This is a genomic window from Pseudorhodobacter aquimaris (assembly GCF_001202025.1).
Lineage (GTDB): Bacteria > Pseudomonadota > Alphaproteobacteria > Rhodobacterales > Rhodobacteraceae > Pseudorhodobacter > Pseudorhodobacter aquimaris.
Window position 1 is genome coordinate 1 of sequence record NZ_LGHS01000072.1, and the last position, 166,781, is coordinate 166,781.

Below are 166,781 nucleotides of genomic sequence, written 5' to 3' on the forward strand. Positions count from 1 at the left end.
AATGGCAGCGCGGCGCTTGTGATCTACTGCCAGTGTCGCACCTTGGCCATTGGCAATCTCGCCTTCGGTGACCTCGGCCATATGGATGAACAGGCCCTGGCTCTTTTTGGTATCGGTGATCCGGGCCGCACCTGTGGTCGTACGCAAGACACCCTCATCCCCGACCTGACCGCCCGATTCCGCATAGAACGGCGTCTGGTTCAGGATGATTTGCACCGATTGGCCCTTGATGCTTTTGGCCTGCGCGGCCCCTTCAGCAACCAGCGCCAAAATCTGCCCTTCGGCGGTTTCGGTGTCATAGCCCAGAAATTCTGTCGCGCCATGGGCCTCAGCCAGATGAAAGCACGGATTGGCTCGGGCGCGGTCGTACTGATTGCCGATACCGGTAGCAAGCCTGCGGTTGCGGCCGGTGTGACGACAGACTTGACCGACAGACTCTCGGCTGTTGATCTGGTCAAGGCGGCAGCGGCTGCCCTTGGTGGCAAAGGCGGCGGCGGGCGCGCGGATATGGCGCAGGCAGGGGGCGTTGATATCGACGGTGCAGATGCCGCGATTGCCGCGATTGAAACCATTTTGGAGGGGAAATAAAATGCCGACAGCTTTGTGGATTGCCCATGTAGATGTTACCGATCCGGAAGCCTACGGGAAATATGCAGCCCTTGCGGGCCCTGCGATCGCGGCCCATGGTGGTGTGTTTCTGGCGCGCGCCGGACGCTATGTGCAATTGGAGGGTAACGATCGCCCGCGCAATGTCGTTGCTCGCTTTCCAAGCCTTGAGGCGGGGGTCGCTTGCTATAACTCCGCAGAGTATCAGGCCGCCCTCGCGCATGCCAAAGGGGCCAGCACTCGCGACTTAATGGTGGTCGAAGAAGCTGAGTAGCGCGGGACTTTGCGCTCCTGTTTAAACGATTTCTTTGCTATATGGCAGGTAGGATAAAAGTCTGGTGACCAAGAGCACCGGACAATGGGGTATTTATGTGCCGTTGGGCAGCCTATATTGGCAAACCGATTTTTCTGGAGGAGGTGGTCAGTCGCCCTCGCCATTCATTGATCCACCAAAGTCAATGCGCGACTGAGTGCAAGTCGGCGATCAACGCTGACGGATTTGGCCTTGCATGGTATGATGAGCGTGAGGAGCCGGGGCTGTTCCGTGACGTCTCGCCCGCGTGGTCGGATTGCAATCTGAAAAGCATTGTCCAGCAGGTACGGTCCAGATTGTTCCTAAGCCATGTACGGGCCTCTACCGGAACGGCGACCAGCCGCAACAACTGCCATCCGTTTGCCTTTCGGAACTGGTCCTTCATGCACAATGGGCAGGTCGGCGGGTTTGAGCATTTCCGCCGCTGCGGGGATATGATGATCCCTGATGAATATTACGCCGACAGGCGCGGTGCGACGGACAGTGAGGCGCTGTTTTTGGTCGCGCTATCGGAGGGGCTTGACCATGATCCCTGCGCGGCATTGGAGCGTGCAACTGCACGGTTTGAGGCCTTGAGCAGGGCACGCGGCACTGCGCCGCATATTCGCATGACGGTCGCATTTTCCGATGGGCGCAGGCTCTATGCGGTGCGCTATGCAACGGATGACAAGGCACCTACGCTCTACCATCGTTGGTCCAAGACGCATCAAGGGCGTGCCGTCGTGTCGGAGCCACTGGAAACGGATGAGAAAGATTGGCAGTTGGTACCGGCGGGCACATTTTGCACTTTTGAAGGTGCGCGCGTGGACATGAAGCCTTTCATCCCACAACAACAAGAGATAGCAGCTTGACGTAAAGCACCGAGCATTTCATCGGCATGTTCTGCAACCAAGGGTTTATCAGGGCTTTCCGTGATGCCTGAATGTCATGCACAAGCTTGTGTCGGATGACTGCGCCTCGGATGCTGCACGAATTTAGCCCTAACGAGGCATTGCATCTCGGGTACCCTAAAAATTCGCACAGATTTAGCGCTGCGACTTTGGGGTGATGGATTCGCAAGAGGCCAAAAAGAGGCGGTCTCCAACCTTCTGCTTGCTTTGTATTTGCTTATAATTTCGGCGGAGTAGTGGATGGGTTTTGCGCCATACAGGCGAATTGTTGCCCGCCTATCGATCATCTGACCCTCTAGGTTGCGGTCTGTTAACTATTCTATCAAAAAGGGACCGGCGTCTGACCATATTTACTTTACGCTACGGAACCTCAGAAAACCTCACTGGCTTAAAGCCACTAAAATGAGTGAGACCTCAACATATGTTACCGACCAAAGTAACGAAATATTCACACAAGTGTCTTTATGATGAAAATTCACGCAACCAAAACTGCTCCCCTCTACAGCGAACAGCTTTATCCAAAATGAGAAAATGGAGTTTGACATGTCAGCTTTGAATCCAGCACGTGCTTCTTTACTAAAGATGTTTGCACTTGATGCAAAGATCGTCAGTGGCTCGGGATTCACTCTTTTGGATGAGGATGGGCGACCGTACCTCGATTTTCTGTCGCAATACGGTGCATTGCCCTTTGGTCACAATCCGACAACTTTATGGGATGCGCTGGATTCTGCACGGGCCGAGCAATTACCTTCACTGGTGCAGCCATTGCTGGCGGTAGAGGCAGAGCGTTTGGCTGAGAGATTGGCAGAGATAACGCCCGGCGACCTGGCGATCACAACTTTTGCCAATAGCGGCGCTGAAACCGTGGAGGCAGCCATCAAATTGGCACGTCTGCGCACTGGTCGGTCGGGGATTCTGTCGACCCTGAACGGTTTTCACGGCAAGACGCTCGGGGCATTGTCCGCTACTGGCAAGCCCCTGTATCAAGAAGGGTTTTTAGCCCCAGCTCCGGGCTTTGACTATGTCCCTTACGGTGACCTTGACGCATTAAAAACACGGCTTGAGACGGCTGGTGACAATATCGCGGCCTTTATCGTTGAACCGATACAAGGGGAGGGCGGTGTTATTTGCCCACCACAAGATTATATTGATGCTGCCATTACGATTTGTCGTAGCCACGGTGTGCTTTTTATCCTGGATGAGATTCAAACAGGCCTGGGCCGGACCGGAGAGCTTTTTGCCTGCTCCACCACTGTTGAAGTGCCCGATATGCTGCTGCTTGCCAAGGCCCTTGGTGGTGGGATGATGCCGATCGGCGCCTGTATCGTGCGTCCGTCTGCTTGGGATGATAGGTTTGGCCAGCGGCACAGCTCAACCTTTGCGAATAACAACCTTGCATGCCGCGTTGCCAATGCGACGCTCGACATGTTGCTGAAGGATGATCAGGCCCTTATCCGGCAAGTCGCGACAAATGGGAAATACCTGCGCGAACAGCTGGAAACATTGCAGGGGCGTTACCCCGATGTCATTAAGGAAGTACGCGGGCGGGGCTATATGCTGGGGTTGGAATTCCATCGTTTCGATGACCGCACCGATTCCGCGACGATGGCTTTTTCAAGTATCAATGGTGGTGTGATCCCGTTGATCAGTTCCTACCTGTTTAACGTACAAGGGCTTTTGACTGCGCCGCTATTCAACGAAACCCACGTGATGCGCTTACAACCGACTTTGATTGTGGGGCGTGCCGAGATCGACCGTGCAGTTGAGGCGCTAGATGCAGTTTGTGCGATCATAGCTGCGCGCGACTATTATGCGTTGGTTCGCCATCTGGTTGCTCAGCCGATCGGTGAGAGAATGGCAACTGATAGCGTTGCGAAGGATACAGCCACACCCCAGCCATCGGAATTGCCGCAGACAGGCAGTTTCGGCTTTTTGGTTCACTATACGGAAGAGGAGGATGTTTACCGCTCCGATTCATCGTTCCGAAAGTTCAGCGATCAAGAATTCGCAAATTGGTGCGCCTGGATTAAGCAATTAGGTCCGGGATTTGCCCGCCGTATGCCAAAGGTTACCTCAAAGACAGGTGCAACTGCCGAAGGCTGGATTATGTCAGTGCCGATGTTGCCATCTGATATGCGTGGATCTGGCCGCCATGACGCGACGGGCATGATCAAAAGTGCCGTTGACCTTGCTGTAAGCGAAGGATTGACCCGCGTAGGGCTCGGTGCATTCACGTCCATTGTAACACGGGGAGGCGAAACGGCTACTGGACGCGGGGGGCGGATTACCAGCGGTAATACATTGACCACAATCTCGGCTGTTAAGGGGATTGAGAATGTGGCGTCCCGTGCTGGGCTGCCGCTTGAAGACGCTCATGTTGTCGTGATGGGTGCGGCCGGTGCAATTGGTCGCTTGGCATCTATGATGCTTGCCCGACGCGTGGGGCGTGTGACACTTGTTGGCAACGAAGCTAATCCTTTTACCCCCAAGCTAATGTCAAATGTGGCGGATGAGACTTATGAATTGCTTATGAATCTGCCGGATGACACAGGCCTGATAACGGGTGAAGCCGTTGCTAGGGTGAAGCGAATCGTAAATCGGCTCGGGCTGAAAAAGGATCGCAAAGGAATCGCGAACCGCTTCTCTGCAGGGTTCAAAGCACTGGGGCAACTGCCGCCTATCGATTTTACGTCTTCTCTCGAAACGGCGCTTTTGGATGCTGACATCGTTCTGGTTGCGACCAGCTCGGAGAAGTCTTTGATTGATCCGTTGACATTGTCCCCAGGCACATTGGTTTGTGATATAGCACGGCCGCCGAATGTAGCTGATGCCACGATTTTTGATCAAGCGACGCTTGTATTTGATGGTGGCCTTATCCAACCTCCGTTTGAAGTGGATCTTGGTGCGTTCCAAACCTTGCCCAAAAATCTGTGCTGGGGGTGTTTGGGTGAAACCATGCTTCTGGCATTGGCGCGAGAAGATCGTGATTACAGCATAGGCTCACGCCTCTCGCTGTCAGATGCAGACCGTCTTTCTCTTTTGGCTGACATGCATGGGTTTGCACCCGCTGCAACGCAATGGTACGGTCGCCATATCAGCGATGAAGATATTGAAAAATTCGCAGGTCACGTAGCTGCCAAGCGCACGGCCGATCATCCCTCGGTTTTGTCGGAATTGGGGGCCTAAGCCCCCAACTTTCGAAAATTTATTCGTCTGAAAATGAAACAGCCCGGATGCGTCGAGCATCCGGGCTGTTCTTTTTTATCTAACGTTCAAAACCCTAAAATATATTTCGAACGATACCGCCAATCAGGCTGCCTTACGGGCCTTACGACGGCGCATTGCTGCAGCACCACCAAGAGCACCAAACAGCAGCAAACCAGATGCTGGCAATGGAACTGGGCTCAATTCGATCGAAGTGATGGACCCATCAACCCGATCAACCGCACCAACACCAAATACATTGCTGGAGTCGATTTCGAACGACAGGGTAGCAATACTGTTGAAGTCAGCAACGCCGGAGAAAGCCGAGAGGTACAGCTTTGGGTCAACACCAGCCACCAGAACTTCGAAGTAGCTGCTTACGTTGCCCAGTGTATCGGTCGCAGTAGCAGTAAAGTTGGCGACATGGTCAAAACCGAGCGAGCCAAGACGGAACAACATGTAAGGGTTTGGACCGTGCGAGATATCGCCGACCGAAGTGTAGGTCAGTGTACCTGTGCCGGTTGCACGGTCATTGTTGGAGAAAGACAGCTCTCCGCCTTGTGCTTCCAATGTTGTTGCCGAAACAGCGTTACCGTTGTTGGTGACGTTTTCAACAGTCAGGGTACGCGTACCGATACCCGAACCGAAAGGTGCTGTGAAAGCGATTGTGCTTGAATCGGTTGCACCAGGGTAGGCCACGGACACCACGGTCTGGTCTTGGCTGAAGTCGTCAAACATGATAGTTGCAGCAAGAGCCGGTGCGGCAGTCAGAAGCATTGCAGCAGTGACCGATGCTCCGAAAAACTTAGTATTCATAAAACTGTCTCCTCTTAAGACGCCAACATTTGGCAATCGATCATGCTCAACATGAACACGATTTGAACTAAATTAGCACAACCTTAGACGTTTGGAAAGGGTCCGATCATGTCCAATTCGCGATTCTGCATAAGTAGTTTGGTTAATATTTATAGAACAAATTCCAATTTAGGCGATTGGTTGGTGCTTCCAGATTGTTCTGGATGAATACCGGAAGACTAGTTAATTCTATATGACGAGGGAGCGTCTTCTGGTCAATCAGCCGCGCGATGTTCCTTGGGCCTCCATCCTTTGTCTGAAATGAGCTTGCTGCTGTCCAGCTCTCGGCGAACCGTGCCCAACCCGGGCTTTTCCGAAAATTTTCTGCTCACAATGGCGGGACAGATGGATTGAAAAAGCAGTCAAAACTGTAAATATCTTATTGTTATAATACACTTTATTCTGACACTCCATGCTCTGAGGTTTAAATAAGTGCCAGTTTTTGTCCGTCCGCTTCACCGGCTATTTCTGGCGGAATGGTCATGTAATAAAGCGAGGGTGACGCGTTGATATATTGAACGCAGCCGTGCGTAATGGATAATCTTGTTGCCGTGCTTGTTGGTTATTTGCTTGGCAAGGCTGAAATGCAGCATGCGGGCGAGCGAGGTTGGCAGCGATTGTGCGACATCCGGTTGACGCTTTTCTTGGGTGAGCGGCAGATCAACGCATTTATATCGCGACCGCCTGTGCTCTTTCACATGTGCTGAGCGTTTCTGCACAACTCTGACGTTGCGGGATTCACATCATGAATCCAATCGGTTAGGCGGGTCGCATGAGCAAACCATCACCCCGCCCGATACCGCACCATGAACTGGTCCTTTTACACTGCGGCGCTTCGCAAGAGGGGATCATGGCTAATCTGGCTCGCGCTGCATGACGATCGAGGTTCTGTTCAAGCTGTCGCTCAGGCAAACGACCGGGATGGGGACCAGCCTATTGAAGTAGGCAAACCTGGATTGGGCCGTGCCCGACTATATGACCCTGTGCCGAAGGCAGAAGGCGCTGGCCGTCCAAATATCGTATCCCTGCGCCGACGGGCCGATGAACCTGTTCGTGGACAGCACCGGCATCAATTTCTCGGTGATGGCGCGTGGCGAGCGCGCAAGCATGGCGTTCGGGGCCGACGCCAATCGTTGCCCGGCAACGGTTTTCCTGCATACCGTGAGAGGCTGCGCAAGCTGCAGCTGGCCATGGACACGACCACTTCGGACATCCGCGCCGTGGAATTCATCCCCAGCAGTGGTAACAGCCCGGTCTTGCCGGAGTTGCTCGAGCAGATCCCTGAAGGTGAGGAGGTCGGCACTGTGACAGCGGACGGTGACTATGACGCCCGCGGCTGCAACATAGCAATCATCGACCGCCATGCCCCCGCAATTATCCCGATCCGCGTCACACTCATCAACCGCTTCAACACACTTGGCACTGCCAAGACCGCCCGAATGGTATGATGCCACCGGGGAAAGGGGTCGTCACGCCTCAGGCCCGACTTATGCAATAACGCCCATGTGGGGCCGAATCAAGGGCGCAGCACAGGCTTGAAACTCTGCGCGGAGCAGCAGACAGCCATATGGTCGCCGCTGCCAATGAAGCCTAAATGCGATCAAATGAGCGGTCTGAAATTGGGACAAGTCAAAACAAAAGCTCGTGGATGAAAAGTCTCCAACGATTGTGACGTTCGCGTAAAGTCTTTGCCTGTCAAGCGTAGGGAGAAGTCTCTACCCGTCGCGCCTGGCCAGCTTCAGACAGTTTTCGACAGCTTGCAGAAGGGCAACTCGTGAAACTGGTTTCATAAGCCGGACATCCTCGGGGCGCAGGCCGTTACCGTGAACCGTGGCCTCAGACGCATAGCCTGAGAGAAAAATGAACGGGATTTCAGGGCGAAGCTCACGACAGGCCTTGGCAAGAGCCGGGCCTTGCAACCGCCCCGGCATCACGATGTCGGTCAAGACCAGATCGATACCGGGATCGGATTGGAAAACCTCAAATGCAGTATCGCCATTTGCGGCGGTCGTCACATTATATCCCGCGCTGGCAAGGTTCTTCTTGAGTACATCCATGACCTCGGGCTGGTCTTCGGCAATCAGAATGTGGTCCCGGGAATCGGGGGCCGTCTTTAACCGGGTTTGTGAGGTTGGGGTCTTTTCTGCCGGCGTCGTGGGCTGTGCCCGCGCGCTGAAGAACATCTTGAAACTGGTGCCGCTGCCGGGTTCGGAATAGACGCGGATCATTCCGCCGGATTGTTTGACAAAACCCTCAACCATCGACAGGCCAAGCCCTGTACCTTTGCCGACCTCTTTGGTCGAGAAAAACGGGTCAAAGATTTGTCCGATCAGTTCCGGCGAAATCCCGGGCCCGGTATCGCTGATGGCAACCATGACATAGCGCCCCGGCGGAATGGTTTCTGATCGCGTGTCGAGGTAACTTTCGTCGATGCGCAGATTTGCGGTCTCGATCGTCAGCCTGCCGCCGCCCTCCATCGCATCCCGCGCGTTCAGGATCAGGTTGATCAAGGCGCTTTGAAGCGAGCTTTGATCGACCAGAATCGGCCAGACCCCGCCTTGAAAAACTGTTTCAATCTGGATGTTGGAGGCGATGGTCCGCCGCATCCAGCGCTCTGTCTCGCTGATCGCCTTGTTGATATCAAGCATCACAGGCTGTAGCCGCGCCTTACGGGCATAGGCCAGCATATTGCTGGTCAATTCCGAACCATGTTTGACAGATGCCAAGGCCGCCTCGATCAAAAGATCGGTTTCTTTGGTGTTTACACCGGGAAGTTGAGTGTCGATCTCGACCTGGAGCAGCTCAAGATTGCCCATTATGACGGCCAGAAGATTGTTGAAGTCATGCGCCACACCACCGGTGAGCTGACCAATGGCCTCCATTTTCTGTGCTTGATGAAGCTGTTTCTGCTGGGCCCATTTTTGGCTGACGTCCTCGAATAGGGAGATGACGCCATTGCCGCTGGTGGGAATTTCGGTTGCAATGATAATGCGCCCGTTGGCCTGTTCATGGGTCCAGCTTTGTGGGGCGATGCGGGCCGATTCCAGGCGGTCATCGATATAGCTTTTCGGGTTGTCGTAACCCTTGCTTTTGGCGATATCCTTGACAGAGCCTTCCAAAATCTCGCGAAAATGGATGCCGCGCTCCAGGGTGGGGCCGCCGTGCTGCTGCAAATCGGCATAGAGCTGGTTGTGCATGACCAGCCTGAAGTCGGGATCATAAAAGGCAACCCCCAGCGGCAGAGCTTCGCCGCCCTCTACCAGAATTTCCGTAAGCCGCTTCATCTTGCGTTCATGGTGTTTGCGTTCGGATATATCGATGCTGGTGCCGACCATACGCACGGGCTTGCCATCGCGGACCACCACAAAGGCCCGCTCCAGCAGGTCGACCCAGTGGCCGTCTTTATGACGTGCCCGAAATTCCGCCTCGCGCACTGTGTTTGCGGGTGATCCGGGGTCCACAAAGGTGGCCTGCACGAGGGCACGGTCTTCGGGATGGATCGACGCAAGATAGACATCGGCATCAAGCGTGTCGTGCTCGGGGTCCATTCCAAGCATCTCGTAACATCTGGGCGAGACATAGGTTTCCCCTGTCCCGAAATCACGATCCCAAAGGCCGTCATTTGCCCCCCGCATGGCCAGTGCAAAGCGCTCTTCGCTGACACGCAAGGCTTCGCTGCGCTCAAGCACCCGTTGCACCAGATTCATGTTCAGATCTGACAGTTCACGGCGAAGCCGGACCAGATCAGAGATGTCACTCTCGCTGATGACGGCAACAAATGCGCCGGTTGCCGGATCACGCCCCCGATGCGCCTTGATATAATGCGTGCGTTCGGGCGTGATGCCGGGAACCGTAAGCTCCGCGCTAAAGACCGAGGACTGGCTAACCGATTGCAACAAGGCCTGCGCCAAATCCTTATCGCCGAATCTCGTGGCAAGGTCGCCGCTGCTGCCCTGCGCCGCGCCGTAACACTCAAACGCTTCGGGATTTTGGGCAATCAACCGGCCGGAAAGCGAAAACATGCTTAGGATAACGCCCGAATAGCGGATGGTTTCCGCGATCCTTGCTGTATGGATATCAAAATCCGCGCCCCGTTTATTGGTGATTTCAGCCAATAGGCCAAGACGGCCTTGGCCAAATGTAACAGGCTGTAGCTTGACCAAAGCCGCGACCGGCGTGTTGTCAGGATACAGAATCCAGGTTTCCTGCTCATCACGGTTCATATGCGGATCATGTGCTATCTGTTGCACGCGCTGACGGACGGTTTCACTATCCGAAGAGAAATCCCGCGCCCTTAGGGCGTCAAGGCTATCGACCTTCCAAAAGGCCAAAGCCGCCGCATTCCCCCACCAGATCGCGTGCTGGTCAATGTCGAATATCCATATGGGCGCGGCAAGGGTTTCCATAATGGACAAGGAGGAGATGTCCGGAACATTCAATCGCTGCATAGGGTTAGGCCCTTGTGTAAAAAATCGTCTAGGGGATGCCCTGTGCCTATGGCGCTTATCGAAATGAAGACATGCACCCAAATTCGCGGCATTTTAATTTATGGTTAAAAGATTAGACGCTTTTTACGGGAATACAATATTATTGTCTCACCAAAAACGTATCCACTTTACATCTGGGCGTTGATATCTATGCGCCAAAAAGCCCAAGTCCGGGGCAGTGTTGCTTAAATCGCCCTCGTAGCCGCCCGCTGGCCTGCTGCGACTATACAACGGCGCGCCCGTGGATTAAAACCCATCGGAACTGGAACAAGAAAGCTGCCCGAGGGACCCTATGTCAGACGATTTCATGCTCGACACCGATGATCTGGAACGCCGGATGGACGGGGCGCAAACGGCCCTGCGCGCAGAATTTGCATCGCTGCGCACCGGGCGCGGCTCTGCCTCTATGGTTGATCCGATCATGGTTGATGCTTACGGCGCGCTGACCCCGCTTAACCAAGTGGCGACTGTCAACGTGCCAGAGCCGCGTATGGTCACGGTGAATGTCTGGGACAAGGGGCTTGTCGGCAAGGTGGAAAAAGCGATCCGCGAATCCGGCCTTGGCATCAACCCGCAGCTGAACGGCACCATTATCATGCTGCCGATCCCCGAGCTGAACGAAGAGCGCCGCCGCGAGCTTACCAAAGTCGCCGGTCAATATGCCGAACAGGCCAAGGTTGCCGTCCGCAACATTCGCCGCGACGGTATGGATCAGGTGAAGAAGGCCAAGGCTGACGGGCTTTCGGAGGATGATCAGAAGTTCTGGGAAACCGCGGTGCAAGAGCTGACCGACAAGGCAATCGCAGCCATCGATATGTCGCTTGAAACCAAGCAACAGGAAATCATGCAGGTCTGATCTTGTCTTTTTGCGACCGAGAAAGGGCAGTCTCCCTGTGTCAATCACACCAAACATCGCAAAGAACCGACCGGTAGAACATGTTGCCATCATTATGGATGGCAACGGTCGCTGGGCCACCAATCGTGGCTGGCCGCGTCTTGTCGGCCATCGCAAAGGGGCCGAGCGTGTCAAGCAGATTGTGGCGGCGGCCCCTGATCTGGGGATTAAATGGCTGACGGTCTATGCGTTTTCGACTGAAAACTGGAAACGCTCTACCGAAGAAGTCATCGGGATCATGGCGATTTTCGCGCGCTATATCCAGCGCGAGGCGGACCGCATGGCCAGAGAGGGCGTGCGGTTGCGCTTTATCGGTGACCGTTCCCGGCTGGACCCCAAGCTGCAACGGCTGATGTCGGGGATCGAGGCGCGGACGGCAGGGTTCTCGCGGCTCAACCTGACGGTTGCGATCAACTATGGCGGTCGTGACGAGATTATGCGGGCCACTCGCGCGCTGGCAATCGAGGTGGCCGAGGGCAGGCTGGAGGCTTGTGATATGACCGAGGCCGCTCTTGCTGCGCGGCTGGATACAGGTGCGCTTCCCGATCCCGATCTGGTGATCCGCACCTCGGGCGAAACCCGCACCTCCAATTTTCTGATCTGGCAGTCGGCCTATGCCGAATATGAGTTCACCCCCACACTTTGGCCCGATTTCTCGCCCGAGGAGTTGGGAGCGATCATTGACCGTTTCAGCACCCGCGAGCGACGTTTCGGCGGGGTGACCCCGGTATGAGCGCTTCGGAAAATCGCTGGGGTGACTTGCGCGCCCGCCTGATCTCGGCCGTGGTCATGATCTTGGTCGCGGCTGTCGGGATCTGGCTTGGCGGGATGGTTTTTACTGTTCTGGTGGCAGCCTTGACCGGCCTGATGTTGTGGGAGCTAGGCTCCATGACCCGCCTTGCAAAAGCGCCGCCACATGATCGCAGCGCGCTTGTGGTTGCCGGGCTGGGGGTGCTGTGTCTTGCATTTGCATTGGCCTCCCCGTTGATGATTGGCGCAAGCGCGCTTTTGGTCCCTGCGCTTGCCCTTGCGCTGACCCAGCGTCGCGACCGTGGGCTGGCGGCTTTGTGGGCTGCGGGCACGATGATTGCGGGATTCGGGCTTGTCACCCTGCGCAGTGAGGTGGGGATGGCGGCGATCGTGTGGATCGTCCTTGTGGTCGTGATCTCTGATGTCATGGGCTATTTTGCGGGGCGTGTTCTGGGCGGGCCAAAGTTCTGGCCAGCCATCAGCCCCAAGAAAACCTGGTCCGGCACGGTTGCGGGCTGGGTCGGCGCTGCATTGGTGGGCGGGGTGTTCTGGGCATCTGGCATGGCGCCTTTCGGGATTATTTTGCTGTCGGCGCTGGTCTCATTTGCCGGGCAGATGGGCGATATTGCCGAAAGCTGGATCAAGCGGCGGACAGGCGTCAAGGACAGCTCTGACCTCATCCCCGGGCATGGCGGTTTTCTGGACCGTTTCGATGCGATGACGGGGGCGGTGGTGCTGGTGATGCTGTTGTCCTTGCTGATGCCTTTGCCATTTCCGGTCGGGGGATAGGCCTTTGCGCTCCATTTCCATTTTCGGCGCGACCGGTTCCATCGGTGAAAGCACTTTTGATCTGATCATGCGCGGCGGCGGGCCAGAGGCTTACCGCACCGTGGCCCTGACCGGCGCGCGCAATATCCCACGTCTGGCCGAGATGGCCCGCGCATTGCGTGCCGAGGTCGCCGTTACCGCGCATGAGGAATGCCTGCCCGCGCTGCGTGATGCCCTTGCGGGCAGTGGCATTGAATGTGCGGCAGGGGCAGCGGCGATTGCCGAGGCGGCCGACCGGCCGGCAGATTGGGTGATGTCGGCGATTGTGGGGGCGGCGGGGCTGGTTCCGGGCCTGCGTGCGCTGCGTCATGGTGGCACGCTGGCGCTGGCGAATAAAGAAAGCCTTGTGACGGCAGGCCCCTTGTTGCTAGCCACGGCGGCACGGTACGGGGCGACATTACTGCCGGTCGACAGTGAACATTCCGCCGTTTTTCAGGCCTTGGTGGGTGAGGATAAATCGGCCGTAGAGCGCGTGATCATCACCGCCTCGGGCGGCCCGTTCCGCAGCTTTACGCTGGAGCAGATGCAAAGCATCACGCCTGCGCAGGCGGTAAAACATCCCAATTGGTCGATGGGGCAAAGGATCTCTATCGACAGCGCGTCGATGTTTAACAAGGCGCTGGAACTTATTGAAACGCGTGAGTTTTTCGGTTTTGATCCCGACCAGATAGAGGTGATCACCCATCCGCAATCCATCATCCATGCGATGGTCGGCTTTTGTGACGGTGGCATTATGGCGCATCTTGGCCCTGCCGATATGCGCCACGCCATCGGTTTTGCGCTACATTGGCCAAATAGGGGCGATGTGCCGGTGGAGCGGCTGGATCTGGCCCAGCTTGCCTCGCTGGATTTTGAGGCGCCCGATCCCGCGCGCTTTCCGGCGCTGCGGCTTGCGCGCGATGTGATGGCGATGCGCGGGCTTTCGGGGGCGGCGTTTAACGCGGCCAAGGAGATTGCATTGGACGGTTTCATCGCGGAGGAGCTGTCGTTTTTGGGCATGGCTGAGGTGGTGGAAACCACGCTTTCCCAACTTTCGCGCCAAAACAGCCTTCAAATTGACGCGACCACCCTTGAGGATGTGTTGAATATGGACCATCTCGCAAGAGAGACTGCCGCAAGCGCGGTCAAATCGTGGCAGCAAGGAAAATAGACCTCGTGGAATTTATGAACTTGATCCCGTCCTTTGGCAATTTTGCCTGGACGATTGCGGCTTTTGTCATCGCCTTGTCGATCATCGTGGCCGTGCATGAATACGGACATTACATCGTTGGCCGCTGGAGCGGGATCCACGCTGATGTGTTCTCTTTGGGCTTTGGTCCGGTGTTGTTCTCGCGTGTCGACAAACGTGGCACGCGCTGGCAATTCGCGGCATTTCCTCTGGGCGGCTATGTAAAGTTCAAGGGCGATAGCGATGCGGCCTCCGGTAAGGACGGAGAGGCGATTAGCGAGCTCAGCGCCGAAGAGCGCCGCCACACCATGCATGGCGCGCCGCTTTGGGCGCGGGCGGCGACGGTTCTGGCGGGGCCGATGTTCAACTTCATTCTGACGATGGTGATTTACTTTGCCGTGACCCTGCATTTCGGGATCGCAACCGACCGCCCTGTGATCGGCGCGGTGAAACCCTTGCCCGACAACAGCCAGACCCTGCTTGCCGGCGATGAGGTTCTGGCGGTCAACGGTGTGCAAACCCCCGACCTGCAAAGCTTTATCACGACCGCCCGCGAATTGGAGATTGCGCCGACTGTCGATTACACCATTGCCCGCGCGGGCCGTGATGTGACCATCGCGGGGCCGTTTCCCTTTCCCGCACTCGTCGGCTCTATCGCGCTGGAGTCTGCGGCACAGGATGCAGGTCTGGCCGAAGGGGACGTGATCCTGGCGATCAACGGGGAGCAAGTAAATGCCTTTATGGATCTGGTAAACTTCGTCAAAGACAGCAAGGACGCCCCTGTCTCGCTTGAGGTCTGGCGTCCCGATGATGCCGAGGGTACCCGGTTTGAGACCACTCTGACCCCGCGGCTGACGACCAACCCTTTGCCCGATGGCGGGTTTGAGGAACGCTATCTGATCGGGCTTGGCGAAGGCTTGATGTTCACGCCCGAGCTTTACACCCCCGGTCCGGTTGAGGCACTCTCGATCAGCGCAGAGCGTACGTGGACTTTGGTCAAGACCAGCCTATCGGGCTTGGGCCATATTGTGACGGGGGCGATTTCCTCGTGCAATTTGCGCGGCCCGATCGGCATTGCCAAGACCTCTTCGGCGGCGGCAGCGCAAGGCGGGCTGACCTTTATCATGATGATTGCGGCGCTCTCGACGGCGGTGGGGTTGATGAACCTCTTTCCGATTCCGGTTCTGGATGGCGGGCATCTGGTGTTCCACGCCTATGAGGCGATTACGGGCAAGCCGCCCTCGGACGGGGCCTTGCGGGTGATGATGATGGTCGGGCTGGCGGTGCTGTTGTCCTTGATGGCGTTCGCCCTGAGCAATGACCTCTTCTGCCCATAGGACCGTATACAGTCCTGAACAATTTGCCTAAATCATGCCCCATTCATGCGCTAGGATGACATCAGTTTCCGAGTTGTAACGGGTGTGGCAGATGCAAATAGTAGTGAGTGACTATCGCGGGCTTTGGTTGGTTCTGGGTCTGAACCGGGACCGGTTGTTTTGTGTGGGAACCATCGTTTTTGGCCTGATGGCGGGTGCATTTCTGGGGCAGATTGCCCTAAATCCCTGAAAAGGTGCGGCAGCTTTGTAACCACTTTCCAAATTGAGGCGATATCGGGCTCTGTCCTTTTGACAAGCTGGCGACTTCCCGTTACTCAGGTGGGAAATAGAGACAGCTACATGGGGCAGAACAATGCATATTGCGGACCGGGGTTTATTGTCCCGCAACATCTTGCGTAAAGTCGGACGCCACTCTGCTGCGGCATCGGTTTACGCCTTCGTCGCAATGGCAAGCCTGGCCGCACCGCAGCAGGCGTTGGCCCAGAGTTACCAGTTTTCCTCGGTCAAGGTTGAGGGCAATGATCGTGTCGACGCCGCCACAATCCTGTCCTATGCACGGATTGCGCGCGGCCAGACCATCAATGCGGGCGAGTTGAACGACGCTTTTCAGCGCATTTCCAATGTCGGCCTGTTCGAGGATGTGCAGATCATCCCCCAAGGCAGTACATTGTTGATCAAGGTCAAAGAGTTGCCCACGGTCAATGTGATCAACTTTGAGGGGAACAAACGCCTTAAGGATGAAATGCTGGCCAGCCTTGTGAAATCACAGTCGCGCCGGGTGTTTTCCGCCGCACAGGCCGAGGCGGACGCGGCCGAGATCATCAAAGCCTATCAGGAAAGCGGGCGCATTGCCGCCAGCGTTGATCCGCGGATCATCCGTCGTTCGGGCAACCGTGTCGACTTGGTGTTTGACATCAAGGAAGGCAAAGTGGTCGAGGTGGAGCGGGTCTCTTTTGTCGGCAACCGCGCCTATTCCGACCGGCGTTTGCGGCAGGTTCTGGAAACGAAACAGGCAGGCATTTTCCGTCGTCTCGTGCAGTCAGACACCTTCGTCGCTGACCGGATTGAATTCGACAAACAGATGCTCAAGGATTTCTATGCCGCGCGCGGTTACGTAGATTTTCAGGTGCAAGGCGCTGTGGGTGAGGTTACGCGTGAGCGTGACGGTTTCTTTGTTACTTTCACCGTTCGCGAAGGTCAAAGTTTCGATGTGGGCCGTGTGACCACGGTTTCCGAAATCCCCGAGGTTGATGCCGCTGAATTCCAAAAGGCGTTGAAGCTGCGTTCCGGCGTCACCTATTCGCCAACCGTGATTGAAACCAATATCACGCGGCTGGAAAACCTTGCCCTGAGCAAATCCCTTAATTTCGTGCGGATTGAGCCGCGTATCACCCGCAATGATCGTGATTTGACGCTGGATGTGGAATTCGTGATTTCCAAGGGGCCGCGGATCTTTGTGGAGCGGATCGATATTGAGGGCAACACCACCACGCTTGATGAGGTGATCCGCCGTGAGTTCCGCGCCGCCGAAGGGGACCCCTTCAACCCGCGTGAAGTGCGCCGTGCCGCCGAACGGATCCGCGCGCTTGGCTTTTTCAAGGATGCCCGGGTTAATTCCGAACAGGGCAGTGCCGCCGATCAGGTCATCGTGAATGTCGATGTAGAAGAGCAGCCCACCGGCTCTTTGACTTTCGGGGTTAGCTATGGTGCGGATTCGGGTGTTGGCTTGACGGCCGGCTTCAAGGAAAGCAACTTCCTTGGGCGGGGGCAGACGGTTGGAGCCTCGATAGCGACTGGAACCGATAGCAAGAGCGGAAAAATCACCTTTATTGAACCGGCATTCCTTGGCCGGGATTTGGCGTTTTCCTTTGATATCGGCTATGCCGAGACCGATAACGAGAATTCTTATTACGATACCCGGGTGGCCAATATCGGTCTTGGGATCGGCTTTCCGATTGGCGAATACAGCCGTATGCAGTTGAATTACAAGGTTGCGGATTCGCGGGTCAAGAACGTGGATGAAGATTCCTCGCGGCTTTTGCATGACGAGGCGGACGTGGGCGGTCTGCTGACATCCTCTATCGGGTACGGGTTGTCTTATGACACCCGCTCCAGTGGGCTGAACCCCGACCGGGGATTCTTGTTCCGCTTTAATCAGGATTTTGCGGGACTTGGTGGCGATCTTACCTATGTCTCCACGACCGGTCTTGCGATGGCAGAGCGTCGCATCTGGAATGACGACGTTACATTGCGCGCCGTGTTCGAGGGCGGGATGATCAATATGTCCAAAGGCGAGTCGCGCGTAACAGAACGGTTTTTCCTGAATTCCAAGATCCGCGGATTTGAGGGCAACGGCGTTGGCCCGCGGGACCTGAATGCGGATAACGAAGATGCTTTGGGCGGTAACATTTTTGCCGCCGCCCGTTTTGAGGCTGAATTCCCAATCGGCTTGCCCGAGGAATATAACATCAAGGGCGGGGCGTTTTTTGACGTAGGCTCGGTCTGGAGTCTGGATCAGCTTGACGGGGGGCCAGAATCGGGCGTCTGTCCGGTTGCTGATTGTACGATTGATGACAGCATGAACCTACGGTCCTCGGTCGGGGTTTCGTTGTTTTGGGAAACGCCGGTCGGTCCTTTGCGCTTCAACCTGTCAAAAGCGGTCAAGAAGGAAGACTACGACAAGGAGCGTAACTTCGACTTGACGATTTCGTCGCAATTCTGATGTGGCGCGGGAGGATGAGGGCATTGGCGCTTGCGGCACTGCTTTTGGGGCCGCCCGCCGCCATATTCGCACAAGAGACCACCGCAGACCCTGCCAGATCCGGCCCGACTTCGCCGGTTCTATCGATCAACCAGCAGCGATTGTTTGAGGATTCCGCCTTTGGCAAAGCCTCGCTTTCGCGGCTGGAGGCTTCGTCGCGGACCTTGCAGGCTGAGGTCCGCAAGATCGAATCCGATCTTGAGATCGAAGAGCGTCTGTTGACCGAACGTCGCGCCGCTATGCCTCAAGCCGAATTCCAACCCCTCGCCACCGCCTTTGATGACAAGGTTGAGAAACTGCGTGAGGCTTGGGGTGCCAAAGACCGTGAACTGAAACGGCAGCGCGATCTGGATCAACAGCAGTTTTTTGAAATAGCGGCACCGATCCTGGCTGAGGTGATGCGAGATCTGGGGGCGACGGTTTTGCTGGATCAATCCTCGGTCATCCTGAGCCTTGACCGGGTCGACATCACTCAGCTTGCGATTGAACGTATCGATGCCCAACTTGCGGAAGCCGAAGAGGATCCCGCAGAGCGGTGACCCTTGGTGCGCCTTGTTTCCGGCGATGTGCTTTGCTAATCAGAAGAGAAGCACCCTCGGCCCTGCTGGCTCGACAAAAAGGAACCTGATGATGACAGATGCCGCAAATCCGACTGCCACAACGGCAGATATCGACCTGATCCAGCGCATTTTGCCCCATCGCTATCCATTTCTATTGGTCGATAAGGTGCGTGACATCATTCCCAACACCTCGGCGGTTGGCATCAAATGTGTCACCATGAACGAGCCGCAGTTTCAGGGCCATTTCCCCGGCAAGCCGGTTTTCCCCGGCGTGCAGATCATTGAGGCATTGGCCCAGACCTCTGGTATCCTTGTCGGCGTTTCGCTTGATTTGGCTGATAAGAACCTGCTGGTCTATTTCATGGGTATCGACAATGTGAAATTCCGCCGGATGGTGGTGCCCGGCGATGTAGTGGAGCTGCATGTCACCGTGAAACGCGGCGGCGGCAAGGTCTGGAAATTTGAGGGCCGCGCCATGGTTGAGGGAGAACTTTGCGCCCAAGCGGAATTTACCGCGATGATGGACCTGCCAAAATCATGAGCGCCGAAATCCATGCCTCTGCCGTGGTTGATCCGGCGGCGACGATCGGGCCGGGATGCACTATCGGCCCGTTCTGTGTAGTCGGCCCCGAGGTAACGCTTGGCGCCGGTGTGGTGCTGAAGTCGCATGTTGTTGTGACCGGCTGGACCGAGATCGGCGATGAAACCGTGGTCTTTCCCTTTGCCTGTGTGGGCGAGGTGCCGCAAGATCTGAAATTCAAGGGCGAGCGGACGCGGCTGATTGTCGGCGCGCGCTGTCGTATTCGTGAGGGTGCGACGCTGAACACCGGCACGGCTGGCGGCGGCGGTGTAACCCGTGTGGGCGATGATTGTCTGCTGATGACCGGCGCGCATGTGGGCCATGATGCCACAGTCGGAAACCGGGTGATCCTGGCCAATCAGGCCGCCATTGCCGGTCATTGCCAGATCGGCGATGATGTGATCATCGGCGGACTTTCGGGTGTTCACCAATGGGTGCGCGTGGGTCATGGGGCAATCATCGGCGCGGTGACTATGGTCACGAATGACGTATTGCCGCATGGGCTTGTCCAAGGGCCGCGCGGGGATTTGGACGGGTTGAACCTTGTAGGCCTCAAACGCCGCGGGGTGGAACGCTCCGAGATTACAGCACTTCGGGCGGGATATCAGATGCTCGCACAGGGGGAGGGGACTTTCCTTGACCGTGCCCGCCGTCTTTCTGATGAGACCGAAAGCCGCCATGTCAAAGAGATGACGGATTTTATCCTCTCGGCCTCTGACCGTTCTTTTCTGACGCCCAAATGAGCCGGACCGCGATCATTGCAGGTGCGGGGGGCTTGCCCGCACGAATTTACGCGGGGTTGGCGGAAAAACCGCTGGTTGCGGCATTGGACGGCTTTGCGCCCGACGGCCTCTCGCCGGATCTGACATTCCGGGTGGAACGTTTGGTGCCTTTCCTCAATCACCTGTTGGATCAGGGGGTGGCCCGCGTTTGTTTTGGCGGCGCTGTTCAACGCCCCGACCTTGATCCCTCACTGTTTGATCCGCTGACTGCTCAGATGGTGCCACGTTTGATTGCGGCAATGCAGGCCGGCGATGATGCGACCTTGCGCGAAGTGCTTAAGATTTTCGAAGAGTTTGATCTGGAAATCATAAGCGCGAGCGATCTTTTGCCGGATCTGACCGTCAAGGCGGGCCTGTTGGCCGGTCAAACCACCCCGCAGGATGAAGCTGATGCCACCCGCGCCGAGGCGATCGTGGCGGCCTTGGGCGCGGTGGATGTGGGGCAGGGCGCGGTGGTACAGGCGGGGCTTTGTCTGGCGGTGGAAACCCTGACGGGAACGGATGCGATGCTGGAAATGGTCGCGCATATCCCGGCGCATTTGCGGCCAAAATCCACCAAAGGGATCTATTTCAAGGCGCTGAAACCCGGTCAGGAGCGGCGTATCGATCAGCCGACCATCGGGCCACAGACGCTTGAGATGGTCGCGAAGGCCGGGCTTGGCGGCGTGGTTTTTGAGGCTGGCGGTGTTTTGGTTCTGGATCAACCCGCCTTGATCGCGCAGGCAAAGGCGCTTGGCCTTTTCCTTTGGGCGCGTGAAGCCAGCTCCGAAGCATACCTATGAAGTTCACCTTGATCGCCGGAGAGCCTTCGGGCGACAAGCTGGGGGCGGCCCTTATGGCGGCGCTCAAAACCCTGCGGCCGGACGCGCGATTTCACGGGATCGGCGGGCCGTTGATGCAGGCCGAAGGTCTGGTTTCGCTCTTTCCGATGGAGGAGCTTTCGGTGATGGGGATTGCCGAAATCCTGCCGAAATACCGCGCCCTGAAACGCCGGATCGCAGAGACGGCGGCGGCGACATTGGCCGAAGATCCTGTCGCCTTGATCACCATCGACAGCCCTGATTTCTGTCTGCGCGTTGCCAAGATCGTCAAGGCCGCGCGGCCCGACCTGCGAACCATCCACTATGTCGCGCCCTCGGTCTGGGCATGGCGGCCCGGACGAGCGGCCAAAATGGCGTGCCATATTGACCATGTTCTGGCGCTTTTGCCCTTTGAGCCGCCCTTGATGACAGCCGCCGGAATGACCTGTGATTTCGTCGGGCATCCGGTTGTCTCCGAACCACTCGCGCCGAAAACACCGCAAGACAGCCCGCTGATCCTAGCGCTTCCCGGCTCTCGTCGGGGGGAAGTTTCGCGTCTTTGCCCCGTGATCGGAGAGGTGTTGGCCCAAGCCAAAGCGACCCACCCGACCGCGCGTGTGGCCTTGCCAACGGTGCGCGGCGTGGCCGATCTGATCGGCGATCTGACGCGTGACTGGCCCATTCAACCCGAGATCATCGAGAGCCTTGAGGGTAAACGCGCGGCCTTTGCCAATGCCACGGTGGCCATCGCCGCATCGGGAACGGTATCCTTGGAGCTGGCGGCCAATAGCTGTCCGATGGTCATCGCCTATAAGATGAACCCGCTGACGATGTGGTTGATGCGGCGTGTGGCGCTGGTGGATACGGTCACTTTGGTAAATCTTGTATCACAGACCCGCGCCGTGCCGGAATTTTTGGGGCCGGCCTGCCGCGCGGATGATATTAGTGATGCATTACAAGGGCTTATGCAGGACGGCCCCGCACGCAAGGCCCAGGTTGATGCGATGACGCTTACGATGCAGCGGCTGGGACGGGGCGGAGAGGCGCCAAACCTACGCGCGGCCCGCTCTGTTCTGAACGCGATTTCGTCAGCGGGTTAATGCCCACGCCAGATCCATCCCCCACCCAAAACGCGCGTATTTTCTCCGTCATAAAATACACAGGCCTGACCGGGCGAGACCCCCTCTTCGGGATTTAGCAATTCCACCTGTGCTTCACTGGCCGAAATCGGACGCAAGATGGCCTCGCGTGGTGGGCGCGTAGAGCGGACCTTGACCCAGACATTCCACTCCGTCCGGCTTTCAAGCGGCGCGTCCCCCAACCAGTTGATCTCGCGCAGCGGCACGATACGGGTGGAAAGCGCCTCTTTGGGACCGACGACAACGCGTTTGGCATCTGCATCCAGCTTGACCACATAAAGCGGATCGCCAAGCCCACCAATGCCAAGGCCGCGGCGCTGGCCGATGGTGTAATGGATCACGCCGCGATGCTGGCCAAGGATATTCCCATCCATATCGACAATATCCCCCGGATCGGCCGCACCGGGGCGCAGCTTTTCGATTACGGCGGCATAGTTTCCGTCCGGCACAAAGCAGATATCCTGACTGTCGGGCTTATCCGCAACCGTCAGCCCGAATTTTGCCGCCAAGGCCCGTGTCTCGGCCTTGCTTTGCAGATGGCCCAAAGGAAAGCGCAAATAGGCAAGCTGCTCTGCGGTGGTGGAGAAGAGGAAATAGCTTTGATCGCGTGCATGATCGGCGGCCATATGCAGCTCTGGCCCCGCATCGCCCATCTTGCGCTGGATGTAATGGCCGGTCGCCATGCAATCGGCATCCAAGTCGCGCGCGGTGTTCAACAGGTCCTTGAACTTCACCCGCTCGTTACAGCGGATGCAAGGCACCGGCGTCGCCCCCGCCAGATAGGCATCGGCGAATTCATCGATCACCGCCTCGCGGAAGGTATTTTCATAATCCAAGACATAATGCGGAAAGCCCATCGTCTCGGCCACGCGCCGCGCGTCATGTATATCGCGCCCCGCACAGCAGGCGCCTTTTTTCGCAAGTGCCGCGCCGTGATCATAAAGCTGCAAGGTCACCCCCACAACGTCATAGCCCTCAGAGGCCAGTTGTGCGGCCACGGCAGAGCTGTCGACACCGCCCGACATCGCCACAACCACGCGCGTCTCAGCAGGGGGTTTGGCGAATCCAAGGGAGTTTACGGGATGATCAAGAGACATGTTACGGCCTTTATGCTGATGTCTCGCAATATAGGAAAATGCAACATAGTCTCAACCCCATGTTTTACCGTTGATTAAGGGCATTCGCGCAATCTGGCGTTACTCAAAAAAGGGTTGTGTGTGATGTATCTTAAAAAAGTTGATGGCCCGCGGCAGGTTACGCTGGCGGATGGAACGGTATTATGTCGTGCGGATCTGCCGCCGCCAGATACAAAACGTTGGGTGGCCAGTCGAAAGGCTGTTGTTGTCTATGCCGTGATTCATGGGCTAATTTCCGAATCAGAGGCGCTTAAACGTTACTCACTATCAGAGGAAGAGTTCGCACTTTGGCGTGGAGCGGTCGAATCGCATGGCGAAAATGCCCTAAAGGTCACAGCTATTCAAAAGTATAGACAACTTTAGGTTGCATTTCACTTTGCCTTTGTCAAAGTAACTTTCAATTAACCATTGATCGGCAAGGTGGTTAACGAAAGCAGATAGAGGCGGAGTTAAAAACTTATGCGAATTCTTTTGGTGGAAGACGATCCGACAACATCGCGCAGCATCGAACTGATGCTGACGCATGCCAATCTCAACGTGTTTTGTACTGATCTTGGAGAGGAAGGGATCGATCTTGCAAAACTTTATGATTACGATTTGATTTTGCTTGATATCAATCTTCCCGATATGAGCGGTCATGACGTTTTGCGTCAATTGCGGCTTGCCCGCATTGATACGCCGATCCTGATCCTGTCGGGTGCGGATGATACTGAAAACAAGCTAAAAGGCTTTGGTTTCGGTGCGGATGACTACATGACAAAACCCTTCCACCGGGAAGAACTGGTGGCACGTATCCATGCTATTATCCGGCGCTCCAAGGGGCATTCGCAGTCGATCATCAAAACTGGCCAAGTCTGCGTTAACCTTGATGCCAAAACGGTTGAGGTGGACGGCAAATCCGTGCATCTGACGGGTAAGGAATACCAGATGCTTGAGCTGCTTTCCTTGCGCAAGGGCACAACTTTAACGAAAGAGATGTTTTTGAATCATCTTTATGGCGGCATGGATGAACCCGAGCTTAAGATTATCGATGTATTCATCTGTAAACTGCGCAAAAAACTGGCAGAGGCAACAGGTGGCATGAACCACATCGAAACCGTATGGGGACGTGGCTATGTGTTGCGTGATCCATCCCCAGTTGAGGAGGGTGAGCCGCGTTTTGCAATGGGTGCATGACAGGGTTCTCTGGACGCCGACGTGACCTACCCCTAAACCTGTAAAAAACCGGGTGAAGGGGTGATCATGTCACATGTCTTGCAGGATCAAGATGTTGAAACGCTGACTGAGGTCGAGGCCAGTGCAGAGCTTGAAAAGCTTGCAGGGATATTGCACGCCGCTAATCTCGCATATCATGCCAAAGACGCGCCGGAAATTTCTGATGCCGAATATGATAGGCTTAAACGGCGAAATCTTGCGGTTGAGGGTCGGTTTCCACATCTGAAGCGGGACGACAGCCCGTCCGACCAAGTTGGCGCTGCAATCGCAGAGGGGTTCTCCAAAGTTACGCATGAAGTGCCTATGCTTAGCTTGGGCAACGCGTTTGATGATACCGATGTTGAGGATTTTGCGGATCGCATCCGTAAATACCTTGGTCACAGCGGTCCGATTCCCTTCACCGCCGAGCCGAAAATTGATGGTTTGTCACTATCCCTGCGCTATGAACAGGGGAAACTGGTTCAGGCTGCTACGCGTGGCGATGGCGCCGTGGGCGAAAACGTAACCCAGAACGCGCGCACCATTTCTGATATTCCCCAAGAGTTACCCGATGCGCCTGACCTGTTGGAAGTCCGTGGCGAGGTCTATATGAGCCACGCCGATTTTGAGGCGCTAAACGAACGGCAGACGGCGCGCGGGGGCAAGGTTTTCGCCAATCCGCGCAATGCCGCCGCCGGCTCTTTGCGGCAGTTAGAATCAAGCGTTACCGCGGATCGACCCTTGCGCTTTTTCGCCTATTCCTGGGGGGCTGTTACATCTCCTTTGGCCGATACCCAGATGGGGGCGATCAACAAGCTGAAATCACTTGGGTTTCAGGTAAACCCACTTACTGTCCTATGCGACTCTACTGCCATGATGGTCGCGCATTACCGCAAGGTTGAGGCCCAACGTGCCACGCTTGGCTATGACATCGACGGGGTGGTTTACAAGGTCGATGACTTGACGTTGCAACGGCGTCTGGGGTTTCGCTCTACAACCCCACGCTGGGCGATTGCGCATAAGTTTCCGGCTGAATTGGCTTGGACGCGCCTTAGGGGGATCGATATTCAGGTTGGCCGCACCGGCGCGCTTTCGCCCGTTGCGCGGTTGGAACCCGTCACAGTTGGCGGGGTGGTGGTGTCCAATGCTACGTTGCATAACGAAGATTACATCGCCGGTTGGGACAGCAAAGGGACCGAAATAAGGGGCGGCAAGGATATTCGCATCGGTGATTGGGTGCAGGTTTACCGCGCCGGTGACGTGATCCCCAAGATTGCGGATGTCGATATGACGAAACGCCCAGATAATGCGCAACCCTTTGAATTTCCTGTTATTTGCCCTGAATGTGATTCCCCGGCCTTGCGCGAGGAGGGCGATGCCGTTCGGCGGTGCAGCGGTGGATTGATCTGTCCCGCACAGGCCGTTGAACGCCTGCGCCATTTTGTCAGCAGGGCCGCATTTGATATTGAGGGGCTGGGCGCGAAACAGGTTGAGGCCTTTTACCGTGACGGCTGGATGAATACACCCGCCGATATTTTTACGCTGCGGGCGCGCTTTGGCTCGGGCTTGCAACAGTTGAAAAACCGTGAGGGCTGGGGCGAGAAATCAGCGCTTAATCTCTTTGATGCGATTGATGAAAAACGCAAAGTCCCGTTGAACCGTTTGATTTTCGCCCTTGGCATTCGCCATATTGGTGAAAGCTCTGCAAAACTTCTGGCCAATCGTTACACAACCTGGGCCGCCTTTGAGGATGCGATGACCCATGCCGAAATCGGCAAAGGTCCGCAATGGGAGGAGCTTTTGTCGATTGACGGGATCGGTGAGGTGCTTGCCGCCTCGGCCATTGCGGCGTTTCACAATGATCGCGAACGTGCGGCGATTGATGCGCTTGTGGCTGAACTGGATGTGCAACCCGTGATCATACGCAACCCCAGCGATAGTCCGGTGGCGGGTAAAACCGTTGTGTTCACCGGCACGCTGGAAAAGATGACACGGGCTGAGGCCAAGTCCCGTGCCGAAAGCCTTGGGGCCAAGGTCTCTGGCTCGGTTTCGGCCAAAACGGATATTTTGGTTGCAGGTCCGGGGGCAGGGTCCAAGGCCAAGGCAGCCGCGGCCTTGGGCATTGAAATCATTGATGAAGATGGCTGGCTTTCACTGATAGGCGACGCATGAGCCGCCCAGAATGTCTCTTTCCGCTGTTTGCAGAGCTTGAAACGCTGGATGGCGTCGGGCCGAAAACGGCGCGCGCCTTTGCAGGGCTGGGGGTCGAAAAGCCTAAGGATCTACTCTTTCTTTTACCCCATTCCGGGATTGATCGCGCGCGCCGCAATTCTGTGCGCGATATCGAGCCGCCGACAGTTGTTACCGTTGAGATAACGGTCGGTGAGCATCTCGCACCGCGCAGCAAAGGGCGCCCGTACCGTGTGATGGTTGAGGATGCCGAGACCGAGTTCCAGTTGGTTTTTTTTCATGCGCGCGGCGACTATTTGCAAAAACTGTTGCCGACGGGGGAAAAACGTCTTGTCTCGGGGCGCATCGAATCCTTTGAGGGCATCGTGCAAATGGTGCATCCCGACCATGTGCTTCGGGTGGAAGAGGCCGGTGATCTGCCTGCCTTTGAGCCGGTCTATCCGCTGACCGCTGGTGTGACGCAAAGACTGGTGGCCAAGGCGGCTGTCACGGCAATGGCGCGGATGCCTGATTTGCCAGAGTGGATCGACCCCGGACAAAAGGCGCGTGAAGGCTGGCCGGATTGGGCCGCAGCAATTCGTCATGCCCATGCCCCAAAGGGGCATGCGGATTTGGCAGAGACCGCACCTGCACGCCAACGCCTTGCTTATGATGAGTTTTTTGCGCATCAGGTGACCTTGTCGCTTGCCCGTGCCTCGTTGCGTCGCGCCAAGGGGCGGGTAACGGTGGCGACGGGGCGCTTGCAAAAGGCGGTCTTGGCGGCGCTGCCCTATGCGCCGACGGGCGCGCAAACGCAGGCCGTGGCCGAGATAACGGCCGATCTGGCAGCGCCCCAGCGCATGAACCGTCTGCTTCAGGGGGATGTCGGGTCAGGCAAAACCTTGGTCGCCTTTATGGCGCTTTTGGGGGCGGTTGAGGCGGGCGGGCAGGGCGTCATGATGGCCCCCACCGAGATCCTCGCGCGGCAACATCTGGCGGGTTTACAGGAATTGGCCGCCCTTGCAGGTGTCCGTCTGGAGCTTTTGACTGGCCGCGACAAGGGTACAGAACGTGCGCGCAAGCTGGCCGATCTGGCCGAGGGGCGCATCCAGATCTTGGTCGGCACCCATGCTGTTTTCCAAAAAGACGTGCTTTTCCAAGATCTTCGCCTGTCCATTATTGATGAGCAGCACCGTTTCGGCGTCTCTCAGCGGATGGAGTTAGGGGCAAAAGGGCAGGCGGTTGATGTCTTGGTGATGACCGCCACGCCGATCCCGCGCAGCCTTGCGCTTGCCAGTTACGGCGATATGGATGTCTCGGTTCTGGATGAAAAACCGCCGGGACGAAAACCGGTTCAGACGGCCTTGGTCTCGACCGGGCGGCTGGATGAGGTGGTGGAAAAACTGCGTCAGGCGGTTGCCGAGGGGCGACAGGCGTATTGGGTCTGCCCCTTGGTGGAAGAGAGCGAATTTCTTGATTATGCATCGGCAGAGGCGCGGTTTGTGCATCTGCGCGCGGCCTTGGGTGAGGGGGTCGTGGCGCTGGTGCATGGTCAGATGCCAGCCGCAGAAAAAGACGCCGCGATGGCGGGGTTTGTGGCCGGTCATACCAAGGTGCTGGTGGCGACGACTGTGATTGAGGTCGGCGTGAACGTCCCCAATGCATCGATTATGGTGATCGAGCGGGCCGAAACATTTGGCCTTGCGCAGCTGCATCAGCTGCGGGGACGGGTCGGGCGGGGTGCGGCGCATTCGACCTGTCTGTTGATGTATCAATCCCCGCTCAGCGAGACGGGTGAGCGTCGCTTGAAGGTGTTGCGCGATACCGAGGACGGTTTCCGGATTGCCGAAGAGGACCTTGCGATGCGGGGCGCCGGCGATCTGATCGGCACCGCCCAATCGGGCCTGCCACGGTTTCGGGTGGCCGATATGGAACGGCAGACCGCGCTGATGGCTGTCGCGCAATCCGATGCCCGTAAACTGCTGCATGATGACCCTGACTTGACCTCCCCACGTGGACAAGCGGTGCGGACGTTGCTTTGGCTGCTGGATCAGGATCGCGCTATCCGTTTGATTTCTGTGGGTTAATCCGAATTCCTAAAATGTTCCTAAAATGTTCTTTACAAGAGGTTAATGTTGTGAGAACAATACAGGAACAAAAAAAGGAGGTTCCCATGATTGCAGAAATTAAAGCCATCGCAACCCGTTCTTCTTCCACGCTTCTTGAGGATAGTCTGGGGGTCGCCGCCTTGTTTGCACTTTTGTTTGCAGGGCTCTCCTTGCCCTCTTTGTTCTGATTTTACTGCCCGCGTTCTGTTGCCTTGGGCGTTTGCACCTGCCCCAGCTTGTGCCACGCAACTGCCGGGGATGTCCCTCCCCACTGCCGCGCCCATCAGAAACGCTTCCTTGCCGCCGCCAGCTCTCAGCTCGTGGCGGTTTTTTTATGCGGTTTCGGCAGCCTCGGTGGCGGCCTCGATGGCCAGCAGGATCGAGGCGTGGCGATTGCGAAAATCACGCGCAGGTTCCAGCGCGGCAAATCCGTCAAAAGGGGCAGGCGGCACCGGACCGCCATCGGCAAGCATACGCCGCAAGGCATCCCGCGCGTCCCGAAGATCGCTAATCGTACAGCCAATAACGGCCCGCCCCACGATGGCTGCAGCGGCTTGACCCAAGGCACAAGCCTTAACATCCTGTGCAAACGCCACCACACGGCCCGCGTCCATGACCACATCCACCGTCACCACCGAGCCACACAAGGGTGAGCGTTTGCGCGACGTGGCTTGCGGATTTTCCAACCGCCCGACATGCGGAATATCGGCTGCCAGCTCCAGAATACGTCCGGAATAGAGCTTCATCATTTCGGCATTACTCATCGCAGGTCTTTCTACTTTCCGTTCAATGGAATTGCGCATAGATAACCCCCCAACGCCCCCGATGCAAAGGAGAAGCCTGATGTCGTTTGATCCCGCAAGCCTGAAATATGATGCCAACGGCCTTATTCCGGCGATTGCGCAGGATCATGCCACGGGTGAGGTGCTTATGATGGCATGGATGAATGCCGAAAGCCTGGCGCGTACAATCGCGACCGGACAGGTCACCTATTGGTCGCGTTCACGCAATGCGTTCTGGGCCAAGGGGGAGACCTCGGGCCATGTGCAGCGGCTGGTTGAGCTTCGCATAGACTGCGATCGCGATTGCCTGTTGATGCAAGTGACGCAAATCGGTGCGGCTTGCCATACCAACCGGCGCTCGTGCTTTTATACGCTTGTGGAGAACGGCGAGGAGAAGATCACCTCGGACCCGCTTCCTTCATAAGCCGACCATCTGGCGGATATCGGCGGGGCTGCACCCTTCGGCGCGGTATTTCGTCAAAGCGCGGGCATCGTCACGTTTGGCAAGCCGTTTTCCCGCCGCGTCGCGGATCAGGGCGTGATGGTGATATATTGGTGTCGGAAGGTCCATAAGCCGTTGTAACAGAACATGGATTACAGTGGCCTCAAACAGATCCTCACCGCGAACGACATGGGTTATCCCAAGCTCTGCATCATCCAGCACCACCGAGAGGTGATATGAGGTGCCCATATCGCGCCGCGCCAGCACGATATCCCCGATCCCGCTTAGGTATTCGGCCTTGTCCAGGTCAATTCGGCCTGTATGACGGGGGCCGGTTTCGGCAAAGTGAAGATCCCCGACCAACGGCAGTGCCGCCGCCATATTCAGCCGCAAGACCCCGTCCTTGTGGTGCAAATCACGACAGGTGCCGGGATAGATCAGACCATCTGGCCCCCTCGGCATGGCGCCTTCCTGTGGCGCATCGAGGGCGGTTTCGATATCACGGCGGGTGCAGTTGCAATAATAGAGCAGCCCACGCGCCCTAAGCCCATCCAGCGCGGCCCGGTACACCCCAAGCCGCTCGGATTGCCGCATCACCGGCTCAGGCCAGTCCAGCCCCAGCCAGTGCAGGTCATCAAAGATCTGCGCTTCCCATGCGCTACGGCTGCGGGCACGGTCGATATCTTCGATCCGCAGCAAGAACGCGCCATCCGCAGCCCGCGCCATATCGGCGGCAAGCAGCGCGGAATAGGCATGGCCAAGGTGCAACGGCCCGGTGGGCGAGGGTGCAAATCGGGTTAGGAAAGCCACGCCTGAAACGCCTCTTTGGCGCGGTCGGTATAGGCCTTGTAGCGGTCTTTGCGTCCGCGCCGCCCACCTTTGGCATCAATCGGGGGAAAGAGGCCGAAGTTCACATTCATCGGCTGAAAGGTCTTTGCATCGGCCCCGCCCGTGATATGGGTGATCAGCGCCCCCATTGCGGTTTCCGGCGGTGGGGGTGGCACATCCTGCCCCAGTAATTCCGCCGCCGCCATCCGGCCTGCAAGCAGCCCCATTGCCGCGCTTTCGACATAGCCCTCGACGCCGGTGATCTGCCCTGCAAAGCGGATATTGGGACGTGAGCGCAGCCGCATCTGATTGTCCAGCAAGGTCGGTGAATTGATAAAGGTATTGCGATGGATGCCACCAAGACGTGCAAATTTGGCATTCTCAAGCCCCGGAATCATTTTGAAAACAGAGGTTTGCGTGCCATACTTCATTTTTGTCTGGAAGCCGACAATATTGTAAAGCGTGCCCAGTTTATTGTCACGACGCAGCTGAACCACTGCGTAGGGCTTTTGTTCGGAATGCGGATTGGTGAGGCCAACGGGCTTCATCGGACCAAAGCGCAGCGACTCACGCCCGCGTTCGGCGATCACCTCGATCGGCAGGCAACCGTCGAAATAGCCCGCGGTTTCGCCCTCGTGGAACTCGGTCTTTTCCGCGGCCAGAAGGGCGTCGATGAAGGCCTCATACTGTTCGCGGTCCATCGGGCAATTCATATATGCGGTTTGCTCTTCCTCGGTCTCGCCCTTGTCATAGCGGCTCTGCATCCATGCGACCGACATATCCACCGTTTCGGCGTATACAATCGGCGCAATCGCATCGAAAAACGCCAATGCATCGGCACCGGTTGCGGAACGGATGCTCTCGGCCAAGGTGCCAGAGGTCAAAGGTCCAGTGGCGATGATCCATTCTCCGTCTGAAGGAAGCTCTGTAACCTCTTTATAAGAAACTGAAATCAGAGGGTGTGATAGGATCTTGGCGGTCACGGCCTCGGCAAAGAGATCACGGTCAACGGCCAATGCGCCCCCTGCGGGCAGACGGTGCGCGCGGGCGGTTTGCATGATAATCCCGTCCGCCGCACCCATTTCCCAATGCAGCAGGCCAACGGCATTGCGTTCGTCATCATCCGAACGGAAGGAGTTTGAGCAGACCATCTCGGCCAGGTTACCGGTGCGATGGGCAAAGGTTTCCACCTTGGGCCGCATTTCATGGATCACCACGCGAACACCCATATTCGCCGCCTGCCACGCGGCCTCCGACCCGGCCATGCCGCCGCCAATGATGTTCAGAACTTCGGTTTCCACGTAGGTTTATCCTTCATCATATTGTAAAACACAGGTTCAACGCGAGGCAGCTCGCTTGAAAATCGCCGCGCGTTCGGCGGAAACAAACCCCGCCTCATCGCCCCCGTCAAAGCGGCCAAGCCGGATTGCCACATCAAAAAAACCTTTCGCGGGCAGGCCATTTCCGGTTTTTGCGCGGCATAACACGGCACGAAACGGGTGGCCGTTGGCGGCGTCCTCGACCATCAACACTTCCAACTGGGTCGTCAACTTGGCGATGCTGCCGGGGCCGGGGATGGCCAGCGCCTGCGCCAATGCGCCATAGCTGATCATCCCCTCGCTGGCCGCTAGATCGTCGAGGATTTCTATAAGATCGCGGCCGGTCATTCGGCCTCTGCGGATCCTTCGATCACGGATTCGGCCGCATCCTCTTCGCTCTGATCGGCAACACGTGCAACCGAAACAACGGATTCTCCCTCTGCCGTGTCAAAGACCCTGACGCCGCCCGCGGCCCGGGACCGGAAAGAGATCCCCTCGACCGGAACCCGAATGGATTGGCCTGTCGAGGTTGCCAGCATCACCTGATCGGAACGCTCCACCGGGAAGCAGGCGATCAGCGCGCCATTGCGACCGGCCATGGCCTTTACCCCTTGGCCACCACGCCCGCGTACGGGGTAATCATGGCTGGAAGAGAGCTTGCCCGAGCCGCCTTGCGTGATCGTCAGGATCAGGTCCTCTTGCGCCTTCATTTCCGCAAAACGTTCAGGGGACAGGTTGCCAACGACGGTATTTTCTTCATCCTCTGTCTCAACATCATCCGCCAAGCCCTCTTGCTGGCGGCGCATTTTGAGATAGGCGGCGCGTTCGTCCGGGGTGGCATCGGAATGACGGATCACCGACATAGAGACGACCTTATCCCCTTCCATCAGCCGCACACCGCGCACACCGGTGGAGCCGCGGCTTTTGAAGACACGTACCTCGGTCGTCGGGAAGCGGATCGCGCGACCGCCTGAGGTGACCAGCATAATGTCGTCATTTTCATCACAAATCCGGGCATTGACCAGTGAGACACCTTCGGGCAGGCGCATCGCGATTTTGCCGTTGCGCATGACATTGGTGAAATCCGACAGTGCGTTCTGGCGGACATCACCGTCCGAGGTGGCAAAGAAAATCTGCAAGTCATCCCATTCGGTATCAGGTACATCCACCGGCAGGATGGCCGCAATCGACACGCCAGCTTGAATTGGCAGGATGTTGACGATTGCCTTGCCCCGCGCGTTGCGTCCGGCCAGCGGCAGGCGCCAGCACTTCAGCTTGTAGACCATGCCATTGGTGGTAAAGAACAAAAGCTGTGTGTGGGTATTGGCCACAAACAGCGTGGTCACCACATCATCTTCCTTGGTGGACATGGATGAAAGCCCTTTGCCCCCGCGCTTTTGGGCACGGAATTCGGCCAAGGCTGTGCGCTTGATATAACCGCCAGAGGTGATGGTCACGACCATATCCTCGCGCTCGATCAGATCCTCATCGTCCATATCGCCCGACCAGTCCGAAATCTCGGTCCGGCGTGGCACGGCAAAAAGATCGCGCACTTCGCGCAGCTCATCGCAGATGATGGCCATAATCCGGTCGCGGCTGCCCAGAATTTCAAGGTAATCCTTGATCTTGGCGGCCAGTTCGGCCAGTTCGTCGGTGATCTCTTTTACGCCAAAGGCGGTCAGACGCTGCAAACGCAGATCCAGAATGGCGCGGGCCTGAATTTCTGACAGGTTGTAAGTGCCGTCTTCATTCACTTTATGCGCCGGGTCATCTATGAGCTTGATAAAGGGGATAATCTCCCGTGCGGGCCAGCGCCGCGTCATCAAACGCTCCCGTGCCTCGGCAGCATCGGCAGAGGACCGGATGGTATGGACCACCTCATCGACATTGGAAACAGCAACGGCCAGACCGCAAAGGATATGGCTACGCTCACGTGCTTTGCGCAGCTCAAACGCGGTACGGCGCGCAACAACTTCTTCACGGAAGCCGATGAAATAAGACAGGAAATCGCGCAGCGTCAACTGCTCAGGCCGACCACCATTCAGCGCCAGCATGTTACAGCCGAAATAGACTTGCATGGGCGAGAAACGGAACAACTGGTTCAGCACCACATCCGCCGTGGCATCACGTTTTAGCTCGATCACCACGCGCACACCGATCCGGTCGGATTCGTCTTGCACGTGGGCAATGCCTTCGACCCGTTTTTCGCGGACCAACTCGGCGATCTTTTCGATCATCGTGGCTTTGTTGACCTGATAGGGGATCTCATCGATGATGATCGCCCAGCGGTCTTTGCGGATTTCTTCAATCCGGGTTTTGGCACGCACCACGATGGAGCCGCGCCCCTCAAGATAGGCTTTGCGCGCACCGGAACGGCCAAGGATAACGCCCCCTGTGGGGAAATCCGGCGCGGGGATAATCTCCATCAGCGCCTCGGTCGAGATGTCGGGGTTGTCGATCATCGCCAAGGTGCCGTCGATCACCTCACCAAGGTTATGCGGCGGAATATTGGTTGCCATACCCACGGCAATCCCGCCGGCCCCATTGACCAGCATATTGGGATAACGGGCAGGAAGCACGGCCGGCTCCCGGTCCTTGCCGTCATAGTTGTCTTGGAAATCAACGGTGTCTTTGTCGATATCGGCCAAAAGATAGTTGGCCGTCTTGGCCATCCGCACCTCGGTATAACGAAAAGCAGCGGCCTTATCCCCGTCCATTGAGCCGAAGTTGCCCTGACCGTCCAGCAGCACCAATGACATCGAGAAATCCTGTGCCATCCGGACCAGCGCGTCATAGATCGCGCTGTCGCCGTGGGGGTGGTATTTACCCATCGTATCGGCCACAGGGCGCGAGGATTTACGGTAGGGTTTGTCGACCGTATTGCCGACCTCGTTCATCGCGTAAAGGATGCGGCGATGCACCGGTTTCAACCCGTCCCGCAGGTCGGGGATGGCACGGCTGACGATCACGCTCATCGCGTAATCCAGATAGGCCGTTTTCATTTCATCGACGATGCTTACCTGCGGCCCCTCATGTGCCATACGTTCAGGCATTGCATCAGGGACTTCAGTATCTTCCGGACGGTCTGTCACGTCTGCCGCTCTTTCTTTCCCGGCCCCGCCGTGCAGGGCTATATCTAGCTTGCCAGACTATAGACCATCCCTGATATGGGGTGCAATGCCGCCAAGCCCCCAAGAGGCGCAATAGGCGTCAAAAACCGGATTTTAGCCAGCTTTGCGCGGGGGCCAGGCGGCCCAAATCAGGCAGAACGCAGCAACATCCCGAAAAGGTCGCGCGGATCATCCGGATCGGCGATCATGTCAAGCTGCTCATAGAGGCCGGCTTCGGCCAGCTTGCCGTGGATATAGCGCAGCGCCGAGAAATCCTCGATGGCAAAGCCGACGGAATCGAACAGGGTCACCTCGGTCGCGTTTTTGCGGCCTTGCGTTTCACCCGAGATGACCTGCCAAAGCTCGGTCACGGGATGATCGGCCTCAAGCTGCTGTATCTCGCCCTCGATCCGCGTTTGTGGCGGGTATTCGACAAAGATCGATGAGCGCAAAAGGATATCACGGTGCAGCTCGGTTTTGCCGGGGCAGTCGCCGCCGATGGCGTTTATATGCACGCCCGCGCCGACCATATTGTCGGTCAGGATGGTGGCATATTGTTTGTCGGCGGTGACGGTGGTGATGATTTGCGCGCCCTCAATCGCCTCTTGCGGGGTTTTGCAAGCCGTCAGGGTAATCCCGCGCCCTTTCAGGTTGGCAATGCATTTGGCGGTGGCGTCGGGGTCGATGTCATACAGGCGGATCTCTTCGATCCCGCAAATCGCCTTAAAGGCCAGCGCCTGAAATTCCGATTGTGCGCCATTGCCGATCAGGGCCATAACCTTGGTCCCTTTGGGCGCCAGCCACTTTGCGGCCAATGCGCTGGTCGCGGCGGTGCGCAGGGCGGTCAGGATGGTCATTTCCGTCAAAAGGATCGGATAGCCGGTTTTAACATCGGCCAAAAGACCAAAGGCCGTAACGGTTTGCAGACCTTTCTTCATGTTGGACGGATGGCCGTTCACATATTTGAACCCATAGGTTTCGCCGTCCGAGGTTGGCATCAGCTCGATCACGCCAACGTCGGAATGGCTTGCCACCCGCGGGGTTTTGTCAAATGTCGGCCAGCGGCGGAAGTCATCCTCGATTTCCCCCACAAGATCGACCAGAACTTGTTCGATCCCGATGTGATGAACAAGTTTCATCATGTTGGCAACGCTTACAAAAGGTACAAATGCCTGCTTTGACGGAAGGGTCATGTCATGCTCCGGAATAGCTGCGGGTGGGCCGGTCAAACACTTTACGCCCCATCAATGAGGCGACCAGATCGACCATTAGCCGCGCAGTGCGGCCGCGATCATCAAGGAAAGGGTTCAATTCGACCAGATCAAGCGAGGTGACAAGCGCGCTTTCGTGCAACAGCTCCATCACCAGATGGGCCTCGCGAATCGTGGTGCCGCCGGGCACAGTGGTGCCAACGGCGGGCGCGATTGACGGGTCCAGAAAATCCACATCCAACGAGACATGGAGCATACCACCCGCCGCCGCGACCTTGTTCAGGAAATCGCGCAGCGGTTTGACGATGCCATGTTCATCCAGGACCCGCATGTCGTTGATTTCAATGTCATGGTTCAAAAGCGCCGCATGTTCGGCCGGATCAACCGAGCGTATCCCGAAGAGACAGATATTTTCCGGCGGGATCGGTGCGGGAAAGGGGCCAAAGGCGTCAAAGCCTTCGCGGCCCGCACAATAGGCGACGGGCGTGCCATGCAAATTACCGCTGGTCGTGGTCAGAGGCGTGTGGAAATCGGAATGCGCATCAAGCCACAGCAAAAACAAGGGCTTGCCCTTGGCCGCCGCATGCGCAGCCGCCCCCGCAACCGAGCCGAGCGCCAGCGAATGATCGCCGCCCATGATGATCGGAAAACCCGTGCTCAACGCTTCATCGGTGGCCTTGCGCAGGGCATTTGCCATGCCAACCACTTCGGCCAGTGAATGGACCGCCGGGTTGGGACATTCTGCGCTTTGGTCGGGCACAACGCGCACATCGCCGCGATCCTCAACCCCGTGGCCAAGCTCTTGCAAGGCTTGGGGCAGCCCCGCCACGCGGAAGGCGGCCGGCCCCATCAGGCAACCGGGCCGACGCTGGCCCTCATCAATCGCGGCGCCGAGAAGAATACAGGTCTTGGCCATTAGCCCCTCCAGTAACTGTTTTGCAAATTTTGCTTGGCCTGCCTGGCGGAATGAAGCTATATTTTTGCCAATATGAACCATCAATCATACTTTTTGATCATAGGTTTTGCCAAAATGGACGATACAGATCAGGCCTTGATTGCCGAACTGCGCCGCGACGGCCGCGCTTCGTTGTCGGAGCTGGCGGGGCGATTGGGCCTTGCACGGGCCACGGTGCGCGCACGCATGGAACGATTGCAGGCCGCCGGAGAGATTGCAGGTTTTACCGTGGTGACGAGGGGGGATGTGGCCTCGGCACCCGTACGCGCCCTGATGATGATCGCAATAGAGGGACGCGGCGCCGAGAAAACCATGGCGCGGCTGTCGGGCCTGCCCGCAGTTCTGGCGGTCCATTCGACCAACGGGCGATGGGATCTGATCGCAGAGATCGGCACCGCCAGCCTGCCAGACCTTGACGATGTCATGTTTCGTGTGCGCGAGATTGACGGCGTTGTGACATCGGAAACCAATCTTTTGCTGTCAACGCGTCGTGCGGCCCCGCGCAAGATCGCCTGATCGCCATCACAACCCTGCGACGGCTTAACGCAGCCCCATTGGCCCCGCGTGATTTTCGCGCTAAGTTCGTGCCATGTATAATAGGAAAACCCCATGATCGTTGAACTTGGCCATTTCGCCCTGATCCTAGCGTTGTTTGTCGCGCTGATCCAAACCGTCATGCCGCTTGTCGGCGCGCAGAAGCGTTGGTCCGGCTGGATGGCCGCGGGCGAAGCTGCCGCAAGCGTTCAATTTATGCTGTTAACCTTCAGTTTCGGCGCGCTCACCTATGCGTTTGTGACTTCGGATTTTTCGGTCAGCCTGGTGGTTTCTAACTCTCATACTCTCAAACCCATGCTTTATAAAGTATCGGGCGTTTGGGGGAACCATGAGGGCTCTTTGCTATTGTGGTCCCTGATTCTGGCGCTCTTCGGGGCCTCGGTTGCATGGTTTGGCAGCAACCTGCCACCGACGTTGCGGGCGCGGGTTCTGGCGGTGCAGGGCAGCATCGGCGTGGCGTTTCTGGCCTTTATGTTGCTGACCTCAAACCCCTTTTTGCGTCTTGAGGTACCGCCTTTCAACGGGCAAGACCTCAATCCCTTGCTGCAAGACCCTGGCCTCGCCTTCCATCCGCCGTTCCTTTACCTCGGTTATGTGGGCATGTCGGTGGCGTTTTCTTTTGCCGTGGCCGCCTTGATCGAGGGGCGCGTTGATGCAGCATGGGGCCGTTGGGTACGGCCTTGGACCTTGGCGGCCTGGATATTCCTGACCATCGGCATCGCTTTGGGGTCGTGGTGGGCCTATTACGAGCTTGGCTGGGGTGGTTTCTGGTTCTGGGATCCGGTCGAAAACGCAAGCTTCATGCCGTGGTTGATCGGGGCGGCGCTGTTGCATTCCGCGATCGTGGTCGAAAAGCGTGAGGCCTTGAAAGCATGGACGATCCTGCTGGCGATTCTTGCCTTCGGGTTCTCGCTGATCGGGACGTTTATCGTGCGCTCTGGCGTTATCACCTCGGTCCATGCCTTTGCAAATGACCCTGAGCGCGGCGTGTTCATTCTGTTGATCCTTGCGTTTTTCATGGGCGGTGCGTTGATGCTGTTTACCGTCCGCGCCAGCGCGATGGAGGCCAAGGGACTTTTCGCGCCCGTCAGCCGTGAAAGCGCGCTGGTGGCCAATAACCTCTTGCTGGCCGTCTCTTGCATGGTGGTTTTCGTGGGCACCATCTGGCCCTTGGTGGCCGAGCTGGTCTGGGACCGTAAGCTAAGCGTCGGCGAGCCGTTCTTTAACGCTGCTTTCACGCCCTTCATGGTGGTCTTGGCGTTGCTGTTGCCTTTGGGTGCGATCATGCCGTGGAAGCGCGCTGTTATCAGCCGCTCATTGCGGCCATTGATGCCGGCAATGGTGCTGGCGGTATCTTTGGGGCTGTTGGCCTATGCGCTGCAAACCGGGCGTTCGGCGCTTGGGCCAGTGGGTCTTGGACTGGGGGCCTGGGTCGTTTTCGGGGCGCTGACCGATTTGTGGCAGCGTTCGGGACGCGGGTCTATTAACAACCGTGTGGGGCGTATCATGCGCCTGCCACGGGCTGATTGGGGCAAGGCCGTTGCGCATGGCGGCTTTGGCGTCACTGTCTTTGCGGTGGCGGCAATGATGGCCTGGCAGGTCGAAGATATCCGCACAATGAACGTGGGCGAGAACTTTGATCTAAAGGGATATACCATCACGCTGGCATCCGTAGAGGATGAGACGGGGCCGAATTACTACACCACGATGGCGGCCTTTGATATCACCCGCGACGGCAAGTATATCGCCACGGTTCATCCGGAAAAACGGGTCTATCCGGTGGCGGCCATGCCCACGACCGAGGCCGGGATCGACTACGGCTTTACCCGCGACCTTTATGTGGTGATCGGGGATGCGCAGGATAACGGTTCCTGGGCGGTGCGCAGCTACTACAAGCCCTTTGCGAACTGGATCTGGGGCGGGTCAATCCTGATGTCTCTGGGTGGGTTTATCAGCCTTGCAGACCGGCGCTACCGTGTTGCTGCGGGCAACCGCGCGGCAAAAATCAAAGCGGTGCCAGCAGAATGATACGTGCTCTTATCCTTTCTGCCGCTTTGATCGCAACACCTGCCTTGGCGGTGCAACCTGACGAGGTCCTTGCCGATCCGGCGCTGGAGGCCCGTGCGCGGGCCCTATCCAAGGATCTGCGCTGTCTTGTCTGCCGCAATGAGAATATCGACGACAGCAACGCCGATCTTGCGCGCGACTTACGGCTTTTGCTGCGCGAACGGCTGGTTGCGGGCGATAGTGATACAGCCGCAATTGAGTATATCGTGGCGCGATACGGCGAATATGTGCTGCTGAACCCGACATCCCAAGGGTCCAACCTGCTATTGTGGATCGCGGGGCCTGCTATGTTATTGGTGGGGGGCGGGATCGCCTTTGCCTATGTCCGCCGCCGCGACAGGGCCGAGCCCGCCGCAACCGAGCTTTCTGACGAAGAGGAAAAACGGCTGGCCGAAATTCTGCAAGAGTAACGCACCGTTCCACTTGGTCACCGAAGGGCGGTCTGGCTATATTAGGTCGGCAGCTACAGGAGATTTCGCATGAATTATGATACCATCACCTATGCCGAGGCAGAGGGCCTTGGCATCATTACCCTCAACCGGCCAGAGGTGATGAATGCGCTGTCCAGCCAGATGCGCGCCGAATTGTTGCATGCGGTGAAGGCGGCGGGTAAATCAGCGCGGGCCTTGGTCATGACGGGCGCAGGTCGCGCGTTTTGTTCGGGGCAAGATCTAGGCGACGCGGCGCGGATCGGTGATATCGATCTGGAACGTACGCTGCGAGATGAATATGAGCCGCTGCTGCGCGCGATTTATGATTGTCCGGTGCCGACGCTTTCTGCGGTCAATGGTGCGGCTGCGGGGGCAGGGGCGAACCTCGCGCTTGCGGCTGATGTTGTGATCGCCGCACAATCGGCCAGTTTCATTCAGGCCTTTACCCGTATCGGACTGATCCCCGATGCGGGCGGCACCTATTGGTTACCGCGTCAGATCGGGGCCGCACGGGCGATGGGGGCGGCGCTTTTTGCCGATAAAATCAGCGCGGATCAGGCGGTAAGCTGGGGCATGATCTATGAGGCCGTTCCCGACGAAGGCTTTGAGGCGCATTGGCACGCGCGGGCGACCCATCTGGCCAAAGGGCCGACGGCGGCCTATCGCGGTGTGAAGACCGCCATCCGTGCCAGCCATGGCAACACACTTGATCAACAGCTGGTGCTGGAGGCAAAGCTGCAGGGGGAATGTGGCCAGACCCATGACTTCAAGGAAGGCGTCATCGCGTTTTTGGAAAAACGTCCCGCGCGGTTCGAAGGTCGCTAAGGAGTGGCGCCACCCAAAGGGATGGCGCATAGATTCAGGCGCCGCGCGACAGGGCCGCAACCCCGGTCCGGGCAATTTCCATGAGCCCCAAGGGACGCATGAGATCGGCAAAGGCGTCGATCTTTTCCGGTGTTCCTGTCATCTCGAACACAAAGCTGGTCAGGGTGCTATCGACCACATTGGCGCGGAAAATCTCGGCCAGACGCAGGGCTTCGATGCGCGCGTCACCCTTGCCCGTCACCTTGAACAGCGCCAGTTCGCGCTGCACCGAGGGGCCGTCAACCGTCAGGTCATGCACCTCATGGACAGGCACAATCCGGCCCAGCTGTGCCTTGATCTGTTCGATCACCGGCGGGGTGCCGCGCGTCACAATGGTGATCCGCGAGCGGTGGCCCTCATGGTCAACCTCGGCCACGGTCAGGCTGTCGATGTTATAGCCGCGACCGGAAAACAGCCCGATCACCCGCGCCAGAACACCGCTTTCGTTATCGACCAGAACCGCCAAGGTATGCTGTTCGATGATATCGCCGTTCGGGTCGCGCAGTTCATAGGCGGAATGGCTGGTAGAACCTTGTTTGATATTGAGCGCCGACATCGGGTTCGCCCTTTCTGTTCGGTAAAATTGTCCTTGGGGGCAGGGGGCATCATCGCCCCCGGCATGATCCTTTTGTTTCGGCCCTAGACCAGAACGGCACCCGTGGCACCGATCACGCCCTTAGTCTCGGCATCCCCGAGCAGCATCTCGTTATGAGCCTTGCCCGAGGGGATCATCGGGAAGCAATTCTCATGCTTTTCAACAAGGCAATCAAAGATCACCGGCCCGTCATATTTGATCATCTCCATGATCGCATCATCCAGATCCGCCGGATCAGAGCAACGGATGCCCTTGCAGCCAAATGCCTCGGCCAGTTTTACGAAATCGGGCAGGCTCTCGGACCAGCTTTGGGAATAGCGTTCGCCGTGCAAGAGCTGTTGCCATTGGCGCACCATGCCCAGACGTTCGTTGTTCAGGATGAACTGTTTGGCGGGGGCCTTGAATTGTACGGCGGTGCCCATTTCCTGCATGTTCATCAACCATGAGGCCTCACCGGCGACATTGATCACCAGCGCGTCGGGATGGGCAATCTGCACCCCGATAGAGGCCGGCAGCCCGTAACCCATTGTTCCCAAACCGCCGCTTGTCATCCACCGGTTCGGGTCTTCAAAGCCAAGGAATTGTGCCGCCCACATCTGGTGCTGACCGACCTCGGTGGTGATATAGCGGTCCATCCCCTTGGTCTGCGCCTCCAGCCGTTGCAAGGCATATTGCGGCTTGATGATGGTGTCCGAGGTCTTGTAGCTCAGGCAGTTCACCGCGCGCCATTCCTCGATCTGTTTCCACCATGCTGCCAGCGCGGGCTTGTTCACCTTGCGGCCGCGCGCTTTCCAAAGACGCAACGCATCCTCAAGCACATGACCCACATCGCCCAGAATAGGCACATCGACATGGATTACCTTATTCAGGCTGGAGGCATCGATATCGACATGAACCTTGCGGCTGTTCGGGCTGAAATCGGGGATACGTCCGGTGATCCGGTCATCAAAACGCGCGCCGATATTAAGCATCAGATCACAGCCGTGCATGGTCAGATTGGCCTCATAGGTGCCGTGCATGCCAAGCATCCCCAGCCATTTGTCGCCCGAAGCCGGATAAGCGCCCAAGCCCATCAGCGTAGAGGTGACGGGAAAACCGGTGGCCTCAACAAATTCGCGCAGAAGCTGGCTTGCGGCAGGGCCGGAGTTGATAACGCCGCCGCCGGTATAAAATACGGGGCGTTCCGCGGTTTCCACCATCTCGACCATGCGGGTGATCGCCTCCATATCGCCCTTTAGCTTGGGCTGGTAATGAGAGACCTTGGCCTTTTGCGGGATCGAATATTCGGCGGTGGCGAATTGAACATCCTTGGGGATATCGATCAAAACCGGACCGGGGCGGCCCTTGGTGGCCACATGGAAGGCCTGATGGATGGTTTCCGCAAGATTGGCCGTATCCTTGACCAGCCAGTTATGCTTGGTGCAGGGACGGGTGATGCCGACGGTATCGGCCTCTTGGAACCCGTCCGTCCCGATCATAAAGGTGGGAACCTGCCCCGAAAGCACCACCAAGGGGATGCTGTCCATCAGCGCATCAGTCAGCCCCGTGACCGCATTGGTCGCACCGGGGCCGGAGGTTACAAGCACAACACCGGGCTTACCCGTGGAACGGGCATAGCCTTCGGCCATATGCACAGCGCCTTGCTCATGACGCACAAGAATGTGGCGAATGTGGTTTTGCTGGAAAAGAGCATCATAAATCGGCAAGACCGCCCCGCCGGGATAGCCAAAGACCACCTCAACGCCCTGATCCCTCAAGGCTTGAACCACCATTTCCGCGCCAGTCATTGCCTGTGCCATCAAATCTATCCTTTGTTGCCGCCCCTTTGGCGGCCCTATCGCAACAAAAAACCCCCGAAGTTAAAACGGGGGCGCATGGGGGAGGGAAATGTGCTTCCGCTACCGGCCCGAACGCCTTTCAATAATAACGACGACGAGATCGCTCATGTCCTGAACCCCTTCAAGTTCACTGGACCATATGGCGATGAAAAAGGCGCGTCAACACCCAAATACTGCAATAAAGTATCACTGAAGGCTAATTTTATTGCGCAAAGTTTCAATATCGAGGCCATTTGTCGCAATAAGTATGAAATCAGGACGGAGATTTTGGCTCCATCTGCATCGGATGACTGCTCTGGCGGGTTTTTCGAGAATTTTTGTAACATAATACATATTATTGGTGTTAGATGCTGTACGCGCAAATCGATAATGTACCCATGAGCACATTAAAAGTGTCACTCTCCTCGCAAAACGATGTGATGATGAGCGGACGCGCGTTGAACCGCGTGGAAGTGCTGGCGCAGGTCGATGATGGTCGGCTGAGCATCGGCAATGCGGCGAACATGTTGGATCTGACGCGTCGGCAGATATTGCGACTGTTAAAGCGGTATCGCCAGGATGGCGCGGCAGCGGTCCGGCACAAGTCACGCGGTCGCACGCCGAACAACCAAATCCACTTAGCCAAGCGTGACTATGCGCTGACCGTCATCAAGGAACAGTATCCGGATTTCGGCCCGACATTTCCCGCTGAGATGTTGGCCGAACATCACGGCTCCAAGGTTTGCCCGCGAGACGCTGCGCAAATGGATGGCCGAGGATGGTATCTGGCTTTCTCGTACGCAGCGCCGCCAGTTTCCCCAGCCCGGATTGCGCCGGGAATGTATTGGTGGGCTGATCCAGATTGATGGCTCAGATCATCGATGATTTGAAGATCGCGGCCCACCCTACACCTATGCCTTCGTGGATGGCAGGTTTGAGGTGCGCTCAAAAGGCCGATCGCTGCCCTACAAAATCTTCGACATGGATCAGCGCGTGACCTATGCAGCTATCACCGACAACAGGACAAACTTCTGAGAAGACGGGCTATAAATCAAATGGCAAACGCCCCGGCAGACCTTCCGGCGCACGTACCAAAAAGACGATTGTGCAAGCGGCAGAATAAGCCCGGAACTGACGCTATGAATGCTGAAGAAGATCCAGAGATCATGTCAGATCCGTGCGCCGACGTTGAGATCGACGGGCATTTCCTGACGGTCGATATCTATAAGAGCGACATAGACGCCCGTTGGATACTGGAAGTCATAAACGAGTTCGGCACATCAACAGTCTTCGACGATCTATTCCTTGCGGATGGTCTTGCATGGCAGCAGTTCAAGAAGACTGTGAAAGACGAAGCTCTCGCTGCATTTCTCACCAAAAAAGAAAAACGCCAGCTGTTCCACTGACCTCCGCAAGGCTTATCAACCCTGCGATATTTGACGCCTGCGGGCTGCTAAGCCTTGCCCATGTCGCGCCACTTGGTGACATTCCTGCCTTGCAAACCCAGTCACATTCCTGAATGGTGTTTACAGGCTATGAAAAACTAGGGCATGTCCGAACTCGCTCAGGTTTTGGCATCGCTGCAGTATTTGTAGACACTTCTGGCTTCAATCTTCCTTTTCGGCTTCGGCCCAGTATTGCATATTCCCCAGACCAGCTTGCGCGTTCAGCAGGGTAGCCCGTCGATCTTTTCGATCAATGCGAGCTCGTTGTCCCAATTAGCACGACTGGAAAAACAGATATGTGCGTTAGGTCGTATGTCTATGCGGCTGTCAAGCGACCCTGCCGGCACTACAATCAAGCCAACCTCGGGCTGGGAAACTGGCAGCGCGGACCCGCAGTCGGTGCAAAAGCTCTTCACGTGACGCGACCCGGAGAGTTGGAACGTTTTGATGTTTTCCTCCCCAAATACCCAGGTGACTTTGGCGGTCGACGAAAACAGGTTTGCGGAATGAGCCGAACCGCTGTCCTTGCGGCAGCGGGCGCAATGGCATAGGAAAAAGCTTTCAAACTTTCCTGAAATGCGGAACTTCACAGCGCCGCAAAGGCATTGTCCGGTCACCGGATTGTCGTCCATTCACACTCCCCCTCGACAGGCACCATCAACGTTAGTTTGTCGATGTAGCAGGGAATGGTGGATCAGAGGAACAGTCAAATGGGTGCATCATATATCAGGCGCGACAAATATATCCCACACATGTCTGGACGATCCGACCGGCTTTGTTCAATATGGTAGTCGACGGCAAACTTCGCGGTTCGTCGAAGTTGTAGTTAGCGGGCAGACCTACGGACGGGCATCAATCCGGCAAAATCTCAGAAGGCACCCGCTCATCCGATGATCGGGTCAGAAGGTAATCCCCGGAAAATAGATGGCTGTGGAGATTGCCCCTCGGTTTTTGCTGTAATCGCTGAGAGGCAATGCGTCACTCTACAAATAGCAGGCAAGGTTTCACAATGACGCCCCCTAGGATGGCAGGAAAAACAGCCCGCTCATCACCAGTCCGACGGCAACGATGAACATCCGCAGATATTTGGTGTTCTTGATTTTCCGGCTGTAATGTGCCCCGATGAAACCACCGACGGCTGTTGATATTGCCATCGGGACGGCGGCCTGCCATGCGATCATCCCGGCGGCGACAAAAGTCACCGAAGCAATCAAGGACAAAAGCGCGGACAACCCGTTCTTCAGCCCGTTCATATTGTGCAGATCTCTGTATCCGATCAAACCAAAGGCCGCCAACAGCATGATCCCCAACCCGCCATTGAAATAGCCGCCATAGATTGCCACCGCCAAGACCACCACCGCCGACAGAAACGGGCCCGCCTCTGCCAAGCCGCGTTTGCGCGTGAAGGTCAGAACAACTGGCCCCGCCGCAAAGATAAACGTTGCCATCAACAGCAACCACGGAACCACGCCCGTGAACACCGCGTCACTGGTCACTAACAACAAACCTGCACCCGCAAAGGCACCGATCCCGGCCACCGCGCAAATCGCACGCAGCCCCAGACGCCCTTCGGCGCGCAGGTCGTGACGGTAGGCCCAGGCGCTTCCGATATAGCCCGGCATGGCGGCCAGTGTCGCCGTCGCATTGGCCGCGACCGGCGGCACGCCCGCAAAGACCAGCGCGGGAAATGCCAGAAATGTGCCCCCGCCCGCAACCGCATTCAAAACACCCGCAAAGAGCCCCGCCACAACAAGCACCAGCGTTTCCATATGACCCTCTATCACAATGTTTGAACATATCTGCTCTGGCGTGGTGTAAGTGTCGGGCCCGCGAAGATCAATCGCCCCTCATACCCCAGAAATCCGGCAGCTATGGTCGCACCCTCTGGACGCGGGCACGCAGAATCCCTATATAATCAGTCAGATTAACGCGTGAGGCCATCATGAACCAGCCGCAGGACCAGATTGAGGGAACCCCCCTGATCAAACCATCCACAACCGACCACCCTCTCTATGAACAGGTGGTTGAAGCATGCCGCAGTGTGTTTGACCCGGAAATTCCGGTCAACATCTATGACCTTGGCCTGATCTATACTATTGAGATTTCTGCGGAAAACGAGGTTGAGATTATCATGTCACTTACCGCGCCCGGCTGCCCTGTTGCCGGTGAAATGCCCGGCTGGGTCGCCGATGCCGTAGAACCGTTGGCAGGTGTGAAATCTGTCGATGTCGGCATGACGTTCGAGCCCCCATGGGGCATGGAAATGATGTCGGATGAAGCACGGCTGGAGCTTGGCTTTATGTAGCGTCGGGTCGGCGCGCCCCTTGAGAGGTGTGCACATAAATCCTATATCTGCCCTAGAGAGAAAAGGATACGTCCCATGTTCGGTATTCCCGGAAAAGCCGCTGTTACAATGACCCCGGCCGCCGCCAAGCAGATTTCGCGCCTGATGGAAAAGCAAGGCTCTTGTGGCTTGCGTATCGGCGTCAAAAAAGGCGGATGTGCGGGTATGGAATACACGATGGATTATGTGACCGAGGTTAATCCGATGGATGAAACCGTGGAACAGGACGGCGCGCGCGTGATGATTGCCCCCATGGCGCAGATGTTCCTGATCGGCACGGAAATCCATTATGAGACAAGCTTGCTTGAAGCCGGCTTTAAATTCCGCAACCCCAATGTCACTGAATCCTGCGGTTGCGGTGAATCCATCAAATTCAAAGAGACCTGAAGGCGCGATCCTTGGCCGTGCCTGTGTTATTTCCTCCAAGATGAACGCTGGCACGGATCTGCCATTCCCAAAGCTGTGAAAATCGCTTAGCCCTGTCGGTATATTCGTTTTGGAGGGATAGCGATGCGTAATCTGGCTGCTGGCAACTGGAAGATGAACGGGGTATCTACCGATCTGGCGCAGCTTCGCGCCTTGGTAGAGGCGCACCCTGCCCCCAATTGTGATATACTGCTTTGCCCGCCCGCGACACTAATTGCACGTATGGCAGATCTGGCTGCTGGCTCGGCCCTGATGTTGGGCGGGCAGGATTGCCACAAAGATGAGACAGGCGCGCATACCGGTGACATTTCGGCGCAGATGCTAAAAGATGCCGGCGCCAGCCATGTGATTGTGGGCCACTCCGAACGCCGCGCTGACCACGGGGAAAGCGACGCGATTGTACTGGCCAAGGCACAAGCCGCGCTCTCGGCCGGATTGGTGGCCATCGTTTGTGTGGGCGAAACCGAAGCGCAGCGCGATGCGGGCCGTACGCTGGATGTGATCGGCGCACAGCTCGCGGGCTCTTTGCCTGCACAGCTGGATTGCGCACCCAGTGATCTGGTCATCGCCTACGAGCCGGTCTGGGCCATCGGCACCGGCCGCACCCCGACAATAGACGAAGTTGGCGCGGTCCACGCGTTTATGCGCGCCAAGTTGCTGGACCGTTTTGGTGAGCCCGCACAAGAGATGCGGCTCCTTTATGGCGGCTCCGTCAAACCCTCGAACGCGGCAGAGATTTTCGCGGCGCCAGAGGTGAACGGCGCGCTGGTTGGCGGCGCCAGCCTGAAGGCCGATGATTTCGGCCCGATTGTGGCCGCCCTTGGCCGCGCCTAAACTGGCAAGATGGTGGTGGATTTGATCTCTTCCATCGACAGCAAAGCGGTCACGTTGAAAATCCGCACCTCGGAAATCAACGCCTGATAGAAGGTGTCATAGGCCCGCGCATTCGCCACGCGGACCTTGAGGATATAGTCGATATCCCCCGCAAGACGGTGCGCCTCCAACACTTCTGGCCGGGCTTGCAACGCGTGCAGGAATTTTTCCTGCCACTCGGCCTCATGCTCGGATGTGCGGATCAATACGAAAAAACAGGCCTCCAGCCCCAGCGCCTCGGCATCCAGCAGCACTGTCTGGCGGGTGATCACGCCGTCCTCTTTCATCCGCTTGATGCGATTCCAAACAGGCGTTTTCGAAGATCCGATTTTGCGCGCGATCTCATCCAGTGATTGGGCGGCATCATTTTGCAGTTCCGCCAGAATTTTGCGGTCGGTTTCATCGATGCGGCTGGCCATATGGGGGGCTTCTTTCTAAAAAAACGCGTTTCCTATTGCAGCCAAGTATTTAAACAATTATTCTGCATGGCAAGAACTTTCGACCATGGATCAGGAAAATTTCCTAAAATAAAGTGATAATCCGCAACACTCGACCGACGACGGACGTGGTTTTGCCGAATATGGGCTTCAGACACCGAATCCCTGATATGAATCAACGCAAAATTGCCGCCACCCCCCTATGCTGGAACAATTGAAACGAGCGAGAGTAAGACCGTGACCCAAAGCCAGATTGCACCCGCGAAACCCGCCAAGCCGCATTTGCCGGACGCACAAACCGTCACCTCGGTACAGCATTGGACTGACCGGCTGTTTTCATTTCGTGTGACACGCCCGCAATCCTTGCGGTTCCGTTCAGGTGAATTTGTGATGATTGGCCTGATGGGCGACAACGGAAAGCCGCTGCTGCGTGCCTATTCCATTGCCTCGCCAAATTGGGATGAGGAGTTGGAGTTTTATTCAATCAAGGTGCCCGATGGCCCTTTGACCAGAAAGCTGCAACATATCACCACGGGGGATGAGATCATCCTGCGCCCCAAGCCGGTTGGAACCCTTGTCCATGACGCGCTTTTGCCCGGCAAGCGGGTCTGGTTTCTGGCAACCGGCACCGGCATTGCCCCCTTTGCCAGCCTGATGCGCGATCCGGAGACCTATGAGAAATACGATCAGGTCATCATGATGCACACTTGCCGCACGGCGGATGAGTTGGAATACGGCCGCAAGCTGGTTGAGGATCTGAAGAACGACGAGCTGATCGGGGAAATGGTTGAGGGCAAGCTGCTCTACTATCCCACCACCACCCGCGAAGAGACCGCGCGCATGGGGCGCATCACCGAGAACCTTAAGACCGGTAAGGTCTTTGAGGATCTGGGCATCCCGCCAATGAACCAAGGCGAAGATCGCGCGATGGTCTGTGGCTCTCTGGATTTTAATATTGATGTGAAGGCGGTGCTTGAAAGCTTTGGCCTGCGCGAAGGGGCAAACTCTGAGCCTCGGGAATATGTGGTGGAAAAAGCCTTTGTCGGCGACGGGATTTAGCCCTTACATCCCAGATGAACAAAGCCGCGCAACATATTGCGCGGCTTTGCTTTATCCTACATGCCGAGGGCGGATTTAACCTGATCCAAAACCCCTTGCAACAGCAACGGATTGTCGGCAACGCCGCCAACAAGCGACTTCAAAGAGGATTTGGTGCCATCGTCCAAAGAAGAGTCATCAATCAAACCTTCAACTGCGGCCCGGTCAAAATTGTCAGCATCAAGCAGGCTTGACGTGTCAACTGCCTCTGCGGCGGCGGCGGCGTCAGCCTCGGCATTTGCGGCAGCTTCGGTGGCAGCATCGGCGGCAGCCTGCGCCTCGGCCTCAACCGCAGTGGTGGCACCATCGACAGCCTCTGTCGCGGCATCGGTGGCCGCTTCAGCAGCCTCGGCCGCATCCTCTACGGCCTCATTGGCAGCCTCGGTGGCGGCTTCTACGGCTTCATTGGCGGCCTCTTCGGCGGCTTGCGCTTCCTCTGCTGCCAGTGCGGCAGCCTCTTCAGCGGCTTTGGCAGCGGCTTCTTCAGCGGCTTTCGCTTCGGCTGCGGCCTGCTCTGCGGCAAGTGCGGCGGCTTCCTGCGCGGCCTTGGCGGCCTCTTCTGCCTTCATAGTGGCTTCTTGAGCCGCTTGCTGTGCCGGCACATAGCTGAATTGGTAGTAGCCCAAACCAGCGGCAGCGATCACGACAGCGCCCAGAATTACACTTTTGTTCATCTTAATTCTCCAGTTGCCCGCCCAAACCGGCGGTTGCGGCGCGTTCATGGCAGAAAGCAGGGCCGTTGAAAAGGCTTTGCCGCGGCGCCGCGCCTATCTGGCAGGTTTTCACCGAAAGGAGTTGAACAACCCGCGCCGGAGGTCTATTTTACCTCGCGTAGGGGCAATGCCTCTGCATCTGAAACAAAAGAAGGAAGTAAACCATAGCCCGCAGACCACATAACGCCCCGCCGCAACGCGACACGGGCCCCCGCGTAAATGATCGCATCCGCAGCTCCGAGATTCGCCTGATCGGCGCTGACGGGGAAAACGTAGGCGTTGTCACGCCTGCCCGTGCGATGGCCATGGCTGAGGAGGCCGGGTTGGACCTAGTCGAAATCTCGCCCAATGCGGAACCGCCGGTCTGTAAAATCATGGACTTCGGCAAATTCAAATATGAGCAGCAAAAGCGTGAGGCGGAAGCCCGCAAAAAGCAGCACATCATTGAAATCAAGGAAATCAAGTTCCGTCCCGGCACGGACAAGCATGATTATGACGTCAAGATGCGCTCTGTTCTTAAGTTTCTGGAAGAGGGTGACAAGGTCAAGGTCACGCTGCGCTTCCGGGGCCGGGAAATGGCACATCAGCAGCTTGGTATGGAATTGCTCAACCGTGTTGCGGATGATGTGATTGCCCAAGAGGCCGGTAAGGTCGAGAACTTTCCGAAACTGGAAGGCCGTCAGATGGTGATGATGATCGGCCCGAAATAGGCCGCCATACTGATATACAATGCAAATGGGGCAGATCACTTCGGCTCTTCACATTAAATGATGCAGTCCTGAAAATTCCAGGACTGCATTTTTCGTTCCATTAAGGCACCACCATATCGTCATAGGGTCGTAGATGTATGGGAGCGGCCAAAATGAAAGTGCACGCCATTTTTTGGCCCCCACATTCCTCTTGCGTGGTTTAATTCCAGTGCAAAAAATGAACAGGCTTATATCCCGCATAAATTTTTCTTGGCAGATAGCTGACGAAATTTTTATGGAGATGGCACAATATGGCGACGCACAGATCTTCGGCATCTTGAAGCAGGCGCCGGTTTGCGTGCCAATCTCTGGAGCTGTGTCGCGCGCGTCGTATGAGCGGCGCATGCTTCTATAAGAAGTTTTGCGGGATGCCCTCTCGGGCTTGTTTTCCGAAGAGTCGCAGTGTTCAGCGTTTAGGTGACTTGCGCGTTCTGAGCGGTAATATCTTCACAACCACAATGGCTTGCGCTGGTTGGATGCACCTGACGCTAGATGGCGTGACATAGGTGTGTTCGTACGGATCATGGCGGGCGGGCTGACGAGGCAACCGATGGAAAATTCCACATTTGCCCTTCCCACCACCCCGCGTCAGATCGCATACGGCTTCACAGGACAGGCGACCAAGCCCCAAGCAGGTGGCCTTTGCCGAACGGCTGGCACGGATCAAACGGCGCGCCGTCCCGGACGAATGTTTTCGCGACAAGGGGCTGATGCCGAAATGGATCAACGGCAATAAATAGAGGCCGCCCCTGCACGAAAGGCGGCCCCTAACATTGCGGCGCGTGATCAGATAACGCCCATCATCCGCATAGCCTCGGCCACGCGCACAAAGCCTGCGATATTGGCGCCCATCACATAGTTGCCCGGCTCGCCAAATTCATCGGCGGTTTCATAGCAAGTATCGTGAATATCGCGCATGATGCTGGCCAGCCGCGTTTCCGTTTGCGCAAAGGTCCAGCTGTCGCGGCTGGCATTTTGCTGCATCTCCAGCGCCGATGTCGCAACACCCCCCGCATTGGCGGCCTTGCCAGGTGCGAACATCACGCCCGCATCATGGAACACCTTGACCGCATCCGGGGTGCTTGGCATATTTGCCCCCTCACCCACCGCGATCACACCATTCTTGACCAATCGACGCGCATCCTTGCCCGACAGCTCGTTCTGCGTCGCCGAAGGCATGGCGACATCACAAGGCACATCCCAGATAGAGCCCTTGTCGGCGGCGATAAAGGATACCCCTGCGCCGCGTCGTTGCACATAGTCCGCAATACGCCCGCGCCGCACTTCTTTGATGTCTTGCAACAGCGCCAGATCAATGCCGTTCTCATCAATGATATAACCGCTGGAATCAGAACAGGCGATGACCTTGCCGCCAAAAGACTGCACCTTTTCAATCGTATAGATCGCCACATTGCCCGAGCCCGACACAGTAACCTTCTTGCCGTCGAAGTCCGTGCCTGCGGTTTGTAGCATCGCTTGCGTGAAATAGGTGTTGCCATAGCCGGTCGCCTCGGTCCGCGCCCGAGAGCCGCCATAGGCCAGCGCCTTGCCGGTCAGCACACCGGCCTCATACCGGTTGGTCAGACGCTTGTACTGGCCGAACAAGTAGCCGATCTCACGGCCGCCCACGCCAATATCGCCTGCCGGAACATCGGTGTATTCGCCAATATGGCGGAACATTTCTGTCATCATCGACTGGCAAAATCGCATGATCTCACCATCAGATTTGCCTTTGGGATCAAAATCAGACCCACCTTTGCCCCCACCGATCGGCATCCCCGTCAGCGCGTTCTTAAACGTCTGCTCAAAGCCGAGGAACTTGATGATGCCCACATTCACCGAAGGGTGGAACCGCATCCCGCCTTTATATGGCCCCAAGGCCGAGTTGAACTGCACGCGGAAGCCACGGTTGATCTGTACCTGCCCTTTGTCATCAACCCATGGGATGCGGAAAATGATCTGGCGCTCCGGCTCACAGATCCGCTCAATGAGGGCCAGCTCAAGGTAATGCGGGTGTTTGGCCACCACACGCCCGAGACTTTCGAGAACTTCACGCACCGCTTGGTGGAATTCTGCCTCGCCGGCATTGCGGCGGATCACCTCGGCAAGGAGAGGTTGAAGCTTTTCATCGATGTTGTTCATGTAGATGCCTTCGCGTAAATTTCAGCCAAAGTATAAATTTTGGGCTGTCGGCGCATCTTTCGCGCAAATTAACACTCTTGAAAAGAGGTTTCTTGCAGAATTACCGCGACAAAAGCATCATTCCGTCGCAAATTGCATCGCTTTCCACAATGCAAGCGCCTGCGCTGTCTTGGCGACATCATGCACGCGCAGGATCTGAGCTCCCATGGCCGCCCCGTGCAAAGCCACCGCAACAGAGCCCGCCATCCGGTCTCGGGCCTCGGCGGCGCCGCCGATCGCGCCGATGAACTTTTTGCGCGACGCCCCCAAAAGCACCGGCAATCCAAGCCCGTGTAGCACCGAAAGTTGCCGCAAAAGGTCAAGATTATGCGCCTGTGTTTTGGCAAAACCTATCCCCGGATCGACGATAAGTTGCCCCACCCCGCGTGATCGGGCAAAGTCCACACGTTCCGCCAGATGGTCCATCACCTCGGCCACAACGTCGACATAGGTCGGGTTGTCTTGCATGGTCGCGGGATCACCCTTGGAATGCATCAGGCAGGCGGGCACGCCACGCTCTGCCACCAGATCCGCCATTTCGGGATCATAGCGAAAGGCGGTCACGTCATTGACGATATCAGCCCCCGCATCCAGTGCCGCCTCGGCGACGGCGGCCTTGCGGGTGTCAATGCTGATGGGCTTGGTGATGCCTGCAGCGCGCAGCCCGCGAATGGCGGGGGCAACTCGGGCGATCTCTTCGGCCACGGTCACGGTCTGCGCCCCCGGCCGGGTACTCTCACCGCCGATATCGAGAATATCCGCCGCACCCATCAATCGCGCCCGCGCCACCGCCTGCTGTACCGAGGCCAGATCGCCACCATCCGAAAAACTGTCGGGGGTCACGTTCAAAATGCCCATGATGCGGGGGCAGTCCATCGACAGGCCACAGATCGGCGCGGGCAAAGCCGTGAAGCCATCAAGGCCCCTCTTTGTACGATCACCATCGATGCGCACAAAACGACTGCCCGCAAGCGGCAGCGTATCAGCACCGCGCCCCAAGATCGGGTGTGGAACGGTCCAGGCCATCACACCAGCCCCCGCACAGGTACAGATGCTTGCGGCAGGGCGGCCCCCGCGACCAACAGCTCCACCGCCTGCATCTGTTCAGACAGCCAGACCGCCAGCGCCAGCGCATCCCCCTGCGGCGGCGGCACGGCGTCAACCACCATCCGCGCAGGTGCCCAAAGGCTGATCTGTCCGTTGCGCAAGGCCCAGTCCAGCTCTGTCCGGGTGGCGACAACGAAACAGCACGGGTCCTGCCCTGCCAGCGCCCATGCTGCCTGCTCCATCGCCAAGAGGTCTATGCGGCGTTGCGCCTGCGGATCGGGCGATGACGGGCGCGCATATCCCGCATCCGCCACCACCAGAATAAGGGGCGCGCCATCAGCGGCGGCAATCACATCCGCCAAATGGTCGGGGCCTGCAAGATAGCCCACCACCGGACGCGGTGCTACACTGGCCTGCGGCATCTCCTCCGCCTTGGAGCGCACAATTTCCACGCCCAGATCATAGGGGCCACGGTCCACCTTTTCGATCCGCACAAAGGCACGCAAGGCTTGGGGTTCGGCCAGAATACGCAGCGCGACCCGCTCTGCCAATGTTTCAAGCAGGTTGATACGTTCGGCCTGCAACTCATGCGCTACGGCTTCGGTCAAACGGTCATAAGAAAGGATCAGATCGACATCATCATCAAGGGGTTGTGGCACGGGGGCCACCTCAACCACGATATTGAAACGGACTTTTTGCAGCAGGCCGCGTTCCTGGGCAAAGGCACCGATTTCGACCTCGACCACATAATCGCGTACCGAGATCCGGTCCAACGGGTCCGGACCGGCCATTGCGGCCGCACGCTCTTCGGGGTGGGCAAAAGCAGTAGAGGTGTCAACGGCCATGGCCACTCCGCAAGTATCAGACTTATCCGAGCCTTAGCACGTCAAAGCAAGCGGGGCCAAGCCCGATCAGGACGGCTGGCGGTAAAACAGATGGCTGCCGATTTTTGCCGTATTGGGAAAAATACGCGCCCAACGGGGAAGTATGTTTGTGGTATGAAAATGGGTCGCGCCATCGGTCAACGCACGCGGCGCACCATCGATCATCGCGCGCGCGATCTTGGCAACCCGCGCATAGGCACGCTGTTCACTGATCGTATCCGGGCGACCGTCACAGATATATGAGAACTGGCAACCGTTGCGACGCTCTGCGCCCTGCTGGACCACACCGCAAATCGAATTGGGGTAGCTCTGGCTGTCCACACGGTTCAAGATCACCTCGGCCACGGCGAACTGCCCTTTGACGGTTTCGCCGCGCGCCTCGAAATAAAGCGCCTGCGCGAGGCAGGCGAATTGTTCTCCGCCCGTCGCTTTGGGCTGGCTGGCAACCCAGGATTTGTCGTATTTAACCCGCTCGGGCGCTTCTTTGGGGCGCAAGGCAATTAGCATATCTTCGGGAATGTTGTTCAGCGCGCGCTGTTCTGCCCCAATCAAGGAGCCAAGCTGCTGGGTCGGGTTATTCGACCGGCTGACCGATGTTTCGGCCATTGCCGTTCCTGCCAGCACCAAACACAAAGAGGCACTACCCAACCATTTTAATCGCACATTCATCTGTTCCGTCCCGGTACCCGTTTCACCAATTCAAGCAGCGCAAGTTCCGCGGCCCCAAAGCTTAATAAGGCCACTGCATAGCCGAAAAATATCCGCGAGTCCATGCCTTGTTGCATTAATGCAACAGTAGTTAATAACACCCTTGGCGACTGCTGTCCAATACCGGGTTTAACTATTTGTTTCTGATAAATTTTCGAGATTTTTATCCAAAAGCGCCAGATGCGCCGCTGCCAGCCGCGCCAAGGGCACCCGATAGGATGAACATGACACATAATCAAAACCGGCCTTGCGACAGAAGGCGATTGATTCGGGGTTACCGCCATGCTCTCCGCAAATCGACAATGTCAGATTGGCGCGGGTCTCGCGGCCACGTTCTGCCCCGATCAGCAACAGTTCCCCAACCCCGTCGAAATCCAGAATGTGAAAGGGGTCTTCGGGATAGACACCCTGCTGCACATAGGTGTTCATAAAACGGCCCGCATCATCACGCGACAGCCCGTAGGTCATCTGCGTAAGGTCATTGGTGCCGAAGGACAGAAAGGCGGCATGCTGGGCGATCTCACCGGCGCGCAGGGCCGCGCGCGGGGTTTCCACCATCACCCCCAGCTTGAAGTCGAATTCCGCCCGTGTGGCCGTGCGCACCTTGGCCGCCACCGCATCAATGCGGGTCTTGACCAGCTCCACCTCGCGAGAGGCAGAGACCAACGGGATCATGATCTCCGGCACGATAGAGCCACCGCGGCGGGCGACCTCTACCACGGCCTCAAAGATCGCCTGCGCCTGCATGTCGTAGATCTCGGGCAGAACGATCCCCAAACGCACACCGCGCATCCCCAGCATCGGGTTGAACTCGGTCAATGCCTCGGCGCGGCGCGTCACCTCCGAAAGGGGGCGGTCCAAGGCCTCAGCCAATTCGCGCAACCCCTCCCGCGAATGGGGCAGGAATTCATGCAAGGGCGGATCGAACAAGCGGATACAAACGGGCAAACCCTGCATGATTTCAAATAGTTGCACAAAGTCGTCGCGCTGCATTGGCAGCAGGCGTGCAAGGGCCGTTGCCCGGTCGGCGGGCGTGTCGGCAAAGATCATCTCGCGCATTGCGACAAGGCGCGCCTCTTCAAAAAACATATGTTCCGTGCGGCAAAGGCCAATACCCTGCGCCTCAAAGTTGCGGGCGTTCTGGGCATCGGCAGGCGTGTCGGCATTGGCCCGAATACCGATATCGCGCACATCATCGGCCCAAGAGAGCAACATCCTGAAGGCATCATCCAACGCAGGCGGCAACATCTCGACCGCGCCGGCCAGAACCTGACCCGAAGTCCCATCAATCGTGATCAGATCACCCTCGACCAGTTTGCGCCCGGTTTTGGATTGCAAAACCCGTGCCTTCACATCCAGGCTCAGGTCCGAGGCCCCCACCACACAGGGCAGGCCAAGCCCGCGACCGATCACCGCCGCATGGCTGGTCATACCGCCACGTTCGGTCAGAACCCCGACCGCCGAATGCATGCCGCGAATATCCTCAGGCGCGGTCTCACGCCGCACAAGGATACAAGGCTCTCCGCGCGAGGCGCTGGCCTGTGCCGCGGCCGAGGTAAACACAATCCGCCCCGTCGCCGCCCCCGGACTGGCCGCAATACCGCGCCCGATTACATCCCGCGTCCCGCGCGGATCGACTTGCGGGTGCAAAAGCTCTGACAAGGCGCGGGGTTCGACGCGCAGCAAGGCTTCTTCGCGGGTGATGATCCCGTCATTGGCAAGGTCCACCGCAATGCGCAAACCTGCACGACTGGAACGCGGCACACGGACGGCATCAATCACCGCCAGATGGCTGTCGTTGATGGTAAATTCCAACTGCATCTCTTCGCGCAGCTTGGCACGGCACGCAGCCCCTTGGCGCGCGAGGCTTTCAAAAAGTTCTGGTGCCAACTCCTCAAGCGAGGGGCCGCGCGGATCGCAGGTCAGATACAGCGCCTCCTCGCGTTTTTCCGCAATATCGCTGGATTGACCCTGTCCCAAAAAGCGCCCCGTGACCTGTTCCAGCCCGGTAACCGGATCCACAAACTGGATAACACCGCTGCCCGAAATCCCCTGCCCCAGACCTTGGGCCATTTCCTGTACCACAAGCCCCAATGCGGCCTCCTCGGGCGCGCCCTTGGATTGACGCAAAAGCCGCGCCGAAGTGCCGGCCCAAGCCCGTGACATCGACCGCAAAACCTCAGCCAACTGGCGCGCGGGATCTTCGGGAAAGGGTTCATCCATCTCGTCGCGGTAGGCGGATAAGGCGTCGCGCAGCGCCTGCGCCGAGGGTTCGGCGATCTCAAACATATCGGGATCAAGCCGCGCCACATGCACCGCATAGCCCTGCACAAACCGCAGATAGAGCGCATCGGCCGCCGCCTGCCCATGGGTTTTCACCAAGACAGCATGGCGCGCGGCATTCATCCCGATATTAAGCACGGTCGACGGCCCGCCCCATTCGGGGTTCTCCGGGCTTGGCCGCACCGAGACCAGCGGGTTTTCCCCGAAACATTTCAGCACGCCGTTGCAATCAAGGCTGCGACCCGCGGCAATCGCCTGAACTGTTGCTGCGGGCAAGGCCACCGTCCGCGGCACCGGCATATCCAGCCGCAGCAGGCGTTGCAGACATTTCGCCCGCCAACCATGGGTGGCTACCGCAATTTCAGCCGATGGGGTGATTTCCACAAAATCGGTGATCGGTTCGAGTTTCTGCACTGCGGCACCCTTTTCGTTTTCTGGCGCAGCATACGCGGATCAAGCGGTCACGCAAGCGTTTCGGTCATGCGTTATTGTTTCGGATCGCGCATACGCCGCAACAAAAGACTGATCCGCGGCTGCGTGCCGGTTTCTGGGCGTGAACGTGAGCGCAGAACCGGGCTGTTCTTGGATACATTGCCCCCGCTTTCACGCAGCACGATATAGACGCCGCTTGCCATGATAACCCCCGCCCCCAAGAGCGTCATGCCGTCAGGAGACTCTTGAAAGATCAAATAGCCATAAATCGTCGCCCAGATCATCTGGCTGTATTGCATCGGCGCTACGATCACCGCCTCGGCTGCCTTATAAGCCCCGATGACAAACAGACTGGCAACAAAGGCGCAGGCCGCAATGACGGCGATCATGCCCAGATGCTCTATTGGCATCGGCTCGTAGACAAAGGGTAGCATGGCCCCCAGCACCAGAAAATTCGCCACCATAGGGAACATCAGCAAGACGACAGACCGTTCATTATGCCCGATCTTGCGCACGATCACAGAGGACAGCGACGAACAGACCGCCGCCGCCAGGGCCGCTGCATGGCCAAGGCCAAGCGCGCTGCCGGTGGGACGTAAAACGATCATCACACCAGCCAGCCCGACCACAATGGCCAAGCCCCGCCGGATACCGACCTTTTCACCCAGAATAGGGATCGCCAGCAGGGTGATCAGCAACGGTGCGGCAAAAAGGATGGCATAGGTCTGCGTCAGGGGCAGTACCGAAAAGGCATAAAACGCCGAAATACCGGTTACCATCGTAGAGCAGGTGCGCAGCAAGCTCCACCATGGGTGACGCGGGCGCAGGTTGCCGTCATTGCGATCCCCGATCAACATCAATGCGACCAAGGGAAAGCCAAGCAGGACCGAGAAAAACACGATCTGCACCGGCGAATAATGCGCGCCAAGAAATTTGACGAACACATCATGCGTTGAATAGATCGCAAAGGCGGCCAGCGCCATCAAGGCTCCGCGCAGGTTAGATGTCATAGCGGGCACCTTTAGCTCCGGTCAGGTCAACTCCTCTATGGTTCTGCCTGTGTTAGCGCTAATAGGCAAGCACAGCTTACCGCATTTTCCACGCCTGCAAGATATAGGCCGCCGTCATCAAATCCAGATGCGCCCCGCCGCCATTCTTGGCAATGGTGATTTCATCATCAGACCGACGGGTATAGATGCCTTTGGAAAGATCGTAGAAATCGGCGGCGATATGGCCCTCGGTGATCGCACCGCTGGCGATGGGGATCATCAGCTCTCCGATATGGTGGAGGGTGGTGGCGCGGGCATCGACAAACAGCCGCGCCCGTGTCAGCGCGCGGTCATCCACCTCGCGCATATCGGGCCGGAATGCCCCGATCAGATCAAGGTGCTGACCGGGCCGCAACCATTCGCCCATGATCAGCGGCTCTTTGGACATGGTGGCGGTGCAGATGATATCGGCCTGCGCCACCGCACCCGCAAGATCGGTCACGGCGGTGATGCCATGCGCATCGGCAAAGGCCTTGGCCGAAACCGGATTGCGCGCCCAGACCGAAAACTCCGCCCCCGTAAAGCTGCTGGAATAGGCCTGGATCATCGAGGCGGCAACCGTTCCTGCCCCCACCAGCAAGATCTTGCGGCTGTCCTTGCGGGCAAGCTTTTTCGCGGCAAGCAGGCTGTCACCTGCGGTTTTCCATTTGGTCACAAGGTGGAAATCCACAAGTGCCTCCAACTCCCCGGTCTGATCGGCATAGAGTGTGACAGAGCCATTGATCGTGGCCTTCCCATGCGCGCCATTGCCCGGAAAGATCGTCGCGCATTTCACCAATTGCCCCAAACCGTCAATCCATGCGGCCCGGTTCAACAGCGTATCCGCCCCGCGATACAGGAAACTATCCCCCACCTCGGCCCGTGGCAGGCGGTGACCGGCCGCCAGCGCACCCGTCAGCGCGTGCCAGTCCAACAGGGTTTCCGCCTCGGCAGGGACGATTTCGATGCTCATGGCATGGCCTCCTTATCGGTCAGTAATTGTGCCGCAACAAGGCGGTCGGCCCAGCCTTGCGGGTGGATGAAATGATGGGTCTGCCAACCGCGCGCGGCGGCGGCCTTGATATTTTCCAGCCGGTCATCGGTAAAGAGCAACCCTTGGGGGGCGATACCGCAATCGGCCTCCAGCATCTGGTAAATGACGGGCGCGGGTTTTGTCACCCCCATGCGGCCCGAAACATAGGCGCGGTCGAACTCTGCCAGAAAATCATATTGGGTCTGGGCATAGGCAAAGGTGTCATCGCCAAAATTGGTCAGCGCAAAGACCGGCACACCCTTGGCCCGCAACCGCCGCATCAAGGTGATGGAATGCTCAATACGCGGCGCGGCCAGTTGAACCCAGCGGTCATACCACCAGCGGATCTCATCCTCCCACGCGGGGTGTTGGGCGGCGGTCGCATAAACCGTGTCGCGGAACGGGGCGCCTGCATCGATACGCTCGTTCATCGCGTGCAGGTCCACCGCGTCAAACAGGGCCTCACGCCGCGCGGCCCCCAGAACGGCATCGTAATAGCGTTCGGGTTGCCATTCGATCAGCACATTGCCGATATCGAAAACCACCGCCTCGGGTGTTTGCATACCTACGCCTCCGGGTCACCACCTAGGGCCGTAGATCGCAGGTTTCCGGGCACAGATGCAAGGGGCGGTGTGTCGGGATGGGCGCGGGTTTCTCGCAAAACGGTATAAAGCCCCGCACCACAAATCAGCGCAATCCCGCCCCAAGCTGCCGGATCAGGCCATTCACCAAAAACCACCACGCCAAAGACAATCGCCAGCGGCATCGAGACATATTCAAAGGGGGCCACCACCGCCGCCTCACAAGAGCGGTAGGCGTGCGTGATCAACAGCGCCCCCATAACCGAGGCGCAGCCGATCAACCCAAGGATGGGCATATCCGCAATATCCGGCCATTCCCACGCGCGGGTCAGGAAGGCCAGCGAGGCATTGGCCTCACTCGCAAAGACCCCGCCGCCAAGGATCAGCCCGCTGATCGCACAAATCCCGATAAAGGTAAGCTGGATATAAACTGTCAAGGTCACCGCACTTTCTGTCGTCCCCAAACGGCGCGTCAGCATATGCAGCATCGCATAGCAAAAGGCCGCAAAGAGTGGCAGCAACATCGCAGGATGGAATATCCCCGCCCCCGGCCGCAGCATCACGATCACACCCAAAAGCCCGACCCCGACCGCCGCCCACCGGCGCGGGCCGACCTTTTCGCCCAGCATCGGCACCGACAGGGCGGTGATCAGCAAGGGCGCGATGAAGAACAGCGCCACCGCCTCGGCCATCGGCATCACCGCCAACCCAAGGAAAAAGCACAGGTTAGAGGTCACGACGAAACTGCCGCGCAGCAGATGCATCCCCAAACGACGCGTCCGAAAGGCCGAAAACCCGCCATGCGATGGCACCACAAACAGTGACAAGACCGTCATTCCGATCAGCGACCGGATCAGCACGATCTGGTGCAAGGCATATCCCCCGCTCAGAAACTTGACCGACGTGTCATTGATCGAGAAAAAGCAGGATGCCCCCATCGCACTGGCAATGCCAAGCAAGAGGATACGACGGTCGGGTGTGGCGCTTGCATAAGTCATGCCGACACTAGGCCGGTCCAGTTACGACCTGTCTATCCCGGTTGCGACACTATCCGCGTTTTGCTGCCTGAACCACCCGTTCCAGCGCATCCAGAAACCGCGAACGGTCCGCCTTGGAAAAGGGCTTGCCCCCGCCTTGGCGAAAGGGGTCGGCACTGCGCAGATCCTGCATCAGGTCGCGGGTCGCCAGAACCTGCCCGATATTGCGCGCATGCAACTCTTCTCCATTGTGTTTGAGGACTTTCGCGCCCCCCTGCACACAACGATCCGCAAGCGGGATATCGCCCGTGATCACCACATCCCCCGCGCCCGCATTATCCGCGATCCACTTATCCGCCTCATCCGGCCCGTCCGAAACAAAAACGCTGTCGACCAACGGGTTGGCTGAGGGACGGATCCCGCCGTTGGAGACAAGCACCATACGGATGCCGTGACGTGTGGCGACCTTTTCAGCTTCGGCCTTGACGGGGCAGGCATCGGCATCGATGTAAATCACGGTCATTGGGGGTTACGCATAAAGCGCCTCGGCGTGGAAGTTGATGTGGTCTTCCATAAAAGTCGACACAAAGAAGTAGCTGTGATCATAGCCCTTTTGCATCCTGAAAATCATGTTCTGACGCGCACTGACGGCTGCCTCGGCCAGAGCCTCGGGGCGCAGCAGCTCAAGAAACTGGTCCGAGCCGCCCTGATCAATCAGCATCGGCCCGTCAAAGCCGCGCTTCTTCATCAAAAGACAGGCGTCATGTGCGGCCCATTTCGCTTCATCCGCGCCCAGATAAGCGGTAAACTGCTTGCGGCCCCAGTCACTGGCGCTGGGGTTGGCAATCGGCGCAAAGGCAGAAACCGAGCGGAACCGCCCCGGAAAGGACATCGCAACGGTCAAGGCGCCATGCCCGCCCATCGAATGGCCCGTGATCGCCTGCCGCCCTTCGTCCAGCGGATAGGCGCTGAACACACGATGGGGCAGTTCCTCGGTGATGTAATCCCACATACGGAAATTCGGCGCCCAAGGGGCTTCGGTGGCGTTGACATAAAAGCCCGCGCCCTGCCCCAGATCATAGGCCTCGTCGTCCGCGATATTCGCACCGCGCGGGCTGGTATCGGGGAAAATCAGCGCCACTCCCTGCTGGGCGGCCCATGCCTGCGCGCCGGCCTTTTCCATCGCATTCTGATGCGTGCAGGTCAGGCCCGACAGATACCAGACCACTGGAACCGGCTCATGCTCTGCCTCTTCGGGCAGGAACAGGCCGAATGTCATATCGCAACCGCAGGCCTCGGATGCATGGCTGTAAACGCCCTGAACGCCGCCAAAAGCACGGTTTTCTGAAATGGTTTTCATGTCTGTCCCCTTCAGCCCATTACAAGGGCCATCACGATGGTAACGGTCACGATGCTGACCGCCGTTGAAATCAGGATCGAGGCGGAAACACGCTGTGGTGCCACCCCGAAATGCTGCGCCAGAATGTAGACATTGCCCGCAACAGGCAAGGCCGCCGCCGCAATCATTACGCCCGCCGCCTCCGCATCGACGTGAAAAATCACAATTGCCGCAAACGCCACCGCCGCCGGATGCAGCACCAGCTTGCAAAACGAAAGCCAGCCCGCCACTGCCAGCCGCTCGGCCGATTTGCCGGCCAGCGATGCGCCAATCGCAAAAAGCGCACCCGGCGTCGCAGCTCCGCCCAGCAAGGCCATGAAATCATTGACAGGTTCTGGCACAGCCACGCCCGTAGTGGACCAGCACAGCCCCAGAGCCATCGAGACGATCATCGGGTTTTTCAGCAAGCCGATGGCCAGAACCTTGATCATCCCAAAGCTCATCCCGCCCTGCCGCATACCTGTGATGATCAATGTAATAATGGTTGAGAAAACAATCAGATCAATCGCAAGCACCATCAACACCGGCCCCGCCGCTTGTGGTCCCATCAAGACCACCAACATCGGCACGCCCAGAAATCCGGTGTTGCCGATCACCGCGCATTGCGCCTCAACCGCCGCCTCCTCTACCGAGACCTTGCGCCAGCGCGCCACGCCAAAGGCCAGCGCGTAGACAACGGTGCAGCCCAACAAATAGGCCGCCACAAAGCGCGCATCCCAGACCTGGGCCAGCGACAGATTCGAGGCAAAGCGGAACAGCATCGCCGACAGCGCAAAGTAAAACACAAATTTCGTCAGCCAAGCGGTGGCCTCGGGCGTGAAAAAACGCACGCGCGCGGCCCAATATCCAAGCCCGATCAGCGCGAAAAAGGGGAGCGTTTTAAGGAGGATGGGCAGCATCGATCACGGCTTTCACAACGGGCTGCCCTTAGGTTCCATGCCCCTGCAAAAGATGCAAGCCAAGACCCCGGTTTCTTTTTGTCCAGAACGATTCGGCCACATCACTCAAACACAGACGCAAAGCCCATGTTTTGCATGGGTGGGGCACTTCTTTCCATCACGGCATAATCAGGATTACGGTGCGCTATTCCGGCGCAAGCAAGCACCATGGTGGCGTTGATTGGCCCAACTTCCATTCAACCGCATATTTACGGGCCAGCAGTTCATCCGCCAATGAGAGCCATCGATCACTGCGAAACCTTTTTATATCGGCAACCACGCGGCCTGCAAATGCTCCTCGCTGCACATTTTCAAGGCGAACCAATTTCCCGACAGGATAGGTTTTTTCTACCCAATCCGTTACGGTCTTCTCAAATTCTACGCCGTTTGGGCACCCATCATTGGGGACGTCTGGCGCATCGATGCCCAACACTCGCACATGAACTTCTGCCGTCAAACCAGGCCAAATGCTTGCCGTGACTTCAATCGTGTCACCATCAATAACCCGAACGACTTCGGCGTCATATGGACCGACATAGATACCAGTATCCGCGAGGATAGGCGATGAAAGGCAACACACCAAAGCCGAGAATACAAGAGGTTTCTACGGGCAAACTTTAACAATCAAGACGCCAAGCTAGGCAAAATAGGTCCGCAGCTACAGGATTAGGTTGCATAGCATGACAGGTCGGCGCGGGTCAAAGCCTATCGCGTGGCCTCTCACGTTAAAAAACAATAGTAGCTCGCCACTTACAACGCTGCCTTTAAGCGTTCTAAGATTGCTCATTCAGGGGAGTTCACGACGCCCATAAACTCGCGCCACTCCCCCTTGCTCATGCCAGAGGTTTCTTGTGTGACGGCCTCACCCTTCAGCATCCGGCGCACGCAATCAATCGCCTTGCCGCTGAGGGTGGCGCCGCCCATACGGTAATCCTCAAACGCACCAAAAGCGATCGGGACCCAATCGGCAACGACCTTACAGATCGCATCGGCATAGACGCGGATTTCATATTGGGCGTGAGCATCGGCGCGCAGGCGCAGGAAGTGGAAAAGGTTGTGCAGATCGACCTTCCAATACCATTGCGTATAGATATTTGCGGGCAGGTTCATACGCGCCAGTTCACGCGCCAACCCTTGCTGCCCCTCTTGCGAGAGCATGGATTCGTAATGGTCATAGGCGGTGTTCGCATCGCGCTTGAGCATCTCCAGCACGCGGGCGGCTTCTTCGCCGGTCAGCACTTCACCGCGGCCTTGGTTGTTGACCACCGATTGTGCGGCAAGCTGTTCGGGCGCGGGGATATAGAACTCTCGGTCCAGAATCGAATAGCGGGCGGAATATTCATTCACATTCGCGGTGCGGTGGCGAATCCACTGGCGGGCAACAAAGACCGGCAGTTTGACGTGCAGTTTGATTTCGCACATCTCGAACGGCGTCGAATGCCAATGCCGCATCAAATAGCGGATCAGTCCCTCATCGTTGGACACATGTTTGGTCCCTGCGCCATAAGACACACGCGCCGCCTGCACGATGGCGGCATCATCGCCCATATAGTCGATGACGCGGACAAACCCGTGATCGAGCACCTCATGCGCATGGTAAAGATGCGCCTCCATCCCTTCGGAAACTGCACGAAGCGTGGGCTTGGGGCTGGCGCGTTGCGCATCGATCTCGGCGCGCTGGTCGGGGGAAAGGGGCATGGCAGGCCTCGTCTATGCTAGGGTTAATGTCACATATATGCGGCGTGGGCAAAGGGCAAGCGTTGGCGCGGAACCGACACCTAGGACCTGCAATCAAAACACCCATAGGTTGCGCGTCTTTTTTGCACCAACCACGGCGCAGCACGCGCGCTGTGATTGACAAAAATGGCATGGGGCAGGCATTGTTTTCTCAAAATAACCAATCGTTTTCTCAAAATAACCAATCGAGTGGTGCAATGAACATCAATATACTGGCGTCTTGTGCGCTTGCGTTGGGCCTTATGGGCTGTAGCGGAAACTCCCTGAACAACCCTTTGATTTTCCCCGAGGAAACACCGCCGGACGGCTCCACCGACGGGGGTGACGGCGATATAATCACGGCAAGCAGCCCGGTCGTTGTACCTGATGGGCTGGCCTTCAATCTGGCGAATGCAAAGATTATTCGCGGAACCGGCAGTAATCTTGACACAGTATTGGTGAACATCTCTGCATTGGATGCCACCCCGATCGAGGCCACATGGCAACGCCGTCCGGCACTTGATATTCCCGGTTATCAGGCCTTTGCGGTACAAGAAGACGCGCTTGACCGACTGTTTATCGGGCTTGCAGCGACCAGCGCGGATGGCTCTGCCAGTGCGGTTCTAGCGGGGGATGGGGGCCAGTTCGGCAGCTATTTTTCTGGTACGGATTATTACCGCGAAGGGGGCTATACCCCACCCGATGCAACGGCCGAAGGCCCTGGCCGCGGGCAGGTTTCCTATACCGGGAAATACGCGGGCATGCTAAACGGTGGCGCTGCGGGCGACGACCTGTTGCCCATCCCCGCCGGGCGCCCCACAGCACCCTCAGAGGCCCCCAATCAGGCCACACGGATCACCGGCGATGTTTTTGTGAACGCCAACTTTGCGGATGATATGGTCAATGGCATCGTCAAGAACCGCAATGCGATCGACCTCAGCATCACCTCGAATGTGAGCAGTGCGAATTACAACGACGGGACCGGCGTCAGGCTTGAAGACCTGAACATGGAACCAACCGAGATTCTGGCAAATGGCACCTTTGAGGGAACCGTTGAACGCGGGCCTGTCAAAACTTCAGCTGGGACCTATGGTGGCGTATTTGGCGGCACGGATGCGTCAAGCATCGCGGGCGGGGTGCATTTAACGGATGTCCGCAATGGCGCAGGCGAAAAGATCACCGATGCAGTGGAGCGCGGTATCTTTGTGCTGGATCAATGCGGGTTGACGGCATCGGGCGGGGATTGCGTTGGCACCGCGCCATAAGGTCCCCCGGCTTTGGGCGGGATTGGTGGCGGCCAGCCTTTTGCTCGCCCCGATTGCCTATGCACAAGCGCCTGCGGGTTATACAAGCGTGTCCGCGGATGAGGCCCGAGTATTGGGGCTTCAGGCGATCCGTCATGGACGACCCGACATCGCGGCTCAGATCGCGACCAGCCTGCTGGCACAGGATAAAACCGACAGCTTCGCACATTTCCTGATGGCCAACAGCCTGATGCGTATGGGCGACGGGAAAACCGCCGAACGGGCGGCGAAACGTTCCTACCGTTATGCCAAAACGCCCGAACAGTCGTATCAATCCGCCCATCTGGCCGCGGATCTTGCCTTTCAACGCGGTGCACTGACCACGGCCCAATGGTGGTTGCGCCAATCGGCCGAGGCCGCCCCTGATGCGGGGCGCAAGAACACCTCTATCGCGCAGTTTCGTGCCGTCAAAGCCCGCAATCCGTGGCGGGTAAAGCTGGCCTTTTCGTTACGCCCTTCGGACAATGTGAACAATGGCAGCACGGGGCAATACAACATCATCGACGGGCTGCCCGTGGTTGGCAGCCTAAGCGCGGATGCGCAGGCGGTAAAAGGCTTTGTGGCCGAGGCCGCCATCAACATGGGCTATCGTTTGCGGCAAAGCGCAAGCAGCGAAACGGTATTGGGGGCTGAAATCTCGACCAGACGGGTACATCTTGGTAAGGCCGAGAAGGCGCGGCTGGGCGGTGATCCGGGCTTTGGCTCCGACCGATTGGCCCTGTCGCTGCGCCAGGACTGGCAGGCGCAGGGCAGCAAGCATCGCTTTAGCGTAACGGGCACGGTGGGGCGGCAATCCTATCAAAGCAGCAACGACTACGGGTTTTATGGCGCGACCCTTGGGCATCGCACCGCGATCTCAGCCAACAGCTTGATCGACAGCGCCCTAGAGGCCGAACAGCGCCAAGGGCGCAATGGCCAGCGCGGCGACCGCAGCTTTGCCCTGCGCAGCACGCTTATCCACCAGCGCGACAACGCCGACCTGATCATGGCGAGCCTTTTGGCAAGCCGCCTTGACACCGCCGTTCAGGGGCGATCAGGCACCATGCTTGGCGCGCAGCTTGGATACACTTTGGCAAAACCGCTTGGGCCCGTCAGTATCGGCGGCACCTTGGGGTTTCAAAAAGCGCAGTTTGATGGCTACACGATTGCCGCAATCGAGGTGCCGGGCGGGCGGAGCGACAAGACCGGCTATGCCCAGCTTCAACTTCAGGTGAATGACATCAGCTATGCGGGCTTTACCCCCCAGTGCGCCTACGTCATCAGCGCACAACCTCGAATGTCAGCCGGTTCGAGGTCAAGGAAACCTCGGTCACATTGGGGCTGGTTTCCAAGTTTTAGCCGATTGCGCACGGGGTCGCATTTGGCGTATTCGGCCCTATACTTGGCACAGGCAAAAAAGGAGATACGGATGTCGATCAAATATCTACACACGATGGTTCGCGTATTGGATCTGGAAAAAACCATGGCATTCTTCAACCTGCTCGGGCTGGAAGAAACCCGTCGGGTGGACAATGAAAAAGGGCGCTTTAGCCTGGTTTTCATGGCCCCTCCAGGCCAGCCGGAATGCCCCGTGGAACTGACTTATAACTGGGATGGCGATGACGCCTTGCCATCCGACAGCCGCCATTTCGGCCATCTGGCCTATGAGGTGGAAGATATCTATGCGACCTGCGCCCATCTGGCGGCCAATGGTGTGGTGATTAATCGCCCGCCCCGCGACGGGCATATGGCCTTTGTGCGCAGCCCCGACAACATCTCTATCGAGCTGTTGCAAAAGGGTGAATCGCTGGCCCCGGCAGAACCTTGGGCGAGTGCGGAAAACATCGGGCACTGGTAACGGACCGTCGGGCATCGGGTTTGTCAGATCCGGTGCCCGAACAAGTCAAGCGTTCAGATAGGCCATCGCCGCCGCGTGGATTTCGGGATTGGCCGCTGCCAGAACCTGCCCCCCTTGGCACGCCGACCCACCCTGCCAATTGGTTACAACACCGCCTGCCGCCTCGATCACCGCGATCGGGGCCTGAACGTCATAGGTCTGCAACCCCGCTTCGATCACCAGATCAACCTGCCCCGCAGCCAAAAGCGCATAGCCGTAACAATCCATCCCATAGCGCACCAGACGCACCTGCCCTGCCACGCGGCGAAAGGCTTCACCCTCGGCGTCATCCCCAACTTCTGGGAAGGTCGAAAGCAAGATCGCCTGCGACAGATCGGGCGTCGAACGGGTCCGCAGCACCGACGCCCCCATCGGGCCATTGACCAAGGCCCGCCCAAAGCCGCCCTCGAACCGTTCCTGGATATAGGGTTGGTCAATCAGCCCGTAAATCGGGCCATTCCCATCGGCGACCGAGATCAGAACCCCCCAAGTTGGTGTGCCGGACAAAAACCCGCGCGTGCCGTCAATGGGATCCAGCACCCAAGTCAAACCAGAGACCCCCGGTTTAAGGCCAAACTCCTCGCCCAGAATAGCGTCGTCAGGGCGGCGGCGCGCCAGAATATCACGCATTGCGATTTCTGACTCACGATCCGCAATGGTGACCGGGTCAAAATGCGTTGCCTCTTTGGTATCCGCCGTCAACCCTGGCTTGCGAAAATGCGCCAAAGTGGCGACCCGCGCTGCATCGGCCAAAGCCGCTGCGGTATGCCGGATATCTTCAACTTCGCTCTGTGTCAGCATGATAGTTTTCTCCGCAAGGCTGCCCCAAGTTTATAGCCAAGGGGCGATAAACTTGCGCAGCGCTAGCGGCTAGACAGCATGCGGTCAAGAGGAAGGCGTCTAGGCCGCGGCACTCAGGACACGCGCCAGGTCGAACAAACGACGGCGCTGTGCCTCAGGGATCGCGTAATAGGAGCGCACAAGCTCCAACGCTTCCTTGTCGGCAAGCATATCCCCTTCCATCCGGCGCGGGGTTTCCGGCTCTTCGCTCAGACCTTCAAAGAAAAAGCTGATTGCAACACCAAGCGCGGTCGAGATATCCCACAAACGCGAAGCCGAAACGCGGTTCATTCCGGTTTCATATTTCTGGATCTGTTGAAACTTGATTCCCACACAATCGGCAAGCTGTTGTTGTGTCATGCCCACCATCCAACGACGGTGACGGATTCGCTTGCCTACATGGACATCGACCGGGTGTTTCATCAGGGTACTCCATCAATATTTTACGCGCTTTTTAGTTTACAAGCAAAAACCGTGCCAAAGCTGATAGCACCCCAAATTTTGATAAAATTCATTGCATTCACCAAAAAGACCTGACCTTTTAGACAGGTCAATTTGTCTTAAAGAATAAGTGTCGGCACCATTCCGCTCAATGATAGTTAACAGCCCAGCCGGGCGACACCTCCAGTATTTGCAAAATATGTTGCATATTGCAAATCGCGCGAATGGGTTTTTCGCGTTTTGCATAGAGCGATCCCAATGGTAGCCGCATTATCAATACGTTATGTATGATTAACGGAAACCACCTTAAAGGGAAAAACCATGCGCGCATTTCGTGTAGAGACAGCCGGGCACCCTGCGTCCTTAACCAACACCCCGCGCCCTGAACCCCAAAAGGGCGAGGTGCGGGTCAAGATTATGGCCTGCGGCTTGAACTTTGCCGACCTGCTTATGATCAAAGGCAAGTACCAAGAGCGCCCCGCCCTGCCCTTTACCCTCGGCATGGAGCTGGCAGGTGTGGTTGAGGCGCTTGGCTCGGGCGTCGACCACCCCGCGATTGGCACCCGTGTCGCGGTCTATGCGGGCATGGGCGGGCTGGCGGAATGGGGCTGCTTTGACGCAAAGGCCTGTACCCCGATCCCGGATGCAATGCCTTTCACCGATGCCGCCGCCTTTCAGATCGCTTATGGCACCAGCCACCTCGCGTTGGACCACCGCGCGCGGTTGCAACCAGGAGAGACCCTTTTGGTCATGGGGGCCACGGGTGGCGTGGGTTTAACCGCGCTGGAAATCGGCAAGCGTATGGGCGCGCGGGTCATTACCACGGCACGTGGGCCGGAAAAACTGGCGATCGCCCGTGATGCGGGTGCCGATCATGTCATTGACAGCGAAGCACCGGATTTGCGCGAAGCTCTTTTGGCGCTTGGCGGTGTGGATGTGGTGTTTGACGCCGTCGGCGGCCCTGCCTTTACCCAGGCGATGCGCGCCACCAAGCCCGAAGGTCGCCTGATCCCCATCGGCTTTGCCGGTGGCGAGGTTCCGCAGATCCCCGCCAACCACCTGCTGGTCAAGAACCTGACAGTGATCGGGCTTTACTGGGGGGGCTATGCGAAATTCGCACCACAAACCCTGTCGCGCAGCATGGCGACCTTGTTTGAATGGTATGAGGCCGGCGGCCTGCGTCCCCATATCAGCCATTGCCTGCCGCTCGACCAAACCCAGACCGGGCTGGACCTGCTTCGGGATCGCAAATCCACTGGCAAGGTTGTCATCACCCCGCATGGCGCCTGACGGCCGACTGGCAGGCAACGCTCAGTTGCCTGCCGCCTCCATCTTGCGATTGGCAATGGTGCGTTCCAGCCAGCCCAGCTCCATCTCGGGAACCGAAGACAAGAGCAGATCGGTATAATCATCAAAGGGCGGCGAGAGCACCTCGGTCTTGTTGCCATAGCGCACCACGCGCCCCTGATACATCACCGCAATACTATCGGCGATGGCACGCACCGTTGCCAGATCATGGGTAATGAACAGATAGGCCACGTTTTCCCGTTTCTGAAGGTTCAAAAGCAACTTCAAAATCCCCGCCGCTACCAACGGATCAAGCGCCGAGGTCACCTCATCACAGATGATCATCCGGGGCTTGGCCGCAAGGGCGCGCGCGATACAGACACGCTGCTTTTGTCCCCCCGAAAGCTCGGCAGGATAGCGGTCGATGAAGCCTTCGCCCATCTCGATATCATCCAGAAGTTCCTGGACCCGTTTCCGCTTTTCCGCACCGCGCAGGCCAAAATAGAACTCCAGCGGACGGCCGATGATGGTGCCGATGGTCTGGCGCGGGTTCATCGCGGTATCAGCCATCTGATAGATCATCTGGATTTCGCGCAGATCATCACGGGTGCGCTTTTCGAAATCGGGCGCAAGGGTGCGGCCGTCAAACAGGATCTCACCGTCCGACGGCGGCAAAAGCCCGGTAATCACCCGCGCCAGCGTCGACTTGCCCGACCCGGACTCACCCACGATGGCAAGGGTCTGCCCCTCGGGCAGATCCACCGTAACATCCTTGAGCACATCAAACTTCGTGCCTTTATAGCGTGCGGTGATGCCATTGACCGACAGCACCGGCGCGCCTGACGTTTGCTCGACATGCTTGACCGAGCGGACCGAAACCAAGGCTTGGGTATATTCCTCGGTCGGAGAGTTGATGATGTGATCGGTGGTGCCATATTCCACCATCTGCCCGCTTTGCAACACCATGATATCATCGGCAATCTGTGCCACCACGGCCAGATCATGGGTGATATAAAGCGCGGACACGCCCGTATCACGGATCGCTTTTTTGATCGCGGCCAGAACATCGATCTGGGTGGTCACATCCAGCGCAGTTGTCGGCTCATCAAAGATCACAAGGTCGGGTTTGGGGCAAAGCGCCATTGCCGTCATCACCCGTTGCAACTGACCCCCAGACACCTGATGCGGATAGCGGTTGCCGATGGTTTCGGGTTTGGGCAGACCAAGCTGATCAAAGAGCGAGATCGCGCGCGCCTCGGCCTCTTCCTTCGTCATCAGCTTGTGGTGCAGGGTCGCCTCGATCACCTGCTCCATCAGCTTTTTTGCGGGGTTAAAGGCGGCCGCGGCGGATTGGGCAACATAGGTCACCTCTTTGCCGCGCAAACCCCGCAGACCGGCCGAACCGATTTGCAAGATATCGCGCCCGTTGACCATGACCTCGCCGCCGGTGATGCGCACGCCACCGCGCCCGTAGGCCATCGCCGACAAGCCGATGGTGGATTTCCCCGCTCCGGATTCACCGATCAGCCCCAGTACCTTGCCCTTATCCACCGCAAAGGACACGCCCTCGACGATGGTGATATCCTGCGGCGGCTCTCCGGGAGGATAGGCGGTGGCTTCGATTTTCAGATCTTTGACTTCAAGCAGAACATCGCTCATCCGCGGCCCCCTTTCAGGCTGGTGGTCCGGTTCAGCACCCAATCGGCAACCAGATTGACCGAAATGGCCAATGACGCGATGGCAAATGCCGGCACCAATGCGGCAGGAACGCCATAAACGATTGCATCCTTGTTTTCCTTAACAATACCGCCCCAATCGGCCATCGGCGGCTGTACGCCAAGCCCGAGGAAAGACAGCGTCGAAATGAACAGCACCATAAAGATAAAGCGCAGCCCCATCTCTGCGATCAGCGGCGAAAGCGCATTTGGCAGGATCTCGCGAAAGATGATCCAAAGCTGCTTTTCACCGCGCAGACGGGCGGCTTCGACATAATCCATGACGGTGATGTCGACGGCAACCGCGCGGCTTAGACGGAACACGCGGGTCGCATCCAGAACCCCCATGACGATGATCAATATCGGCAAGGTCACCGGCATCACCGAAAGCACAACCAGCGCCGAGATCAGCGAGGGGATCGACATCATCAGATCTACCAGACGACTGAGCAACTGGTCAATCCAGCCACCCCTGACCGCCGCGATGAACCCAAGAACCGAGCCAAGCGTGAAGGACAGGATCGTGCCCATGGTGGCGACAAAGATCGTGGTTTGCCCGCCCCAGATCATCCGCGAAAGCAAATCGCGCCCGATGCTGTCAGTGCCAAGCGGATGGGCCCAGGACCATGGCTCCCAGCTGTCACCGACAACTTCGGCCATGCCATAAGGGGCGATCCAACCGGCAAAGATTGCCATGAAAAAATAGACGCCGGTGAAAAACAAACCCAGCATTGCTGCAAATGGAATACGCATCATACGGCCCCCTCTATTTCGGATGCCGCAAACGCGGATTGCTTAGAATCGAGACAATATCAGCGACAAGGTTCAACCCGATATAGACGGCCGCAAAAACAAGCCCGCAGGCCTGCACCACCGGCACATCCCGTTTTGATACGTGATCCACAAGATATTGTCCCATGCCCGGATAGACAAACACCACCTCGACCACGACGACCCCCACCACAAGATAGGCAAGGTTGAGCATGACCACATTGACCACCGGCGCCACCGCATTGGGCAGCGCATGGCGCGCAATGATGGTGAACTTGCGCAAGCCCTTCAGCTCGGCGGTCTCGACATAGGCCGATTGCATCACGTTCAAAATCGCCGCCCGTGTCATTCGCATCATATGGCCAAGCACCACCAGAACCAGCACAATCGCAGGCAGGGCAATGGCGTTCATGCGGTCCAGAAATGGCATCCCGTCATAAACGGTCGAAAGCGAGGGAAAGACACGAAACTGCACCGAAAGCACAAAGATCGCGATATAGCCAAGCAGGAATTCCGGCACCGAGACTGTCGCCAGCGTCACACCGGAAATCACACGGTCCGGCCAGCGGCCCTGATAGCGCACGGCAATAAGCCCCAACACAATCGCCAATGGCACCGCGATAATGGCCGCACAAACCGCCAAGAATAACGTATTGCCCAGCCGCTTGCCCATCGAGGTGGCGATATCCTGACCATTGGTCAGCGCCGTCCCCAAATCGCCCTGCATGGCCGCAAACAGCCAGTTGAGGTAGCGCGTCAGCGGCGGATCGTTCAGCCCCAGCTCTGCCCGCAGGTTGGCCAAGGTTTCGGGTGTCGCACCCTGCCCCAGAATATTCTGCGCCACATCCCCCGGCAGGATCTGGGTTCCCACAAAGATCAGGATCGACGCGGCGAAGAGCAACAGCAGGCCCAGCGATATACGCTGGACCAGAAGTTTGAGGACAGGGTGCATTGGCGTATCCCTTACGCCAACCAGGTCTTGTGCGGGGCAAGCCCGTTCATGGCCTCTTGCATGCCATTTACTTCCCAACCCTGCACCTTGTCGCTGACCGCCTCGATGAAGTCATTGAACATCGGGCAAATCAAGCCGCCGTCATCATGGACCATCTGGCTCAGCTTGGCATAGATTTCGACCCGCTTGGCCTCATCCAGCTCGGCGCGTGCCTCTTCGACCAGCGCATCGAATTCGGGGTTGAAGAAACGGGTGTCATTCCAGTCGGCCGTGGAAACATAGGCGGTGGAGAACATCTGGTCCTGCACCGGACGCCCGCCCCAATAGGACGCGCAGAAGGGCTGCTTGTTCCAGACCTCGGACCAATAGCCGTCATTGGGCTCACGCTTGATTTCCAAGGGGATGCCTGCCGCCTGTGCGGTTTGCTGGAACAAGGCAGCCGCATCGACAGCCCCCGGAAAGGCGCCATCGGCCACACGCAGGATGATCGGGCTGCCATCATGGCCGGACGCCTTATAGGCCTCGGCGGCGGCGGCCACGTCAAACTTGCGCTGTTCCAGCGGGGTAAACAGCGGATAGGCCGCATTGATCGGCGTGTCATTCCCAACAGAGCCGAAACCGTCAAGGATCTTGTCGACCAGTTCTTCGCGGTTGATCGCCAGTTTCAGCGCGCGGCGCAGATCGGCATTGTCAAAGGGGGCCGTATCGCAATGCATGATGAACACATAATGCCCGCGTCCCGGTGCGTTGCGCACCGTCAGCCCCGGCGCGCGGGTCAAAAGCTTGGCGATTTTGGGGTCAACACGGTTGGCAATATGCACCTGCCCCGATTGAACAGCCGCCATCCGCGCCGTGGCATCATTGATCACGGTGATTTCCACACCGTCATAATGGCCGCGGGTTTCATCCCAATACTCAGCATGTTTTTCGAATGTGTGACGCACACCCGGTTCATTGACGACCACCTTATAGGGGCCGCAGCCAATACCGTCCGCAGGGTTTTCCATTCCGCCACCGGGCTGTATCTGCAAATGGTAATCCGCCATCAGATAGGGCAAATCTGCATTGCCTGTATCCATTGTCACCTCGACCACATCGCCATCCACACGCATGCTTTGGATGTTTTCCATGATGCCAAAGGCCCCCGAGGAGCTTTCCTTGTTCGAGTGACGCTCCAGCGTTTTGAGGACATCATCGGGTGTCAGCTCTGCACCATTGTGGAATTTCACGCCCTTGCGGATGGTAAAACGCCAGACCTTGGCATCGGGTGAACTTTCAATCGCCTCGGCAATCCGCATCTCTAGCGTGCCGTCGGCGGCGACATCGACCAAAGGTTCCCCGATAATCCGGTTGATATGAAAGGTGACCTGGCTTTGCGCGACGGCGGGGTCAAGGCTGTTGGTGCTCTCGCCGCCACCAAGGCCCATCTTCAGGATGCCGCCCTTGACCGGCTCTGCCGCAGCACCCGTCGGCGCGCCCATGGTCGCCAATGCGCCAACGGCGGCGGCCCCCCCCATGAAGCTTCGGCGGCTTACGCGTGCGGCATAAATACGGCCAATCAGCTTTGCAAGGTTATCGTTCATCATAGTCTCCCTATAGGTCATTATTTTATTGTCTGGTCGATACTAGAGCCGCACCAAGCCTCTACAGCAAGAATTACTTTTGCTGCGGGCGCCGCCATGGTTGGGGGTGAAGCATCGCAATATGACGCTTTCAGACAATTGAATGTCGTCTTTAAGCCAAAACTCGCTTATCCGCAACCTTTTGCACGACCCTAAACAAAATCGCGGGGGATTTTCTCCCTGAACTCGCGTTCGAAAACAAGCGCTTCGCCCTCATAGGCGCGCAGATGGGCGTGGAACACCAAAGCCTCCGGTTCTGCCCACATTTGCGATATTGCGCGGGTGGAAACCGCCCAGTCACCGCGCGAAAACAGCTGTTCCCAATCGCAAATCACATGGGCGCTGCCGGGTGCATTCGGGTCCACCTCAAAGCGTTCGGTCACATGTTCTTCGGTGATCAGCCCGTGGTCGAGGTTTTCCACACGCCCGCTGTGTTCCTCGACCACCAAAGCGCGGGTGCCGGTGATCAGATCCTCCTCCAGCCGCCGCGCAAAGCGCGCATCGGAATGGCGGCGGTGGTTCCAATCGGCGGCGGCGCGCGGCGGCGGGGCCTGCCATTCATCGGCAGGCGTACCCTCATGCACCGGCAGGGTCAGGCTGCCTTCGGTCAATGTCAGGGTCGCCGCCTCGGGGCTGGGCCAGACAAAGGGCCAATAGGTCGTCGAGAGGGCGATCCGCAAATGATGCCCCGCCGCCAGCCGGTAGGCCATCTGGTCCAGCGCCAGCTCCACCTCCATCTCCTGCCCCGGCACCAAGAGGCTGGGGTGTTCCATACTGTCACGGTGGCACAGGTTGAGCATCCCATGCGCAATCCGCACCGAAGCCCCGTCCGGCCCGACATCGCAAAGCCGCGCCACGACAAAGGCCCGCGGCTTGTCGCTGCTCAGGCGCAGGCGCAAACGTGCCGCCCCCAACAGGGCCAGAGGCGCATCCAATACCGGCCCGTCAAAGCAAAGCGACATCGCGTCATCCCCCGCCTGATCGCCGGGCAGTTCGGCATGGCTGCTCATCGGGAAGAACTCACCCGCCGAGAAGCCCAGATCGGGGGGCGTGCAGATGGGGTGGTTCAACGCCCCGCCCGCACCGCCCAAAACGCCACCTGCGGATAGCGCCATGACCTGATCTTGCGACCTTGGCGCGGGATAGGTGGTTTCGGCCACCCAACGCCCCTTGCGGTGCAGGGTCGAGGCATCAGGGGCCTCGCTGTCAATCATCCAGGCGCGGTAGGCCGGATCATCCTCGGCCCCGTTATCAACGCCTTTGAGCCAGCGATCCCACCAGCGCAGCGCCGCATCCATGAACCCCATCGCGGGGCCGGGCACCGCCTGATGCGGATATTGATGCACCCAAGGCCCGATGATCGCCTTGGCCCCCGCCACATTCTCCACCAGCTTGGCCGAGGTGTTCATATAATTATCCGCCCAGCCCGAGATGCTCAGCACCGGCACCTGCACACGGGCGAAATCCTCACAGACCGAGCCATGTTTCCAATAGGCGTCGCGGCGCTGGTGGCTGGCCCAACGCGGGGCCAGAAACGGCTCTGCCTCCAACCGCGCCAGCCAGTCCTCCCGCCAGTCGCTGCGCACGGCCGGATCGGCGGGACGGGAACTATAGGACAGCATCACCGCCCCCCAGCCAAGGTTTTCCCCCAGCAAACATCCGCCACGAAAATGCACATCATCGGCAAAACGATCGGTGCTGGAACAAACCGTCACGATGGCTTTCAGCGCTGGGGGCTGCGAAAACGCCGCCTGAAGGCTGTTAAACCCGCCCCAGCTTTTGCCCATCATGCCGACGTTGCCATTGCACCAGTCCTGGGCCGCCAGCCAGGCGATCACATCCACCGCATCCTGCATTTCCTGCTGGGTATATTCATCCGCCATCAGCCCCTCGCTGTCGCCGCAGCCGCGCATGTCAACCCGCACGGCGGCATAGCCATGGCCCGCAAAATAGGGGTGCATCCGCGCATCGCGGGCATAGGTGCCATCCCCTTTGCGGTAGGGGATATATTCCAGAATTGCGGGCACCGGCCCTGCCCCCTCGGCCCGCCAGATCCGCGCAGACAAACGGCAGCCGTCCGGCATCACGATGCCCACATCCTCCTCGATCTTAACCGCAAAGGAAAATTCTGTTACTACCTGCATCGCCTGACCTTCCTTGAGATACCTCTGCCAACGCCATTGAAACTGCTCGTAAAAGCGGTTGGCACGTCTTAGGCTGCCATCAAAAGCGGTGCGGGCCCGAATGGCAACCCGCAAAGAAAGAGGGACCTATGACCAAACCGAACATCCTGATCCTGATGGTGGACCAATTGAACGGCACACTTTTCCCCGATGGCCCCGCCGATTGGCTGCATGCGCCCAACCTGCGCAAACTTAGCCAACGCTCGGTGCGCTTTGCCAACAGCTATACCGGGTCGCCGCTCTGTGCGCCGGGGCGCGCCAGCTTTATGTCCGGCCAACTTCCCAGCCGCACCCGCGTTTATGACAACGCCGCCGAGTTCCAATCCGACATCCCCTGTTTCACCCATCATTTGCGCCGCGCGGGCTATGAATGCACGCTTTCGGGCAAGATGCATTTTGTTGGCCCCGACCAGATGCACGGGTTCGAAAACCGGCTGACCACCGATATCTATCCCGCCGATTTCGGCTGGACCCCAGATTACCGCAAACCCGGAGAGCGGATTGATTGGTGGTATCACAACCTCGGCTCTGTCACCGGTGCGGGGGTGGCCGAGATATCGAACCAGCTGGAATATGATGACGATGTCGCCCATCAGGCCAGTCAGAAGCTTTATGATTTGTCACGCGGGTCTGATCGCCCTTGGTGCCTGACCGTCAGCTTTACCCACCCGCATGACCCCTATGTCGCGCGCCGCAAATATTGGGATCTTTACAATAACTGCGAGCACCTCGATGCGCCCGATGCCATTGCTTACGCCGATCAAGACCCGCATTCGAAACGCTTGATCGACGCCTGTGACAGCGACAATTTCAACATCACCACTGACCACATCCGCCGCGCCCGCCAAGGCTATTTTGCCAATATCAGCTATATCGACGACAAGATCGGTGAGATTTTGCAGGTCTTGGAGGACACACGCCAAGAGGCGATTATCGTCTTTGCCTCGGATCACGGGGATATGCTGGGCGACCGTGGGCTTTGGTTCAAGATGAGTTTCTTTGAAGGTTCCGCCCGTGTGCCCTTGATGATCTGCGCGCCGGGGTTGGAGCCGCATCTGAACGAAGCGCCTGTCTCTACCATCGACGTCACCCCTACGCTTTGCGATCTGGCGGGGATCGATATGTCAGAGGTGATGCCATGGACGGACGGGCAATCGTTACTGCCTTTGGCCAAGGGCGCAGAACGCTCGGCGCCCGTGGCCATCGAATATGCCGCCGAAGGGTCGATCACCCCGCTGGTCATGCTGCGCTATGGCAAGTGGAAATACACCCGCTGCCTTGCCGATCCCGAACAGCTTTTCGACATTGAGGCCGACCCGATGGAGCGCAAAAACCTTGCCCTTGAACCGGCCCATTCGGCCACGCTACAATCCTTTCGAGCCAAATCCGAGGCCCGTTGGGACCTGCGCGCCTTTGATGCAGCGGTACGCGAAAGTCAGGCGCGCCGCTGGGTGGTCTATGAGGCGCTGCGTCAGGGCGGCTATTACCCGTGGGATTTCCAACCGCTGCAAAAAGCCTCGGAACGCTATATGCGCAACCACATGGACCTTAACTCGCTTGAGGAAAGCAAAAGATTTCCGCGCGGGGAATAGGGGCTAATCCTCGATGCGGAATTCCGGTGCATAGGTGACGGGGAAATTGACCGAACGGGCAATGAAACAGACCTTGTGGATCCTGTCATGGATCGCGGCTGCTTCACCCATATCGGCACCAAGGGCGACCCAGATCACGGGGCGCAACTGGGCCGAGGTAAGACGCCCCGCGCCCCCCGGCCCCAGTTCGGCCTCGCCCACGGGGGTATCCTCATAGTGGGTGACGACCACGCCCGCCTCGGAAGCGTAATGCAGATACCACAGCATATGGCAGGCCGAGAGCGCCGAAAGCAGCAGGTCCTCGGGGTTCATTCGTGACGGATCGCCGCCCATAAGCGGGTCGTTGGAGCAATGCACCAAGGGCTTGCCCGGCACCGCGATATCCCATGTGCGGGCATAGGCGCGGTAATGGGCCGTACCCTCACCGCTGTTGCCGGTCCAGATGATCCGGCTCTCATAAGTCTGCATTGAGGACCCCAATGAACAATCAGCGGCCCTTCCAGACCGGATCGCGTTTTTCGGCAAAAGCCCGCGCGCCTTCCAGCTGATCATCCGAAGAATAGAGCCGGTCCACCGTTGAAAACTGCCGCTTTGTGATGCGGTTCAGGGCGTCCTGGAACTTCATATCCTCGGCCTCGCGGACCACTTCCTTGATCGCGGCATAGACCAGCGGTGGCCCGCTTTCCAACAGCCGCGCCAGATCCCACGCCTTGGCATGCAGATCCTCCAGCGGGCAGATCTCCTTGATGAGGCCCCAGCGTTGCGCCTCTTCGGCGTCAAACCAGCGGCCTGTCAGCAAAAGATCCATCGCGACATGATAGGGAATGCGCTTGGGCAGCTTGATTGATGCCGCATCGGCCACCGTGCCTGAACGGATTTCGGGCAGCGCGAATGTTGCGGTATCCGAGGCCAAAATCAGATCGCAAGAAAGCGCCAGTTCCAGCCCGCCACCACAGCAGATACCGTTCACTGCGGCGATGACGGGTTTGTTGAGCTGGGGCAATTCCTGCAAGCCACCAAAGCCGCCCACGCCGTAATCACCATCGACCGCATCGCCGTCGGCGGCAGCCTTCAAGTCCCAACCGGGGCAAAAGAATTTGTCACCCTGCGCGCGCAGGATACAGACCCGTAGCGCATCATCATCCCGAAAATCGCGGAACACCTCACCCATGACGCGGCTTGTGGCCAGATCGATCGCATTGGCCTTGCCGCGCGCCAGTGTCACCTCCAGCACGGCGCCCTCTACCCGCGTTAAAATCGGGCCGTCTGTTCGCATGTCCATCATTCCATATCCTTCCAGATCACCGCATCGGCGGCCACAGCCCCCGTTTCGCACAGCATCAGCGGGTTGATTTCGATCTCGTTCAAAGTGGTATCATCCATAAGCGCCTGCAACCGCATAACGACATCGACCAGAGCGGCAACATCAGGCTTGGCGCGCCCGCGATAGCCGTCAAGCAAAGGCCAAAGGCGCAAACGGTGCAAGGCCTCTTCGACCTCTGGTGCGGTCACCGGGCAAATCAGGGTGACAGTATCGGCCAAAAGTTCGGTCGTGGTGCCGCCGAAACCCAAGGTCAGGGTGATACCGTAAACCGGATCCTGACGGATGCCGATCATCATCTCGGCCAGAACAGCGGATACCATTTCCTCGGCCAGATAGCCTGTTGCGCCCGGCATCGGGGTTTGATCATCAAGCGAGTTCAGCCCCAAACGCACCGCACCGTTTTCGGATTTATGTGCAAAACCATGGCCCTTGAGCGCAAGCGGCGGTGTCAGGGTGTCGGCCAAGGGGCGCAGGGTCGCCAGATCGGGGGCACTGACACCGCGCGGCACTGGGATGCCCGCGGCCTCAAGGAGCGCCTTGGCGGTGCCTTCATCCAGAAGCGTAGGACGGGTCGGCTTGCGCGACGGCAAGGGCCGCCACCCCGCCCGACCCGGCGGCGTCTGCGCCGCGGCCAAGGCGCCGAGCGCGGTCTCTAACCCCATAAGGGGAACTATGCCACGGGCCATCATCTCAATCGCGCGGGATTCCTCAAAGTTTTCGGGCAATGAGGCCACGGGAAAAGCAGGCTTGCCGATGAGTTTGGCGGCATCCTCAATCGCTTGCAGGGCCGGCTCGAATGACGATGGATCACAAAGGTCGGACCGTGGCGGATCGATCAGGAAAATTCCTGCATCATAGCCTTGCAGCATAGCGGCAAAGACATCGCGGGTGCGCGGCCCGTCCCCCCAGATAAAGGTATGATAATCCAACGGGTTGGCAATTGTGACAATCGGCCCCAACAGATCGCCCAAGGTCTGGCGTTGCGCCTCGGTTGGCGGCTCAAACCCGATGCCGAAACGGTCGGCAAGATCACCGACCAGGCCGGCCTCACCGCCCGAACAGGACAAAGAGCACAGGCGGCTGCCGATCTGCGGGCCATGGGCGTGAAAGATCTTCAACGTCTCCAGCAGTTCCGGCATGGTTGCCACCTCGGCCACGCCGGATTGCGCCAGAAACGCCGAGGACGCAGCCCCGCCACCGGCCAAGGCCGCCGTATGCGAGGCCGCCGCCAGACGCGCACCCTCGGTCTTGCCCGACTTGAGGCAAACCACACCCTTGCCCGCCAGCCGCGCCGCCTCGGCCACGGCTGCAAAGCCGGGGGCATCATCAAAACCCTCGACATAAAGGCCCAAGGCCGTCACGCGATCATCCGCCAAAAAGGCCGCCGACAGTTCCGCCAAGCCAACCTGAGCGGCATTGCCCAGACAGGCGACATAGGCCACCGGAAGGCCGCGCGCCTGCATCGTCAGGTTGATCACGATATTGGAGGATTGCGACAGCAGGGCCACGCCGCAGTCCACCCGCCGTCCGCCATGCTGATCCGGCCACAAAAGCGCGCCGTCCAAGTAGTTGATAACACCATAGCAATTCGGCCCGAGGATTGGCATATCGCCCGCGGCCTTGACCAGATCGGCCTGCAATCCGGCCTCACCTGCCTCGGTCCAACCGGAGGCAAAGCAAACCGCACCTCCGGCGCCCATCGCCGACAGATCGGCCACGACATCCACAGTGGCATGGCGGTTGACACCGATGAAACTCGCATCCGGCGCCGCGGGCAGATCGGCCAGAGAGGCATAGGTCTTGATCCCGCCAATCTCGGCGCGTTTCGGATGCACCGGCCAGATGTCACCGGAAAACCCCATCTTGGCACACTGTGCGATAACATTTTCCGCCCAGACAGAGCCGAGCACAGCAATGGAACGCGGCCGCAAAAGCCGCGACAGATCCTTCATTGCCTCAGCCCCCGTGCGCACGCAAAAGCTGACGGCTGATGATGTGACGCTGGATTTCCGAGGTGCCTTCCCAGATCCGCTCTACGCGGGCGTCACGCCAGATGCGTTCCAGTGGCAAATCATCCATCAGGCCCATGCCGCCGTGGATCTGGATCGCCTCATCCGCGACCATTGCCAGAACCTCGGTTGCCTTCAGCTTGGCCATGGACATATCGGCCTCGGTCACGTTGCCCTCGTCAAAGCGCCAGGCCGCCTCCCATGTCAAAAGCTCTGCGGCCTTCAGCTCCATCGCCATATCGGCCAGTTTGAAGGACACCCCTTGGAACTTGCCGATCTTCTGGCCGAATTGCTCGCGCTCGGCGGCATATTCCACGGCATGGCCCAAGGCGCGATCGGCGCGGCCAAGGCTGGTGGCGGCAACTTGCAGGCGCGTGGCCCCAAGCCAGGTATTCGCCACCTCAAAGCCCTTATGCACCTCGCCCAACACCTGCGAGGCTGGCAGGCGGCAATTGTCAAACTCCAACACGCCATTGGTATAGCCACGATGGCTGACGTTACGATAGCCTTCGCGCACGGTAAATCCCGGCGTGCCTTTGTCGACGAAAAACGCGGTGATCAGCTTTTTGGGGCCGCGCGGGGTGTCTTCCTCACCGCTGGCCATGAAAACAATCGCGAAATCGGCGATGTCGATATGGCTGATGAAATGCTTGGTCCCGTTGAGTATCCAATCATCCCCGTCCTGACGCGCGCTGGCCTTCATGCCGCGCAGGTCGGACCCGGCACCCGGCTCGGTCATCGCAAGCAATCCCATTTCTCGCCACGGATGCACGGGTGCAGATAGCGTTCACGCTGTTCCTCGGTGCCCGCAAGCAGGATGTTGGAGGGGCGCGCAACACAGGTCCAATGCAGCGCATAATTGGCGCGGCCCAACTCTCTCTCATAGAGCAGCCATGACAGCGTATCGAGGCCCGCACCCCCGACCTCTTCGGGCATATTCGCCGCATAAAGCCCCGCCTCAATCGCCTTGGCTTGAATCTCGCGGATCAGATCCATGCGCAGATGGCCCGTGCGTTCGACCTCTGCCTCATGCGGGTAAAGTTCGGCCTCGACAAAGGCGCGTGTGGTGTCAACGATCATGCGTTGTTCGTCGGTCATTCCAAAATGCATGGCTTATTTCCTTTGTCCGGTGGCGCGGCCCACGGCCTTGGGGCGCGGTAAATCGGCATGGGCATTGGCGATGGGCAGCAGCCGGTCCAGAATGGCCTGAGGCGCGGCAGTGGCACGGCCTGCCTTCATATCCACATGCAAGAGCATCTGTTCGATCGAAGCCACCTCCTGCCCGTCTTTTTGAATGGATACAAAGACATGCAGCCGTTTTTCATCCGCCGACAACACTTGCAATGTGCCGGTCAGACGGTCGCCAAGCTTGGCCTCGCCGCGGTGCATGATATGGCTCTCGGCGGTGTAATAGCTGTAACCGCTGGCGACATAATCCATATCCGCGCCGATATAGCGCAAAAAGGCATCGGTGGTTTCCGACGACGCGTAAAGGTAACGGCTCTCGGTCATATGACCGTTGTAATCGATCCAGCCCGGCAGCACCTGCATATGCGCCATAACCAAGGGCGCCCCTGCGGGCGGCGTATCCGCAACGGCCACACGGCGGCGCTCGTCATGTTCGCGCAGCACACGGCCCGCCCCCCAATCGCGGTCTTTCAACGCGCGCAGAAAGCCGACAAGATTGCTGTCGCGGATGCGTTCCAATTCGCGGATGGAATATTGGCCCGATTGCGCATCCGATTGCCCCGCGATCAGGTCAACCAATTCCTCGGTAAACTCCGGCACATCGGTCAGCTTGGTCCAGGGCCACTCCAGGCAGGGGCCGAATTGCGCCATGAAATGCTTCATGCCCGCCTCTCCGCCCGCAACGCGGTAAGTCTCGAACAGGCCCATCTGGCCCCAGCGCAGGCCAAAGCCCATGCGGATCGCCTCATCGATTTCCTCGGTGGTGGCGACCCCGTCCTTGACCAGCCAAAGCGCCTCACGCCAGACCGCCTCAAGGAAACGGTCCGCGACATGGGCGTCGATCTCTTTGCGGACATGCAAGGGGAACATGCCGATTTCACGCAAGATATCCTTGGCCCGTTCAATCGCATCCAGATCACTGACGGCGGAGGGCACCACCTCGGCCAAGGGCAACAGATAGACCGGGTTGAACGGATGGGCGACAAAGATCATCGCGGGGTTGGCCGCGTTTTGTTGCAGCTCCGACGGTTTGAACCCCGAGGTCGACGACCCGATCAACGTATCAGGGCAGGATTGCTGGATCTGCGCGAAAACGCGGTGTTTCAGCTCCAACCGCTCGGACACGGATTCCTGAATGTATTCCGCGCCCTCCACCGCATCGGTCAGGGTGTCGGCCATGGTCAGCACCCCTTCCGCCATCATCGGAAGATCCGAAAGCGCGGGCAAGGCGGCGCGGGCATTGGCCAGCACCTCCTGGATCTTGCGCTCTGCTTGCGGGTCGGGGTCGAACACCGCGACATCCCAGCCGTTCAGCAAGAACCGCGCGGCCCATCCCCCGCCAATAACCCCGCCACCAATGATCGCTGCCTTACGTGCCATGCGCCCTATTCCTTTGTTATTTATTTTACGATCAAGCCGACAGCGGCGCGCGCTTTTCAACCTTCAGGCGTTTGCGCACCTCATCCGGTCCGATCACCCGCGCGCCAAGGCCGGTAATAATGCCTGCGGCCCGTTCCACCAGCTGTGCATTGGTCGCCAAGACGCCCTTATCCAGCCAGAGGTTATCCTCTAGCCCGACGCGCACATTACCGCCCGCCAGAACGCTGGCCGCAACATAGGCCATCTGATGCCGCCCCAAGGCGAATGCCGACCAGTTCCAATCCTTTGGCACATTATTGACCATCGCAAGGAAGGTATTAAGGTCATCCGGCGCGCCCCATGGCACCCCCATGCAAAGCTGTACCAAAACCGGATCGGGGATCACCCCTTCGGATGCCAACTGTTTGGCCAGCCAGAGGTGGCCGGTGTCAAAGGCCTCGATCTCGATCCGCACACCGGATGCCGCCATGCGTGTTGCCATATCACGCAGCATGCCGGGGGTGTTGACCATCACATAATCGGCCTCGTTGAAATTCATCGTCCCGCAATCGAGGGTGCAGAGCTCGGGACGGCATTCGACCACATGGGCCACGCGTTCCTCGGCACCGATCATGTCGGATGAGGCCGCCATCGCGCCCATTTTCTCAGTGCCGTCAAACATCAGATCGCCGCCCATGCCGGCCGTCAGGTTCAAGACCACATCGGTGTCGCTGTCGCGGATCCGTTCCGTCACCTCACGGTAGAGCGCGCGGTCACGCGAGGGCTTGCCGGTTTCGGGGTCGCGCACATGGCAATGGACCACCGCCGCACCGGCGCGGGCAGCCGCAATCGCGCTTTCGGCGATTTCCTTGGGCGAACGCGGCACATGCGGGCTGCGGTCCTGGGTGGAACCCGATCCGGTGACGGCACAGGTGATGAAAACATCGCGGTTCATTTCGAGTGGCATGGAAGTCCTCCTGATTTGGCGACAGCTTAACGGGCTTGGCAAAGGCTGTTTTGCAATTTACGAAGGATTAATGACACAATCCGCAACAATTTTCGCCCCTTCCTCCGCGCCGCTCAGCCTTGCGGTGCTGGTTCTACCGCAAGCCTCGATCCTTGAGGTGGCGGGCACCTTGGACCCGATGCGCTCTGCCAATCGCCATTTGGGAACCGAGGCTTATCGCTGGCGGGTGCTCTCGCCCGATGGCGGTCCCGTGCCCCTGACCTGCGGCATAGAGATCCCCGCCTCGGGCACTTTGAACGATGCGGCGGGGGCGGATGCGCTGGTGGTGGTCGCAGGCTTTCGTCAGGCCGAGGTGGCAACCCGCCCGCTGATCGCCGCCCTGCGCCGTGCGGCGGGACGGTTTGCGATGATCGGCGGGATTGATGCGGGGCCTTGGGTGCTGGCGCGGGCGAGGCTGCTGGATGGCTACCGCGCCACCGTGCATTGGGAGGATTTTGAGGATATGGCCGCCGCCCACCCCGAGGTTGACGTGGTCCAGACCCGCTATGTCATTGATCGCAATCGTTTCACAGCAGGCGGGGCCGCGCCCGCCGCCGATCTGATGCTGCACCTGATCGCACAGCGCCAAGGCACGCCCCTCGCCCGCCAGATCGCGGCCAGCTTTATCACCACCCCGCGCGACGGGGCCGAGGCACAGGTGCAACACAGCCGCCCGCGCCTTGATCCGCGCATCGCCAGCGCCATCGCGCGGATGGATGCGCGGCTGGATGCCCCCGAGCCGGTCGCCGCCACCGCCCGCGCGCTTGGCCTGTCAACTCGGCGTCTGGAAACCCTGTTCCAAACCGCCCTCGGCCAAAGCCCCGGAGCCTATGCGCTTGGCCTGCGCCTTGCCGCCGCGCGCCGGATGATCACCGACACACACCACCCTTTGGCCGAGGTGGCGCTGCGCTGCGGGTTTTCCAGCCAATCCACCCTCAGCCGCGCGTTTCAGCGCGCATTCGGGCAGCCGCCCTCCAGCCTGCGCAAGGGCCGGTGATCAGCCCGCGTCCAGCAAGCCACGTCCCTTAAGCAAGGGTTCCACCCCAGGCATCCGCCCCCTGAACTGGGTATAAAGCGCCTCGGGGTCCTGACTGCCACCAGCCGAAAGGATGAATTTTTCAAGCTTTGCCGCGACCTCCGGATCAAAGGGATCGCCCGCCTCTTCAAAGGCGGCAAAGGCATCGGCATCCATCACCTCGGACCACATGTAGCTGTAATACCCCGAGGAATAGCCATCACCCGAAAACACATGCGCAAAATGCGGTGTGGCGTGACGCATCCGGATCGCATGGGGAAGGCCGATCTCGGCCAGAACCTCGGCCTGTTTTTCCATCGGGTCGGTCGGCGCAGGCCCGTCATGAAAGGCCAGATCAACCAGCGCGCTGGCCAGAAATTCAACCGTGGCAAAGCCTTGGTCATAGGTCCCCGCCGCCAGCAATCGCTCCAGCATATCGGCGGGCATCGGGGCCCCCGTTTCCACATGGCGGGCGTGTTTTTCCAGCACCTCGGGCACCTCCAGCCAATGCTCGTAAAGCTGGCTTGGCAGTTCGACAAAATCGCGCGCCACGCTGGTGCCGGAAATAAAGTCGTAAGTTACATCCGACAACATCTGATGCAGCGCGTGACCAAACTCATGGAACAAGGTGCGCGCGTCATCATAGGACAAAAGCGCAGGCTCCCCCTTGGCAAAGTTGCACACATTGACAACGATCGGCCGGACATCGCCGCCAAGCTTGCGCTGGCTACGCATCGCCGAACACCATGCACCCGAGCGTTTTGAGCCCCGCGCGAAATAATCCCCGATAAACACCGCGACATGCTGCCCCTTGCGCGTCACCTCCCACGCCCGCGCATCTGCGTGATACAACGGCAAATCAAGCGCGCGAAACTCCAGCCCGAACAAACGGTTGGCGCAATCGAAACAGGCGGCGATCATTGCCTCAAGCGACAAATACGGCTTCAGCACCGCCTCATCCAGATCATGCTCTGCCTTGCGGCGTTTTTCGGAATAATAGCGCCAATCCCACGCCTCAAGCGGGCCATTGACACCATCGGCCTGCATCATCGCCTCAAGCACCTTCGCGTCGGCATTTGCCTTGGCCTTGGCTGGCTCCCAGACCCGCAGCAGCAAATCACGCACGGCATCCGGCGTTTTTGCCATTTCCGGCTCCAGCTTGAAATCGGCAAAGGTGTTATAGCCCAGAAGGTTCGCGCGTTCCTCACGCAGGCGCAGCGTTTCTGCGGCGATGGCGCGGTTGTCGTTGTCATTGCCGTTCTCGCCGCGCGCCACCCAAGCGGTATAGGCCTTTTGCCGCAACTCACGACGGGGCGAGAACTGCAAGAACGGTACAATCAATGACCGGTTGAGCGTGATCACAGGCCCTGCGACCTGTTTCTCCGCACCCGCCGCCCGCGCCGAGGCCACTACGAAATCGGGCAGCCCCTCAAGGTCGTCCTCGGAAATTTCCATGAACCACGCGCGCTCATCCGCCAGAAGGTTCTGGCTGAAGGACGTACCCAGCACCGCCAGCCGCCCTTTGACCTCGGTCAGCCGTGCGGCCTCGGTCCCTTCCAACTGCGCACCGGCGCGGATAAACATCCGGCGGTAAAGCTCCAACACACGCAACTGTTCCGCGCCCAAGCCATCGCGGTCGCCCCACACCGCCTCAATACGGGCAAAGAGCGCCTTGTTATTGGTCACTTCCGAGGAAAACGCGCTCAGCTTTGGCGCAAGATCACGCTGCAAGGCCTCACGCTCGGGGGTGCTATCGGCGCCGGCGAGGTTGTAAAACACACCCGCCACACGGTCCAGATCCCCCTGCGCAAGCTCCATCGCCTCGATCACATTGGCGAAATCGGGGGCAGCGGGGTTGCGCGCAATACGGTTGATATTGGCGCGCGCGCTTTTCAGTGCGGCATCAAAGGCGGGGCCAAAATCGGCATCCTTGATCGCGTCAAAGGGCGGCATTGCGAAGTCTTCGGTCCAGTCAGACAAGAGCGGGTTGGTCATGGCGGTCTCCTTTACGCGCCACGCTACGCATCCGCGCGGCGAAGGTCCAGAGTGGAAGGGCCTTGCACGACGTTCCCGTTTCGTTCAAAATGTCTTGATGTTCGATCCCGCCATGACCCCCGGCCAGCGCCTTGCGCGTGGCACCTGCCGCCACCTCGCCGCCCTCGGCTTTGCCAGCGTCGAAGAGGTGATCCCCACCCCGGGCCTGCGCGTCGATGTCATGGCGCTTGGCCCCAAGGGAGAGGTCTGGGTGGTCGAATGCAAATCCTCACGCGCGGATTTCATGTCGGATGGCAAATGGCAGGGGTATCTGCCCTGGTGCGACCGGTTTTTCTGGGCGGTCGATACCACCTTTCCGGTTGAGCTTTTGCCAGATGACACCGGCCTTATCCTTGCCGATGGATATGACGCGGAGTTGGTCCGCATGGCCCCGCACAGCAAGCTTTCCGCCCCACGCCGCCGTGTGATCACGCAAATTTTCGCGCGCACGGCGGCCATGCGCCTGCGCACGTTACGCGACCCGCAAATCGGCGGTTAGCGTTTTTTCTTGGAGGGTGCTGCACCCATGCTGCGCGCCGCCGCCGCCGCTGTCATCAGCTCTTCGGCAATTTCCTGCGCCTCATCTGGATCAAAATCCAGCGGCAGGTCCACGCCCTCGCCCTCTACATAAATCCGCACCATGCCAAGGCTTGTTGGCCCGATCTGCAAATTTGCGGCAACTTCGCTTTGTTTATCAATGCCCATGGGCCTGTTTCTCCTGACCAATCCGGTTTTTATCGGCATAAACTGAAGCGTTGCGCGTGACAAGCTGTGCAAAGGGTCTTGCATTCGGTTAAAGCACAGTCTAAATCGCCCCCAGTGCCGCCTTAGCTCAGTTGGTTAGAGCGCTTGATTGTGGATCAAGAGGTCCCCCGTTCGAGCCGGGGAGGTGGTACCATTACCCTTTATTTACAGATCAAAAACCGCTTTCAAGCGATTGCGCCTTGCTGATTCTGCGCAGGCGGGCTTTGGCCACCTTTGGCCGAAAACACCTTGGCCCCGGACCTTGTCAGGTCTATGGTTCCGGCTTGCCAAACAGGAACCAAAGAATATGACCCCTGATCTTGCCGCCCGTCTCAACCGCCTTATTGCCAGCGAAATCAACGCCACCCCCGGGCAGGTCGCCTCTGCCGTGGAGCTGTTGGACGGCGGGGCCACCGTGCCATTTGTCGCCCGCTACCGCAAAGAGGTGACGGGGGGGCTGGATGATACCCAGCTACGCAACCTGTCCGAACGGCTGTCCTATCTGCGTGAAATGGAGGCGCGGCGCGCAACGATTCTGGCCTCGATCAAGGATCAGGGCAAGCTGACCGATGATCTGACCGCCAGCCTGACCAAGGCCACCACCAAGGCCGAGCTGGAAGATATTTACCTGCCCTACAAGCCCAAGCGCCGCACCCGCGCGATGATTGCCCGCGAAAACGGTCTTGGCCCGCTGGCCGAGGCTATCTTGGCCGATCGCAATGCCGATCCCCAAACGCTTGCCACTGCCTATGTCAATGACAAGGTCGCCGATACCAAAGCCGCCCTTGAAGGTGCGCGCGACATCATCGCCGAGGGGCTGGCCGAGAATGCCACGCTTTTGGGCAAGCTGCGCAACCATATGAAATCCGTGGGCCGTCTGGTCGCCACCGTCGTTGCCGACAAAGAGGCCGAAGGCGCCAAGTTTTCCGATTACTTCGCCCATTCGGAGCCGTGGCATTCCGCCCCCTCACACCGCGTTTTGGCGATGCTGCGCGGCCGCAACGAGGGGTTTCTGACCTTGGACCTTGAGGTGGACCCGGACGCCCCGCGCGGCCAATCCCCCTGTGAGGCGACCTGCGGTGCGGCGTTGCAGGCCGCAGGCCAAGTCAAGGGGGATATCTGGCTGCGCGAGGTCGCGGCCTGGGCATGGCGGATCAAGATCAAGACCTCGCTGACGCTGGATCTGATGGGCGATCTGCGTGACCGTGCCGAGGCCGAGGCGATCCGCGTCTTTGCCCGCAACCTCAAGGATCTTCTGCTGGCGGCCCCTGCGGGGGGGCGTGCCACGATGGGGCTTGATCCGGGGATACGGACGGGGGTGAAAGTGGCCGTGGTCGATGCGACGGGCAAGCTCTTGGCCACCGATACTGTTTACCCGTTCCAGCCGAAAAACGAGCTGCGCGCCGCACAGGTGACAATCGCGCAACTGATCGGCAAGCATGGTGTGGGCCTCATTGCCATCGGCAATGGCACCGCCAGCCGCGAGACCGAAAAGATGGTCGCCGATATGCTGAACGTGCTGCCCGCCACAGTGAAAAAACCAACCAAGGTAATTGTCTCCGAGGCAGGCGCGTCGGTCTATTCCGCATCGGAACTGGCCGCGCGCGAATTTCCCGATCTGGATGTGTCCCTGCGCGGGGCGGTTTCCATCGCCCGCCGTCTCCAAGACCCGCTGGCCGAACTGGTCAAGATCGAGCCCAAAGCCATCGGCGTCGGCCAGTATCAGCATGACGTGGACCAGCACCGCCTTGGCCGCTCGCTTGAGGCCGTGGTCGAGGATGCCGTGAACGCGGTAGGGGTTGACCTGAACACCGCCTCGGCCCCGCTTTTGGCGCGGGTGTCGGGTGTCGGGCCGGGGCTGGCCGATGCGATCGTTGCCCACCGCGATGCCAATGGCCCCTTTGCCAAACGCCGCGACCTGTTGAAAGTTGCGCGCCTTGGGCCAAAAGCCTTTGAACAGGCGGCGGGGTTCTTGCGTATTTCAGGCGGGGCGGAACCGCTTGATGCCTCATCGGTCCACCCCGAGGCCTATGACGTGGCGCGCAAGATCGTTGCCGCCTGTGGCCGCGATCTGCGCGAGGTGATGGGATCACCGAAACTGGCTCAGCTTGACCCGATGCATTTTGTCGATGACCGCTTTGGCCTGCCCACCATCAAGGATATTCTGGCCGAGCTGGAAAAACCCGGCCGCGACCCGCGGCCCGAGTTCAAGACCGCAAGCTTTGCCGAGGGCGTCGATGACATCAAAGACCTCAAACCCGGCATGATGCTGGAAGGCACGGTAACCAATGTCGCGGCCTTCGGGGCCTTTGTCGATATAGGTGTGCATCAGGACGGGCTGGTGCATGTCAGCCAGCTTGCCGATAAATTCGTGTCCGACCCGCATGAGGTGGTAAAGGCCGGTGATGTGGTCAAGGTGCGGGTGGTTGAGGTGGATGTGCCACGCAAGCGTATCGGGCTGACCATGAAGAAAGACAGCGGCGAGGCCCGCGAAAAAGCCGCCGAACGAGGCAAACGCCCCACAGGCGGCCCGCAAAAAGCCCCGCCCAAAGCCGCGCAAATGCAATCAGCGCCCAAGGCGACAACGGCAAATCCTTTTGCCGATGCGCTACGCGGCAAGTTCGGAAAATGACGCTACCGGGCGGCGGGCTTATGCCGGGCCAGCCGCCCCAGACCCCGCGCGCCGCCGTGGCGCGCCACCGCAGCACTTGCGGTATACGCCCCCGCATCCAGACAATCCGCCAGCCCTGCGCCAAAAAGCCAGCGGTCCAGAAAGCCTGCGTTGAAGGCGTCCCCCGCCCCCACGGTATCAACCACCTCGGTGATATAGGCGGGACGGTGGATCGACCCTTTGGCCGAAAAAGCCCGCGCACCGGCGGCCCCCTCCTTGACCACAACCAAGGGGGCCAGGTGTTCGTAGCCCGCCAGCATATCCGCCTCGGCGCGATTTGGGAAAAAGACGTCAATGCCCTGCATGATCGCCGCCAGACCATCACGGGCCAGAACCTCCGCATCCCATGAACAATCCAGCGAAATCGTCATCCCCGCCGCCTTGGCCCGCGCAATCACCTGCGGGCTTTCGACAAGGCTTGCCAGCTCACCTATATGCAGATGATCCCATGCGCCGCTGTCAATGGCGGCACCCAAAGTGTCGGGAAAGGCGGGCCCTGCACGGCGCGTGACAAAGGCGCGGTCGCCGCCCAGGATCATTGCCACAGTGATCTGCGGGTCAACCCCCGGTGCGGCTAGGCTGCATGCGCCCAGATCAAGCCCCGCATTACCCAGTTCGGTTGCGATTGCGCCCGCGAAAGGTTCAGCGGGCAGAACCGCAGCCAGCCCCGCCGCACGCCCCAGCGCCGCAAGATAGGCCGCCGTGATATAGGCCCCGCCCCCCGCTGCCAACACAAGACCGTTTGCATAAACCTCTTGGCCCGGCGCGGGCACGCAGGGCAGGCCCGACATCACGATGTCACAATAAAGTCTGCCTGTGCAAAGCACTCGCTTGCCCCATGATGCCGGTTGCGTGCTCATGTGATCGCCTCCCCATCCGCGCCGAAAAGATGCAGGTTCGCCGGATCGACCGTTAGCTGAACCACAGCCCCCAGCGCGGGCGGGTTGCGCCCATCGGCATGGGCGACCACCTCTTGCCCATCGATATCGACATAGACAAGCGTCTCGGACCCCAGCGGCTCCAGCAGGGTGATACGGCCCGAAAAACAGCCCTTGTCTTGTGTTACGCAAAGATCATCAGGGCGAATACCTACCGTCATTGCCCCCGTACGGCCGGTTTCACGCGCAATCATTGTGCCGCCCACCTCAAGGCCACCCGCCACCGCCCGGCCCGGCATCAGGTTCATCGAGGGCGCGCCGATGAATTGCGCCACAAAGATATTGGCAGGCTGGTGGAACACCTCGGCGGGGGTGCCGATTTGCTGGATATGGCCATCCTTCATGATCACGATCCGGTCGGCCATCGTCATCGCCTCTACCTGATCATGGGTGACAAAGATGATCGTGGTGCCGACCCTTTGGTGTAGCTTCTTTATCTCCAGCCGCATCTGACTGCGCAATTGGGCATCGAGGTTCGACAGCGGCTCATCAAAAAGGAACACCGCCGGATCGCGCACCATCGCGCGCCCGATCGCCACCCGCTGACGTTGCCCGCCCGAAAGCTGGGCGGGCTTGCGGTCCAGATATTCGGTCATCGACAGGATCGCCGCGACCTCTTCGATCCGCTGTTCCCGCTCGGGTTTGGACAGCGAGGAGGTCCGCAGGCCAAAGCCGATATTCTTGCGCACCGACATATGCGGATAGATCGCGTAATTCTGGAACACCATTGCGATGTCGCGGTCTTTGGGTTCCAGATGGTTGACGGTGCGCCCGCCGATCTGCACCTCGCCGCTGGTCACATCCTCCAGCCCCGCGATGATCCGCAAGGTCGTGGATTTGCCGCATCCCGAAGGCCCGACAAAGACGACAAACTCGCCATCTGCCACCTCAAGGTTGATGCCGTGCAAGACCTCTGCCTTGCCATACGCCTTGACCAGATTGTGCAGGGTAACTGTCGCCATAGGTTACTCCTTCAACAAGGCATTGAAAGCGGCATCAAGGGCGGTTTGCGCATTGGTCACCCGCTCATGGCCCAGCCGGCCAATCTGACAGCATTCGGCCAGTTCATATTCATACTGCAAAAATGCCTCATCCAGCGCCGCAGGTGCCGGCCCACCAAAGCGGTCACGCCGCGCGATGAAACCTTGCACGCTGACCGCATCGGCAAAGCCCGCCGCATCCATCCCCGTCGCGCGCCCCAGCTGCGCGGTAAAGGCGGCGGTAAAGGGGGCAAACCCTTGGGCCAAAGGCACGCCGCGCGCAATCACGTCCCTTGCAGTTTCTGCGGCCACCTCATGCGCCTGACGAAAGCTGAGCCCCTCATCGCGCACCAAAGTATCGGCCAGCTCGGTCACAGTCACACAGGCCGCATCCATATTTGCCGCCACCCTATCGGCGCGGATCGAACAGGCCGGGATCAGCGCACGCATCAACGTCAGCACCCGCTCGGCGCTGGCAAAGGCGGCATAGCCTGCGACCTGCACCTCTCCCTCGCTGTCATTCATATCCGTAAAGGGCGTGTTATGCATGGTGTTGACCACCGCATCACAGCGCCCCACCGTCATGCTGGCCAGATGGCGCAAATGCTCTATCGGGACCGGATTGCGCTTTTGCGGCATGATCGAGGATATCTGCACCATCGAGTTCGGGACATAAAGCTGACCGACCTCAAAGGCGCTCCAGAATTGCATATCCTGAATGACGCGACCAAGGTGCAAGAACACCAGCTTTATCGCGGAATAAAGCCCCGTCACGTAATCCACACTGGCGATACAGCCATAAGAATTGCGCAAAGGGGCGGAAAACCCCAAAAGATCCGCCATACGGTGCCGGTTGACCGCAAAGCCCGAGGTGGTGATCGCCGCCGCCCCCATCGGGCAATGGTCAAGCACCTCGCGGGCATCACACAACCGCTGGCCATCGCGGATCAACACCTCGATCACAGCGGCAAGGTAGTGACCATAGGTGGTGGGCTGGGCCGGCTGCCCGTGGGTATAGGCCACAATCGGAGTATCGCGTTCTCGCCGCGCCGTCGCAACCAATGCCAACGCCAGGTCCATGGTTTGTGTCAGTAAACCCTTGGCCTTTTCACGCAAAACCATTTTAAAAACCGTATGATCCATGTCGTTGCGCGACCGCGCCGTATGCAATGCCCCCGCCACATCCGGGCCAAGACGGCGTTTCAGCTCTGCCTCGACCAAAAAGAAATAATCCTCATATTCGCCGATATATTCCAGTGTGGACAGATCAACCCCGGCATCGATATCCACCAGCGCGCGGGCAATTTTACCGGCCACATCCCGCGCCAAAATACCCTCTTCGGCCAGCATCACCAGATGGGCGCGGTTGATTGCACGCACGCTTGGGGCATAGTAATGCTTGGCGGCGTCAAACAGGGGGGTCAGCACCGTATCGCGGTAAGCTGGATCGGGAAATTTTGTTGTGTCGGTCATCCTTTAAGCCCCGCCATGGCAACACCGCGAATGATGTAGCGTTGAAAGATTAGAAATACGATCAGCGTCGGGATCGTGGCAAGTGCTGCACCCGTCATGATCAACTCCCACTCCACCGCTTGTTCCACGCTAAAGGTGGTAAGGCCCACAGGCAGCGTGTAAAGTTCCTGGCTGTTGGTCACGATCAGCGGCCAAAGGAACGCGGTCCAATTGCCCAGAAATACGAATATCGCCAAGGCACTCAGCGCAGGCGCCACCAAAGGCAGGGCCACCGACCACCAGATCTGGAACTCGTTCAGCCCGTCAATCCGCGCCGCCTCCAGAAAGTCATCGGGCACTGTTTCAAAGAACTGTTTCATCAGGAATGTGCCAAAGGCCGTCATGACGCCGGGGAACATGATCCCCCAGTAACTATCCAGCCAGCCAAGGCTTTTTGACATCAGATACCACGGGATCACCAGCATTTCCGTGGGGATCATCAGTGTCGACAGGATGGCGATGAACACGAATGTCCGCCCGCGAAAGGTGAACTTGCACAGCGCATAGCCCACCAATGCATCGAAAAATACCGCCGAGATCGTCGTCAGCGTGGCGATCAGCAGCGAGTTCCCGAACCAGCGCAAAAACCGCCCGTCCGACAGAACATAGGTGTAATTCTCAAACGTCGGCTCGGTCGGGATGATGTTGAGGTCGTACATCTCGAACGGATATTTGATCGAGGCCGAGAGCATATAGACAATCGGCATCACCATCACAATCGCGCCCATCGCCAGCAAGGTCCAGCGCAGCACGGCATAGGGATCACGCGGGCCTTTGGCGGGCTTGCGCATCAGGCTTTGGGAACTGACCCTGATCTCGCTCATGGTTTGTCCCTCAGTATACGAAGCTGGGCAAGGCTGACGACCAGCAATATCGCGAAGAGCACCACAGTTTGCGCGGCGGCATAGCCCATATCAAAGCTGGAAAACGCGGTTTGATAGATCATCAGGACCAGCGGCTTGGTGCTGTCCAATGGTCCGCCGGGGTTATTGGTGGTCATATTGAACACCTGATCGAATATCCGCAAAAAGCCGATCGAGGAAAAGACCACCAGAAACACGATTGTAGGTTTCAGCAGTGGCAAGGTGATCTCGGACATGATCGTCCAGCCCGAAACGCCGTCAATCCGCGCCGCCTCATAGTAACTTGTAGGAATGGCGCGCAGACCGGCCATAAAGATGATGATCTGGAACCCGAGGCCCGCCCAGATTGCAGGCAGCAAGATCGCAGGCAGCGCATTGGTGGTGGAGTTCAGGAAATTAACCTGCGCAAAGCCCAATGACGCCAGAAAATTGTTGAAAAGCCCGATGGGCACCGGCTGATAGAACCACCGCCAGACCCATGCCATCGCCACGGTAGAGGTCAGGAACGGCAGGAAATAAAGCGCGCGCAAGGTGCCATGCAGCAGACGGGTTTTATCAAGCTGATAGGCGATCACAAAGCTTAGCACCAATGAGATCGGCGTGCCGAGGATCAGATAGACAAAGGTGTTGCGAAACACCTTCCAGAACACCGGATCATGCCAGAGCTTGATGTAATTCTCGGCCCCGACCCATTCGCGCGGGCCCAAAAGGTTCCAGCTTTGAAAGCTGAGGATGATCGCGTTCAGCGTCGGGTAAAAGCGGATGACCGAGTAAAACAGGATCGGCACAGCCAAAAAGGCCCATGCCCAGACCACCTGTTTTTGGCGGATCGAAAGGTTGCGGTAAAATGACATGATGGCTCCCAAGCCCCGCAAGGTGCGGCGCAGTTGCCCGCGCCGCGCCAGTGTTTACTTATTGTAATAGCCGTCCAGAATGGCCTGTTCCGCCTTGGCTGCAGCGGCCAAGGCATCCTCGGCCGATTGCCCCTCAAGGAACATCCGGCTTACGGCATCCACAAGCACCTGACGTTGACCGGATTCGTCAACGAAGACAGTTGTTTGCGCGTATCCAAGCCCCGCCACAAACGGCCCGAACACCGGATCGGCAAGGTTCGCCTCGGTCATCGCCGCGGATGGTTTCGCAGGCAATTCGCCAACCGTATCCAGCCAGATCTGCATCGCCTCATCGCTGGTGATATATTCCATGAATTTGACCGAAGCCTCGAATTTCTCACCCTCGGCCTTGGAGGTGATCGCATTCACCCAATAGCTGGCATAGTTGGACTTGCTGCCATCCGGCCCCGCAGGCAACTCCGCCACGCCCCAATCAAGACCGCGGGTATCCTTTAGCGCGCCGATACGGAAAGAGCCGTCAATATGCATCGCGGCCCGGCCTGCCTTGAAGGCGGCTTGCGGCTCATCCATGAAGGTAGAGCTGGTTACACCGTGTTTTTGCTCCAGATCGGTATAAAACTTCAGCGCGGCCACGCCGGCGGCATCATTATAGGTTACGGTTTTATTGTCATCCGAATAAGGCACGCCGCCGAACTGGCGCAACAGCACTTCGCGCAGCCAATGGTGATCCTGCGCCGTCATACCAGAGGTAAAGCCCTCAGCCGTGATATTGCCCGCCCCGTCTTTTTGGGTCATCGCGGCGGCCATTTCCACCAGCTCATCCAGATTGGCGGGCGGGGCCTCAAAGCCTGCGTTCTTGAACATCCGCTTGTTATAGAACAACGCAAGCGAGCGCACCGCCGTCGGCAGCGCCATATAGGCACCGTCGATCTTCATCGCGCGCACCATCGGAAAGAAATCCGCCTCGATCTGTTCAACCGGGAAACGGTCCTCGGGCAGCGGCTGGATCAGATCCGCCTCGACGTAATCATTCAGCCAGCCGTAAAACAACTGCACCACATCCGGCCCCTCGCCTGCGGGAATGGCGGCGGCAACCTTGGTACGGTAATCGGCATAGGGAAAGGTGCTTTGCTTGACGGTGATACCGGGGTTGGCGACCTCAAAATTCTCGATCAACTGATCCATCGCGGTGACACGGGCATCAAAAATATACTGCCAATATTCAATTTCTACCGCCCAGGCGGGACCAGAGGCCACCAGCGCCGCAAGGCTTGTCGCCGCAGCACAGGTCAGTGTCTTGAAGGTTTTCATCATCATACTCTCCCATATGCGGCCCCGATCAGGCCCAAATTCTAGCTTATGTTTTTATGGGGGGCCGCCAAGATTGCGGCCCCTATACGCAACTGTTGACGCCTTCCCTGCAAAGATCAATACTTTATTCAAACGTTTTGAATAAAGGTTGCCCCTTGCCCCACAGCCTCCATCACATCGCGGGAAACAACGCCGAAAAGACAAAGGCGCACAATCGCCGTGTCATTCTGGGGCATTTGCAAGGCCGGGACGCGGGGCGCGCGGAAATCGCCAAGGCCTCGGGGCTGTCGACCCAGACCGTATCAAACCTGATGGCCGAACTGGAGGAAGAGGGGCTTGTCCACCGCCAAGGCCGCAGGCCCGCCGCGCGCGGGGCGCCGCCGCTGCTCTATGCCTTCAACCCTTCGGGGGCTGCGGCCCTCGGGTTCGAAGTCCGCCCCGATATTTTGACAATGGTGCTGACCGATATTGGCGGCACGGCGCGGCTGACCCGCCAGATGCGTCTGACCCGGTGCGACCCTGCGCATGTCTTGGAACTGATGGCGCAAATGGCCAAGGAGGCACAGGCCGAGCGGCCCCGCATTCTTGGTGCCGGTCTTGTCATCCCCGGCCCCTTTGGTGTTGAGGGGCTAAGTGCTGCGGGGGCCACCACCCTGCCCGGCTGGGAGCCGAAACAGATCCCCGCCATGGCCGCCGAAGCCCTTGGCATGCCCGTTCATCTGGACAAGGACGCCACGGCCGCGGCCCTTGCCGAGGGGATGGGCGGCGCAGCGCAGGGGCTTTCGAGCTATGCGTTTTTGTATTTCGGATCGGGGCTGGGGTTGGGGATCATATCGCAAGGCCAGCCCCTGCGCGGCGGTTTCGGCAATGCAGGAGAACTGGGTCATGTCATCATCACCCCCGGCGGCCTGCCCTGCGATTGCGGCAATCGCGGCTGTCTGGAGCAATACGTCAGCCGTCTTTCGCTGCAACGCCATCTGGTTGCAACGGGCCTTCTGGCCCCACATACGCGCGGCACCGATGCGACAGTCACCGCCCTGCTTGCCGCAAATGACCCTACGCTGACAGAATGGATCATCACAGCGGCCGAGGCGCTTTCGCGCGCGATCGGCATGCTGGAAAACCTGTTTGATCCGCAAAGCATCATCCTTGGCGGTGCCTTGCCCGATGCACTTCTGGATGCGCTCATCGCCCATTTATCCCTGCCCGAGGGCTCTGTCTCGCGGCGCGCGGATCGCAACAGGCCGCGGGTCATGCGCGGCACCTCTGGCAGGCAAAGCGCCGCAATGGGGGCCGCAGCCCTTGTGATCCATGATACCGTCACCCCGCGCCTTGATGCCCACCGCGCGCTGCCCACCGAAATGAAAGATGCCCCATGCCCCTGACCGATGCCGCCCGTATTGCCGCCCAAACCACCCAGCCCGCAGCCATGATGCTCTGGCGGGCGCTGCAACCCCTGCGCGGGCTGGCGCGGTTCATGAACTCCGGCGCCCATCCCGATGATGAGATTAGCACGATGCTGGCCGCCCTCACTTACCGCGACGGGCTGTCGCTGTCTTATGTCTGTTCCACCCGTGGCGAGGGCGGGCAGAATGACATCGGCCGCGAGGCAGGGGCCGATCTGGGCACACTGCGCACCGCCGAGATGCATGCCGCCGCCGATATCCTCGGGCTGTCGATGTATTGGCTGTCCGACAGTCCCGATGATCCGATCGTTGATTTCGGCTTTTCAAAATCAGGCATCGAGACCCTTGGCAAATGGGGCCACGCCCATACCCTGCGGCGGCTGGTAGAGGTCATCCGCAAGGACCGGCCCGATATCCTTTGCCCGACCTTCCTCGATATCCCCGGCCAGCATGGCCACCACCGTGCCATGACCCAAGCCGCCCATGAGGCAATGACCGCCGCCGCCGATCCGGATTTCAGTGCGGAGGGCGCGCCCTGGCAGGTCGCCAAGCTGTATCTGCCCGCATGGTCCGGCGCGGGGGATGCCTATGATGACGATCTGCCGCCGCCCCCCGCCACCGTCCATATTCCCGGTGCAGGGCGGGAACCGGTATCCGGCTGGACATGGGCCGAAATCGGCCAGCACTCCCGCGTGTTTCATGCCACCCAAGGCATGGGCCGTTGGACCGATGGCAAGGAACCGCAGGGCTGGTCGCTGCATCTGGCGCAAAGCCATGTCGGGGCGGACCGCTCCGCGATCACCGACAACCTGCCGCAGAGCTATGCCGAATTGCTGGACGGTCATCCGCGCGCCCAAACATTGGACGGCGCGCTTGCGGCCTGTATCGCCGCCTTTCCCGATACCGCACAGATTTTGCACCACGGGTTTGACGCGCTCGGCCATCTGCGCGCCTTGCGCGATACCTGCCCCGAAGAGGCGCGTGACCAGACGCTCCACCGGCTGGACCGGACCGAGGCCCAGCTGGCGCGGGTGCTTTGGCTGGCCTCGGGGGCGCGGTTGACGGCGCGGCTGGACCGCCTCCATGCCCGCCCCGGCGAACATATCGCGGCGGGGCTGACGCTCCAGCCCGCCAGCGAGGCCTGTGAGGTCACGGCCGAATGGCACCTGCCGGAGGGCTGGCTGGCCGATGCGAACGGCATCACCCTTGCCAAGGATGCACAGCCCTTTGACCCCTATCCGATGATCCATCACGCCCATGCCCCGCAAGGGCCGGTGGCCGCCACCATCACCCTGCGCAAGGACGAAACCTCTGTCCAGCTTTTGCACCCCATCGGCGCGCAGGTGCTGGTCCTGCCCAACACCGAAGCCGGGGTAGAACCGCAAACGGCTTTCCTCAACATCGCCGCGCCGCAGCCCATTGCCCTGCGCCTGAGCGACGGTGCCACGCTGACGCCACCCGATGGCCGGACGCTTGAGACATCTGCCAATGAGACGGTGCTACTGCCCGAAACCCCGAAAGAGGGGCTGTATACTCTGCCGCTAAAGGTCGCGGGCCAGCCTGCCCAGACAGTGACCCGTATCAACCATCCCCATACCGGCGCGCTGATACGCAGCGCCCCCGCGGCCCTGCGTTTGCGCGTGGCGGATGTGGCGTTGGCCCCCGCGCGCATCGCCTATATCGGGGGCGGCAATGACCGCGTGGATCACTGGCTGCGCGCAATGGGGGCCGATGTCACGACCCTTTCGGATACGGATATGAGCCCCAGCATACTTGTCGGTTTCGACACGCTGGTGATCGGGATCTTTGCCATGCGGTTTCGCCCCGGCCTGCCCGCCTTGATGCCTGCGGTGCATGACTGGGTGGTCAAGGGCGGTACGCTCCTGACGCTTTATCACCGCCCATGGGATAATTGGACCGAGGCCACCGCGCCCCGCCCGCTAGAGATCGGCAAGCCCAGCCTTCGCTACCGCGTCACCGATGAAAATGCCGCCGTCACCCATCTGGTCCCTGATCATCCGCTGCTCAACGCCCCCAACCGGATCGGCCCCCAAGATTGGGAAGGGTGGGTCAAGGAACGCGGGCTCTATTTTGCCAAAAACTGGGACGATGCCTATCAGCCCCTGCTGGAGATGGCGGATGAGGGCGAGACCCCGCATCAAGGCGCGTTGCTGTCGGCGCGGATCGGTGAAGGGCAACACCACCACTGCGCGCTGATCTTGCATCTGCAAATGGAGGCGCTGGTTCCCGGTGCGTTCCGCTTGATGGCCAATCTGACGGCACCGCCAGAATGGCCATAACCGCCAAGGCTCGGCACGATTTTTCTTGGGTAGGGACCTATGTTTCAAAATTTCTACGCTCGCCATCGACAATCATCTGCTCTGGATTGTCGATGGGAAAGTGTTGCGATGCTTCAACTGGTCTTGGTAACCGGCCAATAACACCGCTGAGCGCGTCAAATCCATCCGGTGGATCCGGCGCTCCGGGCAAAAGCTGGGAGCGCCTTGGTTTTACGGATTAGCCGATACGGTAGTTCGGGCTTTCGCGCGTAATTTGTACGTCATGCACATGGCTTTCCTTCAACCCTGCGCCGGTGATCCTAACGAAAGTGCAGTTCTTGCGCATCTCTGCCACAGTACCGTTTCCGGTATAGCCCATAGCAGCCCGCAAACCGCCAACCAGCTGATGCACCACCGCCCCGGCAGATCCTTTATAGGGCACCTGCCCCTCGATCCCTTCGGGTACCAGCTTGTCACTGGCTGCATCCTTCTGGAAATACCGATCGGCCGAGCCGCGCGCCATCGCGCCCAAAGACCCCATTCCGCGATAGGATTTGAACGAGCGCCCCTGATAGAGGATCATCTCACCCGGCGATTCATCCGTGCCCGCAATGGCAGAGCCGACCATGGCACATGAGGCGCCCGCCGCAATCGCCTTGGCAAAATCGCCCGAGAATTTGATACCACCATCCGCGATAACCGGAATATCGTCGGCCGCTGCGGATGCATCCATGATCGCTGTCATCTGTGGCACACCGACGCCCGCCACAATCCGCGTTGTGCAAATCGATCCCGGCCCGATACCGACCTTTACCGCATCGGCCCCTGCCCCGATCAGGGCGCGCGTGGCCTCAGCGGTGGCCACATTGCCCGCAACCACTTGCACGCCGCCTGATTGCGCCTTGATCCGCTCAACCGCGCGCAACACCCCGTCGGAATGGCCATGCGCGGTATCGATCACCACCATATCGACACCCGCCTCGATCAGCGCCATCGACCGTTCAAACCCTGCATCGCCAATGGTAGAGGCCGCCGCAACCCGCAAACGCCCCAGATCATCCTTGCAGGCATTGGGGTTGAGCACTGATTTCTCGGTGTCCTTGAGGGTCAGCAAGCCCGTCAACTTGCCTTTGCCATCCGTCACCAACAGTTTTTCGATCCGCCGTGATTTCATCAGGGATATTGCCGCCTGCCGGTCTGCGGGTTCCACCAAAACAGCCAGATTATCCGAGGACATCATCGCCTTGACCGGCGTCCTGTCATCCGAGGCAAAGCGCATATCGCGGTTGGTCACAATGCCGACCACCCGCCCCGACCCGTCCACCACAGGAAAGCCGGTCACATGGTAGCGCTCTTGCAGCGCCTTGGCATCGGCCAGTGTTTGCTCGGGCGTCAGGGTGATCGGGCTATAGACGATGCCCGACTCAAACCGCTTTACGCGGCTTACCTCTTGCGCCTGCTGCTCGACGCTCAGATTGCGGTGCACCACGCCGATGCCGCCGCTCTGGGCCATCGCGATTGCCATGCGCGCCTCGGTAACCGTATCCATCGCCGAGGAGAGCAACGGGATGTTCATCCGGATGGATTTTGTAACATATGTTGACGTGTCGGCATCGGACGGCAGAACCGAACTGGCAGCCGGGACAAGCAGAACATCGTCAAATGTAAGGGCCTCGCGAATCTCCATGAGATACCTCCGTGGGAGCGGTCGTTTGGCGGTTTGCTGTTTCACGCATGGGCCGTAATGGCAACCCCCCTCACCCGGATTTGCCAAAGGAAATCGGGCATGGGGGCCACCCTAGGCTGTGGCCGCATTGGTTTTTTGCGCAAGCATACCCTTGCTCCAGGCCTGAAAAACTTTCACCGCAATCAACGGGACAATCCCAATGGCCGCAATCAAAACTGCCAGACCAGGCCAGACCCAAATGTCATCCCGTGCCGCAAGGATCAGTAAAAGCCCGGCATAAGAGGCCAGCGGAAAGGTAAAAGCGGCCCAAAGCGCCGAGAAACCCGAGGCCGTGATCCAGCGCGCAGATCCCACCAGCACCAGCAAAATCACCCCGCCCAACAGGGCAAACCCGGTCGCAAGCGTGTTCATTCCCGACAGATGCGCAACCGTACCCAACAGCGCCGCGGGGGCCAGATGGATCGCAAGCAGCGGGCGCAAGGGCGCAGGCGGCACCCGTTTGATCAATTGTACAAGGCTGACCGCCCAAACAATGGCAGCCCCCCCCCCGGTCCCGATCAACACCGCCTCGCCAAGCCCGACATACCCCAAGGGCCCGGCCACAAGCCCCGCAATGATGAACCCTACGAAATTCAAATGCCAGACCGGCGTAACATGTCGCCCCTCTGCCGGCCCCCTGACAAGCGCCAGCGCAATCAGCACCGCCAGCACCGCGTGAACGGCCAAGCCTGCAAACAGCAAAACCTCTGCCGCGGCTGCCGAATAGGGCAGCATGGTCGCCGCAAGTAAAAACACACCCAAAGACATCGCAGCCAGCCCCGCACGCCCCGGCAAAATCGCCAGATCCTCCATAATCACAGCGGGCCTTTGACGCAGTTTCAGCAAATATCCAAACGTGGTGAAAACCCACAGCAAGCTGACAGCACCCAGCACCATCTCAGCCAAGGCGGGCGGATAGCCGATAACTGCTGCCCCGCGCCTGAGCGCAAGCCCAAGACCAAACAACCCCATAACAGCGGGAAAAACAGCCGGCGGCATACGCTGAAAAGCGCGCAGCTTTACGGGGGGGAATTGCGGGGGCGGGAAAATCGGCGCGCGTTTCATCTGCTATCCTCAAAAGCTTACAACAATTCTACCCTATACCAGATCCACGGGCATCGCGACCTGTTGTCACCCTGTCCATGGCAATGGCGGTTTGCGGGGTTCGATGCCCCGCAAACCGCCCGCCCCGCGCGGCAACACCAGACTTGTCGCCCCTGCGCGTTGCACCACAGCGCCGGTGCCCAATTTGAACCGCGCAAGGGACGCGCCACCCTCGGTATCGATCGCCCCAAGGTTCACACTTATAACCCCGCGAGCGCGCAGCATCTGCCCCGCACGCCACAGCATTGGCCCATGGGCAAAGGCATTGCGTCCCGCCGCACCGTTCCAGCCCAGAAAATAGCTCGCAACCTGCCCATGGACCAAAAACACCATCCCCGCCTGAAGCGCCCCACCGGAGTGCCACCCCAAAACCAGCTTCTCCCCCGGCCAATGCACTGCCAGTTCCCCAGGCAGATTGCGATAGCCGCGCGACTGCCTCTGGCGCGCCTCTTCAAACACCAGCTTGTGCAAGGTCTTGTCATTACCAAGAATACGCGGCTGCACCATGGCCTCGGCCTTCACCAGACGGTTGCGCCATTTACCCTGTAACTGCGCCCGCAACTCGGCATCTGTTTTGCCAATCTCCCAGATCGCATGGCTTTGTGGCGTGACCAGCGGGATCATCCCCGGCCCCGCTATCGCCTCATCCGGTGTCACAACCGTCAGCCCCGGATGGAGCGCAAGCCGCCCCAGGACCCTACGCTTTTGCGCAAGGGGCAAATCCCCAAGCCAGATCGGCCCCTGTCCGATGACGCGCAATCCCCGACGCTGCAGGACCTGCACCATCGCAAGCTCAACGCCGTTCTCGACGATCAGCGCGCGGCCAACCCTGCCGCCCAGTGTCGCCATCGCCTGCCCATAACCCCAAGACTGGCGCAACCCATAGGCCTTATCGGCCACACGAGCCTGCCAGCCAAGCTCATCAACGCTATCCCATAAGATTTTCATAGATCCGTTAAGACATGGGAAACCTAAACATCCTATTAAAACCTGACCCTGTGAGAGAGAGAAAATGCCCCCCATCCCCGCGCCACATTTTACATTCTGGGTGCCCGCCCTTGCCGCCGTTTTGATCAGTACGATCTTTCTCGCCCTGCTCTGGATATTCTAGCGATACAGCAATGAGACCCCATCTTGAAACAGATGTACCTTGTCCGGCTCTGCCGTCAGATGCACGGTCGTATGACGCAGGCCCGGATGAATCCCGGGCAGCTTGCACAAAAGCGGCGCGGTCCCTCCCTGCTGTTTGAAATAGAGCATCGTCACCTCGCCCAAGGCCTCGGTAATCTCCACCTCGCCCGTGTAGAGCGGCGGGCCGTCGGTGGGGGTCAGGTCTTCGGGTCGCACGCCGATATTGACCCTTGCGCCCAAATCCTCGGCCAAGCTCGGCACAGCCGAGCGCGCCCTACCGCCGCCATCCAGGCGGACAACGGTTTGCGCCCCCGTCTGAACCACCTCCCCGGCCAAAAGATTCATCGCGGGTGAGCCGATAAACCGCGCGACAAATTCGTTCTTCGGCCGCAAATAAAGCTCTAGCGGAGGGCCAACCTGCGCAATCCCACCCTCGGCCAGCACAACGATGCGCGTGGCGAGGGTCATCGCCTCGACCTGATCATGGGTGACATAGATCATCGTCGTATCAGGCAACTGCTCTTTGATCCGGGCGATCTCTATCCGGGTCGCCACGCGCAGCCCCGCATCCAGATTGGACAGCGGCTCATCAAACAGAAAAACCTTGGGGTCACGTACAATCGCCCGCCCGATTGCGACCCGCTGCCGCTGCCCGCCCGAAAGCGCGCTTGGCAATCGGTCGAGATAGGGCGCAAGCTGCAAGATCTGCGTCGCCTTACTCACGGCTGCGGCAACCTCGGCCTTTGGTTTTTTGGCAATCTTGAGCGCGAATTCCATATTCTCGCGCACGGTCATATGCGGGTAAAGCGCATAGGATTGAAACACCATCGCCACCCCACGCTGCGCGGGCGGCAGATCGTTCATCAACCGCCCCCCAATCGACAATTGGCCACTGTCGATCCGTTCCAGTCCCGCGATCATCCGCAGCAGGGTCGATTTGCCACAACCCGACGGGCCGACAATCACCACCAACTCCCCGCGCGCGATATCGAGGTTGAGATCCGACAAAACCTGCACATCGCCATAAGATTTCGAGATATTCACCAACTTTAGATCGGCCATAATTCTTTCCTTTTCACCGCCGACCTATTTCACCGATCCGGCCAAAAGACCCCGGACCAGATATTTCTGCATGGTAAAGAACACCAGCAATGGCACCGCCATAGTGACAAAGGCCGACGCTGCCAGAATCTCCCACTCGCCACCATGCGCGCCCATCATGCCGCGCAGTTTTCCTGTCAAAACCAGCTGATCCGCAGAGCTGCCCAAAAAGACCAAAGCCACCAATAGGTCATTCCAGGTCCATAGGAACTGGAAAATCGCAAAACCGGCAAGGGCCGGCAAGGTCAGCGGCAAAACGATCCGCAGGAAAATCTGAAACTCGGGGATGCCGTCGATACGCGCACTCTCGATGATCTCTCTGGGCAGGGTGATCATGTAATTGCGCAGCAGATATATCGCCAGCGGCAGGCCAAAACCCGTATGCGCCAGCCACACCCCGAGATAGCCTTTGCCGATGCCGATCTTGTTGTGAAACGTCAAAAGCGGGATGAACGCCATCTGCAAAGGCACCACCATAAGCCCGACCACAACAGCCATAACCAGCGCGCGGACCGGAAACCTCATCCACGCCAAGGCATAGGCCGCAAAACCCGCAATCAGCGTGGGGATCACCGTTGCCGGAATAGAGACCGTCAGCGTATTCAAAAACGCCTGTCCCATGCCTTCGGCCCCGATAACGCGGTCGAAATTGCCAAGGGTGAACTTTGCCGGGCTGACGGTGGTTGCAAATATCCGCATGCCTCGGGGGCCGGTCATCGGGGTTGTGGATGTGATGCTATAATCCCCGTTTCGGGTCAGTGTCACCGCCTCACCCCCCTGCGCAACTACCCGACGGCCAACGGCATATTCCGCTGGCGAACGGATGGATGTCCCAAAGGCAATCACCTCTCCCCCTGCTCCGTTAAATATATTCCCTTCAATGGTATATAATCCGTTCTTCACAATTGCCGTAGACGGGGGGGCCGCGCGGTATTGACTGGAAACCTCGGCCGGGAACATGGCCCGCCACCAGCCCGAAGCGCTGATCTGATCGCGATCACGAAAGCTGGACACCAAAAGACCAAAGGTCGGGATGCTCCATAACAACACCAAGACAGCGGCGCAAAGATGGGTTGCGACGACCAGCCGCGATCGCGCCCCCGGCATCAGCGGACCTCCCGCAGGGTGTTGCGAATATTCCAGATCATAACCGGCGTCACCATCAGCATGATGACAATCGCCACCGTAGAGGCTCGCCCCGTATCATTGCCGCGAAACATCCAGTCAAACATCAGATTGGCCAGTACCTGCGTGCCCCATTGGCCATTGGTCATGGTCAGGACAATATCAAAGACTTTCAGCACGGTGACGGTGATTACCGTCCAAACCACCAAGATCGTCCCCCCGATTTGTGGGATCTTGATCCTGAGGAACACCTGCACAGGAGAGGCACCGTCCAGCACGGCCGCCTCGACAATATCTTTTGAAATCCCGCGCAAGGCCGCAGTCAGGATCACCATCGCAAAGCCGGTCTGGATCCAGATCAGCACCACCATAAGCAAGACCGAGTTGAGGATCGGTGAGTCCAGCCAAACCTGCGCCTGCCCGCCCATCGCCGTCCAAACGGCATTGAGAAGGCCTATTTGTTCCTCTCCGTCGGGGCGATAGTCATAAACCAGCTTCCAGATCACAGCCGCCCCAATGAAGGAAATCGCCATGGGCATGAAAATCATCGCCTTGGCAAAATTTCCCCAACGGATACGGTCCGTCACACCCGCCGCTATCAGGCCCAAAACGGTAGAGGCCGCAGGCACAACCACAAGCCACATCAGGTTGTTGAGCATGCTTTCACGGAATTTCGCATCCTGCATCAACCAGAGATAATTCGCCGCTCCGACGAAATGATCGCCCTCGGCATCCATAAAGGACAAACAGAGGGTCACGAAAACCGGATAGAGCAGATAGAGCCCCATCAGCACCAAGGCCGGCAGCATGAAAAGCCATGGCCGGATGTGATTGCACCGCAGCACATCAGCGCGACAGATCCGATCAAGCATCCGATTGGACAAGAAGTAATACCCCGTACAGCCAAAGACGCCGATCAATACCGTTACGGCCGTGGCCCCGACCTGTTCCATGGCACCCCCTCTTCAGCCCTACGTTGGCAGACTGAAAGCCATCCTACTTGATGCTGTCCCATGTGCGTTGAATATCGGCCGCCACCGCAGCCGCCTCCTTGCCGGCGGCGTAATCCACCATCCCCGTCCAGAATGCACCAGCACCGATTGCCCCCGGCATAAGGTCCGAGCCGTCAAAACGGAATGTATCCGCCCCCAACAGGACATCCCCCATCTTGCGTGCTGTCATATCGCTATAGGTTTCCGGGTTAACCCCCTTGTGTGGTGTCAAAAAACCGGATTGTGCCATCCATATTTCATGTGCGATCGGGCTTTGCAGAAACCGCATGAAGGCCTTTGCGGCAGGGCTATCCTCGGTGATCACGAACAGGGTGCCGGAACCAAGCACCGGATTGCCTAGCGCCTTGCCTTCATAGGCAGGGAAGTAAAAGAAATCCGCATCTTGTCCCACCACGGTGCCTTCAGAGAAAAAAGAGGGGATGAAGCTGGCCTGATGGTGCAGATAGCAAGCCGGAGGAGAGGTGAACAAACCCTTGACGCTATCGCGGAAATCCGTGGCGCCAACGGCCTCCACCCCCCCCGCCACATAGGCATCATTGCGCGCGAAGCTTCCGAAATCCTCAATCGCGGCAATCACTTTGGGGTCGTCAAACGGCATCTCATTGGCAACCCATGCGTCATAATCTTGCGGCGGGTTGTTACGCAGCATCAAATCCTCAACCCAGTCGGTCGCAGGCCACCCCGTCGCCTCGCCAGAGCCGAGCCCGATACACCATGGCGTTCCCCCATCTGCGATGATCTGATCACTCAGCGCCTTCAACCCTTCCATTGAATCGGGTACAGAATATCCGGCATCTTCAAGGTTTTCAGGGACATACCAGACGAGGGATTTGACCTCGACCTTATAAAAGAACCCATAAAGCGCGGGCGTGCCATCCGGCCCCTCAAATGTCGCCAGATCGACCCAGGATTGCCCTGCGGCATAGTTTTCGCGCAGCCAATCCGCAGTCGTTGGCGGCAAAGGCGTCAGCTTGCCCCGCTTGGCCAGATCTGCCGCCAGCCCCGGCTGCGGGATAATCGCGATGCCCGGCGGAGAGCCTGCCTCGACATCAATCAGCACGCGCTGCTCCAGCCCGTCGCCACCGTAATATTCGACCTCGGCACCCGTCGCCGCCTCAAAATAGGCGATCACACTTTCGAACAGCGCCTTGTCCACGCCCGCCCATGTGCCGTCGATTGTCAGCCGTTGACCCTGCAGATCGGTCGCTTTCAAGGCCTCATAACTGTCCCAATGAAAGCGCGCATCAACACCCGGCGCGAATTTCAGCTCCTCTGCCTGTGCAGCGCCTGCCAAAAGCGAAATCACAACTGCCCGCATAAGAAAGCTCGGTTTCATCACTGCCCTTCCGGAAATTGCGCATAAGCGTCACAAAAATAACCCATGATTGCCACAGTCGGTGATTACCCTGTTTGTGTCAATCTCGGGTTGTATCGGAGCATCCTATAAATCAGCCATTTTCTTCTTATAAACGGACTATTTAGCGTTAGAACTTGAACAGTGTAAACATCCGGTTCAACCTATAAGAGCACAAAGCCCGGCACATACTTTAGTTGAAATCATCGCAGCACACCTCCAAGGCCCACCCCCAGCAGTTTGAAACGTTCCCGCCGTATCAAATCCAAGGATCTATCATGCCCTTTCCCCTTTCCCTTGTTGCCGATATCGGCGGGACCAGCACATCTGTCGCGCTTGCAAAGGGGCCAGAGCTTTTGTCCGACACCATCCGCCATTTTCAAAACGCCGATTTTGCGGGGGTGGAGGCGCTCTTGCAAAGCTACCTGTCGGGTGCGGGGGATTTGGACGGGGCTTGCGTGGCTGTGGCGGGGCCGGTCAGGGGGGGGGTGGCAAATTTGACCGCTCTGGACTGGACCATAGATGAGGCGATGCTGAAAAATGTGACCGGGGCGACAACGGTTGCGATTCTGAACGACCTTCAGGCACAGGGCCACGCCTTGGGACATATCGCGCCGGAAAAACTGCTGGCGGTGATCCCTGGACCCCTGCGTCCCGAAGAGGGAAGCCTGGTGGTCGGGGTTGGCTGCGGGTTCAATGCCGTGCCGGTATATGAAACATCCGCAGGCCGAATCATCCCCCCTTCGGAATGTGGCCATGCCCGCCTGCCGCTAAAGCTGACCGAAGATATAGAACTGGCGCAATATCTTCAGGAAACGGTCGGCTATGTGGCGGTTGAAGAGGTCTTGTCCCGTCGCGGCCTGGAACGGCTGGGTGCATTTGTATCTAATCGGCCATCCACCCCCAGGCTGGTCACGGCCGTGCCAATCCCGAAAAACGGCACCGAGAAGGCAGCGCAGCTTTTTGTCCGGCTGCTGGGGGCATATGTCGGTGATCTGGCGCTGACATATTCGCCCTTTGGCGGTATTTATCTTTGTGGCAAGCTGGCGCGGGAATTCGGCCCGCTTCTGGAAGGAAAAGGGTTTGAATCCGCCTTTGTGGACAAGGGTCCCTTTAGCTTGGACATGCGTAGGTTCGCCGTAAGGGCGATCATGGATAGCGATGCCATTTTAACGGGTTGCGCCGTTTACTTAAACGAAAACCTTCATACTTAAGTCAGGTGAGGACATCCGGGCTGTCGCGACCGGTATGACGGGCAATTTCTGCCAACTCCTGCGCGGCTTTGATCATCGGGGCCAATGCGACCTGAGGGTCAAGCTGCAAATCCCCCGTGCCGGGCGTGTACCGCTCCAGATAGACACGCAAGGTCGCCCCTTCGGTTCCCGTACCAGACAAGCGGTAGACAATGCGGCTCCCATCCTCAAACAATATGCGGATGCCTTGATGCTTGCTGACCGATCCATCCACCGGATCGCTATAGGCAAAATCATCCGCCGCCCGGATGGTCATGCCCTGAACCTCTTGCCCCGACAGATCCGAAAGACGCGCACGCAGGGCGACGATCATGGCATCAGCCTTGGCCACCTCAATCGCCTCAAAGTCATGGCGGCTGTAATAGTTGCGACCAAAGCGTGCCCAATGATCGGCCAAAATCCCGGCCACCGATTGCCCGCGCACGGCCAGAATATTCAGCCAGAGCAGAACCGCCCAAAGCCCGTCCTTTTCACGCACATGATCGGACCCTGTGCCAAAGCTTTCCTCACCACAAAGCGTCACACGCCCCGCATCAAGCAGATTGCCAAAGAACTTCCAGCCCGTCGGCGTCTCAAAACACGGCAACCCCATGGCCTCGGCTACACGATCAGCGGCCCCCGAGGTCGGCATGGACCGCGCGATGCCTGCGATGCCACGGGCATATCCGGGGGCCAGATGCGCATTGGCGGCCAGCACCGCAAGGCTGTCAGAGGGCGAGACATAGACCCCGCGCCCAAGCACCATATTGCGGTCGCCATCCCCATCAGAGGCGGCCCCGAAATCAGGACCGTCCTCGCCCATCATTTCGGCCATCAGCTCATGCGCCCAGGTCGGGTTCGGGTCGGGGTGCATCCCGCCAAAATCGGGCAAGGGGGTGGCATGGGTCACGGTGCCTTTAGCAGCCCCCAGCCGGTTTTCCAACAGTTCCACCGCATAGGGGCCGGTGATCGCGCACATCGCGTCAAACCGCATGGTGAACCCTGCCGCAAAACGGGCGCGGATCGCGGGGAAATCAAACAAACTCTCCATCAGGTCAGCATAATCGGCAACAGGATCGACGATATCGACCTGCATATCCCCAAAGGAGGTTTTACCGATACGATCCAGATCCAGATCGGGGGCCTCAAACAGGGTGTATTCGGCGATGCTGCAGGTGGCGGCATACATCGCCTCGGTCACGGATTCAGGTGCCGGGCCGCCGTTGGGCATATTGAACTTGATGCCGAAGTCCGCGTCCTCGCCGCCCGGATTATGGCTGGCCGAAAGGATGATGCCGCCGTCAGTTTTATTCAGCCGAATCAAATGGCTTGCCGCAGGCGTGGACAAAAGCCCGCCTTGCCCCACGATCGCCCGCACGGCCCCTTGCCCCGCCGCCATCGCCAGAATGATCTGAACCGCGCGGTCATTATAAAACCGCCCATCGCCGCCAATCACAAGCGTCTTACCCGCAACCCCGCCGACCGATTCGAAAATCGCCTGAACAAAACACTCCAGATAATGCGGCTGCATGAAAACGCGGGTTTTCTTGCGCAGGCCGGAGGTGCCGGGCTTCTGACCCTCAAAAGGGGTGACGGGGATCGTGCGGATCATCGGCGGCTCCTGTCCGTGAATTATGTGATAGGACGGTTGGCCCCTGTTTTACGCGCATATTATCTGGCCCTGCAAGCCTGCCCGGGACAGTTCACGCTATGGCTGTAAATTCGATCTGATCTAGATCATTGTCACGGCTTTATTGCCTGCCTAACCTCAAAAAAATTAGTGAGGGGCGGAGCGCATGAGACTGACAGTACGAACCAATCTTGCCATGCGAACGTTGATGCATTGTGCGGTGAATGAAGGGCAGGTCGTACGCAAGCAAGAGGTCGCAAAAAGCTGTGACGCCTCGGAAAACCATTTGGCACAGGTCATTCACAAACTGGCACAGGCAGGGTTTATTACTACCGTGCGTGGCCGGAGCGGCGGACTGAAGTTGAGCCGCCCACCGGCCTCAATCCGCGTGGGTGAGGTTGTGCGCTGTTTTGAGGCCTCGGTGCCCTTTACCCAATGCATGGAAACCGATCCCCTCGCGGCTGCCAACTGCCCTCTTGTGGATGCCTGCCGCTTGAAATTCGCCTTTGGCACAGCACTAGAGGCCTTTTACGCCTCGCTTGATCGCCTGACACTTGTGGATCTGATCAAGGACAACAGCGGGTTAAGACGTATGCTGACCGTTGCCTGATTGCGTATTGTTACAGTAACGTCACCGGGACCGGCTGATATCGGCCGGTTTCACTGCGCTTTCGGCGGAATTCGCCCACAGGCCCTGCGATCCCCTTGCTGCGTCGCCATTCCATCCCTAGATCGCCCGGATCCTGCCATATTGCCGCCCCATCAATGTAGCAATTTCAGGAAAACTTTAATGATCTGGTTGTCGCAAGGCAACCGTCACAGATGGAATGATCAATGTCGACCCCCTCGAACACGACCCTGTCAAACGGCACGCCCACCCTGCAAACGCCCGCCCCGCAAACGCCAGACAGCACAAAGCAGAATCTACCAAAACAGGCTATCTTTCGTGACTGGGCCTCTATCTAGCAGGCAGCTGAAGAAGTCAGCCCTCGACCCGGTGTTAGGAACATGATTCACTCTTTGCACGACAAGGGTGGAGGTGATGATGCGCGGGACGGACGAGACGAGCGGGTCGCTGTTCAGCTATGTCGATCTTGAAGAGCGCATCCCTGCGCGGCACCCGCTGCGCAAGATCCGGCGGGTGGTCAACGAGGCGCTGGCCAGTCTCGATGCCGAGTTCGAGGCGCTCTACACCGATTTTGGGCGCCCCTCGATCGCGCCGGAACGGTTGATCCGGGCGAGCCTGATCCAGATCCTGTTTTCGGTCCGCTCGGAGCGGCAGTTGATGGAACAGATGCAGTATACCTGATGTTCCGCTGGTTCGTGGGCCTCGGCATCGACGATCCCGTCTGGGTCCCGACGGTCTTCACCAAGAACCGCGACCGGCTGCTGAGCACCGAGATGTCGCGCAAGGTGATGACGGCGATCCTGGCGCATCGCGAAGTGGCGCCGCTGTTGTCGGACGAGCATTTCTCGGTCGATGGCACGCTGGTCAAAGCTTGGGCCTCGATGAAGAGTTTCCAGCCAAAACCGATGAGCACGCCGCCCGACGATGAAGGGCCAGGTGATCTGCCCGGACCCGACACCGCCTCTGACAATCAAGCCGAACAAACCCAATCCGAGACCATCCCGATGCCCCGCCCCGCTCGCCAGAACCGCAACCCCGAAGTCGATTTCCGGGGCGAGAGGCGTTCCAACGCTACCCATGCCTCGACGACCGACCCGGAGGCGCGCCTCTACAAGAAGTCTCCCGGCACCGGGGCGATGCTGTGCTTCATCGGGCATGCGCTGATGGAGAACCGTAATGGTCTGATCGTGCAGGGTGACCTGACCCAGGCGGACGGCCATGCCGAACGGCGCGCAGCATTGAACATGATCCACCGCCATTCCCCCGGGTCGACCCGACGTTTGACGCTCGGGGCCGACAAGGGGTTCGACGCGGCCGAGTTCGTCGCCGACCTGCGCCAGTCGTGTGTCACGCCCCACGTCGCGCAGAAGTCACGACATTCAGCGATCGACGGCCGCACCACCCGGCACGAGGGCTATGCCCTTTCGATCAAGCACCGCAAGCGGATCGAGGAGGCCTTCGGCTGGGCCAAGACTGTCGGCGGAATGGCCCAGACCGTCTATCGCGGCGTCGAACGGGTGCGATCCCGCTTCATCCTGACGATGGCCGCCAACAATCTGGCCCGACTTCCACGGCTGCTGGCGGCATAACATGACATACGGTATCAGGGCACGCATGCTTGCAACATGGAACGGCGCAACACGGAATGCCGACAGCCTCCGCAAGGGAAACCGTTCCGCCCCGCAGACTTCTTCAGCAGCCTGCTAAGGGATGAATTGGATTATCCCGCCTGAGGAACCGTTAAGGAACTTGCCCTTCAGTCCCGTCCTTGGTCCATGCGCGCAGCAAATTGGCGCGCACGGGCGGGATCGCCGCGATCTCTACTGCGGTAAACACATGCATCCGGTCCAGATCCCGATCAAAGACAGCATGATCGCTGACCCAGCCCCCCATCGCCAGATAGCTGCGCAATAAAGGCGGCATCGTTGCCCTGACTTGCAGGGCATTCTGCCCGCGCCCCTCCAGTCCCAAAGCGAAATCAAACACCTCGCCCGCTTTGACACCGGGCCGCCATTGGGGCGGCGCTTGATGTGTAGTGTTTAGATAGGCGAAAGCATCCAGATGCGGTTCTGCCACCGCCCCCGTAAAAGAGGTGCAGCCAAACAAGACCGCGATCCCTTCCGCATCAACCCGCGCCGTAAGCCACGCCCAGGCTACCCGCAATATATCCGGGTCATGGCGCATCGGGTGGATGCAAAAGCGGCCCAGTTCCAGCAAAGGCCCCTGATAAAGAGCGAGTCGTTTCAGGTCATAAAACTGCGCAGAATAGCTGTGCGATATATCGCTGGCTGCCATCGACAGCATCCGGAAACAACAAACCAGAGTGTCAGTGCCCGTATCCTCAACCAGAACATGGGTGCAGCGTTGGTCGAAATTGTCTTGATCCGAGGGCCGGAAACAGAGCGCGCGTAATGCAAGGACACGGTCCAGATCATCTGGCCCCGCCGCTTCGCGGACCAAATAGCGCCCCTTGCGCAGCTGCCCCACCGCATCTTCCTTTGTTCAATATCCGGCTGTGGGTTTACTCACCCAGGAAATCACCGGCCTGCACACGGCCTACGTTGCTAAAGAGCTGACGCAAGAAGCTGATCCCTTTGATATTTGTCTCGGTCACACGGCGCGACAAGGGCACCACACGCCCTTCGGCCAGGCCAAAGCGTTCGACATTCTCAACGATACCGCTTTGGTTGAAGCTGATCGCAACGACCTGCCGGTCAATCTCCTCGGGCTTCATAGGACCGACATGTTTGAACCTGCTTTGAACGTAGTACCAACCGCTGTCATCCAGCAGCCCCGCAGCAGAAGGGCGGCCAACCATCTCGGCCACATCCTCACGGCTTGAGGCACCGACCTGAACCGACTCCAGTTCGGCATCCATCGGCACATAACCATGATCGCGGTAAATCGCGGAACAGGCAGACAGCACCAGAATCGATCCCGCCATGAGCAACCCGTTTAGCCGCGCCTTCACCTTGCTTGCCTGCACTTCCATCGCACCCTCTTGCCTATAGGGGCGAAGCCCCGTATCCCGATCCGGAATTCCGGCGTTCCCCTTGGCTTACAGAAGGATGGGCTTTTGTTCAAGAAAGGAACGCAACCTGCCGGCGGCTTTGCCCCCCTGACATGGTAAACCGAAAGAGACATGATGACACAAAACAATGACAAGCGCCCCGATTCCCGGCCCGACTACCGGATTGCCCCGATCCCGTTTAGCGAAGAACTGCGCGTGGCGGGCCTGTCCAATCGCAAGCCGAACCGTTTCGATCTGGCACCGGATGCCGCGATGCGGGCGCAGATCGCGCAATACCTCGGGATCAACGCCATCGCCAAGCTGCGCCTGACCGGTGAGATCCGGCCAAAAGGGCGGCATGATTTCACCTTGCATGCAATGCTGGAGGCAAGCGCCGAACAGGCCTGTTCCATCACCCTTGCCCCTGTCGTCACCGAGATCAAGGAAGAGGTGCTGCGCGTCTTTCTAGCCGACTGGAAAGAGACCGAGGGCGAAGAGATGCAAATGCCCGAAGATGACAGCATGGAGGCTTTGGGCGAGGTGATCGATCTGGGCCATGTCACGGTTGAGGCGCTCTCGCTTGCCCTGCCCGCTTTTCCCCGCGCGCCGGGTGCCGTTCTTGAGGATGCGCAATTCGCAGCCCCCGGCACAACACCCCTGCGCGACGGCGATCTTAAACCTTTTGCCGGGCTTGCGGGGCTGAAAGCCAAGCTGGAGCAGGGCAAAGAGCCCGATAATGACGATGACGACGAAAACGAAGCTTGAGCCTGCCTGCATGGCATGACAAGAAAGGACTTGCGCGCGGACAGAATCGCAGTATGTTCCGCGCTTCGAGATATTGAGAGTGGTTCACGCACACCCAACACTTTGGGACAGTGCCAGATCCCCAAAGAAAATCAGGGCATTGCCCTCTAAAGACCGAGGTTGTGACATGGCTGTCCAGCAGAACAAAGTTACCAAATCCCGTCGCAACATGCGCCGTTCCCACGACGCATTGGTCGCGGCAAACCCTGCCGAATGCGCAAACTGCGGTGAGTTGAAGCGCCCTCACCATGTTTGTGGTGCCTGTGGCCATTACGATGCACGCGAAGTCGTCGCATCGGCCGAAGAGATCGATCTGGACGAGGACGCGGCGTAAGCCGTCTGTCATTGTTCTGAGGCATGACGATTAGCCCCGACATCCCGGCAGAGGCCGAACAGGGTCCTGACGGGCAGACTGCGGGGCAAATTGTTATTTCCGTTGACGCCATGGGCGGTGACCGCGGTCCCGCCTCTGTTGTCGCGGGCCTTGTCCTTTCGGCACATAAAAATCCACGCATCGCGTTCATCCTGCATGGGGATGAGGCGGTTCTGGCACCTTTGGTCGCCAAACACCCCGAGCTTTCGGGGCGCTGTGTGTTGCGCCACGCCGCACGAATCATCTCGATGGAAGACAAGCCCAGTCAGGCAATGCGTAACGGTCAAGGCACCTCTATGTGGTCTTGTATCGAAAGCGTGAAGCAGGGCGAGGCAACCGTGGCGGTGTCTTGCGGCAATACCGGCGCGCTGATGGCCATTTCCATGGTCCGGCTGCGCAAACTTCCTGGCGTAAACCGGCCTGCGATCGCCTGCCTTTGGCCGTCCCGCAATGCGGGCGGGTTCAATGTGATGCTGGATGTCGGCGCCGATGTCAAAGCTGACCCCGAAGATCTTGTACAATTTGCCACGATGGGCGCATCTTATGCCCGCAACGGGTTGAACCTGATGCGGCCGCGCGTAGGCTTGCTCAATGTCGGGACCGAGGAAAACAAAGGCCGGCCAGAGCTTAAACAAGCCTATGAGATGATGCCCGCGGTGGCGGCTGTTGGCGATTTCGATTTTGTCGGCTTTGTTGAGGGCGGCGACATTCCCGGCGAGCGCGTGGATGTTATCGTAACCGACGGCTTCAGCGGCAATGTCGCGCTAAAGACCGGTGAGGGTACGGCCAAGCTGCTTGCAGATTTCATGCGCGAAGCCTTTACTGGCAGTTTTCTGACAAAAATCGCTGCGGTTTTTGCCATCGGTGCGCTGCGGCGTTTGCAAAAACGGATGGACCCGCGCCGCGTGAACGGTGGCGTTTTTCTGGGCCTGAATGGCACCGTCGTAAAATCCCACGGATCGGCAGATGCAACCGGTGTATCGGCTGCAATCAAACTGGCCTTCGATCTTGCCAAATCAGGTTTCAACGAAAGACTTGCCGCACGCGTTGCATCTGCAGGGCAGGCAAGGCAGGATGAGGCCCGAGACCTTGGTGAGAGTGGGGACATATGACGTTAAGAGCCGTTGTAAAAGGCGTCGGGCATTATTTGCCGGAACGCGTGGTTCCCAATTCGGAATTTGAGGCAACGCTGGCAACATCCGACGAATGGATCCGCACCCGCTCGGGGATAGAGCGCCGCCACTTTGCCGCCGAGGGGGAAACCACCTCTGATATGGCGCATAAGGCGGCGGTCAAGGCGCTGGAACACGCCGGGCTGTCGGTGGATGATATTGATGCGATTATCCTTGCCACCTCTACGCCCGATCTGACTTTCCCTTCTGTCGCCACGATGGTGCAGGGCAAACTGGGCATGAACCACGGGTTCGCCTTTGATGTGCAGGCGGTCTGTGCGGGGTTTGTCTTTGCCCTCACGACGGCGAATGCGATGATCCTATCGGGCCAGGCACAGCGCATTCTGGTGATCGGGGCCGAGACCTTTAGCCGGATCATGGATTGGTCGGATCGCTCCACCTGTGTGCTGTTTGGCGATGGTGCCGGCGCGTTGGTTCTTGCGGCCGAGGAAGGAACCGGAAAGGTTTCTGACCGTGGCGTTTTGTCATCCGATCTGAACTCCGACGGGCGCTACCGCGAGATGCTCTATGTCGACGGCGGAGTTTCGACCACAGGCGAATCGGGCAAGCTGCGGATGCAGGGCAATCAGCTTTTTCGCCAAGCCGTTGAAAAGCTTGCATCAACCGCCGAAACCGCGCTTGCCAAAATCGGGCTAAGCGGACAGGATGTTGATTGGATCGTCCCCCATCAGGCCAATCTGCGCATCATCGCCGCCACCGCCGCGCGCATGGATGTGCCTATGGAGCGCGTTGTGGTGACCTTGCAGGACCATGGCAATACTTCTGCGGCCTCTATCCCGCTTGCGCTTTCGGTCGGGCATCAGCGCGGCCAGATCAAGACAGGCGATTTGCTGGTGGTTGAGGCGATCGGCGGCGGTCTCGCGTGGGGATCGGCAGTTCTGCGCTGGTAATCCGCTTGTTTACACGAATGTAGCCTGCAACTGCACCGCACAAGCCTTTGATATTGACTTGGCTTTTTAAAACACGCATCCTTTTTGCAAAACTTCGGGGGATGTGTCATGACTGAAAAAACTCTAACGCGTATGGACCTGAGCGAGGCCGTGTTTCGTGAGGTTGGCCTGTCGCGCAACGAATCTGCCAGTCTGGTTGAAAGCGTGTTGCTTCATATCTCGGACGCATTGGCCGCAGGTGAGACCGTAAAAATCTCTTCGTTCGGGACATTCTCGATTCGTGACAAGACGGCCCGCATTGGCCGCAACCCCAAAACCGGGGATGAGGTGCCAATCAGCCCCCGCCGCGTCTTGACCTTCCGCCCTTCGCATCTGATGAAAGATCGCGTTGCGGCCGGTGGCAAGATCTGAATCCTAAGGAAGACCGATGACGAAATCGCCGGATGCCTTTCGCACAATCAGCGAAGTGGCCGAAATATTGGAAACCCCCGCGCATGTCTTGCGTTTTTGGGAAAGCCGCTTTCCACAGATCAAGCCGGTCAAACGTGCCGGGGGACGGCGCTATTACCGCCCCGAGGATTTGGCGCTTTTGTCAGGCATTCGTCGGTTGCTCCATGACGAGGGGCTGACGATTCGCGGGGTTCAGAAGGTGCTTCGGGAACAAGGTGTGCGCTATGTCTCCGGCATCGCTGAGGATGAGGAAGCCGATTTCCTTGCCGATGTTATCGATGCAACGCCGGTTAAATCCTCGGCGCCGATCCCCTTGTTTCCGCAACCGGCTGAAACAGCCCCGGAAACTATGCAGGACCCCGCGCCAGAGCCTACAGTGGTGAAAGAGGCATCAAGCGCCCCCGAGCTTCCCTTCCCCGAGCCGCTAAGACCGGCAGCCGCCGACAGCAAGGCCGCGGAGGCTACGCAAGCCTCACAAGAAATTGAGGTCACCGCAAAAGACACGCCACGCCCCCTGCCCCCACCCTTTCCAGAAACGGCAGAGATCCACACCCACTGGCTTGCCACAGATCTTCGCAGGGTGCGTAAAGATGCCTTTGTCGGGAAAACAGCAGAAGCGGCGGCAATTTTTCAACGGTTGAAGGCCTTACGCAATCGTGTTGGTGATCTCGGTCGCGTGCCACGACGCTAATTTCAACAAAATGGTGTTTTCGTGCTTGCCCCTGCCCTAAATATCACTATGAAAGCCACTGTATCGGGCTATGGCGCAGCATGGTAGCGCGTCCGTCTGGGGGACGGAAGGTCGTGAGTTCGAATCTCGCTAGCCCGACCATTCTCGAATACCGCCCGCCCTGTTCCAGACAGGCGCGGGCGGTTTCGTATCCGGCATAGGCAGGCGCGCAAAGGAGTTGATGATGACCGGAGTTCTACCCTCACAAAGCCTGCTCGGCCTGATCGATACGGGCGCAATCTCTGCCAGCCCCGCCCTGCAACAAGATCAAATTCAACCCGCCAGCCTCGATTTGCGTTTGGGCATGGTCGCTTACCGGGTGCGCGCCTCTTTTCTTGCAGGGCATGGCCGCACCGTGGCTGAACGGATCGCTGAATTCGAGATGCACCGCGTTGATTTATCGGGGGGGGCGGTGCTGGAAAAGGGCTGCGTCTATGTCATCCCCTTGATGGAACATCTGGCCCTGCCTGCGGATCTGACGGCGGTGGCCAACGCCAAATCCTCAACCGGGCGGCTGGATCTTTTGACGCGGACCATCACCGATGGCGGGGTCGAGTTTGACCGCATCGCACCCGGATATAAAGGCCCGCTTTATGCCGAGGTCTGCCCGCGCAGCTTTTCCGTTTTGGTTCGCCCCGGCATGCGCCTGAACCAGATCCGCTTTCGCGCGGGCCAAGCCGTTCTGGATGATAGCGCGCTTTCGGCCCTGCATCAGGCCTCTCCCCTGGTGTCGGGGCCTGCGATGATTTCCGAAGGGCTTGGCTTTTCGGTTGATTTGCAGGCGGGTACGGATGATCTGGTCGGCTTTCGCGCCAAGCCACATACCGGTGTGATCGATCTGGACCGGATTGGCCATTACCCCGCCCGCGATTTCTGGGAGGATGTGCGCAGTCGCGATGGCCATATCATCCTTGATCCCGGCGCGTTCTATATCCTCGTCAGCCGCGAAGCCGTAACCATCCCGCCCGATTACGCCGCCGAGATGGCCCCCTATCTTGCCATGGTGGGGGAGTTTCGTGTGCATTACGCCGGCTTCTTTGATCCCGGTTTCGGCTGGGCAGAGGCGGGCGGTGCAGGATCACGCGGCGTGCTGGAGGTACGCTGTCACGAGGCACCCTTTGTGCTGGAGCATGGGCAGGTCGTCGGGCGTCTGGTCTATGAGCGGATGGCGGCACGACCGCAAGCGCTCTATGGCAGCGGCATCGCCTCCAACTATCAGGGCCAGGGGCTTAAGCTCTCAAAACATTTTCAGATGCCCGCCTGATCGCCCCCAACAGTCCAAGCGCAGGGTGATCTCCTGCATTGGCTCAATCCTCGAATAACTCGCTTTGCCCCTCGGGGGTGTCCTCATCTTCATCCTGCACCGGGGATGTGACGAAACCGGGGCGATTGTCGAGCAATCCGGCGGCGCGCAGCTCCTTGAGCCCCGGCAGGTCACGCGCGGATTCAAGCCCGAAGTGATCGAGGAACTGTTCTGTTACCACGAATGTCACCGGGCGGCCCGGCGTCATCCGTCTGCGGCCAAAACGCACCCACTCCAGTTCGATCAACTGATCAACCGTACCGCGAGACACGGCCACGCCGCGGATTTCCTCAATCTCGGCGCGGGTGGCGGGTTGGTGATAGGCGATAATCGCAAGGGTTTCGATCGCGGCACGCGAGAGTTTACGCGTCTCTACCCGTTCTTGATACATCAGATGGCCCAGATCGGGGGCGGTGCGAAACGCATAGGCATCACCGACCTTTACCAGATGGACACCGCGCCCCTCATAGCGACGGCGCAGGCTTGCCAAGGCCTCTGCCCCGTCAGTGCCATGCGGCAGCCGCGCAGAGATCTCGGCCAGCGATAAGGGTTCGGCGCTGGCAAACAGGATCGCCTCGACCATGCGCTCTTGCTCGGCCAGTGGCGGGGTTGCGAAAAGGCTGTCGTTCTCGGTCATGGTTGCCCCCCATCACGTTTGCGGACCTGGATCGGTGCGAAGGTCTCTCCCTGCCGGATTTCAAGCTGCCCGCCTTTTGCCAGTTCCAGAATGGCGGCAAAATGCGCAGCGGTGGCCGAACGGCGGCGCGTGGCGCTCGTCTCCCATCCGGTCGGCAGCCAGCTGGTCAAATCTGTCCATTCGCCCGCATAGCCCAGCAGGCCGCGCAGCCGGTCCAATGCCTCCTCCATCGTGAACACATTGTTACGGTCCATGACAAAGGGGCGGAAATCATCGCGGGTCCGAATACGGGAATAGGCCTGCATAAGGTCCATCAGACTGGCGGAATAGTTGATCTGTTTGCGGCGCGTCACATCTTCGGGCAAGCCGCGCACAAAGAAATCCCGCCCCTTTTGATCGCGGGCCATAAGCTGGGCAGCCGCCTCGCGCATCGCTTGCAGACGTTCCAGCTGAAAGGCCAGATGGGCGGCGAGATCTTCGGCGCTGGGGCCTTCATCACTGGGATCAGGGGGCAGCAAAAGACGGGATTTGAGATAGGCAAGCCAAGCCGCCATAACCAGATAATCCGCGGCAAGTTCGATCCGCAAGGCACTGGCTTTGTTGAAGAACATCAGGTACTGCTCGGCCAGTTGCAACACCGAAACCCGGCGCAGATCGACCTTTTGCGTGCGTGACAGGCTGAGCAGTAGGTCAAGCGGGCCTTCAAAACCGTCGACATCGACGATCAAGGCCTCTGCGGCCAAGCGGTTGGCAACGCTTTGCTGTTCCTCTGTCGCGTCCTGCGTCATGCGCTATCCGTTCACAAGACCGGAAAGATCGGCACGCAAGGCCGCGATATCGACTGTTTGCGGCTCAATCCGCAGCGCAAGCGCCGCGTCACAACGGGCGCGCGCGGCGGGTGTCAATACCCCTGCAGCCTCGACCACCTGCGCCATCTCGGCCATATCGCCGTTGCAATGCAGTGCGATATCGACACCCGCGGCAATGGCCGCCGCCGCCCGATCCCCGAGGCTGCCCGCCAGTGCATTCATCGACAGGTCATCCGAAACCAGCAGCCCCTCAAAACCGATCTCACGCCGCATCAATTCCAACATCACGGGAGAGGTCGTCGCCGGATTTTCACCATCAATCGCGTCATAGATGATATGCGCCGTCATCGCGATCGGCAGGTCACGCAATGCGCGGAAGGGGACGAAATCATGGCTCTCCAGCACCTCTCGCGGGGCAGAGACGCGGGGCAAGGCCTTATGGCTGTCAAGATTGGCACGCCCATGGCCTGGCATATGTTTGATCACCGGCAAAACACCGCCCGCCAAATGCCCATCCGCCGCAGCACGCCCCAAAGCGGCCACCAGCGCGGGATCTTCGGCAAAGCAACGGTTGCGCAAAAATGCGTGCGTCTCGGCCGAGGCAACATCAAGACAAGGCGCGCAATTCACATCAATCCCCACGCCGCGCAATTCAGCGGCGATCAAGCGATAGCGCAGCGCCATTGCGCGGCAGGCAGTGGCCTCCTCCTGCCCCGGTTCTGCTGCGGCCATCGCCATTTGCACCATGTCCAGTGGGGCCAGCCATTCCGACCAATGCGGCGCGCGTAACCGCTGCACCCGCCCACCTTCCTGATCGACAAACACCGGCGCATCCCGGCCCACGGCCTCCCGCAACTCAGCCGTCAGACGGCGCAACTGCGCCGGATCCAAGACATTACGAGCAAAAAGGATAAACCCCCAAGGGTCTGCCTTGCGAAAAAACGCCGCTTCCTCGGGCAAAAGAGTGGTGCCCGCACAGCCGAGGACGGTCGCGCCCGTTGTCATCGCACAGCTACAGGGATGCAAGCAGCGCGTTCGGCCACCAAGGCAGAACAGAAACGACGCGAATCTGCCTCATTGTCAAAACCTGCGGCCCGCAGGCGGTAGAATGTGCGCCCGCCACTTTTCGCCGCTTGTACGATACGGGTTTTCCCCGCCAGCAAATCAGCGAACCTTCCAGCGAGACGATCCCATTCCTTGCGCGCAATCTCGACACTGTCAAAGGCGCCAAGCTGTACCAAGCGTGTCCCCGATGCCAGATCTTCTCCGGAAACTTCTGTTACAACGGGGGCACTTGCCAAGGTTACAACATTTGACGGCCGCGCACGCGGGCGTGGCGACTGGGCCAATGCCCCTTTTGGCAACTGGAATGCCGGTTCCGGCGCGACCTCTGTAGGGGTGGCTGTATCGGCAGACAAGGCCACCGATCCCGCAGCAAGCCTGTCAGCCAAAGCGTTGATATCCGTATCGGCGTCTAAGGTTATGCCCTCATCCGCAGGCTGCTCTGCGCCGGTTGCCGCAGCCAATGTGGTGTCATCCTCGGTCAGGCCAACCGGCTCGGGGGCAAGGATCAGACGGTCCGCCGGGGCAGAAATACCACCATCCTCGGCCACAGCATTCACCGAAAGCCCCTGATTGCTGGCTATAACGCCGCCCGGATCCTCAGGTGCCACCCGCATCGGGCCTTCCATTGCACGCACCACCGGAATACCGGTCATATCGCGCACCGCAAGGCGGTAACCCCAATATCCAAGCCCTATAACCAAAGCGATAGAGGTTGCCGCCCCCGCAATGCCAATCAGCCGCGCCGTTCGCGCGCCCATGCCATTCGGGGTGCCAAATTCACCATCGAACCCGTCGAATTCTACGTCTGCCATGCTCTTGCCTCACTGCGGGGGCGTCAGTTGCCCCGCTGTCTTGCCTGTTTCACACCGGCAGGGACGCTTTTGTCAGCGCATTTCCTCAACCGGAGTGACGCCCAAAATAGCGAGACCCGCAGAAATCACAACGCCCGTGGCCCGTGCGAGTGCAATTTTAGACTGAGTTGTTGCAGGATCGTCCTGAATGAAGCGCAAATCCGGCTCATCCTTGGCGCGATTCCACAATCCATGCAGATCCGCAGCAAGATCATAGAGATAGAAGGCAACGCGGTGCGGCTCATTTCCACGGGCGGCAATTTCCACCAGACGCGGCCATTCCGCGATCTTCTTGGCCATGGCAATTTCGGCCGGATGGGACAGCCCGCCCAGATCCAGACCCGCCAGTGTCGCATCCGACACATCGATCCCCGTCGCCTGTGCCTTGCGCATCACCGAGTTGATCCGTGCATTGGCATATTGCACGTAGAACACCGGATTGTCCTTGGATTGCTCCATCACCTTGGCGAAATCGAAATCAAGCGGGGCGTCGTTCTTGCGGGTCAGCATCACAAACCGGGTCACATCGGGGCCGACCTGTTCCACCACATCGCGCAGGGTAACAAAGGTGCCCGCACGTTTGGACATCTTGAAGGGCTCGCCGTCTTTCCAGAGTTTCACCAGCTGAACCAGCTTGATATCCAGCGGCACACGCCCGCCCGAGAGCGCCGAGACCGCCGCCTTCATCCGCTTGACATAACCACCGTGATCGGCACCGAAAATATCGATCAGCTGGTCAAAGCCGCGCTGTACCTTGTTGTAATGATAAGCAATATCGGGCGCGAAATAGGTCCATGCCCCATCCGATTTCATCACCGGACGGTCCACATCATCGCCATGCGCGGTAGAGCGGAACAAGGTCTGCTCACGTGCTTCCCAATCTTCGGGCAGCTTGCCCTTTGGCGGCTCCAGCGTACCTTCATAAATCAGGCCCATCTCGCGCAGGGTGTTGATCGCAGCCTCGATCTGGCCGGTGCCATACAGAGCTTTTTCTGATGAATAGACATCCATCTCAACGCCCAACAGCGCCAGATCATCGCGGATCATCTGCATCATCATCTCGGTCGCGAACAACCGCACATCTTGCAGCCAGACCTCTTCGGGTTGGCCCAAAAGGCTGTCGCCCCATTTGGCCTTCATCGCCTCACCCACCGGAATCAGGTAGTCACCGGGGTAAAGACCTTCGCGGATTTCGGGCTCTTGCCCCAAGGCTTCGCGGTAGCGCTCAAAGGCCGAGCGGGCCAGCACATCAACCTGCGCGCCGCCATCGTTGATGTAATATTCACGGGTCACATCATAGCCCGCAAAGGCCAAAAGCCGTGCCAGCGCATCGCCAAAGACAGCGCCGCGCACATGGCCCACATGCATCGGGCCGGTCGGATTGGCCGAGACAAATTCCACATTGACCTTGATCCCCGCCCCGATCGCGGCACGGCCAAAGGCATCACCGGATTTCAGTGCCGAGGTCAGCAGCCCCGCCCAGACCGAAGGCACCAGTGTCAGGTTCAAGAACCCCGGCCCCGCGACTTGCACATCGGCAATCCGCCCGTCAGCCGCCAGCCGTGCAGCAAGTTTTTCGGCAATCGCGCGCGGCGGCAGCTTGGCAGGTTTTGCCAGAACCATCGCGGCATTGGTGGCCATATCGCCGTGGGTTGCATCGCGCGGTGGCTCGACGGCAACGGCGCCCAGCTCCAGCCCGGCAGGCAGATCGCCCACCGCCATCATTGCCTCAATCTCGCTAATGACCAGCGTGCGAATATCAGAAAAAAGGTTCATCGGTTCCGTCCTTTGGATCCCTGATGGGATGCCAGAGGGGAAGCCCTTGGTCAATGCCCTGCCGCACCTCATGGCAGGGCAGAGCATGTTTTTCATCCAGCAAAAGTGCGGATCAGCCTTTGTCCTGGAGATCCAGCGGTGGCGCGGCCACATCTTGAGGCGGCGCGCCAACCGGCCTCGCACGGCGGAAATAATAGGCCTCACGGGCGCCGAAATAGAAACCGACCACGGCCCCCAAAAGCCACCAAAGCGGGTCTGGCACAAGGTTGAGCCCCACCATCCGCTTACCAAAACTCTCCGGCTCGACCATGGCATAGACAAACAGCCCCAAGGTGCCAAAGGCCAAAAACGGGCGCGGCAAGCGGTTCAACCCGTTGACCATCCGGTCAAACCAGCCAAAGCCGGGATCGGCATAGACCTCCTGCGACCCACCCGACTGCCTGCCCGAGGAGCTAAGCATCTCTGACACACCCCTTGCGGCCTGTCCCAGAATCGACGCAGCAGCCGCCCCGCTAAAAAGACTAGGCATCAGCGCCATACTGCCACCCCGCCGACGCAATCAACGGGCATACCCGAACGGTATATTTTGAGAAATTTCTGCATAATCTTGCCTCCGTGCCGGAGTATATTCCCCGGCATGAGGCTCAGATTGTGTTAGCAACGCTTAACAGCGCGGAAATTAACCGCTCGGTGCCTGATAAACGCCCTGATCTTTCAACGCGTCTATAACCTCTTTGGGCATATAGGTTTCATCATGTTTGGCCAGAATTTCGCTGGCAACAAACACGCCCTCTACCAATTTCCCGGTCCCGATCATCCCCTGATTCTCGGCGAAAAGATCCGGCAAGATACCAGTGAAGGCAACGGGCACCGTCGCAGCCCCATCCGTCACGCGAAAGGTGATGGTCTCGCCCTGTCCGCGGGTAAGTGAATTTTCTTCAACCAATCCCCCCAGACGAAAGGTTTCCGTGGCCGCCGGCGGGTCAGACACCACCTGTGCAGGGGCGCGAAAGAAATTGATTCCATCCCGCATCGCATAGCCAATAAGGCCCGTAGAAAGACCCAGCGCTATAAAAGCCAACAGAATAACTTGAATCCGGCGTTTCTTTTTCAGGCTCTTCATATCGTACCACCACTGTGTATGCGTTCACCCCTAAGCTTACCACATTAGGCGCATCGGGACATGGGGCGTATGGTAGCAGGCTTCAGGCCGCTTCAAAACTAATTTTACGACGCAAGAATTGTGTGGCCTTATTCCCGACCCGCGCCGGATCGCCAGTGGTCAGGAAACGGGAAACCTTTCCGGCCCCGCGCATGCCCGGATGTCGTTCCAGATAATCCGACAGGGCGGCGGCAACCAGATCGGGCTGCGAGAACACTTTCACGCTTGGTCCCAAAACTTCGGCAAAGGTCTTTTCCACCAAGGGGAAATGCGTACAACCAAGAACCGCCGCATCAGGTTGGGGCATCCGTCGCATAAGGGCCTCAACATGTGACCGCACCAGCGCTTCCGCCAGCATTTCATCGCCTTGCTCCAGCGCGTCAACAAGGCCACCGCAGGGCTGTGCCTCGACATCAACACCGATGGCACGGTAGGCAAGCTCGCGCTGAAAAGCGCGGCTGGCCACGGTGGCAGGGGTTGCGAAAAGCGCGATGTGTTTTACATCCACCTCGCGCGGGGGGGAATTGTCGCCCCATTGGCGTTCGGTCACAGCCTCAATCATCGGCACGAAAACACCCAAAACCCGTTTGTCAGCGGGCAACCATGTTTCCTGCATCCGTTTGAGCGCCGCCGCCGAGGCCGTATTGCAGGCCAAAACCACCAGATCACAGCCCTCTTCCCACAGCCGTTCCGTCGCGGCACAGGTCAGATTGAAAATATCCTCAGACGTCCGTGTGCCATAGGGCGCATTCGCGTTATCGCCCAAATATATAAACGCCTGATCCGGCATGCGTTTCACCAGCGCATCCAGCACCGTCAACCCGCCCAGCCCGCTGTCGAAAACCCCAACCGCCATATAATCGCCCTCGTGTCTGGAGTTGATCCAATCCGGCGACCATACGCCTGCGCGTGGCGTTGTGAAAGAGCCGGATTACTCTGCGGCCAGCAAAGGACCATCCACCCCCTTGCGCCAATCGTCAAGCAACTGCGCCCGGGTCGCGGCGGCTTTCACCGCATTTGCATGTTTGACAGGACCAAAGCCACGAATTGTCAGAGGAAGTTCGGCCAATGCATTGGCAATATGTATCTTTTCAGGATCAAAACTGTCAAATATCTCACGCATATCGGCTTCATATTCGGCAATCAGCGCCTGCTCAATACGGCGTTCAGCAGATCGACCAAAGGGATCATACCACTTGCCACGCAGGCGACGCATCCCGACCAACATCCGGAACAAGGGAACAATCCACGGCCCGAAAGCGCGTTTTTTCGGCCGCCCCAAAGCATCGCGCCCCGGCATAAAGGGCGGCGCCAGATGGAACGTCGGCTTCAAATTGCCATCAAACTCGGCGCGCGCTTGGTCCATGCTTTCCAGATGCAACCGCGCAACCTCATATTCATCCTTGATTGCCAACAGCTTATGATACCCTTTTGCCACGCTTCCCCGCAAGGGTTCCGGTGCCTGAGCCAACAAGTTTTCAAACTTGGCAACCCGCCCTGCATCCCCATAAGCGTGAAGATGCGCAAGCCGGAAAGCGATGGGATCAACGGCTTCGGGCGACTGGGGGGCAAGAATTTTGGCAACCTCTTCCGGATGAACCACAGCCCAACGGCCCAAAGAAAACGCCCGTAAATTACGTTCCGGTCCTGCACCATTCAGGGTAATCGCCGCAGTTATCGCCTCCAGTGGCAGCGGAATAAGGCCCCGCTGCCATGCGGCGCCGAAAACCAACATATTGGAATAAATGCTGTCGCCAAGCGTGGCTCTTGCCAGTTCGGTCGAATCAAAGAAGACCACACGATCTTTTAATCGCGCCTCAAGAGACAGCTGCAACCTATCGGAAGGAATGATAAATTCTGTATTTCTCGTGAACTCTCCGGTGATGATCTCGTGGCTATTAACCACAGCCCCCGTGCGCCCCGATGTCATCAGCCCAAGGGTCTTGGCCCCCGCGCTGACCACCAAATCACCGCCGATCACGGCATCGGCCTCACCAACAGCCACGCGGATGGCAGAGATATCGGCCGGGTTTTCCGCAAGACGGCAATGGATATGCACCGCACCGCCCTTTTGCGCCAGCCCCGCCATTTCCATCATACCGGCACCTTTGCCATCGACATGCGCCGCCATCGCCAAGATCGCGCCCACAGTCACCACACCGGTGCCGCCAACGCCAGTGATCACAACGTTATAGGTCCCCTTAATGAGCGGCAGAGCGGGATCCGGCAAATCAGGCAGATCAATCTGCGCCGTCGCGGCCTTTTTGACCTTTGCCCCCTCTAACGTTAGGAAGGACGGGCAAAACCCTGAAACACATGAATAATCCTTGTTACAGGATGATTGATCAATCGCCCGCTTGCGCCCCAATTCGGTTTCTACCGGAACGATTGACACACAGTTCGACTGCACCCCGCAATCGCCGCAGCCTTCGCAGATATCGGTATTGATAAACACCCGCTTGTCCGGATCGGGGAACAGACCCCGCTTGCGCCGACGACGCTTTTCGGCCGCACAGGTCTGGATATAAACAATGACCGACACACCTTTGATCTTGCTAAACTTCTCTTGCACTTCGATGATCGCATCACGTGTGTATTTTTGCACCGAAGACGGAAAGAGTGACAGGTTCACCGCCTCTTTCGGATCATAGACCACTGCGATATTTTCCACACCCATGGCCTGCACCTCTGCGACGATACGGTAGGCGTCGAGATCACCCTCATTATCCTGACCGCCGGTCATGGCAACCGCATCATTATAAAGGATTTTATAGGTGATATTGGTCTTTGCGGCCAAAGCCCCGCGAATGGCAAGGATACCAGAGTGGTTATAGGTGCCATCGCCAAGGTTCTGGAACACATGTTCGGTCTTGGAAAACGGTGCCTCACCAACCCAGGACATGCCCTCGCCGCCCATCTGCGTCAGCCCCGACGTCCCGCGATCCATCCAGAGCGCCATGGTATGACAGCCGATGCCGCCCCCCGCACGCGCCCCCTCCGGCAAAAGCGTAGAGGTGTTATGAGGACAGCCCGAACAGAAATAGGGCAAACGCGCGGCGATATCCTCTGCATTATCGGATTTCGTTACCTGATCAAGACGTTGCAGGGCGTCCTTCAACCTGTCCGTGCCGCGTCCTTCGTCGACAAATATCCCGCCCAGCTTACGCGCGATCATCACCGGATCCAGCGACATCGGCACCGGAAACAGCACCTCAGCCTCAGGCGAACCCTTGCGCCCGCCCCAGACACGCCGCCCGCGCCGGTCATCGAAAATCGATTCCTTGATCTGCACCTCGATCAGCTTGCGCTTCTCCTCGACCACGATGATCAGGTCCAACCCGTCGGCCCAGTCGTGAAAGCTGTGCATATCCAGCGGCCAAGGCTGCCCGACCTTATAGGTGGTGATGCCAAGGCGCTCGGCCTCGGCCTCATCAATTCCCAGCAATGACAGCGCATGAACCAGATCCAGCCAATTCTTGCCCGCCGCCACCAGCCCAATTTTCGCGCCCGGCTTGCCCCAAACCCGGCGGTCCATGCTGTTGGCCCGCGAAAACGCCTCGGCGGCAAAGCGTTTGTGGTTCACCAGGCGCTCTTCTTGCGGCACCCAATGATCGGCAAGACGTATGTTCAGCCCACCTTGCGGCATCATAAAATCGGGCGTCACAAACTGCATCCGATCAAGCCGCGCATCAACCACGCTCGTCGCCTCGACGGTATCTTTCATCAGTTTCAGACCCGTCCAAAGCCCCGAAAACCGTGACAAAGCATAGGCGTACAATCCGTAATCAAGAATTTCCTGCACCCCCGCCGGAGAAAGCACCGGAATAGAGGCATCCACCGCCGCCCATTCCGATTGATGACAGGTGGTGGAGCTTTCGCCCGTATGATCATCGCCCAAGGCCATGATCACGCCGCCATGGCGTGAGGTGCCCGCAAGGTTGGCGTGGCGCATCACATCACCAGAGCGATCCACCCCCGGCCCTTTGCCGTACCAAAGGCCGAACACACCGTCAAAACGGCCCTGCCCGCGCAGCTCTGCCTGCTGAGAACCCCAGATCGCAGTCGCGGCCAGATCCTCATTCAAACCCGGCTGAAAGGTAATGTCGGCGGCCTGCAACAGCTTTTCGGCGCGCATCATCTGCTGGTCCACCGCACCAAGCGGCGACCCGCGATAGCCCGTAACCAAGCCCGCGGTATTCAGCCCTGCGGCCTTGTCGCGCGCCTTTTGCATCAGCATCAATCGGACCAGCGCCTGTGTTCCGTTCATAAGCACCGGCGATTTGGTTAAATCCAGCCGATCATTCAATGAAACTTCATGCTTGCCCATGGCCGTCCTCCCACAATGCTGATACACCCAATATAGGTCAAAAACTATGACCTACCAAGCAGAAAGTATTTGCCACATTAAACCTTTATTCACCAATGACGGTCGATAGTTCACGCAGGTCGTGGTATTCTGCGCAAAATAAGGAAGAGTACCAAGATGGATTGGGACAAGCTAAGAATATTTCATGCGGTTGCCGATGCCGGCAGCCTGACCCATGCTGGTGACGTACTCCACCTGTCACAATCTGCTGTCTCGCGGCAAGTGAGATCTCTTGAAGAAAGCTTGGATGTCACCCTCTTTCACCGCCACGCGCGCGGGTTGATCTTGACCGAGCAAGGCGAGCTGTTGTTCGACGCAACCAAATCCATGGTCAAACGCCTCGAATCAACTGCCGCGCGCATTCGCGACAGTGAGGATGAAATATTCGGGGAATTGCGCGTCACAACGGCAACCGGCTTTGGCACGCTCTGGCTCGCCCCGCGCCTGCCCAAACTCTATGCAAAATACCCCGGTCTGAAAATCCACCTTATGCTTGAAGAGCGCGTGCTGGACCTGCCGATGCGTGAGGCCGATGTGGCCATCCGCATGAAGGAACCCAATCAGGCCGATCTGATCCGGCGACGGTTGATGAATATCCGGATGCGGCTTTATGCGACGCCGGAATATCTTGCGCAATCCGGACCCATAGACGTGATCGAGGATTTCTCGCAACATCGCCTGATCTGCCAGAATACCGCTGCGGCGCAGGTCGCTGCGGGTGCCTCGCTGACACAGAAAATTCTGGCCTATGACATCCCGTCTCTGTTGACAGTGAATAACTATTTCGGGGTATTGCAAGGGGTTTTGTCACATCTGGGTATTGGCGTTCTGCCCGATTACCTGACCGAGGACTTTCCTAACCTCGTTCGCGTTCTACCAGAGGTCGAATCAGGCGAAGTACCGGTATTTCTTGCCTATCCAGAAGAGCTGCGGACCTCCAAGCGCGTCGCTGTATTCCGGGACTTTGTAACCGAAGAGATTTTTGCCTACCGCAAACAGCAGCGCGAATTGGAACTTGTAAAGAGTTGATCCGCAATTTGCGGATATTTGCGCCGCGCCAGCCATGCAATAAACACATAGCGGCCATTCGCCACACAGGTAGCCACCCCCCTTGCACGACGACGGATGCGGGCCTATCTGATCATCATGGAAGCGGCAATGATTAGCTCTTGCTACTTTCATACCTCCCTGTTGGACTTGGCCGAGCGTAAGCTCGGCCCTTTTTTTGTCTGCCGCCGCTCGGCAAGCGAGGAAATCGGCTCTTCCTTTGGCAAATAGCGCTTATCACGCGCCCCCCGCGCCCTTTGCACTTCCCCTTGACCGCAGTTTGCCATATGGACGCGGCAACAATGAGCCGATGGGGAATTGCCATGACCGAACCCGCAATCACGCCAGAACTAATCGCCGCTCACGGCCTCAAGCCTGATGAGTATGACCGCTTGCTGGAAATCATCGGACGAGAGCCGAGCTTTACCGAACTTGGCATCTTTTCGGCCATGTGGAATGAGCATTGCTCCTATAAGTCGTCCAAGAAATGGCTGCGCACCCTGCCGACCACCGGACCTCAGGTGATTTGCGGCCCCGGTGAGAATGCGGGCGTTGTCGATATCGGCGATGGTCAGGCTGTGATTTTCAAGATGGAAAGCCACAACCACCCCTCCTATATCGAACCGCATGAAGGGGCCGCGACCGGCGTCGGCGGCATCCTGCGCGATGTCTTTACCATGGGCGCCCGCCCGATCGCCGCGATGAATGCGCTCAGCTTTGGCCTGCCCTCGCACCCCAAAACCCCGCATCTGGTCAAGGGCGTGGTCGAAGGCGTTGGCAGCTATGGCAACGCTTTTGGCGTGCCTACCATTGGCGGTGAGGTCCGTTTCCACAGCAGCTATAACGGCAACTGCCTTGTGAACGCCTTTGCCGCTGGTCTGGCCGATGCTGATAAGATCTTTTACTCGGTCGCATCGGGCGTGGGCATGCCTGTCGTCTATCTGGGGGCCAAAACCGGGCGTGACGGTGTTGGCGGGGCCACGATGGCCTCGGCCGAATTCGACGACACAATTGAAGAAAAACGCCCCACGGTTCAAGTCGGCGACCCCTTTACCGAAAAACGTCTGCTTGAGGCCTGTCTGGAGCTGATGGCGACCGGTGCCGTGATCTCTATTCAGGACATGGGTGCCGCTGGCCTGACATGTTCTGCCGTGGAGATGGGCGATAAGGGAAAGCTGGGCATCAAGTTGCAACTTAGCGATGTGCCGCAGCGCGAAGCCAATATGACCGCCTACGAGATGATGCTCTCGGAATCGCAAGAACGCATGCTGATGGTCCTCAACCCCGAACTGGAGGCTGAGGCGCGGGAGGTCTTTGTGAAATGGGATCTCGATTTCGCCATTGTCGGCGAAACCATTCCAGAAGATCGCTTCCTGATCCTGCATGGCAATGATGTTGTGGCGGATCTGCCGCTTTCAAAACTGGCCTCCTCGGCGCCGGAATATGACCGTCCGTGGGTGGAAACACCCGCTGCCAAGCCATTGGGCGACATCCCTAAAATCGATCCAATGGACGGTCTGCGTGCCCTGATCGGCAGCCCGAACTATGCGCATAAAGCATGGGTCTATGAGCAGTATGACAGCATGGTCATGGCCGATACCGTGCGCGCGCCGGGCCTTGGCGCCGGTGTGGTACGGGTGCATGGCACGCCAAAACTGCTGGCTTTCACCAGCGATGTGACCCCGCGCTATGTCATGGCCAACCCTTTTGAGGGCGGCAAACAAGCCGTGGCCGAGGCTTACCGCAACCTTTGTGCCGTGGGGGCCACCCCCTTGGCGACAACGGATAACCTTAATTTCGGCAACCCCGAAAAGCCCGAGATTATGGGCCAGCTTGTCGGCGCGATCAAAGGTATCGGCGCGGCGGTTGCTGCATTGGATATGCCGATCGTGTCGGGCAACGTCTCGCTTTACAATGAGACTGACGGCACGGGTATTCTGCCCACGCCGACCATCGGTGCGGTGGGAATTTTGGCCAGTGCCGACGATATGATCGCAGGCCTGCCGCAAAACGGCGATATGGCATTGGTGATCGGGGAAACCCGCGGCCATATGGGGCAATCCGCCCTTCTGGCCGAGGCCTTTGGCATCGAGGGCGGCGACGCCCCGCCAGTGGACCTTGCGGCAGAGCGTAAACACGGTGAATTCCTGCGTGAAAACAAAAACTTGCTGCATGCTGCGACCGATCTGAGCGACGGCGGCCTTGCCCTTTCCGCCTTTGAGATGGCCGAATCCGCCAAGATCGGTCTCTGGCTGGAAAGCGAATCCGTGACCACACTCTTTGCCGAAGATCAGGCGCGTTATCTGGTTGCCTGCGATGTGGCCGATGCCGCCGCACTGATTGCTGCGGGCGAAAAGGCCGGGGTGCCGGTGAAACAAGTCGGGCAATTTGGCGGGGAGAATGTCGGTTTTGGGTCTATTGCCACAAGCCTGAATGCGCTTTCGACCCTATACCGGACTGCCTTTGAGCGCGCGATTGGCGGGTAATTCTGGGGCCGGGTGCGCGCGGGTGGTGATCCACCTTGAAGCATTGCGCGCCCCCGCCTAGATTGAACGTGAAGACAGGAGAATTCATATGCCAATGCAAGCGCAGGATATCGAAAATTTGATCCGGGAAAGCTTTCCGGATGCGCAGATCACCATCACCGACCTTGCCGGTGACGGGAACCACTGGGCCGCGGAGGTGATCGACGCCAGCTTTAAGGGCAAGAACCGGGTGCAACAACAGCGCGCGGTCTATGCAAGCCTCAAGGGCAAGATGGATGGTGCGAATGGTGAACTACATGCATTGGCCCTTACCACCAAAGCGCCGGATTGATACATCTTTTCCGCCGCAAGAACAGGAAATCAGACTATGACAAACGCAAAAGAAACAATCCAAGGCCTGATCGACGCGAATAATGTCGTATTATTCATGAAGGGCACCAAAGAGGCGCCACAATGCGGCTTTTCCTCTCGTGTGGCCGGTGTTTTGAACTTTATGGGCGTCGAGTTTTCAGATGTGAACGTGCTGGAAGATGCTGATATTCGTCAAGGCATCAAGGATTTCTCGGATTGGCCGACCATTCCCCAGCTTTACGTCAAAGGTGAGTTTGTCGGCGGATGTGACATCATCACCGAGATGACACTGAACGGTGAGCTGGACCAGATGCTGGAAACCCAAGGCGTGCCCTTCAACAAAGAAGCTGCCGAAAAAATACGCGAAGCCAACGCCTAAGAAACGCCCCTATAACGCATAACGGCAGGCGATATGCCTGCCGTTACGCTTAAATAGAGTCACCACCACGTGTAGAGCCCACGTCAGGCTTTGGTCTTTTCCTCAACCTTATCGGCCAGCGCCTCTGCACGTGCAGCAATTTCGGCCATGGTTTCAGGGATTTGCGGCGGGATAACGGGGATTTCGATCTGTTGCGGTTCCGGCGTCGGCTTATTTTCCAGCTCTTCGACACGGGCTTTTAGCACCCGGTTTTGATCTTCGACCGATGCGGTTCGATCGGCGAGCATCAGCCCCGCCATCAACAGCATACGCCCCTCGGGCAGGCGGCCCATCTGCGACACCAAGGGATCGGCCTCACTGTTGAGCATGGACGCGGCGGTTTGCAAGAAATGTTCCTCGCCCTCTTGGCAGGCTACCATAAAGTTGCGGCCCCCGATTGTAATCTCCAGTTCAGCCATTGGCGCGGGCCTCCTCAATCAGCGGTTTCAACTCGGCCAGAATCTCATCCATTTCGGCGGTTTCGGTTTGGCGTGTGGCGCGCAGGGATTCCAGCTCTGCCTGCATCGCTTTGTTGATCAGCTGGGGATCGACCATATTTTCGACCGCCGCCTCATGCAAAACCCGCAGATGTTCACGCAGTTGCACGGTTGATTTGCGCATGCGTTGCAGCTCCAGCCCCTGGATATCAAGCTGTTGCGTCATCTTGGCGACTTTGGGATCTACTGCGGGCTGGGGCGGAGCTTTGCTTGCCAATTCCAGCTTTTTGGTCAGTTCGGCCACCGTCGCCTGCTCTGCCGCAAGTGCAGCCTTCAAGCGGCTGATTTCCGCCTCAAACGCGGTCACGTCAACGCTTGGGGCCTGCTCCGTCGGCGCATCGGCCAGATTATCCAGCCCCGCACCGATCCGGGCAAGTGCCGCTGTGATCCGGCGTTCAAGCTCGGCTATGTTGCTGTGGTCACTCATTCAAATGCCCCTTTGCCTTTTTGGTCTTTTGGCACACTGAACCGGCGCCTTGAATTCTGTTCTGTCGTAATACCGGATTATTCTGCTCTGTGTCACGTCTGTCTTGCACCGTCCGAATCGCCTGCGCCAATCCTTTTGTCGATCTTATCCCAAAGATACAGTTAAATGCGCCCCCCTTTAGGATCAAGCGGTTGCTGGACGTGCTTGATCTTGCCGTCAAGGCTGTTATTCACCTACAGAACACTTGAACAAGGGGCTAATCGGCCCGCCCACCCGACAACCGCACCGCCTGTCCGGCAAACGCACATGACGTGCCACCCCGGATCGCCTCATCGACGAAGGATCAGAGCTTTGGATATTGCCACACTGCGCGCACAGCACCCCGACCATTGGAACAAGGCCTGTGCCATTCGTACGCTCACACTGGATGCGGTTGCTGCTGCCAACTCCGGCCACTCGGGCATGCCGATGGGGATGGCGGATGTGGCCACGGTGCTTTTTGAAAAACACCTGAAGTTTGATCCGCTGGCACCACATTGGCCCGACCGGGACCGTTTTATCCTGTCGGCGGGGCATGGCTCCATGCTGCTCTATTCGCTGCTGCATCTGACAGGCTATGCCGATATGACGCTGGATCAGATCAAGAACTTCCGCCAATGGGGCGCGATCACGGCCGGTCACCCCGAATACGGCCATGCAACAGGAATTGAGACCACAACCGGCCCGCTGGGTCAGGGCATTTCCAATGCCGTCGGTTTTGCCATGGCCGAGGAACATCTGCGCGCGCGCTGGGGTGCCAAGGTCATCGACCACTTCACCTATGTCATCGCGGGTGACGGTTGTTTGATGGAAGGCGTCAGCCAAGAGGCGATCGGCCTTGCCGGCAAGCATGAGCTGTCGCGCCTGATCGTAATGTGGGACAACAACGACATCACCATCGACGGCAAGGTATCCCTGTCCGACATCACCGACCAAAAGGCCCGCTTTGCCGCAAGCGGTTGGGATGTCTTCGAATGTGACGGCCATGATCCGGTGGATATCGACCGCGCCATCACCGCCGCCAAGAAAACCCCGCGTCCGGCAATGATCGCCTGCAAAACCCATATCGCATTGGGCTCTTCGGCGCAGGACACTTCCAAGGGTCACGGCGCGCTCACCTCGCCCGAGCTGATCGCAGAAACCCGCAAGGTTTATGGCTGGCCCCACGGTCCCTTTGAAATCCCTGCCGATATCAAACAGGCATGGGAGGCAATCGGCGCCCGCGGTCTGGATACCCGCAAGGCATGGGAGGGCCGTTTTGACACGCTCTCCGACACCCGCAAGGCCGAATTCACCCGCAGCTTCAAACGTGAGGCGCCGAATAAGCTGGCAGCCATCGTGCGCGCGTTGAAAAAGCAGGCGGTGGAAACCATGCCGAAGCTCGCCACCCGCGCCGCGTCTGAAAAGGCGTTGGAGGTTATCAATCCGGTGATGAAGGAAACCATAGGCGGCTCGGCCGATCTGACCGGGTCCAATAACACCAAGACCGGCGATCTGGGTATGTTCTCGCCTGAAAACCGGGCCGGACGCTATGTCTATTACGGCATCCGCGAACATGGCATGGCGGCGGCGATGAACGGCATGGCGCTGCATGGCGGTGTGCGGCCCTATTCGGGCACCTTCATGTGCTTTACCGATTACGCGCGCCCTGCGATGCGGCTTTCGGCGCTGATGGGGGTTCCTGTGGTCTATGTGATGACCCACGACTCCATCGGTCTGGGTGAGGATGGCCCGACCCACCAGCCCGTTGAACATCTGGCGATCAGCCGCGCCACCCCCAATACGCTTGTTCTGCGCCCTGCCGATCAGGTGGAAACCGCCGAGGCCTGGGAAGTGGCGCTGTCGCAAACCAAGACCCCTTCGGTCATGGCCTTGTCGCGTCAGGGGCTGCCCGCGGTGCGCAGCAAACACGTCAACCAGAACCTCGTCGCCAAAGGCGCCTATGTGCTGCAAGAGGCCGAGGCCAAGCGTCAGGTGATCCTGATCGCGACCGGCTCTGAGGTCGAGATCGCGGTTAAGGCCCGCGCGCTGTTGGAGGCCGAGGGCATTGGTGCCCGCGTGGTGTCCATGCCTTGTATGGAGCTGTTTGCCGAGCAAGACGACGCCTATCGCCGCAAGATCCTGCCCCCCGGCCCCGTGCGGGTCGCAATCGAGGCCGGCGTTCGCACCGGCTGGGACAAATGGCTGTTGGGTCAGGGTGGCCGCGAACAAAAAGCCGCCTTCGTCGGGATGGACAGCTTTGGCGCCTCGGCCCCGGCAGAGCGTCTTTATGAAGAGTTCGGCATCACCGCTGAAAATGCAGCGGCACAGGCCAAATCCCTCTTGGGCCTGTAACACCAAATAAAAACGGCCAAGCCCTGACGATCGGGGCTTGGCCGCACATCAGGCAACTAGGGCTTATGGAAAGGCCTTATCCGTAATTGCCAAAGTATAGGCACCCTCCGGTTCCTTAGAAATTACCGGATCGGAACCACCGCCCAACAAGGTCGCCACCGTGCGCTCATAATCCGCCAGATCCAGCGCACCATTGCTGCCCGCCGTCAGCTTGGCCACTTCTGCCATCATCCGCTTTTGGTGGCTTTCGGTCTGCGCGCCGGTCTCGTCATTGTCCAAGACCATCATAGCAGCCTCATCGGTGTTCTCTTCGGCCCATTTCCAGCCCTTCATCGAGGCACGCACAAAGCGGACCATCTTATCCTCAAAGGCTGGGTCCTTCAGGTTTTCTTCCAGCACATAAAGCCCGTCTTCAAGCGTAGAGACCCCTTCATCCTCATATTTGAAGGTAATCAGATCCTCTTCGCCGATGCCTGCATCAATGACCTGCCAATATTCATTATAGGTCATGGTCGAAATGCAGGCCGCCTGCTTTTGCAGCAATGGGTCCACGTTGAACCCCTGCTTGAGGACCTCAACCCCGTCAGGCCCGCCCTCGGTCGGGATGCCAAGCGTGCTCATCCAGCTCAGGAAAGGGTATTCATTACCAAAGAACCAAACGCCAAGTGTCTTGCCCTTGAAATCATCCGGACTGGTCACACCGTTTTCCTTCAGACAGGTCAGCATCATCCCCGAGGCTTTGTAGGGCTGCGCGATATTGACCACCGGCGCGCCCTGTTCGCGCGCGGCCAGCGCCGATGGCATCCAGTCGACCATCACATCTGCACCGCCGCCCATCAAAACCTGCACCGGCGCCACATCCGGCCCGCCCGCCTTGATGGTGACATTCAGCCCTTCATCGTCGTAAAACCCGTTCTCAAGGGCGGCATAATACCCGCCAAACTGCGCCTGCGTGACCCATTTGAGCTGTAGCGTGACATCATCGGCTGCCTGCGCAGTTCCGGCCATCAAGATCACCGCAACAGAAGTAAGTAGCTTGTTCATTTCCAGTCTCCCCTATGGGGCCGTTCAGCGGCCCCTCTGTGAAGGGTGCCAGAATGTCACCCCTTTTTCGATCATCGCAACGACGGCGTAAAAGGCCGATCCAGCCAGTGCCGCCACTGCAATCTCTGACCAGACCATATCAAGCCCTAACCGGCCAACCTCGGTGCTAATGCGAAAGCCCATACCTTGCGTCGGGCTGCCAAAGAATTCGGCCACGATTGCGCCGATCATCGCCAGGGTCGTCGCGATCTTTAGCCCGTTGAAAACAAAGGGCATCGCCGCAGGCAGCCGCAGCTTGAAAAGCCCTTGCCAATAGCTTGCCGAATAGGTGGCCATCAGGTCGCGCTGCATCTTGTCGCTGGCCTGCAAGCCTTCGACCGTGTTCACGAGCACTGGGAAAAACACCATGACGACAACCACCGCCGCCTTGGAGTGCCAGTCAAAACCGAACCACATCACCAAGATCGGCGCGATGCCCACGATTGGCAGGGCCGCAACGAAATTGGCCACCGGCAGCAACCCGCGCTGCAAAAACGGGGAGCGGTCCACCGCCACTGCGGCCAGCACGGCGGCACTGCACCCCATGGCATAACCGCTGAGCGCGCCCTTGACGAAGGTTTGCACGAAATCGCCCCACAGCACGTCAAGGCTGCTGGCAAACCGTGCGGCAATCGCGCTTGGCGCCGGTACGAATACGGGCGAAACTTCAAGCCCCAGCACCGCAATCTCCCAGAGCCACAGCACCGCTGCCCCGAATACCAAAGGCGCCAAAAGCCGCAATGCACGGGTCGCCAGCGGATGTCGGACCCGTAGCTCAACCAATAGCGACACTGCGATCCATGCCAAGATCCATACCAGAATCACCGAAAGCCAAGTCAGCGCAGTAAAACCCTGCGCGTCCAACACCCCAACCCCAAGCCAAGCTGCAATCAACAGATAGGCAAAGGCCATCACCGGCCGCCCTGCCAGCACCGCAAAGAGCATCACCCCAAGCAACGCGACCGCCCCCAAGGTATCATGCCCCAGCGCCGCAAATCCGGCACCGATCAAGGCCGTGATCGCCGCAACTCCGCGCAGATAAACCGCTTTGCCCTTCATCGCCCGAACCCCATCCGTTTAAGGGTTCCGCGCTGTAGTGCACCGATCAAAATCACCGAGGCCGCTGCAAGACTTGCCGCCACAAACAGGGTGGCCCAAATCTGGATGGTCTGCCCGTAGTAAGATCCGGCCAGCAAGCGCGTGCCCAAGCCCGCCCCGCCCAAAGGCATCTCGGCCACGATCGTTCCCACCAATGAGGCCGCAACCCCCACCTTCAGGCTGGCAAACAGATAGGGCATAGAGGCCGGAAACCGCAGCTTCCAAAGCCCCTGCGCGGGCGTTGCATTATAGGTGCGCAGCAGGTCCAGCTGCATCGCATCGGGCGCGCGCTGCCCCTTGACCATGCCAACCACAACGGGAAAAAAGCTCAGATAAGCCGCGATAAGCGCCTTGGGCAGCAGCCCCGAAACGCCCACCGCATTCAGGACCACCACAATCATCGGCGCGATGGCGACAATCGGGATGGTCTGGCTGGCGATTGCCCAAGGCATCACCGAGGCATCCATCGCCTTGTTGTACACAATGCCCACGGCCAGCAAGATCCCGAAGCCCGAGCCAATCGCAAAGCCCAAAAGCGTTGCAGAAAATGTCACCCACGCATGCAGCAACAACCCGCGGTTCGACAGGCTGCCCGACCGCACCAACCCCTTGCGTCCGTGAACCTCCTCTCCCCAAGTCAGTTTCCATAGTTCTGCGGCGACCTGATGCGGGACCGGCAGCACGGGCCGCTCTTGGGCCATGGTACGCGGCACAATCTCGGCCCAGCCGATCGTGCTATCGGCCCGCGCGGCCTGATCGCGTTCCCATTGCGCATTGAGCAAAACGGCCGCCCCATACCAGATCGCAAGGATACACCCCAAAACCACTAGAACCGGGCCAATCGTTTTCATCCCCGGCCTCCGGTTTTCTGCGCCGTGCAAAGGGTGGGGCAAAGGGTGGGATTAGACATCATCAGAATGCCCCGCTCTCAACCCTTCGCGCACACGGTGCGCCACCTCGATGAACGCCGCGCTGTCGCGTATATCCAAGGGGCGGATGCGCGGTAGCGGGCTTTCGATCACATCGGCAATTCGGCCCGGTCGGGGACTCATCACCACGATTTTAGTGCTTAGATAGACCGCCTCGGGGATGGAATGGGTGACAAAGGCGATGGTCTTTTCGGTCCGCGCCCAAAGTTTGAGCAGCTCTTCATTCAGGTGGTCGCGCACAATTTCATCAAGCGCGCCAAAGGGTTCATCCATCAGCAGGATTTCCGCATCAAAGGCCAAGGCGCGCGCGATGCTGGCCCGCTGCTGCATCCCGCCCGACAACTGCCAAGGGAATTTCTTGCCAAAGCCCTTCAGGTCCACCAGTTCCAGAACGCGCTCCACCCGCTGGTCCTGATCGGCGCGCGAAAACCCCATGATCTCAAGCGGAAGGCGGATGTTGCCGCCGATTGTGCGCCAAGGGTAAAGCCCCGCCGCCTGAAACACATAGCCATATGCGCGGGCGCGGCGCGCCTCATCCGCGCTCATCCCGTTCACGCTCAGCTCGCCGCCCGTGGGGGTCTCCAAGCCCGCGATACAGCGCAGGAAAGTGGTCTTGCCACAGCCTGACGGGCCGATGAAGCTGACGAAATCCCCTTTTTCAATCGTAAGGTTCACCCCCGTCAACGCATGGACCGGCCCGTCAGAGGTCTGGAACGTCAGCTCCACATCGTTGGCCGTGATCACCGCCGGGGTCGCTTTCTCCGTCATAGTGCTTCCTTGTGCTGGACCCCGGATTGGCGCATCGCAATCAAACCCCGCTGGCCGGTATGCCGGACCGTTCGACGGGGCGTGGTGCGGTCAACTCTTTCCACTGGCTTAGCGCGCGGTTCACCGCCCCATTGGGCGTGCGGGCGACAAATTCACCGTGGCCCTCCTTGCTGCGCATCTCGCCGTCATGCACCGCGACATGGCCTCGGCTGAGCGTAAAGCGCGGCAGGCCTTTGACGGCTTTACCCTCAAACACGTTGTAATCAATGGCCGATTGCTGCGCGCCTGCGGTGATGACCTTTTCCTTTTGCGGGTCCCAGACCACCAGATCGGCATCCGACCCCACGGCCACGGCCCCTTTTCGCGGATACATCCCAAAGATTTTCGCCGCATTGGTCGAGGTGGCCGCCACAAATTCATTCATCGTGATCCGGCCCGTGTTCACGCCGTAGGTCCAAAGCATCGGCATCCGGTCCTCCAGCCCGCCGGTGCCATTGGGGATCTTGGTGAAATCACCCACACCAAAGCGTTTTTGTTCCGTGCTAAAGGCACAGTGATCGGTGGCCACAACCGAGAGCGAGCCTGCCGACAATCCCGCCCAGAGGCTGTCTTGATGCATTTTATTGCGGAACGGCGGCGACATCACACGGCGGGCGGCATGGTCCCAATCGGGGTTGAAATACTCGCTCTCGTCCAAGGTCAGATGCTGGATAAGCGGCTCCCCCCAGACGCGTTTGCCCTGCTGGCGCGCACGGCGGATCGCCTCATGGCTTTCTTCACAAGAGGTATGCACCACATAAAGCGGCGCGCCCGCCATATCGGCGATCATGATGGCACGGTTTGTGGCCTCGCCCTCAACCTGCGTCGGACGGGAATAGGCGTGCGCCTCGGGGCCGGTGTTGCCCTCAGCCAAAAGGCGCGCGGACATTTCGGCCACTACATCCCCGTTTTCGGCATGAACCATCGCAATCGCGCCCAGATCATGCACCCGCTGAAAGCTGGAATAAAGCTCATCATCATTGACCATCAACGCGCCCTTATAGGCGAGGAAATGCTTGAAGCTGGTGATGCCCTTGTCGACAACCTTGGCCATGTCATCAAAGACCTTCTCGCCCCACCAGGTGATCGCCATATGATAGGAGTAATCGCAATGCGCGCGGCCCGATTTATTGTGCCACATATCCAGCGCATCCAAGAGCCCCTGACCCGGCGCAGGCAGCGCAAAGTCGATGACCATCGTGGTGCCACCCGCAAGCGCCGCGCGGGTACCGGATTCGAAATCGTCGGTGGAGTAGGTGCCCATGAAGGGCATCTCCAGATGGGTATGCGGGTCAATCCCGCCGGGCATGATGTAACACCCCGTAGCGTCCAGCACCTCATCGCCCGCAAGCGATGGCCCGATGGCGGCGATCTTGCCGCCTTCGATCAAGACATCCGCCGTATAGGTCAGATCATGGGTTACAACCGTGCCGCCTTTGATCACCGTACTCATCCGTCAGTCTCCCCTATCCGCGTAAAACCTGTCTGGCCGAATGGCCGATGGTGACGGCCCTCAGGCCACCACGCCTGCCACCTCCAGCACTGTATGGAACATCACATCGGTGCCCGCTGCCGCCCATTCGGGGCTGATTTCCTCGGCCTCGTTATGGCTAAGGCCGTCCACGCAAGGACACATGATCATCACGGTCGGCGCCACGCGGTTGATCCAGCAAGCATCATGGCCCGCGCCCGAAATCAGATCCATATGGCTGTAGCCAAGCCGCTCTGCCGCAGCGCGCACCACTTTCACAAGGTCCGCGTCAAAGGTGACGGGGTCGAAATGGCCGACGTCCTCTATCGAGACACCAAGCCCCAGTTCGGCGGCAACCGCATGGGCGGCGCGCGTCACCTCGGCCTTCATCGCGTCCAGCTTGTCCTGATCGGGACTGCGGATATCGACGGTAAAGACCGCCTTGCCGGGGATCACATTGCGGCTGTTGGGATAAACATTGACCTGTCCCACAGCGCCTACAGCACCGGGTTGATGGCTCATGGCGATGCGGTGGACGGCCTCGGTGATCCGCGCCATGCCCAGACCCGCATTGACCCGCATGTTCATCGGCGTAGAGCCGGTATGCGCATCCTTGCCCGTCAGCGTAATCTCCAACCACCAAAGGCCCTGCCCGTGGGTCACAACGCCGACATCACGGCCCTCGGCCTCCAGAATAGGGCCTTGCTCGATATGCAGCTCGATCATCGCGTGCATCTTGCGCGCCCCGACCTTTTCATCGCCGACCCAGCCGATCCGCGCCAGCTCATCCCCAAAGCGCAGCCCCTCGCCGTCCTGGCGGTCGTAAGCGTATCCCTGACTGTGCATCCCGGCAAAAACACCGCTTGCCAACATCGCAGGCGCAAAACGCGCGCCTTCCTCGTTCGTCCAATTGGTCACGACGATCGGATGTTTGGTCTTGATGCCTGCATCATTCATAGAGCGGACAACCTCCAGCGCGCCCAAGACCCCGAGCACCCCGTCATATTTCCCGCCTGTCGGCTGGGTATCAAGGTGGCTGCCCATATAGACCGGCAAAGCGTCTGCATCCGTACCCTCACGCGTGGCAAACATATTGCCCATGGTATCGACACCCATGCTCATACCCGCAGCCTCACACCAGCTTTGGAACAAGGCGCGGCCCTTGGCATCCTCATCGGTCAGGGTCTGGCGGTTGTTACCACCCGCAACACCGGGGCCGATCTGCGCCATTTCCATCAGGCTATCCCACAAGCGTTCGCCATTGATCCGTAGATTTTCACCCGGTGCTGCCATTTTCCAACCTTCCCTAAATGCAGGCCCTTATTCGGGGCTCTTGCGCAGATATGCTTGGGCCACAGCGCAGCACAAGCTGACCAACCGGTCAAGAAAATTCGCCGCAGTTTTGCGACAAGATCCCACGCGCCCGCAATTGCATCAGTTCTAGCCTTGGCTGCTAAAAAACCGGCACGCCCCGCACCAGGACCTGCTTGTGTCATGCCGCTGCCCACAGCTAATTCTACGCCGCAAACCGGTTCGCACTGGCTGGGCACAAGACGCGGCAATCTCATAACTTTTGTTTTTACCTATTTAAATCAGGTACCTAATTATAGCTTTTCATGTCAGCTAAGCGTTTGACCGAATTGCCAAGCCGGTCTAGACTTTGTCATCCGTCGGCTTGGACCCGACCCAGAAGCAGGATGGCAAATGAACCGGCCACGCACCCGAATTCAGCAAAAGAATTCCGAAACCATTCTGGATGCGGCGCTGGATGTATTTTCGGCAAAGGGATTTCGCGGGGCAACATTGGACCAGATTGCAGAGGTGGCGGGGCTGTCCAAGCCGAACCTTCTCTATTATTTCCCGTCCAAGGAGGCGATGCATTCCGCGCTTTTGGGAAATCTCCTCGACACCTGGCTGGACCCGTTGCGCGCGATGGATCCGGACGGCGATCCGATGGAAGAGATCATGGGCTATGTTCGCAGCAAGCTGGAGATCAGCCGCGACTACCCCCGTGAAAGCCGACTGTTCGCCAATGAGATTTTGCAAGGTGCGCCCCATATGCGGGCGGCAATTGAAACCGACCTCAAGGCCTTGGTCGCCGAGAAAACAAAGGTGCTGCAAACCTGGATGGATGCAGGCAAAATTGCCCCGATGCCCCCTGTCCACCTGATCTTCTCAATCTGGGCGCTGACCCAGCATTATGCGGATTTTGATACCCAGGTGCGCGCGGTCCTGGGCCCCGACCACGACCCGTTCACCGAGGCGGACGGGTTTTTGCAGCTTTTGTTCCGGCGGCTACTGCAAGTGGCAGATCAATAAACTCGTAACTATTTTCTTTTAGCAACTGTTGCGCGCTGTGATACTGTAAATAAAGGCGGGGGCCTGATTGGTATCGGAATGCAAAGATGGACTTCCAAATTCCCGGGCGTACGACAACGCCAGCAGCACCCATTGTCGAAGTACAAAAACCTGTCGAATCCAAAGCAGAGGCGACACTGCTCCCCGCACCGTTGAGTGTGGAAGAGGCACGCGCTGCTGCCGAGACGGCCAATGAGCCGCGTGAAAGGTCCGCGATCATTCGCGCACTTTTGTCCAACCCGCCGGCCTCACCTGCCGAACTCAGTCTGGCGACACAAATAGCGGCCAAGGTCAATGCCGCGTCCTCTGGTTACGCCTCGGCGATCGCCTCATTGGACGGCAGCGAAAAGCAGTAGGTCTGGCCAAGGCCAGACCTACCTTGCGGCCATAGAGCACCTATTCCGCGGCCGTTGCGCCGGGGTTGTTGGGGTGTGTGGTCCAGTTTGCATAGTCGCCAACCCTTTCGCCAGTGCGGGTGTCCATCTCTCCTCTCGGCAGTTCGATCATTGTGATGCAATCCTCAACCGGACAGACATTAACACACAGATTGCAGGCGACGCATTCATCATCCATCACTTCAAACACGCGATCTTCACTCATGGAGATCGCCTGATGGCTTGTGTCCTCACAGGCGGCAAAGCAACGACCGCATTTGATGCAAGCCTCCTGATCAATCCGTGCCTTGGTCACATAGTTCAGGTTCAAGAATTGCCAATCGGTGACATTCGGCACCGCCTTGCCCACCAGATCGGCGGTCGATGTCATCTCTTTCTCATCCAGATATTGTGACAAGCCCGAGATCATTTCCTCGACCACCTTGAACCCGTAGGTCATCGCCGCGGTGCAAACCTGCACATTCCCGGCCCCCAAGGCCATAAACTCCGCCGCATCGCGCCATGTCGTCACCCCCCCGATGCCCGATATCGGCAGGCCGTGGGTTTCCGGATTACGCGCAATTTCCGCAACCATATTCAGCGCAATCGGCTTGACCGCGGGACCGCAATAGCCGCCATGCGACCCCTTCCCGTCGATCATCGGCTCGGGGCTGAAGCTGTCGAGGTTGACCGAGGTGATCGAGTTGACGGTATTGATCAGGCTCACCGCATCGGCGCCACCGCGTTTTGCCGCCTCGGCCGGTTTGCGCACATCGGAAATATTGGGGGTCAGTTTCACGATGCAGGGCATGCGGCTGTGCGTTTTGACCCAGCGCGTCACCATCTCGATATATTCCGGCACCTGCCCCACAGCAGAGCCCATCCCCCGTTCCGCCATCCCGTGCGGACAGCCGAAGTTAAGCTCTACTCCGTCAGCCTCGGTATCCTCGATCCGCTTAAGGATATCGATCCAGGAATCCTCGTCGCAGGGCACCATAAGCGAGATGATCAGCGCGCGGTCCTTATAGTCACGCTTGACCGATTTGATCTCGCGCAGGTTGACCTCTAACGGGCGGTCGGTAATGAGTTCGATGTTATTGAGCCCCAGCAAGCGCCGGTCCGCCCCCCAGACCGCGCCATATCGCGGGCCGTTCACATTCACCACCGGCGGCCCTTCAGAGCCAAGCGTCTTCCAGACCACCCCGCCCCAGCCCGCCTCATAGGCGCGGCGGACGTTATATTCCTTATCCGTCGGGGGGGCAGAGGCCAGCCAGAACGGATTGGGCGATTTGATACCGATAAAATTCGTTGCAAGATTTGCCATAAGTTTATCCTCCGGAGGTGCTAGACCTTCGCCCCCATGATTGCTGCGTGAATCGCCTCGGCCGCGTCGCGCCCTTGGGCAACGGCGGTTACGGTCAGATCCTCACCCGTTTCGGTACAATCTCCGCCAGCCCACAGATTATCCGCAAGCCGCTCGGGCAGTTTTTTATCCGCCGCCATACCCGCAGGGGCCAAAAGGGTTTGCCCGATGGCTTTGAAAACCTGATCCGCCGCAAGGGTGAAATGTTCCGCCAATGTCACAAGTCCCTCCGGCCCGTCCTGGGTATAGGCAAACTCCACCTCGCTTACGCGGCCCTCACCACGGATCGCCACGGGCGCGGCGTTATAGATAATCCGGACGCCGGTCTGTGTGGCGTGTTCTTGCTCGTGCAGGCTCGCGCTCATTCTGTCCTTGCCGCGGCGGTAAACGATGGTGACCGTCTCTGCCCCCAACAGCCGCGACTGCACCGCCGCATCCACCGCCGTCATGCCGCCGCCGATCACGACAACATGGCGCCCGATGCCAAGTTTCGCCTTATCGGGTTGTTGGCGCAGCTCTGCGATGAAATCAACCGCATCACGCACGCCCTCCAAAGTTTCGCCCTCAACGCGCAAATCATTTACACCGCCAAGGCCGATGCCCAGAAACACGGCGTCATAATCCTTGCGCAAGGCGTCCAAAGTGACATCGCGTCCCAGCTCCACGCCGGTTTTCACCGTAATGCCGCCGATTTTCAGCAGCCAGTCCACCTCATGCGCTGCGAAATCATCGGGGGCTTTATAGCTGGCGATCCCGTATTCATTGAGACCGCCTGCTTTGGGGCGGCGCTCCAGAATGGTGACCTCATGCCCGTGCATCGCCAAACGGTGCGCACAGGCAAGCCCCGCAGGCCCGGCCCCCACGACAGCCACACGATTGCCCGAAGGCGCCGCACGGGTAAACGGATGCACCCCCGCCGCCATCACCCTATCGGTGGCAAAGCGCTGCAATCGGCCGATTTCCACCGGCTTGCCCTCTGCGACCTCACGCACACAAACCTCTTCGCAGAGCTGTTCCGTGGGACAAACCCGCGCGCACATACCGCCAAGGATATTCTGGTCCCATATGGTTTGTGCCGCGGCCTCCGCTGTGCCGGTGGCGATCTGGCGAATGAACAAAGGAATATCGATTGAGGTCGGACAGGCCGTGATACATGGCGCGTCATGGCAAAAATAACATCTGTCCGCGGCAACAAGCGCTTCATGCCTGTCCAGTAGAGGTTCCAAGTCACCGAAATTTTTTATGTAGCTTTCGGCGGGCAGACGGCCCGGTACAATACCGGGCGTTAGCTGGCTGTTCGACACCGTGTAAACCCTCCCCTTTTTCATATGATTGAAAAAAGGCTGCCACAGGCTTGAAATTTTATCAAATGGTAAATTTAGGCATCACAAATGCCGCCCGATCACGCCGTCAGCGCAACTCGTGCTTTTCTCCTCCGGCTCGCTAGCGTATAACGACCCCACATCAGCGGGATTTTGATGCTGCAATATGCGCAACAATACCCCGAAAACGCTACCAGAGGACGGTATGAGCAAACATTCCACGGACGCAGACGTCGCCTTCATTCAGGCATTGGCCGAAATCCTTAATACCAATGAGCTTACCGAAATCTCGGTCAAGCGCGACTATGCCGAAGACGACAGCCTTGATGTGCGCGTGGTCAAACAGGCCAATGTGGTGCAGGTTGCAGCCGCCGCCCCCGTCGCGGCACCATCCGCCCCTGCTGCCCCGGCCGGCGTGCCTGCCGTGGCCATTGACGATCCCGCACAACACCCGGGCGCGCTGACATCGCCAATGGTTGGTACGGCTTATCTTGCTGCTGAACCGGGGGCGACACCCTTTGCAACCGTTGGCGCACAGGTAAGCGAAGGGCAGACCGTGTTGATCATCGAAGCGATGAAAACCATGAACCACATCCCCGCCCCGCGCGCGGGCACCATCAAGCGGATCCTCGTCGAAGACGGGAGTGCTGTTGAATTCGGCGCACCCCTGATGATCATCGAATAAGGGGCAAGCCATGTTTGACAAGATCCTGATCGCCAATCGGGGCGAAATTGCCCTACGCGTCATTCGCGCCTGCCGCGAGATGGGGATCGCCTCGGTCGCTGTGCATTCCACTGCCGATAGTGATGCGATGCATGTCCGCATGGCCGATGAGAGCATTTGCATTGGCCCGGCATCCTCGACCGCCAGCTACCTTAATAAGGCCGCGATCATTTCGGCCTGTGAGATTACCGGCGCGCAAGCGGTCCATCCCGGCTATGGCTTTTTGTCGGAGAGCGAGGCATTTGCCCAAGCCCTGCAAGACCATGACATCACCTTTATCGGCCCCTCGGCGGAACATATCCGCGTGATGGGCGACAAGATCATGGCCAAGGAAACCGCCAAGGCGCTTGGCATTCCGGTCGTGCCGGGATCCGAGGGCGGCGTGGCCAGTTTCGAGGATGCGATCGGTGTGGCCGAGGGCATCGGATTTCCGGTCATCATCAAGGCCACAGCAGGCGGCGGCGGCCGCGGCATGAAGGTTGCCAAAAACGCCGAAGAGCTTGAAGTCGCCTTTCGCACCGCGCGCAGCGAGGCCAAGAACGCCTTTGGCAATGACGAAGTCTATATCGAGAAATACCTGCAAAAACCGCGTCATATCGAGATCCAGGTCTTTGGCGATGGCAAGGGCAACGCGGTGCATCTGGGGGAGCGTGACTGTTCACTGCAACGCCGCCACCAAAAGGTTTTCGAAGAGGCCCCCGGCCCCTGCATCACTGATGAGTTGCGCGCCCATATTGGCACAATCTGTGCCGAAGCGGTCGCCAAGATCAACTATATCGGCGCAGGCACGGTGGAGTTTCTCTATGAGGACGGCGAGTTCTTCTTTATCGAGATGAACACAAGGCTTCAGGTTGAACACCCCGTTACCGAAGCGATATTTGGCGTCGATCTGGTGCGCGAACAGATCCGTGTTGCGGCCGGTCTGGGCATGTCCTTTACCCAAGACGATCTTGTGCTGAACGGTCACGCGATCGAGGTTCGGATCAACGCTGAAAAACTGCCGAATTTCTCTCCCTGCCCCGGTACGGTGCGGACCTTCCATGCGCCGGGCGGTCTTGGGGTGCGGATGGATAGCGCGCTTTATGGCGGCTATTCGATCCCGCCCTATTACGATTCGCTTATCGGCAAGCTGATCGTGCATGGGCGTGACCGGCCAGAGGCATTGGCCCGTTTGCGCCGCGCCTTGGGCGAGTTGATCATCGACGGTATCGACACCACCGTGCCGTTGTTTTACGCCCTGCTGGCCGAACCGGACGTCCAGAACGGTGAATACAATATTCACTGGTTGGAAAAATGGCTGGATGCACAGCTTGGCACACATTGACCTATCGGGGGGCCATTGCGCCCCCCGCTTGCTATGTCTGACGCAATAACCCCACAGCTTTTACTCTCGGCCTATGCGGCGGGGGTGTTTCCGATGGCGGAAAGCAGCACCTCCGATGTGCTGCATTGGGTTGATCCGCAACGTCGCGGCATTTTTGATCTGGACAGTTTCCACATCTCCCGCAGCCTGTCACGGCGGATTGCGCGCGGCGGCTATAGCATTCGTACCAATTATGACTTTGAAGGCGTGGTTGCCGCCTGTGCCGACCGAGAGGAAACCTGGATCAACGCCGAAATTTTCGCCCTTTACAAGGTGCTGCATCAGGCAGGTTTTGCTCATAGTCTTGAGGTGTGGGAAATGGGCGGGCTGGTCGGCGGGGTCTATGGCGTTGCCATCGGGGGCGCATTTTTCGGCGAAAGCATGTTTTCGCGCCGAACAGATGCCTCCAAGCTTGCATTGGCATGGCTGGTTCATCGTCTGCGTGCCGGCGGCTTCACGCTCTTTGACACCCAGTTCATCACCCCGCATCTTGCATCGCTCGGTGCGATAGAAATCTCACGCCACGCCTATCATCAAAGGCTGAAGCACGCCCTGTCCCTGAACGCGACATTTGATCCCACAGGCTATGCGCCGACAGCTCAATCCGTCAAACAGCGCCCATCCGCAACAGCCAAAGCGTGACCGTTCAGGTGCTCTTTTCTGTCAACAGTCGTTTTCATCGACCGGTTTTCCAGAAACGCGTGCTACGATTCTTTCGTTATGAAAGGAGACCCCCATGGAACCTGCGCCCTATGCGTCCTCTCCGTGCCAGATGCCCGAAGACGCCGAGACCCGTCGCGATGTGATGCGCTGGCGTGTTGCTGAGCGTGCCCGCCTGATTGCCCTGCGCCAATCTATGCCGGTTGCAGACCGCCAACACGCAGGGACCGCGATCAGGGACGCCTTGACGCAGGAATCTGCGCAAACCATCGGCATCTATTGGCCGTTCAAGGGAGAGCCCGACCTGCGCGATTGGGCAAAGGCACGGCAGAATGAAGGCGCGCACATTGCCCTGCCGGTCGTGGTGAAAAAAGCCGCCCCGCTGGTTTTCCGCGAGTGGACATCCGATGCAGCACTGATTCGCGGCGTCTGGAACATCCCGATTCCCCCCGCAGACGCGCCCATCATTATCCCGGACATCATTATTTCTCCGGTCGTTGGGGTGGATCAGATGCAGTTCCGCCTAGGCTATGGCGGCGGGTTTTATGACCGGACATTGGCTGCGTTCCGTGCGGCGGGCCACAGTATTCGGGTGATCGGGATCGGCTTTGCTGCCCAGTCCATCCCAACAATTTTCCCGCTGCCACATGATATTGCAATGGACCACGTGATTCTGGCCTGACGTTTTTATCTCACAGCATCAAAGCCGTAGCGGCCGGAAAGGGATGGTCTATTGGAGGGGTTTACAAAAATGAGCCGCATGATTGACCCGTCTTCTCGGAACCCATGGTTCGTCATCTGGCGAATTTTTTGAACCGCTGCCATAGATGAAGACGTGTCAGAGATGTCCGTAAAAGTGTTGGGGCGATGTGGCCCGTTCGATGTGGCTGTATTCGAAGCGGGTAGCCAAAAGGACAGCCTGACATCTGTCAAAAGAAAAGGGCGGCCAAAGCCGCCCTGTCATTTACTGATCCAGGAATGAACGCAATTTACGCGACCTGCTTGGGTGCTTGAGCTTGCGCAGGGCCTTTGCCTCAATCTGGCGAATACGTTCACGGGTTACCGAGAACTGCTGCCCGACCTCTTCCAAGGTGTGGTCCGTGTTCATACCAATGCCAAAGCGCATCCGCAAAACACGCTCCTCGCGCGGGGTAAGCGATGCCAGAACCCGCGTTGTGGTTTCCTTCAGGTTTTCCTGAATGGCGGAATCCAATGGCAACACCGCGTTCTTGTCCTCGATGAAATCACCAAGCTGGCTGTCTTCCTCATCCCCGATCGGAGTTTCAAGCGAGATTGGCTCTTTGGCGATTTTCATCACCTTGCGGACCTTCTCAAGCGGCATCTGCAGCTTTTCGGCCAATTCTTCGGGCGTTGGTTCGCGGCCGATTTCGTGGAGCATCTGCCGCCCCGTCCGCACCAGCTTGTTGATCGTCTCGATCATATGGACCGGAATACGGATCGTGCGCGCCTGATCCGCGATAGAGCGGGTGATCGCCTGACGGATCCACCAAGTCGCATAGGTGCTGAACTTGTAGCCGCGGCGGTATTCAAACTTATCCACGGCCTTCATCAGGCCGATGTTGCCTTCCTGAATAAGATCAAGGAATTGCAGGCCACGGTTGGTGTATTTCTTGGCAATGGAAATCACCAAGCGCAGGTTCGCCTCGACCATTTCCTTCTTGGCCTGACGCGCTTCTTTTTCACCCTTTTGCACCTGATTGACGATGCGGCGGAACTCAGAAATATCAACGCCGACATAGGACCCGACCTGCGCCATTTCTTCGCGCAGCTCATCCACTTTGGGGCGGGATTTCTCCATCAGGGCCTGCCAGCCACGACCATCCTTGGCGGCCATCCGGTCGCACCATGTCGGGTCCAGCTCATATCCTTGGTATTCTTCGATGAACTCACGGCGGTTGATCCGGGCCTGATCGGCCAGCTTCACCATGCCGGAGTTGATGGACATAATCCGGCGGTTGATACCATATAGCTGGTCAATCAGCGCTTCGATACGGTTGTTATGCAGGTGCAGCTCATTGACCAACAAAACGATTTCCGAACGCAGCTTTTGATAGGCGTCCTCTTCCTTATTGGTGAATCGGTCGGAATGGTTCATCGTCGCGGACATCCGCAAGTCTTGCATCTCGGAAAGCTCGGCATAGTCATGCGCGATGACTTCCAGGGTTTCCAGAACCCGGGGCTTGAGGGCAGCTTCCATCGCCGCGAGCGACATATTCGCGCCCTCATCCTCATCGTCATCGTCGTCATTATTGGACAGTGGATTACCATCGGCATCCAGTTCCGGACCCGTATTGGACTGCGGCTTGGGCGCAGCGGCCGCAGCCTCATCGCCACTGGGCATACCGTTGACCAGGCCCTCTTCACCTTCGCCATCCATACCGCGATCAAAGGTGGATTCGAGGTCAATCACATCGCGCAACAAAATATCTTCGGACAAAAGCTCGTCACGCCAAATGGTAATCGCCTGAAACGTCAACGGGCTTTCGCAAAGCCCGGCGATCATAGTATTGCGGCCAGCCTCGATCCGCTTGGCAATCGCAATCTCACCCTCACGAGAGAGCAATTCAACGCTGCCCATTTCACGCAAGTACATGCGCACCGGATCATCCGTGCGGTCCAGCGTTTCCGTGGCACCGCTCGATAGGGCTACATCCCGCGTACCCGCCCCTGCAACCACCAGTTCCCCGGCAGAGGCGCTGTCTTCCATCTCTTCTTCTTCGGTGACCTGAATCCCCATTTCCGACAGCATGGACATCACGTCTTCGATCTGGTCGGACGACACCTGCTCGGGCGGAAGAACCGCATTCAACTGGTCATAGGTGATGTAGCCACGCTCACGCGCATCCGCGATCATTTTCTTGATGGCAGCTTGGCTCATATCCAGCGAGGAATCGGCCTCAGCGTTGTTTTGCTTGCTGTCGTCGGTGTCTTTGGCTGCCATGGATGCTCCTTTGGCCGAATAGATTGGTGTGCAAAACCGAATCACTCGGTCGAATATTCGAATCATTAGCGCGAATCACGGGAGGGAAAAGGCTTTTACCCCATTTTTCCCTATTTCCCCCATGTATCAGCATTTTTATGGAAGTTAAAAGGCCGTCCAGTGGTTCCGTATCGCCCTTTGCTGCAATTTCTAGCGCTTTGGACGCCCGCTGCGACCGAAATCGATTCGGTCCCACAAGTTGCGGGCTTCTTCTACCTCTTCGCGGTCCATCTCTACCCCGTTTTCTGCGATGAAACCCTCGCCCTTAGCCATCTGCGGTCCTTTCGCGGCGGTAAAACGCGCCTCATTGGCCTGCGTCAACCGCCATGTCAGCCCTTCATCCGCAAGGCCGTCGATATCTTCGGCTGCCTCACTCACCTCTCTTCGTCCACCCCGCACTGTGCGCAGCTTGCGCAACATATCCCCCACACAAATTTCGGCGTAGTCCAGATCATCGGCCCGGCGGATTGGTGGAGCAGACATGACATGGTTCTGGTTAAACAAGGTTTCAACCACCGTACGCCGCTCTGCCAGTAATTTTTCCAGCCCTTCGGCATCACTGCCGCCGTGCAAAAGGGCAAGCCGCAAATCATCCTCGACCGGATCGGAAAACTCGAGCCGTTCCAGCACCGGCTCAAACCGTGATGTCAGGACAGGGTGGGTAAGCAGCGCCCCGAGAATAATCTGCTCCAACACCCTCTCGTCGCTATTGCCGATCACCAGCGCCGAGGTTTTTGTCGTCGCCACGGGGCGCGGTTCGGGCTGCCATGGTTTGCCCTTGGTGCGCTGGTTGGGCATCCATTCCTTGCGCGGGGTCGATTTGCGGGACTGGCTGAACAGTTTCCAACTGAGACTTTTGATCGTAGTTTCATAATGCTTACGGATCGTAACGTCTTTGATGCGCATGATCGCGTCGTTCAGCGACTTATCAAGCGCGGCCTTACGTTCGGGGCTGTCAAAGCTGCGGCCTTCGGTCTCTCGTTGCCACAGCAGGTTGACCATAGATTGTGCCCCATCCAACACCGCCCGCATCGCCCCCGCGCCCTGCGCCTTGAGCAGGTCATCAGGGTCCAGCCCCGCAGGCAGCACCGCAAAGCGCAAGGATTGCCCCGCCTCGATCAGCGGCAAGGCCAGATCCACCACCCGCAACGCCGCCCGCAGACCCGCCGTATCACCGTCCAGCGCGATAATCGGCTCGGGGGAAACCCGCCACATCATCCGCAGCTGATCCTCGGTCACGGCCGTGCCCAAGGGGGCCACCGTCGATTTGAACCCCGCCTCGACCAAGGCGATCACATCCATATAACCTTCGGCCACAAGCAGTGGCGCCCCCTTGCCCGCCGCCTCGCGTGCGGGACCAAGATTGAAAAGATTACGCCCCTTGTCGAAAAGCTCGGTCTCTGGTCCGTTAAGATATTTTGCCCATGCGTTCGGGTCCAACGACCGGCCGCCAAGGCTGATGGCGCGGCCCCGCCCGTCCCTGATCGGGAAAATAATGCGCCCGCGAAACCGGTCATAGGGTGCGCGGCCATCATCGGGGGTCGCACAAATACCCGCATCCACGATCAAATCGGGCGCGAACCCCTTTGCCTGCAGCGCAGCAAAGGCCCCTTGCCGCGTATCGGGCGCCCAGCCGATCTGCCAACGCTCTTGCGCATCCCCCTTGAGACCGCGCCGGTCAAGGTAATCGCGCGCGGTTTGACCCCCACCGGTTTTCAACTGCAGGCGGAAATATTTCACCGCCTCTTCCATTACCTCGGCCAATTGGCTGCGCCGGTCGGCCTTCTTGGCGGCCGCCGGATCACGGGCGGGCATCGTCATACCGGCCTCACGGGCCAGAAGCTCTACCGCCTCCATGAACCCGAGGTTCTCTGTCTCCATGACAAAATTCAGGGCATCGCCCTTGGCGTGACAGCCAAAGCAGTAATAAAACCCTTTGCGATCATCGACATGAAAGCTGGGGGATTTCTCCTGATGAAAGGGGCATGGCGCCCACATATCGCCCTTGCCTTGGTTGGATTTACGCATATCCCAAACCACCTTGCGCCCAACAACTTGGGACAGGGAGACGCGGCTGCGCAATTCATCAAGGAAACCGGCTGGAAGACTCATCCCCTATATATCGGCCGTGGGCGCGCGATAGGCAAGCCGTGCAACCCACTCCGGGGCCGCAGGTACAAAATTCATGCCAAATACCCTAACCCAGCATATCGCGGGCGATCCGGCAAAAGATCCTTGTGCCAATCGCGATCAGATCATCAGGGAAATCATAGTCGGGATTATGCAGCGACGGGTGGTCCAGCCCCGCCCCCAACATCACCATGGCGATCTTGCAATCGGGCAGCCCCGCAAAGGCACCGAAATCCTCGGACGGGCGCATCGGCAGGCCACCCGGTGCATGGGCAATATCCAACCCGTCAAGTGCCGCCGCGATATGGGCCGTGGCCTGCGCATCATTGGCACAGGCCTTGAAATCATCATGCAGGCTGGTGCTCAGTGCCAACCCGTGTTTCTCTGCTGCCTCCTGCGCCAATTCAAAGACCTGCGCCTTGAGCGCCGCCATCGGCGGGTCCGTCATCGTGCGCAGGGTCGCCCACAGCTCTCCATGGGCGGGCGAGATGCCAAAGGCCGGTTCCCCCATCTGCGCATGGGTCAATGTGAGCAGCCGGAAGTCGGGCGACAGCGCCCCGCCCGTCCCGAGCGCCCCCAACGCGGGGATCAATTCAGCCAGCGCCAAGGCCGGAGAGATACCATGCTCGGGCTGGGCCGCATGGCTGGTCTTGCCCTCCAGCGCGATCCTGACCCCGACCGAGGCACAGGCCATCGGCCCCTCGGCCAGCCAGCACTCGCCAAGCCGCACCCCCGGCATATTATGCAAGGAAAACGCCCAATCCGGCCTAAGCCCCGCAAAACCGGCATCCGCCACCACCGCCGCCGCGCCAGAGCCATCCTCTTCGGCGGGCTGGAACATCAAGACCACCCGCCCCCGCGCAGGCCGCTTGCGCGAGAGCAGACGCGCAAGACCCAGCAGAATGGCCATGTGTCCATCATGTCCACAAAGATGCGCCACGCCGGGAATGGTTGAACGATGGGCGATCTCCGACAATTCCTGAATCGGCAGCGCGTCCAGCTCACACCGAAACAGCACCGTTGGCCCCGGCGCGCCGCTGTCAAACACCGCCGCCACGCCGTGACCACCCAAGCCCGTGACCAGTTGATCGGCCATCCCGCCAAGAGCCGCCACCACACGCACGGCCGTCTGTGCCTCAATGCCGGAAACCTCGGGAAAACGGTGCAGCTCATGGCGCAACGCGGTCAGCTCGGCGATATCGGAATTGGTCAACATCACCACCCCGCCCCAAACTGCCGCGTCCTTATCCCCCATTTTGTCATCCTAGATCCCCCTGCCAATCAGGCCATCGGTTGCACAGGGTCCGGGGCGGGTCAATCATGCATTTTGCAAAAGCTGCCCTTGAATGGCCGCACTATCACCGTACACTCCCCTAGACTTAGGATTCTGGAGTAGAAACATGTTTGCACTGAAACCTGTGATGCTGGGCGCTGCCCTATGCTTGGCTGCGGGGGCCGCAGTTGCGGCCAGTTGCTCCGACACCGGCGGTGGATATGAACGCTGGAAATCCGAGATCGCCGCCGAGGCCGCCGCCCAAGGCGTGGGCAAGCGCGGCATCGCGGCCCTGATGGCCACCAGCTATTCGCGCGAAACCATTTCGGCAGATCGCAACCAGAAAAGTTTCAAATACTCGATCGAGAAATTCATGCAGGTGCGCGGGGCGGCCACCATCGTCAAACAGGGCCGCCGCCAAAAGGCCAATAATGCCCAACTCTATGCCGCGCTAGAACAACGATACGGCGTGCCTGCGGGGATATTGGTTGCGATCCACGGAATGGAGACCGCCTTTGGCAGCTATATGGGCAATACGCGGATCGTCTCGGCGATTTCTACATTGACCTATGATTGCCGCCGCTCCGATTTCTTTCGCCCGCATATGATGGCCGCGCTGATACTGGTGGATCGCGGCTCTATTGATGGCAATTCGGTCGGAGCCAAACATGGCGAATGGGGCCATACGCAGTTCTTGCCCGGCAACGCGCTGAAATACGGGGTGGATGGGGATGGCAACGGGCGGGTGGAGCTGAACAACCGCATTGATGCACTGGCCTCTACCGCCAATTTCCTGCGCCAAAAGGGCTGGCGTCCGGGGCAAGGTTATCAAAAAGGCCAGTCCAATTACGCCGTTTTAAAGGAATGGAATGCCGCAACCGTGTACCAGGAAGCGATTGCGATCATGGCTGCCCAGATCGACAGATAAGCAATGGGTGCGCGAGATGCGCTGCCGCAGAAAGCGCGGCGGAACTTTGCTGTTTACCCATGCGAAACACCAAAATTTTGCACACCTTTTTCCCAACTGAGTTAGGCGCTCATTCTCGACGACTTCGCGCAGTATGGGGCAACGCAAAGTAAGTTCACAATGTCTCTCGCCCTATGCCTTGACTGGCGAGTTCCGTTTAGCGGACGTTGACTCAGCGCGCAGCTAATGGCGGCGACGCGCCCAAAGAGGACGACCTACAATGCCCGGGGTCGGCCCAAAAACTGTCTAAAATACTATAGTTTTGTGCGCTACAACTCTCAAAAGCACGTCAAACTGAATAAGGGCGTAAGCAAGTGGATGATCCAATTGCGCTAATTGAACTGGGATTCAGGCTGGCATGCGAAAAACATGAACAAACCCATTATCGTTGGCGAGCGCTGCACCATAAATTGGAGCAACTTCGCGGCAACGATGCACCCTATGATGCAGGGAACCATGACGCAAGAATTGATTGTCTCCTTCGCGAGATGGAAGATGATCAGGTGCGATATATTTGCGCCACAGGCAAACGCAGCGCCCACCCCAATTCACGAACAAAATTACAAATTCAATTATCGCGCTACTGGATTTCGAGCACCTACGAACTGCTGCGAACAACATCTCAAGCAATGGGACAAGGCAGCGAGTTCTTTAAACTTATATCCAAACATAAACACATGTTTGCCGCATATCGCGTTCCGATTTCCAAGCAAGAACCCCACAGAGTTGCCAAACCAAGCTTGATACAGGAACTTGATCTTGAACAATCGAATTCCGAGAAAGCAATGAAGGGCGAACTTCCAGGTATTAAAGTGCTCTACGAAGGTTCAGGTTCATATCGTGTTAAGCCTTTGTTTGACTTGGATTCAGGCTCAATCGGCTTTGTAGTCTATGACGGAAAAGCGAAAACGTTGGTAGGAAAACCGCGTAGAGAACTCTCCGACATGAACTACCCCCCGAAATTCGGACAGTGACGTAAGCTACGATTTACAGTCTGCTGATCTTCGACGAGAAGGAGATCAGCAGATGTCGAACCGCAAACAACATGCGCCTGAATTTAAGGCGAAGGTCGCGCTGGAAGCCTTGAAGGGCGAGGCGACCGCCGCCGAGCTGGCGAGCCGGTTCGGGGTGCATCCGACGATGATCCATCAATGGAAACGTGCGCTCCTTGAGGGCGCCTCCGGCGTGTTTGAACGCGGTGGCAAAAAGAATCCCGAGATCAATGAAGAACAGGTGAAAGAACTCCACGCCAAGATTGTGGGGTAAGCCCGCGAACGCCATGCGTTCGAGAGAGCGGGCGCACGCCGTGGCCAACGGTACGGGGGCTTGCGCGGCCCCGCTGGGGCCACGGTCCCCTTGGCTTTGTCACGAAAGCTCAAACCATGGACCGGCAAGTGAGGCGCGACATGATTGAGCCGAATAATTCCATTTTGTCCATTGGGCAGCAATGCAGGTTGCTGTCGATCTCGCGCTCGTCATTCTATTACAAGCCTAAGGGCGAGACCGAGCAGAACCTCAGCTTGATGCGGCGGATCGATGAGCAATTTCTGGAGACGCCGTTCTTCGGTGTCCGCCAGATGACTTGGCACTTGCGCAGTTCAAGGGACCGTGGCCCCAGCGGGGCCGCGTAAGCCCGCAGAACGGCCACTTGGTGAACGAGAAACGGATACGCCGGCTGATGCGCCTGATGGGGCTGATGCCGATCTACCAAAAACCCAACACCAGCAAGCATGCGAAAGGGCACAAGACGTATCCCTACCTGCTGAGAGGTCTGCGGGTAGAGCGTCCGAACCAAGTTCCCCTCTCACACATGCAAGCATGTGTTGCCGGTCAGTGGGTGCTCGGATATTACCTATCTGCCCATGCGCCGAGGGTTCCTCGTATCTGGCC

At 58.6% G+C, this 166,781-nt stretch carries 146 protein-coding genes, 2 tRNA genes and 10 pseudogenes; 74 read left to right on the forward strand and 84 right to left on the reverse strand.

Annotated features, from left to right (window positions below):
* Positions 1-342: pseudogene (locus tag AKU94_RS20495) on the reverse strand (alanine--tRNA ligase-related protein); the annotation flags it as partial.
* Between AKU94_RS20495 and AKU94_RS20500 the strand changes: the two are divergent.
* The 4 genes and pseudogenes from AKU94_RS20500 to AKU94_RS15610 form a co-directional block, all read left to right on the forward strand.
* Positions 340-588, forward strand: a pseudogene (locus AKU94_RS20500) (DHHA1 domain-containing protein); the annotation flags it as partial. The pseudogenes AKU94_RS20495 and AKU94_RS20500 overlap by 3 nt on opposite strands.
* A gap of 1 nt (position 589) precedes the next feature.
* On the forward strand, positions 590-880 hold the full coding sequence (locus AKU94_RS15600) for a DUF1330 domain-containing protein (RefSeq protein WP_050528200.1): 291 nt from the start codon (positions 590-592) through the stop codon (positions 878-880).
* Positions 881-975: 95 nt separating this feature from the next.
* Complete coding sequence (locus tag AKU94_RS15605; protein ID WP_050528201.1) at positions 976-1,770, forward strand: class II glutamine amidotransferase; 795 nt, start codon at positions 976-978, stop codon at positions 1,768-1,770.
* A 582-nt stretch (positions 1,771-2,352) separates the two neighbouring features.
* Positions 2,353-4,995 carry an aminotransferase class III-fold pyridoxal phosphate-dependent enzyme gene (locus tag AKU94_RS15610; protein ID WP_198144927.1) on the forward strand — a complete coding sequence of 881 codons (2,643 nt, stop codon included), beginning with the start codon at positions 2,353-2,355 and terminating at the stop codon, positions 4,993-4,995.
* 123 nt (positions 4,996-5,118) lie between these two features.
* On the opposite strand, the gene AKU94_RS15615 is transcribed toward AKU94_RS15610, so the two are convergent.
* Complete coding sequence (locus tag AKU94_RS15615) at positions 5,119-5,829, reverse strand: VPLPA-CTERM sorting domain-containing protein (protein ID WP_083445092.1); 711 nt, start codon at positions 5,827-5,829, stop codon at positions 5,119-5,121.
* Positions 5,830-6,401: 572 nt separating this feature from the next.
* On the opposite strand from AKU94_RS15615, the gene AKU94_RS19790 reads away from it, so the two are divergent.
* Both AKU94_RS19790 and AKU94_RS15620 read left to right on the forward strand, forming a co-directional pair.
* Positions 6,402-6,575, forward strand: coding sequence for a hypothetical protein (locus tag AKU94_RS19790; RefSeq protein WP_157056573.1), 174 nt, complete (start codon positions 6,402-6,404; stop codon positions 6,573-6,575).
* 65 nt (positions 6,576-6,640) lie between these two features.
* Positions 6,641-7,256, forward strand: a pseudogene (locus AKU94_RS15620) (transposase); the annotation flags it as partial.
* A gap of 327 nt (positions 7,257-7,583) precedes the next feature.
* On the opposite strand, the gene AKU94_RS15625 reads toward AKU94_RS15620, so the two are convergent.
* The gene (locus AKU94_RS15625) at positions 7,584-10,316 is read right to left on the reverse strand and encodes an ATP-binding protein (RefSeq protein ID WP_050528205.1); all 2,733 of its coding nucleotides are present in this window, start codon (positions 10,314-10,316) and stop codon (positions 7,584-7,586) included.
* Positions 10,317-10,647: 331 nt separating this feature from the next.
* Between AKU94_RS15625 and frr the strand changes: the two genes are divergently transcribed.
* From frr to lpxB, 12 genes are all read left to right on the forward strand, one after another.
* Positions 10,648-11,211: a ribosome recycling factor gene (gene frr, locus AKU94_RS15630; RefSeq protein ID WP_050528206.1), complete on the forward strand. Its 564-nt coding sequence runs from the start codon at positions 10,648-10,650 to the stop codon at positions 11,209-11,211.
* A 37-nt stretch (positions 11,212-11,248) separates the two neighbouring features.
* A complete protein-coding gene (gene uppS / locus AKU94_RS15635; RefSeq protein WP_050528207.1) occupies positions 11,249-11,983 on the forward strand; it encodes a polyprenyl diphosphate synthase in 735 nt (244 codons plus the stop codon).
* On the forward strand, positions 11,980-12,789 hold the full coding sequence (locus AKU94_RS15640; protein WP_050528208.1) for a phosphatidate cytidylyltransferase: 810 nt from the start codon (positions 11,980-11,982) through the stop codon (positions 12,787-12,789). Before uppS ends, AKU94_RS15640 begins: the two co-directional genes overlap by 4 nt.
* 4 nt (positions 12,790-12,793) lie before the next feature.
* Positions 12,794-13,978: a 1-deoxy-D-xylulose-5-phosphate reductoisomerase gene (dxr, locus tag AKU94_RS15645; protein WP_050528209.1), complete on the forward strand. Its 1,185-nt coding sequence runs from the start codon at positions 12,794-12,796 to the stop codon at positions 13,976-13,978.
* A gap of 5 nt (positions 13,979-13,983) precedes the next feature.
* Complete coding sequence (gene rseP, locus AKU94_RS15650) at positions 13,984-15,333, forward strand: RIP metalloprotease RseP (protein WP_050528210.1); 1,350 nt, start codon at positions 13,984-13,986, stop codon at positions 15,331-15,333.
* 91 nt (positions 15,334-15,424) lie between these two features.
* Entirely contained in the window at positions 15,425-15,562 is a 138-nt protein-coding gene (locus tag AKU94_RS20055) for a hypothetical protein (protein WP_198144928.1), read from the forward strand.
* A gap of 216 nt (positions 15,563-15,778) precedes the next feature.
* Positions 15,779-18,055 (forward strand): outer membrane protein assembly factor BamA, encoded by a 2,277-nt coding sequence (bamA, locus tag AKU94_RS15655; protein ID WP_050528322.1) that lies wholly within the window; start codon positions 15,779-15,781, stop codon positions 18,053-18,055.
* Positions 18,056-18,069: 14 nt separating this feature from the next.
* Entirely contained in the window at positions 18,070-18,633 is a 564-nt protein-coding gene (locus AKU94_RS15660; protein WP_050528211.1) for an OmpH family outer membrane protein, read from the forward strand.
* A 91-nt stretch (positions 18,634-18,724) separates the two neighbouring features.
* Positions 18,725-19,195, forward strand: coding sequence for a 3-hydroxyacyl-ACP dehydratase FabZ (gene fabZ, locus AKU94_RS15665; RefSeq protein ID WP_050528323.1), 471 nt, complete (start codon positions 18,725-18,727; stop codon positions 19,193-19,195).
* Positions 19,192-19,977 carry an acyl-ACP--UDP-N-acetylglucosamine O-acyltransferase gene (lpxA, locus tag AKU94_RS15670; RefSeq protein WP_050528212.1) on the forward strand — a complete coding sequence of 262 codons (786 nt, stop codon included), beginning with the start codon at positions 19,192-19,194 and terminating at the stop codon, positions 19,975-19,977. The genes fabZ and lpxA overlap by 4 nt, the downstream gene beginning before the upstream one ends.
* The gene (locus AKU94_RS15675; RefSeq protein ID WP_050528213.1) at positions 19,974-20,798 is read left to right on the forward strand and encodes an LpxI family protein; all 825 of its coding nucleotides are present in this window, start codon (positions 19,974-19,976) and stop codon (positions 20,796-20,798) included. Before lpxA ends, AKU94_RS15675 begins: the two co-directional genes overlap by 4 nt.
* Positions 20,795-21,916, forward strand: a complete 1,122-nt coding sequence (lpxB, locus tag AKU94_RS15680; protein WP_050528214.1) for a lipid-A-disaccharide synthase — start codon at positions 20,795-20,797, stop codon at positions 21,914-21,916. The genes AKU94_RS15675 and lpxB overlap by 4 nt, the downstream gene beginning before the upstream one ends.
* On the opposite strand, the gene mnmA is transcribed toward lpxB, so the two are convergent.
* Positions 21,913-23,052, reverse strand: a complete 1,140-nt coding sequence (gene mnmA, locus AKU94_RS15685) for a tRNA 2-thiouridine(34) synthase MnmA (RefSeq protein WP_050528215.1) — start codon at positions 23,050-23,052, stop codon at positions 21,913-21,915. The genes lpxB and mnmA overlap by 4 nt on opposite strands.
* Before the next feature lie 123 nt (positions 23,053-23,175).
* Here mnmA and sciP point away from each other — a divergent pair, with 123 nt between their 5' ends.
* The 5 genes from sciP to AKU94_RS20675 all read left to right on the forward strand — a co-directional run bounded on the left by sciP (position 23,176) and on the right by AKU94_RS20675 (position 28,750).
* Positions 23,176-23,454 carry a CtrA inhibitor SciP gene (gene sciP, locus AKU94_RS15690; protein WP_050528216.1) on the forward strand — a complete coding sequence of 93 codons (279 nt, stop codon included), beginning with the start codon at positions 23,176-23,178 and terminating at the stop codon, positions 23,452-23,454.
* A 96-nt stretch (positions 23,455-23,550) separates the two neighbouring features.
* Positions 23,551-24,267: a response regulator transcription factor CtrA gene (gene ctrA, locus AKU94_RS15695; RefSeq protein WP_050528217.1), complete on the forward strand. Its 717-nt coding sequence runs from the start codon at positions 23,551-23,553 to the stop codon at positions 24,265-24,267.
* A 78-nt stretch (positions 24,268-24,345) separates the two neighbouring features.
* Complete coding sequence (ligA, locus tag AKU94_RS15700) at positions 24,346-26,457, forward strand: NAD-dependent DNA ligase LigA (protein WP_198144930.1); 2,112 nt, start codon at positions 24,346-24,348, stop codon at positions 26,455-26,457.
* Entirely contained in the window at positions 26,454-28,541 is a 2,088-nt protein-coding gene (recG, locus tag AKU94_RS15705; protein ID WP_050528219.1) for an ATP-dependent DNA helicase RecG, read from the forward strand. The genes ligA and recG overlap by 4 nt, the downstream gene beginning before the upstream one ends.
* 86 nt (positions 28,542-28,627) lie before the next feature.
* Positions 28,628-28,750 carry a hypothetical protein gene (locus AKU94_RS20675; protein ID WP_269744973.1) on the forward strand — a complete coding sequence of 41 codons (123 nt, stop codon included), beginning with the start codon at positions 28,628-28,630 and terminating at the stop codon, positions 28,748-28,750.
* A 144-nt stretch (positions 28,751-28,894) separates the two neighbouring features.
* On the opposite strand, the gene AKU94_RS15710 is transcribed toward AKU94_RS20675, so the two are convergent.
* Positions 28,895-29,326: an iron-sulfur cluster assembly scaffold protein gene (locus AKU94_RS15710; protein ID WP_050528220.1), complete on the reverse strand. Its 432-nt coding sequence runs from the start codon at positions 29,324-29,326 to the stop codon at positions 28,895-28,897.
* A 79-nt stretch (positions 29,327-29,405) separates the two neighbouring features.
* Here AKU94_RS15710 and hisI point away from each other — a divergent pair, with 79 nt between their 5' ends.
* Positions 29,406-29,768 (forward strand): phosphoribosyl-AMP cyclohydrolase, encoded by a 363-nt coding sequence (gene hisI / locus AKU94_RS15715; protein WP_050528221.1) that lies wholly within the window; start codon positions 29,406-29,408, stop codon positions 29,766-29,768.
* Here the strand turns inward: hisI and gluQRS are convergent.
* The 6 genes from gluQRS to rocF form a co-directional block, all read right to left on the reverse strand.
* Positions 29,763-30,596, reverse strand: coding sequence for a tRNA glutamyl-Q(34) synthetase GluQRS (gene gluQRS / locus AKU94_RS15720; RefSeq protein ID WP_050528222.1), 834 nt, complete (start codon positions 30,594-30,596; stop codon positions 29,763-29,765). The two genes, hisI and gluQRS, sit on opposite strands and share 6 nt — an antisense overlap.
* Positions 30,584-31,915: a methylenetetrahydrofolate--tRNA-(uracil(54)-C(5))-methyltransferase (FADH(2)-oxidizing) TrmFO gene (trmFO, locus tag AKU94_RS15725; protein ID WP_269744974.1), complete on the reverse strand. Its 1,332-nt coding sequence runs from the start codon at positions 31,913-31,915 to the stop codon at positions 30,584-30,586. The genes gluQRS and trmFO overlap by 13 nt, the downstream gene beginning before the upstream one ends.
* 36 nt (positions 31,916-31,951) lie before the next feature.
* Positions 31,952-32,281 carry a hypothetical protein gene (locus AKU94_RS15730; RefSeq protein WP_050528223.1) on the reverse strand — a complete coding sequence of 110 codons (330 nt, stop codon included), beginning with the start codon at positions 32,279-32,281 and terminating at the stop codon, positions 31,952-31,954.
* Positions 32,278-35,025: a DNA gyrase subunit A gene (gene gyrA / locus AKU94_RS15735; RefSeq protein WP_198144929.1), complete on the reverse strand. Its 2,748-nt coding sequence runs from the start codon at positions 35,023-35,025 to the stop codon at positions 32,278-32,280. The genes AKU94_RS15730 and gyrA overlap by 4 nt, the downstream gene beginning before the upstream one ends.
* Positions 35,026-35,192: 167 nt before the next feature.
* On the reverse strand, positions 35,193-36,236 hold the full coding sequence (locus AKU94_RS15740) for an ornithine cyclodeaminase (protein WP_050528224.1): 1,044 nt from the start codon (positions 36,234-36,236) through the stop codon (positions 35,193-35,195).
* 1 nt (position 36,237) lies between these two features.
* A complete protein-coding gene (gene rocF / locus AKU94_RS15745) occupies positions 36,238-37,170 on the reverse strand; it encodes an arginase (RefSeq protein ID WP_050528225.1) in 933 nt (310 codons plus the stop codon).
* 114 nt (positions 37,171-37,284) lie between these two features.
* Here rocF and AKU94_RS15750 point away from each other — a divergent pair, with 114 nt between their 5' ends.
* The 4 genes from AKU94_RS15750 to AKU94_RS15765 all read left to right on the forward strand — a co-directional run bounded on the left by AKU94_RS15750 (position 37,285) and on the right by AKU94_RS15765 (position 41,087).
* The gene (locus AKU94_RS15750) at positions 37,285-37,725 is read left to right on the forward strand and encodes an Lrp/AsnC family transcriptional regulator (protein ID WP_050528326.1); all 441 of its coding nucleotides are present in this window, start codon (positions 37,285-37,287) and stop codon (positions 37,723-37,725) included.
* A gap of 93 nt (positions 37,726-37,818) precedes the next feature.
* Positions 37,819-39,792 (forward strand): heme lyase CcmF/NrfE family subunit, encoded by a 1,974-nt coding sequence (locus AKU94_RS15755; RefSeq protein ID WP_050528226.1) that lies wholly within the window; start codon positions 37,819-37,821, stop codon positions 39,790-39,792.
* Positions 39,789-40,241 carry a cytochrome c-type biogenesis protein gene (locus tag AKU94_RS15760; RefSeq protein ID WP_050528227.1) on the forward strand — a complete coding sequence of 151 codons (453 nt, stop codon included), beginning with the start codon at positions 39,789-39,791 and terminating at the stop codon, positions 40,239-40,241. The genes AKU94_RS15755 and AKU94_RS15760 overlap by 4 nt, the downstream gene beginning before the upstream one ends.
* A gap of 69 nt (positions 40,242-40,310) precedes the next feature.
* Complete coding sequence (locus tag AKU94_RS15765) at positions 40,311-41,087, forward strand: enoyl-CoA hydratase-related protein (RefSeq protein ID WP_050528228.1); 777 nt, start codon at positions 40,311-40,313, stop codon at positions 41,085-41,087.
* A gap of 34 nt (positions 41,088-41,121) precedes the next feature.
* Here AKU94_RS15765 and ilvN read toward each other — a convergent pair whose 3' ends face one another.
* Both ilvN and AKU94_RS15775 read right to left on the reverse strand, forming a co-directional pair.
* A complete protein-coding gene (gene ilvN / locus AKU94_RS15770; protein ID WP_050528229.1) occupies positions 41,122-41,682 on the reverse strand; it encodes an acetolactate synthase small subunit in 561 nt (186 codons plus the stop codon).
* Between the two features lie 83 nt (positions 41,683-41,765).
* Positions 41,766-43,520 carry an acetolactate synthase 3 large subunit gene (locus AKU94_RS15775; protein WP_050528230.1) on the reverse strand — a complete coding sequence of 585 codons (1,755 nt, stop codon included), beginning with the start codon at positions 43,518-43,520 and terminating at the stop codon, positions 41,766-41,768.
* 416 nt (positions 43,521-43,936) lie between these two features.
* Here AKU94_RS15775 and AKU94_RS20505 point away from each other — a divergent pair.
* A pseudogene (locus AKU94_RS20505) lies at positions 43,937-44,420 on the forward strand (helix-turn-helix domain-containing protein); the annotation flags it as partial.
* Positions 44,421-44,593: 173 nt separating this feature from the next.
* Positions 44,594-44,944 carry a hypothetical protein gene (locus AKU94_RS15790; protein WP_232295782.1) on the forward strand — a complete coding sequence of 117 codons (351 nt, stop codon included), beginning with the start codon at positions 44,594-44,596 and terminating at the stop codon, positions 44,942-44,944.
* 260 nt (positions 44,945-45,204) lie between these two features.
* Here AKU94_RS15790 and AKU94_RS19365 read toward each other — a convergent pair whose 3' ends face one another.
* Both AKU94_RS19365 and AKU94_RS15795 read right to left on the reverse strand, forming a co-directional pair.
* The gene (locus tag AKU94_RS19365) at positions 45,205-45,615 is read right to left on the reverse strand and encodes a GFA family protein (protein ID WP_083445096.1); all 411 of its coding nucleotides are present in this window, start codon (positions 45,613-45,615) and stop codon (positions 45,205-45,207) included.
* A gap of 387 nt (positions 45,616-46,002) precedes the next feature.
* The gene (locus AKU94_RS15795) at positions 46,003-46,752 is read right to left on the reverse strand and encodes a sulfite exporter TauE/SafE family protein (protein ID WP_050528232.1); all 750 of its coding nucleotides are present in this window, start codon (positions 46,750-46,752) and stop codon (positions 46,003-46,005) included.
* 173 nt (positions 46,753-46,925) lie between these two features.
* Between AKU94_RS15795 and AKU94_RS15800 the strand changes: the two genes are divergently transcribed.
* The 3 genes from AKU94_RS15800 (at position 46,926) to tpiA (ending at position 48,587) form a co-directional block, all read left to right on the forward strand.
* On the forward strand, positions 46,926-47,288 hold the full coding sequence (locus AKU94_RS15800; protein ID WP_050528233.1) for an SUF system Fe-S cluster assembly protein: 363 nt from the start codon (positions 46,926-46,928) through the stop codon (positions 47,286-47,288).
* Positions 47,289-47,363: 75 nt separating this feature from the next.
* Positions 47,364-47,714: a HesB/IscA family protein gene (locus AKU94_RS15805; RefSeq protein ID WP_050528234.1), complete on the forward strand. Its 351-nt coding sequence runs from the start codon at positions 47,364-47,366 to the stop codon at positions 47,712-47,714.
* Between the two features lie 123 nt (positions 47,715-47,837).
* Positions 47,838-48,587 (forward strand): triose-phosphate isomerase, encoded by a 750-nt coding sequence (tpiA, locus tag AKU94_RS15810; protein WP_083445097.1) that lies wholly within the window; start codon positions 47,838-47,840, stop codon positions 48,585-48,587.
* Here tpiA and AKU94_RS15815 read toward each other — a convergent pair.
* On the reverse strand, positions 48,584-49,045 hold the full coding sequence (locus tag AKU94_RS15815; protein WP_050528236.1) for an Lrp/AsnC family transcriptional regulator: 462 nt from the start codon (positions 49,043-49,045) through the stop codon (positions 48,584-48,586). The genes tpiA and AKU94_RS15815 overlap by 4 nt on opposite strands.
* 255 nt (positions 49,046-49,300) lie before the next feature.
* Here AKU94_RS15815 and AKU94_RS15820 point away from each other — a divergent pair, with 255 nt between their 5' ends.
* Complete coding sequence (locus AKU94_RS15820; RefSeq protein WP_050528237.1) at positions 49,301-50,122, forward strand: ferredoxin--NADP reductase; 822 nt, start codon at positions 49,301-49,303, stop codon at positions 50,120-50,122.
* A 56-nt stretch (positions 50,123-50,178) separates the two neighbouring features.
* Here the strand turns inward: AKU94_RS15820 and AKU94_RS15825 are convergent, their stop codons facing one another.
* The gene (locus AKU94_RS15825) at positions 50,179-50,835 is read right to left on the reverse strand and encodes a hypothetical protein (RefSeq protein WP_050528238.1); all 657 of its coding nucleotides are present in this window, start codon (positions 50,833-50,835) and stop codon (positions 50,179-50,181) included.
* 203 nt (positions 50,836-51,038) lie between these two features.
* On the opposite strand from AKU94_RS15825, the gene infC reads away from it, so the two are divergent.
* Positions 51,039-51,584: a translation initiation factor IF-3 gene (gene infC, locus AKU94_RS15830; protein WP_050528239.1), complete on the forward strand. Its 546-nt coding sequence runs from the start codon at positions 51,039-51,041 to the stop codon at positions 51,582-51,584.
* Positions 51,585-52,173: 589 nt separating this feature from the next.
* A pseudogene (locus AKU94_RS20515) lies at positions 52,174-52,363 on the forward strand (hypothetical protein).
* A 46-nt stretch (positions 52,364-52,409) separates the two neighbouring features.
* Here AKU94_RS20515 and gdhA read toward each other — a convergent pair.
* The 14 genes from gdhA to thyX form a co-directional block, all read right to left on the reverse strand.
* The gene (gdhA, locus tag AKU94_RS15845) at positions 52,410-53,765 is read right to left on the reverse strand and encodes an NADP-specific glutamate dehydrogenase (RefSeq protein WP_050528241.1); all 1,356 of its coding nucleotides are present in this window, start codon (positions 53,763-53,765) and stop codon (positions 52,410-52,412) included.
* 117 nt (positions 53,766-53,882) lie between these two features.
* Positions 53,883-54,830: a dihydropteroate synthase gene (folP, locus tag AKU94_RS15850; RefSeq protein ID WP_050528242.1), complete on the reverse strand. Its 948-nt coding sequence runs from the start codon at positions 54,828-54,830 to the stop codon at positions 53,883-53,885.
* Positions 54,830-55,696 carry a dihydroneopterin aldolase gene (locus tag AKU94_RS15855; RefSeq protein WP_050528243.1) on the reverse strand — a complete coding sequence of 289 codons (867 nt, stop codon included), beginning with the start codon at positions 55,694-55,696 and terminating at the stop codon, positions 54,830-54,832. The genes folP and AKU94_RS15855 overlap by 1 nt, the downstream gene beginning before the upstream one ends.
* Positions 55,697-55,762: 66 nt before the next feature.
* The gene (locus AKU94_RS15860) at positions 55,763-56,341 is read right to left on the reverse strand and encodes a cell wall hydrolase (RefSeq protein WP_232295783.1); all 579 of its coding nucleotides are present in this window, start codon (positions 56,339-56,341) and stop codon (positions 55,763-55,765) included.
* Between the two features lie 231 nt (positions 56,342-56,572).
* Positions 56,573-59,140: a putative PEP-binding protein gene (locus tag AKU94_RS15865; RefSeq protein ID WP_050528245.1), complete on the reverse strand. Its 2,568-nt coding sequence runs from the start codon at positions 59,138-59,140 to the stop codon at positions 56,573-56,575.
* 71 nt (positions 59,141-59,211) lie between these two features.
* Positions 59,212-60,168, reverse strand: a complete 957-nt coding sequence (locus AKU94_RS15870) for a DMT family transporter (RefSeq protein ID WP_050528246.1) — start codon at positions 60,166-60,168, stop codon at positions 59,212-59,214.
* Positions 60,169-60,244: 76 nt separating this feature from the next.
* Complete coding sequence (locus tag AKU94_RS15875; RefSeq protein WP_050528247.1) at positions 60,245-61,159, reverse strand: ornithine cyclodeaminase family protein; 915 nt, start codon at positions 61,157-61,159, stop codon at positions 60,245-60,247.
* A complete protein-coding gene (locus tag AKU94_RS15880; RefSeq protein WP_050528248.1) occupies positions 61,156-61,782 on the reverse strand; it encodes an HAD family hydrolase in 627 nt (208 codons plus the stop codon). The genes AKU94_RS15875 and AKU94_RS15880 overlap by 4 nt, the downstream gene beginning before the upstream one ends.
* A gap of 2 nt (positions 61,783-61,784) precedes the next feature.
* Positions 61,785-62,798 (reverse strand): DMT family transporter, encoded by a 1,014-nt coding sequence (locus AKU94_RS15885; RefSeq protein WP_083445098.1) that lies wholly within the window; start codon positions 62,796-62,798, stop codon positions 61,785-61,787.
* Positions 62,799-62,847: 49 nt separating this feature from the next.
* A complete protein-coding gene (locus tag AKU94_RS15890) occupies positions 62,848-63,300 on the reverse strand; it encodes a YaiI/YqxD family protein (protein ID WP_050528249.1) in 453 nt (150 codons plus the stop codon).
* 6 nt (positions 63,301-63,306) lie between these two features.
* On the reverse strand, positions 63,307-64,137 hold the full coding sequence (gene fghA / locus AKU94_RS15895) for an S-formylglutathione hydrolase (RefSeq protein WP_050528250.1): 831 nt from the start codon (positions 64,135-64,137) through the stop codon (positions 63,307-63,309).
* An 11-nt stretch (positions 64,138-64,148) separates the two neighbouring features.
* The gene (locus AKU94_RS15900) at positions 64,149-65,075 is read right to left on the reverse strand and encodes an AEC family transporter (RefSeq protein WP_050528251.1); all 927 of its coding nucleotides are present in this window, start codon (positions 65,073-65,075) and stop codon (positions 64,149-64,151) included.
* Positions 65,076-65,259: 184 nt separating this feature from the next.
* Positions 65,260-65,571: a hypothetical protein gene (locus AKU94_RS15905; RefSeq protein WP_157056574.1), complete on the reverse strand. Its 312-nt coding sequence runs from the start codon at positions 65,569-65,571 to the stop codon at positions 65,260-65,262.
* A 326-nt stretch (positions 65,572-65,897) separates the two neighbouring features.
* Positions 65,898-66,812 carry an FAD-dependent thymidylate synthase gene (gene thyX, locus AKU94_RS15910; RefSeq protein ID WP_050528253.1) on the reverse strand — a complete coding sequence of 305 codons (915 nt, stop codon included), beginning with the start codon at positions 66,810-66,812 and terminating at the stop codon, positions 65,898-65,900.
* Between the two features lie 236 nt (positions 66,813-67,048).
* On the opposite strand from thyX, the gene AKU94_RS15915 reads away from it, so the two are divergent.
* The 3 genes and pseudogenes from AKU94_RS15915 (at position 67,049) to AKU94_RS20525 (ending at position 69,971) form a co-directional block, all read left to right on the forward strand.
* Positions 67,049-68,095, forward strand: a complete 1,047-nt coding sequence (locus AKU94_RS15915) for a hypothetical protein (protein WP_157056575.1) — start codon at positions 67,049-67,051, stop codon at positions 68,093-68,095.
* Positions 68,096-68,714: 619 nt separating this feature from the next.
* A pseudogene (locus AKU94_RS20520) lies at positions 68,715-69,377 on the forward strand (surface lipoprotein assembly modifier); the annotation flags it as partial.
* Between the two features lie 165 nt (positions 69,378-69,542).
* On the forward strand, positions 69,543-69,971 hold the full coding sequence (locus AKU94_RS20525) for a VOC family protein (protein WP_050528328.1): 429 nt from the start codon (positions 69,543-69,545) through the stop codon (positions 69,969-69,971).
* Between the two features lie 45 nt (positions 69,972-70,016).
* Here the strand turns inward: AKU94_RS20525 and AKU94_RS15925 are convergent, their stop codons facing one another.
* Both AKU94_RS15925 and AKU94_RS15930 read right to left on the reverse strand, forming a co-directional pair.
* Entirely contained in the window at positions 70,017-70,811 is a 795-nt protein-coding gene (locus tag AKU94_RS15925; RefSeq protein WP_050528255.1) for an inositol monophosphatase family protein, read from the reverse strand.
* A gap of 99 nt (positions 70,812-70,910) precedes the next feature.
* Positions 70,911-71,273, reverse strand: coding sequence for a helix-turn-helix domain-containing protein (locus AKU94_RS15930; RefSeq protein ID WP_050528256.1), 363 nt, complete (start codon positions 71,271-71,273; stop codon positions 70,911-70,913).
* Between the two features lie 339 nt (positions 71,274-71,612).
* On the opposite strand from AKU94_RS15930, the gene AKU94_RS15935 reads away from it, so the two are divergent.
* Positions 71,613-72,581, forward strand: coding sequence for an NADPH:quinone oxidoreductase family protein (locus tag AKU94_RS15935; protein WP_050528257.1), 969 nt, complete (start codon positions 71,613-71,615; stop codon positions 72,579-72,581).
* A gap of 21 nt (positions 72,582-72,602) precedes the next feature.
* Here the strand turns inward: AKU94_RS15935 and AKU94_RS15940 are convergent, their stop codons facing one another.
* From AKU94_RS15940 to AKU94_RS15960, 5 genes are all read right to left on the reverse strand, one after another.
* Positions 72,603-74,237 (reverse strand): ABC transporter ATP-binding protein, encoded by a 1,635-nt coding sequence (locus AKU94_RS15940; RefSeq protein ID WP_050528258.1) that lies wholly within the window; start codon positions 74,235-74,237, stop codon positions 72,603-72,605.
* The gene (locus tag AKU94_RS15945) at positions 74,234-75,049 is read right to left on the reverse strand and encodes an ABC transporter permease (protein WP_050528259.1); all 816 of its coding nucleotides are present in this window, start codon (positions 75,047-75,049) and stop codon (positions 74,234-74,236) included. The genes AKU94_RS15940 and AKU94_RS15945 overlap by 4 nt, the downstream gene beginning before the upstream one ends.
* Positions 75,050-75,059: 10 nt before the next feature.
* Positions 75,060-76,016 carry an ABC transporter permease gene (locus tag AKU94_RS15950; protein ID WP_050528260.1) on the reverse strand — a complete coding sequence of 319 codons (957 nt, stop codon included), beginning with the start codon at positions 76,014-76,016 and terminating at the stop codon, positions 75,060-75,062.
* Positions 76,017-76,027: 11 nt separating this feature from the next.
* Positions 76,028-77,599, reverse strand: coding sequence for an ABC transporter substrate-binding protein (locus AKU94_RS15955; RefSeq protein ID WP_050528329.1), 1,572 nt, complete (start codon positions 77,597-77,599; stop codon positions 76,028-76,030).
* 191 nt (positions 77,600-77,790) lie between these two features.
* Entirely contained in the window at positions 77,791-79,782 is a 1,992-nt protein-coding gene (locus tag AKU94_RS15960; protein WP_050528261.1) for a CocE/NonD family hydrolase, read from the reverse strand.
* Between the two features lie 128 nt (positions 79,783-79,910).
* On the opposite strand from AKU94_RS15960, the gene betC reads away from it, so the two are divergent.
* Positions 79,911-81,413, forward strand: coding sequence for a choline-sulfatase (gene betC / locus AKU94_RS15965; RefSeq protein WP_050528262.1), 1,503 nt, complete (start codon positions 79,911-79,913; stop codon positions 81,411-81,413).
* A gap of 3 nt (positions 81,414-81,416) precedes the next feature.
* Here the strand turns inward: betC and AKU94_RS15970 are convergent, their stop codons facing one another.
* From AKU94_RS15970 to AKU94_RS15995, 6 genes and pseudogenes are all read right to left on the reverse strand, one after another.
* Positions 81,417-81,881, reverse strand: a complete 465-nt coding sequence (locus AKU94_RS15970) for an OsmC family protein (RefSeq protein WP_050528263.1) — start codon at positions 81,879-81,881, stop codon at positions 81,417-81,419.
* Positions 81,882-81,900: 19 nt separating this feature from the next.
* Positions 81,901-82,698, reverse strand: a complete 798-nt coding sequence (locus AKU94_RS15975) for a carnitinyl-CoA dehydratase (protein WP_050528264.1) — start codon at positions 82,696-82,698, stop codon at positions 81,901-81,903.
* On the reverse strand, positions 82,695-84,689 hold the full coding sequence (locus tag AKU94_RS15980; protein ID WP_050528330.1) for an acetate--CoA ligase family protein: 1,995 nt from the start codon (positions 84,687-84,689) through the stop codon (positions 82,695-82,697). The genes AKU94_RS15975 and AKU94_RS15980 overlap by 4 nt, the downstream gene beginning before the upstream one ends.
* A gap of 4 nt (positions 84,690-84,693) precedes the next feature.
* Positions 84,694-85,856: pseudogene (locus AKU94_RS15985) on the reverse strand (acyl-CoA dehydrogenase family protein).
* Positions 85,857-85,859: 3 nt separating this feature from the next.
* Positions 85,860-87,314 (reverse strand): carnitine 3-dehydrogenase, encoded by a 1,455-nt coding sequence (locus AKU94_RS15990; RefSeq protein WP_050528265.1) that lies wholly within the window; start codon positions 87,312-87,314, stop codon positions 85,860-85,862.
* A 31-nt stretch (positions 87,315-87,345) separates the two neighbouring features.
* Entirely contained in the window at positions 87,346-88,260 is a 915-nt protein-coding gene (locus AKU94_RS15995) for a BKACE family enzyme (protein ID WP_050528266.1), read from the reverse strand.
* Between the two features lie 70 nt (positions 88,261-88,330).
* On the opposite strand from AKU94_RS15995, the gene AKU94_RS16000 reads away from it, so the two are divergent.
* Entirely contained in the window at positions 88,331-89,296 is a 966-nt protein-coding gene (locus AKU94_RS16000) for a GlxA family transcriptional regulator (RefSeq protein WP_050528331.1), read from the forward strand.
* Here AKU94_RS16000 and AKU94_RS16005 read toward each other — a convergent pair whose 3' ends face one another.
* Complete coding sequence (locus tag AKU94_RS16005) at positions 89,297-91,309, reverse strand: M3 family metallopeptidase (protein ID WP_050528267.1); 2,013 nt, start codon at positions 91,307-91,309, stop codon at positions 89,297-89,299.
* 97 nt (positions 91,310-91,406) lie between these two features.
* Here AKU94_RS16005 and AKU94_RS16010 point away from each other — a divergent pair, with 97 nt between their 5' ends.
* Complete coding sequence (locus tag AKU94_RS16010) at positions 91,407-91,847, forward strand: MmcB family DNA repair protein (RefSeq protein WP_050528332.1); 441 nt, start codon at positions 91,407-91,409, stop codon at positions 91,845-91,847.
* Here AKU94_RS16010 and AKU94_RS16015 read toward each other — a convergent pair.
* Positions 91,844-92,053 carry a DUF6324 family protein gene (locus AKU94_RS16015; RefSeq protein ID WP_050528268.1) on the reverse strand — a complete coding sequence of 70 codons (210 nt, stop codon included), beginning with the start codon at positions 92,051-92,053 and terminating at the stop codon, positions 91,844-91,846. The two genes, AKU94_RS16010 and AKU94_RS16015, sit on opposite strands and share 4 nt — an antisense overlap.
* A 116-nt stretch (positions 92,054-92,169) precedes the next feature.
* Here AKU94_RS16015 and AKU94_RS16020 point away from each other — a divergent pair.
* Together AKU94_RS16020 and AKU94_RS16025 are read left to right on the forward strand one after the other, a co-directional pair.
* A tRNA-His gene (locus AKU94_RS16020) sits at positions 92,170-92,246 on the forward strand.
* Between the two features lie 153 nt (positions 92,247-92,399).
* Positions 92,400-94,724: a Tex family protein gene (locus AKU94_RS16025; RefSeq protein ID WP_050528333.1), complete on the forward strand. Its 2,325-nt coding sequence runs from the start codon at positions 92,400-92,402 to the stop codon at positions 94,722-94,724.
* A 2-nt stretch (positions 94,725-94,726) separates the two neighbouring features.
* On the opposite strand, the gene AKU94_RS16030 is transcribed toward AKU94_RS16025, so the two are convergent.
* The 6 genes from AKU94_RS16030 to AKU94_RS16055 are packed head-to-tail and all read right to left on the reverse strand — an operon-like array spanning position 94,727 to position 101,227.
* Positions 94,727-95,623 carry a carbohydrate kinase family protein gene (locus AKU94_RS16030; protein ID WP_050528269.1) on the reverse strand — a complete coding sequence of 299 codons (897 nt, stop codon included), beginning with the start codon at positions 95,621-95,623 and terminating at the stop codon, positions 94,727-94,729.
* A complete protein-coding gene (locus AKU94_RS16035) occupies positions 95,620-96,663 on the reverse strand; it encodes an ABC transporter ATP-binding protein (protein WP_050528270.1) in 1,044 nt (347 codons plus the stop codon). Before AKU94_RS16035 ends, AKU94_RS16030 begins: the two co-directional genes overlap by 4 nt.
* 3 nt (positions 96,664-96,666) lie before the next feature.
* The gene (gene argH, locus AKU94_RS16040; RefSeq protein WP_050528271.1) at positions 96,667-98,154 is read right to left on the reverse strand and encodes an argininosuccinate lyase; all 1,488 of its coding nucleotides are present in this window, start codon (positions 98,152-98,154) and stop codon (positions 96,667-96,669) included.
* Positions 98,151-99,017: a carbohydrate ABC transporter permease gene (locus AKU94_RS16045; protein WP_050528272.1), complete on the reverse strand. Its 867-nt coding sequence runs from the start codon at positions 99,015-99,017 to the stop codon at positions 98,151-98,153. The genes argH and AKU94_RS16045 overlap by 4 nt, the downstream gene beginning before the upstream one ends.
* Complete coding sequence (locus tag AKU94_RS16050) at positions 99,014-99,910, reverse strand: carbohydrate ABC transporter permease (RefSeq protein ID WP_050528334.1); 897 nt, start codon at positions 99,908-99,910, stop codon at positions 99,014-99,016. The genes AKU94_RS16045 and AKU94_RS16050 overlap by 4 nt, the downstream gene beginning before the upstream one ends.
* Positions 99,911-99,964: 54 nt before the next feature.
* Complete coding sequence (locus tag AKU94_RS16055) at positions 99,965-101,227, reverse strand: extracellular solute-binding protein (protein ID WP_157056577.1); 1,263 nt, start codon at positions 101,225-101,227, stop codon at positions 99,965-99,967.
* Between the two features lie 149 nt (positions 101,228-101,376).
* Here AKU94_RS16055 and AKU94_RS16060 point away from each other — a divergent pair, with 149 nt between their 5' ends.
* Positions 101,377-102,606 carry an ROK family transcriptional regulator gene (locus tag AKU94_RS16060; protein ID WP_050528336.1) on the forward strand — a complete coding sequence of 410 codons (1,230 nt, stop codon included), beginning with the start codon at positions 101,377-101,379 and terminating at the stop codon, positions 102,604-102,606.
* The gene (locus tag AKU94_RS16065) at positions 102,597-104,927 is read left to right on the forward strand and encodes a PIG-L family deacetylase (RefSeq protein ID WP_050528273.1); all 2,331 of its coding nucleotides are present in this window, start codon (positions 102,597-102,599) and stop codon (positions 104,925-104,927) included. Before AKU94_RS16060 ends, AKU94_RS16065 begins: the two co-directional genes overlap by 10 nt.
* Before the next feature lie 217 nt (positions 104,928-105,144).
* Here AKU94_RS16065 and guaB read toward each other — a convergent pair whose 3' ends face one another.
* The 7 genes from guaB to AKU94_RS16100 form a co-directional block, all read right to left on the reverse strand.
* Entirely contained in the window at positions 105,145-106,593 is a 1,449-nt protein-coding gene (gene guaB, locus AKU94_RS16070) for an IMP dehydrogenase (RefSeq protein ID WP_050528274.1), read from the reverse strand.
* 111 nt (positions 106,594-106,704) lie between these two features.
* A complete protein-coding gene (locus tag AKU94_RS16075; protein ID WP_050528275.1) occupies positions 106,705-107,697 on the reverse strand; it encodes a TDT family transporter in 993 nt (330 codons plus the stop codon).
* Positions 107,698-107,763: 66 nt separating this feature from the next.
* Positions 107,764-108,684, reverse strand: coding sequence for a hypothetical protein (locus AKU94_RS16080; protein WP_050528276.1), 921 nt, complete (start codon positions 108,682-108,684; stop codon positions 107,764-107,766).
* A gap of 159 nt (positions 108,685-108,843) precedes the next feature.
* Positions 108,844-109,929, reverse strand: coding sequence for an ABC transporter ATP-binding protein (locus AKU94_RS16085; RefSeq protein ID WP_050528277.1), 1,086 nt, complete (start codon positions 109,927-109,929; stop codon positions 108,844-108,846).
* A 24-nt stretch (positions 109,930-109,953) separates the two neighbouring features.
* On the reverse strand, positions 109,954-111,075 hold the full coding sequence (locus AKU94_RS16090; RefSeq protein WP_050528278.1) for a carbohydrate ABC transporter permease: 1,122 nt from the start codon (positions 111,073-111,075) through the stop codon (positions 109,954-109,956).
* Entirely contained in the window at positions 111,075-112,046 is a 972-nt protein-coding gene (locus tag AKU94_RS16095; protein WP_050528279.1) for a carbohydrate ABC transporter permease, read from the reverse strand. The genes AKU94_RS16090 and AKU94_RS16095 overlap by 1 nt, the downstream gene beginning before the upstream one ends.
* 43 nt (positions 112,047-112,089) lie before the next feature.
* A complete protein-coding gene (locus AKU94_RS16100; RefSeq protein ID WP_050528280.1) occupies positions 112,090-113,442 on the reverse strand; it encodes an ABC transporter substrate-binding protein in 1,353 nt (450 codons plus the stop codon).
* Positions 113,443-113,735: 293 nt separating this feature from the next.
* Here AKU94_RS16100 and AKU94_RS16105 point away from each other — a divergent pair, with 293 nt between their 5' ends.
* Positions 113,736-114,674, forward strand: coding sequence for a glucokinase (locus AKU94_RS16105; RefSeq protein ID WP_408633707.1), 939 nt, complete (start codon positions 113,736-113,738; stop codon positions 114,672-114,674).
* A 1-nt stretch (position 114,675) separates the two neighbouring features.
* Here the strand turns inward: AKU94_RS16105 and AKU94_RS16110 are convergent, their stop codons facing one another.
* Positions 114,676-116,304 (reverse strand): alpha-D-glucose phosphate-specific phosphoglucomutase, encoded by a 1,629-nt coding sequence (locus AKU94_RS16110; RefSeq protein ID WP_050528282.1) that lies wholly within the window; start codon positions 116,302-116,304, stop codon positions 114,676-114,678.
* Positions 116,305-116,488: 184 nt separating this feature from the next.
* Between AKU94_RS16110 and AKU94_RS16115 the strand changes: the two genes are divergently transcribed.
* Both AKU94_RS16115 and AKU94_RS16120 read left to right on the forward strand, forming a co-directional pair.
* Positions 116,489-116,932 (forward strand): RrF2 family transcriptional regulator, encoded by a 444-nt coding sequence (locus tag AKU94_RS16115; protein WP_050528283.1) that lies wholly within the window; start codon positions 116,489-116,491, stop codon positions 116,930-116,932.
* Between the two features lie 435 nt (positions 116,933-117,367).
* Positions 117,368-118,539 (forward strand): annotated as a pseudogene (locus AKU94_RS16120) (IS5 family transposase).
* 151 nt (positions 118,540-118,690) lie between these two features.
* Here the strand turns inward: AKU94_RS16120 and AKU94_RS16125 are convergent.
* Together AKU94_RS16125 and AKU94_RS16130 are read right to left on the reverse strand one after the other, a co-directional pair.
* Positions 118,691-119,437: a GNAT family N-acetyltransferase gene (locus AKU94_RS16125; protein ID WP_050528284.1), complete on the reverse strand. Its 747-nt coding sequence runs from the start codon at positions 119,435-119,437 to the stop codon at positions 118,691-118,693.
* 34 nt (positions 119,438-119,471) lie between these two features.
* Positions 119,472-119,942, reverse strand: coding sequence for an outer membrane protein assembly factor BamE (locus AKU94_RS16130; protein WP_050528285.1), 471 nt, complete (start codon positions 119,940-119,942; stop codon positions 119,472-119,474).
* A gap of 153 nt (positions 119,943-120,095) precedes the next feature.
* On the opposite strand from AKU94_RS16130, the gene AKU94_RS16135 reads away from it, so the two are divergent.
* The 8 genes from AKU94_RS16135 (at position 120,096) to AKU94_RS16170 (ending at position 125,664) form a co-directional block, all read left to right on the forward strand.
* A complete protein-coding gene (locus AKU94_RS16135) occupies positions 120,096-120,725 on the forward strand; it encodes a YceD family protein (protein ID WP_050528337.1) in 630 nt (209 codons plus the stop codon).
* A gap of 166 nt (positions 120,726-120,891) precedes the next feature.
* On the forward strand, positions 120,892-121,098 hold the full coding sequence (rpmF, locus tag AKU94_RS16140; protein ID WP_050528286.1) for a 50S ribosomal protein L32: 207 nt from the start codon (positions 120,892-120,894) through the stop codon (positions 121,096-121,098).
* Positions 121,099-121,121: 23 nt separating this feature from the next.
* The gene (plsX, locus tag AKU94_RS16145) at positions 121,122-122,249 is read left to right on the forward strand and encodes a phosphate acyltransferase PlsX (protein WP_083445100.1); all 1,128 of its coding nucleotides are present in this window, start codon (positions 121,122-121,124) and stop codon (positions 122,247-122,249) included.
* Positions 122,246-123,220 (forward strand): beta-ketoacyl-ACP synthase III, encoded by a 975-nt coding sequence (locus AKU94_RS16150; RefSeq protein ID WP_050528287.1) that lies wholly within the window; start codon positions 122,246-122,248, stop codon positions 123,218-123,220. The genes plsX and AKU94_RS16150 overlap by 4 nt, the downstream gene beginning before the upstream one ends.
* A 108-nt stretch (positions 123,221-123,328) precedes the next feature.
* Positions 123,329-123,631: an integration host factor subunit alpha gene (gene ihfA, locus AKU94_RS16155; RefSeq protein ID WP_050528288.1), complete on the forward strand. Its 303-nt coding sequence runs from the start codon at positions 123,329-123,331 to the stop codon at positions 123,629-123,631.
* Between the two features lie 16 nt (positions 123,632-123,647).
* On the forward strand, positions 123,648-124,361 hold the full coding sequence (locus AKU94_RS19370) for a MerR family transcriptional regulator (RefSeq protein WP_083445101.1): 714 nt from the start codon (positions 123,648-123,650) through the stop codon (positions 124,359-124,361).
* Between the two features lie 64 nt (positions 124,362-124,425).
* A tRNA-Pro gene (locus AKU94_RS16165) sits at positions 124,426-124,502 on the forward strand.
* Positions 124,503-124,584: 82 nt separating this feature from the next.
* The gene (locus tag AKU94_RS16170; protein ID WP_050528289.1) at positions 124,585-125,664 is read left to right on the forward strand and encodes a 2'-deoxycytidine 5'-triphosphate deaminase; all 1,080 of its coding nucleotides are present in this window, start codon (positions 124,585-124,587) and stop codon (positions 125,662-125,664) included.
* Positions 125,665-125,707: 43 nt separating this feature from the next.
* On the opposite strand, the gene scpB is transcribed toward AKU94_RS16170, so the two are convergent.
* From scpB to AKU94_RS16215, 9 genes are all read right to left on the reverse strand, one after another.
* The gene (gene scpB / locus AKU94_RS16175) at positions 125,708-126,340 is read right to left on the reverse strand and encodes an SMC-Scp complex subunit ScpB (protein WP_050528290.1); all 633 of its coding nucleotides are present in this window, start codon (positions 126,338-126,340) and stop codon (positions 125,708-125,710) included.
* Positions 126,337-127,128, reverse strand: coding sequence for a segregation and condensation protein A (locus AKU94_RS16180; RefSeq protein WP_050528291.1), 792 nt, complete (start codon positions 127,126-127,128; stop codon positions 126,337-126,339). The genes scpB and AKU94_RS16180 overlap by 4 nt, the downstream gene beginning before the upstream one ends.
* A 3-nt stretch (positions 127,129-127,131) precedes the next feature.
* Positions 127,132-128,154: a beta-N-acetylhexosaminidase gene (nagZ, locus tag AKU94_RS16185; protein ID WP_050528292.1), complete on the reverse strand. Its 1,023-nt coding sequence runs from the start codon at positions 128,152-128,154 to the stop codon at positions 127,132-127,134.
* Positions 128,151-129,026 carry an SPOR domain-containing protein gene (locus tag AKU94_RS16190; RefSeq protein WP_050528293.1) on the reverse strand — a complete coding sequence of 292 codons (876 nt, stop codon included), beginning with the start codon at positions 129,024-129,026 and terminating at the stop codon, positions 128,151-128,153. Before AKU94_RS16190 ends, nagZ begins: the two co-directional genes overlap by 4 nt.
* Positions 129,027-129,098: 72 nt before the next feature.
* Positions 129,099-130,841, reverse strand: a complete 1,743-nt coding sequence (gene argS / locus AKU94_RS16195; protein WP_050528294.1) for an arginine--tRNA ligase — start codon at positions 130,839-130,841, stop codon at positions 129,099-129,101.
* 112 nt (positions 130,842-130,953) lie between these two features.
* A complete protein-coding gene (locus AKU94_RS16200) occupies positions 130,954-131,379 on the reverse strand; it encodes a holin family protein (RefSeq protein ID WP_050528295.1) in 426 nt (141 codons plus the stop codon).
* A gap of 141 nt (positions 131,380-131,520) precedes the next feature.
* Positions 131,521-131,964 (reverse strand): cytochrome c maturation protein CcmE, encoded by a 444-nt coding sequence (ccmE, locus tag AKU94_RS16205; protein ID WP_050528296.1) that lies wholly within the window; start codon positions 131,962-131,964, stop codon positions 131,521-131,523.
* 82 nt (positions 131,965-132,046) lie between these two features.
* Positions 132,047-132,859 carry a glutamate racemase gene (gene murI, locus AKU94_RS16210; protein WP_050528297.1) on the reverse strand — a complete coding sequence of 271 codons (813 nt, stop codon included), beginning with the start codon at positions 132,857-132,859 and terminating at the stop codon, positions 132,047-132,049.
* A gap of 75 nt (positions 132,860-132,934) precedes the next feature.
* Entirely contained in the window at positions 132,935-136,330 is a 3,396-nt protein-coding gene (locus AKU94_RS16215) for an indolepyruvate ferredoxin oxidoreductase family protein (RefSeq protein ID WP_050528298.1), read from the reverse strand.
* Positions 136,331-136,486: 156 nt separating this feature from the next.
* On the opposite strand from AKU94_RS16215, the gene AKU94_RS16220 reads away from it, so the two are divergent.
* The 4 genes from AKU94_RS16220 to grxD all read left to right on the forward strand — a co-directional run bounded on the left by AKU94_RS16220 (position 136,487) and on the right by grxD (position 140,632).
* Complete coding sequence (locus AKU94_RS16220) at positions 136,487-137,398, forward strand: LysR family transcriptional regulator (RefSeq protein ID WP_050528299.1); 912 nt, start codon at positions 136,487-136,489, stop codon at positions 137,396-137,398.
* Between the two features lie 341 nt (positions 137,399-137,739).
* Positions 137,740-139,902 carry a phosphoribosylformylglycinamidine synthase subunit PurL gene (gene purL / locus AKU94_RS16225; RefSeq protein WP_050528300.1) on the forward strand — a complete coding sequence of 721 codons (2,163 nt, stop codon included), beginning with the start codon at positions 137,740-137,742 and terminating at the stop codon, positions 139,900-139,902.
* 88 nt (positions 139,903-139,990) lie between these two features.
* On the forward strand, positions 139,991-140,233 hold the full coding sequence (locus tag AKU94_RS16230) for a BolA family protein (RefSeq protein WP_050528301.1): 243 nt from the start codon (positions 139,991-139,993) through the stop codon (positions 140,231-140,233).
* Between the two features lie 36 nt (positions 140,234-140,269).
* Positions 140,270-140,632, forward strand: a complete 363-nt coding sequence (gene grxD, locus AKU94_RS16235) for a Grx4 family monothiol glutaredoxin (protein ID WP_050528302.1) — start codon at positions 140,270-140,272, stop codon at positions 140,630-140,632.
* An 83-nt stretch (positions 140,633-140,715) separates the two neighbouring features.
* Here the strand turns inward: grxD and AKU94_RS16240 are convergent, their stop codons facing one another.
* Entirely contained in the window at positions 140,716-141,090 is a 375-nt protein-coding gene (locus AKU94_RS16240; RefSeq protein WP_050528303.1) for a cell division protein ZapA, read from the reverse strand.
* On the reverse strand, positions 141,083-141,595 hold the full coding sequence (locus AKU94_RS16245) for a hypothetical protein (RefSeq protein ID WP_050528304.1): 513 nt from the start codon (positions 141,593-141,595) through the stop codon (positions 141,083-141,085). Before AKU94_RS16245 ends, AKU94_RS16240 begins: the two co-directional genes overlap by 8 nt.
* A 351-nt stretch (positions 141,596-141,946) precedes the next feature.
* Between AKU94_RS16245 and tkt the strand changes: the two genes are divergently transcribed.
* Entirely contained in the window at positions 141,947-143,968 is a 2,022-nt protein-coding gene (gene tkt, locus AKU94_RS16250) for a transketolase (RefSeq protein ID WP_050528305.1), read from the forward strand.
* Positions 143,969-144,031: 63 nt separating this feature from the next.
* Here the strand turns inward: tkt and AKU94_RS16255 are convergent, their stop codons facing one another.
* From AKU94_RS16255 to AKU94_RS16280, 6 genes are all read right to left on the reverse strand, one after another.
* Positions 144,032-145,012: an ABC transporter substrate-binding protein gene (locus AKU94_RS16255; protein ID WP_050528306.1), complete on the reverse strand. Its 981-nt coding sequence runs from the start codon at positions 145,010-145,012 to the stop codon at positions 144,032-144,034.
* A gap of 24 nt (positions 145,013-145,036) precedes the next feature.
* Positions 145,037-145,891 carry an ABC transporter permease gene (locus AKU94_RS16260; protein ID WP_083445104.1) on the reverse strand — a complete coding sequence of 285 codons (855 nt, stop codon included), beginning with the start codon at positions 145,889-145,891 and terminating at the stop codon, positions 145,037-145,039.
* 215 nt (positions 145,892-146,106) lie between these two features.
* Complete coding sequence (locus tag AKU94_RS16265) at positions 146,107-147,000, reverse strand: ABC transporter permease (protein WP_050528307.1); 894 nt, start codon at positions 146,998-147,000, stop codon at positions 146,107-146,109.
* 51 nt (positions 147,001-147,051) lie between these two features.
* Positions 147,052-147,846: an ABC transporter ATP-binding protein gene (locus AKU94_RS16270; protein WP_050528308.1), complete on the reverse strand. Its 795-nt coding sequence runs from the start codon at positions 147,844-147,846 to the stop codon at positions 147,052-147,054.
* 40 nt (positions 147,847-147,886) lie between these two features.
* The gene (gene hydA / locus AKU94_RS16275) at positions 147,887-149,338 is read right to left on the reverse strand and encodes a dihydropyrimidinase (RefSeq protein ID WP_050528309.1); all 1,452 of its coding nucleotides are present in this window, start codon (positions 149,336-149,338) and stop codon (positions 147,887-147,889) included.
* Between the two features lie 60 nt (positions 149,339-149,398).
* A complete protein-coding gene (locus AKU94_RS16280) occupies positions 149,399-150,649 on the reverse strand; it encodes a Zn-dependent hydrolase (protein WP_050528310.1) in 1,251 nt (416 codons plus the stop codon).
* A gap of 411 nt (positions 150,650-151,060) precedes the next feature.
* Here AKU94_RS16280 and AKU94_RS16285 point away from each other — a divergent pair, with 411 nt between their 5' ends.
* Together AKU94_RS16285 and AKU94_RS16290 are read left to right on the forward strand one after the other, a co-directional pair.
* Positions 151,061-151,675, forward strand: coding sequence for a TetR family transcriptional regulator C-terminal domain-containing protein (locus tag AKU94_RS16285; protein ID WP_050528311.1), 615 nt, complete (start codon positions 151,061-151,063; stop codon positions 151,673-151,675).
* Between the two features lie 86 nt (positions 151,676-151,761).
* Entirely contained in the window at positions 151,762-152,070 is a 309-nt protein-coding gene (locus tag AKU94_RS16290) for a hypothetical protein (RefSeq protein ID WP_050528312.1), read from the forward strand.
* 40 nt (positions 152,071-152,110) lie between these two features.
* On the opposite strand, the gene preA is transcribed toward AKU94_RS16290, so the two are convergent.
* Both preA and AKU94_RS16300 read right to left on the reverse strand, forming a co-directional pair.
* Positions 152,111-153,412 carry an NAD-dependent dihydropyrimidine dehydrogenase subunit PreA gene (preA, locus tag AKU94_RS16295; protein WP_050528313.1) on the reverse strand — a complete coding sequence of 434 codons (1,302 nt, stop codon included), beginning with the start codon at positions 153,410-153,412 and terminating at the stop codon, positions 152,111-152,113.
* Positions 153,413-153,432: 20 nt separating this feature from the next.
* Positions 153,433-154,755, reverse strand: coding sequence for an NAD(P)-dependent oxidoreductase (locus AKU94_RS16300; protein WP_157056578.1), 1,323 nt, complete (start codon positions 154,753-154,755; stop codon positions 153,433-153,435).
* Positions 154,756-154,978: 223 nt separating this feature from the next.
* Between AKU94_RS16300 and accB the strand changes: the two genes are divergently transcribed.
* The 4 genes from accB to AKU94_RS16320 all read left to right on the forward strand — a co-directional run bounded on the left by accB (position 154,979) and on the right by AKU94_RS16320 (position 158,202).
* Positions 154,979-155,458 carry an acetyl-CoA carboxylase biotin carboxyl carrier protein gene (gene accB, locus AKU94_RS16305; protein ID WP_050528315.1) on the forward strand — a complete coding sequence of 160 codons (480 nt, stop codon included), beginning with the start codon at positions 154,979-154,981 and terminating at the stop codon, positions 155,456-155,458.
* Positions 155,459-155,468: 10 nt separating this feature from the next.
* Positions 155,469-156,821, forward strand: a complete 1,353-nt coding sequence (gene accC, locus AKU94_RS16310; protein WP_050528316.1) for an acetyl-CoA carboxylase biotin carboxylase subunit — start codon at positions 155,469-155,471, stop codon at positions 156,819-156,821.
* Between the two features lie 15 nt (positions 156,822-156,836).
* On the forward strand, positions 156,837-157,502 hold the full coding sequence (aat, locus tag AKU94_RS16315) for a leucyl/phenylalanyl-tRNA--protein transferase (RefSeq protein WP_050528317.1): 666 nt from the start codon (positions 156,837-156,839) through the stop codon (positions 157,500-157,502).
* 94 nt (positions 157,503-157,596) lie between these two features.
* Positions 157,597-158,202, forward strand: a complete 606-nt coding sequence (locus tag AKU94_RS16320; RefSeq protein ID WP_050528318.1) for a 5-formyltetrahydrofolate cyclo-ligase — start codon at positions 157,597-157,599, stop codon at positions 158,200-158,202.
* A 282-nt stretch (positions 158,203-158,484) separates the two neighbouring features.
* On the opposite strand, the gene rpoD is transcribed toward AKU94_RS16320, so the two are convergent.
* The 3 genes from rpoD to AKU94_RS16335 form a co-directional block, all read right to left on the reverse strand.
* The gene (rpoD, locus tag AKU94_RS16325) at positions 158,485-160,482 is read right to left on the reverse strand and encodes an RNA polymerase sigma factor RpoD (RefSeq protein ID WP_050528319.1); all 1,998 of its coding nucleotides are present in this window, start codon (positions 160,480-160,482) and stop codon (positions 158,485-158,487) included.
* Between the two features lie 189 nt (positions 160,483-160,671).
* On the reverse strand, positions 160,672-162,633 hold the full coding sequence (gene dnaG, locus AKU94_RS16330) for a DNA primase (RefSeq protein WP_050528320.1): 1,962 nt from the start codon (positions 162,631-162,633) through the stop codon (positions 160,672-160,674).
* Between the two features lie 85 nt (positions 162,634-162,718).
* On the reverse strand, positions 162,719-163,906 hold the full coding sequence (locus AKU94_RS16335; RefSeq protein WP_232295784.1) for an amidohydrolase: 1,188 nt from the start codon (positions 163,904-163,906) through the stop codon (positions 162,719-162,721).
* A gap of 145 nt (positions 163,907-164,051) precedes the next feature.
* On the opposite strand from AKU94_RS16335, the gene AKU94_RS16340 reads away from it, so the two are divergent.
* The 5 genes and pseudogenes from AKU94_RS16340 to AKU94_RS19805 form a co-directional block, all read left to right on the forward strand.
* Positions 164,052-164,852 (forward strand): lytic murein transglycosylase, encoded by an 801-nt coding sequence (locus AKU94_RS16340; RefSeq protein WP_157056580.1) that lies wholly within the window; start codon positions 164,052-164,054, stop codon positions 164,850-164,852.
* A 353-nt stretch (positions 164,853-165,205) separates the two neighbouring features.
* On the forward strand, positions 165,206-165,865 hold the full coding sequence (locus AKU94_RS19800; RefSeq protein WP_157056581.1) for a hypothetical protein: 660 nt from the start codon (positions 165,206-165,208) through the stop codon (positions 165,863-165,865).
* A gap of 52 nt (positions 165,866-165,917) precedes the next feature.
* Positions 165,918-166,083, forward strand: a pseudogene (locus AKU94_RS16350) (transposase); the annotation flags it as partial.
* 214 nt (positions 166,084-166,297) lie between these two features.
* A complete protein-coding gene (locus AKU94_RS19375; protein ID WP_157056422.1) occupies positions 166,298-166,522 on the forward strand; it encodes a hypothetical protein in 225 nt (74 codons plus the stop codon).
* A gap of 20 nt (positions 166,523-166,542) precedes the next feature.
* Positions 166,543-166,781: pseudogene (locus AKU94_RS19805) on the forward strand (hypothetical protein); the annotation flags it as partial.

Bases quoted from the DNA above. Each gene is read 5' to 3' on its own strand.
- AKU94_RS16050 (WP_050528334.1), bottom strand. From the start codon at position 99,910: ATGTCATTTTACCGCAACCTTTCGATCCGCCAAAAACAGGTGGTCTGG.
- accC (WP_050528316.1), top strand. From the start codon at position 155,469: ATGTTTGACAAGATCCTGATCGCCAATCGGGGCGAAATTGCCCTACGC.
- AKU94_RS15775 (WP_050528230.1), bottom strand. From the start codon at position 43,520: ATGGCACAGGCAATGACTGGCGCGGAAATGGTGGTTCAAGCCTTGAGG.
- AKU94_RS15950 (WP_050528260.1), bottom strand. From the start codon at position 76,016: ATGCACCCTGTCCTCAAACTTCTGGTCCAGCGTATATCGCTGGGCCTG.
- AKU94_RS15935 (WP_050528257.1), top strand. From the start codon at position 71,613: ATGCGCGCATTTCGTGTAGAGACAGCCGGGCACCCTGCGTCCTTAACC.
- nagZ (WP_050528292.1), bottom strand. From the start codon at position 128,154: ATGACAACGGGCGCGACCGTCCTCGGCTGTGCGGGCACCACTCTTTTG.
- AKU94_RS16265 (WP_050528307.1), bottom strand. From the start codon at position 147,000: ATGAAAACGATTGGCCCGGTTCTAGTGGTTTTGGGGTGTATCCTTGCG.
- AKU94_RS16080 (WP_050528276.1), bottom strand. From the start codon at position 108,684: ATGAAAATCTTATGGGATAGCGTTGATGAGCTTGGCTGGCAGGCTCGT.
- AKU94_RS16255 (WP_050528306.1), bottom strand. From the start codon at position 145,012: ATGAACAAGCTACTTACTTCTGTTGCGGTGATCTTGATGGCCGGAACT.
- AKU94_RS16055 (WP_157056577.1), bottom strand. From the start codon at position 101,227: ATGATGATGAAAACCTTCAAGACACTGACCTGTGCTGCGGCGACAAGC.
- AKU94_RS15815 (WP_050528236.1), bottom strand. From the start codon at position 49,045: ATGGCCAGCCGCATCGATGAAACCGACCGCAAAATTCTGGCGGAACTG.
- AKU94_RS15750 (WP_050528326.1), top strand. From the start codon at position 37,285: ATGGACGATACAGATCAGGCCTTGATTGCCGAACTGCGCCGCGACGGC.
- AKU94_RS15710 (WP_050528220.1), bottom strand. From the start codon at position 29,326: ATGAGTAATGCCGAAATGATGAAGCTCTATTCCGGACGTATTCTGGAG.
- AKU94_RS15880 (WP_050528248.1), bottom strand. From the start codon at position 61,782: ATGCAAACACCCGAGGCGGTGGTTTTCGATATCGGCAATGTGCTGATC.
- thyX (WP_050528253.1), bottom strand. From the start codon at position 66,812: ATGCCCCTTTCCCCCGACCAGCGCGCCGAGATCGATGCGCAACGCGCC.
- gdhA (WP_050528241.1), bottom strand. From the start codon at position 53,765: ATGAACAACATCGATGAAAAGCTTCAACCTCTCCTTGCCGAGGTGATC.
- AKU94_RS15915 (WP_157056575.1), top strand. From the start codon at position 67,049: ATGAACATCAATATACTGGCGTCTTGTGCGCTTGCGTTGGGCCTTATG.
- AKU94_RS15740 (WP_050528224.1), bottom strand. From the start codon at position 36,236: ATGACCCTTCCGTCAAAGCAGGCATTTGTACCTTTTGTAAGCGTTGCC.
- AKU94_RS15890 (WP_050528249.1), bottom strand. From the start codon at position 63,300: ATGACCGTGATTTACATCGATGCCGATGCCTGCCCCGTCAAGGCCGAA.
- AKU94_RS16115 (WP_050528283.1), top strand. From the start codon at position 116,489: ATGAGACTGACAGTACGAACCAATCTTGCCATGCGAACGTTGATGCAT.
- AKU94_RS16010 (WP_050528332.1), top strand. From the start codon at position 91,407: ATGTTCGATCCCGCCATGACCCCCGGCCAGCGCCTTGCGCGTGGCACC.
- AKU94_RS15790 (WP_232295782.1), top strand. From the start codon at position 44,594: ATGGCAAACGCCCCGGCAGACCTTCCGGCGCACGTACCAAAAAGACGA.
- AKU94_RS15640 (WP_050528208.1), top strand. From the start codon at position 11,980: ATGAGCGCTTCGGAAAATCGCTGGGGTGACTTGCGCGCCCGCCTGATC.
- AKU94_RS15765 (WP_050528228.1), top strand. From the start codon at position 40,311: ATGAATTATGATACCATCACCTATGCCGAGGCAGAGGGCCTTGGCATC.
- AKU94_RS15980 (WP_050528330.1), bottom strand. From the start codon at position 84,689: ATGAAGGATCTGTCGCGGCTTTTGCGGCCGCGTTCCATTGCTGTGCTC.
- fabZ (WP_050528323.1), top strand. From the start codon at position 18,725: ATGACAGATGCCGCAAATCCGACTGCCACAACGGCAGATATCGACCTG.
- AKU94_RS15610 (WP_198144927.1), top strand. From the start codon at position 2,353: ATGTCAGCTTTGAATCCAGCACGTGCTTCTTTACTAAAGATGTTTGCA.
- AKU94_RS15660 (WP_050528211.1), top strand. From the start codon at position 18,070: ATGAGGGCATTGGCGCTTGCGGCACTGCTTTTGGGGCCGCCCGCCGCC.
- hydA (WP_050528309.1), bottom strand. From the start codon at position 149,338: ATGAGTACGGTGATCAAAGGCGGCACGGTTGTAACCCATGATCTGACC.
- hisI (WP_050528221.1), top strand. From the start codon at position 29,406: ATGTCGTTTGATCCCGCAAGCCTGAAATATGATGCCAACGGCCTTATT.
- AKU94_RS16220 (WP_050528299.1), top strand. From the start codon at position 136,487: ATGGATTGGGACAAGCTAAGAATATTTCATGCGGTTGCCGATGCCGGC.
- AKU94_RS16240 (WP_050528303.1), bottom strand. From the start codon at position 141,090: ATGGCTGAACTGGAGATTACAATCGGGGGCCGCAACTTTATGGTAGCC.
- AKU94_RS15995 (WP_050528266.1), bottom strand. From the start codon at position 88,260: ATGCCACTCGAAATGAACCGCGATGTTTTCATCACCTGTGCCGTCACC.
- AKU94_RS15940 (WP_050528258.1), bottom strand. From the start codon at position 74,237: ATGAGCGATGTTCTGCTTGAAGTCAAAGATCTGAAAATCGAAGCCACC.
- AKU94_RS16280 (WP_050528310.1), bottom strand. From the start codon at position 150,649: ATGGCAGCACCGGGTGAAAATCTACGGATCAATGGCGAACGCTTGTGG.
- AKU94_RS16025 (WP_050528333.1), top strand. From the start codon at position 92,400: ATGACCCCTGATCTTGCCGCCCGTCTCAACCGCCTTATTGCCAGCGAA.
- grxD (WP_050528302.1), top strand. From the start codon at position 140,270: ATGACAAACGCAAAAGAAACAATCCAAGGCCTGATCGACGCGAATAAT.
- AKU94_RS20675 (WP_269744973.1), top strand. From the start codon at position 28,628: ATGATTGCAGAAATTAAAGCCATCGCAACCCGTTCTTCTTCCACGCTT.
- AKU94_RS15795 (WP_050528232.1), bottom strand. From the start codon at position 46,752: ATGGAAACGCTGGTGCTTGTTGTGGCGGGGCTCTTTGCGGGTGTTTTG.
- AKU94_RS15615 (WP_083445092.1), bottom strand. From the start codon at position 5,829: ATGAATACTAAGTTTTTCGGAGCATCGGTCACTGCTGCAATGCTTCTG.
- AKU94_RS19370 (WP_083445101.1), top strand. From the start codon at position 123,648: ATGACGAAATCGCCGGATGCCTTTCGCACAATCAGCGAAGTGGCCGAA.
- AKU94_RS15730 (WP_050528223.1), bottom strand. From the start codon at position 32,281: ATGACCGGCCGCGATCTTATAGAAATCCTCGACGATCTAGCGGCCAGC.
- AKU94_RS15885 (WP_083445098.1), bottom strand. From the start codon at position 62,798: ATGACTTATGCAAGCGCCACACCCGACCGTCGTATCCTCTTGCTTGGC.
- ihfA (WP_050528288.1), top strand. From the start codon at position 123,329: ATGACTGAAAAAACTCTAACGCGTATGGACCTGAGCGAGGCCGTGTTT.
- AKU94_RS16285 (WP_050528311.1), top strand. From the start codon at position 151,061: ATGAACCGGCCACGCACCCGAATTCAGCAAAAGAATTCCGAAACCATT.
- plsX (WP_083445100.1), top strand. From the start codon at position 121,122: ATGACGATTAGCCCCGACATCCCGGCAGAGGCCGAACAGGGTCCTGAC.
- AKU94_RS19365 (WP_083445096.1), bottom strand. From the start codon at position 45,615: ATGGACGACAATCCGGTGACCGGACAATGCCTTTGCGGCGCTGTGAAG.
- AKU94_RS16170 (WP_050528289.1), top strand. From the start codon at position 124,585: ATGACCGGAGTTCTACCCTCACAAAGCCTGCTCGGCCTGATCGATACG.
- AKU94_RS16130 (WP_050528285.1), bottom strand. From the start codon at position 119,942: ATGGAAGTGCAGGCAAGCAAGGTGAAGGCGCGGCTAAACGGGTTGCTC.
- AKU94_RS15900 (WP_050528251.1), bottom strand. From the start codon at position 65,075: ATGCTGCCCATCCTCCTTAAAACGCTCCCCTTTTTCGCGCTGATCGGG.
- AKU94_RS16335 (WP_232295784.1), bottom strand. From the start codon at position 163,906: ATGGGGGATAAGGACGCGGCAGTTTGGGGCGGGGTGGTGATGTTGACC.
- murI (WP_050528297.1), bottom strand. From the start codon at position 132,859: ATGGCGGTTGGGGTTTTCGACAGCGGGCTGGGCGGGTTGACGGTGCTG.
- AKU94_RS15605 (WP_050528201.1), top strand. From the start codon at position 976: ATGTGCCGTTGGGCAGCCTATATTGGCAAACCGATTTTTCTGGAGGAG.
- AKU94_RS15805 (WP_050528234.1), top strand. From the start codon at position 47,364: ATGTTCGGTATTCCCGGAAAAGCCGCTGTTACAATGACCCCGGCCGCC.
- AKU94_RS16075 (WP_050528275.1), bottom strand. From the start codon at position 107,697: ATGAAACGCGCGCCGATTTTCCCGCCCCCGCAATTCCCCCCCGTAAAG.
- AKU94_RS16065 (WP_050528273.1), top strand. From the start codon at position 102,597: ATGCCCCTGACCGATGCCGCCCGTATTGCCGCCCAAACCACCCAGCCC.
- scpB (WP_050528290.1), bottom strand. From the start codon at position 126,340: ATGACCGAGAACGACAGCCTTTTCGCAACCCCGCCACTGGCCGAGCAA.
- AKU94_RS16320 (WP_050528318.1), top strand. From the start codon at position 157,597: ATGGAACCTGCGCCCTATGCGTCCTCTCCGTGCCAGATGCCCGAAGAC.
- AKU94_RS19375 (WP_157056422.1), top strand. From the start codon at position 166,298: ATGATTGAGCCGAATAATTCCATTTTGTCCATTGGGCAGCAATGCAGG.
- tpiA (WP_083445097.1), top strand. From the start codon at position 47,838: ATGCGTAATCTGGCTGCTGGCAACTGGAAGATGAACGGGGTATCTACC.
- AKU94_RS15875 (WP_050528247.1), bottom strand. From the start codon at position 61,159: ATGAGCATCGAAATCGTCCCTGCCGAGGCGGAAACCCTGTTGGACTGG.
- rpmF (WP_050528286.1), top strand. From the start codon at position 120,892: ATGGCTGTCCAGCAGAACAAAGTTACCAAATCCCGTCGCAACATGCGC.
- folP (WP_050528242.1), bottom strand. From the start codon at position 54,830: ATGGCCTGGACCGTTCCACACCCGATCTTGGGGCGCGGTGCTGATACG.
- argH (WP_050528271.1), bottom strand. From the start codon at position 98,154: ATGACCGACACAACAAAATTTCCCGATCCAGCTTACCGCGATACGGTG.
- guaB (WP_050528274.1), bottom strand. From the start codon at position 106,593: ATGGAGATTCGCGAGGCCCTTACATTTGACGATGTTCTGCTTGTCCCG.
- AKU94_RS16000 (WP_050528331.1), top strand. From the start codon at position 88,331: ATGACACAATCCGCAACAATTTTCGCCCCTTCCTCCGCGCCGCTCAGC.
- AKU94_RS16095 (WP_050528279.1), bottom strand. From the start codon at position 112,046: ATGGAACAGGTCGGGGCCACGGCCGTAACGGTATTGATCGGCGTCTTT.
- AKU94_RS15925 (WP_050528255.1), bottom strand. From the start codon at position 70,811: ATGCTGACACAGAGCGAAGTTGAAGATATCCGGCATACCGCAGCGGCT.
- AKU94_RS16110 (WP_050528282.1), bottom strand. From the start codon at position 116,304: ATGATCCGCACGATCCCCGTCACCCCTTTTGAGGGTCAGAAGCCCGGC.
- rpoD (WP_050528319.1), bottom strand. From the start codon at position 160,482: ATGGCAGCCAAAGACACCGACGACAGCAAGCAAAACAACGCTGAGGCC.
- AKU94_RS15755 (WP_050528226.1), top strand. From the start codon at position 37,819: ATGATCGTTGAACTTGGCCATTTCGCCCTGATCCTAGCGTTGTTTGTC.
- AKU94_RS16015 (WP_050528268.1), bottom strand. From the start codon at position 92,053: ATGGGCATTGATAAACAAAGCGAAGTTGCCGCAAATTTGCAGATCGGG.
- AKU94_RS16340 (WP_157056580.1), top strand. From the start codon at position 164,052: ATGTTTGCACTGAAACCTGTGATGCTGGGCGCTGCCCTATGCTTGGCT.
- recG (WP_050528219.1), top strand. From the start codon at position 26,454: ATGAGCCGCCCAGAATGTCTCTTTCCGCTGTTTGCAGAGCTTGAAACG.
- AKU94_RS15945 (WP_050528259.1), bottom strand. From the start codon at position 75,049: ATGATGCGTATTCCATTTGCAGCAATGCTGGGTTTGTTTTTCACCGGC.
- fghA (WP_050528250.1), bottom strand. From the start codon at position 64,137: ATGAAAACCATTTCAGAAAACCGTGCTTTTGGCGGCGTTCAGGGCGTT.
- bamA (WP_050528322.1), top strand. From the start codon at position 15,779: ATGGCAAGCCTGGCCGCACCGCAGCAGGCGTTGGCCCAGAGTTACCAG.
- AKU94_RS16230 (WP_050528301.1), top strand. From the start codon at position 139,991: ATGCCAATGCAAGCGCAGGATATCGAAAATTTGATCCGGGAAAGCTTT.
- AKU94_RS20055 (WP_198144928.1), top strand. From the start codon at position 15,425: ATGCAAATAGTAGTGAGTGACTATCGCGGGCTTTGGTTGGTTCTGGGT.
- AKU94_RS15955 (WP_050528329.1), bottom strand. From the start codon at position 77,599: ATGAACGATAACCTTGCAAAGCTGATTGGCCGTATTTATGCCGCACGC.
- AKU94_RS16135 (WP_050528337.1), top strand. From the start codon at position 120,096: ATGACACAAAACAATGACAAGCGCCCCGATTCCCGGCCCGACTACCGG.
- preA (WP_050528313.1), bottom strand. From the start codon at position 153,412: ATGGCAAATCTTGCAACGAATTTTATCGGTATCAAATCGCCCAATCCG.
- AKU94_RS15760 (WP_050528227.1), top strand. From the start codon at position 39,789: ATGATACGTGCTCTTATCCTTTCTGCCGCTTTGATCGCAACACCTGCC.
- AKU94_RS16030 (WP_050528269.1), bottom strand. From the start codon at position 95,623: ATGAGCACGCAACCGGCATCATGGGGCAAGCGAGTGCTTTGCACAGGC.
- AKU94_RS16045 (WP_050528272.1), bottom strand. From the start codon at position 99,017: ATGAGCGAGATCAGGGTCAGTTCCCAAAGCCTGATGCGCAAGCCCGCC.
- AKU94_RS16035 (WP_050528270.1), bottom strand. From the start codon at position 96,663: ATGGCGACAGTTACCCTGCACAATCTGGTCAAGGCGTATGGCAAGGCA.
- AKU94_RS16215 (WP_050528298.1), bottom strand. From the start codon at position 136,330: ATGGGCAAGCATGAAGTTTCATTGAATGATCGGCTGGATTTAACCAAA.
- AKU94_RS15970 (WP_050528263.1), bottom strand. From the start codon at position 81,881: ATGCAGACTTATGAGAGCCGGATCATCTGGACCGGCAACAGCGGTGAG.
- AKU94_RS15975 (WP_050528264.1), bottom strand. From the start codon at position 82,698: ATGATGGACATGCGAACAGACGGCCCGATTTTAACGCGGGTAGAGGGC.
- lpxA (WP_050528212.1), top strand. From the start codon at position 19,192: ATGAGCGCCGAAATCCATGCCTCTGCCGTGGTTGATCCGGCGGCGACG.
- AKU94_RS16190 (WP_050528293.1), bottom strand. From the start codon at position 129,026: ATGGCAGACGTAGAATTCGACGGGTTCGATGGTGAATTTGGCACCCCG.
- AKU94_RS16200 (WP_050528295.1), bottom strand. From the start codon at position 131,379: ATGGCGCTGATGCCTAGTCTTTTTAGCGGGGCGGCTGCTGCGTCGATT.
- AKU94_RS15960 (WP_050528261.1), bottom strand. From the start codon at position 79,782: ATGCAGGTAGTAACAGAATTTTCCTTTGCGGTTAAGATCGAGGAGGAT.
- accB (WP_050528315.1), top strand. From the start codon at position 154,979: ATGAGCAAACATTCCACGGACGCAGACGTCGCCTTCATTCAGGCATTG.
- AKU94_RS15800 (WP_050528233.1), top strand. From the start codon at position 46,926: ATGAACCAGCCGCAGGACCAGATTGAGGGAACCCCCCTGATCAAACCA.
- AKU94_RS16005 (WP_050528267.1), bottom strand. From the start codon at position 91,309: ATGACCAACCCGCTCTTGTCTGACTGGACCGAAGACTTCGCAATGCCG.
- AKU94_RS15825 (WP_050528238.1), bottom strand. From the start codon at position 50,835: ATGAACAAAAGTGTAATTCTGGGCGCTGTCGTGATCGCTGCCGCTGGT.
- AKU94_RS16085 (WP_050528277.1), bottom strand. From the start codon at position 109,929: ATGGCCGATCTAAAGTTGGTGAATATCTCGAAATCTTATGGCGATGTG.
- AKU94_RS15870 (WP_050528246.1), bottom strand. From the start codon at position 60,168: ATGACATCTAACCTGCGCGGAGCCTTGATGGCGCTGGCCGCCTTTGCG.
- frr (WP_050528206.1), top strand. From the start codon at position 10,648: ATGTCAGACGATTTCATGCTCGACACCGATGATCTGGAACGCCGGATG.
- AKU94_RS15625 (WP_050528205.1), bottom strand. From the start codon at position 10,316: ATGCAGCGATTGAATGTTCCGGACATCTCCTCCTTGTCCATTATGGAA.
- AKU94_RS16090 (WP_050528278.1), bottom strand. From the start codon at position 111,075: ATGCCGGGGGCGCGATCGCGGCTGGTCGTCGCAACCCATCTTTGCGCC.
- AKU94_RS19790 (WP_157056573.1), top strand. From the start codon at position 6,402: ATGGATAATCTTGTTGCCGTGCTTGTTGGTTATTTGCTTGGCAAGGCT.
- rocF (WP_050528225.1), bottom strand. From the start codon at position 37,170: ATGGCCAAGACCTGTATTCTTCTCGGCGCCGCGATTGATGAGGGCCAG.
- dnaG (WP_050528320.1), bottom strand. From the start codon at position 162,633: ATGAGTCTTCCAGCCGGTTTCCTTGATGAATTGCGCAGCCGCGTCTCC.
- AKU94_RS16150 (WP_050528287.1), top strand. From the start codon at position 122,246: ATGACGTTAAGAGCCGTTGTAAAAGGCGTCGGGCATTATTTGCCGGAA.
- argS (WP_050528294.1), bottom strand. From the start codon at position 130,841: ATGAACCTTTTTTCTGATATTCGCACGCTGGTCATTAGCGAGATTGAG.
- AKU94_RS15675 (WP_050528213.1), top strand. From the start codon at position 19,974: ATGAGCCGGACCGCGATCATTGCAGGTGCGGGGGGCTTGCCCGCACGA.
- AKU94_RS15990 (WP_050528265.1), bottom strand. From the start codon at position 87,314: ATGGCACGTAAGGCAGCGATCATTGGTGGCGGGGTTATTGGCGGGGGA.
- lpxB (WP_050528214.1), top strand. From the start codon at position 20,795: ATGAAGTTCACCTTGATCGCCGGAGAGCCTTCGGGCGACAAGCTGGGG.
- AKU94_RS15860 (WP_232295783.1), bottom strand. From the start codon at position 56,341: ATGGCCGAAACATCGGTCAGCCGGTCGAATAACCCGACCCAGCAGCTT.
- AKU94_RS16100 (WP_050528280.1), bottom strand. From the start codon at position 113,442: ATGAAACCGAGCTTTCTTATGCGGGCAGTTGTGATTTCGCTTTTGGCA.
- AKU94_RS16270 (WP_050528308.1), bottom strand. From the start codon at position 147,846: ATGACGGAGAAAGCGACCCCGGCGGTGATCACGGCCAACGATGTGGAG.
- ilvN (WP_050528229.1), bottom strand. From the start codon at position 41,682: ATGTCGGCGCTCAATATCAAACAAGGTTCTACCAGCCATTCCGCCTAT.
- AKU94_RS16290 (WP_050528312.1), top strand. From the start codon at position 151,762: ATGGACTTCCAAATTCCCGGGCGTACGACAACGCCAGCAGCACCCATT.
- AKU94_RS16245 (WP_050528304.1), bottom strand. From the start codon at position 141,595: ATGAGTGACCACAGCAACATAGCCGAGCTTGAACGCCGGATCACAGCG.
- mnmA (WP_050528215.1), bottom strand. From the start codon at position 23,052: ATGTCTCTTGATCATCCCGTAAACTCCCTTGGATTCGCCAAACCCCCT.
- purL (WP_050528300.1), top strand. From the start codon at position 137,740: ATGACCGAACCCGCAATCACGCCAGAACTAATCGCCGCTCACGGCCTC.
- AKU94_RS15600 (WP_050528200.1), top strand. From the start codon at position 590: ATGCCGACAGCTTTGTGGATTGCCCATGTAGATGTTACCGATCCGGAA.
- AKU94_RS16180 (WP_050528291.1), bottom strand. From the start codon at position 127,128: ATGACGCAGGACGCGACAGAGGAACAGCAAAGCGTTGCCAACCGCTTG.
- ctrA (WP_050528217.1), top strand. From the start codon at position 23,551: ATGCGAATTCTTTTGGTGGAAGACGATCCGACAACATCGCGCAGCATC.
- AKU94_RS15930 (WP_050528256.1), bottom strand. From the start codon at position 71,273: ATGAAACACCCGGTCGATGTCCATGTAGGCAAGCGAATCCGTCACCGT.
- sciP (WP_050528216.1), top strand. From the start codon at position 23,176: ATGTATCTTAAAAAAGTTGATGGCCCGCGGCAGGTTACGCTGGCGGAT.
- AKU94_RS20525 (WP_050528328.1), top strand. From the start codon at position 69,543: ATGTCGATCAAATATCTACACACGATGGTTCGCGTATTGGATCTGGAA.
- AKU94_RS15855 (WP_050528243.1), bottom strand. From the start codon at position 55,696: ATGGCCGTTGACACCTCTACTGCTTTTGCCCACCCCGAAGAGCGTGCG.
- ccmE (WP_050528296.1), bottom strand. From the start codon at position 131,964: ATGAAGAGCCTGAAAAAGAAACGCCGGATTCAAGTTATTCTGTTGGCT.
- betC (WP_050528262.1), top strand. From the start codon at position 79,911: ATGACCAAACCGAACATCCTGATCCTGATGGTGGACCAATTGAACGGC.